The 224,730-nt window shown below is 72.6% G+C and carries 211 protein-coding genes and 3 pseudogenes (2 of these 214 running past the window's edge); 131 read left to right on the top strand and 83 right to left on the bottom strand.

Annotated elements, in window-relative coordinates:
• Positions 1–653, top strand: the 3' portion of a protein-coding gene (locus tag CHC11_RS18000) for a response regulator transcription factor (protein ID WP_089312885.1). It extends 19 nt beyond the left edge of the window; 653 of the gene's 672 nt are visible here — the last part of the coding sequence; the start codon falls outside the window, past its left edge; it ends in the stop codon at positions 651–653.
• Positions 654–838: 185 nt separating this feature from the next.
• On the top strand, positions 839–1,756 hold the full coding sequence (locus CHC11_RS17995) for a glycoside hydrolase family 16 protein (RefSeq protein WP_179278882.1): 918 nt from the start codon (positions 839–841) through the stop codon (positions 1,754–1,756).
• 18 nt (positions 1,757–1,774) lie between these two features.
• On the opposite strand, the gene CHC11_RS17990 is transcribed toward CHC11_RS17995, so the two are convergent.
• Positions 1,775–2,296, bottom strand: coding sequence for a hypothetical protein (locus CHC11_RS17990; protein WP_089312883.1), 522 nt, complete (start codon positions 2,294–2,296; stop codon positions 1,775–1,777).
• 884 nt (positions 2,297–3,180) lie between these two features.
• Between CHC11_RS17990 and CHC11_RS17985 the strand changes: the two genes are divergently transcribed.
• From CHC11_RS17985 to CHC11_RS17905, 17 genes and pseudogenes are all read left to right on the top strand, one after another.
• Positions 3,181–3,588, top strand: coding sequence for a globin domain-containing protein (locus CHC11_RS17985; protein ID WP_179278881.1), 408 nt, complete (start codon positions 3,181–3,183; stop codon positions 3,586–3,588).
• 4 nt (positions 3,589–3,592) lie between these two features.
• Positions 3,593–4,744, top strand: coding sequence for a globin domain-containing protein (locus tag CHC11_RS17980; protein WP_089312881.1), 1,152 nt, complete (start codon positions 3,593–3,595; stop codon positions 4,742–4,744).
• A gap of 5 nt (positions 4,745–4,749) precedes the next feature.
• A complete protein-coding gene (locus CHC11_RS17975) occupies positions 4,750–5,415 on the top strand; it encodes a DivIVA domain-containing protein (RefSeq protein WP_179278880.1) in 666 nt (221 codons plus the stop codon).
• A gap of 136 nt (positions 5,416–5,551) precedes the next feature.
• Positions 5,552–6,700: a signal recognition particle-docking protein FtsY gene (gene ftsY, locus CHC11_RS17970; RefSeq protein ID WP_089312879.1), complete on the top strand. Its 1,149-nt coding sequence runs from the start codon at positions 5,552–5,554 to the stop codon at positions 6,698–6,700.
• Positions 6,701–6,902: 202 nt separating this feature from the next.
• Entirely contained in the window at positions 6,903–8,246 is a 1,344-nt protein-coding gene (locus tag CHC11_RS17965; protein WP_089312878.1) for an ammonium transporter, read from the top strand.
• Complete coding sequence (locus CHC11_RS17960; RefSeq protein WP_089312877.1) at positions 8,243–8,581, top strand: P-II family nitrogen regulator; 339 nt, start codon at positions 8,243–8,245, stop codon at positions 8,579–8,581. The genes CHC11_RS17965 and CHC11_RS17960 overlap by 4 nt, the downstream gene beginning before the upstream one ends.
• Before the next feature lie 8 nt (positions 8,582–8,589).
• Positions 8,590–11,046, top strand: coding sequence for a [protein-PII] uridylyltransferase (locus CHC11_RS17955; protein WP_089312876.1), 2,457 nt, complete (start codon positions 8,590–8,592; stop codon positions 11,044–11,046).
• Between the two features lie 87 nt (positions 11,047–11,133).
• Positions 11,134–12,711, top strand: coding sequence for a signal recognition particle protein (gene ffh, locus CHC11_RS17950; protein WP_089312875.1), 1,578 nt, complete (start codon positions 11,134–11,136; stop codon positions 12,709–12,711).
• Between the two features lie 478 nt (positions 12,712–13,189).
• Positions 13,190–13,639 carry a 30S ribosomal protein S16 gene (rpsP, locus tag CHC11_RS17945; protein WP_089312874.1) on the top strand — a complete coding sequence of 150 codons (450 nt, stop codon included), beginning with the start codon at positions 13,190–13,192 and terminating at the stop codon, positions 13,637–13,639.
• A 1-nt stretch (position 13,640) separates the two neighbouring features.
• Entirely contained in the window at positions 13,641–13,883 is a 243-nt protein-coding gene (locus CHC11_RS17940; RefSeq protein WP_021598307.1) for an RNA-binding protein, read from the top strand.
• An 11-nt stretch (positions 13,884–13,894) separates the two neighbouring features.
• On the top strand, positions 13,895–14,407 hold the full coding sequence (rimM, locus tag CHC11_RS17935) for a ribosome maturation factor RimM (protein ID WP_089312873.1): 513 nt from the start codon (positions 13,895–13,897) through the stop codon (positions 14,405–14,407).
• Positions 14,404–14,617, top strand: a pseudogene (locus CHC11_RS17930) (tRNA (guanosine(37)-N1)-methyltransferase TrmD); the annotation flags it as partial. The gene rimM and the pseudogene CHC11_RS17930, both read left to right, overlap by 4 nt.
• A gap of 383 nt (positions 14,618–15,000) precedes the next feature.
• Positions 15,001–15,639 (top strand): annotated as a pseudogene (trmD, locus tag CHC11_RS17925) (tRNA (guanine(37)-N(1))-methyltransferase); the annotation flags it as partial.
• A 118-nt stretch (positions 15,640–15,757) separates the two neighbouring features.
• On the top strand, positions 15,758–16,108 hold the full coding sequence (gene rplS / locus CHC11_RS17920; RefSeq protein ID WP_089312872.1) for a 50S ribosomal protein L19: 351 nt from the start codon (positions 15,758–15,760) through the stop codon (positions 16,106–16,108).
• A gap of 168 nt (positions 16,109–16,276) precedes the next feature.
• A complete protein-coding gene (gene lepB / locus CHC11_RS17915; RefSeq protein WP_245919370.1) occupies positions 16,277–17,158 on the top strand; it encodes a signal peptidase I in 882 nt (293 codons plus the stop codon).
• Between the two features lie 696 nt (positions 17,159–17,854).
• Complete coding sequence (locus CHC11_RS17910) at positions 17,855–18,580, top strand: ribonuclease HII (protein ID WP_089312870.1); 726 nt, start codon at positions 17,855–17,857, stop codon at positions 18,578–18,580.
• A complete protein-coding gene (locus CHC11_RS17905; protein WP_089312869.1) occupies positions 18,577–18,891 on the top strand; it encodes a DUF2469 domain-containing protein in 315 nt (104 codons plus the stop codon). Before CHC11_RS17910 ends, CHC11_RS17905 begins: the two co-directional genes overlap by 4 nt.
• 438 nt (positions 18,892–19,329) lie before the next feature.
• Here the strand turns inward: CHC11_RS17905 and dprA are convergent, their stop codons facing one another.
• Genes dprA through CHC11_RS17890 form a run of 3 tightly spaced genes read right to left on the bottom strand, consistent with a single transcriptional unit; the run spans position 19,330 to position 22,442 of the window.
• Positions 19,330–20,541 (bottom strand): DNA-processing protein DprA, encoded by a 1,212-nt coding sequence (gene dprA, locus CHC11_RS17900; protein WP_089312868.1) that lies wholly within the window; start codon positions 20,539–20,541, stop codon positions 19,330–19,332.
• Positions 20,538–22,088, bottom strand: a complete 1,551-nt coding sequence (locus tag CHC11_RS17895; protein ID WP_089312867.1) for a YifB family Mg chelatase-like AAA ATPase — start codon at positions 22,086–22,088, stop codon at positions 20,538–20,540. Before CHC11_RS17895 ends, dprA begins: the two co-directional genes overlap by 4 nt.
• Positions 22,089–22,442: a YraN family protein gene (locus tag CHC11_RS17890; RefSeq protein ID WP_089312866.1), complete on the bottom strand. Its 354-nt coding sequence runs from the start codon at positions 22,440–22,442 to the stop codon at positions 22,089–22,091. It lies immediately after the preceding gene.
• 155 nt (positions 22,443–22,597) lie between these two features.
• Between CHC11_RS17890 and CHC11_RS17885 the strand changes: the two genes are divergently transcribed.
• The gene (locus tag CHC11_RS17885; protein ID WP_245919368.1) at positions 22,598–23,509 is read left to right on the top strand and encodes a tyrosine recombinase XerC; all 912 of its coding nucleotides are present in this window, start codon (positions 22,598–22,600) and stop codon (positions 23,507–23,509) included.
• A gap of 199 nt (positions 23,510–23,708) precedes the next feature.
• Here CHC11_RS17885 and CHC11_RS17880 read toward each other — a convergent pair whose 3' ends face one another.
• Entirely contained in the window at positions 23,709–24,413 is a 705-nt protein-coding gene (locus CHC11_RS17880; protein ID WP_089312864.1) for a murein hydrolase activator EnvC family protein, read from the bottom strand.
• Positions 24,414–24,804: 391 nt separating this feature from the next.
• On the opposite strand from CHC11_RS17880, the gene rpsB reads away from it, so the two are divergent.
• From rpsB to CHC11_RS17855, 5 genes are all read left to right on the top strand, one after another.
• The gene (gene rpsB, locus CHC11_RS17875) at positions 24,805–25,818 is read left to right on the top strand and encodes a 30S ribosomal protein S2 (protein ID WP_089312863.1); all 1,014 of its coding nucleotides are present in this window, start codon (positions 24,805–24,807) and stop codon (positions 25,816–25,818) included.
• A gap of 85 nt (positions 25,819–25,903) precedes the next feature.
• Positions 25,904–26,740 carry a translation elongation factor Ts gene (gene tsf / locus CHC11_RS17870; RefSeq protein WP_089312862.1) on the top strand — a complete coding sequence of 279 codons (837 nt, stop codon included), beginning with the start codon at positions 25,904–25,906 and terminating at the stop codon, positions 26,738–26,740.
• 135 nt (positions 26,741–26,875) lie between these two features.
• Positions 26,876–27,577 (top strand): UMP kinase, encoded by a 702-nt coding sequence (gene pyrH, locus CHC11_RS17865; protein WP_372505197.1) that lies wholly within the window; start codon positions 26,876–26,878, stop codon positions 27,575–27,577.
• A gap of 74 nt (positions 27,578–27,651) precedes the next feature.
• Complete coding sequence (gene frr, locus CHC11_RS17860; protein WP_089312860.1) at positions 27,652–28,209, top strand: ribosome recycling factor; 558 nt, start codon at positions 27,652–27,654, stop codon at positions 28,207–28,209.
• A complete protein-coding gene (locus CHC11_RS17855; protein ID WP_245919366.1) occupies positions 28,209–29,201 on the top strand; it encodes a phosphatidate cytidylyltransferase in 993 nt (330 codons plus the stop codon). The genes frr and CHC11_RS17855 overlap by 1 nt, the downstream gene beginning before the upstream one ends.
• Positions 29,202–29,259: 58 nt before the next feature.
• Here CHC11_RS17855 and CHC11_RS17850 read toward each other — a convergent pair whose 3' ends face one another.
• Entirely contained in the window at positions 29,260–30,405 is a 1,146-nt protein-coding gene (locus CHC11_RS17850) for a suppressor of fused domain protein (protein WP_089313043.1), read from the bottom strand.
• 113 nt (positions 30,406–30,518) lie between these two features.
• Between CHC11_RS17850 and rlmN the strand changes: the two genes are divergently transcribed.
• The 3 genes from rlmN to CHC11_RS17835 all read left to right on the top strand — a co-directional run bounded on the left by rlmN (position 30,519) and on the right by CHC11_RS17835 (position 33,122).
• Positions 30,519–31,664 (top strand): dual-specificity RNA methyltransferase RlmN, encoded by a 1,146-nt coding sequence (rlmN, locus tag CHC11_RS17845; RefSeq protein WP_089312859.1) that lies wholly within the window; start codon positions 30,519–30,521, stop codon positions 31,662–31,664.
• A gap of 66 nt (positions 31,665–31,730) precedes the next feature.
• On the top strand, positions 31,731–32,234 hold the full coding sequence (locus CHC11_RS17840) for a DivIVA domain-containing protein (protein ID WP_143227160.1): 504 nt from the start codon (positions 31,731–31,733) through the stop codon (positions 32,232–32,234).
• Between the two features lie 63 nt (positions 32,235–32,297).
• Positions 32,298–33,122, top strand: coding sequence for a DUF1963 domain-containing protein (locus tag CHC11_RS17835; protein WP_089312857.1), 825 nt, complete (start codon positions 32,298–32,300; stop codon positions 33,120–33,122).
• Between the two features lie 497 nt (positions 33,123–33,619).
• Here CHC11_RS17835 and CHC11_RS17830 read toward each other — a convergent pair whose 3' ends face one another.
• From CHC11_RS17830 to CHC11_RS17805, 6 genes are all read right to left on the bottom strand, one after another.
• Positions 33,620–34,309 carry a hypothetical protein gene (locus CHC11_RS17830; protein WP_089312856.1) on the bottom strand — a complete coding sequence of 230 codons (690 nt, stop codon included), beginning with the start codon at positions 34,307–34,309 and terminating at the stop codon, positions 33,620–33,622.
• Complete coding sequence (locus CHC11_RS17825) at positions 34,306–35,022, bottom strand: ABC transporter ATP-binding protein (RefSeq protein ID WP_089312855.1); 717 nt, start codon at positions 35,020–35,022, stop codon at positions 34,306–34,308. The genes CHC11_RS17830 and CHC11_RS17825 overlap by 4 nt, the downstream gene beginning before the upstream one ends.
• A 516-nt stretch (positions 35,023–35,538) precedes the next feature.
• A complete protein-coding gene (locus CHC11_RS17820; protein ID WP_089312854.1) occupies positions 35,539–35,976 on the bottom strand; it encodes an HIT family protein in 438 nt (145 codons plus the stop codon).
• A gap of 394 nt (positions 35,977–36,370) precedes the next feature.
• On the bottom strand, positions 36,371–36,757 hold the full coding sequence (locus CHC11_RS17815) for an NUDIX hydrolase (protein ID WP_245919362.1): 387 nt from the start codon (positions 36,755–36,757) through the stop codon (positions 36,371–36,373).
• A 92-nt stretch (positions 36,758–36,849) separates the two neighbouring features.
• A complete protein-coding gene (locus tag CHC11_RS17810; protein WP_089312852.1) occupies positions 36,850–37,107 on the bottom strand; it encodes a type II toxin -antitoxin system TacA 1-like antitoxin in 258 nt (85 codons plus the stop codon).
• Between the two features lie 95 nt (positions 37,108–37,202).
• Positions 37,203–37,664, bottom strand: coding sequence for an Lrp/AsnC family transcriptional regulator (locus tag CHC11_RS17805; RefSeq protein ID WP_089312851.1), 462 nt, complete (start codon positions 37,662–37,664; stop codon positions 37,203–37,205).
• A gap of 164 nt (positions 37,665–37,828) precedes the next feature.
• Between CHC11_RS17805 and CHC11_RS17800 the strand changes: the two genes are divergently transcribed.
• The 6 genes from CHC11_RS17800 to CHC11_RS17780 are packed head-to-tail and all read left to right on the top strand — an operon-like array spanning position 37,829 to position 44,844.
• Entirely contained in the window at positions 37,829–39,262 is a 1,434-nt protein-coding gene (locus CHC11_RS17800; protein ID WP_089312850.1) for a gamma-aminobutyraldehyde dehydrogenase, read from the top strand.
• Positions 39,263–39,298: 36 nt separating this feature from the next.
• Entirely contained in the window at positions 39,299–40,450 is a 1,152-nt protein-coding gene (locus tag CHC11_RS42100) for an ABC transporter ATP-binding protein (protein WP_218826136.1), read from the top strand.
• Complete coding sequence (locus CHC11_RS42095) at positions 40,447–41,700, top strand: polyamine ABC transporter substrate-binding protein (RefSeq protein ID WP_245919360.1); 1,254 nt, start codon at positions 40,447–40,449, stop codon at positions 41,698–41,700. The genes CHC11_RS42100 and CHC11_RS42095 overlap by 4 nt, the downstream gene beginning before the upstream one ends.
• On the top strand, positions 41,700–42,563 hold the full coding sequence (locus CHC11_RS17790) for an ABC transporter permease (protein ID WP_089312849.1): 864 nt from the start codon (positions 41,700–41,702) through the stop codon (positions 42,561–42,563). The genes CHC11_RS42095 and CHC11_RS17790 overlap by 1 nt, the downstream gene beginning before the upstream one ends.
• Positions 42,560–43,402: an ABC transporter permease gene (locus CHC11_RS17785; RefSeq protein WP_089312848.1), complete on the top strand. Its 843-nt coding sequence runs from the start codon at positions 42,560–42,562 to the stop codon at positions 43,400–43,402. Before CHC11_RS17790 ends, CHC11_RS17785 begins: the two co-directional genes overlap by 4 nt.
• Complete coding sequence (locus CHC11_RS17780) at positions 43,399–44,844, top strand: NAD(P)/FAD-dependent oxidoreductase (protein WP_089312847.1); 1,446 nt, start codon at positions 43,399–43,401, stop codon at positions 44,842–44,844. Before CHC11_RS17785 ends, CHC11_RS17780 begins: the two co-directional genes overlap by 4 nt.
• Before the next feature lie 18 nt (positions 44,845–44,862).
• Here the strand turns inward: CHC11_RS17780 and CHC11_RS17775 are convergent, their stop codons facing one another.
• Positions 44,863–45,381: a PH domain-containing protein gene (locus tag CHC11_RS17775; protein WP_342749993.1), complete on the bottom strand. Its 519-nt coding sequence runs from the start codon at positions 45,379–45,381 to the stop codon at positions 44,863–44,865.
• Between the two features lie 137 nt (positions 45,382–45,518).
• On the opposite strand from CHC11_RS17775, the gene CHC11_RS17770 reads away from it, so the two are divergent.
• A complete protein-coding gene (locus tag CHC11_RS17770) occupies positions 45,519–46,139 on the top strand; it encodes a hypothetical protein (protein ID WP_089313040.1) in 621 nt (206 codons plus the stop codon).
• Here CHC11_RS17770 and CHC11_RS17765 read toward each other — a convergent pair.
• From CHC11_RS17765 to CHC11_RS17730, 8 genes are all read right to left on the bottom strand, one after another.
• Positions 46,100–47,296 (bottom strand): hypothetical protein, encoded by a 1,197-nt coding sequence (locus tag CHC11_RS17765; RefSeq protein ID WP_089312846.1) that lies wholly within the window; start codon positions 47,294–47,296, stop codon positions 46,100–46,102. The two genes, CHC11_RS17770 and CHC11_RS17765, sit on opposite strands and share 40 nt — an antisense overlap.
• Positions 47,297–47,470: 174 nt before the next feature.
• Positions 47,471–48,319, bottom strand: a complete 849-nt coding sequence (locus CHC11_RS17760) for a glutamate ABC transporter substrate-binding protein (RefSeq protein ID WP_245919358.1) — start codon at positions 48,317–48,319, stop codon at positions 47,471–47,473.
• Positions 48,307–49,818 carry a hypothetical protein gene (locus CHC11_RS17755; protein ID WP_245919356.1) on the bottom strand — a complete coding sequence of 504 codons (1,512 nt, stop codon included), beginning with the start codon at positions 49,816–49,818 and terminating at the stop codon, positions 48,307–48,309. The genes CHC11_RS17760 and CHC11_RS17755 overlap by 13 nt, the downstream gene beginning before the upstream one ends.
• Positions 49,815–50,624 (bottom strand): FHA domain-containing protein, encoded by an 810-nt coding sequence (locus CHC11_RS17750; RefSeq protein WP_089312844.1) that lies wholly within the window; start codon positions 50,622–50,624, stop codon positions 49,815–49,817. The genes CHC11_RS17755 and CHC11_RS17750 overlap by 4 nt, the downstream gene beginning before the upstream one ends.
• A 2-nt stretch (positions 50,625–50,626) precedes the next feature.
• Positions 50,627–51,955, bottom strand: coding sequence for a vWA domain-containing protein (locus tag CHC11_RS17745; RefSeq protein WP_089312843.1), 1,329 nt, complete (start codon positions 51,953–51,955; stop codon positions 50,627–50,629).
• A complete protein-coding gene (locus CHC11_RS17740) occupies positions 51,952–53,292 on the bottom strand; it encodes a protein phosphatase 2C domain-containing protein (RefSeq protein ID WP_089312842.1) in 1,341 nt (446 codons plus the stop codon). Before CHC11_RS17740 ends, CHC11_RS17745 begins: the two co-directional genes overlap by 4 nt.
• Entirely contained in the window at positions 53,289–55,685 is a 2,397-nt protein-coding gene (locus CHC11_RS17735; protein WP_089312841.1) for a serine/threonine-protein kinase, read from the bottom strand. Before CHC11_RS17735 ends, CHC11_RS17740 begins: the two co-directional genes overlap by 4 nt.
• Positions 55,682–56,932 (bottom strand): hypothetical protein, encoded by a 1,251-nt coding sequence (locus tag CHC11_RS17730; protein WP_245919354.1) that lies wholly within the window; start codon positions 56,930–56,932, stop codon positions 55,682–55,684. Before CHC11_RS17730 ends, CHC11_RS17735 begins: the two co-directional genes overlap by 4 nt.
• A 202-nt stretch (positions 56,933–57,134) precedes the next feature.
• On the opposite strand from CHC11_RS17730, the gene CHC11_RS17725 reads away from it, so the two are divergent.
• Complete coding sequence (locus CHC11_RS17725) at positions 57,135–57,635, top strand: helix-turn-helix transcriptional regulator (RefSeq protein WP_089312840.1); 501 nt, start codon at positions 57,135–57,137, stop codon at positions 57,633–57,635.
• A 42-nt stretch (positions 57,636–57,677) separates the two neighbouring features.
• On the opposite strand, the gene CHC11_RS17720 is transcribed toward CHC11_RS17725, so the two are convergent.
• A complete protein-coding gene (locus tag CHC11_RS17720; RefSeq protein ID WP_218826135.1) occupies positions 57,678–58,808 on the bottom strand; it encodes a glutamate--cysteine ligase in 1,131 nt (376 codons plus the stop codon).
• Positions 58,809–58,924: 116 nt separating this feature from the next.
• Between CHC11_RS17720 and CHC11_RS17715 the strand changes: the two genes are divergently transcribed.
• Entirely contained in the window at positions 58,925–59,941 is a 1,017-nt protein-coding gene (locus CHC11_RS17715; protein WP_089312838.1) for an NAD(P)H-dependent amine dehydrogenase family protein, read from the top strand.
• Here the strand turns inward: CHC11_RS17715 and CHC11_RS17710 are convergent.
• A complete protein-coding gene (locus tag CHC11_RS17710) occupies positions 59,916–60,710 on the bottom strand; it encodes an alpha/beta fold hydrolase (protein ID WP_089312837.1) in 795 nt (264 codons plus the stop codon). The two genes, CHC11_RS17715 and CHC11_RS17710, sit on opposite strands and share 26 nt — an antisense overlap.
• Before the next feature lie 61 nt (positions 60,711–60,771).
• Positions 60,772–62,394 carry a PucR family transcriptional regulator gene (locus tag CHC11_RS17705; protein WP_089313037.1) on the bottom strand — a complete coding sequence of 541 codons (1,623 nt, stop codon included), beginning with the start codon at positions 62,392–62,394 and terminating at the stop codon, positions 60,772–60,774.
• Between the two features lie 146 nt (positions 62,395–62,540).
• On the opposite strand from CHC11_RS17705, the gene CHC11_RS17700 reads away from it, so the two are divergent.
• From CHC11_RS17700 to CHC11_RS17675, 5 genes are all read left to right on the top strand, one after another.
• Positions 62,541–63,884 (top strand): aspartate aminotransferase family protein, encoded by a 1,344-nt coding sequence (locus tag CHC11_RS17700; RefSeq protein WP_089312836.1) that lies wholly within the window; start codon positions 62,541–62,543, stop codon positions 63,882–63,884.
• Complete coding sequence (locus tag CHC11_RS17695) at positions 63,881–65,380, top strand: CoA-acylating methylmalonate-semialdehyde dehydrogenase (protein WP_089312835.1); 1,500 nt, start codon at positions 63,881–63,883, stop codon at positions 65,378–65,380. Before CHC11_RS17700 ends, CHC11_RS17695 begins: the two co-directional genes overlap by 4 nt.
• A gap of 224 nt (positions 65,381–65,604) precedes the next feature.
• Positions 65,605–65,970: a hypothetical protein gene (locus tag CHC11_RS17690; RefSeq protein WP_089312834.1), complete on the top strand. Its 366-nt coding sequence runs from the start codon at positions 65,605–65,607 to the stop codon at positions 65,968–65,970.
• A 467-nt stretch (positions 65,971–66,437) separates the two neighbouring features.
• Positions 66,438–67,643 carry an ABC transporter substrate-binding protein gene (locus CHC11_RS17685; protein ID WP_089312833.1) on the top strand — a complete coding sequence of 402 codons (1,206 nt, stop codon included), beginning with the start codon at positions 66,438–66,440 and terminating at the stop codon, positions 67,641–67,643.
• A gap of 902 nt (positions 67,644–68,545) precedes the next feature.
• Positions 68,546–69,349 carry a sensor histidine kinase gene (locus CHC11_RS17675; protein ID WP_143227154.1) on the top strand — a complete coding sequence of 268 codons (804 nt, stop codon included), beginning with the start codon at positions 68,546–68,548 and terminating at the stop codon, positions 69,347–69,349.
• A gap of 2 nt (positions 69,350–69,351) precedes the next feature.
• Here CHC11_RS17675 and CHC11_RS17670 read toward each other — a convergent pair whose 3' ends face one another.
• The gene (locus CHC11_RS17670; protein ID WP_089312830.1) at positions 69,352–70,200 is read right to left on the bottom strand and encodes an NAD(P)H-binding protein; all 849 of its coding nucleotides are present in this window, start codon (positions 70,198–70,200) and stop codon (positions 69,352–69,354) included.
• A gap of 124 nt (positions 70,201–70,324) precedes the next feature.
• Between CHC11_RS17670 and CHC11_RS17665 the strand changes: the two genes are divergently transcribed.
• From CHC11_RS17665 to CHC11_RS17615, 11 genes are all read left to right on the top strand, one after another.
• Entirely contained in the window at positions 70,325–70,702 is a 378-nt protein-coding gene (locus CHC11_RS17665) for a winged helix-turn-helix transcriptional regulator (protein ID WP_089312829.1), read from the top strand.
• Positions 70,703–70,766: 64 nt separating this feature from the next.
• Positions 70,767–72,005 carry a 1-deoxy-D-xylulose-5-phosphate reductoisomerase gene (gene dxr, locus CHC11_RS17660; protein WP_089312828.1) on the top strand — a complete coding sequence of 413 codons (1,239 nt, stop codon included), beginning with the start codon at positions 70,767–70,769 and terminating at the stop codon, positions 72,003–72,005.
• A 39-nt stretch (positions 72,006–72,044) separates the two neighbouring features.
• Positions 72,045–73,244: a M50 family metallopeptidase gene (locus tag CHC11_RS17655; protein WP_089312827.1), complete on the top strand. Its 1,200-nt coding sequence runs from the start codon at positions 72,045–72,047 to the stop codon at positions 73,242–73,244.
• A gap of 114 nt (positions 73,245–73,358) precedes the next feature.
• Entirely contained in the window at positions 73,359–74,552 is a 1,194-nt protein-coding gene (gene ispG / locus CHC11_RS17650; protein WP_089312826.1) for a flavodoxin-dependent (E)-4-hydroxy-3-methylbut-2-enyl-diphosphate synthase, read from the top strand.
• Positions 74,553–74,832: 280 nt separating this feature from the next.
• Positions 74,833–76,494 (top strand): alpha/beta hydrolase, encoded by a 1,662-nt coding sequence (locus CHC11_RS17645; RefSeq protein WP_179278879.1) that lies wholly within the window; start codon positions 74,833–74,835, stop codon positions 76,492–76,494.
• Between the two features lie 165 nt (positions 76,495–76,659).
• Positions 76,660–78,261 carry an alpha/beta hydrolase gene (locus CHC11_RS17640; RefSeq protein WP_245919349.1) on the top strand — a complete coding sequence of 534 codons (1,602 nt, stop codon included), beginning with the start codon at positions 76,660–76,662 and terminating at the stop codon, positions 78,259–78,261.
• Between the two features lie 275 nt (positions 78,262–78,536).
• Positions 78,537–80,114: an alpha/beta hydrolase gene (locus CHC11_RS17635; protein ID WP_089312824.1), complete on the top strand. Its 1,578-nt coding sequence runs from the start codon at positions 78,537–78,539 to the stop codon at positions 80,112–80,114.
• A gap of 115 nt (positions 80,115–80,229) precedes the next feature.
• Positions 80,230–81,072, top strand: a complete 843-nt coding sequence (locus CHC11_RS17630) for a GNAT family N-acetyltransferase (protein WP_089313035.1) — start codon at positions 80,230–80,232, stop codon at positions 81,070–81,072.
• 67 nt (positions 81,073–81,139) lie between these two features.
• Complete coding sequence (locus CHC11_RS17625) at positions 81,140–82,111, top strand: helix-turn-helix domain-containing protein (protein WP_089312823.1); 972 nt, start codon at positions 81,140–81,142, stop codon at positions 82,109–82,111.
• 125 nt (positions 82,112–82,236) lie between these two features.
• Positions 82,237–83,385 carry a S8 family peptidase gene (locus CHC11_RS17620; RefSeq protein WP_089312822.1) on the top strand — a complete coding sequence of 383 codons (1,149 nt, stop codon included), beginning with the start codon at positions 82,237–82,239 and terminating at the stop codon, positions 83,383–83,385.
• A gap of 276 nt (positions 83,386–83,661) precedes the next feature.
• Positions 83,662–84,570, top strand: a complete 909-nt coding sequence (locus tag CHC11_RS17615; protein WP_089312821.1) for a hypothetical protein — start codon at positions 83,662–83,664, stop codon at positions 84,568–84,570.
• Between the two features lie 47 nt (positions 84,571–84,617).
• On the opposite strand, the gene CHC11_RS17610 is transcribed toward CHC11_RS17615, so the two are convergent.
• Positions 84,618–85,034: a DUF3037 domain-containing protein gene (locus CHC11_RS17610; RefSeq protein ID WP_281258334.1), complete on the bottom strand. Its 417-nt coding sequence runs from the start codon at positions 85,032–85,034 to the stop codon at positions 84,618–84,620.
• On the bottom strand, positions 85,031–85,858 hold the full coding sequence (locus CHC11_RS17605) for a HipA family kinase (RefSeq protein WP_089312820.1): 828 nt from the start codon (positions 85,856–85,858) through the stop codon (positions 85,031–85,033). Before CHC11_RS17605 ends, CHC11_RS17610 begins: the two co-directional genes overlap by 4 nt.
• A 45-nt stretch (positions 85,859–85,903) precedes the next feature.
• Here CHC11_RS17605 and CHC11_RS17600 point away from each other — a divergent pair, with 45 nt between their 5' ends.
• From CHC11_RS17600 to CHC11_RS17590, 3 genes are all read left to right on the top strand, one after another.
• Positions 85,904–86,587 (top strand): cyclase family protein, encoded by a 684-nt coding sequence (locus CHC11_RS17600; RefSeq protein WP_089312819.1) that lies wholly within the window; start codon positions 85,904–85,906, stop codon positions 86,585–86,587.
• 59 nt (positions 86,588–86,646) lie between these two features.
• A complete protein-coding gene (locus tag CHC11_RS17595; protein WP_089312818.1) occupies positions 86,647–87,396 on the top strand; it encodes a hypothetical protein in 750 nt (249 codons plus the stop codon).
• A gap of 64 nt (positions 87,397–87,460) precedes the next feature.
• Positions 87,461–88,285 carry a TIGR03619 family F420-dependent LLM class oxidoreductase gene (locus tag CHC11_RS17590; protein ID WP_089312817.1) on the top strand — a complete coding sequence of 275 codons (825 nt, stop codon included), beginning with the start codon at positions 87,461–87,463 and terminating at the stop codon, positions 88,283–88,285.
• 18 nt (positions 88,286–88,303) lie between these two features.
• On the opposite strand, the gene CHC11_RS17585 is transcribed toward CHC11_RS17590, so the two are convergent.
• Positions 88,304–88,870, bottom strand: a complete 567-nt coding sequence (locus CHC11_RS17585; RefSeq protein WP_089312816.1) for a DUF4870 domain-containing protein — start codon at positions 88,868–88,870, stop codon at positions 88,304–88,306.
• A 103-nt stretch (positions 88,871–88,973) separates the two neighbouring features.
• Between CHC11_RS17585 and CHC11_RS17580 the strand changes: the two genes are divergently transcribed.
• Positions 88,974–89,948, top strand: a complete 975-nt coding sequence (locus tag CHC11_RS17580) for a protein kinase family protein (RefSeq protein WP_089312815.1) — start codon at positions 88,974–88,976, stop codon at positions 89,946–89,948.
• Positions 89,949–90,161: 213 nt separating this feature from the next.
• Entirely contained in the window at positions 90,162–90,794 is a 633-nt protein-coding gene (locus CHC11_RS17575) for a PaaI family thioesterase (RefSeq protein WP_089312814.1), read from the top strand.
• Here CHC11_RS17575 and CHC11_RS17570 read toward each other — a convergent pair.
• Together CHC11_RS17570 and CHC11_RS17565 are read right to left on the bottom strand one after the other, a co-directional pair.
• On the bottom strand, positions 90,778–92,109 hold the full coding sequence (locus tag CHC11_RS17570; RefSeq protein ID WP_089312813.1) for an MFS transporter: 1,332 nt from the start codon (positions 92,107–92,109) through the stop codon (positions 90,778–90,780). The two genes, CHC11_RS17575 and CHC11_RS17570, sit on opposite strands and share 17 nt — an antisense overlap.
• Before the next feature lie 122 nt (positions 92,110–92,231).
• Positions 92,232–92,762: a hypothetical protein gene (locus CHC11_RS17565; protein WP_143227147.1), complete on the bottom strand. Its 531-nt coding sequence runs from the start codon at positions 92,760–92,762 to the stop codon at positions 92,232–92,234.
• A gap of 27 nt (positions 92,763–92,789) precedes the next feature.
• Between CHC11_RS17565 and CHC11_RS17560 the strand changes: the two genes are divergently transcribed.
• The 3 genes from CHC11_RS17560 to CHC11_RS17550 all read left to right on the top strand — a co-directional run bounded on the left by CHC11_RS17560 (position 92,790) and on the right by CHC11_RS17550 (position 95,077).
• Positions 92,790–93,470 (top strand): response regulator transcription factor, encoded by a 681-nt coding sequence (locus tag CHC11_RS17560; RefSeq protein ID WP_089313033.1) that lies wholly within the window; start codon positions 92,790–92,792, stop codon positions 93,468–93,470.
• The gene (locus tag CHC11_RS17555) at positions 93,467–94,810 is read left to right on the top strand and encodes a sensor histidine kinase (RefSeq protein WP_089312811.1); all 1,344 of its coding nucleotides are present in this window, start codon (positions 93,467–93,469) and stop codon (positions 94,808–94,810) included. The genes CHC11_RS17560 and CHC11_RS17555 overlap by 4 nt, the downstream gene beginning before the upstream one ends.
• Before the next feature lie 75 nt (positions 94,811–94,885).
• The gene (locus CHC11_RS17550) at positions 94,886–95,077 is read left to right on the top strand and encodes a hypothetical protein (RefSeq protein WP_089312810.1); all 192 of its coding nucleotides are present in this window, start codon (positions 94,886–94,888) and stop codon (positions 95,075–95,077) included.
• Between the two features lie 66 nt (positions 95,078–95,143).
• On the opposite strand, the gene CHC11_RS17545 is transcribed toward CHC11_RS17550, so the two are convergent.
• Together CHC11_RS17545 and CHC11_RS17540 are read right to left on the bottom strand one after the other, a co-directional pair.
• Complete coding sequence (locus CHC11_RS17545) at positions 95,144–95,647, bottom strand: DinB family protein (protein WP_089312809.1); 504 nt, start codon at positions 95,645–95,647, stop codon at positions 95,144–95,146.
• 66 nt (positions 95,648–95,713) lie between these two features.
• A complete protein-coding gene (locus CHC11_RS17540) occupies positions 95,714–96,205 on the bottom strand; it encodes an SH3 domain-containing protein (protein WP_143227140.1) in 492 nt (163 codons plus the stop codon).
• Positions 96,206–96,690: 485 nt separating this feature from the next.
• Between CHC11_RS17540 and CHC11_RS17535 the strand changes: the two genes are divergently transcribed.
• The 4 genes from CHC11_RS17535 to CHC11_RS40360 all read left to right on the top strand — a co-directional run bounded on the left by CHC11_RS17535 (position 96,691) and on the right by CHC11_RS40360 (position 99,740).
• Entirely contained in the window at positions 96,691–97,299 is a 609-nt protein-coding gene (locus tag CHC11_RS17535) for a hypothetical protein (protein WP_179278878.1), read from the top strand.
• A 32-nt stretch (positions 97,300–97,331) separates the two neighbouring features.
• Positions 97,332–98,453: a sensor histidine kinase gene (locus CHC11_RS17530; RefSeq protein ID WP_245919347.1), complete on the top strand. Its 1,122-nt coding sequence runs from the start codon at positions 97,332–97,334 to the stop codon at positions 98,451–98,453.
• A gap of 83 nt (positions 98,454–98,536) precedes the next feature.
• On the top strand, positions 98,537–99,304 hold the full coding sequence (locus tag CHC11_RS17525) for a response regulator (RefSeq protein ID WP_089313032.1): 768 nt from the start codon (positions 98,537–98,539) through the stop codon (positions 99,302–99,304).
• 16 nt (positions 99,305–99,320) lie between these two features.
• Positions 99,321–99,740 (top strand): hypothetical protein, encoded by a 420-nt coding sequence (locus CHC11_RS40360; RefSeq protein ID WP_143227135.1) that lies wholly within the window; start codon positions 99,321–99,323, stop codon positions 99,738–99,740.
• 390 nt (positions 99,741–100,130) lie between these two features.
• Here the strand turns inward: CHC11_RS40360 and CHC11_RS17520 are convergent, their stop codons facing one another.
• A complete protein-coding gene (locus CHC11_RS17520) occupies positions 100,131–100,691 on the bottom strand; it encodes a TetR/AcrR family transcriptional regulator (protein ID WP_089312807.1) in 561 nt (186 codons plus the stop codon).
• Positions 100,692–100,762: 71 nt separating this feature from the next.
• Here CHC11_RS17520 and CHC11_RS17515 point away from each other — a divergent pair, with 71 nt between their 5' ends.
• The gene (locus CHC11_RS17515) at positions 100,763–102,139 is read left to right on the top strand and encodes an amidase (RefSeq protein ID WP_089312806.1); all 1,377 of its coding nucleotides are present in this window, start codon (positions 100,763–100,765) and stop codon (positions 102,137–102,139) included.
• A gap of 56 nt (positions 102,140–102,195) precedes the next feature.
• Here the strand turns inward: CHC11_RS17515 and CHC11_RS17510 are convergent, their stop codons facing one another.
• From CHC11_RS17510 to CHC11_RS17490, 5 genes are all read right to left on the bottom strand, one after another.
• Positions 102,196–102,957, bottom strand: coding sequence for a glucose 1-dehydrogenase (locus CHC11_RS17510; RefSeq protein ID WP_089312805.1), 762 nt, complete (start codon positions 102,955–102,957; stop codon positions 102,196–102,198).
• A gap of 58 nt (positions 102,958–103,015) precedes the next feature.
• Positions 103,016–103,597 (bottom strand): TetR/AcrR family transcriptional regulator, encoded by a 582-nt coding sequence (locus CHC11_RS17505; protein WP_218826134.1) that lies wholly within the window; start codon positions 103,595–103,597, stop codon positions 103,016–103,018.
• Between the two features lie 86 nt (positions 103,598–103,683).
• Positions 103,684–104,379: an endonuclease V gene (locus tag CHC11_RS17500; protein ID WP_089312804.1), complete on the bottom strand. Its 696-nt coding sequence runs from the start codon at positions 104,377–104,379 to the stop codon at positions 103,684–103,686.
• Positions 104,380–104,440: 61 nt separating this feature from the next.
• The gene (locus CHC11_RS17495) at positions 104,441–105,613 is read right to left on the bottom strand and encodes a serine hydrolase domain-containing protein (protein ID WP_089312803.1); all 1,173 of its coding nucleotides are present in this window, start codon (positions 105,611–105,613) and stop codon (positions 104,441–104,443) included.
• Positions 105,614–105,682: 69 nt separating this feature from the next.
• Positions 105,683–107,311, bottom strand: a complete 1,629-nt coding sequence (locus CHC11_RS17490; RefSeq protein ID WP_089312802.1) for a bifunctional lysylphosphatidylglycerol flippase/synthetase MprF — start codon at positions 107,309–107,311, stop codon at positions 105,683–105,685.
• A gap of 233 nt (positions 107,312–107,544) precedes the next feature.
• On the opposite strand from CHC11_RS17490, the gene CHC11_RS17485 reads away from it, so the two are divergent.
• A complete protein-coding gene (locus tag CHC11_RS17485; RefSeq protein ID WP_089313030.1) occupies positions 107,545–108,000 on the top strand; it encodes a flavodoxin family protein in 456 nt (151 codons plus the stop codon).
• A gap of 29 nt (positions 108,001–108,029) precedes the next feature.
• Positions 108,030–108,329, top strand: coding sequence for a Dabb family protein (locus CHC11_RS17480; RefSeq protein WP_089312801.1), 300 nt, complete (start codon positions 108,030–108,032; stop codon positions 108,327–108,329).
• A 250-nt stretch (positions 108,330–108,579) separates the two neighbouring features.
• Here CHC11_RS17480 and CHC11_RS17475 read toward each other — a convergent pair whose 3' ends face one another.
• On the bottom strand, positions 108,580–108,810 hold the full coding sequence (locus tag CHC11_RS17475; protein WP_089312800.1) for a hypothetical protein: 231 nt from the start codon (positions 108,808–108,810) through the stop codon (positions 108,580–108,582).
• A 289-nt stretch (positions 108,811–109,099) separates the two neighbouring features.
• Here CHC11_RS17475 and CHC11_RS17470 point away from each other — a divergent pair, with 289 nt between their 5' ends.
• Entirely contained in the window at positions 109,100–111,241 is a 2,142-nt protein-coding gene (locus CHC11_RS17470) for an MMPL family transporter (RefSeq protein ID WP_089312799.1), read from the top strand.
• Here CHC11_RS17470 and CHC11_RS17465 read toward each other — a convergent pair.
• Positions 111,228–111,896, bottom strand: coding sequence for a TetR/AcrR family transcriptional regulator (locus tag CHC11_RS17465; protein WP_089312798.1), 669 nt, complete (start codon positions 111,894–111,896; stop codon positions 111,228–111,230). The two genes, CHC11_RS17470 and CHC11_RS17465, sit on opposite strands and share 14 nt — an antisense overlap.
• 137 nt (positions 111,897–112,033) lie before the next feature.
• Here CHC11_RS17465 and CHC11_RS17460 point away from each other — a divergent pair, with 137 nt between their 5' ends.
• Positions 112,034–112,621: an HAD family hydrolase gene (locus CHC11_RS17460; protein ID WP_089312797.1), complete on the top strand. Its 588-nt coding sequence runs from the start codon at positions 112,034–112,036 to the stop codon at positions 112,619–112,621.
• A gap of 14 nt (positions 112,622–112,635) precedes the next feature.
• Here CHC11_RS17460 and CHC11_RS17455 read toward each other — a convergent pair whose 3' ends face one another.
• The gene (locus CHC11_RS17455) at positions 112,636–113,706 is read right to left on the bottom strand and encodes an Rv1352/Rv1906c domain-containing protein (protein WP_089312796.1); all 1,071 of its coding nucleotides are present in this window, start codon (positions 113,704–113,706) and stop codon (positions 112,636–112,638) included.
• Between the two features lie 100 nt (positions 113,707–113,806).
• Here CHC11_RS17455 and CHC11_RS17450 point away from each other — a divergent pair, with 100 nt between their 5' ends.
• Positions 113,807–114,481 carry an aminoacyl-tRNA hydrolase gene (locus CHC11_RS17450; protein ID WP_089312795.1) on the top strand — a complete coding sequence of 225 codons (675 nt, stop codon included), beginning with the start codon at positions 113,807–113,809 and terminating at the stop codon, positions 114,479–114,481.
• Between the two features lie 60 nt (positions 114,482–114,541).
• Here CHC11_RS17450 and CHC11_RS17445 read toward each other — a convergent pair whose 3' ends face one another.
• A complete protein-coding gene (locus CHC11_RS17445) occupies positions 114,542–117,064 on the bottom strand; it encodes a M14 family zinc carboxypeptidase (protein ID WP_089312794.1) in 2,523 nt (840 codons plus the stop codon).
• Positions 117,065–117,118: 54 nt separating this feature from the next.
• On the bottom strand, positions 117,119–117,712 hold the full coding sequence (locus CHC11_RS17440) for a hypothetical protein (protein ID WP_089312793.1): 594 nt from the start codon (positions 117,710–117,712) through the stop codon (positions 117,119–117,121).
• A gap of 199 nt (positions 117,713–117,911) precedes the next feature.
• On the opposite strand from CHC11_RS17440, the gene CHC11_RS17435 reads away from it, so the two are divergent.
• The 6 genes from CHC11_RS17435 (at position 117,912) to CHC11_RS17410 (ending at position 124,300) form a co-directional block, all read left to right on the top strand.
• Positions 117,912–118,205 (top strand): hypothetical protein, encoded by a 294-nt coding sequence (locus tag CHC11_RS17435; RefSeq protein WP_179278877.1) that lies wholly within the window; start codon positions 117,912–117,914, stop codon positions 118,203–118,205.
• 623 nt (positions 118,206–118,828) lie between these two features.
• Entirely contained in the window at positions 118,829–119,905 is a 1,077-nt protein-coding gene (locus tag CHC11_RS17430; protein WP_089312792.1) for a sugar ABC transporter substrate-binding protein, read from the top strand.
• A gap of 120 nt (positions 119,906–120,025) precedes the next feature.
• Positions 120,026–120,811 (top strand): ATP-binding cassette domain-containing protein, encoded by a 786-nt coding sequence (locus CHC11_RS17425; RefSeq protein WP_089312791.1) that lies wholly within the window; start codon positions 120,026–120,028, stop codon positions 120,809–120,811.
• A gap of 11 nt (positions 120,812–120,822) precedes the next feature.
• A complete protein-coding gene (locus CHC11_RS17420; RefSeq protein WP_089312790.1) occupies positions 120,823–122,103 on the top strand; it encodes a sugar ABC transporter permease in 1,281 nt (426 codons plus the stop codon).
• Between the two features lie 218 nt (positions 122,104–122,321).
• On the top strand, positions 122,322–123,080 hold the full coding sequence (locus CHC11_RS17415; RefSeq protein WP_089312789.1) for an ATP-binding cassette domain-containing protein: 759 nt from the start codon (positions 122,322–122,324) through the stop codon (positions 123,078–123,080).
• Positions 123,080–124,300, top strand: coding sequence for an ROK family transcriptional regulator (locus CHC11_RS17410; protein ID WP_089312788.1), 1,221 nt, complete (start codon positions 123,080–123,082; stop codon positions 124,298–124,300). The genes CHC11_RS17415 and CHC11_RS17410 overlap by 1 nt, the downstream gene beginning before the upstream one ends.
• Here the strand turns inward: CHC11_RS17410 and CHC11_RS17405 are convergent.
• From CHC11_RS17405 to CHC11_RS17390, 4 genes are all read right to left on the bottom strand, one after another.
• Complete coding sequence (locus CHC11_RS17405) at positions 124,278–124,823, bottom strand: flavin reductase family protein (protein WP_089312787.1); 546 nt, start codon at positions 124,821–124,823, stop codon at positions 124,278–124,280. The two genes, CHC11_RS17410 and CHC11_RS17405, sit on opposite strands and share 23 nt — an antisense overlap.
• 128 nt (positions 124,824–124,951) lie before the next feature.
• Positions 124,952–126,157 carry a lysylphosphatidylglycerol synthase transmembrane domain-containing protein gene (locus CHC11_RS17400; RefSeq protein WP_089312786.1) on the bottom strand — a complete coding sequence of 402 codons (1,206 nt, stop codon included), beginning with the start codon at positions 126,155–126,157 and terminating at the stop codon, positions 124,952–124,954.
• Positions 126,158–126,480: 323 nt separating this feature from the next.
• A complete protein-coding gene (locus CHC11_RS17395) occupies positions 126,481–126,750 on the bottom strand; it encodes a hypothetical protein (protein WP_089312785.1) in 270 nt (89 codons plus the stop codon).
• A 60-nt stretch (positions 126,751–126,810) separates the two neighbouring features.
• Positions 126,811–128,355: a hypothetical protein gene (locus CHC11_RS17390; protein WP_089312784.1), complete on the bottom strand. Its 1,545-nt coding sequence runs from the start codon at positions 128,353–128,355 to the stop codon at positions 126,811–126,813.
• Between the two features lie 107 nt (positions 128,356–128,462).
• Here CHC11_RS17390 and CHC11_RS17385 point away from each other — a divergent pair, with 107 nt between their 5' ends.
• Positions 128,463–129,164, top strand: a complete 702-nt coding sequence (locus CHC11_RS17385; protein ID WP_089313028.1) for an HAD family hydrolase — start codon at positions 128,463–128,465, stop codon at positions 129,162–129,164.
• Here CHC11_RS17385 and CHC11_RS17380 read toward each other — a convergent pair.
• From CHC11_RS17380 to CHC11_RS42685, 3 genes are all read right to left on the bottom strand, one after another.
• Positions 129,156–130,220 carry a TRM11 family SAM-dependent methyltransferase gene (locus CHC11_RS17380; protein WP_089312783.1) on the bottom strand — a complete coding sequence of 355 codons (1,065 nt, stop codon included), beginning with the start codon at positions 130,218–130,220 and terminating at the stop codon, positions 129,156–129,158. The two genes, CHC11_RS17385 and CHC11_RS17380, sit on opposite strands and share 9 nt — an antisense overlap.
• A gap of 95 nt (positions 130,221–130,315) precedes the next feature.
• The gene (locus tag CHC11_RS17375; protein ID WP_089312782.1) at positions 130,316–130,678 is read right to left on the bottom strand and encodes a hypothetical protein; all 363 of its coding nucleotides are present in this window, start codon (positions 130,676–130,678) and stop codon (positions 130,316–130,318) included.
• A 79-nt stretch (positions 130,679–130,757) separates the two neighbouring features.
• Entirely contained in the window at positions 130,758–131,765 is a 1,008-nt protein-coding gene (locus CHC11_RS42685) for a DUF4439 domain-containing protein (protein ID WP_245919345.1), read from the bottom strand.
• A 232-nt stretch (positions 131,766–131,997) separates the two neighbouring features.
• Here CHC11_RS42685 and rimP point away from each other — a divergent pair, with 232 nt between their 5' ends.
• From rimP to CHC11_RS17335, 7 genes are all read left to right on the top strand, one after another.
• Entirely contained in the window at positions 131,998–132,720 is a 723-nt protein-coding gene (gene rimP / locus CHC11_RS17365) for a ribosome maturation factor RimP (RefSeq protein WP_089312781.1), read from the top strand.
• Positions 132,721–132,745: 25 nt separating this feature from the next.
• A complete protein-coding gene (gene nusA, locus CHC11_RS17360; protein ID WP_089313025.1) occupies positions 132,746–133,795 on the top strand; it encodes a transcription termination factor NusA in 1,050 nt (349 codons plus the stop codon).
• A complete protein-coding gene (locus CHC11_RS17355; protein ID WP_342749992.1) occupies positions 133,761–134,102 on the top strand; it encodes a YlxR family protein in 342 nt (113 codons plus the stop codon). Before nusA ends, CHC11_RS17355 begins: the two co-directional genes overlap by 35 nt.
• A 108-nt stretch (positions 134,103–134,210) precedes the next feature.
• Positions 134,211–137,306: a translation initiation factor IF-2 gene (gene infB / locus CHC11_RS17350; protein ID WP_089312780.1), complete on the top strand. Its 3,096-nt coding sequence runs from the start codon at positions 134,211–134,213 to the stop codon at positions 137,304–137,306.
• 217 nt (positions 137,307–137,523) lie between these two features.
• Positions 137,524–137,832, top strand: a complete 309-nt coding sequence (locus CHC11_RS17345; protein WP_245919343.1) for a DUF503 domain-containing protein — start codon at positions 137,524–137,526, stop codon at positions 137,830–137,832.
• Between the two features lie 78 nt (positions 137,833–137,910).
• Entirely contained in the window at positions 137,911–138,444 is a 534-nt protein-coding gene (gene rbfA, locus CHC11_RS17340) for a 30S ribosome-binding factor RbfA (protein ID WP_089312779.1), read from the top strand.
• Positions 138,441–139,724 carry a DHH family phosphoesterase gene (locus CHC11_RS17335; protein ID WP_245919341.1) on the top strand — a complete coding sequence of 428 codons (1,284 nt, stop codon included), beginning with the start codon at positions 138,441–138,443 and terminating at the stop codon, positions 139,722–139,724. The genes rbfA and CHC11_RS17335 overlap by 4 nt, the downstream gene beginning before the upstream one ends.
• 92 nt (positions 139,725–139,816) lie before the next feature.
• On the opposite strand, the gene CHC11_RS17330 is transcribed toward CHC11_RS17335, so the two are convergent.
• Both CHC11_RS17330 and CHC11_RS17325 read right to left on the bottom strand, forming a co-directional pair.
• Positions 139,817–140,440 (bottom strand): hypothetical protein, encoded by a 624-nt coding sequence (locus CHC11_RS17330; RefSeq protein ID WP_089312778.1) that lies wholly within the window; start codon positions 140,438–140,440, stop codon positions 139,817–139,819.
• Positions 140,427–141,356 carry a hypothetical protein gene (locus tag CHC11_RS17325; protein WP_143227129.1) on the bottom strand — a complete coding sequence of 310 codons (930 nt, stop codon included), beginning with the start codon at positions 141,354–141,356 and terminating at the stop codon, positions 140,427–140,429. The genes CHC11_RS17330 and CHC11_RS17325 overlap by 14 nt, the downstream gene beginning before the upstream one ends.
• A gap of 194 nt (positions 141,357–141,550) precedes the next feature.
• Here CHC11_RS17325 and truB point away from each other — a divergent pair, with 194 nt between their 5' ends.
• The 9 genes from truB (at position 141,551) to CHC11_RS17280 (ending at position 150,817) form a co-directional block, all read left to right on the top strand.
• The gene (truB, locus tag CHC11_RS17320; RefSeq protein WP_089312776.1) at positions 141,551–142,420 is read left to right on the top strand and encodes a tRNA pseudouridine(55) synthase TruB; all 870 of its coding nucleotides are present in this window, start codon (positions 141,551–141,553) and stop codon (positions 142,418–142,420) included.
• Positions 142,421–142,530: 110 nt separating this feature from the next.
• Positions 142,531–143,199: a PAQR family membrane homeostasis protein TrhA gene (gene trhA / locus CHC11_RS17315; protein ID WP_245919339.1), complete on the top strand. Its 669-nt coding sequence runs from the start codon at positions 142,531–142,533 to the stop codon at positions 143,197–143,199.
• A gap of 135 nt (positions 143,200–143,334) precedes the next feature.
• On the top strand, positions 143,335–144,279 hold the full coding sequence (locus CHC11_RS17310; protein WP_089313021.1) for a bifunctional riboflavin kinase/FAD synthetase: 945 nt from the start codon (positions 143,335–143,337) through the stop codon (positions 144,277–144,279).
• A gap of 214 nt (positions 144,280–144,493) precedes the next feature.
• Positions 144,494–144,763, top strand: a complete 270-nt coding sequence (gene rpsO, locus CHC11_RS17305; protein ID WP_067792110.1) for a 30S ribosomal protein S15 — start codon at positions 144,494–144,496, stop codon at positions 144,761–144,763.
• A gap of 252 nt (positions 144,764–145,015) precedes the next feature.
• Positions 145,016–147,379, top strand: a complete 2,364-nt coding sequence (locus CHC11_RS17300; protein ID WP_425427327.1) for a polyribonucleotide nucleotidyltransferase — start codon at positions 145,016–145,018, stop codon at positions 147,377–147,379.
• Between the two features lie 94 nt (positions 147,380–147,473).
• Positions 147,474–148,790 carry a M16 family metallopeptidase gene (locus tag CHC11_RS17295; RefSeq protein WP_089312775.1) on the top strand — a complete coding sequence of 439 codons (1,317 nt, stop codon included), beginning with the start codon at positions 147,474–147,476 and terminating at the stop codon, positions 148,788–148,790.
• 91 nt (positions 148,791–148,881) lie between these two features.
• Positions 148,882–149,505, top strand: coding sequence for an FMN-dependent NADH-azoreductase (locus CHC11_RS17290; RefSeq protein WP_089312774.1), 624 nt, complete (start codon positions 148,882–148,884; stop codon positions 149,503–149,505).
• Positions 149,506–149,540: 35 nt separating this feature from the next.
• Complete coding sequence (gene dapB, locus CHC11_RS17285) at positions 149,541–150,278, top strand: 4-hydroxy-tetrahydrodipicolinate reductase (protein WP_089312773.1); 738 nt, start codon at positions 149,541–149,543, stop codon at positions 150,276–150,278.
• The gene (locus tag CHC11_RS17280) at positions 150,278–150,817 is read left to right on the top strand and encodes a transglutaminase-like domain-containing protein (protein ID WP_089312772.1); all 540 of its coding nucleotides are present in this window, start codon (positions 150,278–150,280) and stop codon (positions 150,815–150,817) included. The genes dapB and CHC11_RS17280 overlap by 1 nt, the downstream gene beginning before the upstream one ends.
• Here CHC11_RS17280 and CHC11_RS17275 read toward each other — a convergent pair.
• Entirely contained in the window at positions 150,805–151,683 is an 879-nt protein-coding gene (locus tag CHC11_RS17275; protein WP_089312771.1) for a sigma-70 family RNA polymerase sigma factor, read from the bottom strand. The two genes, CHC11_RS17280 and CHC11_RS17275, sit on opposite strands and share 13 nt — an antisense overlap.
• Before the next feature lie 102 nt (positions 151,684–151,785).
• On the opposite strand from CHC11_RS17275, the gene CHC11_RS17270 reads away from it, so the two are divergent.
• A complete protein-coding gene (locus CHC11_RS17270) occupies positions 151,786–152,625 on the top strand; it encodes an SCO6745 family protein (RefSeq protein WP_218826133.1) in 840 nt (279 codons plus the stop codon).
• A gap of 82 nt (positions 152,626–152,707) precedes the next feature.
• On the opposite strand, the gene ftsH is transcribed toward CHC11_RS17270, so the two are convergent.
• Both ftsH and modA read right to left on the bottom strand, forming a co-directional pair.
• On the bottom strand, positions 152,708–154,780 hold the full coding sequence (gene ftsH, locus CHC11_RS17265; protein ID WP_245919337.1) for an ATP-dependent zinc metalloprotease FtsH: 2,073 nt from the start codon (positions 154,778–154,780) through the stop codon (positions 152,708–152,710).
• 114 nt (positions 154,781–154,894) lie between these two features.
• Positions 154,895–155,674, bottom strand: coding sequence for a molybdate ABC transporter substrate-binding protein (modA, locus tag CHC11_RS17260; protein ID WP_089312769.1), 780 nt, complete (start codon positions 155,672–155,674; stop codon positions 154,895–154,897).
• Positions 155,675–155,787: 113 nt separating this feature from the next.
• Between modA and CHC11_RS17255 the strand changes: the two genes are divergently transcribed.
• Both CHC11_RS17255 and CHC11_RS17250 read left to right on the top strand, forming a co-directional pair.
• Positions 155,788–156,462 (top strand): uracil-DNA glycosylase, encoded by a 675-nt coding sequence (locus CHC11_RS17255; protein WP_089312768.1) that lies wholly within the window; start codon positions 155,788–155,790, stop codon positions 156,460–156,462.
• A 91-nt stretch (positions 156,463–156,553) separates the two neighbouring features.
• Positions 156,554–157,585 carry a hypothetical protein gene (locus CHC11_RS17250; protein WP_143227123.1) on the top strand — a complete coding sequence of 344 codons (1,032 nt, stop codon included), beginning with the start codon at positions 156,554–156,556 and terminating at the stop codon, positions 157,583–157,585.
• On the opposite strand, the gene CHC11_RS17245 is transcribed toward CHC11_RS17250, so the two are convergent.
• The 4 genes from CHC11_RS17245 to CHC11_RS17230 are packed head-to-tail and all read right to left on the bottom strand — an operon-like array spanning position 157,549 to position 161,357.
• Positions 157,549–158,415, bottom strand: a complete 867-nt coding sequence (locus tag CHC11_RS17245; RefSeq protein WP_089312766.1) for a 1,4-dihydroxy-2-naphthoate polyprenyltransferase — start codon at positions 158,413–158,415, stop codon at positions 157,549–157,551. The two genes, CHC11_RS17250 and CHC11_RS17245, sit on opposite strands and share 37 nt — an antisense overlap.
• A 34-nt stretch (positions 158,416–158,449) precedes the next feature.
• Entirely contained in the window at positions 158,450–160,099 is a 1,650-nt protein-coding gene (locus CHC11_RS17240) for an MFS transporter (RefSeq protein ID WP_245919334.1), read from the bottom strand.
• 48 nt (positions 160,100–160,147) lie between these two features.
• Positions 160,148–160,708 carry a GNAT family N-acetyltransferase gene (locus CHC11_RS17235; protein WP_089312765.1) on the bottom strand — a complete coding sequence of 187 codons (561 nt, stop codon included), beginning with the start codon at positions 160,706–160,708 and terminating at the stop codon, positions 160,148–160,150.
• 52 nt (positions 160,709–160,760) lie between these two features.
• Complete coding sequence (locus CHC11_RS17230; RefSeq protein ID WP_245919332.1) at positions 160,761–161,357, bottom strand: CGNR zinc finger domain-containing protein; 597 nt, start codon at positions 161,355–161,357, stop codon at positions 160,761–160,763.
• 106 nt (positions 161,358–161,463) lie between these two features.
• Between CHC11_RS17230 and CHC11_RS17225 the strand changes: the two genes are divergently transcribed.
• Both CHC11_RS17225 and CHC11_RS17220 read left to right on the top strand, forming a co-directional pair.
• Positions 161,464–161,718 (top strand): hypothetical protein, encoded by a 255-nt coding sequence (locus tag CHC11_RS17225; protein WP_143227106.1) that lies wholly within the window; start codon positions 161,464–161,466, stop codon positions 161,716–161,718.
• Positions 161,715–162,068, top strand: coding sequence for a VOC family protein (locus CHC11_RS17220; protein WP_089312763.1), 354 nt, complete (start codon positions 161,715–161,717; stop codon positions 162,066–162,068). The genes CHC11_RS17225 and CHC11_RS17220 overlap by 4 nt, the downstream gene beginning before the upstream one ends.
• On the opposite strand, the gene CHC11_RS17215 is transcribed toward CHC11_RS17220, so the two are convergent.
• Positions 162,063–163,454, bottom strand: coding sequence for an aminotransferase-like domain-containing protein (locus CHC11_RS17215; protein ID WP_089312762.1), 1,392 nt, complete (start codon positions 163,452–163,454; stop codon positions 162,063–162,065). The genes CHC11_RS17220 and CHC11_RS17215 overlap by 6 nt on opposite strands.
• Between CHC11_RS17215 and CHC11_RS17210 the strand changes: the two genes are divergently transcribed.
• Entirely contained in the window at positions 163,453–164,442 is a 990-nt protein-coding gene (locus CHC11_RS17210; protein WP_089312761.1) for a DMT family transporter, read from the top strand. The genes CHC11_RS17215 and CHC11_RS17210 overlap by 2 nt on opposite strands.
• Here the strand turns inward: CHC11_RS17210 and CHC11_RS41355 are convergent.
• The gene (locus CHC11_RS41355) at positions 164,432–164,608 is read right to left on the bottom strand and encodes a hypothetical protein (protein WP_179278875.1); all 177 of its coding nucleotides are present in this window, start codon (positions 164,606–164,608) and stop codon (positions 164,432–164,434) included. The two genes, CHC11_RS17210 and CHC11_RS41355, sit on opposite strands and share 11 nt — an antisense overlap.
• Before the next feature lie 238 nt (positions 164,609–164,846).
• Between CHC11_RS41355 and CHC11_RS17205 the strand changes: the two genes are divergently transcribed.
• From CHC11_RS17205 to pgsA, 8 genes are all read left to right on the top strand, one after another.
• Positions 164,847–165,881, top strand: coding sequence for a glycoside hydrolase family 18 protein (locus CHC11_RS17205; protein ID WP_089312760.1), 1,035 nt, complete (start codon positions 164,847–164,849; stop codon positions 165,879–165,881).
• Positions 165,882–166,019: 138 nt separating this feature from the next.
• Positions 166,020–166,241 (top strand): hypothetical protein, encoded by a 222-nt coding sequence (locus CHC11_RS17200; RefSeq protein ID WP_089312759.1) that lies wholly within the window; start codon positions 166,020–166,022, stop codon positions 166,239–166,241.
• 155 nt (positions 166,242–166,396) lie between these two features.
• On the top strand, positions 166,397–167,335 hold the full coding sequence (gene dapA, locus CHC11_RS17195) for a 4-hydroxy-tetrahydrodipicolinate synthase (protein ID WP_089312758.1): 939 nt from the start codon (positions 166,397–166,399) through the stop codon (positions 167,333–167,335).
• Complete coding sequence (locus CHC11_RS17190) at positions 167,332–169,017, top strand: ribonuclease J (protein ID WP_089312757.1); 1,686 nt, start codon at positions 167,332–167,334, stop codon at positions 169,015–169,017. The genes dapA and CHC11_RS17190 overlap by 4 nt, the downstream gene beginning before the upstream one ends.
• A 99-nt stretch (positions 169,018–169,116) precedes the next feature.
• Positions 169,117–171,777, top strand: coding sequence for a DNA translocase FtsK (locus tag CHC11_RS17185; protein WP_089312756.1), 2,661 nt, complete (start codon positions 169,117–169,119; stop codon positions 171,775–171,777).
• A 143-nt stretch (positions 171,778–171,920) separates the two neighbouring features.
• Positions 171,921–172,673, top strand: a complete 753-nt coding sequence (locus tag CHC11_RS17180; protein WP_089312755.1) for a helix-turn-helix domain-containing protein — start codon at positions 171,921–171,923, stop codon at positions 172,671–172,673.
• Between the two features lie 111 nt (positions 172,674–172,784).
• Positions 172,785–174,224: a 30S ribosomal protein S12 methylthiotransferase RimO gene (gene rimO, locus CHC11_RS17175; protein WP_089312754.1), complete on the top strand. Its 1,440-nt coding sequence runs from the start codon at positions 172,785–172,787 to the stop codon at positions 174,222–174,224.
• Positions 174,221–174,814, top strand: a complete 594-nt coding sequence (gene pgsA, locus CHC11_RS17170; protein WP_089312753.1) for a CDP-diacylglycerol--glycerol-3-phosphate 3-phosphatidyltransferase — start codon at positions 174,221–174,223, stop codon at positions 174,812–174,814. The genes rimO and pgsA overlap by 4 nt, the downstream gene beginning before the upstream one ends.
• A 21-nt stretch (positions 174,815–174,835) precedes the next feature.
• Here the strand turns inward: pgsA and CHC11_RS17165 are convergent, their stop codons facing one another.
• Positions 174,836–175,621, bottom strand: coding sequence for an MOSC domain-containing protein (locus tag CHC11_RS17165; protein WP_179278874.1), 786 nt, complete (start codon positions 175,619–175,621; stop codon positions 174,836–174,838).
• A 48-nt stretch (positions 175,622–175,669) separates the two neighbouring features.
• Here CHC11_RS17165 and CHC11_RS43885 point away from each other — a divergent pair, with 48 nt between their 5' ends.
• The 5 genes from CHC11_RS43885 to CHC11_RS17140 all read left to right on the top strand — a co-directional run bounded on the left by CHC11_RS43885 (position 175,670) and on the right by CHC11_RS17140 (position 179,298).
• Positions 175,670–176,002 carry a DUF1990 family protein gene (locus CHC11_RS43885; RefSeq protein WP_425427329.1) on the top strand — a complete coding sequence of 111 codons (333 nt, stop codon included), beginning with the start codon at positions 175,670–175,672 and terminating at the stop codon, positions 176,000–176,002.
• A gap of 334 nt (positions 176,003–176,336) precedes the next feature.
• Positions 176,337–177,632 (top strand): CinA family nicotinamide mononucleotide deamidase-related protein, encoded by a 1,296-nt coding sequence (locus tag CHC11_RS17155; protein ID WP_089312752.1) that lies wholly within the window; start codon positions 176,337–176,339, stop codon positions 177,630–177,632.
• A gap of 111 nt (positions 177,633–177,743) precedes the next feature.
• Positions 177,744–178,097 carry a helix-turn-helix domain-containing protein gene (locus tag CHC11_RS17150; protein WP_089313015.1) on the top strand — a complete coding sequence of 118 codons (354 nt, stop codon included), beginning with the start codon at positions 177,744–177,746 and terminating at the stop codon, positions 178,095–178,097.
• Between the two features lie 129 nt (positions 178,098–178,226).
• The gene (locus tag CHC11_RS17145; RefSeq protein WP_089312751.1) at positions 178,227–178,694 is read left to right on the top strand and encodes a Dps family protein; all 468 of its coding nucleotides are present in this window, start codon (positions 178,227–178,229) and stop codon (positions 178,692–178,694) included.
• Between the two features lie 103 nt (positions 178,695–178,797).
• Positions 178,798–179,298 (top strand): hypothetical protein, encoded by a 501-nt coding sequence (locus CHC11_RS17140; RefSeq protein ID WP_143227099.1) that lies wholly within the window; start codon positions 178,798–178,800, stop codon positions 179,296–179,298.
• On the opposite strand, the gene CHC11_RS17135 is transcribed toward CHC11_RS17140, so the two are convergent.
• From CHC11_RS17135 to CHC11_RS17125, 3 genes are all read right to left on the bottom strand, one after another.
• Positions 179,299–180,177: a LysR family transcriptional regulator gene (locus CHC11_RS17135; protein ID WP_089312749.1), complete on the bottom strand. Its 879-nt coding sequence runs from the start codon at positions 180,175–180,177 to the stop codon at positions 179,299–179,301.
• A gap of 128 nt (positions 180,178–180,305) precedes the next feature.
• Positions 180,306–181,097, bottom strand: coding sequence for a DNA-formamidopyrimidine glycosylase family protein (locus tag CHC11_RS17130; RefSeq protein ID WP_089312748.1), 792 nt, complete (start codon positions 181,095–181,097; stop codon positions 180,306–180,308).
• Between the two features lies 1 nt (position 181,098).
• Positions 181,099–181,563, bottom strand: coding sequence for an RrF2 family transcriptional regulator (locus CHC11_RS17125; RefSeq protein WP_089312747.1), 465 nt, complete (start codon positions 181,561–181,563; stop codon positions 181,099–181,101).
• A gap of 58 nt (positions 181,564–181,621) precedes the next feature.
• On the opposite strand from CHC11_RS17125, the gene CHC11_RS17120 reads away from it, so the two are divergent.
• Complete coding sequence (locus tag CHC11_RS17120) at positions 181,622–182,038, top strand: tautomerase family protein (RefSeq protein WP_245919331.1); 417 nt, start codon at positions 181,622–181,624, stop codon at positions 182,036–182,038.
• A gap of 97 nt (positions 182,039–182,135) precedes the next feature.
• Here the strand turns inward: CHC11_RS17120 and CHC11_RS17115 are convergent, their stop codons facing one another.
• Genes CHC11_RS17115 through CHC11_RS17100 form a run of 4 tightly spaced genes read right to left on the bottom strand, consistent with a single transcriptional unit; the run spans position 182,136 to position 186,691 of the window.
• On the bottom strand, positions 182,136–183,593 hold the full coding sequence (locus tag CHC11_RS17115) for a glycoside hydrolase family 3 protein (RefSeq protein ID WP_245919329.1): 1,458 nt from the start codon (positions 183,591–183,593) through the stop codon (positions 182,136–182,138).
• The gene (locus tag CHC11_RS17110; protein WP_089312746.1) at positions 183,590–184,429 is read right to left on the bottom strand and encodes a carbohydrate ABC transporter permease; all 840 of its coding nucleotides are present in this window, start codon (positions 184,427–184,429) and stop codon (positions 183,590–183,592) included. Before CHC11_RS17110 ends, CHC11_RS17115 begins: the two co-directional genes overlap by 4 nt.
• Positions 184,426–185,397: a carbohydrate ABC transporter permease gene (locus tag CHC11_RS17105; protein ID WP_089312745.1), complete on the bottom strand. Its 972-nt coding sequence runs from the start codon at positions 185,395–185,397 to the stop codon at positions 184,426–184,428. Before CHC11_RS17105 ends, CHC11_RS17110 begins: the two co-directional genes overlap by 4 nt.
• A gap of 22 nt (positions 185,398–185,419) precedes the next feature.
• A complete protein-coding gene (locus CHC11_RS17100) occupies positions 185,420–186,691 on the bottom strand; it encodes an extracellular solute-binding protein (RefSeq protein WP_089312744.1) in 1,272 nt (423 codons plus the stop codon).
• A 254-nt stretch (positions 186,692–186,945) separates the two neighbouring features.
• On the opposite strand from CHC11_RS17100, the gene CHC11_RS17095 reads away from it, so the two are divergent.
• Positions 186,946–188,169 (top strand): ROK family transcriptional regulator, encoded by a 1,224-nt coding sequence (locus CHC11_RS17095; RefSeq protein WP_089312743.1) that lies wholly within the window; start codon positions 186,946–186,948, stop codon positions 188,167–188,169.
• A 79-nt stretch (positions 188,170–188,248) separates the two neighbouring features.
• Here the strand turns inward: CHC11_RS17095 and CHC11_RS43450 are convergent, their stop codons facing one another.
• Positions 188,249–188,383, bottom strand: coding sequence for a hypothetical protein (locus CHC11_RS43450; RefSeq protein WP_281258333.1), 135 nt, complete (start codon positions 188,381–188,383; stop codon positions 188,249–188,251).
• A gap of 235 nt (positions 188,384–188,618) precedes the next feature.
• Between CHC11_RS43450 and secA2 the strand changes: the two genes are divergently transcribed.
• Positions 188,619–190,952 carry an accessory Sec system translocase SecA2 gene (secA2, locus tag CHC11_RS17090; RefSeq protein ID WP_089312742.1) on the top strand — a complete coding sequence of 778 codons (2,334 nt, stop codon included), beginning with the start codon at positions 188,619–188,621 and terminating at the stop codon, positions 190,950–190,952.
• Here secA2 and CHC11_RS17085 read toward each other — a convergent pair.
• A complete protein-coding gene (locus CHC11_RS17085; RefSeq protein ID WP_089312741.1) occupies positions 190,933–191,505 on the bottom strand; it encodes a TetR/AcrR family transcriptional regulator in 573 nt (190 codons plus the stop codon). The two genes, secA2 and CHC11_RS17085, sit on opposite strands and share 20 nt — an antisense overlap.
• A gap of 137 nt (positions 191,506–191,642) precedes the next feature.
• Between CHC11_RS17085 and CHC11_RS17080 the strand changes: the two are divergent.
• A pseudogene (locus tag CHC11_RS17080) lies at positions 191,643–192,380 on the top strand (DMT family transporter); the annotation flags it as partial.
• 77 nt (positions 192,381–192,457) lie between these two features.
• Here CHC11_RS17080 and CHC11_RS17075 read toward each other — a convergent pair.
• Positions 192,458–197,107, bottom strand: coding sequence for an Lhr family helicase (locus CHC11_RS17075; RefSeq protein ID WP_179278873.1), 4,650 nt, complete (start codon positions 197,105–197,107; stop codon positions 192,458–192,460).
• Positions 197,108–197,226: 119 nt separating this feature from the next.
• Between CHC11_RS17075 and CHC11_RS17070 the strand changes: the two genes are divergently transcribed.
• Complete coding sequence (locus tag CHC11_RS17070) at positions 197,227–198,504, top strand: alpha/beta hydrolase (protein WP_089312739.1); 1,278 nt, start codon at positions 197,227–197,229, stop codon at positions 198,502–198,504.
• Positions 198,505–198,514: 10 nt separating this feature from the next.
• On the top strand, positions 198,515–198,709 hold the full coding sequence (locus tag CHC11_RS17065; protein ID WP_089313012.1) for a DUF3046 domain-containing protein: 195 nt from the start codon (positions 198,515–198,517) through the stop codon (positions 198,707–198,709).
• Positions 198,710–198,717: 8 nt separating this feature from the next.
• Here the strand turns inward: CHC11_RS17065 and CHC11_RS17060 are convergent, their stop codons facing one another.
• From CHC11_RS17060 to CHC11_RS17050, 3 genes are all read right to left on the bottom strand, one after another.
• Positions 198,718–199,875 carry a glutathionylspermidine synthase family protein gene (locus CHC11_RS17060; protein ID WP_089312738.1) on the bottom strand — a complete coding sequence of 386 codons (1,158 nt, stop codon included), beginning with the start codon at positions 199,873–199,875 and terminating at the stop codon, positions 198,718–198,720.
• A gap of 3 nt (positions 199,876–199,878) precedes the next feature.
• A complete protein-coding gene (locus CHC11_RS17055; protein WP_245919327.1) occupies positions 199,879–200,247 on the bottom strand; it encodes a hypothetical protein in 369 nt (122 codons plus the stop codon).
• A gap of 112 nt (positions 200,248–200,359) precedes the next feature.
• Positions 200,360–201,229, bottom strand: coding sequence for an ATP-grasp domain-containing protein (locus CHC11_RS17050; RefSeq protein ID WP_089312737.1), 870 nt, complete (start codon positions 201,227–201,229; stop codon positions 200,360–200,362).
• Between the two features lie 241 nt (positions 201,230–201,470).
• On the opposite strand from CHC11_RS17050, the gene recA reads away from it, so the two are divergent.
• The 4 genes from recA to CHC11_RS17030 all read left to right on the top strand — a co-directional run bounded on the left by recA (position 201,471) and on the right by CHC11_RS17030 (position 206,929).
• Entirely contained in the window at positions 201,471–202,589 is a 1,119-nt protein-coding gene (gene recA, locus CHC11_RS17045; protein ID WP_089313010.1) for a recombinase RecA, read from the top strand.
• Between the two features lie 220 nt (positions 202,590–202,809).
• The gene (locus CHC11_RS17040) at positions 202,810–203,328 is read left to right on the top strand and encodes a regulatory protein RecX (protein ID WP_089312736.1); all 519 of its coding nucleotides are present in this window, start codon (positions 202,810–202,812) and stop codon (positions 203,326–203,328) included.
• A gap of 679 nt (positions 203,329–204,007) precedes the next feature.
• Complete coding sequence (rny, locus tag CHC11_RS17035; protein WP_089312735.1) at positions 204,008–205,579, top strand: ribonuclease Y; 1,572 nt, start codon at positions 204,008–204,010, stop codon at positions 205,577–205,579.
• 117 nt (positions 205,580–205,696) lie between these two features.
• Entirely contained in the window at positions 205,697–206,929 is a 1,233-nt protein-coding gene (locus CHC11_RS17030) for a glycerophosphodiester phosphodiesterase family protein (protein ID WP_089312734.1), read from the top strand.
• Here CHC11_RS17030 and CHC11_RS17025 read toward each other — a convergent pair whose 3' ends face one another.
• The 5 genes from CHC11_RS17025 to CHC11_RS17005 form a co-directional block, all read right to left on the bottom strand.
• Positions 206,930–208,942 (bottom strand): S9 family peptidase, encoded by a 2,013-nt coding sequence (locus tag CHC11_RS17025; RefSeq protein WP_089312733.1) that lies wholly within the window; start codon positions 208,940–208,942, stop codon positions 206,930–206,932.
• Between the two features lie 174 nt (positions 208,943–209,116).
• A complete protein-coding gene (locus CHC11_RS17020; protein WP_089312732.1) occupies positions 209,117–210,100 on the bottom strand; it encodes an amino acid ABC transporter permease in 984 nt (327 codons plus the stop codon).
• On the bottom strand, positions 210,097–210,780 hold the full coding sequence (locus CHC11_RS17015) for an amino acid ABC transporter permease (protein ID WP_089312731.1): 684 nt from the start codon (positions 210,778–210,780) through the stop codon (positions 210,097–210,099). The genes CHC11_RS17020 and CHC11_RS17015 overlap by 4 nt, the downstream gene beginning before the upstream one ends.
• A 113-nt stretch (positions 210,781–210,893) precedes the next feature.
• The gene (locus CHC11_RS17010) at positions 210,894–211,763 is read right to left on the bottom strand and encodes a glutamate ABC transporter substrate-binding protein (RefSeq protein ID WP_089312730.1); all 870 of its coding nucleotides are present in this window, start codon (positions 211,761–211,763) and stop codon (positions 210,894–210,896) included.
• A gap of 38 nt (positions 211,764–211,801) precedes the next feature.
• A complete protein-coding gene (locus tag CHC11_RS17005; protein WP_089312729.1) occupies positions 211,802–212,617 on the bottom strand; it encodes an amino acid ABC transporter ATP-binding protein in 816 nt (271 codons plus the stop codon).
• Positions 212,618–212,807: 190 nt separating this feature from the next.
• Between CHC11_RS17005 and miaB the strand changes: the two genes are divergently transcribed.
• Positions 212,808–214,337: a tRNA (N6-isopentenyl adenosine(37)-C2)-methylthiotransferase MiaB gene (gene miaB, locus CHC11_RS17000; RefSeq protein ID WP_425427326.1), complete on the top strand. Its 1,530-nt coding sequence runs from the start codon at positions 212,808–212,810 to the stop codon at positions 214,335–214,337.
• Positions 214,338–214,407: 70 nt separating this feature from the next.
• Here miaB and CHC11_RS43445 read toward each other — a convergent pair whose 3' ends face one another.
• On the bottom strand, positions 214,408–214,692 hold the full coding sequence (locus CHC11_RS43445) for an antitoxin (protein WP_089312727.1): 285 nt from the start codon (positions 214,690–214,692) through the stop codon (positions 214,408–214,410).
• Positions 214,693–214,813: 121 nt separating this feature from the next.
• On the opposite strand from CHC11_RS43445, the gene miaA reads away from it, so the two are divergent.
• Positions 214,814–215,725 (top strand): tRNA (adenosine(37)-N6)-dimethylallyltransferase MiaA, encoded by a 912-nt coding sequence (gene miaA, locus CHC11_RS16990; RefSeq protein ID WP_245919400.1) that lies wholly within the window; start codon positions 214,814–214,816, stop codon positions 215,723–215,725.
• Between the two features lie 7 nt (positions 215,726–215,732).
• Positions 215,733–216,533: a diaminopimelate epimerase gene (dapF, locus tag CHC11_RS16985; RefSeq protein ID WP_089312725.1), complete on the top strand. Its 801-nt coding sequence runs from the start codon at positions 215,733–215,735 to the stop codon at positions 216,531–216,533.
• 233 nt (positions 216,534–216,766) lie between these two features.
• Here the strand turns inward: dapF and CHC11_RS16980 are convergent, their stop codons facing one another.
• Positions 216,767–218,728, bottom strand: coding sequence for a sensor histidine kinase (locus CHC11_RS16980; protein ID WP_089312724.1), 1,962 nt, complete (start codon positions 218,726–218,728; stop codon positions 216,767–216,769).
• Positions 218,729–218,965: 237 nt separating this feature from the next.
• Complete coding sequence (locus CHC11_RS16975; RefSeq protein ID WP_089312723.1) at positions 218,966–219,577, bottom strand: TetR/AcrR family transcriptional regulator; 612 nt, start codon at positions 219,575–219,577, stop codon at positions 218,966–218,968.
• Between the two features lie 99 nt (positions 219,578–219,676).
• Between CHC11_RS16975 and CHC11_RS16970 the strand changes: the two genes are divergently transcribed.
• From CHC11_RS16970 to CHC11_RS16955, 5 genes are all read left to right on the top strand, one after another.
• Entirely contained in the window at positions 219,677–220,660 is a 984-nt protein-coding gene (locus CHC11_RS16970) for a hypothetical protein (protein ID WP_218826131.1), read from the top strand.
• A 90-nt stretch (positions 220,661–220,750) separates the two neighbouring features.
• Positions 220,751–221,743 carry an ABC transporter permease gene (locus tag CHC11_RS16965; RefSeq protein WP_089312722.1) on the top strand — a complete coding sequence of 331 codons (993 nt, stop codon included), beginning with the start codon at positions 220,751–220,753 and terminating at the stop codon, positions 221,741–221,743.
• Positions 221,740–222,549: an ABC transporter permease gene (locus CHC11_RS42090; RefSeq protein ID WP_218826130.1), complete on the top strand. Its 810-nt coding sequence runs from the start codon at positions 221,740–221,742 to the stop codon at positions 222,547–222,549. Before CHC11_RS16965 ends, CHC11_RS42090 begins: the two co-directional genes overlap by 4 nt.
• A complete protein-coding gene (locus CHC11_RS16960) occupies positions 222,546–224,378 on the top strand; it encodes a dipeptide ABC transporter ATP-binding protein (protein ID WP_218826129.1) in 1,833 nt (610 codons plus the stop codon). Before CHC11_RS42090 ends, CHC11_RS16960 begins: the two co-directional genes overlap by 4 nt.
• A protein-coding gene (locus CHC11_RS16955; protein WP_089312721.1) for an ABC transporter family substrate-binding protein crosses the window boundary here: on the top strand, positions 224,375–224,730 show its 5' end (the start). It continues 1,318 nt past the right edge of the window; the window shows 356 of its 1,674 coding nt (coding positions 1–356); the start codon lies at positions 224,375–224,377; its stop codon lies off the right edge, out of view. Before CHC11_RS16960 ends, CHC11_RS16955 begins: the two co-directional genes overlap by 4 nt.

Below are 224,730 nucleotides of genomic sequence, written 5' to 3'. Positions count from 1 at the left end.
ACCGCGTCATGGTCGTGGACGACAACGCCTTCATCCGCGCCGGCCTCACCTCCGCGCTGGAGGCCACCGACGACATCGAGGTCGTGGGCGAGGCGGGCGACGGCCGCGAGGCCGAGGAGATGGCCTGGCGGCTCGTGCCCGACGTGGTCCTGCTCGACGTCCGGATGCCGCGCGCCGACGGGGTGGGCGCCGCCGCCGCGCTGAGCCGGATCAGCCGGGTGATCATGCTCACCCAGGTGGAGGAGCCCGAGGTGATCCTGTCGGCCGTGCGCAACGGCGCCGTCGGCTACCTCGTGCACAACACCTTCACGGTGGACGAGCTCGCCGCGGCGATCCGGGACACCGTCCGGCACCGGGCCCACCCCCTCTCGCACGCGGCCAGCGCCGCGCTCATCGACGCCGCGCGGGCGGGCCGGCCCGCGGCGCCCGCGGCCGATCCGGCCGAGCAGCGTGCGCGGTTCGGCCTTTCCGCCCGCGAGGTCCAGGTCATGGATCTGATCGTGCGCGGTCATGCGAATCACGACATCGCGGCCAAGCTATTTCTCACCGAGAAAACCGTCAAGAACTACATAAACCGCATTTATGCGAAACTCGGCGCGCCGAACCGGGCCACGGCCATCGTGACCTGGCTCGGGATGCCTCCCGGCGGCTGAGCGGGGCCGCCGCGATTGGGGTCCGCGACCCCCGCCCCTAGGGCCCTAGGGCCCTAGGGTCGCCCGCGGGCCGCCGCATAGCGTCCCCGGTGAACGGAACAAATGAAGGACGGCGCCTTTCCGGCCGGGCCTTCGCCTCATTCGTCGCCCGGAGGAGCACCATGCTTTTGCCGACCCGAAACAGAATGGCGTTGCTCACCGGCGGGGCTCTGGCCGCCGGCTGTTCGTTCGCCCTCGCCGCGGCTCCGGACGCGGTACCGGACCCTGCTTCCGCCCGCACCATCGGTTCCCTGGAGAGGTCCGCGCCCGCGATCGCGTACGGGACGTCCGCCACCGCGCACGGGAAGCCGGGCCCGCGGGCGCACGAGGACACCCTGGACTCCGAGCGCGTGAAGAAGGGGAAGAAGCGCGCCACCGCGACCGCGGCGCGGCGGTACGGCTGGGGACGCCCGATCGCCTCCGACGGTTTCCGGACTTTCGACCGCCGCGCCTGGGAGGTCTACACGGGCCCGGGCAACGGCGGCCGCGGCCGCCGCGTCGCCAAGGCGGTGAGCGTCCGGAACGGCGTCCTGCGCATCACCGGAAAGCGCAACGGCGACACCGGGGGCGTCGCCTGGATGAAGGGCGCCCAGTTGCGCGGCCGCTGGGAGGCGCGCGTCCGGGTGAGCAGGGGCTGCGCATGCTACAACGCCAACCTGCTGCTGTGGCCGGTCGGCGGCGGTGGCGGCACCGACCCGCACAACGGCGGCGGGGAGATCGACTGGATGGAGACCTACGGCGACAAGGGCCTGCGCAACGGGACCAACTTCTTCCTGCACTACGGGCCCGAGAAGGACTCCCGGCGACTGGACTCCCACCTGCGCATCGACCTGACGAAGTGGCACGCCTTCGCGGTGGAGTGGAACAGCAAGGGCATGACGGGCTACGTGGACGGGCGCAAATGGTTCCACACGTCCAAGCGGGAGGCGCTGCCCCCCGGGAAGATGGGGCAGGCCATCCAGCTCGACTGGTTCCCGCAGATGGCCAAGCTGACGGCGAAGGGGATCAGCCGGACGCGGGACGTGACCCTCTCCGTCGACTGGATCGCCATGTACCGGCCCTGACCCGCGCGGCGCCCGATGTCATTTCACGATCTGCCAGATCTCCCCGTCGCGGCGCAGGGTGAACTCGCCCTGGAGGGTGCGCTCGGTCATGGCCCCGCTCGTCCAGTGCAGGGCGGAGAAGGGGATGACCGCCTCCTCGTCCGACAGCCGGCCGCCCTTCACGGTCAGGGTCCGGAGGGCCTGCCGCTCCTGCGGCCGGACGAGGTGCGGCGTGTTGCGCACGCCGCTCGGGCAGTCGCCGCGGAGCGCCGGTCCCCGGACGAAGTCGCCGTCCTTCGCCACGTAGCGGCACACCGCCGGGTCACCGGCCGCCTGGCCGCGCAGGAAGGCCTGGAGCGCGGCCCGCGCGCCCTCGACCCCCTCCCGGGCGCCCGGGTCGGAGTCCTCCTGCGCGGTGGCCGAGGGCGACGGGGACGGCGGCCGGAACACCTCGTCGCCGCCGTCCTTGTCGTCACCACCGCAACCCGACGTGAGGAATGCCATCGCGAGCGCCGTGACGGCGAGCGCACCGGCGGCGCGGGAGGTGAACCGAAGAGCCATGGCGTGCCTTCCTCAGGGCGGGGATGTCGGCCCATTGTCCGAACGCCGCCTTTCCGGGTGATCAGGCGGTCTGCCGAAGATTAACGCCTTGACCGGGGAATGACCAGAGGTCACAAGATCACCAGGTCAGGGACGGTGGGCGTTCGTCCGGACGTGCTTCCGCCTCCGCGTCTTCCCCTTTTCATATGGGTGCCTCGGGGCGCCCGGACGGGGAATGCGTGGCCGCGCCGCTTGGGCCGCACCGAACGGATGCGAAGCGGTAAAGCGGCATTATTCCATAAGAGGAACCGGGAAAGGTGTGCCGCAGAGCGTTTCGGTGTTGTGGGCGGCGCACAGGTGTGCACCGGGCCGACCGTCCTTCTCGCTCCGGCGGAGAGACGCGGCGGCTCACCGCTTCGAGGGGCCGGCGAGCCGGGCGGCCCCACCGCTTCCGGTGCGGGCGGTGGAGGCAGGGCGTCCGCCGATGCTCTCCGAGTTGGTCGCGGGACGGTCCGCTCGCGGGCCGGGGCCGCTGGATGCCGCGGGATCAGGGGCACGCGGCACCCGGCGCCCCGGCTCCGGGCGGAGCGGGGCCGTTTCGCGGTCGTCGTGATGCGTGTCACATTACTTTGGAACGTGACATCGCCCAGCGCTCACATTTCGGGCACTGCGGCGGATCCGGTCTCCGCCGTCTTCTCCCGGCCTATAACCGTTTGGTTACTTCACATTCGCGCCGGTGACGCGTAATCGAAGGGATCGGCGTGCACCGACCGTGATGGCGCGGCGACGCTGGCGGACTTGTGTGCCCTGGGGCTATCCACTACCCATATGGACCCTGCGGTTCTCCGGCTCCCTCACCGGTCTCCCCCCGTCCGGTACGGAGAACCGCCGGAGAGGTGTCACCCGTGGATCCGCAGAAACTCAAAGACAATTTCGTTCTGGTGGCCGCGAACGGCCTGGACGTCGCCGAATATTTCTACGCCGACCTTTTCGCGCGGGATCCGCAGCTCAGGCGGATGTTCCCCGCGTCGATGGCCAAGCAGCACGAGGTGCTGCTCGCGGCGCTGTCCCAGATCGTCTCGACCGTGGACGACCCCGACGCGCTCGTCCCCTTCCTCGACGACCTCGGCCGCCGCCACCACGGCTTCGGCGTCGTCGCCGAGCACTACGCGCCCGTCGGGGCCAGCCTGCTCGCCACCCTCGCCCACTTCAGCGGCCCGGAGTGGAACGCCGGCCTCGAACGCGACTGGACGGCCGCCTACGGCGTCGTCGCGAAGGTCATGACGGAGGCCGCGGCGGAGCCCGTCGCCTGACCCCGTGGACGCCCAGCGACTGAAGGCCAGCTTCGCGCAGGTCGCCGAGAAGGGCGACGCGGTCGCCCTGTTCTTCTACTCCGACCTCTTCGTGCGCAACCCCCACCTGCGCGACATGTTCCCCATCGGGATGAGCGGCCAGCGCGACAAGCTGCTGCGCGCCCTCGGGCACATCGTGTCCCGGGTGGACGACCTGTCCGACCTCGTCCCGTTCCTGCAGCAGCTCGGCCGCGACCACCGCCGGTTCGGCATCGTGGCCGAGCACTACCCGCACGTCGGGGCCAGCCTCCTGGCGACCCTGCGGCACTTCTCCGGGACGGCCTGGACCGACGACATCGAGAGCGACTGGAACGCCGCCTACGGCCTCGTCGCCAAGGTCATGCTGGAGGCCGCCGACGAGAACGCCCTCAACAGCCCCGCCTGGTGGAACGGCCAGGTCGTCGCCGTCGAGCGCCGCCGGTTCGACATCAGCGTCCTGCGGATCCAGCCCGACCGGCCCCTGCCGTACGCGCCGGGCCAGTCCGTCGCGCTCGAAGTGCCGTCCCGGCTGCGGCACTGGCGGTACTACTCGATGGCGAACGCGCCGCGTCCCGACCAGACCGTCGACTTCCACGTCCGGTTGGTGGACGGCGGGCCGGTGAGCCCCGTGCTGGTGCGCGGCACCCAGGCCGGTGACCGCGTCCGCATGGGCGCCCCCATCGGCACGCTCACGCTGGACGAGAGCTCACCGCGGGACGTCCTGCTCGTCGCGGGCAGCACCGGCCTGGCCCCGCTCAAGGCGATCCTGGAGCAGATCTCCGGCCGCGCCGTCCCGCCGCGCGTGCACCTGTTCTTCGGCGCCCGCAGCCGCGACGGCCTCTACGACCTGGAGGACCTGGCCAAGCTGGCGGACGGGTTCCCCTGGCTCACCGTCGTCCCGGCCGTGTCGGACGAACCGGGCGGGCACGGGTTCTCCTCGCTGCTCCAGTCGGGGGACGACGGCATCGAGCACGGCAACCTGTCCGACGTGGTCGCCAGGCGCGGCCCCTGGGACGGTCACGACGCCTACGTGTGCGGGCCGTCCGTCATGGTCGGGCACACCGTCGAGCAGCTGACGCGGCTCGGCGTCCCCCGTGACCGCATCCGCCTCGAAACCTTCGCCGACGCACAGAGGTGAGCGCGTTGAACTCCCCGAACCTTCCGGTCGTCTCCGAGGGCTCGCGGCTGACCCCGGGCGAGCTCCACTCGGTGGTGTTCGCCCGGGCCGCCCTCGGGCGCCGCGGCTACGACGAGGAGCAGGTCCGCAACTTCCTGCAGTACGTGGAGCGGGAACTCGTCAAGATCTTCACCGACAAGGCCGCCCTGGCCGACGAGGTGAACCGGCTGCGCGCCCAGGCGTCCTCGGGCGCCCGCGGCGTGATGGCCCCCGAGGACGCCCACTTCCAGGCGGTCCGCATCCTGTCGCAGGCCCAGCAGACCGCCGACCTCTACGTGGCGGACGCCGAGCGCTACACCAGGGAACTGGCGCACGAGGCGAGGCTGCACCGGGAGGCGATCCTGTCCGACGCCAAGGGCCGCGCGGAACAGATGCTGGAGGACGCCCACCGCAAGGCCGCCGCCGTCGCCGAGGCGGCCGTCCGCACGGCCCCGCCGCAGGCCCTGCCCGCGTCCCGCCCCGAGACCCTCCCCGACGGCGAGCGCCTCGCGATGGAGCGCGAGATCGCCTACCTGCGCACCTACAGCGACGTCTACCGGACCCACCTGCGGTCCTACCTGGAGGCCCTGCTCCGCAACGTCGACGAGTGGGAGTCCTCCGAACGGGCATCCCTTCCTGGGGGCAAGGCCTGATCCACCGCCCCGGCGCGGGCGCCGGGGCGTTCGGGCGTCCCGCGCGGTTGCGCGCCCGGCCGGGCTCGCCGCATGATCGGCGGGCCCGGCGCAGCGTGTTCGCGCGGGAGTGCTCGTCTGGAAAACTGGGGGCGTTATGGAATATGTGATCGTCATCGCCGCGCTGGCCGTGATCGCGCTGATCATCGGCGGCGTCACGCTGCTGCGGCCGCGCCGGCCCCGCCCGCCGGTCGAGCGCCCCTCGGAACGCACGGGCGGCGCCACCGCCGCCGACGCGGCCGACGCCGGCGCCCCCACGATCGAGAAGGCGCCGCCCACGGAGGTCGCACCGCCGCGGCCCACCGTCGAGATCGAGCGGCCGCCGCCCGGCGCGGGACGGCTCGTTCGGCTCCGGGCCCGGCTCGCCCGCTCCCAGAACGCCTTCGGCAAGACCCTCCTCGTCCTGCTGTCGCGCGACACGCTCGACGACGACGCCTGGGAGGAGATCGAGGACACCCTGATCACCGCCGACATGGGCACCGCGGTGGCCCGGCAGGTCACCGACGACCTGCGGACCCGCGTCCAGGTCCTCGGCACGCGCAGCCCGGCGGAGGTGCGGGAGCTGCTCAAGGAGGAGCTGCTCAAGCAGATCGGCCCGGACATCGACCGCTCCCTGCACACCGAGGCGCACGGCGACCGGCCCGCCGTCCTCATGGTCGTCGGCGTGAACGGCACCGGCAAGACCACCACGTGCGGCAAGCTCGGCCGCGTCCTCGTCGGCGACGGCAACACGGTGCTGCTGGGCGCCGCCGACACCTTCCGCGCCGCCGCCGCCGACCAGCTGGAGACGTGGGGGACGCGGGTGGGCGCGCAGGTCGTCCGCAAGGACGAGGGCGCCGACCCCGCCAGCGTCGCGTTCGACGCCGTCAAGCAGGGCATCGACACCAAGGTCGACGTGGTGATCGTCGACACGGCGGGCCGGCTGCACACCAAGACCGGGCTGATGGACGAGCTCGGCAAGGTCAAGCGGGTGGTGGAGAAGCAGGCCACGGTCGACGAGGTCCTGCTCGTCCTGGACGCGACGACCGGCCAGAACGGCATGCAGCAGGCCCGGGTCTTCGCCGAGGTCGTCAACGTCACCGGCGTGGTGCTCACCAAGCTGGACGGCACCGCCAAGGGCGGCATCGTCGTCCAGGTGCAGCGCGAGCTCGGCGTCCCGGTGAAGCTGGTGGGCCTCGGGGAGGGGCCGGACGACCTCGCGCCGTTCGAGCCCGATGCGTTCGTGGACGCGATCCTCGGCGACTGAACGGGCCCGCGACCGACCCGAAAACCGCCCGCCAACCGCCCGCAAACCGGCTGAATATGGCATGTGAGGATTCGGAAACAACGGCGAAACACGCCGAAGTCGGGTTTCACATGGCGGAAACGTAGCGGCATACCGGGCGAAACGGCCGCGCCAGAGTCTCTGAGCAGTTCGAAGTTCCTGGCGAGGAGGGACGCGCTCAGAGATGAAGATCGATAGCGGTAGTACCGCCTGGATGCTGACGAGCACCGCGCTCGTTCTGCTGATGACACCGGGCCTGGCCTTCTTCTACGGGGGTATGAGCCGGGCCAAAAGCGTCCTCAACATGATGATGATGAGCTTCGTCAGCATCGCCGTGGTGGGCATGGCGTGGGTCGTCTACGGCTACTCCCTCACCTTCGGCGACGGCGGCGGGCTCAGCTCGTTCATCGGCGGGTTCGGCGACTGGGGGCTCGTCGGCCTGGAGAACGCGGCCACGGCCGACGACGGGACGGGCATCCCGCAGCTGGTCTTCGTCGCGTTCCAGGCGACGTTCGCCATCATCACCGTCGCACTGATCAGCGGCGCGGTCGCGGACCGTGCCAAGTTCGGGGCCTGGGTGGTGTTCACCCTGGTCTGGGCGACGCTGGTGTACTTCCCGATCGCCCACTGGGTGTGGTGGTCCGACGGCCAGGACGGCGGAAAGTCCGGCTGGCTGTTCGACCTCGGCGCGCTCGACTTCGCGGGCGGCACGGTCGTCCACATCAACGCCGGCGTCGCGGCGCTCGCCCTGGTGCTGGTGCTCGGCAAACGCAGGGGCTGGCCGAAGGAGCCGATGCGGCCGCACAACCTGCCGTTCGTCCTGCTCGGCGCCGGGCTGCTGTGGTTCGGATGGTTCGGGTTCAACGCCGGATCCGCGCTGTCGGCCGGCTCCACCGCGGCCGTCGCCTTCATCAACACGCTCGTCGCGACCTGCGCCGCCGCGTTCGCCTGGATCGTCGTCGAGAAGCTGCGCGACGGCGCGTCCACGACCCTCGGCATCGCCTCGGGAGTGGTGGCCGGCCTGGTCGCGATCACCCCGGCCTGCGCGTTCGTCACCCCGCTCGGCGCCATCGTCCTCGGCCTGGTCGCCGGCGCGGTCTGCGCGTTCGCTGTCGGCCTGAAGTACAAGCTCGGCTACGACGACTCGCTCGACGTCGTCGGCGTCCACATGGTCGGCGGCATCGTCGGCGCCCTGCTGATCGGCTTCCTGGCGACCACCGCCGTCAACGACGCCGGCGCCGACGGGCTGTTCGCCGGCGGCGGGTTCGCGCTGCTCGGCAAGCAGGCCGTCGCGGTCCTGGCGACGCTCGCCTACTCCTTCGTCGTCACCTACGTGATCGCCAAGGTGATCGACCTGGTGATGGGCTTCCGGATCAGCGAGGACGACGAGGCCGCCGGCATCGACAGCACGGCGCACGCGGAGACCGCCTACGACTTCGGCACGATCCGTGCGGGCATCGGTTCCGGGGCGACCGCGGCGGCGCCCGCCCCGCCCGTCCCGGCGAAGAAGGTGGAGGCGAAGGGATGAAGCTCATCACGGCGGTCATCAAGCCGTTCAAGCTGGACGAGGTGAAGAAGGCCCTGGAGGCCTTCGGGGTCAAGGGGATGACCGTCAGCGAGGCCAGCGGCTACGGGCGGCAGAAGGGCCACACCGAGGTCTACCGGGGCGCCGAGTACCAGGTCGACCTGGTGCCCAAGCTGCGCGTCGAGGTCCTGGTCGAGGCCGAGGACGCCGACGACATCATCGACGTGATCGTCAAGGCGGCCCGCACCGACAAGATCGGCGACGGGAAGGTGTGGGCCGTGCCGGTCGACACCGTCGTCCGGGTCCGCACGGGCGAGACCGGACCGGAAGCCCTCTAGGGGGCACGGTGAACCTCGCGCACCCGCCGGCCGGAGACCGGGCCCCCGCGCCCGCTCCGGCCGGCGGCGCCACTCCGGACTCGGCCCGCGCCGCCCTCGCCGCCGCCCGCGCCGCCCGCGCAGCCGCCCTCGACCGCTGGCTGGCCTCCCTCCTGGCCACCGACCCGCCCCACCCCGCCACCGAACCTCCACGGCAGGACGCCGCTCCGCGTGATGGACTCCGCGATGAAGATTTCGCGACGAGCGATCCCTCGATACCGGAGGGGGTGGCGCTGGTCGCGGTGGGGAGCCATGCGCGGCGCGAACTGACGCCCGGGGGCGACCTCGACCTCGTCCTGCTGCACCGCGGCCTGGCCGGCGTCGCGGCGATCGCCGACCGCGTCTGGTACCCGGTCTGGGACTCCGGACTGCGGCTCGACCACTCCGTCCGCACCGTCGCCCAGGCCCGGACCGTGGCGCGCGGCGACATGAAGGCCGCCCTCGGCCTGCTGTCGGCCCGCCGCGTCGCCGGCGACCCCGCCCTCGTCGACGAGCTGCGCGCCGCCGTCCTCGCCGACTGGCGCGCCGACGCTCCCACCAGGCTGGCCGAGCTCTCGGCGATGTGCCGCGAACGCTGGGAGACCCACGGCGAGCTGGCCTTCCTGCTCGAACCCGACCTGAAGGAGGCCCACGGCGGGCTGCGGGACGTCCACGTCATGCACGCCGTGGCCGCGTCCTGGGTGGCGCCGGCCCCGGACGCCCGGGTGCGCGCCGCCCACGACCTGCTCCTCGACATCCGCCATGCGCTCCACCAGGTCACCGGCCGCTCCACCGACCGCCTCGTCCTCCAGGAGCAGGAGGCCGTCGCCCGCGACCTCGCACTCCCGGACGCCGACGTCCTGCAACGCTCGATCGCCGAGGCCGCCCGCACCATCACCTACGGGGCGTCCCACCTGTGGCGCAGCGTCGAGAACCTCACCAGGGCCAAGCACCGGCAGCCCCCCGGCGTCCCGCAGGGCGCGGGCCGGCGCGGCGTGGAGCGCAGGCCGGTCGGGGACGGCGCCGTCGAGCACGAAGGGGAGGTCGTCCTCGCGCGGAACGCCGATCTGAACGATCCGGCCCTCGTCCTGCGCGTCGCCGCGGCCGCGGCCCAGACGGGCCTGCCGCTCGCCCCCGCCACGGTCGCCCGGCTCGCCGAGCGCGCCGCCCTCCCGCGCGTCCCCTGGCCCGCAGAGGCCCGCGACGCGCTCGTCTCCCTCCTCGGTGCGGGGCCCGCCGCCATCGCGGTCTGGGAGGCCCTCGACCAGGCCGGGCTGATCGTCCGGTTGCTGCCCGACTGGGAGCGCGTCCGCAACCGCCCGCAGCGCAACCCCGTCCACCGCTTCACCGTCGACCGCCACCTCGTCGAGACCGCCGCGGGCGCCGCCGCCCTGACGCGCGAGGTGGCCCGCCCCGACCTGCTCCTGATCGGCGCCCTCCTGCACGACATCGGCAAGGGCTGGCCCGGCGACCACTCCACCTCCGGCGCCGTCGTCGCGCGTGACATCGGCGCCCGCCTCGGCCTTCCGGAGGAGGACGTCCGCGTCCTCGAAACGGTCGTCCGGCACCACCTGCTGCTCCCCGAGACCGCGACCCGCCGCGACATCGACGACCCGGTGACCGTCCAGACCGTCACCGCCGCCGTGTCCGGGGCGCCCGGTCGCGAGCGCGAGGTCATCGACCTGCTCGCCGCCCTGGCAGTCGCAGACGGAGGCGCCACCGGCCCCGCCGCCTGGGGTGCCTGGAAGGCGGGCCTCGTCGCTGAACTCGCCCGCCGCGCCGCCGCCGCGCTCTCCGGCGGCACGCCCCCGCCCGGTCCCGCGCTCACCGCCGACCACCTCGCCCTGGCGCGCCACGACGGCGCCGCCGTCCGCGTGACGGGCTCCCGGATCACCATCGCCGCCCCCGACCGGCCCGGCCTGCTGTGGCGCGCCGCAGGCGTCCTCGCGCTGCACCGCCTGGCCGTGAAGACCGCACGCGTGATCTCCTCGCCGTCCGGAACGGTCGCCTCGTCCGCCCAGACGGCGGTGCTGGACTTCACGGCCGTCCCCGAGTACGGGACGCCGCCGGATCCGGCCGGCCTGGAGGCGGACCTGCGGCGGATGCTCGGCGGACGCCTCGACGTGGCCGAGCGGCTGGAGCGGCGGGCGCGGTCGGTCCGGATCCGGCCCGGCGTCACGGTGCCGCCCCCGCGCGTCATGATCGTGGACGACGCGTCGCGGACCGCCACCGTCGTCGAGGTCCGGGCGCACGACCGCCCCGGACTGCTGTGGCGCGTCGGGCAGGCCCTCGGATCCTGCGGCCTCCAGGTCCGCGCCGCCCAGGTGGACACCCTCGGCGCCGAGGCCGTGGACGTCTTCTACGTGGTGGACGACCAGGGCCGCCCGCTCGACGACCCGGACGCGCTGGTCGCCGTCCGGACCGGGGTCCTGGAAACCCTCCGCTGACCGGGTTCGCGGAGAGGGCGGGGCTCGCCCGGTGACCCGATACGCTGATAGGCGATCCCAGAAGCTTTCCAAGGACGGTCCAGACACGTGTTCGAGACGCTCTCCGACCGGTTGACGACGGTCTTCTCGTCGCTGCGCAGCAAGGGCCGGCTCTCCGAGGCCGACATCAACGCGACCGCCCGCGAGATCCGGATCGCGCTCCTCGAGGCCGACGTCGCGCTCCCCGTGGTCAAGGACTTCATCGCGCAGATCAAGGAGCGGGCGCAGGGCTCGGAGGTCTCGCAGGCGCTGAATCCGGCGCAGCAGGTCGTCAAGATCGTCAACGAGGAGCTCATCACCATCCTCGGCGGCGAGACCCGGCGGATCCGGCTGGCCAAGACCCCGCCGACCGTGATCATGCTCGCGGGCCTGCAGGGCGCCGGCAAGACCACCCTCGCCGGCAAGCTCGCCCGCTGGCTGAAGCAGGAGGGCCACACGCCGATGCTGGTGGCGGCCGACCTCCAGCGTCCCAACGCCGTCCAGCAGCTCCAGGTCGTCGGCGAGCGGGCCGGGGTCCCGGTGTTCGCGCCCGAGCCGGGCAGCGGCGTCGGCGACCCGGTCGACGTGGCGCGCCGCTCGATCGACCAGGCCCGGCACGCCCTGCACGACGTCGTCGTCATCGACACCGCCGGCCGCCTCGGCATCGACGCCGAGATGATGCAGCAGGCCGTCGACATCCGCGACGCCGTCCACCCCGACGACATCCTGTTCGTCGTCGACGCCATGGTCGGCCAGGACGCGGTCAACACCGCCCAGGCCTTCATGGACGGCGTCGGCTTCGACGGCGTCGTCCTCACCAAGCTCGACGGCGACGCGCGCGGCGGCGCGGCGCTGTCCGTCCGGCACATCACCGGACGCCCCATCATGTTCGCCTCCACGGGCGAGAAGCTCGAGGACTTCAGCGTCTTCCACCCGGACCGCATGGCGGGCCGGATCCTCGACATGGGCGACATCCTCACCCTGATCGAGCAGGCCGAGCAGGCGTTCGACGCCGAGCAGGCCGAGAAGATGTCCAGCAAGTTCGCCTCGGGCGAGGACTTCACCCTCGAGGACTTCCTCGAGCAGATGATGATGATCCGCAAGCTCGGCCCGATCGGGAACCTGCTCGGGATGATGCCGGGCATGGGCCAGGTCCGCGACCAGATCAGCCAGATCGACGACCGCGACCTGGACCGCATCGCCGCGATCATCCGCTCGATGACCCCGCAGGAGCGCGCCCAGCCGAAGATCATCAACGGCTCGCGGCGGGCCCGCATCGCCAAGGGCTCCGGCGTCGGTGTCGGCGAGGTCAGCAGCCTGGTCACCCGGTTCTTCGACGCGCAGAAGATGATGCGCCAGATGGCCGGCGGCATGGGCCTGCCCGGCATGCCCGGCGGCCGCCGCAAGGCGACCAAGGCGGCGAAGGCCGCCAAGAACAAGAAGGGCAAGCAGCGCAGCGGCGACCCCCGCAAGCGTGCCGCGGGCAAGCCCTCTCAGGAGCAGGCCCCCGCCGGCGAGGGCACGCCGAAGGGCCTCCCGCCCGGCCTCGGCGGCGGCACCCTCCCGCCCGGCCTGGGCGGCGGCCAGCTCCCGCCCGGCTTCCAGATGCCCGACCTGAACAAACTCCAGGGCCGCAAGAAGAAGTAACCCGCCCAGCTGACGCATATCGCACACCCCCGACCGTGCGGCCCGTGCACGACTCGGGTCGCGCGGCGGGGACGTATCTGCCGACAGCCCGGCCCCTGCGCGACTCGTCACGACCCGCCGTTCCCCTGGTCCGCAGCTCGCGCGCAACGCCCCGGCCGGAAGGGTCCGCGTCCGGGGACGTGCGTCCCGGACCTGCGCCGACCGCCCTGACAACACGGTTCGCGCATAGCTGGGGTCGTGTGTTGCGGAGGCGTGCGGCTCGCGGGGGGCTGGGCGTTAAGGCGGAGGGGCGACACCCGGGTGGCGCGATTGCGCTTTCGCGGCGAACGTCTGGCACAATGACAGGCTGGAAACCCGGAATCGCGAGGCGCCCTCTCTCGTCCTGCGCGACCGGAGTCCATCGGGCGGCCGCGAGCCGGTGTTCCCCACCTGGCGCGGGCCCGCCCATCCAGTGATGAAGTTGGAGTACACCACACCCGTGGCAGTCAAGATCAAGCTCAAGCGTCTGGGGAAGATCCGGAACCCGCAGTACCGGATCGTCGTCGCCGATGCCCGCACCAAGCGGGACGGGCGGGCCATCGAGGAGATCGGGCTCTACCAGCCCAAGCAGGAGCCCTCGCTCATCAAGATCGACTCTGAGCGGGCGCAGTACTGGCTGGGTGTCGGCGCGCAGCCGACCGAGCCCGTGCTCAACCTGCTGAAGATCACCGGCGACTGGCAGAAGTTCAAGGGCGAGCCGGGTGCCGAGGGCACCCTCAGGGTCGCCGAGCCCAAGGCCGACAAGAAGGCCGCGTTCGAGGCCGCCGTCAAGGAGTCGCTGGGCGACGACGAGGCCGCCGGCACCGCGAGCCGCGGCAAGAAGAAGGCCGAGCCGAAGAAGACCGAGGCGAAGGCCGCCGAGACCGACGAAGCCAAGAGCGAGGGCTGACGTGCTCGAAGAAGCGCTCGAGCACCTGGTCCGCGGGATCGTCGAGAACCCGGACGACGTCCGGGTTCGCGCCCGTCGGATCAGGGGCGGCCGGGTCCTGGAGGTGCGTGTGCACCCCGAGGACCTCGGGAAGGTCATCGGCCGGAGCGGTCGCACCGCCAAGGCCCTGCGCACGGTGATCAGCGCCCTCTCCGGAGGCCGTTACGTGCGTGTCGACCTACTCGACGTCAACGAGGTCCGCTGAGTGGCGTCCCGATGAGCGAACCGCTCGTGGTGGGACGGATCGGACGGCCGCACGGGATTCGCGGTGAGGTCTCCGTCGACGTCCGCACGGACGATCCGGAGTCCCGGTTCGTCCCGGGCACGGCGATCGCCACCGACCCCGTCACCGCCGGTCCGCTCACCATCGAGCGGAAACGCTGGCATTCGGGACGCCTGCTCGTGCGCTTCGCCGGGATCGGCGACCGCGACGCCGCGGAGGAACTGCGCGGCACGTGGCTCCTCGTCGATCCCGGTGACATCCCCCCGTCCGCCGACCCGGACGACTTCCACGACCAGGAACTGCTCGGACTCGCCGTGGTCACCACGGACGGGACCGAGGTCGGCCGGGTCGCGGACGTCCTGCACCACGGCCAGGATCTCCTGGTCGTGCGCGGGGCGGGGGGCGAGAAGCTGGTCCCCTTCGTGGCCGCGCTCGTCCCCGAGGTGGACGTTCCCGGGGGGCGGCTCGTCATCGATCCGCCCCCCGGTCTGCTCGACGAATCATGAGACTCGACATAGTCACGATCTTCCCCGAGTACTTCGCCCCGCTGGACATCTCCCTCCTGGGCAAGGCCCGGCGCGCCGGACTGCTGGACGTCCGCGTCCATGACCTGCGCGAATGGACCCACGACCGGCACCGCACCGTCGACGACACCCCCTACGGCGGCGGCCCCGGCATGGTCATGAAACCCGACCCCTGGGGCGAGGTGCTCGACACCCTGGTGCCCCCCTTCCCGGGCACCTTGCCCGGGACGAGCCCGTCCCCGCCGGGCGGCGGCCCTTCCACCCCGCCCGTACCCGGCGAGACGTCGTCCCTGGCCTCGTCCGGAGACGCCTCCGGCGCGACACGTTCCGGTGGTGCCTCGGACGCTGGTTCGCCCGGTAGGGGAGAACCGTCCGACCGACTGGCAGCCGACCGGCTGAGCGCTTCCGAGCCGGCCCCCCCTGGCGCATTCGGGACGCCGTCCGGCGCGTCCAGACCGGTCCCACCAGGCGCAAAGGGACCTGGCGCGTCCAGGTTGGGTACATCTGGGGTGTCCGGGACGGCCTCGTCCGCGAAGTCGGAGACGGGTTCGCTCGGCGCCGCCGGGGTGGGCGAGCCCGCCGCGCCCGGACCGGAATCCGCCCGTGATCCGGAGGCCGCAGCGCCCGGCGGAGAGGCATCCGCCACTGGGGCGGCCCCCGGGACGGTGCCGCGGCTGGTCATTCCGACACCGAGCGGGCGGCCGTTCACGCAGGCGGACGCGGTGCGGTACGCGGCGGAGCCGTGGCTGATCTTCGCCTGCGGGCGCTACGAGGGCATCGACTCCCGCGTCGCCGAGGAGGCCCGGACCCGGATGCCGGTGGACGAGGTCAGCCTCGGCGACTTCGTCCTCGCCGGCGGGGAGGTCGCCGTCCTCGTCATGGTGGAGGCGATCGGCCGCCTCCTGCCCGGCGTCCTCGGCAACGCCGACTCCGTCGCCGACGACTCCTTCGCCCCCGGCGCGATGGAATCGCTCCTGGAAGGCCCCGTCTACACCAAGCCTCCCGTCTGGCGCGAGCGGCCTGTTCCGGACATTCTTCTTTCGGGGCACCACGGCGCGATCGCCCGCTGGCGGCGCGACGAGGCGCTGCGCCGGACGGCCCGGCACCGCCCCGAACTGCTCTCCCGCCTCGCGCCGGAGGCCCTCGACAAGCACGACCGCGCCGTGCTGCGCGAGGCCGGTTTTCCGGTTGACGGCGAAGGTATGGCAGACTGAGGCGTCCGTGTGTCTTGACCGCACGGCACCCGAATACCACTTTCCGCGGCGCGACGCCCCCACGAAGGACCCACCGGGGCCTCTCGACGCCCGCGTTCGACCACGAGGAAACGCTGCGATGCACACCCTGATCCAGGAGATCGAGAAGGCCGCGATGCGCGCCGACGTCCCGGACTTCCGTCCGGGCGACACGCTGAAGGTGCACGTGCGCGTCACCGAGGGCAACCGGAGCCGTATCCAGGTCTTCCAGGGCGTGGTGATCCGGCGGCAGGGCGGCGGCGCCCGCGAGACCTTCACCGTCCGGAAGGTCTCCTACAGCGTCGGCGTCGAGCGGACGTTCCCGATCAACAGCCCCTCCATCGACAAGATCGAGGTCGTCACCCGCGGCGACGTCCGCCGCGCCAAGCTCTACTACCTGCGCAACCTGCGCGGCAAGGCCGCGCGCATCAAGGAGAAGCGCGACCACTGAGCCGATGGACCACGATGCCCCGGGAACCCGCGACGGTCCCCGGGGCGTTGCCGGTTCTGGACGGAGATGATCGGCTTGGTCGTCGGCGACACGCCCACGCGCGGCGTCCCATGGGCACCGCGCCGCTAGGCTTTCGCTCTGATGACTGACGAGGACGATCGGAGAGACGTGCGATCCGAAGCCGAGGGCGCGGTGCCCGAAGAGAAGGAGCCCGTGGACTCGGCCGATGAGACCGCCGACGACTCCGAAGAAGACGGCAAGCGCAAGAAGAAGCAGGGCTCCTTCTGGAAAGAGCTTCCCGTCCTCATCGTGGTCGCCGTCGTGCTGGCCCTTGTCATCAAGGCGTTCGCGGTCCAGGCGTTCTACATCCCGTCCGGCTCCATGGAGAACACCCTCCAGGTCGGCGACCGCGTCCTGGTCAACAAGATCGTGTACCACACCCGCGACATCGCCCGCGGTGACGTCATCGTCTTCAACGGCCTCGACTCCTGGGACCCCGAGGTCCAGGTCGAAGAGCCCAGCAATCCCGTCTCCAAGGCCCTGCGCGCCGTCGGCACCGCCTTCGGCGTCGCGCCCAACGAGAAGGACTACATCAAGCGCGTCATCGGCATCCCCGGCGACCACGTCAAGTGCTGCGACGCCCAGGGCCGCGTCACCGTCAACGGGGTCCCCCTGGACGAGAAGTCCTACATCTTCACCGACCCGATCACCCATGAGCAGAACAAGCCCTCCAACGACCCCTTCGACGTCACGGTGAAGCCGGGTCAGCTCTGGGTGATGGGCGACCACCGCGAACTGTCCTACGACTCCCGCTCCCACCGCGGCGACCCCGGCGGCGGCACCATCCCGATCGATCGCGTCATCGGCCGCGCCTTCGTCATCGTCTGGCCTCTGGACCGCCTCGGCACTCTGCCGATCCCGGCCACCTACAAACAGCCCGCCCTGGAGAAGTCCGGCGCAGCCGCCCTCCCCGCCGCCCCCTACGCCCTGGGCATCCTCTGCACCCTGCCTCTCGCCTACCTCAGACGCCGCCACCTCTACAGACCCTGACCCCACGCACCGACCGAACCCGGTGAAGCGGCCCTGCCCGTTCCGTGTTCAGAAGCCGCACGCCTGACCGCCCTGCCAGCAACCTGACCAGAGCCCAAGGCCTGCCAGCACGGAGACCCGTCGCGGTCCAGGGCGGCGCGCAGCCCGGCGAGCCCGGCCCCCCGTACGGCGTCCCCTCGTACACCTGAGCCCTTCCGGCGCGGAGGTCCTGAAGCCTGAGGCTCGGCGGTGCGGAGGCCCGAGGGCTGGCGGCGCGGATGTCCGAGGGCTGGCGGTGCGGGGGCCTGAGGCTTGGCGGCGCGCAGGCCCGAGGACTGGCGGTGCGGGAGCCCGAGGCTTGGCGGTGCGGAGGCCCGAGGGCTGGCGGCGCGGAGGCCTGAGGCTTGGCGGTGCGGAGGCCCGAGGGCTGGCGGCGCGGAGGCTTGAGGCTTGTTGCCGTGGAGGGCTGGTGGTGCGGTGGCCTGGCGGCGGTCGCCGCCGTGGCCGTGCCGCCAGATTTCGCGATCGGCGGTGAGGGCGCAGGTGCTCGGCTCGTCGAGGGCGAACGTTCGCCGCGTGGGGGCGGTGTGGAGCCGGGGTCGGAGAGAACCTGTGGGCTGCTTCTGGCTTGGGCGGTTATCGGTGTGGTGCGCCATACGGCAGTAAGCGTGGCGTTCGGGGAGCGGCCGGGGCTTGCTGGGACGTACGCTGCGGAGCATGAACGGTCGTCCACTCCGCTTCACACCGCGCCGGGACGCAGGACTGTTCGCGTACGAGCGGGCTCTCGGCCACGCGGGTTTCAGCCCCGTCGCCGGCGTCGACGAGGCGGGGCGGGGGGCCTGTGCGGGGCCGCTGGTCGTCGGCGCGGTGATCCTTCAGGGCGGACGAGGGAAGATCGACGGCCTCATGGATTCCAAGTTGCTCACACCCGCGCGCCGGGAGCGGCTGTACGCCGAGATCACCGAGCGTGCCCACGCGTGGAGCGCCATCGTCATCCCGTGCCATGACATCGACCGGTTGGGCCTGCACCGGTGCAACATCACCGGGATGCGGCGGGCGCTGGCCGCCCTCGACAGGCGTCCCGCGTATGTGATCAGCGACGGGTTCCCGGTGCCGGGGCTGGACGTCCCCGGCCTCCCGATGATCAAGGGCGACCAGGTCGCGGCCTGCGTCGCCGCGGCGTCCATCATCGCGAAGGTCACCAGGGACCGGATCATGGTGGACCTCCATGAGCGGTATCCCGAGTACGGCTTCGACGTTCACAAGGGCTATGTGACCCGTGCGCACGGCAGGGCGCTGGAGAGGCACGGTCCGTGTCCTGAGCATCGGTTCTCCTACGTCAACGTCGGGCGTGCCTTGCGTAACAATGGAGATGTGGTCCTGGAGGAGGAGACCGAGGGGGAGCTCCCCGATGAGGACCGCACGGAAGGGGCACGGGCGTGAGCGCGGAGGATCTCGAGAAGTACGAGACCGAGATGGAGTTGCAGCTCTATCGCGAGTACCGCGACGTCCTCGGGCTGTTCGACTACGTCGTCGAGACCGAGCGCCGGTTCTACCTCACGAACTCGGTCGACCTCCAGGTGCGCAGCGTCGACAACGGCGAGGTCTTCTTCGAGGTCACCATGCAGGACGCGTGGGTCTGGGACATGTACCGTCCGGCCCGCTTCGTCAAGAACGTTCGAGTCGTCACGTTCAAGGACGTCAACGTCGAGGAGTTGGCGAAGAGCGACTTCGAACTCCCCGCCGAGGATTAGTCCGCCCACGCGCAAGACCACTCCCTCCGCTGAGCTGGTGTCAGCCAAGAAAGGGATCGCCCTCACCCGAACCTGGTCGATGCCCCACCGCGCGCCCGCAGGCCATGCCCCCAGACGCGCCACCGACAGTGAGAACGGCTCATTTACGAGAGTCCCGATCGGTGACCTGCGGTCGAACGCAGCTCATGCCTTCCGGCGTGCCGTCGACTGTGAGGAGGGCTCACCTTGGGAGTGCCGTTCGGTGGTGTGGCTTCACCCGCAAGTCAGGGCCCCCCTCAGGCATGCCGCCGACAGCTGGGTGAGCGTGGATGCGGTTGACGCAGGTGCGACTCGTCGGCGGACGTGTGGGCGGTGGAGGGCCGTGTGAGTCGTCTTCCAGGCTCGGGTCTCCGGACTGGGCGCCAGGGCCAGAGGGGCAGGCGTGTGACGTTGCAGGGATCACCGGGGCTCCTGCGGGTGGTCATTGCCGGCGTGGGGGAGGGGCGGAGGGTCGGCCGACCGTACGGCGGGTGGGCTGTTCGACCTGCCGGACTTCGTCAGGCGCCAGCCGGAGGGCGTGCGCTCTATGAAGCCGCCTGCGGCGAGCAGGCCGAGTTTGGCGTTGACGGTGTTCAGGTCCACGCCCGCCTTGACGGCGAGCTGGGCGGGCCCGGCGGCACCGCGGGCCGGGAACGCCTCCAGGACGGAGCGGGTGACCGGTTCCAGGCGGTCGCGGGGCAGGACGGGGGTGGCCGGCGGCGGGGCCAGGTCGGCGCCGATGCGGCCGACGGCCTCGATGATCTCCTCGGGGCGGGTGACGAGGGTGGCGCCCTCCTCGCGCAGGAGTCGGTGGCAGCCGATCGAGGAGCGAGAGGTGATCGGGCCCGGCACGGCCATGACCACGCGGCCGAGTCTGGCCGCCCAGCCGGCGGTGTTGAGGGCACCGCTGCGCGCCTCCGCCTCGACGATGACCGTGCCCCGGGAGAGGGCCGCGATCACCCGGTTCCGGACGAGGAAGCGGAGGCGGTGCGGGTGGGTGCCCGGCGGCGACTCGCTCACGAGGAGCGATCGCCGCGCCATCTCGGCGAAGAGCCCCTCGTTGGACGCCGGGTAGGGGACGTCCACGCCGTTCGCCAGGACCGCGACGGTCGGGCCGTCGGCGGCCAGGGAGCCGCGGTGGGCGGCCGCGTCGATGCCGAGGGCGCCGCCGGAGATCACCGTCCAGCCCTGGTCGGCGAGTTCGGAGGCGAAGTCGGCCGCGGCGCGCAGGCCGTAGGGGGACGCGGCGCGGGAACCGACGACGGCGACCGAACGCAGGCAGCTGTAGCGCAGGTCGCCGGGGCCGCGCAGCCACAGGGCGTACGGGCGGCCGGCGCCGAGGTCGTCGAGGGTCGTCGGCCATTCGGGCTCTCCCGGGCAGACGAGGCGGCCGCGGAACCGGGCGCAGACGGCCATGTCCTGGTCGGGTTCCGCTGCGATGAGCCGGATCCGCCAGTTGTCGAGACGCCGAACCTCCTGAGGGGTGGCTGACAGGCCCTGGGGGAGCCGGGTGGTCCGGACGGCCTCCAGCGCGTTCTCGGGGCCGCAGTGGTCGATCATCCGGTTCAGGAAGGCGTCTCCGGGTTCCGCGACCGCGGTCAGGGTGGCGCGGGCGGTTCGCTCGTCGCTCATTGGCGCCCCGCGGACCAGAGGGTGAGCGCCCCGCCGACGTCGTCCGGCCCGGGCTCGTCGTGGCCCGCGAGGTCGGCGATCGTCCAGGCCACCCGCAGGATCCGGTCGAGGCCGCGTGCGCTGAGCGTGCCCCGGTGCAGGGCCTCGTCGGCGCCGTGCATCGCCTCCTGGGGCGGTGTGAAGCGGCGGCGCAGTTCCGGCCCGGGGACCTCGGAGTTGGACCGCCATGGCGTGCCGGCCAGGCGTCTCATCGTTCGTTCGCGGGCCAGCATGACCCGCTCGGCGACCACCTTGCTCGACTCGGCGAACTCCAGGTCGTAGCGGAGCTCGGCGCGACTGGCCGGGGTGAGCTCCAGCTTGAGGTCGATGCGGTCGAGCAGCGGGCCGGACACCCGGCTGGCGTACTTGCGGCGGATGCCCGGGGCACAGGAGCAGTCGATCTGTTTCGCCGCGGCGCACGGGCACGGATTGGCCGCGAGGACGAGTGTGAACCGGGCGGGGAAGTGCGCGATGCCCTCGATGCGGCTGATTCGTACCTCGCCCTCTTCGAGCGGTTGCCGCAGGGCGTCGAGCGTTCCGGCCATGAACTCCGGCGCCTCGTCCAGAAAGAGGATCCCCCGGTGGGCCAGTGAGACCGCGCCCGGTTGGAGCACGCGGCCCGAGCCGCCGCCGACCATCGAGGCGCGGGAGGCCGTATGGTGCGGCGCGTAGAACGGCGGTTGCGTGATCAGGGGCTGACCCGGCCGGAGGGTCCCGGCGACGGAATGGATCGTGGTGACCTCCAGGGCGACCTCCCGTTCGAGGGGCGGCATCAGCGTCGGGAGCCGCTCCGCGAGCATGGTCTTCCCGCAGCCCGGCGGACCGGCGAAGAACAGGTGGTGCCCTCCCGCGGCGCTGATCTCCAGGGCGCGGCGGGCCTCGGCCTGCCCCCTGACGTCGGCCAGATCCAGGTCGGGCGAGATGGGCTGCTGCCCTAGGCCGAACCCCTTCGGGGGCGCAGGAGAGTCTTCCTCGTCCTCCTCGGAGGGCGGTGGTTCGTCGCGCAGTAGGCACAGCAGCCCGCGGAGCGTGCTCGCGGGCACCACCTTCGTATCCGGGACGAGTTCGGCCTCCTCGGCGTTGGCGCGCGGGACGACGACCGTGCGGTACCCGCGGTTCACGGCGGCCAGCACCGCGGGCAGCACGCCCTGGGCCGGGCGGACGCGCCCGTCCAGGCCCAGCTCGCCGATCAGCACCATCTCCGCGCAGCTGCGCGGTGGGACCACCTCCGCCGCCCCGAGTAGCGCGACCGCTATGGCCAGATCGAAGGTCGCACCCTTTTTCGGCATGCTCGCCGGGAACAGCGAGACCGTGACATGGCGGTTGGGCCAGTCCTCGCCAGAGTTGAAGATCGCCGCCCTGACGCGGTCGCGGGCCTCGCTGAGGGCGGTGTCCGGGAGGCCGACGAGGTGCATGCCCGGGACGCCGCTGGTGATGGCCGCCTCGACGTCCACGACGAACCCGTCCACGCCGACGAGGGAGACCGAGCGCGTTCTGGCCAGCGTCATCTAGCACACCTCCTTCAGATGATCGATCGAGAAGGCGTCGCCGTCGCCGATCAGGCCGAGCACGTCCACCCGCATCGGTGCGCCGCTGACGCCGTGCGCGGCGGCCCATCGCCAGGCCAGCCGCCGTAACCGGGCGGCCTTGTCGCCGGTGATCGCGTCGAAGGGATCACCGAAGCGGGCCGACCGGCGGGTCTTCACCTCGCACACGATGTGGCGTCGCCCGTCGTGGGCGACGATGTCCAGCTCGCCTTCGGGACACCGCCAGTTGCGGTCGAGGATCGTCCAGCCGAGTCCGGCCAGGTACCGGGCGGCGGCGTCCTCGCCGCGGCGGCCGAGATTGATGTGGGCAGTCATGGGCCTCACCTCCGGCCTTCGACAGTGCCGGAGTCTCGCGGACCGTAGTCGCAGAACAACGTTCTGTGGATAACGCGGGGGAGCTTCCGGGTGATTCGCTCGAAACCGGGGTTCGGTGCTTGCTTCGGGCAAGGGCTTGGCGCAGCGTGACGCCTGTGACCAACGCGCTGGAGGACGCCGTCGCCGAGTTCGGCCGTCATCTGCGCGCCGAGCGGGACGTCTCGCCGCACACCCTGCGGGCCTATCTCGGCGATCTGGCCGACCTCTGCGCCTATGTCGCCCTGGCCGGCCTGACGGAGCCGGCGGAACTGGATATCTCGGTGCTGCGGGCATGGCTCGCCCGCCAGCATGCTCTCGGCCGATCCCGGGCGACCCTGGCCCGACGGACGGCGGCAGTCCGCGCTTTCACCCGCCATCTGCACCGGCGGCGGCTTCTCGAGAACGACCCCGGTCTGCTGCTGGGCACGCCCAAACGACGGCGTGATCTTCCCACCGTCCTCACTCAGGACGATGCGGCACATCTCCTGGACACCGTGGACGCCCAAGGGCCCGTGGGGCTTCGCGATCTGGCCGTCCTAGAGGTTCTCTACGGCACGGGAGTCCGCGTGAGCGAACTCTGCGGGCTCGACGTCGACGACCTGGACACCGGTCGCGGGACCGTCCGAGTCCTGGGTAAAGGCGGGCGGGAGCGCACGGTTCCGCTCGGAGAGCCCGCTGCCCGCGCCGTCCAGGATTGGCTGCGCGCCGGACGCCCCGTACTAGCGAGCGAGAACAGTGGCCCCGCTCTGTTCCTCGGCGCACGCGGAGGCCGCCTGCACCCCACGAGCGCCCGGCGGATCGTCCACACAAGGATCTCGGAGGTAGGACAGATCCCCGACCTCGGTCCGCACGGCCTCCGCCACTCCGCCGCCACCCACCTCCTCGAAGGCGGTGCCGATCTGCGCAGCGTCCAAGAGATCCTCGGCCACGCGTCCTTGCAGACGACCCAGATCTACACACACGTTTCGGCTGAACGCCTAAGGCAGGTCCACCGCCAAGCCCACCCCCGAGGCGCCCGCGCCGACTAAGCGCGAGAACCACGAGAAAAGGTGACGAACGGCGTCCCTCAGACGTACGCCGACCCAGAGGCGGGCGGCGGGGGGTGCGGTGCAGTGCGCCCGGTGTGGCACTCGGCGTTGGCGGTCGTGACCGCCCGATCATTCTGGAATGCGTGGTGCCGAACCGCCGCCCTGCTCTGGTGGAGCCGGGCGGCGGGAACGGGACGGGTCAGGGAGCGCGGCGTAGGTGGCGTTCCTGGGAGAGGTTGATGACGCCCGGCGGCTGACGGCGGCGGCGGTGCATCCGGAAGCGGAGGCGGGTTCGACGCCAGGCGAAGGCCAGGGCGAAGGCCAGGAGCATGCCCGATAGTGCTCCGCCCGTGGCGGTGGCTGCGTCGCGCAAGGCCATCCTTGGCTGCCGAGACGGCGAATCAACGGGGCGAGGGGTCGCCGTCGCCGTTGGTGTGGGCTGGTGCCAGAGAGGCAGGAGGCGTACCTGGCGCTGGACGAGGTTGAGCGGGTTCAGGTACAGGGCACCGCGGCGCAGACCCCAGTGCAGGCACGCCATGGGGCAGTGGAGCAGCCCTCGTTGCAGGACGCCGATCCGCGCGCCGGACGTGACACGGCGGCCGGTGTGGACGCTGGGGCGGACGGGCAGGTACGTGGTCCGCAGGACGCCGTGGTCGATGGCGACGACTCCTCGTCCCGCCAGATCGCCGGCGTACGCGACGCGGCCTGGCCCGGCGGCGTGGACGGCCTGCCCCGGACGCGCCGCGAGGTCCACACCGCGGTGGCCCGCGCCCCAAGGGACGGCCGGGGGCGAGAAGCCGCGCACCACCTGCGGGGCCGGCGGCCCTAAAGGCCAGCGCCAGGCGTCCAGGCCGGGCGACCCGATGGCGATCATGCACGTAAGGAGCAGCGAGAACACGGTCATGGACCGAACCCTGCCGGGCGGCGCGGCGGCTCGTCGACGGGGTTCGCGAACTGTGGATAACTGCGGGGAATCGATGAGGCGCGGACACCTTCGCGCCCTGATAATCTGTATGTGTGTCCGAGAGGGCATCGGTCAGGGTCAGGCCGTCGTCGTTCCGCTCCAGGGCGGGCAGGCGAGAAGCCGCTCCCAGAGCGGACGGGACCCAGACCCGGCAACGGGTCACAGCCGCCTGGAGGTATCCCGGCGGCTGATTTCACGCGTCCGCATGCCACCGCAAACCTGGTGGGGCGCAGTCCCTCGGTCCGTCGCCTCGGCGACGGTGGGGCAGCACCCGGGCGCAGGCAGATAACCAAATGCGGCCCGGCAGGGCCAGAGAAGGAGAACACGGGCTATGGCACCCGTCGTCACCATGCGGCAGCTCCTTGAGAGCGGCGTCCACTTCGGCCACCAGACCCGCCGGTGGAACCCGAAGATGAAGCGCTTCATCCTCACCGAGCGCAACGGCATCTACATCATCGACCTGCAGCAGTCGCTGTCCTACATCGACCGCGCGTTCGAGTTCGTCAAGGCCACGGTCGCCCACGGCGGAACGATCCTGTTCGTCGGCACCAAGAAGCAGGCCCAGGAGTCCATCGCCGAGCAGGCGACCCGGGTCGGCATGCCCTACGTCAACCAGCGCTGGCTGGGCGGCATGCTCACGAACTTCTCCACCGTCCACAAGCGGCTCACGCGGCTCAAGGAGCTGGAGGAGATCGACTACGACGACGTGGCCGGCTCCGGCATGACCAAGAAGGAGCTCCTCGGCCTGCGCCGCGAGAAGGACAAGCTGGAGCGCACCCTCGGCGGTATCCGCGACATGGCGAAGGTTCCGAGCGCCATCTGGATCGTGGACACCAAGAAGGAGCACATCGCGGTCAACGAGGCCAAGAAGCTCGGCATCCCGGTCGTGGCCATCCTCGACACCAACTGCGACCCCGACGAGGTCGACTACCCGGTCCCGGGCAACGACGACGCCATCCGCAGCGTCAGCCTGCTGACCCGCGTCGTGGCCGACTCCGTCGCTGACGGCCTCATCGCCCGCGCGGGCGCCGCGCCAGGTGGCGACGAGAAGCCCGCCGAGGGCACCGCGGCCGCCGGCAGCGAGCCCCTGGCCGAGTGGGAGCGTGACCTGCTGAAGCCCGGCGAGGCCGACGGAGCCGCGCAGGCCCCGGCCGAGACCGAGGCCGCGGCCGAGGCTTCGGATGAGGCCGAGGCGCCGGCCGAGGCCCCTGCCGAGGCGTCGGCCGAGGCCGAAGCTCCGGCGGAGGCCGCCGCGTCTCCCGAGGAGGCCCCCGCTGCGGAGGCTCCGGTTGAGGAGGCTCCGGCCGAGGAGGCCCCGAAGGCCGCCGAGGCCGAGCAGGCTTGATCCCGCGGTCCCGGCGGCGTCCACGCGGACGCCGCCGGGACCGTCGCGGGTCCCACGACCAACGACGAGAGAAGCGAAGAGAGCGATGGCCAACTTCACCGCCGCTGACGTCAAGCGGCTGCGCGACCTCACCGGCTCCGGCATGATGGCCGTGAAGAACGCCCTCACCGAGGCGGACGGCGACTTCGAGAAGGCGACCGAGCTGCTGCGCCTCAAGGGCGCCAAGGACGTCGGCAAGCGCGCCGAGCGCACCGCCGCCAACGGCCTCGTCGCCGAGTACTTCGCGAACTCCGGTGACGGGGCGCTCCTGGAGCTCAACTGCGAGACCGACTTCGTCGCCAAGAACGCGCAGTTCATCGAGCTCGCCCAGCGCCTGGTCGAGTTCGCGGCCGCCAACGGTGCCACGGACGCCGCAGGCCTGCTGACCATCGAGATCGAGCCCGGTAAGACCGTCCAGGCCCTGATCGAGGAGAACAGCGCCAAGATCGGTGAGAAGCTGGAGCTGCGCCGGTTCGCCCACTTCCAGGGCGCCTATGTGGCCAGCTACCTGCACAAGTCCGACCCGTCGCTGCCGCCGACCACCGGCGTGCTGGTCGAGCTGGACGGCGAGAACGCCGAGGTCGCCAAGGACGTCGCCCAGCAGATCGCGGCGATGGCCCCCAAGTACCTCACCCGCGAGGAGATCCCCGCCGAGGCGGTCGAGAAGGAGCGGGCGCTCGCCGAGCAGCTCACCCGCGACGAGGGCAAGCCCGAGCAGGCCATCCCGAAGATCGTCGAGGGCCGGGTGAACGCCTACTTCCGCGACTTCGTGCTCCTGGAGCAGGCGTTCGTGAAGGACAACAAGAAGACGATCGCGAAGGTCCTCGACGAGGCCGGCGTGAAGGTCGTCCGCTTCGCCCGGTTCAAGGTCGGGCAGGCTTAAGGGCACTCTGGAGACGAGTACCCGAAACATAGCGAACGCAACGAGGAGGCCGCCGACGTGCCGGACAAGACGACCAGTAGCGCGACGGCGGCCTCGTCGTCCGGCCAGCACGCGCCTCGCGCGGGCTGGAAGAGGGTGCTTCTGAAGCTCTCGGGCGAGGCCTTCGCCGGACGTGACCCGCTCGGTATCGACCCGGAGGTCGTCCAGCACGTCGCCGAGGCGATCGCCGAAGCCGTCCGGGACGGTGTGCAGGTGGCGGTCGTGTGCGGCGGCGGCAACATGTTCCGCGGCGCCGTCATGGCCGAGCGCGGCATGGACCGCGGGCGCGCCGACTACATGGGGATGATCGGCACCGTCATCAACTGCCTGGCCCTGCAGGACTTCCTGGAGAAGCTCGGGCTCGACACGCGCGTGCAGACCGCCATCACCATGAGCCAGGTGGCCGAGCCCTACATCCCGCGCCGCGCCATCCGGCACCTGGAGAAGGGCCGGGTGGTCATTTTCGGCGCCGGGCTCGGCCAGCCGTTCTTCTCCACCGACACCACCGCCGCCCAGCGCGCGCTGGAGATCGGTGCGGAGGCGGTACTGAAGGCCACGCAAGTGGACGGTGTCTACGATGCCGATCCCCGAAAGAATCCAGACGCGGTCAAGTTCGACCGTTTGGAATACGGTGAAGTCCTACAACGGAGCCTGAAGGTCATGGACGCCACGGCCATCAGCCTCTGCATGGACAACGCGCTCCCCATCGTGGTCTTCGACCTCATGGGGCAGGGCAACATCGTCCGGGCCGTCCGGGGTGAGAAGATCGGCACGCTGGTCAGCCCGGCGGAGGGCTGACCGCAGCCCGCGGCCGCGTCGGACGCGGCGCGGAACCGCAGGACCAGGGCCGACCAGATGACACGGGAGTCACAGTGATCGACGAGACCCTCTTCGAAGCCGAGGGGAAGATGGAGAAGGCGGTCGCGGTCGCCAAGGAAGACTTCCAGGCCATCCGCACCGGCCGGGTCACCCCCGCGATGTTCAACAAGATCACCGCTGAGTACTACGGGACGCCGACGCCGATCAACCAGCTCGCGTCGTTCACGCTCCCCGAACCGCGGATGGTCATCGTCCAGGTCTTCGACAAGTCGTCCATGCAGGCGGTGGAGAGGGCCATCCGCGACAGCGACCTCGGCGTGAACCCCACCAACGACGGCAACGTCATCCGGGTCGTCTTCCCCGACCTGTCGGAGGAGCGCCGCAAGGAGTTCATCAAGGTCGCCGGCACCAAGGCGGAGGAGAGCCGGGTCTCCATCCGCAACATCCGGCGCCGCGCCAAGGACGCCCTCGACAAGCTGGCCAAGGACGGCGAGGTCGGCGAGGACGATGTCAGGCGTGCCGAGAAGGAACTCGACGACATGACGCACCGCTACGTGGCGCAGATCGACGAGCTACTTGAGCACAAGAAGGCCGAACTGCTCGAAGTTTGATGAGACTCGACGACGCCGGGGAGCCCTCGGGCTTCCCGGACGAGCCGGAGGTCGACATGGCCGGCCCACCCCCCGGCGAACCGGGCTCGCCCCCCGGGCAGGGGCAGGACGGCTCCGGCGCCCCTCCGCCCTCCGGTGACCCCTCGCCTTCCGGCGGCGCGACCCCCGCTGGGAAGCCTGAAAGCAAGACGGGGCGAAACCTCCCGCTGGCCATAGGCGTCGGCCTCGCGCTCGGCGCTCTCGTGCTGCTCTCGCTGTACACGGTCAAGGAGATCTTCCTTGGCGTGATGGTCGTGTTCCTGTTCCTCGGTATGCGGGAACTGACCGAGGCGTTCAAGAGCCGTGACATCCGCGTCCCGTTCATTCCCGTCGCGACGGGAATGGTCGGCACGCCCGTCGTCGCCTACGTTTGGGGTGCCACCGCCACCGTCGCGGCGGTCTCGCTCACGGTCCTGGCGCTGCTGATGACGCGCTTGACCGAGGGCGCCTCCGGATACGTGCGGGACGTCACCGCCGGATCGCTCGTGGCCGGCTACCTGGTGCTGATGGGCGGGATCGTCGCGCTGCTCATGCGTCCCGGCGACGGCGACCACCGCATCGTCATCTTCATCGCCACCACGGTCGCCAGCGACATCGGCGGCTATTTCGCCGGATCCTTCCTGGGCAAGCACAAGCTCGCGCCCACGATCAGCCCGAAGAAGACCTGGGAGGGCGTCACCGGATCCGCCGTCACCTGCATGATCGTCGGCGGGTGGCTGGTGTGGTGGCTCCTGGACGGCGGCCAGGTCTGGCAGGGTGTGATCATCGGGCTCGCCGCCGTGGTGACCGCGACCGCCGGCGACCTCGTCGAATCGATGGTCAAGCGGGATCTCGGCATCAAGGACATGGGAACGCTCCTGCCCGGCCACGGGGGAGTGATGGACCGTCTCGACTCCCTCGTCGCGACGGCACCCGTCGTCTGGCTGCTGCTGGAACTGTTCGTCCCCAGCTAGAACGCTCTAGAAGTGTTCCTTGGCCGGATGCGGACCGCCTCTGGGAGACAGGTCGCCCTCAGGAGACGACCCAGGAACGGCCCTGCTGGGCCAGACGCCGGATCAGCGCGTCGGATCCCTCGCTTTTGGCGAACTGGTGCTCCTCGCCCGTGATGGGCACGAGCCACAGCCATCGGACGGCGTCGCCGCTCAACGTCAGACCGGTCATGCCGGGAGCCTCGGGGCCCGCGAGACGGTTCGGGTCCTCCAGGAGGAGCACTCCCTCCCAGGACGACTCGCCGTTGCCCAGGGGGAACGTGCGCGCCTCGTGGTACCACTTGACGACGTCCCCAGGCGCGAACCACGTCACCGACCGCCACGGGTATTGCGCCAGCCACGGGAAGATGCTGCCCGACCGCTGGCTGGGCAGAGTACTGGCGACGGCCAGTTCTATCCGTCCGTAAGGAGCGACGTCGTCCTCGTACAGTTCGACCGTGGGCATCCGCTGGCGGCTCATCCCGACCGTGCTCAGAACCGTGAACTCCCGGTCACCCCTCGCGGGCCGCTCCGAGACCCCTACCGTCGGAGCCATGCTCGGCCTGCCGCTCGCCAACTGGCGTCCGACATCGTGCCAGTAGTGGCCACTCGGGCCCAGGCGTTGCAGCAGGTGACCGAGAACCGACTGCTGGAACTCCGCCCAGGAGCCGTCCGCACGGCACCTCTTCCAATGCTCGCGCGCCTGGTCGACGCGCGGTCCGAAGTCTTCGATCTCCTCGCCCAGAGGGAAGGCGAACGGGCTCTGCAGCATGGCGTCGCGGGCGTAGCCGGGGATGCCGCGCCCCATGTCCGACCAACCCGGGATCACCATCAGCAGGTCGCCCTCCTCCAGCAGGGCCACTCCGTCGCCCTCCTCGAACCAGACGACCTCCAGCGCCTCAGGGTTGAGCGCTGGGCGTCCGGCGGGGTGGCGCACATGGGAATCCGGCAGCAGAGGGGCGTGGCCCGCGTCGAGCCGCGACTGGTCCAGCTCCCGTGGGGCCTCATGGTGGTTGGCGATCCAGACCGCCCCGACCACCGAGTCACGCGCGTCTTTCAGGTAGGCCGCAGTGACCTCGCCGTCGGTCTCCACAGTGAGCCGCCGGCTGCCGTACGGGCTGGCCGCCGCGTGGACGACCGTGGCCGTTGACCCCCGGGGCGAGGCGGCGCCCCTGCGCAATACCGACATGATCGAGACCTTAGCCGCAGACAAGGCCGTGTGCAGGAATGTCGCTGTTCAGGTCTTGGTGGGCGTCCAGGACGGACGATGCACGCGCAGGTGTTTGCGACACTGGAAGGACCATGTCTACCACCCAGCCCTCCGCGACCGGCGCCGCGCCCAAGAAGACTCCGGCGAAGCTCGTCTTCGCCGCACCGAGGCGCGGTAAGCCGCCGAGGCATCTCGCCGACCTCACCACGGCCGAGCGTCGCGAGGCGGTCGCCGCGCTGGGGGAGAAGCCGTTCCGCGCCGACCAGCTGTCGCGCCACTACTTCGCGCGTCTGACCGACGACCCCTCCAAGATGACGGACCTGCCGGCCGCCGTCAGGGATCGCCTCGTGTCCGAGCTACTGCCTTCGCTGCTGACCCCGGTACGCGAGATGGACTGCGACGGCGGAACGACTCTCAAGACCGTCTGGAGAGCCTTCGACGGCGTCCTGTTCGAATCGGTTCTGATGCGATACCCGGACCGGGCGACGATGTGCGTCTCCTCCCAGGCGGGCTGCGGGATGAACTGCCCCTTCTGTGCGACCGGTCAGGCCGGGCTCACCCGCAACCTTTCTACGGCCGAGATAGTCGAGCAGGTCGCCGCGGGCGCCCGCACACTCGCCCGGGGGCGCGTCCCAGGGGGCCCGGGACGCGTCTCCAACATCGTCTTCATGGGCATGGGCGAGCCCTTGGCCAACTACAAGGCCGTGCTAGGCGCGGTCAGGCGCATCACCGATCCGGCACCCGCCGGGCTGGGCATCTCCCAGCGCTCGGTCACGGTCTCCACGGTGGGGCTCGTCCCGGCCATCGAGAAGCTCGCCGCCGAGGACATGTCGGTCAGGCTGGCGGTGTCCCTGCACGCGCCCGACGACGAGTTGCGCGACGACCTCGTGCCCATCAACAACCGGTGGAAGGTCTCCGAGGTTCTGGACGCCGCCTGGGCCTACGCCGACCGCAGCGGGCGCCGCGTCTCGATCGAGTACGCCCTCATCAAGGACGTCAACGACCAGGCCTGGCGGGCTGATCTTCTCGGAAGGCTCTTGCGCGGGCATCTCGTACACGTCAATCTGATCCCGTTGAACCCGACGCCGGGTTCCAAGTGGACCGCCTCCCGGCCCGAGGACGAGCGCGAGTTCGTCCGGCGGCTGGAGGCCCACGGGGTCCCGGTCACGGTGCGCGACACTCGGGGCAGGGAGATCGACGGGGCCTGCGGGCAACTGGCCGCGGCGACCAAGGACTGAGCGCGCCGCGGGCGCGTCCCTGGCGCCCCGCGGAGCGCGGGGACACGGCTGAGGAGCGCTGTGCCGGTGAAGACGGGTGCACGGCTGCCGGTGGTCCTGCGGGGCTATGACCGGGGCCAGGTCGACGCCCTGCTCACGCGGATCTCGCAGGCGCTGGACGGCGGACCGCCGGTGTCCGCGGACGAGGTGCGCCGGACCCGCTTCACCACCGTCCTCCGCGGCTACGACCACCGCGCGGTGGACGAGTTGCTCCGCGAGTGCATCAGGGAGCTCCAGGCCCGGGCGCCGATCGGGGAGCGTCCCCGCCGCACCCGTGCCCAGCCGGCCTGGCTGATCAACTGGATCCAGAACGCGCGGTTCTCCGGCGCCGGCCTGCGCCCCGGCTACGACGTGCGGGACGTGGACGCCTTTCTCGAGCGCGTGATCGCCGGCCTGCGCGGCATCGCCCCGCCCGTGACCGCCCGGGACGTGCGGGAGAGCGCGTTCCGCACCGTCCGGTTCGGACCGGGTTACGACGAGCAGGAGGTCGACCGCTTCCTGCTGCAACTCGCGGCAGCCCTCGAACGCTGACGAGGTTATCCACAATTTCGCGGGATGCTGCGCGCTGTGTGAGAGCCGCGCCACGCTACGTGCATGGATCCCTTCGTTCCACAGTACCGACGGCTCCGGGCCCTCTTCGACTCCTTCCTCGCGCCGGAGATCACGGCCATCCTGCTGCCTCTGATCAAGCCCGGGCTGCGCCTTTCCGCCCGCGGTGAGGTACCCGTCCACCTCGGAGGCACTCCGCAACTGCCGCCGGACGAGCCGTGGCCGACGTGGAACGGCCGCCCGCTCGACTTCTTGGGAGCCATCGACTTCGCAGGCTTCGCGGGCCTGCCAAGGGTTTCGGGCCTGCCGGCCTGCCGCGCCGCGTTCTACTACGCGACCGAGATCCCCCGTCCGTGGGGCGACGAACCCGGCCAACGCGACGGCTGGCGCGTCTTCACCGGTGCCCTCCGCCCCGCGACCCCGCCGCCGGGCACCCTTTCCTGCCCGCAGACCACACTGGGCGCTGCTCCGTTCCTCTCCCTGCCCTCTCCCCAGGAGGCCGTCGTCCAGCGCCTGGAGATGGTTTACGACGGCGTCGTGCCCGTGTACGAGCAACTCCACGCCGCGTGGACACGCCACACCTGCCCGGACGAGGCACCCGCCCACCAACTCGGCGGCTGGCCGACCCTCGTCCAGCGTCCTCTGGGCCCCGACTGCCTGTACGCCTCAACCGGACGCACCCTGAACTCCCTCAACCCTCCGGCCCTCACGCCGGACGAGCAGCGCGCGGTCGAGGAGTGGCACCTCCTCCTCCAACTCGACTCCGACGACCGCCTTGGCTGGTACTGGGGCGACCCGGGCCGCATCTACTTCTGCAACCGCCGCGACACCCCTTTGGAGCAAACATGGCTAACTGTCCAGGCCGCGTAATCCACCCTGGGAGATTTCCCGGACGAACGCCCGCTGCTTCGGACCGGGCTGTGCCGAGGCGCGCCCACTGGAACACAGGATGCGACGGGCGGCGGACGGCCCCGTGGCTTTCGCAAGCACGCGGCGGCGAGACGTCTGTAGGTAGTGACGGCCGCGAACGAGTGGCGGCGAGAACCGTCAGCGCACGGTGGTGGCAATCCGCATTTTTCCGAAACGCTCTGACGCATTCGAGGTCGAGCAGAAGCCGTCGCTTACCTCCGCCAGGGGGACCACGACCACGAGATGAGCCGCATCCCTGCGGAACTCGGCGCCGTGGTGAGGTGCGGCGGGCGCGGCGTCGTGATGACCCCCCGGGCCGCAGGAGCTTCGCCCTGTTCGTGCACAGCGCGGGCGACCCCACCGGCAAAAGCCGCATCGGTGGGCGCAGTCGCGGGGTCAGCTGGTGCTCGATAAGGCCCCCCGCGACACCGTCTGCGCAGGAGGTGGGCGCGAGGTGGTCAGGGGGCGCGGCGGGTGGTGAGGAGGTAGGCGGTGCCTACGACGGTGGACCAGATGAGGAGCTGGAGGGCGGTGGTGGGGAAGTGCGAGACGAAGACGTTCGGGCCGTCGTGAGCTGCGCGCATCCATCCGATCATCGGGATGGAAAGCCAGGAGAGCCGTCCCATGCTCAGAAGCAGGAGCGCGGTCGCGCCGCCGAGGAGCGCCAGCAGCGAGATACCGGGATCGGGGATGAGGGCGCGGCTCGTCCATGCCCCGAGCAGCGTGCCCGGGATGGCGACGAGGAGGTTCAACGCACAGCCTGTCAAGATCGCCCCTCCAGGCGAGCCCACCTGGAGGGCCTGCACGAGGGGGACGGCCAGTGCCGCGACGCCGAGCGAGAGGTTCACCCCGTACGCGGCGAGCAGGCCCGACCACGTGGGTGCGGACGGACGGCGGGCCGCGGTCGCGGTCAGAGAGCGCTGCTCGTCGGGCTGCGTGTCGAGGAGGGCGCGGGCCGCCCACGCCCACACGGGGAACATGAACGCCGCCACGTCCGCGAACGTCCGTACTGCGAGTTCGCCGGCGTGAGGGCCGCTCGGGCCCTGCGCGAGCACCAGCGCCACGACCAGCGCCACGACGATCAGCGGCTGCAGAACGCGCATCGAGCGGAGATATCCCGCCACGTGGAAGCGGACGAGTGCGATCACTCTTCGCGCCTCCGCACCCGGTAGCCGTCGGCCCTCAGCTTCGTCTCCACGGTGTCGGCCTCGTCCTCGGGCACCTCGACCTCCAGGACGGTCCGAGCACCGGCGGCCGCGGAGGCCAGTGGGGTCACGGAACCTTCGGCGACGTGCAGGCGGTCGACGCCGTGCATCGTCTCGATGCAGCGCTGGTGGTCGCTGACGACGACCGTGGAGCCGCGCGAGGCGAACTCCGAGATCAGCCCGGGGAGCGACTCGCGGGTGGCGGCGTCCAAGCCGGCGAAGGGCTCGTCCAGGATCAGCAGTTCCGGGTCCGCCATGAGCGCCTGCGCGAGCCCGATCTTCTGAGCGCTGCCTTTCGACAGTTCGGACAGCCGCACATCGAGGAGGTGGTCGAAGCTCAGTCGCTCTGCCCAGACGTCGCCGATGCCCGCGGGAGCGCGCCGTATGGCCGCCATGTGGCCCAGGTAGGACCGGACGCTGAACGGCTGGTCGACCGGGAACCGCTCCGGCGCGTACCCCACTCGTGCGGGACGGTCTTCGACGACGCCCGCGCATGGCCTGCGCAGGCCGGCCATCACGCGGAGCAGCGTGGACTTCCCCGCGCCGTTATGCCCGGTCACCTCGGTCACGCTCCCTTCCGGAAGCGACAACGTGACGTCCTGGAACACCCAGGGGTCCCGACGCCGATAACGAAAGGCGACACGCTCCAGCCGCATGGCACCCAAACCGTAGAGACCCCCGCGTAAGGACGGCGTTAGCCCACCCCGCCCCCGGAGTCCGAGCCTTCGCACGAGGACTGCAGGGTCGGCGATTGGGCCGAGGTAGTGGCCGGTCGAGCGGCCACGCAGGCGATCGGCAGCACGCTGTCGCTGACGGCGCTGACTTCCAGGGGAGCGCCAGCGCCATGAACGCACTGCGGCCCGCGCCGTCCGCTCCCTTCGCCGGGCACCGCACCGTCACCGCGATCGCCGCCGCAGCCAGTGGCGCCAAGCGGCACCACGCATGCCCCGGCCTACCTCGGAGGCCACCCTTCGACAGGACGACCACGGCCAGCCCCAAGCCGCGTGCTGGTCAGTGGCGACCGGCTACCCGCCGAGCGAGGGCGGCCCTGAGCGTGCGGACCCGTGGTGGCCTTTGCGGGGTGTGTGGGTGTGGGTGTGGGGCGGGGGCGCGGGCGGGGTGGCTTGGTGGCGCGGTTGGTGGGGGCCAGTGGCCGTGGGAGTGGGCGGGGGTTAGGTGGGGGTGGTCAAGGCTTTGGAGAGGCGGGTCGCGTAGGCGGCGGCTTCGGAGTCGGAGGCGTACTTCTGGCGGGGCCAGAAGAAGCCGCGGAGGCCGTCCTTGGGGTTGCGTGGAACCACGTGTACATGCAGGTGGGGGACGCTCTGGCTGATCCGGTTGTTCATGGCGACGAACGAGCCGGCCGCTTCGAGGACGGATTCCATCGCCTCCGCAAGGCGCTGGGCTTGCGCGAAGAACGGCCCGAGGAGGTCCCCGGGCAGATCCGTGAGCGTCTCGTAGTGCGTCCGGGGGACCAGCAGCGTGTGCCCCTTGAACAGCGGCCGGGTGTCGAGGAACGCCATCGCGTCCGGCACGTCCAGCACGACGTGCGCGGGCCTCTCTCCCTTGATGATTTCGCAGAACAGACACGCCTTGCTCACAGCCTCACCCATCCCTCTATCCTCCAGCCCCACCCGCAGGCAACCGCAAGTCGGTCGAACGTTACCGACAGCCGCCGGGGAGGCGGCGTTGATCACCTTCTCGGCCACGGGCGGACGGCCCCGGCTTGCGGTCGATCGCTCTAGGAACGAACCGCGCTCAAGTACGTCCACCTGGAGGTGATGAGCCTGGACCCCGCAGCCGGAGGCAGCGGTGGAAGGCGGGCGGAAGGCTGTTCCGGACATTTTCCTGAGGCCGTGTGGCCGTTGTCCGCGACTGGGCCCTGCGTGATCGGGGCATGTCGGTTCGGCGTGTGTCGGTCGTGGGCCGCGAGCAGGGTGAATGAGGTTGGCGCCAGCCCTTTCTTGATCGGATTGGGGGCGGTTGTGCGGAGACCGGGGTGTCTCCCTAAGCGGACGTGTCCGCCGCCAGGAGGGCCAGGGTCGTGTCCAGGGGCTGGGCGTCTCGGGGGTGGGGAGTGGACGGGCTCCACCAGCGGATCGCGGCTATTTCGGGGGTGGGCGTGAAGGTGGTGTGGCGGGTCGGGGCTTTGGCTGTGCAGAGGGCCGCGTATTCGTCGCGGGGTGGTGATGCCAGGTGGAAGCGGGCGTAGCCGGCGAGTGTGAGGGCGGGGAGGTGCAGGCCGGTCTCCTCCTGGAGTTCGCGGACGGCCGCTTGCAGGGGTGACTCGGCCGCTTCGATCCGGCCGCCGGGAAGTTCCCACTGGCGGCGGTGGCGGTCGTAGACCAGCAGGAGATGGTGGTCGTGCCACACCGCCGCCAAGGCTGCGGGCATGGGGGCGTCACTGGGAACGGCGCGGTCGGCCGGGAGGAAGGCCGTGAGCGCATTGCCCCGGTGGTCCTTCGCCAAGGGATTCCGCATGGGCGTCAGGACAGGGCCAGCAGGAGGGCCGTGTAGGGAGGGATCGGGTCGGGGGCGGGTTCCGCCGCCTCCTGGGCGGCGGCGTGTTGGTAGAGGTCGCGTTCGGCGCGGTCCAGGGCGGCTGACAGGACGAAGTCGGTGACCGACCAGCCGATCAGCTCGGCTGCCGCGCGGATCACGAGGAACTGCTCCGCGGTGGTCCGAAAAGTGATGTGATCGTCGGCGGGATCGGCCGGAAGGTCCTGGCGAACCGACTCGGGCATGGCCGGTCTCCTTCCTTGCGGCCTTTCAAAGTACGCCGCGAGGTGGAGCCAGGGCATCCCCTCTGAGAACGAGAATCGACGGGTGTCCGCTGGAGTCAGCGGGTCCCCCAGGAGTAGGTCTGTTTGCGAAGTTTGAGGTACACGAAGCTCTCGGTGGAGACGACGCCCGCCACGGCGCGGATACGGCCGAGAAGTTCCAGAAGACGTTCGTCGTCCTCGCAGACGAGCTCCAGGAGGATGTCGAACGAGCCCGCGGTGATCACGACGTAGTCGATCTCGTCCAGGGCCGCGAGCTCGTCGGCGATCCTCTCCAGGTCGCCTTCGCACCTGACACCGATCATCATTTGGCGGTGGAAGCCGAGCATGAGCGGGTCGGTGACGCCGACGATCTGCATGACGCCGGTGTCCAGGAGCTTCTGCACGCGCTGGCGCACGGCCGCCTCGGAGAGGCCCACGGCCTTGCCGATGGCGGCGTAGGAGCGGCGGCCGTCCTGCTGGAGCTGCTCGATGATCTGCTTGGCGGTCTCGTCGAGCTGGACGCGGGGTGCCCGTTCCATCCGGTTCTCCTAGCTGCGGCATCGAGGGTGTGAGGCCTCTGGGCCAAGTGAATCAGTCGTGAAATTCGATCGTAACAACGGAATCACTTGTGTTGGGCTGACACCTCTGTAAGGGTCGGGCCAACAGGACACAACGGGCGACGGCGCCCAGGAGGGACCTGAGGATGAGCGGCGAGCGGCTGCGCAACTTTATCGGCGGAGAGTACGTCGACGCCAAGGAGGGGCGGACGCTGGAGGTGGTCGACCCCAGCACCGGCGAGACGTACGCGGAGGCGCCCGTGTCCGGCGCCGAGGACGTCGACGCCGCGTTCCGCGCGGCGTCCGACGCGTTCCCCGCCTGGCGCGACGCCACGCCGGGGGAGCGGAGCCTGGCGATGCTGCGCTTCGCTGACGCGGTCGAGAAGCGGGCGGATGACCTCGTCCGGGCGGAGAGCCGGGACACCGGCAAGCCGGTCCAGATGACCCTGGACGAGGAGGTGCCGCCGATGGTGGACAACCTCCGGTTCTTCGCCGGGGCGTCCCGGGTGCTGGAGGGCAAGGCGTCCGCCGAGTACATGGCCGACCACACCTCCTCGATCCGGCGGGAGCCGATCGGGGTGTGCGCCCAGGTGACGCCCTGGAACTACCCGATGATGATGGCGGTCTGGAAGATCGGGCCGGCGCTGGCGGCGGGCAACACCGTGGTGCTCAAGCCGTCCGAGACGACGCCGGCGAGCACGCTGATGCTGGCGGAGATCGCGGCCGAGTTCCTGCCCCCGGGCGTCTTCAACGTGGTCTGCGGCGACCGCGGCACCGGGCGTTCGCTGGTGGAGCACCCCACGCCGCAGATGGTGTCGATCACCGGGAGCGTGCGGGCCGGCATGGAGGTCGCCGCGGCGGCGGCCAAGGACCTCAAGCGGGTGCACCTGGAGCTCGGCGGCAAGGCGCCGGTGGTGGTGTTCGACGACGCCGACGTCGAGGCGGCGGCGACGGGCATCGCCGAAGCCGGGTACTTCAACGCGGGCCAGGACTGCACGGCCGCCACCCGCGTGCTGGTCGCCGACCGGCTGCACGGGGAGTTCACCGAGGCGCTCACCGAGGCCGCCAAGGGGACGGTCGTCGGGCCTCCCAGTGACGCCGACGCCTTCTACGGGCCGGTGAACAGCGCGAGCCAGCTGGAGCGCGTCCAGGGCTTCATCGAGCGGGCGCCCAGCCACGCGAAGGTCCTCACCGGCGGCGAGCGCGTGGGGGACCGCGGCTACTTCTTCGCGCCGACCGTCGTGGGCGGCCTCAGGCAGGACGACGAGATGGTGCAGAAGGAGATCTTCGGTCCGGTCATCACCGTCCAGAGCTTCTCGGACGAGGCCCAGGCCGTGGAATGGGCCAACGGCGTCAAGTACGGCCTCGCCGCCAGCGTGTGGACGCAGAACCACGGTCGCGCCATGCGCATGAGCAAGGCCCTGGAGTTCGGTGCCGTGTGGGTCAACACCCACATCCCGCTGGTGTCGGAGATGCCGCACGGCGGCTTCAAGCACTCCGGCTACGGCAAGGACATGTCGATGTACGGAATCGAGGACTACACCCGCGTCAAGCACGTCATGCACTACATCGGCGGCTGAGCCCGCCGACCGGAGCCCGTGAAGGAAGTCCCGCCCATGACCGAGACCCACCCCGCCGCGGCGCGCGACGATCCGGCCCGCGCGGTCCCCGCGATCGAGCTCGCGGGAGTCGAGAAGGACTACCACTCCTACGGCGAGACCGTGGCGGCGGTCCGCGGCGTCGACCTGTCGATCGCGGAAGGGGAGTTCTTCTCCCTGCTCGGCCCGTCCGGATGCGGCAAGACGACGACCATGCGCATGATCGCCGGCTTCGAGGAGCCGACGGCGGGGCGGGTCCGGCTGCGTGGGCAGGACGTCACGGACGTGCCCCCCAACAGGCGCGACGTGAACATGGTGTTCCAGTCGTACGCGCTCTTCCCCCACATGAGCGTCTTCGAGAACGTCGCGTTCGGCCTGCGCCGGCGCGGCGTTCCGAAGGCGCACCTCACGCGCCGGGTGGGGGAGATGCTGGAGATCGTCGATCTGGCGGGACGGGAGAAACGCCGTCCCGCCGAGCTGTCCGGCGGCCAGCAGCAGCGGGTCGCGCTGGCCCGGGCGCTGGTCAACGAGCCGCGGGCGCTGCTGCTGGACGAGCCGCTCGGCGCCCTCGACCTGAAGCTGCGCCAGGCGATGCAGGTCGAGTTGAAGCGGATCCAGCGGGGGGTCGGCGTCACGTTCGTGTACGTGACGCACGACCAGGGCGAGGCGCTGACGATGTCGGACCGCATCGCCGTCATGAACGACGGGGTGATCGAGCAGCTCGGCACGCCGCGGGAGATCTACGAGCATCCCGCGACGCGGTTCGTGGCCGGGTTCATCGGGACGTCCAACCTGCTGGACGGGGAGGTCACCGGGAGGGGGCCGGGCAGCGCGGTGCTCTCCCACGGCCCGGACGGGCGGATCGAGGTCCCGCTGCGACGTGGCCGGGAGGCCGTCGAGGGGGAGCGGGTGGAGCTGACCGTCCGCCCCGAGAAGATCGGCATCGGGCCGGACAAGCCGGGGGACGGGCAGTGCGCCGTCCGGGGGACCGTGACCGAGGTCGTGTACCTCGGGACGTCGACGAACTACAACATCACCACGTCCGCCGGCGCCGACGTCGTCGTGTTCCTGCAGAACGCGACGTCCGCCGACGACATCGCCAGGCGCGGCGACAGCGTCTGGTTGTCGTGGGATCCCCGCCACTCGTACGCCATAGGAGCCCCGCAGTGAGCCAGTTCGACCCCGCGTTCCTCCGCGGACTCACAAGGCCGCGCCTGCCGCGTTCCAGCGCGGGCGGCCCGGCCCGCCGCGACGTTCTGAGGCTGATGGGCGCGGCGGGCGCCGGGATCGCCCTGTCGGCGTGCGGGGTGAAGGGGCAGGGCGGCAAGGAGAAGGTCAGCCGGAGCGACGTCGAGAAGTACTGGGCGGGCAAGGCCGGGAACGGTCGGCTCAACTGGGCGAACTGGCCGGGCTACATGCAGGACGACCGGGAGACCATCAAGGCGTTCGAGAAGGAGACGGGCGTCAAGGTGACCTACAAGGAGGTCATCCAGGAGATGGGCCCGTGGTTCGGCAAGATCCAGGCGCCGCTGGCCGCCGGCCAGTCCATCGGCTTCGACCTGATGGTGATGACGAACGGGATCCAGCTGGAGCAGTGCCGCCAGCTCGGCTACCTGGCGCCGCTCGACCAGTCGAAGCTGCCGAACTTCCAGGCGAACGCGGGCCCGTCGTTCAGGAACCCGTCCTACGACCCGGGCAACGTCTTCACGGTCCCGTACGAGTCGGGGGTCACCGGAATCGCGTACAACACCAAGTACGTGAAGGAGGAGATCACCAGCATCGCCCAGCTGTTCGACCCGAAGTACAAGGGCAAGGTCGGCATGATGGGTGACTCGCAGGAACTCGGGAATTTCGGGATGTTCCTGCTCGGCATCGACCCGGAGAAGTCGACGAAGGCGGACTGGGAGAAGGCCGCCGCCAAGCTGCGCGAGCAGCGCGACAAGGGCATCGTCCGCAAGTACTACACCCAGGACTACGTCGACGCCGTCAGCAAGGGCGACGTGTGGATCACCATGGCGTGGTCGGGGGACGTGTACAGCCTGACCAGCCCGGACGTGAAGTTCGTGGTGCCCGGGGAGGGCGGCACGATCTGGACCGACAACCTGTGCGTCCCCAGGACCGCCGAGAACCCGGTGGACGCGCTGACCCTCATGAACTGGCTCTACGTGCCGGAGAACAACGCGCCGCTGACCGAGTTCATCAACTACATGCCGCCGATCCCGGCCACCCAGAAGCTCCTGGCGCAGAAGGCCGAGCAGGCCGGCGGCGCGGACAAGAAGGACCTCACCCGGCTCAGCACCAGCCCGCTGGTCTTCCCGTCGCAGGCCGACCTGGCCCGGCTGCGGTACTACCGGCGGCTCACGCAGGCCGAGGAGACCGAGTACCAGAAGATCTTCGAGCCGATCTCCAAGGGGTCGTGATGGCGGGGGTGCGGGGGCGGCTCGCGCCGTACCTCATGATCCTGCCGGGCGGGCTCTGGCTGGCGGCGTTCTTCCTCGTCCCGCTGGTGCTGATGGTGTCCCTGTCGCTGCAGACCGGGAACCTCATCGACGGCTTCCAGCAGACGCTGCACTGGCAGAACTACACCGACGGGCTCGACACCTACGGCGACAAGTTCGTCCGGTCGCTCTGGTACGGGCTGGTCGCGACGATCGCGTGCATCGTGCTCGCCTACCCGGCCGCGTACTGGATCGCGTTCCGTGGCGGGCGCGCCAAGTCGACGTACCTGTTCCTGCTGCTGCTCCCGTACTTCGTCTCGTTCATCCTGCGGACGGTGTCGTGGAAGCTCGTCCTCACCGACAACGGGCCGATCCTCGGGCCCCTGCGCGACCACGGTGTCCTGCCGGAGGGTTTCCACATCCTCGACACCGGCGTCGCGGTGGTGTCGGGGCTCGCCTACAACTTCCTGCCGTTCATGGTCCTGCCGATCTACGTGGCACTCGAACGCATCGACCCGCGCGTGGTCGAGGCGGCCTACGACCTGTACGCGAGCCGCGCGCAGGCGTTCCTGCGGGTCATCCTGCCGCTGTCGCTGCCCGGCGTGTTCGCCGGCGTGATCATGACGTTCGTGCCGGTGTCGTCGGACTACGTCAACGCCGAGGTGCTCGGCGGCCCGCAGAACACCATGATCGGCAACATCATCCAGACCGAGTACTTCAACAACAGCGCCTACCCGACGGCGTCCGCGCTGTCGTTCGCGCTGATGGCGATCCTGCTCGTCGGCATCTTCGCCTACGCCCGCACGCTCGGCACGCAGGACGTCCTGGAGGCGGCGGGACGATGACGGCGCACACCAAGGCTCCGGTGACGCTCACCAAGACCCCGCAGCGGAGGCGGGCGCCCCGCGGACGCCGGATCTCCGGCCTGCACTTCTACACCCTCGTGCTGATCGCATGGCTGATCCTGCCGATCGCGATCATGATCCTCTTCGGGTTCAACGACACCCGCGGCAAGCAGAACTTCCAGTGGCAGGGCTTCACGCTCAAGTGGTACGCGCACCTGTTCGACAAGAGCGACCTCACCGCGGCCGTCGTCAACTCGCTGACGATCGCGCTGCTCAGCACGCTGATCACCACCGTCATCGGGACGTTCGCGGGCCTCGCGCTCGGCCGGTACCGGTTCCGCGGCAAGGGCTCGACGAACCTCGTGCTGTTCATGGCGATCTCCTGCCCGGAGATCGTGATGGGCGCGTCGCTGCTGTCGATGTTCGTCACGTTCAACCTGCCGCGCGGCTACCTGACGATCCTCCTCGCGCACGTGATGTTCTCGATCGCGTTCGTGGCCGTGACGGTCCGGGCCCGCGTCGTCGGGCTCGACCCCGCGGTGGAGGAGGCGGCGCAGGACCTCGGCGCCGGCCCGTGGACGCGGTTCCGCCTGGTCACCCTGCCGATGATCATGCCAGGGGTGCAGGCGGGGGCGCTGCTGGCGTTCGTGCTGTCCATCGACGACTTCGTCATCACCAACTTCACCGGCGGCGCCACCGTCACGTTCCCGCTGTGGATCTACGGCTCCACCAGGACGGGGACGCCGCCGCAGGTCAACGTGATGGGGACGCTCATCTTCGCGGTCGGCGTGCTGATCGCGGTGGTGTCGGCGCGGCGCAGCGCCCGCGCGCGGCCATGAGCGCGGCCGAGTCGCTCGCCGGCGCCGCCCCCGAGCCGTTCTGGCTCCAGGACCCGGCCCGCCCCGGCGCGGGCCCGGCGCTTCCCGGCGCGCTCACGTGCGACCTCGCCGTCGTCGGCGGCGGGTACAGCGGTCTGTGGACGGCGCTGCTCGCCAAGGAGCGCGACCCGTCCCTGGACGTGGTCGTGCTGGAGGCCGGCCGGATCGGCGCCGCCGCGTCCGGGCGCAACGGCGGGTTCTGCGCCGCCAGCCTCACCCACGGCCTGGAGAACGGCCTCGGACGCTGGCCGGACGACGCCCACACGCTCGAACGCCTCGGCTGGGACAATTTGCGCGCCATCGCGGAGACCCTGACCCGCCATGGCATCGACGCCGAATGGGAGCCGACCGGGGAGATGAGCGTCGCCACCGAGGAATGGCAGGTGCCCGCGCTCCAGGAGGCGGCGGAGAAGGCCTACGAGCACGGCTGGGAACCGATCATGCTCGGCCCGGAGGCGGTCCGCGCCGAGGTCGACTCGCCCACCTATCTCGCGGGCCTGTGGGACCGCGACGCCGTCGCCATGGTGCACCCGGCCAAGCTCGCCTGGGGCCTGGCGGACGCGTGCCGCGCCCTCGGCGTCCGCGTCTTCGAGAACACCCGCGTCACGGCGCTGCGCCCCGACGCACGCCGGCTCCGGCTGACGGCCGCCGCGCCCCCGCGGCGAGGCGACCGGGCACCCCGCCCGCTCGGGGCGGTCACCGCCCGGAGCGTCGCTCTGGGGACCGGCGCCTTCCCACCGATCCTGCGGCGCCTGCGCCACTACGTCGTCCCGGTGTACGACTACGCCCTCGTCACCGAGCCCCTCACCCCCGCGCAGCGCGCGGCCATCGGCTGGCGGCACCGGCAAGGGCTCGGCGACAGCGCCAACCAGTTCCACTACTACCGGCTCACCGCCGACGACCGGATCCTGTGGGGCGGCTACGACGCCGTCTACCACTTCGGCAACGGAATGCGTCCCGGCCTGGAACGGCGTCCCTCCACGTACGCGACCCTGGCCCGGCACTTCTTCGCGACGTTCCCGCAACTGGAGGGCGTGCGCTTCACCAACGCCTGGGGCGGCGTCATCGACACGTGCAGTCGCTTCTGCGCCTTCTACGGGACGGCCTACGACGGCAGGCTCGCGTACGCGGCGGGTTACACCGGCCTCGGGGTCGGCGCCACCCGCTTCGGAGCGGACGTCATGCTCGACCTCCTGCGCGTCGGACTCGCGCCCGGGGAGGAGACCGAGCGGACACGGCTGGCGATGGTGCGCTCCAGGCCCGTCCCGTTCCCGCCCGAGCCGCTGCGCTACGGCGTCATCGAGCTGACCCGGCGCGAGATCGCCCGCGCCGACCGCAACGCGGGACGCCGCGGCCTCTGGCTTCGCACCCTCGACCGCATGGGCCTCGGCTTCGACTCCTGACCCCGGGAGGGAGGGGGATCAGTCCGGGGACTCCTCCACCGTGCCGAAGATGACCGACGAGACCTCCAGGTACAGCTGCTCCGGGTACGGCATGAAACCGACGTTGCGGAGCGCCTGCTTCTGGCCCGCGGACTCCATCACGAACTCGCCGTAGCCGAAGATCCGCCCGAGCACCGAGCGGTTCAGCGCGATGTCGGTGACCTTGGCGAGCGGCATCATCGCGACGTTGCGGTTGAGGACGCCGTTGACGACCATCACCCGGTGCTCGGTGACCAGGAAGAAGTCCACCGACCAGGCGATCACCTTCCAGGCCAGGTAGCAGACGGCGATCAGCCACAGCAACCAGATCCAGATCTGCCCGCTGACCGCGCTCGCCGCGCCGCACGCGATGAGCCCGGCCACGACGACCGCCACCGGCAGCAGCAGGACGGCGGGATGCCGCCGCACCGCGATGACACGGCCTTCGTAGGACATCAGATACTTGTCGACGGTCCGCGACGAGGTGTCGCGGTGCACCATCATGTCCTGCAGATTCACGGCGGCGTCCTCGTCATGATCCGGGTGGGTCAACCGTAGCCGACGCGGCACCGGCGGTGCAGCGGCCCGCACGGTAAGGGCCCCGGCTCCGCGCGGGGCCTTGTCGGACGCGGATCCGTTCGCCGATCATGGTCTTCATGGACGGCGACGCCGAGAATCCGCGGGAGCCCGGCAAGCCGCGCGGCGAGTTCGCGCCCGATGTGACCGGGCGTCCCATCTGGCGGCTGCTGCTGAGGGGCCTCGGCGTGTACCTGCCCGGCTGGGAGATGCCCGCGGGCGCGCTGCGCGTCCGGGACGGGGCGCCGCCGGCGGGTTTCGGCCCGCCCGCCTACCTGAACGGCGACGCCGGCTTCGGCGTCCAGGTCCCCGACCGCCGCCGGGGCCTGGAGCCGGACCGCGAGATCTACGTGCGCGGCCGGGAGGACCCGAGCTTCGGGATCGTCGTCGCGGGCCCGTCGGCGGCGATCGGCAGCCGCGTCGTGGACGCCGCGGTGCTGATGCGGTTCGCGCGGAGGCTGACGTTCGAGGAGCTCGTCGACACCGGCGACGCCGACTCCGTTCCGTACGCGGTGCGCGGGGCGCGGGCGGTGGAGAACGCGGTGTTCCTCGACCGCGCCGCCGGGATCGGACTCTGCGTCGAGGCCGACCCGCGGACCGGCGCGCTGCGCTGCCCCCTGTACGTGCGCATCGGCGGCCCCGCGGAACGTTCCGTGCGGGCCTACGGGGCGGTGGCCCAGCCGGTGAGGTCCCACAGCTGATGGGACGGCAGCCGCCGCAGCCGGACGCTCGCGTCGGCCGGGTCCCAGAACACCTCGTCGCTCTCCAGCTCCAGCGACTGCGCGGCCGTCAGCACCGCGCACAGCAGCTCGTCGCGCGTCCGGACGGCCATGAGCGGGCCGATCTGCGCGACGGCGCCCGAGCACTCCGCCAGCGTCCGCAGGAGCGACTTGAGGGCCGCCTCGTCCTCGGGCCCGCGTGCGGGCTCCACCCCCGCGGGGACGCCCGGTTCCACCCGCGCGAGGCCCCGCTTGGCCTCGCCGCCGGACACGCCGTTGCCGGGCCGGGCGCCGGCGCCGGCGGAGATGAGCAGGGCGCTGAACACGCCCGCCAGGTCCTCGCTGGCGTGCCCGCCGAGGAAGTAGCGGCGGCGCTCCGGTGAGCCGGGCGTGCCGTTCGGGCCCTCGGCCGTGCGGAACCGCACGGCCAGCCGGCTGGCGCGCACGCACCGCTCGTACATGTCGCTGAGGATGTCCTCGAGCTGCTCGTCGCGCGTCCACAGCCGCCCCGTCGCGGTGACGGCGTCGCCGTGGGCGCGGGGCCGTCCGGTGAGCGCCGCCGTGACGGTGTCGTCGAGCTCGCCCTCGGTGAACTGCAGCAGCTCGGCGACGACGTCCTCGACGTCCTCCAGGGTGCGGGTGAGGGCGCGCTGAAGCTCCAGGATCTCCTCGCCGCCGCGCTCCAGGTCCGCGAGCCGGCCGAGCGCCGCGTCGACCTTGCCGTCGACGGCCTCGCCGCCCGCCCCGGTGGCGGCCCGCACCGACGTCTCGACCTCGCCGAGCTTGCGGCGCAGCGCGGCGAGGGTGATGCGCTGCTGCTCCAGTTCGTGCAGCCTGCCCGCCTGGGTCCGCAGGTAGTCGTCCGCCTGGTGGACGAGGCCAGCGAGCTCCTCCACCTGCCCGGTGTTCTGCCGGAGCCGGGTGTCGAGCGCGGGCAGCACGTCCTGCTTGACCCGCGACAGCTCCGCGGTGAGCTGCTCGCCGACGGTGACCAGCACGTTGTTCTGCTTGGTGACCTGGTCGTTCAACGCGTCGATCCGGCGGGTGAAGGCATGGGCCTGGTCCCGGCTCTGCTTGCCCGCGTACAGTTCGAGCGCCCCCACCACGACGCACATCACCACCAGGATGACCGTCGTCATTGCACTCCTCGGGCGTGACGGTGATTACCGGAACGGGTTTTGATCGCGACCATAACTTACGATCACGCGCGCCGACCGGAACTTACGTAACCGACTGATCTCAGTGACCGGCCGGTCTCACCTGTCCTTCCGGTGCCATTCCGTAACGCCTTCCGTGCGCTCGGTGACGAATTCTCAAACGCAGCCCTCGAATTGCGGGACGGTGGTGGTGACCCGAAGTCCGGCGGGGCGGAACCACTTGTCCAGCAGCCGCGCCGCGGTGCCGTCCTGGTACATCCGCGTGATGGCCTTGTTGACCGCATCGCAGCCGTCGACGTCGCCCTTCCTGATTCCGACGCCGTAGGGCTCGTCGGTGAACGGGGCGTTGACGAGCGTGAGACCGCCCCCGGACGCCTTCGCCGCGAGGCCCGCGAGGATCAGGTCGTCGGTCGAGACCGCGTCGAGCCGCCCCCCGGTGAGCTCGGTGAGGCAGCCGGCGTACCCGCTCGCCTCGACCGGCAGCACGGCGACGCCCTGCTCGTCGTGGACGCGCGGGAACGACACCGACCCGGGCACGCGGCAGAGGCGCCGCCCTTTCAGGTCGTCGATGTCCCGGATGGCGCGGGCTTCGGACCTGCGGACGAGGATGTCCTGGTGGGCCACATAGTAGGGACCCGCGAACGACACCTTCACCTTGCGTTCCGGCGTGATGGAATAGCTGGCCACCACGAGGTCGACGTCGCCGTCCTGGAGCATTTTCTCCCGGGTCGCCGACGTCACGCGCCTGAATGTCACGTCACCGGGACGCACGCCCATCCGCCGGGCGACCTCTTTCGCGATGTCGACGTCGAATCCGGTGAACGAGCCGTCGGCCCGGCTTTCGCCGAGTCCCGGCTGGTCGCCGTTGACGCCGATGACGAGGGCGTCCTTTCCGGCGACGGTGTCCTCGCCGGCGGCGGCGATCCCGCACGCCGTTCCCGCGCCGAGGACGGCCGCCGCCGCGAGGACCGCCGCCGCGAGGCGCCGCGCCCTCACTTCGACCACCGGTACTCGGCCAGGCGGGGGCGCACGCCGACCAGGACGAGCGCGGCGATGACGACGCCCGCCGCGGGCAGCACGGCGTACCAGCCGCTCGTCCCGCCGTCCCCGTCCTTCACTGCCTCGTCGAACGCCTTCTGGTGGATGGCGACCAGCGCCTGCAGTGAGCGGTCGTACCGGGTGAAGTCGGCGGCGGCGGCGCCGCGGGCGGCGACCGCCTCGTCGCGCCGCCCCCGGTCGACGAGGTCGCGCATCCGGCGGTCGTTGGCCTGGACCTTCCGGTAGTCGGCGAGCACCCTGTTCATGACGTTCGTGAGCTGCGCCTTCTGCCGGGCCGACTGGACCGGCCGGTCGGCCTCGGTGCCGAGGAAACCGAGGAACTTCACGCGGCCGGGCTCGAAGGTGAGGTCCTTCTGGACGGCCGCGTTGTACTGGGTCAGGTTGCCGGCCTTCAGGTACAGGACGGTCTGGGACTTGCTCAGGTAGACCTGCTCGTAGGCGTCGGCCCGCCCGGGGTCGAGCAGGAACCGCGTCTCGTCGGCGTTCGCGCTGTTGCTGATGGCGCGCGTCCGCGAGAGCCCCAGGATCGAGTCGAAACCCTCCTCCTTGGCCTGGCGCAGGTGGTTCGCCTGGCCGGTGAGCATGAGGGACCCGACCGCGACCAGGGCGAGCGTGCTGAGAGTCGCCAGCGCGAGCGGCACGTTCAGCAGCCGCCGGAACCGCCGGGCCAGGAAGAGCTGGAACGCGAGGAGCACGGCCAGGAGCGCCACGCCCCCGGTGAGGACGCCCGTGCGGCCCATGAGGACCGCCGAGCGCTTGTCCTCGTAGGTGTGCCGGACGAGGGTGCCGTTGTCGAGCGTCAGGTTGTAGGCCTTCGGCAGCAGGTCCAGCTTCATCAGGTCGGTCGCCTGCCGGTAGAGGTCGACGACCTTCTGCGCCGGCGGCCCGGACGCGTGCGGGGACTGCCGGTCCAGCAGCAGGGCCTGCCCGGCGAGGCGCTCGTAGCGCGCCAGCGCGTCCAGCAGGTCCCGGGCCGTGTTGTTCTCGGTCGTCTCGTCGGCGAGCTTCGCCGCCTTCAGCAGCGCGTCGCCGGCCTTGCGCCGGTTCTGGTCGTAGCGGGCGAGCGCCTGCTCGCGCCCGCCGCCCGCCGCGTCCCCGATCAGCAGCGCGTCGGCGAGCTGCGCGTCCATGTCGGAGAGCTGGAAGTACAGGTCGCCGGTGGCGACGACCTGCGGGCCGGCGTCGTGCCCGATGACCCGCACCCCCTCGCGGGCGTTCCCGATCGCCGCCCAGGCGACGCCGAGCAGCGCCACCAGCAGTACGAGCGAGAGCACGGTCAGCGTCCTGACGCGTGCCGCGACGGTGCGGGGGAGCAGCCGCGCGGGACCGGACGGCCTCGCGTCGCTCGGCAGGAGCCGCGCGTCGCTCCCGCCGCGGGCGGGCGGCGGAGCCTGCGCGGCGGGGGCCGGGCGGCCCGCCGGCGGGGACTGCTGGACGGCGGTCATGTCGCCTCGCCTCGGGTGAGCGTGATGGTGGTCCAGGCGCCCACGTGGATCCGGTCGCCGTCGGAGACCGGGACCTCCACGTTGTACGGGATGGGGTCGGTGGAGCCGTTCACGCAGGTGCGGTTGGTCGAGCCGGGGTCGACCAGCGTCCAGGTGCCGTCGGCCTTCGCCAGCAGCACCGCGTGGACGTGGGAGACGCCGGGGTCCTCGGGCGGCTCGCGCAGGTCGATCTCGGGCGGGGACGGCTGCGAGGAGCTGCGCCGCCCGATGCGGACCTGCCGCCCGGCGAGCGGGACGCGCCGCTCGGGCGCGTACGGGGGGAACGCCAGCGACGCCGAGTCGGGTCCCTCTTCGGCGACGACCGTGTTGTAGTACTCGCGGTCGGCGCGCACGACCGCCGTCCACGCCGCCCCGGGCACCGGCGGCGCCGGAACGGGCGGGGCCGGGACGGGGGGCGCGGGCACGGGCGGGGCCGGGACCGGGGGCGCCGGGACCGGGGGCGCCGGCACGGGCGGCGCGGGCGGGCGCCGCGGCCCGGACGGGACGGACGCCGCGGGCTCCGGCGCGACCGCGGGCGCCGGCGACGGCGTGGGCCTGCCGCCTCCGATGGCGAAGTCGTAGCCGCACGCCTCGCAGAAGCGGTCGGTGCTGGGCGTCCCGCAGTCGGGGCACGGAGACCCGCCCGGCGACGGCCGCGGGCCGGACGCGCCGGGGGCCGCGCCGGAAGTGGCGCCCTCGATGCGCTCGCCGCAGACGTCGCAGTAGTCCTGCGCCTGCGAGGTGTGTCCGCTAGGGCAACTCGCCATGCTCAGCCCTCGCCCCTCCTGGTGGTCACCGTCTCGTCCTTGCGGGTCCGGACCGTCTTGCTGGAGCGCGTGTCGAGCTCCATCTCGTCGGCCTTGGCGACGTCGCGCTTCAACCGGACGGTACCGGCGGCCTCGTCCACGACGTCCACCACCTTGCGGAGCATCGCGGTGATCTCGTCGTTGCCCGCCTCGCCCGCGAGCACCACGGCCCGGCCGAGCCGCGCCGTCGCGGTGTCGAGGTCGCCGTCCTTGCGGGCCTGCAGGCCCTCCTGGATCGCCGCGGCCAGCTCCGCCTGACCGGTGTAGCCCGCCATCCGCGGGTTGATCCGCGTGGACTCCGCCTCGTCGTCGGTCCACTGGGCGAGGACGTTCGCGGTCGCGACGACCCGCGCCTCCTCACCTGGCGGGCCCGGCACGACGAGCTTCACCCACGCGGCGCGCAGCTCCTTGCCGATCTCCCCCGGCGGCACCTCCACGCAGATGTGGTAGTCGCGGCTCTCGGCGCCCCACGCTCCGAGCGGGTAGTCGCCGGCCTGCGGCGCCGACTCCGCGCGCTTGCCGGTGAGGTCCTCCACCGACGGGGAGACCTGCTTGACGAACCGCAGCCGCGCCGTCTGCGGCGTCCACACGCGCAGGGCGACGTCGGCGACGGACTTGCCCATCGCCGCCTCCGTCATGGCGCGGAAGTCCTCGACCAGTTCGGCCGGGTCGTCCACCATGCCGACGCTGCCGAGCAGCGCGGACGCCACCTTGCGCACCTCGGCGACCTCCCAGTCGGTGCCGATGCCGCGGCAGTCGCAGACGAACCGCCCGCCGCAGCGGGCCAGGGCCGCGTCGAGCTCCGCCGGAGTCTCGTGCTGGTTCTTCCCGTCGGTCAGCAGGATCGCGTGCCGGATGCCGTCACGGCCGGCAAAGAGGTCGTCGGCCAGCCGCAACCATGATCCGATCGCGGTGCCGCCGGCCGCCGTCAGCCGGCTCAGCGCGTGCTTGGCCTCCGCGCGGGTCTCCGGCGTCGCCGGGACCGTCCCCTGGTGCCGGGGGAAGACCATCTTGGCCGTGCTGGAGCCGGAGACGACCGCGAACTCCACGCCGTCGCGCAGGGTGTCGACCGCGACCTGCGCGGCCGCGATCGCCGCGCGCAGCTTGGTCTCGGGGTAGGACATCGAGCCGGAGGTGTCGATGATGACGACCTCGGCCGCCCGGGTCGAGGACGGGACGGGGGCGCCCTCGGCGGCGCTCGCCTCGACCGACACGATGGCGTGCACCTCGCGGCCGCCCTCGGGCAGGTACTTGTTCTGGTCGATGGAGACGGTGAACTGCGGCTCCCTCATCGGGGCTCCTCCGTGCTCTGGGGGGTGCTCTCGTGGACGCGGCCGCCGGAGCCTCCGGGGGAGGGGACCGGGATGACGGCGACCGTGATGTTGTCGCGGCCGCCGGCGTCCAGCGCGCGGCTCACCAGCGTCCGCGCGGCGCCGAGCGGGTCGGCTGCCGGCCCCGGGGACTCCCCGCCCCCGGGCCCGGCCAGCAGCGCCGCCAGGTCGGCGGCGGCCGGGAAGTAGTTCCACAGGCCGTCGCTGCACACCAGCAGCGTGCCGGGGCCGCCGGGCCGGAACGTCGCCACGTGCGGGCTGACCTGCCCGGCGTCGGCGCCCAGCCAGGCGGTGATGACGTGCGCGTTCGGGTGCGCCTCCGCCTCCGCCTCGGTCAGCGACCCGCCGGCGACCATGAACGCGGCCCACGAGTCGTCCTCGGTGAGCCGGCGGGACGCGCCGAGCTCGGCCATGTCGCCGGTGCTGACCTCGGCCGCGTCCACCTCGTCGGGCGCGGGCCCCGGCGCGGCGTCCTCGCCCGGCCGGGCGGAGCCGTCCGCGGCCAGCCAGTAGGCGCGGCTGTCCCCGATCCAGCCGACCGTGACCGCCGGGCCGCGCGTCACGGCGGACACGTAGGTGCACGACGGCGCGTCGGACGGCGAGGTGGCGAGCGCGGCGACGGCGGCGGCCGCGCGGAGCGCCGCGTGCCGGGTGGCGTCCTCGGCGTCCTCCCCGGCGTCGAGCCGCGCCACCAGCTCGGCGAGGCCGGTGTCGGCCGCGGCGCGGGACGCCTCGTCGGGACGCTGCGAGGATCCGACGCCGTCGGACACGACGGCGGCGATGCCGGACAGGTGCGCGGCGAGGGCCAGCGCGTCCTCGTTGCGGCTGTAGCGGCGGCCGCGGTCGCTCGCGCCCGCCGCGACGACCGGGCGGGTGCCGTTGCCGCCGGACCCGGCCGGCAGCTCGATCTCGACGTGGTCCCGCTCGGCGGGCTGGCGCAGGCCGCAGGTCTCGCAGTAGCCGTCGGCGTCGATCGCCGTCCCGTCGCATCCGGGGCACGGGCCCGGCCCGCCCGCGCGCCGGGGCGGACGGGCGGACGGCGCGGACTCCTGCCTGATCGTGGCGCCGTCGCGCCCGGCGGCCTCGGCGGGCGGGCCGTCGGCGAGCCGGTGCCCGCACTCCTCGCAGAAGATCTCTTCGGCGAACACCACGGCGCCGCAGGCGGGGCAGGCGAGCTCGGCCGCCTTCCCCTGGTCGGTCCCGGGCGCGCCGGTTCCGCCGGCGCCGGTTCGGGGGGCGTCGGTTCGGGGGGCGTCGGCTCCGGTGGTGTCGTCGGCTCCGGTGTTGTCGTCGGTCACAGCAGCGTCCTCGGGCGTACGGCGTTGGCGGAGTCGACGAGCCGGCGGCACTCGTCCCTGTCACGGGTGCGGCGTGCCAGCTCCCGGTATGTCCCTTCCAGGAGGCGGCGCAGCGGGGACTCGGCGAGCGCGGCGCCGAACAGGGAGCCGCCCTGCGCCCCGGCCGTCGTGCCGGGACCCGCCAGGATCCAGCCGAGCGCGGCCTCCAGCACCTCGGCGGCGAGCCGGTCGCGCCGCTCGGCGTCCAGGTCGAGGGCGGCGAGCCGGTGGCCGGCGGCGACCAGCTCGCCCGCCGTCAGCTCGGCGGGGGGACGGTCGCGCACCGCCGTCACGACGGCCGCGACCTGCGCGGGCACGTACCGGATGGAGATCTTCGGTACGGAGTCGAGCGCGGCGACGGCGGCGCGGCGGTCACCCGCCGCCAGGTGCACGCGGGCGAGGCCGAAGGCGGCGTTGATGTAGCTCTGGTCGGTTCGCCACACCGTCTCGTACAGGCGGACGGCGTCGTGCGGCGCGGACCGCTCCCGGCAGTAGGCGAGGGCCAGCTTGGGGGCCGCCTCGCCGGGCAGCAGCCCGTAGAGCCGGTCGAACAGCGGCGCGGCCTCGTCCGCCCGGCCCTGCGCGAGAAGCCCGACCGCGCGGTACCAGCCGACCCGCCAGTCGGAGGGGCGCTCGGCGGCCAGCGCGTCGAGCAGCTCGTCGGCCTCCCCGGCGGCGCCCAGTTCGATCTTGGACCGGGCGAGCGCCAGCCTGACCTCGGGCGTGCGGTCGGGCGCGTTCGCCGCCGCCTCGGCGGCCTGCGCCGCCTCCAGCGCGCCGAGCCCGGACACGAACGCGGCCGCCGGGTCGGCGCCGTCCACCAGGGGAACCGGCAGCGCCGCGGCGGCGACCGGCGGCGGGACGGGCGGCAGCGCCGCCTCCTCCCGCGCCTCGCCCGCCATCCGCGTCGTGAACCGCTCCGGGCCGAACAACCCGGACGGCGCGGGACGCGGGGCGCCGTCCTCGGCCGCCAGCACCTCGCGCAGCACGCCGGTGAGCTGCTCGGCCATCTCCGCCGCGTCCTGGAAGCGTGCGGTCGGCTCCTTGTGCGTCGCGCGGCGCAGCAGCCGGTCGTAGGACTCGAACCGCTGGAGGACGGGGATCTCCTCGCGCGGCGGCAGCGAGTCGGCGAACCCCCGGGTGTAGCCCTTGAACGGGAAGCTCAGCACGGCGAGCGTCCGGCCGACCGTGTAGAGGTCCGATGTCACCGAGGGGCCGGCGTCGGCGATCTCGGGGGCCTGGTAGCCGACCGTGCCGTAGATCGCGCCGTCCGGGTCGTCCAGCCGCCGCACCCCGCCGAGGTCGATCAGCCTGAGCTGCTCCTCGGACTGGATCACGTTGTCCGGCTTGAAGTCGCAGTAGACGAGGCCCTGCGCGTGCAGGTACTCGAACGCCCGCAGCACCTCCAGCCCGTAGGCGATGGCCTGCGCGAGCGGCAGGTGCTTCTGGCCGGCCGGCAGCGGCTGCCGGAGCAGGATGTCCTTGAGCGACTCCCCGCCCACGTACTCCATGACGATGTAGCCGTCGCCGCTGTGCTGGACGAAGTTGTAGATCTTGACGATGTTGGGGTGCTCGACCTCCGCGAGGAACGCGCGCTCGGCCGCCGCCGCGGCCATCGCGTCGGCGTCGCCGCTGTCGAGCAGGCCCTTCAGGACCACCCAGCGGTCGCTGACGTTCTTGTCCTGGGCCAGGTAGATCCAGCCGAGCCCGCCGTGGGCGAGGCAGCCCAGCACGCTGTACTGGCCGCCGACGAGGTCGCCCGGGCCGAGTTTCGGGGTGAAGGAGAACCGGGCGCCGCACTTGGGGCAGAAGCCCTCCGTGCGTCCCGGCCGGTCGCCGCGCCCGCGGCCGACGGGCTCGCCGCAGCCGCTGCAGTACCGCTTGGCCTCCGCGACCTGCGGGTCGCTCATCACCGCGCTGGACGGGTCCCGGTAGGGGACGCGCGGCACCTCGACCAGCCCGGCGCCGAGCATGCCGCGGCGGCCGGAGGAGCGGGCCGACCCGGTGCGTGTGCTGCCCGTCCGGACGCTGCCGGTCGCGGTGCTTCCCGGCGTCCCGGTGCCGCCCGTGTTCCCGGTGGTGCTCGCGCCGGCGCCCGCGGCCGCCTGGACGCGGGCGGTGTACGCGGGCGGCGAGCCGCACACGTCGCAGTAGCCGTCCGTGATCGTGCCGGTGCATCCGGCCTGGTGGCATCGGTCGGGCTGCTCGGCGGGCGGGCGCGGGGCGGGGACGCCCGGCGCGGCGCCGGGCGCGGCGCCGGGCGCGGGCGCGGCCGCCGCGGGGGGATTGCCGCAGACGTCGCAGTAGCCGTCCGCGATCGTCCCTCCGCATCCCGGTTGCGCGCACTGGCTCATCGATCCGCTCCCTTCGCCCGCGAGGTGACGGCCCGCTGGTACGCGGTCAGGGCCACGGTGGCCGTCCGCAGATCGCAGGGGGAGGTCCACAGCAGCTCGCGTGCCTGCTCGTAGGACCGGGCCAGTTCGGCGTCCTCGGCGTGGCCGAGCCGCGAGGCCTTCACCCGGTAGGCCCGCAGGCGGCCGCGCAGCTCCTCGCGCCGGTCCAGCAGGCCCCGGATCAGGCCGGTGGTCTCACGTGCCCGCGCGAGCGCCGCGGCGGCGGCGGCCTCAAGGTCGGCGACCCGCTTCGCGGTCTCGCGCCAGCCGCCGTCCCGTGCGGCCGCGCCCGGCCGGGGCCGGGTGACGGCGGCGAGCCGGTCGGCGAGGGCGGCGGAGGAGTCGGGCAGGTCCGGCAGCACGGGTGCGGTGATCTTGACGAGGACCTCGTCCCGGACGGCGCGCGCCTCCGCCTCGGCCTCGCGCAGCAGGTCCAGGACGGCGGCGACGCCGCGGATCCGGGCGGCGAACCCCTCGCGCAGCCGCTCCGCCTCTTCCAGGCCGCGGCGCACCTCCGCGAGGCCGGAGCGGATGGCGTCCAGCCGCGCGGTGTCGGCGAGGCCGTCCCGCGCCAGCGCGAGCGGGTCGGCGCGCACGGTCGCGGCGACGGTCTCCAGCTCGTCGCGCAGCCGTTCCAGGGCGGGGTCCGGGCCGCCGGCGGACTCCAGCAGCTCCTCGGCCGCGCGCCGCTCGGCCTCGACCTCGGCCAGCCGCGACAGCAGCGTCGACCAGACCGCGTCGAGCGCGGCGACCGCCCCCGCGACCTCCTCGTAGAGCGGCGTCATCCGGTCGACCGCCGCCCGCACCGTCAGCTTCTCGCCGGACGGGGCGGCCAGCAGGGTCCGCCGCTCCAGCGGCACCTCCGCGGCGGGCAGCTCCACCGACGGTCCGTCCAGGAGGCGGGTGAGCTCGGCGAGCTGCGCCTGGCCGGGCCTGCCGTGGCGGGCCCGCAACTCCTCGGCGGCGGACAGGACGCGCCCGTGCAGGTCGAACAGCAGCCACAGGGACGCCGTCCGCGACCGCACGTCGGACTGCACGCGCAGCGTCGCGCCGCGCAGCGCCGCGCCCTCCAACAGCTGGTAGCCCTGGTGGGCCTCCAGCTCCAGCAGGGCCGCGCCGATGCGTTCCCTCTCGTCCCGGAGGCGCGCGAGCACTCTGTCCGCCTCGTCTCGGCTCAGCGGAGGCCGGTCCAGGCGTGGCTCACTCAACGCCGGTCCACGACTTGACCCATGTTCGCCCCTGATTCCCCCGAATAGAGCACGTTGTTCGGGGCTCAGTTTTCACCATGCGAGGCCGCCTTCTCAAGCGCGGGGCCTATCACCGCCTCGGAGGGGCCTCGGCCGCGAAGCGCCGCCTCCGGCTTCCCGAGCGGGCCTCCAAAATGTCAGTGTTCGAACGTATGATCGAATCATGGCGAACGTTGCGACGCACCCCCAGACCGCGCCCACCGCGCCGGCCGCGCTCACGGCGGCGGAGATCGCCGCACTCGCGCTCTCGCTCGCGCACCTCGGCACCGGCCCGCAGGCCACCACCGCGCGCCGCGCCCTGCACGCCCTCCTCGACGCCACCCCGCACGACGACGTGGTCACCACCACGCTCGCCACCCTCACCACGCCCCTGGACGTCTCCACCTCCGACCGCGCCCGCGTGGTCGCCGCCGCCATCACCGAGCACCGCGTCGTCCGGCTCTGCTACGGCGACGCCGGAGCCAACGTCACGATCCGCGAGGTCGAGCCGGTCACCTGCCTCGTGCACCGCGACCACTGGTACCTCGTCGGCTGGTGCCGCATGCGCCGCGGCGTGCGCGCCTTCCGCTTCGACCGCATCCTCGCGGTCGAGTCCACCGGCCTGCTCGCCCGGCACCGGCGCGCCGACCGCTACCTCCCCTTCCAGAAGCGCCGCGCGGCCTGACCGCCCGCCGCCGGGACCACGCCGCCGTGGTCCCGGCGCTGGTCAGACCGTCATCGTCCGTCGGACGGCGGCGATGACCACGCTCCTGGTATCGCCGCTCCGGGCGTAGGCGGCGCGCTGGAACCGGGCTCCGTTCCCGCGTTCCAGCACGCCGCCGACGAGCTTGGTGACGGTGTCGAGGTCGCCCGCGCGGTCGAGCGCGGGGGCCAGGTGCTCGACGAGCGTGGTGACGACCTCGCGAGCGGGGGCGGCGGTGTGGGTCCGCGGGTGCACGAGTTCTTCGCGCAGGCCCGAGCGCCCGGCCCGCCACATGGCCAGGCGCACCAGGTCCGTGCGCACCGGGTCGGGGGGCTCGCTCCGCTGCCACGCGTCGGCGGCGGTGTCGACCAGCGCCCGCACGAGCGCGCCCATCAGCACGGCGTCGTCGGCGTCCAGGCACACGTCCGCGACGCGGATCTCGACGGTCGGGTAGCGCCGCGACAGCCGGGCATCGAAATAGATCATGCCCTCGTCCACCAGGACGCCGGTCGCGAGCAGCGCCTCCACCGCCGTACGGTACGCGCTCGCGGAGCCGAACAGCCCGGTCGGGCCGCTGGAGGGCCAGCGGCCCCAGACCTGGTGGCGCCAGCTGTCGGAGCCGGTGTCGGTGCCCTGCCAGAACGGAGAGTTCGCGCTGAGCGCGAGCAGCGGGGGCAGCCACGGCCGGATCCGGTCGAGGACGGCGACGCCCTCCTGCGGGGACTCGATGCCGACGTGCACGTGGCAGCCGCAGGTGAGCTGCTCGTCGGCGGTGGGCCCGAAGGCGTCGGACATCCGCAGGTAGCGGTGCGACGGGGTCAGCGACGGGCGGACGCTGACCGGCGACGTCGCCAGGGCGGCGACGGCGGCGCCGACCCCGGCCGCCGACTGGCCCGCCGCCACCCGCGCCGACCGGACGTGGTCGGACAGCTCGTCCAGCGAGCCGCAGACCGGGGTGGCCGTCTCCAGCTGCTCGCGCTGGAGCTCGGTCTCCAGCGCCTTGGTCCGCCGCCCGCCGGTCAGGAACAGCTCGTCGTGGCGCCGGGCGTAGTGGATCACGGAGCCGGACAGGGCCTGGGGCGCGCCCGTCTCCGGGTCGACCAGGAGCAGCTCCTCCTCCACGCCGAACGTGCGAGCCCCCGCGCGAAGTGTCACCAGACAATCCTTCCCGGCCAGCACGGATGTACGTCCCGCGAGGGGCTCGTTCTGGCCGTGAGGGCATGCCTAGAATGCGCCCGCGCCGACCGGGCGCTTGATCAAAAGGTGGTGGTATGTCCTATCTTGTCGGCCAGTGGGGCACCGGACCCGTCGGCAGGTCGTCGCTCCAGGCGCTGCTGGGGCACCCGGACCTGGAACTCGCCGGGGTCGTCACCGTCGACCCCCGGCACGCCGGCGTCGACGCCGCCGAACTGGCCGGAGGCGGCCGCCCGGCCGGGGTCCGCGCCACCGAGGACCCGGCACCTCTCCTGGACCGGCGACCGCATGTCGTCTGCCACACGGCCTCCCGCTCCCGGGACGTGGCGGACGAGCTGTGCCGCATCCTGGAATCGGGCACCGGCGTGGTGTCGGACGTCCTGCCCTCGCTGGTCCACCCGCCCTCCGCCGACCGCGCCCTCGTCCGCCGGCTCCGGTCCGCGTGCGCGATCGGCGGCGCCGCCTGCCTCACCCTCGGGCCCAGCCCGGTGAACGACGTGCTCCCGCTCCTGCTGAGCGGCGGCTGCCGGCGCGTGCACGGCGTCAAGGTCACCCGGTTCACCTGCCGGGACGACCCCGAGGCCGGCGCCCGGTTCGGCTTCGGCGGCCCCATCGGGCACCGTCCGCAGATCGTGCGGCCGGGCGGGCCGAGGCGTGCGTGGGGTCCGGTCGTGCGCCTCCTCGCCGAGCACCTGGCGGTGCCGCTGGACGAGGTGTCCGAGACCTACGAACTGTGCCCGGCGCCCGAGGACATCGGCCGCGTCGCCAGGGGGGCCCTGGCCGGCCTGCGGTTCCAGGTGTCGGGACTGCTGCGCGGCCGTCCCGTGATCACCGTCGAGCACGTCGCCCGGCTGCGCGCCGACATCGCCCCCCACTGGCCCGCGCCGCCGCCCCGGGAGACCGGCGGCCACCGCGTCGAGATCGACGGCGAGCCGCCCTGGCGGATGGACCTCGCGGGGCCCGCCGCAGCCGACCCGGCCGCGTCGACCGCGCTGCGCATGGTCAGCGCCGTCTCCGCCGTGGCCGAGGCCCCGCCGGGCCTGCACACCCCGCTGACCCTGCCGCCGTTCACCGGCCGGCGCCGCCTCCGTTGAGCCACGCGGCGAGCAGCGTCCCGGTCTCCTCCGGCCGGTCGACGTAGAGCATGTGCCCGGCGTCGATCTCGCTGATCACGAGACCGGGGCCGAGCGCGGCGCGCAGGTCCACCACGAACTCGGGGCGGACGAAGTCGGCCTCCGTCGCGATGACCAGGTGGGTGGGCAGGTCCGCGGGCGGCGCCAGGTGGGGGCGGGCCATCTCCGAGTACGCGGTGACCACGGCCGCGGGCTCGAACCGCCACCGCAGCCGCCCGTCCGGACCGTGCTCCAGGTGCTCGGCGACCTCCTCGTCCACGGCGTCCCGCGGGGACGCCGGCCAGTGGGCCGCCCGGTCGGCCCGCGCCTCGGCGACGTCGCCGAACGACGCCGGCACCAGGTGGCCGCGCGCCTCCCCGGCCGCCGTCGCCGGTTCGAGCCCGATGGCCGGGTCCAGCAGAAGGAGCCGCCGCACCCGCCTCGGCGCCGTCCGCGCCAGATGCAGCGCGATCATCCCGCCGTAGGAGTGCCCGACGAGGTCGGCCCGCTCGACGCCCTCGGCGTCCATCATCGCCAGGACGTCCGCCACATGCCGTTCGACGGTCCACGGCGGCTCGTGCGTCGACCGCCCGTGCCCGCGCAGGTCGGGTGCGAGGACGGAGTGGCCGGCCAGGTACCGCTCGGCGGTCCGGCGCCAGCGCGCCCCGTGCCCGGTGACCCCGTGGAGCATGACCACCGGAGCTCCGGCCGGGTCCCCGTACCGATGAACATGCAGTACCGCGTCCGCCATGGGGTCAAGCGTATGCGCGCGGGCCCCGCCGCGAACGGCCTTCACCGGTCACCGGACCGGGTCAGGGCCGTTCCCAGCGGACGGAAGACAGGGCCAGCAGCGCCACGTGGAAGGACACGCACGACTCAACATCGTCGAGGTCGGCGTCCAGGACCCGTTCGATGCGGCGGAGGCGCTCGTAGAAGGCGGGGCGGGACAGGTGCGCCTGCTGTGCGGCGACGGCCTTGTTCCGGCCGGATTCGAGGTACAGCTCCAGGATGCGGGTGAGGTCGCTGCCGCGCTGGGCGTCGTACTCCAGAAGCGGGCCGAGCTCGCGTTCGACGAAGGTCTGCACGCGGGCGTCGTCGCGGAGGAGGTGCAGCAGCCCGCGCAGGCGCAGGTCGGGCAGGCGGTAGTAGAGGCGGGCCCCGGAGCCGCGCGCGGCGACGTCGGCGACCTGCTCGGCCTCCAGGAAGGAGCGGCGGACGTCGCGGATGGTCTCCACCACCGATCCGGCGGCCATCACGGTGTCGCCGGACTGCTTGCGGATCCGGGTGGCGACCTCGGTGAGCGCGGTCTCCACGTCGGCGCGGGCGGGCAGGGAGGCCAGGACGCCGACGCGGGCGTGCGGGCCGCCCTCGTCCAGCACGCCGACGAGCGCGGCGAGGCGCGCGTCCTTGCAGGCGGCCGCGGCCGCCTCGGCGAGCTGCGACAGCTCTCCGACGGGCGCGGCGGACCGGGGCAGGGCGGGGCCCCGGTGCCGGAGCACGGCGCCGAGCAGCCGGCGGCCGGACAGCGGGACGCCGAGGGCGCGGGCGCGGGCCGCCGCCTCCTGCGGGTCGGAGTAGGCGTGCGCGAGGATGCCGGCGATGATCGTCCCGTGCGCCTGCCGCTCGACGCTCTCGGCGTGCCGGTCGAGGAGCCGGCCGAGGGCGAGGGTGGTGGCGGCCCGCTCGATCAGCACGGTCTCGCGCGGGGACGGCGGCGAGCCGAGGTCGACGATCAGCCGGCCCCAGTCCTCCCCCCGCGCGCCGACCATGGTCACCAGCCAGCCGGACGCCTCGTCGTAGCCGGTGCGGCGGCCGGGACGGACGGCCCGCGAGCGGGTCTCCCACGCCGACAGCAGCTCGGCCGGGTCGGTGCCGCCGGCGTCCGCGGCGAGGACCTGGTGGGCGAGGTTCTCCAGCACCACCGGGTGCCCGCCGAGCGCCGCCACCTGCCGGACGACCTCGTCGGTGGAGGCGCCCTCGACCGACAGCTGGGTGAAGATCTCGTGCAGCTGCTCGGAGGCGCGCAGCTCGGCGAACTGCTCCTGCACGATCCGGGCGTGCACCGACTCGGTGATGTCGACGAACGCGGGCTCGTGCGCCAGCACGATCACCGGCAGGCCGAACTCCTCGGCCGCGGCGATCAGCGCGGGCGGCAGCACGCTGGCGTAGCGGCGGCCGAGCTCGATCATCAGGCCGCTGACGCCGACCTCGGCGAGGTCGGCGATGTAGGCGCGCAGCCGCTCCGGCTCGTCGGGCAGCGCGATCCCGGTGGTGAGGACGAGCTCGCCGCCGTGCAGCAGGTGCGCGATGTCGGTGACCTCGGCGACGTGCACCCAGCGGACCCGGTTGCCGGTGCGGTCCGCGCCCGCGACGACGTGCGGCTGGCCGCGGCGTACCGCGTCGAGCTGGAGGACGTCGTCCACAGTGGGCAGCATCACCGGCGATGGTATCCGTGCGAGGGGTCGGCAGCGCTGATCCGGTCGTTGCAGGTTGTCGGCCGCGAGCAGAGCGTCAAGCGGAGGCGCCCGGTCTTGACACTCTGCGGGTGGCCGCGGCCGCCCGCGGAAACGAGACTTGGGGCATGTCGGAACACGCGCACCTGCTCCGGCGCCACCGGGCGGTCATGCCGTCCTGGATGGCGCTCAACTACCGGGACCCCATCGAGATCGTCGGCGGCAAGGGCAACCGCGTGACCGACGCGGAGGGCAACACCTACCTCGACTTCTTCATCGGCATCCTGACGAACATGCTCGGGTACGACGTGCCCGAGGTCCGGGACGCCGTGGAGCGGCAGCTCGCCACCGGCGTCGTGCACACCTCCACCTCGTACCTGCTGCGCGGGCAGGTGGAGCTGGCCGAGAAGATCGCCCGGCTGTCGGGCATCCCGGACGCGAAGGTGTTCTTCACCAACTCCGGGACGGAGGCCAACGAGACGGCGCTGCTGCTGGCCGCGTACGCGCGGCGCAGCGACCAGGTCCTCGCGATGCGGCAGAGCTACCACGGCCGGTCGTTCGCGACGACGGGCGTCACCGGGAACCGCGGCTGGACGAACCTGTCGTACTCCCCGCTGGACGTCCACTTCCTGCACGGCGCCGACCGCCGGCTCCCGCAGTTCGCCGGGATGTCGGACGAGCGGTACATCGACGTGTGCACGCAGGACCTGCGGCATGTGCTCGCCACCGCGACCGGCGGCGACGTCGCCGCGCTCATCGCCGAGCCCATCCAGGGCGTCGGCGGCTTCACGATGCCGCCCGACGGCCTGTTCGCCGCCTACAAGCGCGTCCTGGATGAGTTCGGGATCCTGTTCGTCTCCGACGAGGTGCAGACCGGATGGGGGCGGACGGGCCAGGGCTTCTGGGGGATCGACGGCCACGGCGTGACCCCGGACGCCATCACCTTCGCCAAGGGGCTCGGGAACGGCTTCGCGGTCGGCGGAGTCGTCGCGCGCGGCGACCTCATGGACGGCCTCCACGCGGCCGGCATCTCCACGTTCGGCGGCAACCCGGTGTCGATGGCCGCCGCCAACGCCACGCTCGACTACGTCCTCGACCACGACCTGCGGTCCAACGCGGCCCGGCAGGGCGCGACGATCATCGGGGGGCTGTCGGCGGCGGCCGGCCGGTTCCCGATCGTCGCGGACGTGCGGGGCAAGGGGCTGATGTTCGCGGTCGAGCTGGCCGATCCCGAGACCGGCGAGCCGAGCCCGCCGCTCGCCGCCGCGCTGATGGAGGCGGCCCGCGAGCGGGGGCTGCTGGTCGGCAAGGGCGGCCTGTACGGCAACGTGGTGCGCATGGCGCCGCCGCTGACCCTCACCGACGACGAGGCCGCGGAGGGCCTCGGCATCCTGATCGCATCGCTGGAGGCCGTGAACGGGAACGCCGTCGCCGGAGGGCGCGGTCCGTCTGCTCGCCGGGAGGACGCATGACCGGGCATGTGACGCACTGGATCGGCGGAAAGCCGTTCGGCGGGGGGAGCGGCCGGCGGGGCGAGATCTTCGAGCCCGCGTCCGGCCGGGTGGCCGGGACCGTCGACTTCGCCGGGCCGCGCGAGGTCGACGCCGCCGTGGCCGCCGCGAAGGCCGCGTTCCCCGGCTGGCGGGACGCCTCGCTCTCGCAGCGTGCGAAGGTGCTGTTCCGCTTCCGCGAGCTGGTGGACGCGCACCGCGGGGAGCTGGCCCGGCTGATCTCCTCCGAGCACGGCAAGGTCGTCTCCGACGCGGCGGGCGAGGTCGCCCGCGGGCTGGAGGTCGCCGAGTTCGCCTGCGGCATCCCGCACCTACTCAAGGGCGGGTTCTCCGAGAACGTCTCCTCGCGGGTGGACGCGTACTCGATCCTCCAGCCGGTGGGCGTGGCCGCCGGGATCACCCCGTTCAACTTCCCGGCGATGGTGCCGATGTGGATGTTCCCGGTCGCGATCGCGTGCGGGAACGCGTTCGTGCTCAAGCCGTCCGAGAAGGACCCGTCGGCGTCGGTCCGGCTCGCCGAGCTGTGGGCCGAGGCGGGGCTTCCGGACGGCGTCTTCAACGTCCTCCACGGTGACAGGGCGGCGGTTGACGGCCTGCTGCGCCATCCGGACGTCAGGGCGGTCAGCTTCGTCGGCTCCACCCCGATCGCGCGCCACGTCTACGAGACGGCGGCGGCGAACGGCAAGCGGGTGCAGGCGCTCGGCGGGGCCAAGAACCACATGCTCGTGCTGCCGGACGCCGACCTCGACCTCGCGGCGGACGCCGCCGTGTCGGCCGGCTTCGGGTCGGCGGGGGAGCGGTGCATGGCCATCTCCGTCGTCGTCGCCGTGGACCCGGTGGGCGACGAGCTGACCGCCAAGATCAAGGAGCGCGTCGCCGAGCTGAAGGTGGGGCCGGGCGACCACCCCGAGTCGCAGATGGGGCCGCTCGTCACCAGGGCGCACCGGGACAGGGTGGCCTCCTATCTGGACGGCGCCGTCGCGCAGGGCGCCACGCTCGCCGTCGACGGGCGCGACCCGGACGTGCTGGGCGGCGCCGGCGACGGGTTCTGGCTCGGCCCGGCCGTGCTCGACCACGTCACCCCGGACATGGACGCCTACAGGGACGAGATCTTCGGCCCGGTGCTGTCGGTCGTGCGGGCCGGATCCTACGACGCGGCCATGGAGCTGATCTCCGCCAACCCGTACGGCAACGGGACCGCGATCTTCACCAACGACGGCGGGGCGGCGCGCCGGTTCCAGAACGAGGTGGAGGTCGGCATGGTCGGTGTGAACGTGCCGATCCCGGTGCCGATGGCCTACTACTCGTTCGGCGGCTGGAAGGACTCGCTGTTCGGCGACAGCCACGCCCACGGCATGGAGGGCGTCCACTTCTACACCCGGACGAAGGCCGTCACGGCCCGCTGGCCGGACCCGTCCCACGGCGGGGTCAGCCTCGGCTTCCCCACCAGCGGCTGAGGACCCGCGAGAATTACCTACCGAGTGCGTTTTTCCGTTGTCAATTTTCGTCCGGCTCGGTCGGGTGAATAATGGCTCCACCCCATTGACGGGGTCTGTGTCCGGCGACACAATCTGACTGTCTCCCTTAAATGAGGCGAATTAAAAAGTCAGGGTCGGCAGTCAGAAGCCCGTGGCCGTCGGACCGCGGGCCGGTGGAGCCGGATGTGCAGGAGAGCCGCGCTATGACCGCAGGCGACCACGCCGCCGAAGTGGACGCGCTCGGAAGGCGATTCCCGGGCTGGACCATTTGGTTCGGGCTGTTCACCGGCCATTGGTGGGCGCTGCCGCCCAAGGACCGCGACGTCGGGGACTTCCTCGAGGCCGACACTCCGCAGCGCCTCATCGCGCGGATCGAGGTGGTCTCGGGCGCCGCGCCGGCGCGGCGCCCGGCCGGCGGGCCGGCGCCTCCGGGCGGCCGCTGCCGGCCGTCCCGCGACACCCGGCAGGACGTGCGGCGTCCCTCGAACCTCCTTCGTCTCGAGGGCGTCACACCGCCGCCGTCAGGCCGGGTACCGGTGATCGCGTGGCCGGGCGGCACCGCACGGTGATCCGCTGTTCCCCACCCCCGCCACGCCCACCGGTGCCGCCGCGGCCCCGGGCAGGACGCCAGCCCGCGCCATATCCTCTCCAGCAACCTCCGTGTATGGCGCGGACGCCGGCACCCACCGTCCTTCCGGGGCCCCGGCGGCCTCCCCTCCAGCGGCTCGGTCGAAATCCGCTTCAATGAGCGCGGTAATGGTCATGGTGCCGTCACTTGTGGGAAAGGCCGCCGGGAAACGGACGAGTCGCGATCATCGGTAATTCCGGTCGCGGCGACCCCGGGACGGCGGGAAAGTTCCGCGAAACCGGCGATCACATCGCCGGCGTCCGCCGTGAACCGCGCAATGGTGCCCGGAGGCGACCGGCGCCCGCCGTCCGCGGGCGGGGTCCGCGCGTCCGGCCGGCGCGGAGACGCTACGCTGCGCCGACGGGCCCGTTCACGAGGGGGAGGGCCCTGGCACGGATCGGGAGCGACATGCGGCGCAGGGCCACGGCACGGGTCAAGGCGGCGACGGCCCTGGCGGCGGCCGCGGCGCTCGGCGCCGCGGCGCTGGGCGCGTGCAGCGGCGGGGACGACAGGCCCGTGGGCGTCGCCAAGGTGGTGAGCACCCTCGGCCCCGGCGAGGGGGCGCTGAACCTCCTCACGCTGCCCGGCTCGGTGGAGAGCGGCGGCACCGATCCGCGCGTGGACTGGGTCACGCCCTTCCAGGAGCGCACCGGCTGCAAGATCGGCATGAAGGTCGTCAAGACGCCCGAGGAGATGGCCGGCCTCATGCGCGACAGGGACCGCCGCTACGACGGCGTCGCCGCGCCGCCGGAGGTCGCCGGGCGGCTGGTCGAGGAGGACCAGGTCGTCCCGATCAACCCCGACCTCGTGGACGGCTACAAGAAGCTCGAACCGAAGCTGCGCAAGCTCCTGGAACGGGACGGCAAGCACTACGGCCTGCCGTACGTGTGGGGCTCCAACCTGCTGATGTACGACACCCGGGCCGTCCCGCCGCCGGCGAGCTGGGCCGCGCTGTTCGACCCCGGCCAGGCCCGCCGCTACACCGGGAAGATCGTCATGCGGGACAGTCCGCTGGCGATCGCCGAGGCCGCGCTCTACCTCGGGGGCCGGCAGCGCAAGCTCAAGATCCGCGACCCCTACTCGCTGACGCCGGCGCAGCTCGCCGCCGCCGGGCGGGTCCTGGCCCGGCAGCGTCCGTACGTGGGGGAGTACTGGGACCTTCCGGCAGACGCCGTCAGCGCCTTCGCCGGGGGCCGGGCCGTGCTCGGCCAGGCATGGCCCTACCACGCGGACGTGCTGAACCGCGCGGCGCGGCCCGTCCAGGGCGTCATCCCGGCCGAGGGCGCGACCGGGTGGATGGACGCGTGGATGATCGGCGCCCGCGTCCAGCATCCCAACTGCATGTACCAGTGGCTCCAGTGGACGGCCTCGCCGGACGTCCAGCAGCAGGTCGCCGAGTGGACGGGGGTCGCGCCCGCCAACCCGCAGGCGTGCTCGGGCGACCGTCTCAAGACCGGCTTCTGCGCCGCCTACCACGTCGGTGACCGCGGCTACCTCAACAAGATCGTCTTCGCGCACGCGCCGTCGAAGGCGTGCGGCGGCGGGTCGGGCAAGAAGGACTGCACCGACTACGCCGAGTGGACGCGGACCTGGATCCAGGCCACCAAGGCCTGAGGCCCCGCGTGAAGGGTCTCTCCGGCGCGCCCGACCGCCCCCAGCCGGGCGCGCCTGACGGGTGGACCCGGGCTTCCCCCCGAAACGCCCGGGTCACCCTCTCCCTGGAGAGACCTCCATGACGGCGGCGCCCGCCGCCGTCCGCGCCGGCGGCGGCTCCCCCACCGCCGGTCCGGCGCCCGTGAGCGGCTCCCGGGGGCCCCGCCGTGCGCGGGGTACCGGCGGGGCGGGTGCGCAGTCGTCGCACGCGAACACCCCGGACGAGTCCGGCAGGCGGCCGACGCGGACGCGCGGCCGGGGCCATCTCTTGCGGCAGACGACGCACGCGTCGCCCAGGCGCTGAGCCGTGCTCAACCCTCGCGGGTCGACGACCGGCTCGCCCGTCTGGCCCATGTCTCCATCCCCCCGGTGGGAGTCGCCTTCACGTCCTCCTTTATAAGTGGGGAAGCGTGTAGTTGCCGCTACGGAAGGTGAAAAGGGCGGCAAAGCCTCCCGTGTCGCCCCGCAGCACGGGAAGCGTCGGGGTATGCGGGCCGGGTATGCACGGCGCGGGCGCCTCGGGAGCCGGCCTGGCCAGAGCCGCCCTGGCCAGGCTATGCGGTCACGGGCTGGGGACTTTGCCCTCTTTTGGGATGCGCTTGCGTACAAAGGAGGCATGTCGGCCAGAAACGTCGTACATCGGCGCGTCCGGCCGCACACGCCCCGCCCCCGGCGGGCGCGTGCGACGTCGGCGACGGTCACCGCACTCGGCTCCCTGATGGTGGCCGCGGTGGCCGCGGCGGCCATGGTCCTGTACCTGCTCGCCGGCGTGGGCCGCCCCGGGGTGCTCGCGGCCGTCATGGCCGTGCTCGCGGCGGTGGCCGCCGCGTCGGCCCGGTGGGGGGGCGGCGCACTCCGCGCGCGTGTCGCTGCGACCGGTGGAACGGCTCCGGCGGGAGATGGAGGAGCTCGCCGAGGAGCACGGGGCCGGCCGCGTCACCGTCCCGGCCGCGGGCGGCGAGGCGGAGCGGCTGGCCGAGCGCGTCAACGGGTTGCTCGCCCGGCTGGAGGGCGCGTTGATGCAGCGGCGCGCGTTCATCTCCGACGCCTCGCACGAGCTGCGCACGCCGATCACCGGGCTGCGCACCCGCATCGAGCTGGCCCTCGCGGCCCCCGACGACGGCGACGCCGTGGACACCCTGCGCCACTCGCTGGCCGACATCGACCGGCTGCACCGGATCGTCGAGGACCTCTTCGTCCTCGCCCGCATCGACTCCGGCGACATTCCCGCCCGCGAGCCCATCGACCTGGGGGTGCTGGTGGAGGCGGAGGCCGCGCTGCGCACCCCGCCGGTCCCGATGGTGGTGAAGGTCGAGCCGGGCCTCGTCGTGGGCGGCGACCGGCAGCGGCTCGGCCACGCGGTGGGCAACCTGCTCGCCAACGCCGAGCGCTACGCCGCCGCGCACATCGAGGTCGAGGCGCGCGCGGACGGCGACGGGGCGGTCGTCGAGGTGCACGACGACGGCCCCGGCATCCCGTCCGCCGACCGGGACCGCGTCTTCGAGCGCTTCACCCGCCTGGACCCGGCCCGCAGCCGCGACAAGGGCGGCAGCGGCCTCGGCCTTTCGATCGCGCGGGAGATCGCCGTCGCCCACGGCGGGACCCTGCGGGTCGCCGACGGCTCCTACGGCGCCCGCCTCGTGCTCCGGCTCCCGCTCGCCCGCTGACTTCAGCGGAAGGCCGCGAGGTTCTCCTCGGCCCACCGCGCGAAGGACCGCGCCGGGCGCCCGAGGACCTTCTCCACGTCGGGGCTGACGCGGCGTTCGGCCCCGGTCGGCTCGCCGAGGATGTCGAGGGTGCCGTCGACGACCGGCGCGGGCATGAACGCCACCATCTGCGCCCGAGCCTCCTCCCGGGTCTGCTCGGCGAACGCCACCGGTTCGCCCAGCGCGTCGCCAATCGTCCGCGCCCGCTCCCGCGGCGAGACCGGGGCGGGCCCGGTGAGCTCGTAGACGCGGTCCTCGTGCCCGCTCTTCCGCAGGACCGCGGCCGCGACCTCGGCGATGTCGGACGGGTGGACGAACGGCAGCGCGACGTCGGCGAACGGCGCGGCGACCGCCCGGTGGGCGCGGACCGGCTCCGCCCACGCGAACGCGTTGCTGTCGAAGCCGCCCGGCCGCAGGATCGTCCAGCCGACCCCCGCCTCCCGGACGGCGTCCTCGAACGCCCGGAGGTGGCTGTGGCTGTGCGCCGTCGGGCGCGTGCCGGCGCCCTGCGAGGACATCAGCACGACCCGCTCCACGCCGGCGGACCTCACCACGTCCAGGACGGCGCGCGGGTCCAGGTCCTCGGGCGAGCCGAGCAGGTGCCCGGCGACGAGCAGGAAGAGCGCGTCCGCCCCCTCCAGGACGGGCCGGAGCGTCTCCGGCTCGGCGAGGTCGGCCGCGCGGTGGGCGACGCCTGCGGGCAGGTCGCCGGGGTCGGTGCGCGACACCGCCGTCACCCGCTCCCCCGCCTCGGCCAGCGTCCGCACGAGCGGCCGCCCGACGTTCCCCGTGGCGCCCATGACAACGATCATTGCTTTCTCCCTCTGAGCTGCACTGACACCGCCCGGGGGCGGTGCCGTCGCGGTGCGACTCGGTGAAGCTAGCATCCTGGGTATAGTAGGTACCTAGAAGAAAGTGACTACCCGGGAGGCCGTGATGACCGCCAGAACCGAGGAGGCGCTCGACCCCGAGCTGGCCTGCCCGATCGCCCCGGTGGTCGACATCGTGTTCAGCCGCTGGACGACCCCGATCCTCTGGACGCTGCACGAGTACGGGCGGCTGCGCTTCGTGGAGCTGCAGCGCCGTATCACCACGATCACGCCGAAGGTGCTGACCCAGCGCCTGCGCCAGATGGAGCGCGACGGGCTCGTGGTCCGCACCTACCATCCGGAGGTGCCGCCGCGCGTCGAGTACGAGATCAGCGAGCTGGGCCGCAGCCTCGCGCCGCTGTTCGCGACGCTCGCGGAGTGGGCCGCCGAGAACCTGGAGAAGGTCGAGCGGGCGCGGAGCGCCTACGACGGGGGCGAGCGCTGACACGCAGGGCCGGGCCGAGGCGACGGGGGGCGCGGACGGCGTCCGCTCGATCCCGGGGCGGCCGATGCCCGACAATGGACGCGTGACGTCTCCTTCAAGCCCCGACGGGGCCGCCCGCGAGCTGGTCGTCCTCGGCTCCACCGGTTCCATCGGCACTCAGGCACTGGACGTGATCCGCCGCAACCCCGGCCGGTTCCGGGTGAGGGGGCTGGCGGCCGGCGGCGGGCGGGTGGACCTGCTGGCCGAGCAGGCGCTGGAGTTCCGTCCCGAGGTCGTCGCGGTGGCCCGGGCGTCCGCCGCGCAGGAGCTCCAGCTCGCCTTCTACGCCGAGGCCAAGCGGCGCGGCTACTCCTCCGGGCACTACCCCATCCCCAAGATCGTGGCCGGACCGGACGCGGTCGCCGAGGTCGCCGCCTGGCCGTGCGAGGTGGTGCTGAACGGGGTGACCGGCGCCCTCGGCCTCGCCTCGACGCTGGCCGCGCTGGACGCGGGGCGCACGCTCGCCCTCGCCAACAAGGAGTCGCTCATCGTCGGAGGCCCCCTCGTCAAGGAGCGGGCGCGCCCGGGGCAGATCGTCCCCGTCGACTCCGAGCACTCGGCACTCGCCCAGTGCCTGCGCGGCGGGCGGGCCGAGGAGGTCCGGCGGCTCGTGCTCACCGCGAGCGGCGGGCCCTTCCGGGGGCGCGGCCGCGACGAGCTGGCGGACGTCACCCCCGAGCAGGCGCTGAACCACCCGACCTGGGACATGGGGCCGGTCATCACGATCAACTCCGCGACGCTGGTCAACAAGGGCCTGGAGGTCATCGAGGCTCACCTGCTCTTCGACGTCCCGATGGACCGCATCGAGGTCATGGTGCACCCGCAGTCGTTCATCCACTCGATGGTCGAGTTCACCGACGGCTCCACGCTGGCGCAGGCGAGCCCGCCCGACATGCGGCTGCCGATCGCGCTCGGCATCGACTGGCCCGACCGGGTGCCGGACGCCGCGCCCGGCGTCGACTGGACCAGGGCGCACACCTGGGAGCTGTTCCCCCTGGACGACGAGGCGTTCCCCGCGGTCGCGCTGGCGCGCCGCGCCGGTGAGCTGGGCGGGACGGTCCCCGCCGTCTACAACGCCGCGAACGAGGAGTGCGTGGACGCCTTCCGCGCGGAACGGCTCCCGTTCCTCGGGATAGTAGACACTGTCGCGCGGGTAATGGAGGAGCACGGTTCGGGCACCACCGGAGGCCTGACGCTCGACGACGTCCTCGCGGCCGACACCTGGGCGCGGACCAGGGCCAGGGAGCTGACCGCAACCGCCTGACCCGGGGATCCGCCTCGGGAGGACTCCCGGAGGGACCCGATGGCCTTCTTCCTCGGCGCGTTGGCGTTCGTGGTGGCACTGCTGGTCTCGGTGATGCTCCATGAAGGCGGGCACCTGCTCACCGCCAAGCGGTTCGGGATGAAGGCCACCCAGTACTTCGTGGGGTTCGGCCCGACCCTGTGGTCCACCCGCCGGGGCGAGACCGAGTACGGCGTCAAGGCGATCCCGCTGGGCGGCTTCGTCAAGATCGTCGGTTACACGCCGCTGGAGGAGATCCCCGCGGCCGACCGGCCGCGCGCGTTCTACCGGCAGCCCGCCGGCCGCCGCGCGGTCGTCATCGTCGCCGGGGTGGCCGCCAACCTCGTGTTCGCGTTCCTGCTCCTCATGGGGATGGCCATGACGATCGGCGTGCGGGAGTCCGGCACGGTGACCAGCACGGTCGAGGAGATCACGACCTGCGTGCCCGCCTCGATGTCCAGCGGCTGCGGCGGGGACCGGCCCGCGTCCCCCGCCGCCCGGGCGGGGCTGCGCGCGGGCGACCGCGTCGTCTCGTTCAACGGCACCCCGGTCTCGGACTGGACCGGGCTCACCAGGGCGATCGACGCGGCGAAGCCGGGCCGGACGGTGACGGCGGTGGTCGTGCGGCCGGGGGCGCCGGAGCCGGTGTCGCTGCCGATCACGCTCGCGGACGTGGACGGGCGGCCGTTCGTCGGCATGTCGGCGAAGGTGGTCGGCGCCGGGTACGAGCGGACCGGGCCGCTCAACGCGGCCGTGTTCGCCGGGCGGGGCATCGGCCGCACCGTCGCCGGCATCGGGCAGGTGGCGGCGGACCTCCCCGCCGCCGTCCCGAAGCTGTTCTCGCCCGAGCGGGGGAGCACGCCCGGCGGCCAGGTCGGCAGCGTGGTCGGCGCGACCGAGGTGTCCGGGCAGATCTTCTCCGCCCAGAGCTCCGCCCGCGACAAGCTCGCCCTCTACCTGTCGCTCGTCGTCTCGGTGAACGTCTTCCTCGGCGCGCTCAACGTACTGCCCCTGCTCCCGCTGGACGGCGGGCACCTCGCGGTCGTCGCCTACGAGCGGGCGCGGGCCGGCGTCAACCGGATCAGGGGGCGGCCGGATCCGGGCACCGTCGACATGACCCGGCTCATGCCGTTGACATATCTGGCCGTCCTGTTGCTGGTGGGGTTCGGGGTGCTGCTGATCCTCGCCGACCTGCTCAACCCCCTGCGACTACCGGAATGACGTACAACTATCACTGACTGTCGTCATAGGGTCACACTGGTGGAAGCCGGGTGCCGTCAACTCAGCCGCGCGGGGCGCCTAGGCTTTGTGCGGGGCCGAAAATTGAGGAGAGGGATGAGCGTTTCACTGGGTATACCGAGCGTCCGCGGCGATGGCGACGGGCAGGGGGCGCCGGGTCCGATCGCGCCCCGCCGCAGATCCCGGCAGATCATGGTCGGCGACGTCCCGGTGGGCGGCGACGCCCCCGTCTCGGTGCAGTCGATGACCACCACCCTCACCGCCGACGTGAACGCCACGCTCCAGCAGATCGCGGAACTGACCGCGTCCGGGTGCCAGATCGTCCGCGTCGCCGTGCCGTCGCAGGACGACGCCGAGGCGCTGCCGGCGATCGCGCGCAAGTCGCCGATCCCCGTCATCGCCGACATCCACTTCCAGCCCAAGTACGTGTTCGCGGCGATCGACGCCGGCTGCGCGGCCGTCCGCGTCAACCCGGGCAACATCAAGAAGTTCGACGACCGGATCGGCGAGATCGCGCGCGCCGCCAAGGACGCGGGCGTGCCGATCCGCATCGGGGTGAACGCCGGCTCCCTGGACAGGCGCCTTCTGGAGAAGCACGGCCGGGCCACCCCCGACGCGCTGGTGGAGTCGGCGCTGTGGGAGTGCTCGCTGTTCGAGGAGCACGACTTCCGCGACATCAAGATCTCGGTCAAGCACAACGACCCGGTCGTGATGATCGAGGCCTACCGGAAGCTGGCGGCGGCCTGCGACTACCCGCTGCACCTCGGCGTCACCGAGGCGGGCCCGGCGTTCCAGGGCACGATCAAGTCGGCCGTCGCGTTCGGCGCGCTGCTGGCGGAGGGCATCGGCGACACGATCCGGGTGTCGCTGTCGGCGCCGCCGGTCGAGGAGGTCAAGGTCGGCACGGCGATCCTGGAGTCCCTCGGGCTGCGCACGCGCGGCCTGGAGATCGTCTCCTGTCCCTCCTGCGGCCGCGCGCAGGTGGACGTGTACTCGCTGGCCGAGCAGGTCACCGCCGGCCTCAAGGACTTCCCGGTCCCGCTGCGCGTCGCCGTGATGGGCTGCGTGGTGAACGGGCCCGGGGAGGCCCGCGAGGCCGACCTCGGCGTCGCCTCGGGCAACGGCAAGGGCCAGATCTTCGTCAAGGGGCAGGTCGTCAAGACCGTCCCCGAGGCGCAGATCGTCGAGACCCTGATCGAGGAGGCGATGCGCATCGCCGACGAGATGGGCATCGAGATCGCCGAGGACGGCACGGTCTCCGGACCGGGCGCCGACGTGGTGGTCGGCTGACCTCCGGGCGCGGGCCGGTGCCCGCGCTCCGGCCGGCGCCGTAGCGGCCTTCAGGCCCCGGGTTCTGCGACCCGGGGCCTTTTCGTGTGCCCGGAACCCGTCCCGGAGCTGGGCATTAGCGACCGGAACGTCCGGAGTTGTCACAGAGTTCCGCTGATCTTGTCACGATTCCGCATCCACTCTGACGGGCCCCTGTCGGGCCGTACGCCAGAACCGCCACAATCTTCACTCATTTACCCGTATGTCTGACTCAACCGGAGTCGGCACGATAGGGGGATATGTGAAGAGGATCGTTGTCGTGGCCGCGGTGGCCGGGCTCGGTCTCACCGGTCTCGGCGCCACAAGCGCACAGGCCGCGAGCCCCTCCGCCGGAACGGCCGGAGGATTCAACCCCTCGGCGGCCAAGTGGCACGCCTGCCCCGCGGACTTCGTCCAGACGGTGCACGACCTGTACGACGCCCTGTACCCGGTCTCCAAGATCGTCCAGTGCGCCGAGCTGTCGGTGCCGATGGACTACGCCAGGCCGCAGGGCAAGAAGATCACGCTCCAGCTCACCAGGACGCCGCACACCGGCTCCGGTGCGGCCAAGGGCGACATCGTGGTCAACCCCGGCGGACCGGGCGGCGGCGGCGCGCTGTTCGGGCCGCGGGTGTTCGCGCAGAACTCCGCCCCGATGCGCGAGGCCTACAACGTCATCGGCTTCGACCCGCGCGGCGTCGGCATGAGCGTCCCCGCCCTGAGCTGCGACCCGAACTACACCAACGCCCCGCGCCCCGACTACGGCACCGGCGACCGCAAGTCGGTCAGCACCTGGCTGAGGCTGTCCAAGGGCTACGCCGAGGCGTGCGGCAAGGCCGACAAGACCGGGCTGCTCGACCACATCAAGACGATCGACTCGGTCAACGACGTGGAGTCGATCCGGCGGGCGCTCGGCAACAAGAAGCTCGACTACTACGGCGCCTCCTACGGCACCTACCTCGGCTCCACCTACGCCACCGTCTACCCCAAGAACGTCGGGAAGATGGTGCTGGACGGCAACGTCGGCCCCTCCGACGCCTGGTACGACGCCAACCTCAACCAGGACATCCAGTTCGACATCAACATCGACTACTACTTCGGCTGGATCGCCAAGTACGACTCGGTGTACCACCTCGGCACCACCCAGAAGCAGGTCCGGAGCTTCTTCTACGACCTGCGCGCGAAGCTCAAGAACAAGCCGGTCTACTACACCGACCCCGACGGCGGGCAGACGCTCGCCGTCGGACCGGACGAGCTGACCGACGTGATCCTGAACGCCGGGTACCGGCGCAGCCAGGCCATCTGGCACGGGTACGCGGCCGCGCTGTCGGCGTACAAGTCGGGCGACACCGCCACGTTCGCGCAGACGTACGGCGCGCCGACGACCGGCGGCTCCGACGACAACGGGTACGCCGTCTACCTCGGCGTGCAGTGCACCGACGTCCAGTGGCCGCTGAACTGGAGCAAGTGGCAGCGCGACAACGAGCGGATCGACCGGAAGCACCCGTTCGAGACCTGGGCCAACGCCTGGTACAACGCCCCGTGCCTGTTCTGGCCCGCCAAGGCCGGCAAGCCGGTGAACATCGGCCACACCCGCGACCTGCCGCGCAACATCCTCATGTTCCAGTCGACCGCGGACGCGGCCACGCCGTACGCGGGCGCGCTGGAGATGCACCGCAGGCTCAAGGGCTCGCGCCTGGTCGTCCAGGACGGCGACCGCACGCACTGCATCGTGCACCGCGGCTCCGCCCAGGTGGACGCCTACTTCGACGCCTACTTCCTGCGGGGAGAGCGTCCGGCGCAGAGCACCGTCCACGTCCCGCAGCTCGGTGACCCGGCGCCGCCGTCGACGGCGACCGCCAGGACGCTGAGCGGCTCCGGCTCGCAGAAGGCCGCGCAGCTCAAGGCCGACGTCATCCGCTGACGCCGGTCGCAGCCGTGCGGTCCGGACCCCGGGGAGCGTTCCCCGGGGTCCGGCCCCCGCCGGCACACAGGTAGCGACACGCAGGTAACACGCAACAGCCACGCATCGGCGACACCCCCCTCCGGCATCGCGCCGGCCCCGGAGTCGCCGATCTGAGGGGGTCAAGTGAAAAGGATCGTTCTCGTCGCGACCGCCGCGGTCGTGGCGGCGGGGGGCGCAGGGTTCGCCGTCTCCGCGAGCGCGGACACCGGGGGATCCGGTGCCGCCACGGTCGCGGCCAAGGGCATCGACTGGGGCGCGTGCGAGGTCAGCGGCCCCGGTGACCCGATGAACAAGGCGCAGTGCGCCCAGGTCGAGGTGCCGCTCGACTACGGCCGGCCCAACGGCCGCAAGATCTCCATCGCGGTGTCGCGCTTCCGGCACACCGACGAGAAGAACTACCAGGGCACCCTGTTCGTGAACCCGGGCGGTCCGGGCGGCACCGGCATCGAGTACGCGCCGGCCCTCGCCCGCTGGATCGGCGGCACCGGGCACGCCGACGTCGCCGCCAAGTACGACATCATCGGCTTCGACCCGCGCGGCGTCGGCTCCAGCAAGCCCGCGCTGAGCTGCGACCCGAACTTCTCCGACCCGATCCGGCCGGACTACGTCCCCTCCTCCGCCAAGGAGGAGAAGGCCTGGATCGCCAAGTCGAAGAAGTACGCGCAGGACTGCGCGAAGAAGTTCGGCTGGCTGCTGCCGCACATGCGCACCACCGACGCCGCGCGCGACGTCGACGCGATCCGCGCCGCGCTCGGCCAGGACAAGATCAGCTGGTACGGGTTCTCGTACGGCACCTACTTCGGCGCCACCTACGCCACGCTCTTCCCCAAGCGCGTGAAGCGGATGGTGCTGGACGGCAACGTCAACCCGAAGACGGTCTGGTACGACGCCCAGCTGGAGCAGGACAAGGCCTTCGAGCACAACATGAAGGCATGGTGGGCCTGGATCGCCAAGTACGACTCGCTCTACCACCTCGGCAAGAGCGAGAAGGCCGTGGAGGCCGAGTACTACGCCGTCCGCGCCGCCGCGAAGAAGGCGCCGATCGGAGGCAGGATGGGGCCGGACGAGCTGGACGACACCGTGCTGTCCGCCGGCTACAACACCGGCTACTACATCCCGTTCGCGCAGGCGCTCTCGGCCTGGGTCAACGACAAGGACGCCTCCGGGCTCCTCGACTGGATGAGCCCCGGCGGCGACGACAACGGCTTCGCCGTCTACAACGCCGTCCAGGCCGCCGACGCCCGCTGGCCGCGCAACTGGAGCAAGTGGCACAACGACGCCGCGAAGCTCTACCGGCAGGGCTACAGGTTCAACACCTGGAGCAACGTCTGGTTCAACGCCCCGGTCGCCTTCTGGCCGTTCCAGGGCGGGCCGGAGTTCAAGCTGAAGGGCGCCAAGGGCCTGGCGGGCATGCTGCTCGTGCAGTCCACCCAGGACGCGGCGACCCCGGTCGCGGGCGGCCTGGAGATGCACAAGCTCTTCCCGTCCTCGCGCCTGGTGTTCGAGGTCGGCGGCAAGACCCACGCCAACACGCTCAACGGCAACACGTGCCTGGACGACAAGGTCGCGGCGTACCTCGACACCGGGGCGCTGCCGCAGAGCCACCGCGGTCCGGACGCCTACTGCAAGGCCGTCCCGGCACTGAACGACCCCGACCCGACGGCCATGACCGCGAAGGCCGCCCGCGCCTCCGCGGGCAAGGACCTCCCGGTCGGCCGCCAGTAGCACGTAGCTGGCCCGGCAAGTGGCCGGCAGAGCACGTGGCTGGCACAGCACGTGGCTGGCACACAGCACGTGGCTGGTACGGCACTCGGGTGGTACGGCACTCGGGTGGTACGCCGTTCCGCGGTGTGCCCGTCCCGTCCCCTCTCGGGGCGGGCCGGGCACACCGCGTTCCGCTTGGCGGGCGGTGGGTTTCTGGTAGTGGTCCCGGTTACAGGCGGAATCGCGGAATCCTCGGGGTGCGCGGTTTCCGGCCCTCCCGCCGGTAGAAAGCGAACGTGCTGAACGACGCTGGAAAGAGGGCCGCCGCCGGGACGGCGGCCGCCGCGGTCACGCTCGCCTTCGCCGGGGCCGCCGCACTGGGGGCGCGCGCGGACGCCGCTCCCGCCCCGAGGCCGGCCGGCCTGGTGTGGAAGTCCTGCCCCGCCAAGGACCCGGTGGAGGGCACCCGGCTCAAGGGCCTGCAGTGCGGATCCGTCCGGGTGCCGCTCGACTACGCCGACCCGGCCGGCAGGCAGATCACCCTAGAACTGACCCGCGCCCGGCACACCGCGTCCAGGTCCGAGGGCGTGGTGCTGCTCAACCGGGGCGGGCCCGGCGCGCACGGGCGCGACCTGTCCGCCTTCTTCGCGAGGTCGCTGCCGAAGCGGGTCGCCGCGTCCTACGACTGGATCGGCTTCGACCCGCGCGGCGTCGGTGCCAGCAGGCCCGAGCTGATCTGCGACCCCGGCTACCAGAGCCCCGGCCGCGCCCGCCCCGACGCCGTCCCCGCGAGCGCGGCGGAGGAGGAGGCTTGGAAGGCCAGGGCGCGGCACTACGCCGGCGACTGCGCCCGCCGGTACGGCGCGATCCTCCCGCACATGGGAACCGCCGACTGGGCCCGCGACATGGACGCCATCCGCGCCGCCCTCGGCCAGAAGAAGATCAACTACTTCGGGTACTCGTACGGGACGTACCTCGGCGCGGTGTACGCCACGATGTATCCGCAGCGGGTCCGCCGCATGGTGCTCGACAGCGTCGTCCGGCCGAGCGGGGTCTGGTACGGCGACAACCTCGACCAGAACGTCGCCTTCGAGAAGCGCGTCAACGCCTACTTCGCCTGGATCGCCCGCCACCACAAGACCTACCGGATCGGCGACTCCGGCCGGAAGGTGGCCGCCGCCTACGCCAGGGTGCGCGCCGAGCTCAAGGCGAAGCCGATCGACGGGCGGATCGGGCCCACCGAGCTCGACGAGGCGTACCTCGCCGACGGGTACGGCGATCACAACTGGGCCGCGCACGCGAGGGCGCTGTCGGCCTACGCCGTCCGGCGCGACCCGGGGCCGCTGCGCAAGGTGTGGCAGCCGCCGTCCCGGCTCGACCAGAACAACTACACGGTCTACAACGCCGTCCAGTGCCGGGACGCCGCCTGGCCGCGCGACTGGGGACGCTGGCACGCCGACAGCGAGCGCCTCTACCGCCGCGGCTACCGTTTCGAGACCTGGAGCAACACCTGGTACAACGCGCCCTGCGCCTTCTGGGGAGTGCCGGGCGGCCCGCCGCCGCGGGTGGGGGGCGGCTCCGCGCTGCCACCGATCCTGATGGTGCAGGCCACCGAGGACGCCGCGACCCCCTATCGGGGCGCGCTGGAGATGCACCGCCGGTTCCCGACGTCCAGGCTGCTCGTCCAGGCCGGGGGGCGCAACCACGGCGTCTCGCTGTCCGGCGACAGGTGCGTCGACGGGGCCGTCGGCGCCTATCTCGGCGGTGGGCGGCTGCCCGCGAACCGGCCGGGCCCGGACCATGAGTGCGCGGCCGGGCCCGAACCGGTCGTGGCCAAGGCGGGCAGGGCGGAGCAGGCGGCCGCGCACCGGTGAACCCTCCGCGGACCGGGCCGTGACGGAGGCCGCGGAGGTGCGCGGCCCCCGGACGGCATAGGCTTGGCCACGTGGAGCTTTCAGTGGTGAGGGCCGGGGGCCGGTAGCCGTGCGGATGCTGGGCTCGATGCCGGTGCGCGTGCTGGACGACCGGTACCGTGCTGAGGCCCTCGCGATCCTGGACGCCGACCCGGTGTCCAACGTGTTCGTGAGTTCCCGCGTGCACGCCGCGGGGCTCGATCCGCGCCGCCTCGGCGCCCAGATGTGGGGCTACCTGCGGGACGGCAGGCTCGTCTCGCTGTGCTACTCGGGCGCCAACCTCATCCCGGTCGCGGCCGGGCCGGAGGCCGTCCGGGCGTTCGCCGAGCGGGCCCAGGCGCAGGGGCGGCGCTGCTCGTCCATCGTCGGGCCCGTCGGCGCGGTCGGGGAGCTGTGGGAGATCCTCGCGCCGTACTGGGGGCCGCCCCGGGCCGTCCGCGCCGCCCAGCCGGTGATGGCGACCTCGAGCGTCCCCGACATGCCCGCCGACCCCGGCGTGCGCCGGGTGCGGATGGAGGAGTTCGACATCGTCTACCCGGCCTGCGTGGCCATGTTCACCGAAGAGGTCGGGGTGTCGCCCAACGCCGGCGACGGGGGAGTGCTCTACCGGGCCCGCGTCGCCGAGCTGATCCGCGACGGCCGCGCCTTCGCCCGCATCGAGGACGGCCGCGTCATGTTCAAGGCCGAGGTCGGCGCCGTCACCCCGCGGGCCTGCCAGGTGCAGGGCGTGTGGGTGCCCCCCGACCTGCGGGGGCAGGGCCGGTCGGAGACGGGGATGTCCGCGGTGGTGCGGGAGGCGCTGCACGGCATCGCGCCGACCGTCTCGCTGTACGTCAATGACTACAACACCCGGGCGCGGGCGGCGTACCGCCGGGTCGGCTTCACCGAACTCGGCTCCTTCATGTCGATTTTGTTCTGATTTGTTATTACGTGCCCGATCTGGCCTGTTCCCTGAATCGATCTTCTGGGCCGGGTACCATCCCGCCGTGGAGTTCGCCGGGGCGTTGCGGCAGTCGATCCAGGCGAGCGGGCTGACCCTGGAGCGGATCCGCCACCGGCTCGGCCGGCGCGGGCTCACGGTCAGCGTGGCCACCCTCAGCTACTGGCAGCGTGGCCGCAGCCGGCCGCGCTCGCGCACCGTGGTCGTCGCGCTGGAGGAGATCCTGCGGGTGCCGTCCGGCGCCCTCGTCGAGCTGCTGGAGGACCCCGCGCCGAACGCGGCGCTCGGCCGGGGGGCGGACGTGCGCGGCGGCGCCGTCCGGTCGAACGGGACGGAGCGGGGCCGCGGCGTCCGTGACCTGTGGCCCGACCCCGAGCGCTACGCCTGCCTCGTCGGTCAGCTCGACCGCTCGGGCGACCACCGGCTCGAACGGCTCGGCGTCCACGACGTCTACCGGCTGGACGAGGCGCGCCGGTCCTGGACGCTGTCGGTGCGCACCGTCCTGCGGGCGGCCGGCGACGACATCGACCGCGTGGTCTGCGTCCACCAGACGGGAGACGCCGACCTCACCGGCGTGGCGGATGGTGGCGCTGCCGCGGTGGCGGATGGTGGCGCTGCCGCCGCCGCGGACGGCGACCCCGCCGGGCTGCTGGACGTTCGGTACTGCCGTCCCGGCCGGATCCGCGCCGAGGGCGGGCTGGTGGCGTTCGAGCTGGTCTTCGACAGGGTGCTGGCGACGGGTGACACCGCGGTCATCGAGTACGAGCTGGGCCCGATCGGGCTGCCCGCGCCCGACGGCTACGACCGGCGCTTCCCCCATCCCGTCCACGACTACGTGGCGCTCGTCCAGTTCGACGGCGACCGGCTGCCCGCCCGCTGCTACGGCTTCACGGCCGAGAGCTCCGCGTCCCCGCGCCGGCGGCTCGGCGAGTTGTGGATCGGTACTTCGGGGAGCGCGAACCTGGCGGTCGGAACTGTCCGGCGCGGGATAGTGGGCATCGAGTGGGAATGGCATTAACATGAGGAAACCAAATCGGTTAGAAATGTTGACGATTTCTCACGTTCTCGTCGAGCATTCATATCGATCGGCTTCGTGACCCCGGCCTTTCTCGGGGCCGGGGTGGCTCCATGGACGGAGTTCCGATGAAGAAACCCCTGTTCACGGCGGTGGCCGCGGCATCCCTGCTCGCGGTTTCCGCCGCTCCCGCCCCAGCCGTGACCTTACCTGCGCCGCTCACGCTCGCCGTTTCGGGCCAGGGCATCGCCGGCCAGTACATCGTGACCCTGAAGCCAGGGGTCTCGATCGGCGCCACCGTGTCCAAGCACGGCATCAAGACCATGTACCGCTACGGCAGGGTGCTGAACGGATTCGCCGCAAAGCTCAACTCCAAGAAACTCGCGAAACTGCGCGGGGCGGCCGGCGTCGCCCGCATCGAGCAGGACGCGGTCGTCCACGCCGACGGCACGCAGCAGAACCCGCCATCGTGGGGCATCGACCGCATCGACCAGACCGCACTCCCGCTGTCGCGCAGCTACACCTACAACTCGACCGGCGCGGGTGTGTACGCCTACATCATCGACAGCGGCATCTACACCCCCCATCCGGAGTTCGGCGGCCGCGCGGCCAACGTGTACGACGCCCTCGGCGGCAGCGGCGCCGACTGCAACGGCCATGGGACGCACGTCGCCGGGACGGTCGGCTCCACCTCCTACGGCGTCGCCAAGAACGTCTACCTGCGCGGTGTCCGCGTGCTGAACTGCCAGGGCAGCGGCAGCACCTCCGGCGTCATCGCGGGCATGAACTGGGTGGCGGGCAACCGCTCCAGGCCGGCGGTGGCCAACATGTCGCTCGGCGGCGGCTACTCGTCCACGGTGAACTCCGCCGCCGACAACCTCGCGAGCTCCGGCGTCTTCCTCGCCGCCGCCGCGGGTAACGACGGCCGCAACGCGTGCAACTACTCGCCGGGGAGCGCGGCCAACGCCACCACCGTCGCGGCGAGCACGATCACCGACGCCCGGGCCTCGTACAGCAACTACGGTGCCTGCGTCGACCTGTACGCGCCGGGGTCCTCCATCACCTCGACCTGGCTGAACGGCGGGACGAACACCATCAGCGGCACCTCGATGGCGACCCCGCACGTCACCGGCGTCGCCGCCCTCTACAAGGCCACCTACGGCGACGCCTCCTACGGCACCGTCCGCGGCTGGCTCATCTCCAACGCCGTCAGCGGCGTGATCAGCGGCAACCCGGCCGGGACGCCGAACCGACTGCTCAACAAGCGCGATCTCTGACCGGCTTCCGGGCCCGTCCCGCGCCGGCGGGCCGGGGGGCCGGGGTCTCCGTCCGCGGCGCGCGCCGCGGGCGGAGACCCGATCGCGCCGTGAGGATCCGGCGCTGCGGCGCGACCGGAAAGCGGGACCCGATCCGGCGGAGGACGGGGCCGACGGTTGTGACAGTTTGCCTGTTGGCATCGGGGCCCCTGAGCCTTACAGTGAGCGCGGAAGTTGCAATTGCGGTAGTCAAGGCCGTTTTGCGGGGGCCGGCCGGAGCCGATCCGGAGGCCGAGCATGCAGAGTGTCGCAGAGGACGATCTTCTCCAGGTCCTCCAGTACGGGCCGTTCAACGTCGCCCTGCATGCCGCCATCCAGGCGCGCGGACTGAGCCTGGACTCCCTGCGGCGCCGGCTGGAGGAGCAGGGCATCGCGGTCAGCCTGTCCACGCTGAGCTACTGGCAGCGCGGCCGGACCCGGCCCGAGCGCGCCGACTCGCTGCGCGCCGTCCGCGGCCTGGAGACCATTCTCGAACTGCCGCGGCACTCCCTGCTGACGCTGCTCAGGCCGACCACCGACCGCCCCGCCGGGCCCTGGCTGCCGGTCGAGGAGCTGTGCCCCGAACCGGGCGTCCGCGACCTGCTGGACGAGATCGGCGACCGCGGCGAGCGGCAGCTCACCGGGCTCAGCCTGCACGACCAGTACCTCATCGGGCGGCGCCGGGAACTGCGCGAGGTCCGCGTCCGCGCGGTGTTCCAGGCCCAGCAGCGCGGTGTGGACCGCTGGATCGCCGTCTACCACCACCCGCAGGGCGTGCTGCCCTCGTCCCGCACCGTGCGCGGCTGCCGGTTCGGCCGCGTCCGGATGGACGAGACGAGCGGCCTCATCGCCGCCGAGCTGCTGTTCGACCGGGCGCTCGGGCGCGGCGAGACCTACCTGCTGGAGTACGGCTTCGGGTTCGAGGAGACCGGCCCGCCCGTGACCGAGGAGGGCCGCGGCTTCCGCACCCCGCAGCACGAGTACCTCATCGAGGTCCGGTTCCATCCGGCGGCGCTGCCCGCCCGCTGCTACCGGACGTGGCGGCCCGACGGGCACACCGCGCTGAAGGACTCCGCCGACCTGCGGTTGTCCAGCTACCAGAGCGTCCACTTCATCGAGTTCGGGATGGCCGCCGGCTACCACGGCATCCGCTGGGAGTGGACCTGAGCCGGCAGCGGAACCGAGCCGCAGGCCCCGGCCCGCTCGCCCGGCCGCTACCGGACGAGCAGGTCGAGGAGGCGGTCGAGTTCGGCGGCCGGGTCCCCGGTGAGCCCGGCGTGCACCGGGCCCGGTTGCACGATCGTGCTGCGCGGCGCGGTCAGCCACCGGAACCGCGCGCCCGGGGCCTCCCGCGCGGCCTGGCCGGCGCGCTCGCCGCCGCGGCACACCGCGTCCACCGCGGTGAGCGCGGACCGGACGCCCGCCAGGTCGAGGGAGGGGTCCAGGGCGAGCAGGCGCCGCTCGTCCAGGTGCGCGCGGCAGCCGAGGTAGTCGAGGGCGCGGCAGTACACGACCACGCCGACGTTCATGGACTCGCCGCGCTCGACGCGCGGTACGACGCGCAGCGCGGCGTACTCGAACACCGTCGGCTCGGCCGCCGTCCTGATGTTGGTCGTCCGGCCGGCGGTCACGAGGCGCCCCCGAGCCAGCCGGGACGGTTCTGGCCGCGCCGCGCGGAGGTGTCCGGGCGGCGGGCGCCGACGTCGAGGTCGGGCAGCCACTCGCGCGGCTTGCCGGCGCGCGGCAGCAGGATGTCGAGGTAGGCGTCGCGGAGCGCCTGCGGGTCGGCGAAGCCGGGCTCGCCCTCCAGCCAGCGGTCCGGGACGAGGCCGGCGACCTCGCGCAGCAGCCCCTCGGTGATCTTCGGGGCGAGCTCGGCCTCGGCCTCCTCCAGCCGGGTCGCGTACGGGGTCAGCACGTGGTCGTCCACGTCGTAGGGGCCGGAGAACAGCCGGGCCGCGTTCGACCACGCGTGGTGGAAGATGAGACTCGCGCCGTGGTCGATGAGCCACACGTCGCCGTGCCACACGAGCATGTTGGGGTTGCGCCAGCTGCGGTCGACGTTGCCGATGAACGCGTCGAACCACAGCACCCGGGAGGCGAAGCCGGGGTCGGGGCTCCAGCCGAGCGGGTCGAAGCCGAGCGACCCGGGCAGGAAGTCGACGCCGAGGTTCCAGCCGGGGCTGGCCTTCAGCAGGTCCTGCACGTCGGGGTCGGGCTCGTGCCGTCCGATCGCCGGATCCAGGTCGATGAGCACCTGCTCGGGCACCCGCAGGCCCAGCCGGCGCGCCAGCTCACCGGCGATCACCTCGGCGATCAGCGCCTTGCGGCCCTGCCCGGCCCCGTGGAACTTCATCACGTAGGTGCCGAGGTCGTCGGCCTCGACGACGCCCGGGAGCGATCCGCCCTCGCGGAGCGGCGTCACGTAGCGGACGGCGGTCACATGTGGCAACACGTCGCAACGCTACCGGCTGGGGCGGCGGCCGGGATAATCGATTTCATGGGCGTTGAGCTGCTCGACCTGTCGGTGCCGATCGTCACGGGCATGCCGGTCTATCCGGGCGACCCCGAGGTGGAGGCCGTCCCGGCCCTCACGGTCGCGGAGGCCGGGGTGAACGTGCTGCGCCTGCACCTGGGGTCACAGACCGGCACGCACGTGGACGCCCCGTTCCACATCGACGACACGCTGCCGAGGCTGGACGAGCTGCCGCTGGCCCGCTTCACCGGTCCGGCCGTGGTGATGGACGTCCGGGGCCTGCCGCCCCGCGCGCCGATACCACCGGACGCCGTCCCGCCGGGGCTCGCGCCGGGCGACGTCCTGCTCATCGCGACGGGCTGGTCGGCGCACTGGGGGACCGCCGGCTACCTCACCCATCCCTATCCGGCGCCCGAGACGGCGGAGGCCATCGTCGCCGCGGGCGTCAGGACGGTGGGCATCGACGCGCTCAGCGTGGACCGGACACCGCCGCCCGGCTCGGACGACTTCTCGCTCGCCGCCCACCGCGTCCTCTGCGGCGCCGAGGCGGTGATCGCCGAGAACCTGACCGGCCTCGGACGCCTCGCCGAGGCCCAGGCCGCGGGCTGCGCGATCGAGGTCTCCCTCTTCCCCCTGGCCCTGGCGGGCGCGGACGGCGCTCCCGTCCGCGCCGTCGCGCGCGTGGACGACCGCGCCGTCCTCGTCTGAGGGCGAGGGCCGCGCCGCCCGGCCATACTGGGGACCGGTCGGCGGGAGGACGTGGACGGATGCGGGTGGAATGGGCGACGGACCAGGGCAGCCCCGAGCGGCCCAACGAGGACTTCGTGGCGGCGGCCGCCGGGGCGGTCGTGGTGCTCGACGGGTGCGGGCTGCCGCTCGGCACCGACCTCGGCTGCGTCCACGGGACCGCCTGGTACTCCCGCTCGCTCGGCACCCGGCTGCTGGCGCGGATGCTGGAGGGGTTCGGTCCGCAGGCCGGCCCGCCGGTCGGGCCGCCCGAGGGCGCGCACCGGCCGGGGGCCCGGCCGCTGGTGGCGCGGCTCGCCGGCGCGATCGCGGACGTGGCGGCCGCGCACCGGGCGACCTGCGACCTGCGGGTTCCGGCGACGCCGGCGGCGACCGTGCTCGCCCTGCGGCTGCGGGGCGAGCTGGTCGACTACCTGGTGCTGGCCGACTCGACCGTCCTGCTGGAGGGCCGCGACGGCCTGCGGGAGATCACCGGCGGGCGGCACTACGCCGCCGCGGACCCGGCCGTGGCCGACGCCGCGATCACCGGCACGGTGCCGGCCGCCGACCTGCGGCGCGCGTTCCTGCTGACCGACGGAGCGACGCGCCTCGCCGACCTGTTCGGCGTCACCGGCTGGGCCGGGCTGGCGGCGCTGGCCGTGGACCCGGGGCCCGCAGCGCTGATCCAGCGGACGCGGGAGGCCGAGCGCACCGACCCCGGGGCCGTCCGGTGGCCGCGGAACAAGGTCCACGACGACGCGACCGCGGCCGTCTGCCACCTCGGCGGCTGACCCGCTCGGCCGAGGGGTCATCCGGTCGCCGGTAGCGTGCGGGGACGCTGAGAAGGGACGTGGCATGCGCCTCGGCATCACGATGTTCGCGACCGACCTGACCATCGCGCCGCACGAACTGGCCGCGGAGGCGGAGGCGCGCGGTTTCGCCTCCCTCTACCTCCCCGAGCACACCCACATCCCCGTGTCCCGCGCCACCCCGCCGCCGACGGGCGCCGCGACCCTCCCCGAGGAGTACTCCCGCACGCTCGACCCGCTGGTGTCGCTCGCCGCGGCGGCCGTGACGACCGAGCGGATCGTCCTCGGCACCGGCGTCCTGCTGCCCGCCCAGCGCGAGCCGATCGTCACCGCCAAGGCCGTCGCCACTCTCGACCGGCTGGCGCCCGGACGGGTCGCGCTCGGCGTCGGCTACGGGTGGAACGCCGAGGAGGGCGCCGACCACGGCGTCCCGTGGAAGCGGCGGCGGGCCGTGGCGCGCGAGCACGTCCTCGCCATGCGGGCCCTCTGGACGGACGAGGAGGCGTCCTTCGCGGGGGAGTTCGTGGGCTTCGCGCCGAGCCGGGCGTGGCCCAAGCCGTCCCGCCGCGTCCCCGTGCTGCTCGGCGGCGCCCCCGGCCCGACGCTGTTCGCGCACATCGCCGAGTACGGGGACGGGTGGATGCCGATCGGCGGCGCGGGCGTCGGCGAGGCCCTGCCCGCCCTGCGCCGCGCCTGCGAGGACGCGGGGCGCGGGACGGTGCCCGTGATCCCCTTCGGGACGCTGCCCACGCCCGGCAAGCTCGACCACTTCGCCTCGCTCGGGATCGAGGAGGTCGTGCTGCGCGTGCCCGCGGGCGACCGCGACTCGGTCCTGCCGGTGCTGGACGGGTACGCCCACTCCTACCTGTGAGCCGATGGCTCCTCGGGGCTAGCGGATCATTCGGAAGCAGAAGAAGGTCGGGAACCGGTAGTACTGGCCCTTGCCGGCCTTCACCGCGCCGAGGATGAGGAACACCCACCCGCCGATCAGCAGCTCCAGGTACGGGAGGAGGAACAGCGCGAGGAACGCGGGCGCGTCCAGCAGGATGGCGGGCGGGACGCAGACCGCCGCCACGACCACGAGGTGGATCAGCATGGTGAGCTGGTAGTTCAGCGACTGCGCCGCATGGAAGCGGGTGAACGGCGAGGTGTTCTTCTTCACCAGGTAGATGACCAGCGGCGGCAGGAAGCCGATCAGGACGTTCCCGACGTAGGCGAAGATCGCCCAGGTCGTCTCCTCTCCCGGGTTCTGCATGCCCGGGCCGTAGGGGACGCCGGGAGGGCCGTACCCGTAGCGCGGGTCGTACGGACCGGCGGACGGCGGGCCGAACGGCTGGCCCGGCGGCTGACCGTAGGCGCCGTGGTACGGCGGCGGCTGGTGGGGAGGCGGGGGCTGGCCGGGAGGGGGCTGGCCGGGCGGGGGCTGGTCTGGAGGTGGCGGGGGCTGGTCCGTCACGTGTCGTCCTCATGTCCTCTTCGGGCGTCCCGTTGCGGGATACTGCAGGAATCTATAGGAACCGGGCTCGCCGGCGCGGGTCTCACCGGGTCGGGAGGCACACATGTCGGCGGCGGGCACCCTGCGTCCGGGCGCCCCCGAGCGGCTCGGCCGCTTTCGCCTGGTCGGCCGGCTCGGCGAGGGCGGTCAGGGCGTCGTCTACCTCGGCGAGGACGAGGGCGGGCCCCACGGGCGGGTCGCGGTGAAGCTGCTGAACGCCGGTTTCGGCCAGGAGTCCGAGGCGCGTGCGCGGTTCATGCGCGAGCTGGAGACCGCCAAGCGGGTCGCGGAGTTCTGCACGGCCGCGATCCTGGACGCCGATGTGGCGGGCTGCTCGGGCCGGACGGGCCGCGCGTCATCGACTTCGGCATCGCCCGTGCGCTGGACGGCGCCACCATCACCTCCAGCGGGGCGATCGGCACCCCGGCGTTCATGGCCCCCGAGCAGCTGGAGGGGGCTGCGCGCCGGACCCGCCGCCGACGTGTTCGCGTGGGCCGCGACGATGGTGTTCGCCTCGTCGGGGCGGCTGCCGTTCGCGGGCGAGACGATGACCGCGATCGCCGGGCGGATCCCGCACGGCGAGCCGGATCTCGGCGGGCTGGCCGGCCCGCTGCGCGCCCTGGCCGTCCGGTGCCTGGCGAAGGACCCGGCGACGCGTCCGGACGCGTCGCAGGTCCTGCGGACCCTGCTCGGCGACGGGCACCAGGTCCCGGTCCCGCCCGCCCCGCATGCTCCGGCGGCGCCGTACGCGCCCGCCGGGGGGCCGACGGGTGCTGATACCGCCCCCGCCCGCGCAGACCGCCCCGCCGCGGCGGGGCGTCCCGGGCGTGGTCGCCGTGTCCGCGGCGGAGTCACGGCGGACCGGTATCCCGGCGCGGTACGCGGGCACGTGGACGGGACGGGTGACGCAGAACGACGGCAAGGTCTTCCCGGCGAGACCGGCGCTGCCCGCGGGCGGCGGCGCGGGCGGGACGCTGCGCCTCCAGGAGCGGATCACGTCGGAGGCAGCGGTGCGTGGACACCGGCACGGTCACGCTGACCCCTGGAGTCCGGCGGCGACCGCCTGATCTTCCACTACAGCGGGACGTCGCCGAGCGGCCGGCGGTGGACGGTCGCCGGGCCGCTGTCGCGCTCTTGATCGACCACTGGGCGACCGCTGGGCGGGACCTGCGTCCGGACCGCTCCCCGACGTATTTTAGAATTTCGTTCGGCCATAGGGGCGATGGGGGCATGCCCCGTGAGGAGGCTGGAGTTGAGCGCGATCCCGATGGAGCGGCCAGTGCTGGGGGACGACGAGGCGGCGGCGCTGACGGCTCTGGCCGCGCGCGTGCGCGAACTGGCCGAGGCCACCGTCCTCACCGGGGCCGACGCCGCCGAGGCCACCGCGGTGGCGGGCGAGATAGCGGCGCTGACCGCCCGGCTCACCGCCGAGCGCCGCGGCGCCCCGCCGTTCGCCACGCCCGGCGAGCGCCGGATGGACCGCCAGATCGCCAACCCCGTCACCGGGCCGCTCAACCCCTTCGCGCCGCCGATCGGCCTGGAGGTGACCTCGGACGGCGTCGTCCGGGGCGAGTTCACGCTCGGCGCCGTCTACGAGGGTCCGCCGTCGTACGTGCACGGCGGCGTCTCCGCGATGGTGCTCGACCAGGCGCTCGGCATGGCGGCGGCCGCCACCGGCACGCCCGGCATGACCGCGACCCTGGAGACGCGCTACCGGCGTCCCACCCCGCTCGGCGTCCCGCTCCGGGTGGAGGCGAAGGCGAGCCGCGTGGAGGGGCGCAAGGTCTACGCCTCCGGGACGATCAGCGCGCCGGACGGGCGGGTCACGGTCGAGGCCACCGCGATGTTCGTCATGCCGCAGCGGTTCGTCACGTCGGAGTACTGACCTCCGCGCGCTCCTGCGCCGGGGCGGGCAGCAGGGCGAGCGCGACGAGGGTCAGCACCGAGGCCACGATCATGCTGATCGAGATCGCCTGCCAGCCGTAGTCGTGCAGCAGCCACGTCGCGAGCAGCGGGGCGGGGCCGCCCGCGAACACCGAGGCGAGCTGGTAGCCGATGCCCGCCCCGCCGTACCGCAGCCGCGTCGGGAACGTCGAGGCGATCAGCGACGCCTGCGGCCCGTACTGCACGGCGTGCGGGATCTGCGCCACCACCACCGCGACGACGACGAGCGCCGCGACCTCGGTGTTGAGGAGCGCGAAGTACGGGAACGCGAACAGCGCCACGCAGACCGAGCCGACCGCGTACACCCGCCGCGGGCCGATGCGGTCCCCGAGGTGCCCGGCGGCCGGGATCGTGACCAGCTCCAGCGTGGCCGCCACCGTCACCGCGGTCAGCGCGAGCCCCTGCGCCATGCCGAGGTGCTTGTGCACGTAGGTGAGCGCGAACGAGGTGAACAGGTAGAACGGCATCTGCTCCGAGCAGCGCAGCAGCGCGCTCAGGATGATCTCCCTGGGGTGCCGTCTGACGACTTCGGCGACCGGTACCCGGGCGACCTCGTCGCGCTTGACGACGTCGGCGAACAGCGGGGTCTCCATCACCCGGATCCGCACCCACAGCCCGATCCCGACGAGGACCAGGCTGAACAGGAACGGGACGCGCCACGCCCAGCTCCGGAACGCCTCGTCGGCCGACAGCGCGATGGCGGTCATCATGCCGGTGCCGAGGATGAGGCCGATCGGGACGCCGAGCTGCGGGAGGCTCGCCATCAGCCCCCGCCGCCTCTGGTCGCCCCACTCCATCGACAGCAGCACCGAGCCGCTCCACTCGCCGCCGACCGCGACGCCCTGCAGGATCCGCAGCAGCACGAGCAGCACGGGCGCGGCCCAGCCGATCGTCTCGGTGCCCGGCAGCACGCCGATCAGCGCGCTCGACACGCCCATCAGCACCAGCGTGACGATCAGCGTCGCCTTCCGGCCGAGCCGGTCGCCCCAGTGCCCGAAGATCGCCGCGCCCACCGGCCGGGCCGCGAAGCCCACCGCGTACGTAGCGAACGCCGACAGCGTGCCCGCGTAGTCGCTCGACTCGGGGAAGAAGACGTCCTTGAAGACGATCGCCGCGGCGGTGTTGTAGAGGAAGAAGTCGTACCACTCGATGGAGGTGCCGATCACGCTCGCGGCGGCGGCCCTGCGGACCTGCGCGCGGCGCTCCTCGGCGTCCGCGTCGCCGGCGCGTCCGGCCTCTCCGGGATCCAGAACCATGGGAGCCGTTGACCTTTCCGACCGCCCCCGCCGGTCCCAGCGATTTGACCCACTGTTTCCCGCTGGGTTCGCCGCCGAAACCGTGGCAGCGCGAAACGGTCGACAATCGGGTGGTTTGCCGCTCAGTACTCGTAGACCTTGACCGCCGGGGCGTGCTCGTACCAGGACGCGATGACCGACGAGGTGTGCTCGTCGGAGAGGAAGTCGACCCGCAGCCAGCCCTCGGTCTGCGTCACGCGCGTCTCGTAGCCGGGGTTCGGTGTGGCCGACACCAGCCGCACCCGGTCCTTCTCGATCGACATCGCGGCGCTTCCGCCGCGCGTCGCGTAGCTGCGCACGTGGTCGGTCGGCGCGGCGGACGAGCCGCCGCCGCTGGGCCTGGCGGGCGGCGCCTTCGGTGCCCTGGACGGTTCGGGTCCCCGGTCCTGGCCGGTCGGCGGGCTCGACCGCCCGGTGGCGGTCGGCGAGCCGGTGGCGGTCGGCCCCGGCGGCGGGGACGGGCTGGAGTGGATCACGGGTCCGGCGATCGGCGGCGGCGCCGACCGGTCCGACACCGCGCTGCGCACGACGCCGCGCACGCCGAGCCAGGAGAGCGCCACCGCGAGCGCGGTCACCCCGGCCCACGGGGCAACATACGACATTGCGCGACGCATGGGCACATGGTGGCATACGGTTCCGCCATGGCGAGTGTGTTGGTGGTCGAGGACGACGCGAACGTCCGGACCGCCTTGATCAGGGAGCTGAGCGTCCGGTCGCACGTCGTGCGCAGCGTCGGGACCGCGATGGACGCGTTGCGCGAGGTCACGCAGTCCCCGCCCGACGTCGTCGTGCTCGACCTCGGACTGCCCGACCTGGACGGGGCCGAGGTGCTGAAGATGCTGCGCGGCATCTCCGACGTTCCCGTCATCATCGCGACCGCGCGCGACGACGAGCCCGAGATCGTCCGGTTGCTGAACGCCGGCGCCGACGACTACCTCATCAAGCCGTTCTCCATCGAGCACCTCAGCGCCCGGCTCGCCGCGGTGCTGCGCAGGTCGGCACGGTCCGGGCCCACCGCCGAGCTCAGCGTGGGCGGCCTGCACATCGACCTCGACCGCCGGGAGGCGCGGCTGGACGGCAAGCCGCTGGAGCTGACCCGCCGCGAGTTCGACCTGCTGGCCTACCTCGCCGCCCGTCCCGGACGGGTCGTCGCGCGGCGCGAGCTGCTCGCCGAGGTGTGGCGCCAGGCCTACGGCGACGACCAGACCATCGACGTCCACCTGTCCTGGCTGCGACGCAAGCTCGGCGAGACCGCCGCCGCCCCCCGCTACCTGCACACGGTTCGCGGTGTCGGGGTCCGCCTGGCCGATCCGCGCGCATGAGGAGGACGCTCGTCCTGGTGTCGCTGGCGGTCACCTCGATGGTCGCGCTGGCGTTCCTGATCCCGCTCGCCCTCACCGTCCGGGAGATCGCCCGCGATCGCGCCCTCACCACCGCCGAGCGGCAGGCCAGCGCGCTCGGCCCCGTCCTCGTCGTCACCGAGGACCCCTCGGCCCTCGAACGCGCCGTCGCCAGCACCCAGGCGGGCGCCGCCGGGCGGATGACCGTCCACATGCCGGACGGGGGCCTCGTCCCGAAGAACCCGCGCGACGACGAGGGCGCCCATCCCGAGCAGCTCACCGAGGCGGGGCGGCGCGGCCGCGCCTACACCGCCCGCGTGGACGGCGGTTTCGCGCTGCTCCAGCCGGTCTCGCTGGACGCGGGCCGCACCGCCGTCGTGGAGGTGTTCCTGCCCGACGAGGACCTGTCGCGCGGGGTGTGGAAGGCGTGGCTCGTCATGACGACGGTCGCCGCCGCGCTCGTCGCCGGGTCCGTCTCCGTCGCCGACCGGCTGGGCGCGCGCATGATCCGCTCCACCCGCCGCCTGGCCGAGGCCGCCGGCGCGTTCGGCGACGGGGAGCTGTCGGTGCGGATCGAGCCGGACGGGCCGCCCGAGCTGGTCGAGGCGGGGCTGGCGTTCAACGCCATGGCCGACCACGTCGTCCAGCTGCTGTCGGCCGAGCGGGAGATGGCGGCCGACCTGTCGCACCGGCTCCGCACCCCCCTCGCCGCGCTCCGCCTCAACGTCGAGGCGCTCGGGGACGGGCACGTCGCCGAGCAGACCCGGGAGGCCGTCGACCGGATCGAGCGCGAGGTCGACCAGATCATCCGGACCGTCCGGCGGCCCACCGGCCGGGGCAGCTGCGACGCCTCCAAGGTGCTGCGCGACCGGGTCGCGTTCTGGTCCGTCCTCGCCGAGGACGAGGGGCGCTCCTGCGAGCTGATCGGCGCCGAGGGCCCCGCGCCGCTGCCGATCCCCGGCACCGAACTGGCCGCCGCCGTGGACGCGCTGCTCGGCAACATCTTCCGGCACACGGCCGAGGGCACCGGCTTCGTCGTCACCCTCCACCAGGGGCAGGGCGTCACCGGCATCCTCGTCGCCGACGGCGGCCCCGGCATCACCGACCCCGACGCGGCGCTGAAGCGGGGCAGCAGCGGCGGCGGCTCCACCGGCCTCGGCCTGGACATCGCCCGCCGCGCCGCCGAGTCGACCGGCGGCTACCTGCGCATCCACCGCAGCGTCCTCGGCGGAGCCCAGGTGCAGATGTGGTTCCGCACGAGGTGGCTGCCGCCGGCGCGCCGCTCCCGCCGCCTCGTCCGCCGCCGCCACTCCCGCACCTAGCGCCGGCCGTAGCGCCGCATTAAGCCCGCCTTAAGCACGGTGGCGGCGGCGCGGGACGCCCCTAACGTGACCCCCATGAGACGCCCCCGCCCCCAGTACGTCGCCGCCGCCCTCGTCGGCGTCGTCGGCCTCGTGGTCGCCGCCCTCATCGCCGTCGCAGGCCTCGTCGCCGGCGGCAACGTCCCCACCGCGCCCACCTCGTACAAGCTCCGGGTGACGGGCCTCGCGCCGGCTGCAACCGACGCCGTTCCTGCGAGACAGGCATGAACGCCGAGGCCACCCGGCTCCTCCCATGCGCCGACTCTCGCGGCCGGTCCCCGTCGCTTCAGTGAGCTAGCCGTCCTCGCGGACGTGGTCCCCGGTCGCGCCGTCCAGCAGCTCGCGGACGATGTCCATGTGCCCGGCGTGCCGCGCCGTCTCCTCGACCATGTGGATCAGTACCCACCGCAGGGTCACCCCCGCGCCGTGCCAGGCGGTGCCCCGGTCCTCAAGGGCCAGTTCCTCGATGACCTTGTCGGCCGCGACGCGCGCCCGCCCGTAGAACGCGACGATGTCCTCGATGGTCTCGCCGGGCTCGATCCTGAGGTCGGCCTCCGGGTCGTCGTCCCGGAACGGGAGCGGCTCGGTCTCCCGCCCGAACGTCCCGCAGAACCAGTCGTACTCGACGGCGGCCAGATGCTTGGTGAGGCCGAGCAGGCTCGTCCCGGACGGCGTCATGGGGCGACGCGCCTGCTCCTCGTCCAGGCCGTTCAGCTTCCACAGGACCACGTCCCGATGCCGATCGAGGGCGGCCTTCAGGCTTTCCTTCTCATCGCCGGTGTACGGCACTTCCTCCATGGGGGGACGCTACCAGCGTGACCGGACCGGGCCGGCGCCCGGAGGACGCCGGCCAGGCGGGCGCGATCAGCAGTTGGAGTAGTTGACGTACCACTTCCCGGCGACGGCGCCGTCGTCGGCGCCGAGCTTGTAGTCGGCGATCCACCGCGTGGCGTTCAGCCGGACCCACAGGTACCCGTCCCTGCGCTGGATCGAGTCCCAGTCCGTCCGGACCTTGGAGCCCTTCGCCACGACGCCGACCTTCGTGTAGCCGGTGCCCGGCCCCGTGCGGACGTTGAGCCCGTCCGCCGGCAGGACGACCCCGTCGCAGAGGCGAACCCGCTGCTCGTCGCGGATGAGCAGCCGGTGCATCGCCCTGGCGGCGCCCTCCGGCCCGACCTCGATGGCGCCCGGCCCGTGCCCTTCCTCCTCCTGCGGAGAGTCGGACTGAACCGTTGCCGATCCGTCCTGGCCGGGCCTCGGCGGCGGCGCGGCGCCGGCGACCGCCCCGGCGCCCAGCGCGCTGCCGGCAAGCGTCGTGGCGACCAGGACCACGCCGAATTTGGTACCTACGTGCATCTATACCTCCCGATTGAGGCGGCGGACCTACAGCAGAATGCTACTCTGAGTGCCATCACATGTGCAGAGAGTTGTAAAGGCACTTCTATGTGACGCCGAGAAGCCAAGCGCCGCTCCCCCCTTCCGCCGCCCCCCAAAGGCCCTGAAACGGGAACATCAACGCCGCGGTCGCGGCGGGAGCGGGCCGGCGAAGGACGAACGCGGGGCTGGAGCGATCGGGGCGCAGCCTTGACCGCCGAGATCCGACGTCGATCGGCAGACCGGCAAGGTCGACCACATATGGATCTTCAATGCTTCGCGCCACCTGACACTCCGGTGTTCACGGACCAGGAGTATCCGTCGCGCGAGGGAGGGTGAAGACCCCTCGCTCCGGCGATCCGCCAGAAGGCCGGACGCTCCAGGCTGAGTGAAGTCCCCGCCGGGCACACCGCAGCCCCGGCGATCACTCTGGAGTTGGGGAGTTCATGAGGAACCGTCGTACGGCCATGCTCGCGATACCTGCGCTCACCTTCACCTACGGCCTGTTCCGGATCGCGGACGGACTGGACGGCGAGCGAGGCCCCGGCCTCGCCTGGACCCTCGGGCATCTGGCGTTCTGCTCGGCACTGGTGCTGTTCGTGGTGGTGTTCCGCTGGCTCAGGGCACTCGCCCCGGCGGGCGATCGCGTCGCGGCGGTGACGCAGTGGACGGCGACGGCCGGAGCCGCCGTCCTTCTGGTGCAGTTCGGAATCGACCTGGTGGCGGGGGCGGTGTCCGCGAACCACCTGGAGATGTCCCTGTTCACGGAGCGGGCCTCGGAAGTGCCCGGCGTGGCGCCCGTCGTCTACGACTTCGGCCCGTACCTCTTCTACGTGGGGATGCTCGCCCTCATCGTGCGGCTGGCCGTGGCCCGGGTGGTCAAGCCGTGGACGGTGCTCCTCATCCTCGCCGACCTGGTGATGCCGCTGGCCGACAAGGACCTGATCCCGATCGGGGCGCTGCTACTGTCCGTCTCCTTCGCGCAGATCGCGCGGGTGATGGAGTCGCGGCAGGCCGCCTCCGGTATGGCGGACGGCCATGGCGCGGTGCGCCCGGCGGTGGCCGGTGCGCGGTGACGCGCCAGGAAGAGTTGTGATCGGGGGAAGCTGTGACCTGGAGAGACCTGGGCGCGCGGACGGACCGGATACAGGCGCGGCTCCGTTCGTTGTCCCCGCGCGCCGTCGACACCGGGCTCGCGGCCCTCGTGGCCGCCGCCCAGCTCTGGCCCTACGCCGCGCGCGCCGGCGGGGGCGGCGGACCGTGGAGCGGGTTGGGCGTCCTGGTCGTACTGGGCTCGGCGGTCCCGCTGTACTGGCGGCGAAGCCACCCGATACCGGTACTGATGCTGAGTCTCGCGGCGACCACCAGCTACGACTACGTCAGCCAGGTGCCGTCCCAGCCGGTCTGGTACGCCGCCCTGGTGGCGATCCACTCGGTCGCCGAGCGGTCGGGGCGGTGGGCCCGTCATACGGTGGTCGCCACGACCGTGCTCGGCAGCTTCGTGCTCGCGTCCTCCGAATCCGGCCTGCGGATGAGCGTGCTGTGCATCGCGGCCTACGCGCTCGGCAGGGCGGCCGCCTCAAGCCGGGCCCACGCCGAACGGCTGGTGCGCGAGCGTCAGGCGGAAGCCGGAAAGGCCGCACTCGCCGAACGCGCCAGAATCGCCCGGGACATGCACGACATCCTGTCCCACGCGGTGAGCGTGATGGTCGTCCAGGCCGAGGCCGGACCCGTGGTCCTGGCCGGAAATCCAGCGGGCGCCGAGCGCGCCTTCGACGCCATCGCCGATGCGGGACGGGAAGCGATGGCGCAGCTCAGAGGGATCCTCGAGGTGCTCGACCCGGACCGGGCCCCACGGCCCGAGCGCACCCCTCAGCCCACCCTCGCCGATCTGCCCCTCCTGACCGCCGGATCGGGCCTCACGGTCGAGTGCACGCAGACCGACGGTTCGGGACTCACCGTCGACTACCCGCGGCCCGAGGTGGCCGGCCACCGTCCGCTCGCCCCGCACGTGGAGACCGCAGCCTTCCGCATCGCCCAGGAAGCGCTGACGAATATCGTCAGGCATGCGGGCACCGACCGTGCCCGGCTTCACCTCCACTGGCAGGAAGACCGAGGCATCGTGCAGATCGACATCACCGACGATGGCGCGGCCACCGGACAGCGGCCCGCCCGCGCCCTTCCCTCCGGCGGCCACGGGCTCATCAACATCCGGGAACGTGCACGTTAGTGCGGCGGAACCGCCGAATGCGGACCTCGAACCGACGGCCCGGGCTTCCGGGTCCGCGCCCGCCTCCCGCTCCTCCCTCCGTCATGAGCGACGGAACGGTGTCCGGCCCGCTGCGCGTGGTCGTCGCCGACGACCAGGAACTGGTCCGGGCCGGCTTCGCCATGATCCTGGACGCCCAGCCGGACATCGAGGTCGTCGCGGAAGCCGCCGACGGCGCGGAGGCGATCGCGGCGGTACGCGCCCACGCCCCGGACGTCGCGCTGCTCGACATCCGCATGCCGGGCACGGACGGCCTCACCGCCACCGCCGACATCTGCGCCACCACCGTCACCCGCGTGATCATCCTGACCACCTTCGATCTCGACGCGTACGTCTTCGAGGCGCTGCGCGCGGGCGCGAGCGGCTTCCTCCTCAAGGACGTCCGACGTGACGATCTCGCCCACGCCGTCCGGGTCGTCGCGGGTGGCGAGTCCCTCCTGTCGCCTTCGGTCACCAGCAAGCTCATCGCCCACTGCACCAGCGCATCCGCCGCGGTGCCGCTGCTTCCCGACCCGCGCTTGGGCTCCCTCACCTCGCGCGAGACCGAGACCCTGCGCCTGCTCGCCCGCGGCCTCACCAACCCGGAGATCGCCGCGACCATGGTCATCAGCGAGCACACCGTGAAGACCCATGTCAGCAGCGTCCTCGCCAAGCTCGGCCTCCGCGACCGCATCCAGGCGGTGATCACGGCCTATGAGGCGGGCCTGGTGCTACCGGGCCGTACAGACGTGGTGAACTCCGTGGGCGGGGGGTCTTCTTCTGGCTCCGCCAGGGCGACGCCGGCAGCCCCTCGTGACGTGCGGAGGCGTTGAGAAGTAGTGGCGAAGCATGCGGCTCGCGGTCAGCGGCGTATCCGGCATCGTTGACCAGGGTGCCTTCCAGCGCCGTGGCGGCCCGCCTCCGGCCGGCGATCAACCCCAAGCCGTGGCCTCCCGGCTCGCGATCACCAAGGCTCCCCCCCCGGGGGCAGGTCAGCTGCTGGAGTGGACGCCGGTAGAAACGTTGTGTCCACCTGCCCTGGGGCGCTCGCCCAGCGAGGTTGAGGGCTTGGGGCGGGCGGCGCGTTCACGTGCGCTGCGGCGTGGCGAGGGCGGCCGCCGGGTCGGCTTCGAGGGTTTCGCAGAGGGCCTGGCGGTCGCCAAGAGCGCTCTATGCCGCGGCCGCCGTTCGGCGGAGGCCCAAAAGGTCTCGCTGTTGACGTTCCAGGGCACCGGCGCGGGCAGCGACCTCGCGCCTGTTCCGGCATAGCGTCGTCGCGTGCCCGTTCGCCGGCATCGGCTCTGGTCTACCTGGGCACGGCTCTGCCTTACGGAGGTGACCGCGCGGACCTCGGCTCCGCCCGCCCTTTCCCTTGTTTCAACAGGTGAGCGGCTCTCTGACCGACTTCCCCGGACGGTGCCGGACGGGGCGCGAATAAGGCTGGCTCAGGGGTTCCCTAAGTGAGGCTTAAAGGCGTTCTGTTGGGGGGGTGGGCGGCTTAGCGTTGGCGGTGTCAGATCGGAGACACGGCGGAGGTGCACAGGCGGAGAGCAGAGCGATCGTCGGCTGAGGTTCCGACTGAGGTTCCTGATTGAGACAGACTTCTGGCCCGCACGGCCCCGTAACCCCGCTCTGGGGCCGTGCGGGCCAGAAGCCTTTTCAGGGGCGGGGGAGGGCGCCGAGGAGGAGCAGGCGGAAGGCGTCGGCGGTGCCCGTGGCGGTGGTGTCTCCGGTGGCGAGGCGGCGGAGGGCCAGGCCGTAGAGCATCGCGACGATCGCGGGGGCGTGGTGTTCGGCGTCCGGGATGCCGAGGGCCTTGAGGATGGCGGTGGCCAGGCGGTCGTAGGCCTCGATGGAGCGCGTGGAGGTCTCGCGGAGGGCCGGGTCGCGGGCGGCGTGCAGGTGCAGTTCCAGGTTCGCGATCTGCTCGGGACCGTGGGCGAACTCGACGACGGCCTTCTCGACCTGGTCGGCGGCCTGGACGGGTGCGATGCCGGACTCGGCGAGGGACGTGACGTAGGCCGTGATGCGGGCGATCTCCTGCTCCACGAAGGCGTGCAGCGCCTCGCGCAGCAGGTCCTCCTGGCTGGGGAAGTGGTAGGTCAGGGAGCCGAGGGAGACGCCGGCCGCGCGGGCGACGGCACGGTTGGTCACGGCGCCGATGCCCTGCTCGCCGATCAGGCGGAGGGTGGCGTGGAGGATCCGGTCACGGGCGTTCATCGCTGCACAGTCTTCCCCACAACGGATGCGTTCAGTATCGTTCGTTCGAACGAACGATAGCGGGAGGCGGCGTGGAGCTGGGGCTGGCCGGGCAGGCGGAGGCGCTGGCGAGGGGAGAGCTCTCCTCGAGTGATCTGGTGGAGGAGAGCCTGGAGGCCATCGGCCGGCGGGAGGCGCTCGGCGCGTTCCGGGTGGTGCGGACCGAGGCGGCCGCGCAGGAGGCGCTGGAGGCCGACAAGCGGCTGGCGGAGGGGGAGCGGCTGCCGCTGCTCGGGGTGCCCGTCGCCATCAAGGACGACACGGACATCGCGGGGGAGACCACGCCCTTCGCGGTGGCGGGGGACCACCGGCCGGTGGCGCGGGACGGGGAGGTCGTGCGCAAGCTGCGGGCGGCCGGGGCCGTCATCGTGGGGAAGACGACGACGTGCGAGCTCGGGTTGTGGCCGTTCAGCGAGTCGCGCGAGTACGGGATCGCGAGGAACCCGTGGAACCCCGACTACTCGCCGGGCGGGTCGTCGGGGGGCTCGGCGGTGGCCGTGGCGGCGGGCATGGTCGCGGGGGCGGTCGGTTCGGACGGGGCCGGGTCGATCCGCATCCCGGCGGCGTGGACGGGCCTGGTGGGCATCAAGCCCCAGCGGGGCCGGGTCTCCGGGTATCCGCACACCGATCCGTTCAACGGGATCACCGTGTGGGGGCCGCTCGCGCGCACCGTGGGGGACGCGGCCCTGCTGCTCGACGTGCTGACCGGCAGCCACGCCGAGGACGTCTACCGGCTCGACCCGCCGATCACCCCGTTCGCCGAGGCCGCGAGGCGGGAGCCGGGCCGGCTCCGGATCGCCGTCTCCTACCGGACGGCCCTCGGGGTCAGCGGGAGGCTCGACCCGCAGATCCGGGCGGCGGTCGAGCGGCTCGCGCGGAGGCTGACCGACCTCGGGCACAAGGTGTTCCCCGCCGATCCCGACTACGGGCCGACGGCGCTCGGGCTCGTCCCGCGCGGGACGGCGGGGGTCGCCGACTGGCTGGACTCCCTGCCGAATCCGCGGCCCGATCCCCGGACGGAGGCCGAGGCGCGGCTGGGGCGGGTTCTCGGCAGGCGGCTGCTGCCCCTGGCCAAGCGGATGGACCCGTATCTGCGGAGGAAGGTGGGGCGCATCTTCCAGATCGCGGACGTGGTGATGACGCCCACGACCGCGCAGCCGCCGTTGCGGGTCGGGGCCTTCGACGGGGCCGGCTACCAGCGGACGCAGTCGGGGGTCGCGGCCGCGTGCCCTTACGCGTGGACGTGGAACGTGCTGGGATGGCCCGGAGTGAACGTCCCGGCGGGGTTCACCAGGGACGGGCTGCCCGTCGGCGCCCAGCTGCTCGGGCACGACTCCGACGAGGCGACGCTCATCTCGCTCGCGGCGCAGCTGGAGTCGGTCGAGGGATGGGCCGGGCGGCGCCCCTAGACGCGTGACGGGCCGCCGGTGCGGGGGTCCGAGCCGGTACCGGCGGCCCGTCGCGTTCAGTAGCCGGCGCCCGTGAGCATGCCGCCGTCGACGAGGACCTCGCTGCCGGTGCAGTAGGTCGAGTCGTCCGAGGCGAGGAAGACGACGAGTCCGGTGATCTCCTGCGCCTTGCCCATGCGGCCGAGGGGGAGCGCCTTCATGAACGCGTCGGCGCTGGCGGCCGTGGCCGAGACGATGTCGTCCTGCATGGTCAGGGGGGTCAGCACCCCGCCGGGGTGGATGGAGTTCACGCGGATGCCGTACCGGCCGAGCTCGCGGGCGGCGGACTTGGTCAGGCCGCGGACGCCGAACTTGCTGGCGCTGTAGGCGGCCAGGCCGGCCGCGCCGATGAAGCCCTCGGTCGAGGACACGTTGACGATCGAGCCGCCGCCCGCCGCGCGCATCGGGGCGGTCACCGTCTTCACCCCGAGCCACTGGCCGACCAGGTTCACCTCCAGGATCTGGCGGAACTCGTCGACGGCCATGTGCTCGATGGTCTTGTGCCGGAGGATCCCGGCATTGTTGACCAGGACGTTCAGCGCCCCGAACGTCTCCGTCGCGGTCTGGACGGCCCGCTGCCAGTCCTCCTCGCGGGACACGTCCATCCGGACGAAACGGGCGCCGTCCCCGAGGTCGGCGGCCAGCTTGGCGCCCTCCTCCTCCAGGACGTCGCCGAACACCACTCTGGCGCCCTCGTCGAGGAACCGGCGGACGTGCGCCTTGCCCATGCCGCGCGCGCCACCGGTGATCAGCGCCACCTTGCCGTCAAGCTGCCCCATCAACGCTCCTCGTCGCCGGTTGCCTCCCGGCCAACCTAGCGAACGCTTGGTCAACTGATCAAGGCGGCCCCTGCCCGGCGCGCAGCCCGCCGGACAACAGCGTGAGCATCCGGTCGGCGTACGCGCCGGGGTCGGGGGTGCGCTCGGACGCCACGCCGATCGCGTTCGCGAGCCGCAGCAGGTCGCCGGGGTCGATCTCGGCGCGCACCGCCCCGGCCCGCTGTGCCCGCTCCAGCAGTCGGCCGAGCGCGGCGCGGATGGCGTCGGCCGCGGCGCCGAGCCCGGTGGCCGCCCACTCCGGCCCCATCGCCTCGATGATCACGGTGCAGGTGCCGCGCGGGCTCGACGCGCCCGCGAGGTAGATGCGCAGCCAGCGGGCGAGCGCGGCCTCCGCGTCCGGTTCGGCCAGCAGCGCGTCGGCGTGCCCGAGCAGGCCGTCGATCCGCTCGCGCAGGACGGCGTGCAGCAGCGCGTCCCGGGTGGGGAAGTGGCGGTAGAGCGTTCCCGATCCGACGCCCGCCCGTTTGGCGATCTCGTCGAGGGACGCGCCCGTGCCGTGCTCGGTGAAGGCGGTGCGAGCCGTCGTGACGAGTCGCTCGTAGTTGCGGCGGGCGTCGGCCCGCATCGGCCGGGTCTCCATGGGCACCGTCCAGCGGTCGCGGGTGGCCTGATGTGGCCCCCGGCCTGCTTCTTTCGACGAGCCTGCCATCTTCCAGGGCGAATGCGCTACCCGGAGCGCGCGGCGAGTGCGTCGCGCGACAGCCGGTCGGCCCTGCGCGTCGTCTCCGGCAGCCGGTACTCGGGCGTCAGGGCGAGGACGGTGCGGCACGCGGCGTCGAGGCCGGTGCGGTGGCCGACGGACACGAACACCGGCTTCACGCCGTCGCGGGTCCGCAGCACCCGCCCGACGGTCTCGCCGCCGTCCAGCAACGGGCTCGCGTCGCCGCGCCGGGGGCCCGGCTGCTCGTACGTCCCGATGAACGCGGTCTTCCCGACGCCGATGGACGGCAGGCCGGTCAGCACGCCGAGGTGGCACGCGAGCCCGAAGCGGCGCGGGTGCGCGAGACCGAAACCGTCGCAGACGAGCAGGTCGGGCGTGGTCTCCAGGGCGCGAAGCGCGTCGAGCAACGTGGGCAGCTCCCGGAACGCGAACAGGCCCGGGACGTAGGGGAACGCGGCCGTCCCCACGGCGACCGACTCCTCCACGACCTCCAGCGTCGCCGCGTCCAGGACGACCACGGCCGCGGCCAGCCGGTCACCCGCGCCGCCGCCGTCGCCCGCATAGGAGACGTCCAGGCCCGCGACGGTGCGCGGCGCGGCCGGGCCCGGCACGCCGAGTTCGAGCATCGGACGCAGCCGGTCCTGGATCGCCTCGGCCTCCTGTGGTGTGGACGGCCAGGGATGCAGATCGTGTACGTCCATGGGCAGGACGCTACCGCTCCCTCACGACGGCGCGGCGCCCCTCACGGACAGCGGCGCGCCCTCACGACAGCGATGCGTACGCCGCCTGCGTCAGCCGGTAGGCGCGCAGGTCGCCGGACGCCTGGTCGCCCATCAGGTTCGGCAGGTAGGCGAGCGCGAGCCCGGCCTCGGTGTCGCCGAGCCCGACCGAGCCGCCCGCGCCGGTGTGGCCGAACGCCGACTCCCGTCCCGCCCTCGGGGTGAAGAAGGTCTGCGAGGGGCGCATGAATCCGAGGCCGAAGGAGCTCCGGACGAGCAGCGTGCGGTCGGGGCCGCTGACGCGCGGGCGGACGGCCTCGCGCAGCGTGTCCGGTCGCACGATCCGGCCCGCGATGAGGTCGCGGTAGAAGTGGGCGAGCGCGGGCGCGGTGGCCGTCATCCCGGCGGCCGGCCACCCGGCGCGCAGCACGACCGGGTTGTTGTAGCCGCCCCTGCCCGGGTGCGGGTTGTTCAGCGACCGGTTCATCAGGCTCTGCGGGTCGGTGTAGGCCTCGGCGAGCCGGGTCAGGACGTCGTGCTCGGTGGTCCCGGGCGCGTCGGCCCCGCCCCCGGAGCGCCGGCCCGCCGACAGCTTCGCGGCCCGCTCGATCACCTCGTCCGGGGCCCCGATCCACAGGTCCAGGTCGCGGGCGAACGCGTCCTTGACGAACGCGCCGACCGTCCGTCCACCGGAATGGCGGCGGACGATCTCGCCGGCCAGCCAGCCGTAGGTCAGCGCGTGGTAGCCGTGGCCCTCACCGGGCGTCCACTCGGGCTCCTGCGCTGCCAGTTCCGCCGCGCGGGCCGGGGCGTCGGCGGCCTCCTCCGCCGGCACCAGACGCGCGAACGCGGGCAGGCCCACCTGGTGCGACAGCAGGTGAGCGGCCGTCGCGCCGTCCTTGCCCGCGGCGCCGAACTCCGGCCACCAGTCCGTGACCGGGCCGTCGAGGTCGTAGGCGCCGCGCTCGGCGAGCAGCAGCGCCGCCGCGGCCGTCACCGCCTTGGTGCAGGAGAACCCGAAGCAGGGCGTGTCGGGCCGCCATTCGCGCCCCGTCCGGCGGTCGGCGACACCGCCCCACAGGTCGACGACCTTGCGGTCGCCCGCGTAGACGGCGACGGCGGCGCCCAGCTCGCGTCCCTCGGCGAAGTGCTCCTCGAACACCTCGCGGACGCGTCCGAACGCCGGATCGCAGTGACCCTGCACCGTGCTGCTCATGCGCGATCCTCTCAGGCGGGGACTCCATAGAATCACGTTCTAGGACGTGCCGCCGAGCCGGGGATCGCCTCAGGGGCGGCCCAGGTGGTGGACGGGTTCGGTGATCGGGCCGGCGGCGCGCTGGGCGGGGCGCGTCCGGCCGAACTCCAGCGTGAGCAGCGCCGCCGCCAGCCACGCGATGTCGAACCAGGACCGGAAGACCACGCTGCGCGGCTTGTAGGACGGCCGGAACTTCCTGTCGAACAGGTACAGCGACTCCACCGCGATCCACGGGTCGAGCAGGTGCAGCGCCCGGTAGCCGGCTCTCTCCAGCAGGCCGCGCTCGCCGGCGTCCAGCAGTTCGCGGAAGGCGGCGAAGTTCAGCGAGACGAGCCCGTGCCCGTGCCCGGCGGCGTACTCGACCATCTCGACGATGAGGCGCTCGTTGACGCCGTTGGGACCGCCGGGGGTGCGGCGCATCGCGTCCAGGCTGACGCCCTGGCCCGCGGTGACGTAGCGCTGGAACGCGATGGGCTCCTTGTCCTCGCCGTAGGCGACGGCGACGATCGCTCCCGGGTGGTACCCGGTGAGCAGCTCGTCCAGGTTCATGGAGAAGCCGCGCTCGGCCGCGCCGCCGAGGGAGCTGGACGCGACGTTCAGCAGCTTCTCGCGGAGCGCGGGCGTGAGCTCCCGTTCGGGGAGGATCTCGGAAGAGACGCCGGAGTTCTCGGTGCGCTTGACGGCCTGCCGGACGTTGCGCATCTTCCGCCCGGACAGCGTGAACTCGGCGGGACGGATGACGACCTCGTCGCCGAAGCCGATCGAGCGGCGCTGCCCCCAGGCGGGCAGCAGGGCGTCGCTCGCGCCGAGGACGGCCGGGCGCCAGCCCGTCGTCCTGCACATCGCGAGGAACGCCCGGACGGCGTCGGCGTGGGAGGCGGGGTCGCCGACCGGGTCGCCGCCCGCCACCGCCATGCCGAACAGGACCCGGTAGCCGATCGCGGCGCGGCCGTCCGCACTGAACACGTACGCCTTGTCGCGGCGCAGCGCGAACGGGGCGAGGGTGTCGGAGCCGGGGTGCAGGACCAGGCCCGCGACGCGGCCGCGCTCCGCCTCGTCGCCGGGCGGGGGAGCGGGGTCGGGCGCGAGAAGGGTGATCACCAGCACGAGCAGCCCCGCGGCTCCGGCAAGGCCGAGCACGCCCGGCAGCCAGGACGCCCCGTCCATGGGCGCGCCGGTGGCGCCGAGGCCGCTGGCGACGTCGCCGACCGACCGGACCGACACCCCGCCGAAGATCAGGGAGAAGAGGGTCGCGGCGGCGAGCAGCAGCGCGCCGGTCCGCACGGCCGAGCGGACGCGCTCGGGGTGCGGGCGCACGGGGAACCGGCCGCGCTCCAGCCACAGGCCGCCGAGGGCGGCGGCGAGCAGCGGGAGCCGCCACGCCGGGTCCTCGCCGGACACCACGGCGAGCAGCCCGAGGAGCGCGAGCGTGACGAGCCCGTACCAGGCGGCGCGGCGGCGCAGCAGCACGCCTCGGGCGACGAGCGCGAGCGCGAGGGCCAGCACGACGGCGTGCTCCGGCTTCAGCGGGCTGCCGGTGACGAGCTCGGACAGCCGGCCGAGCCAGTGCGGGGGATCCGCGAACGCGGGCACCGCTATCAGCGCGGCGACCAGGGCCGCGGTCAGCGCGAGCGGCCAGACGGGGGGCGCATGAGGCACCGCACCCGGCCCGCCCCCGGCCGGAGGGCGGGAAAGGCCGCCCCTCCGCAAAGACTCGTCCGATAGCACGAAGCACACCTCCGCTAGGCCCCCAACCAAGATCTTCCGGAACTCATTCCCGGGTTCGGTCGTTGTTATGGGGCCTTGACTCAGCGTACGGTCCGAAACGCGGACGGACGCCACCACCGGGCCATACCCGGCCGGGGGGCCGGGACACCGCTAGCCTCGTGGTGATGAAGAGGCTCCTGCTCGTCCACCACACGCCGTCGCCGTCCGTCCAGGCGATGGTCGAGGCGGTGCGCGCCGGCGCGTCGACCGATGAGATCCGGGGCGTGGAGGTCGTGTCCCGCGCGGCGCTGGCCGCCACGTCCGTGGACGTCCTGGAGGCGGACGGCTACCTTCTGGGCTCGCCGGTCAACCTCGGCTACCTGTCCGGTGCGCTGAAGCACTTCTTCGACCAGATCTACTACCCCTGCCTGGAGGAGACGGTCCGCCGCCCGTTCGGCGCCTTCCTGCACGGCAACAACGACGCCACCGGCGCCGTGCGGGCCCTGGAGGCCATCACCACCGGGCTGAGCTGGAAGGCCGTCCAGCCGCCGGTGGTGGTGACGGGCGAGCCAGGCAAGGCCGACCTTGAGGCGTGCTGGGAACTCGGCGCGATCATGGCTGCGGAGCTCGGAGACGTTTGAGACGGGTGGGCCGCCTGTAGCGTTCCGCCATGAGTGGTTTCCGGCACATAGCGCTGTTCAGATGGACCGAAGGCACGACGACCGGCCAGCAGGACGAGGTCGCGGCGAAGCTCGGCGAGCTGCCCGGCGCGATCCCGGAGATCCGCGAGTACGGCGTGGGGGTGAACGCCGGAGTGAACCCCGGCGCGTACGACTTCGCTGTGGTCGCGGACTTCGCCGACCTGGACGCCTACCTCGTCTACCGCGACCATCCGGTGCACCGCGCGGCGGTCGACGGGTACATCACGCCGATCACGGCGGAGCGCGCGTCCATCCAGTACGAGCTGTAGCGGAACGGTCGGAGAGGGGCGGCGCCGAGGCGCCGCCCCGAGGATGAAACCGAGCAAGCGCTTGTGCCCGAAGACTTTTCGGGTTAGTTTCCTCAGAGACGCCCGCTGGGAACGGATCGCGCCCCGTTCCCGGCGGGCGGCGAAGCAAGACGCGCCGTGCGCGATTTGTAAGGCGTTCCCCGGCAGCAGGCGTTCACCGCCTGCGGGCGTCACGAACTGCAGGCGACGGCGGATCTCGGTCAAGACGGGCTCATCCCCGCGACCGGATGCTCATGATCTCCTCGCGGAGCTGCTGCGAGGACGGCGCCTCCAGCAGCCGCGGGCCCTCGCGCAGCGGCACCATGGCCCACCAGGACCCCGTCGCCTCGCCGTACCAGACCCGCACGCCCGGGAACTGCTCCTGAAGAGCGCGCGCGGTCGCGGCGCGCAGGGCCGCGGGCATGGGCTCCTCGCGCCCGGCGGCCCCCTGCCGAGCCGTCATGCCGCCCTCCCCCGGTAGGTCTCTCCCTTAACAGCGTCCCCACGGACCAAAGCGTCACTCCTACTCCGCAAATCGTGACTAAGCACACTATGGGCCTTCCGGCCCTCGGACCGTGGGATACCGCGCCGGACGTACCGCGCCGGATGTACTCCGGCGGATGTAGCCGGCCTCCCTAGGTGACACCGTCCGCCGGATGCCCGCGGGCTCAACCGGAGAGGACGCTGAGCCCGCAAGCACATCCCCAGGTGCGGCGCGTCCGCGGAAGCGCGCGTCCGCGGAGGCGGTACCCATGAGACTCGCAAGGCTGGCCCGGTTCTGCTACCGGAGACGGCGCCTGACGCTGGCGGGCTGGATCGTCGGCACGATCGCCGTCATGACGCTCGGCTTCGGCTTCGCCGCCGAGCCCCTGAACGACTTCTCCGGCGGCGGCTCCGGCTCGGCGAAGGCGTCGGACCTGCTGGAGGAGCATTTCCCGCAGCGCAGCGGCGACTCCATCACGCTGGCGGTGCACGCCGACGGCGGCGTCCGGGACCCGCGGGTGAAGGCGCGCGTCGAGCAGGCGGTCGACAGGCTCGCCAGGACGCCGCACGTCACCTCGGTGTCGTCGCCGTACGAGACGCCCGGGCAGATCTCCGGGGACGGCAGGACCGCGTTCGCGACCGGCGGCCTCGACGTCTCGTCCGACGACATGCCGAGGACGGAGGTGACCGCGCTCCTGGACGACGTGCGCGCCGACTCCGGGCCCGTCCGGATACAACTCGGGGGCTCGGCCGTGGACTCCGCCGAGACGCCGGGCGGCGGCCCGTCCGAGGGCATCGGCCTGCTCGCCGCCATCGTCATCCTGCTGGTCGCGTTCGGGTCGGTGCCGGCGATGGGGCTGCCCATCGTGACCGCGCTGTTCGGCATCGGCACCGGGCTCGCGCTGATCATGCTGCTCGGGCACCTGCTGCCCGCGCCCTCCTTCAGCCCCATCATCGCGGCGCTCATCGGGCTCGGCGTCGGCATCGACTACGCGCTGTTCATCGTCACCCGCCACCGGGAGGAGATGCACGCCGGCGCCGGCCCGGAGGAGGCGGCGGTCACCGCCGTCACCACCGCGGGACGGGCCGTGCTGTTCGCCGGCACCACCGTCGTGATCGCGCTCATGGGCCTGTTCATCATGCAGCAGAAGCTGCTGAACGGCGTGGCGGTCGCGGCCGGCGTCGCGGTGCTGATGACGATGCTCGCCGCCGTGACGCTGCTGCCCGCGCTGCTCGGCTTCGCCGGGCACGCCATCGACCGGCTCCGCGTCCCCGGCCTCGGCCGGGCCCGCCGCCCGCTCGCCGAGCGCTGGGCGCGGGTCGTGCAGGCGCACCCGGTCGTCGCCGGGCTGTGCGCGGCGGCCGTCCTGCTGGTCCTCGCCGTGCCGGCGCTGTCGATGCGGCTGAGCCTGCCGGACTCCAGCACCCAGCCGCACGACCACAGCGGCTACCAGGCCAGCCAGATCATGGCGAAGGGCTTCGGGGCCGGGACCGCCGCGCCGCTGGTCATCGTCACCGAGGGCGGCGGCCCGGCGGAGGCGGGACGGATCGCCGGCGCGGTCCGCGCGACGCCGGGCGTCGCCGCCGTCCAGCCCCCGCGCCCCAGCCGGGACGGGAAGGCCGCCATCGTCATGGCGTTCCCGGAGACCGGCCCCCAGGACGAGCGGACGCCCGAGCTCGTCCACACGCTGCGCGACGAGGTCATCCCCGGCGCCGTCGCGGGGACGGGCGCCCGCGCCTACGTCGGCGGCCCGAACGCCGCCTCGATCGACTTCGCCGAGAGCGTCTCCACCCGGTTGCCGCTGCTGATCGCCGTGGTCGTCGGCCTGTCGCTGCTGCTGCTCGTCGGGCTCGTCCGGTCGGTCACGGTGGCGGTGCAGGCCGCCCTGATGAACCTGCTGTCCATCGCGGCCGCGTACGGGGTGCTGACGGCCGTCGTCCAGTGGGGGTGGGCGGGGCGCGCGCTCGGCTTCCCGACGGACATGCCCGTCACCACGTGGGTGCCGCTGATGATGTTCCCGATCCTGTTCGGGCTGTCCATGGACTACGAGGTGTTCCTGGTGTCCCGCATCCGCGAGATCTACGAGGAGGGCGTGGCCACCCGCGAGGCGGTCGCGCTCGGCCTGTCGCGCACCGCCCGCGTGATCAGCGCGGCGGCCGCCATCATGGTGATGGTGTTCCTGTCGGTGCTGCTCGGCGCGGACGTCGCCGTCAAGCAGATGGGACTCGGCCTGGGCGTCGCGATCCTGATCGACGCGACCGTCGTGCGGCTGGTGCTCGTCCCGGCGCTGATGGAGCTGTTCGGCGAGGCGAACTGGTGGCTCCCCGGGCCGCTGCGGCGGATCCTGCCCTCCCGCCCCGCGCGCGAGGCCGGGCCGGATCGGGCGAGCCTGCGGGCTAGTGCAGGTTGATGCCGTCGAACATCACCTTGAGGTAGTGCTCGGCGAGCCCCTGGGCGTTCAGCCGGCCCCCGGGCCGGAACCAGCGGACGGCCACCCAGACGGTGTCGCGGATCATCCGGTAGGTCAGCTTCGGGTCGAGGTCGGGACGGAACAGCCCTTCCGCCTGGCCCGCCTGGAGCGTGGTCACCCACATCTTCTCGACCTCGTCCTCGGACTTGGTCAGGTAGGCGAACCGGTCCATGCCCCGCAGGTAGTTCCAGTCGTTCTGCATGACCGTGATCGCGGCGCGGTGCGGCTCCAGGGTGCCGAACGCCACCCGGACGAGCCCGGCGATCGTGTCCTGCGGGTTCTCGTTCTCGTCGATCACCGCCTGGTAGGCGGCCATGATCTCGGTGAAGAACCCGGACAGGATCTCGTCGACGATCGACTCCTTGGAGTCGAAGTGGTGGTAGAGGCTGCCGGACAGGATGCCCGCCTCGTCGGCGATGTTGCGGACGGTGGTGGCCTGGAAACCCTTCTCGGCGAACAGTTCGGCCGCGAGCCTGACCAGGTGGGCGCGCCGTTCGGACGCCAGCGCGGGGGCCCCGCGGCCGCGGCGGCGGGGCGCGTCCTCGCCGGCACCGCGGGTTCTCGATCGTCCGGACTTGGCGCTCGTGGTCGTCACCCTCTCATTATGCCGTGTCGCCCAACCGCTTGCTCGATTCGGCGGCCGGACCAGCGTACGGGGTGCAACAAGCGCTTGCTACAGCGCTCGCCGCAGCGGTCACCCGGGCCGCCGGCCGCGCCGATTAGGCTCGGGACATGCCCGATGTGATCGTGTTCGACCTGTACGGAGTGATCGCCCGCACCCAGACGCCCGAGGCGGTGAGGCGGATCGAGGAGATCGCCGGGACGCCCGGCCGAGCGTTCTGGGACGCCTACTGGGCCTGCCGCCCCGCCTACGACGCCGGCCAGGAGAGCGCCTCCTACTGGGCGGACGTCGCGGGCATGCTCGGCGCCACGTTCCCCGACGTCCCCGCGCTGACCGAGGCGGACCTCGAAAGCTGGACCGACGTCGACGAGGAGATGGTCGCCCTGGTCGGCGAGCTGGCCGACCAGGGGCGCACGCTCGGGCTGCTCTCCAACATCATCGGCGACCTGGTGCCCCGCTTCGAGGCCCGGCACGGCGCCTGGCTCTCCCGCTTCGACGAGCGCGTCTACTCCTGCCGCATAGGCGTCGCCAAGCCCGACCCCCGCGCCTACGAGATCTGCGCCGGCCGCCTCGGCGTCAAGCCCGCCGACGTCCTGTTCTTCGACGACAACGAACGCAACGTCCTCGCCGCGCGCGAGACCGGCATGCGCGCCGAACTCTTCACCTCCCCGGCCCAGGTGCGCACCCTCACCACCTGACCGGGCGGGCCCGGCTAGGAGGGGGGCGGGAGCTCTCCGCCTGCCTCGGCCGCCTGGGCGAGGCGTTCGCGGAGGGTGCGCAGGAGTTCGTCGCCCTGTTCGGTCAGGCGTTCGATGGCGGGCAGTGCCAGGTCGTCCCGGACGGTGTCGGCCAGCAGTTCGTCGTACTCGTGCGCCTTCTCCGCGATCGACTCCAGGTGGCGCTGGGCGCGGAGAACCTCGTCGGCCGATCTGGCGCGCTCGGCGTAGCGCTCCAGGGCCTCGATGCGGCGCGTCACCGCCTCGACCGAGGTGTCGAGCTTGTCGCGCAGCGGCCGCAGTGCCGCCTCCACCTCGGGGAGCGTGTCGGTGCCGGCCATGTCGGCGTGGTCCGTGCGCAGCCTCGACTGCTTCGCCAGGACCTGCGCGATCTCCCACTCCTGGCGCGGCAGCGTGACGGCGTTGTCCACCGCGTCCAGCAGGCCCTCGCGGTTGACCTGCGAATCGCGGACGGCGTCGACGGCCGCCTGGACGCGGGCCAGCAGCGCGCGGCCGTCGTCGTCGAAGTCCTCGGGGACGAGGTAGCGGTCGCGGCGGCGCTCCAGTTCCCGGGCGCGCCGCAGGTCCAGCGAGACCGACGGGGTGCCGAGCGCGACGAGCACCGCGAGCATGCCGAGGCCGATCAGCCACAGCGAGCCGAGGAGCGGGGAGCCGACCAGGCCGAGGGCGAGGACCGACAGCGGCGCCAGCCACACCAGCGGCTTGCGGCGCGCGACGATCGTGTCCAGTTCGGCGCGCAGCGCCGGGTCGGCGACCGGGCGCGGCTCGGCCGGGGCGCCGTCCTCGGGGGAGCGGGGCGGCGCGATGCGCCGCCAGGACGTGCCGACGTGGGTCTCGAACGCGAAGTCGGTCCGCGCGATCTCGATCTCGGTCGGGCCGGCGGGCAGCGGCCAGGAGCCCACGGGGTCACCCCCGCCGGGACCGGTGAAGCGCACCCACCAGCCGCCCTTGCCGTTCTCGCAGCGGTAGCGGCCGGGCGCGACGTCGATGCCGACGAAGAACGTCCCGATACCCGGTATGGAATCACTCCATGAGCCACTGGTCACCGGCGACCTCCCGTACCTGAACGACGTCCGGGGGACGGCAAGAGTTGCAGTACCCACTACCGCTCCCGGGAAGCGGAACGGGGTTTGGAATACTCCACGGGTGCGACCCGACCGTGACCCCCTTGACGACCCGCCGTGGGCGATGCAGCTGGTGGTACGCGCCGAGAAGGCCGAGCCGCCCGGTCACGACGCGGTCTGCGAGGCGGCGGCGACGGCGGTCGTCCGGCTGCTGACCGACCCGCGCGCCGCCGAGCCCGACGGGGAGTGGCGGGAGGCCGTCGGGGAGTGGGAGTCGCGCCGGATCCGGAAGGTGACGCGGCGGGCCCGCGGCGTCCGCTGGCCGGAGGCGGAGGCGCTGCCCGGCGTGACGGTCCGGCACGCGGGTGCCGAGGTGCGGGCGTTCCCGCCGGGGCCGGTGTCGGACGTCCCGCCCCAGCTGGCCAAGCTCCAGGTCGCGGGCCTCGATCTGGCGGAGGCGCCGGAGCCGGCAGCGCCGCCGGAGCCCCCGTACGCGGTGATCGCGCTCAACCCGGAGGTGACGATCACGACGGGGAAGGCCGCCGCCCAGTGCGGGCACGCCGCCCAGCTGCTGCTCCGCCAGGGCCGCCGCCGGCACGTGGCGGCGTGGGTCGAGGCGGGCGCCCCCGTCCACCTGGCGCGGGACGTGCCGTGGGCCCGGTGCGTGAAGGAGGCGGCCGTCGCGGTCCGGGACGGCGGTTTCACCGAGGTCCCGCCCGGCACGATGACCGCGATCGCCTGGCTGGTCCGGAGATAGGGCGCGAGGCGGGCCAGGGCACGGCGCGCCGGAACGAGCCGGCGCGCCGCGCGGGACGGGTCAGGGGAGGACGACCGCGACCGGGGTGATCCCGGCCTTGCGGATCAGGGAGGGCAGGCGCCCGGCGAACGGGTGGTGGTCCGCCGGCAGGCCCCCGGGGTTGTCGATCACGTAGTGGACGACGCCGCCGGCGCCGGCCCGCGTCCACGTCGCGCCAGCGGACCGCAGCAGGGACTCGGCCTTCGCGGCGTCAGCGGCCTTGACCGAGACACGGATCGGCGACTCGTAGGACGGCAGCCGCGCCGCCTCCTGGGCCGCCTTGGCCGTCGCGGTCGCCTGCGGCGCCGCCGCCTCGGCCGGGTCGGGGCCGAGGATCGCGTTGTAGAGCAGTTTGGCCGTCCCGTCGCTGAACGCGCGGAAGTTGGGCTCGGCCGCGAACAGCACGGACCGTCCCCTTCCGAGGGGCTGGTCGACGACCGCCGCGGTGCCGCCCAGCTCGGACGCGCCGCGCTCGAACCCGGACACGAACCAGTCCGGCGAATCCGCCTGCGGGTACGACACGACGACGCCGCTGGACGCCTTCATGACCGGGTCGTAGGAGGTGAAGTTCCACGCCGTCGCGCCGACGCCCTCCGACAGCGGGCTCGCCCCGTCCACCTTCACGCGGAGCAGCGTCCCGGGGATGTCGGACGTCGGCTCCGCGAGCGTCGCGGTCGTCAGCCCGAGGCGGGCCGCGAGTTCCGTGCCGCCCTGCCAGCCGACGTAGCGGCCGCCGTCCCGCGTCCACTGCTGGAGCGCGGAGCGTCCGGCGTCGCCGAGGGCGGTGTAGGCCGACGCGGCCGGGCCGTTCGGCGTGACCAGGACTTCGACGCCCTTGAGCCTGCCTGCCGCGACGTCCGCCGGGGTGAGCAGCGTGAACGGCAGCTTCCAGTCGCGGTCGAGGCGGTGCCTCAGCCACCCGGCCGACTGCCGCGCGGACGAGGACGTCCCCGACAGTTGCAGGATGCCCAGCCTGGGCGCCTTCCCGCCGTGCCCCGGACGCGGCGCCGGGAGCGTCCGCAGCGGGACGGCCCGCGGGTGCAGGACGGCGCCGGACGACCCGCCCGACACGTTGCCCAGCAGCGGAAGGCTCCACGCCGTCACGTCATAGAAGTACGGGAACGGCGTGTAGGAGTCCTCGTTCAGCATGGACTGGATCCAGTGCTTCTGGCCCTGCGCCATCGAGATCCAGTACGTGCCCGCGGGCAGTGTCGTCGCGGCCTCCGGACGCCCGTAGGCCTTGAAGTCCGGGACGGCCAGCGGCCGGGCGAGCCTCTCGACCCGAACGCCCATGCGCTGCAGCCGCCGCACGACGAGCGCGGCCTCGGCGCGCTTGGCCGGGTCGTCGTCGCGCAGGAAGTAGCTCCTCACCTTCCGGTCCGGCACCTGGCGGTCGACCTTGTTCGGCGGGTTGTAGATCTGGTTGGGCTCCAGCTTCCCGGCCTTGCCCTGCGCGTAGGCGTCGACCGTCATCTGGCGCCACTCGGTGAGGATCCGGTGCCGGTTGCGCGCCGCCGCCGACAGCGAAACCCACTGGGTGAGGTACTGCTCCTTCACCCGGTCCGGGTAAGGGCTCTCGCCGCCCTTCTCGTACGTCATCCCGGCGGCGTGGAACGCGCTGGTCGGCACGGTGTCGCCGTAACCCTGGTAGAAGAGGTCGTAGACGTCCCTGTTGAAGAAGTCGATGCCCTGCCGGGTGAACTCGGCCGCCATCGACGCGCCGTACAGGTCGTTGATCCAGCCGATCGCCTGCTCGGGCGTCTCGTGGTAGACCGGGTCGGCGTTCGGCGGGAAGAAGAACGAGTCGCCGCCCATCTCGTGGGCGTCGATGTAGAGCGCGGGCGGGTACTGGTTCAGCATCGCGAGCTTGCCGTCGGTCTCCGGCTGCGTGCGCGCGAACCAGTCGCGGTTCATGTCGAAGCCGTAGGCGTTCTGCCGCGTCTGCAGCGTGCGCCCGTCCGGGTTCTGCGTCGGCAGGACGATCACGAGCGCGCCGGCGAGGATCCCGGTCGCGGCGCAGTCGGCGCGGTCGCCGAGGTCGCGCAGCACCCGCAGCGCCGCGTCCGTGCCGCTCGGCTCGTCGCCGTGGACGTTGCCGCTGACCCACAGGATCGGTACACCGCGCTCGGTGATCCGCTCGGCGAGCGCGGCCGGCGTGCGCGGGTCGCGCAGCCGGCCCGCCTCCCACCGCACCGTGGCCAGCCCGGCCTTGGAGATCAGCTCGGGCCGTCCGGCGATCGCGTACTTCAGCGGACGTCCCTGCGCGGTGGTGGCCAGCGTCCCGGACACGACGCGCTCGCTCCTGGCCGCGACCGCCTCCAGGTAATTGTCGGACTCGGCGGCGCTGACCGGCCGCTCACCGAGGTCGAAGCCGAGGACCTGCTCAGGGGAGGGGACCTTGCCCCGGTAGACCGGTGCGGTCCGCGTGGGGTCGCAGCCGGCCGCGGGCGCGGCGGGCAGCGCGGCGGCGGGCGCGGCGAGCGACGCCGGGACCGCCAGGGATGCGGCCATCACCACAGGCAGCGCCAGTTCTCGGGCTCTCATGAGCCACAACGTGGCACCCCACCGAAGCGCTACCAACGGCAACTTCTGCCAAGATCAGTCGCGTTCGTCCGGGCGTGTTCGCGGACCGGTGAGGGCGGCGGCCCGGTTGATGGCCTGGAGGGCGAACTCCTGCGTCCAGGTCAGGCCGCCCGGACCGCGCGGGGACCCGTCCGGCGCGGGACCCTTCGGTGCCCCCGCGAGCTGCGCCTTCGCGCTCAGCCCGTAGGAGAGGAAGAGCAGCACGACGAACGCCGCCAGGTAGGCCAGGTGCTCGACGAGGCCGCCCCACCTGCCCGTGAAGACGTCCAGGACGGCGAACATCGCGAACCCGGCCATCCAGCCCGCCACCGGCGGGACCAGTAGCAGGTCGCGGCGCAGGACCACGCCCGCCACCGCGGCGAGCACGAGCAGGACCTCGGCCGCCTTGGCGAGGACCAGGATCCCCGTGGCCGGTCCGGACCCGAAGTAGCCCTCCACCTCGTCCAGCCGGTCGCCCCACAGCGCCGCCGCGCTCGCGAGGGCCGCCACGCCGTAGGCGATGACGAAAACGCCGACCGCGTAGTGGAACCGGTGCCACGTCCGCGCGGCGCCGCGGGCCGGCGCGCCGGACGGCCCGGAACCTGGCTGGGCATCCGCGCCAACCGTCATCGTCAGCCCCCATGCGCCGGTTCATCTGCCAAGCGCAAGATATCCCGGATAAGGTCCGGTCGACCTCCGAAACGCGGTGCGCCTCGCGGCCCCGCCGCGCTCACCTCGCGGCCGGCAGGCCGGGGTGCTTGCGCACGGGCGGGTGAAGAGGGAGGCTGAATCGCACGTCGGGCCGCACGGAGTCCGTGAGGGAACAAGGATGACGCCTGACGATACGGGAACAGCCGCGCCGTCGAAGACGCGGATCGAATATCTGGAAGAACTCGGCGAGGAGCTGGTCAAGCGCGGCCTCCGGGTGCGTCTCACCCTGCCCCGCGGCCAGTCGCCCAGCCTGCACGTGATGAATCCCGACGCCGCCGCCCTGACCGAGAACATCCTGGCGGAGCAGGGCGCGGACGGCTGGTGGTACTGGTGGTCGTGGGCCGAGCGCATCGCGCCCGCCGCCGACGCCGCCGCCGCGGCCGACCGCGTCGCCCGCGTCCTGTCCGCCTGATCCGGCCCGCCGCCGTGACCCGGGGCCACCCGGCCGCGGCACGCGCCTGATCCCCGGCGCCGCCCCGGACCGCCCACCGCCGCAGCTCGCCGCCTCGGTGCGCGGCCCGGCTTTTGTCGTGGCTCGCGGCGCGGCTCTGCTCGGCGGGTGGTGGGTGGCGCGGGTGTGGTGCGGTACCGACTGCGTGCGGGGTGCCGCTGAAGTGCGGTGATGGCTGGTGTCCGGGCTCTGACCTGGGGTGCGGCGCCCAAGGGGCGGGTCGCGGCGGTGTCGTCCCGTGTGCGGCGGTGGCGCTGGGGTGAGGCGCGCCTTGACGCCGGGTCGCGGTGAATGTTGACCCGCGGAACATTTACGTCGGTGTGGGTCCGCCGGAGCACGCCCGCGCGGTGACCGGTGCCCTCCCGCCGCCCTCGCGGCACCTCTCGTGTTCCACCCGTGTTGATCTCGTGTTACATGATTGTTACCGCCGACAACAAATCAAACTGGCCCGAAGTCTGGCGCGACGGACATGTGCGACGTAAGTTGCGGGACACAACATTCCCGTCGGAGCGGGTGATCTCGCTCACGGCATCGGTGACCACCCCCCGGCCGCACGGCGGCCACCCCCAGAAAGGACCCGGGCAATGCGCAAGGGGATCCTCAGCTTTTTGGCCGTCACGACGGCGGCGGCGCTCAGCCTCACCGCATGCGGGGACGGCGACTCCAACGACTCGGGCGGCTCCGGCTCCAAGGGCAAGGTCGGCGTGATCCTGCCCGACACCACCTCCTCCGTCCGGTACGAGAGCTTCGACCGGCCGTACCTGGAGCAGGCCTTCAAGGCCGCCGGCGTGGCCTACGACATCCAGAACGCCGAGGGTTCGACCCAGCGCTTCCAGACGATCGCCGACCAGATGCTCACCAGCGGCGTCACGGTCCTGGTCCTGGACGGCATCGACTCCAACTCGGCGGCCGCCGTGCAGCGCAAGGCGCAGGCCCAGGGCGTCAAGACCATCGACTACGACCGGCTCGCCCTCGGCGGCGTCTCCGACTACTACGTCTCCTTCGACAACGTGAAGGTCGGCGAGGAGCTCGGCAAGGGCCTGCAGAAGTGCCTCGGTGACAAGTCGGCCAACATCGCCTACCTCAACGGCGCCCCGACCGACAACAACGCGACGCTGTTCGCCAAGGGCGCGCACAACGTGCTCGACAAGGCGACCAACTACAAGAAGGTCGCCGAGCAGGCCGTCCCGGACTGGAAGGCCGAGCAGGCCGCCACGATCTTCGAGCAGATGTGGACCGAGAAGGGCGGCAAGATCGACGGTGTGGTCGCCGCCAACGACGGCATCGGCGGCGCGGTCATCTCGATCCTCAAGAAGAACCAGCAGGCCGGCAAGGTCTCCGTCACCGGTCAGGACGCCACGCTCGAGGGGCTCCAGAACATCCTCGACGGCAACCAGTGCATGACGGTCTACAAGCCGGTCAAGCAGGAGGCCGAGGCGGCCGCCAAGCTCGCCGTCGCCCTCATCAAGGGCCAGAAGGGCGAGACCAACGGCACCACGAACGACCCCGAGGGCAAGCGCGACGTGCCGTCGGTGCTCCTGACCCCGATCGGCGTCTTCAAGGACAACATCAAGCAGGTCACGGACGACGGGTTCGTCAAGAAGGAAGACCTGTGCAAGGGCGCGTACGCGGCCAAGTGCAAGGACGCGGGCATCCAGTAGGAGCCCGACGCTGACTCCGTGGCGGGCCCCTCCCCCGCTGAGGGCGTCCCGGCCTCCCGGAAACTCGGGACGCCAGGGGCCCGCCACGGGCTAGACGCCCGAACCTCTGGAAGGAAACTCGTGGCAGAAAAAGGAGACCCCGTCCTCCGCCTGACCGGGCTCAACAAGAGCTTCGGCCCCGTCCATGTGCTGCACGACGTGGACTTCTCCGTGCGCCTGGGCGAGGTCATGGCCCTCGTCGGCGACAACGGCGCCGGCAAGTCGACCCTGATCAAGTGCATCGCCGGGATCCACCCCATCGACTCGGGGCAGATCGAGTTCGAGGGCAAGCCCGTCTCGATCGACGGACCGCGCACCGCCGCCGCGCTCGGCATCGAGATCGTGTACCAGGATCTCGCGCTCGCGGACAACCTCGACATCACGCAGAACATGTTCCTCGGCCGCGAGCGGCGCAAGGGCATCCTGCTGGACGAGGCGTCCATGGAGGAAGCGGCCAGGGAGACCCTCGCCCGGCTCTCGGTCCGCACCGTCAAGTCCGTCCGGCAGCAGGTGGCGAGCCTGTCCGGTGGGCAGCGGCAGACCGTCGCCATCGCCAAGGCGGCGCTGTGGGAGTCCAAGGTCGTGATCTTGGACGAGCCCACGGCCGCGCTCGGCGTCGCGCAGACCCGGCAGGTCCTCGACCTCGTCCGGCGCCTCGCCGACACCGGCCACGCCGTCGTGCTCATCTCGCACAACATGAACGACGTGTTCGAGGTGGCCGACCGCGTCTCGGCCCTCTACCTCGGCCGGGTCGCCGCGGACGTCGCGACCTCCGAGGTGACCCACGGCCAGGTCGTGGAGCTCATCACCGCCGGCCGTTCCGGTGATCTCGGCCTCGCGCCGCAGACCGCCGCCGAGAGCATCTGAAAGGGGACCAGATGTCCACTGACCTCCCCCAAAGCAAGGAGGCCGCCGTGAAGCTGGCGGACTCGGACTTCTCGAACGACCGGCGCAAGCACGACATGAACTCCGCGCTGCTGGACTACTGGCACAAGATCAAGGCCGGTGAGCTGGGCGCGCTCCCCGCCATCCTCGGCCTGATCGCGCTGGTGGTGCTGTTCACGGCGCTGAAGCCCGACACGTTCCTCAGCAAGGGCAACATCGCGAACCTGGCCACCCAGGCGCTGCCCATCACGATCCTCGCCATGGGCCTCGTCTTCGTCCTGCTGCTGGGCGAGATCGACCTGTCGGCGGGTGTGGCCAGCGGCGTCTGCGCGGCCGTGATGGCCAAGCTGATGGTCGACTCGGGACAGTCCTGGTACGTCGCGGTGCTCAGCGCCGTGGCCATCGGCGTCGTCATCGGGACCGTGATCGGCTGGCTGGTCGCATTCCTGCGCATCCCATCGTTCGTGGTCACGCTGGCGTTCTTCCTGGGCGTCCAGGGCATCACGCTGTGGCTCATCGGCGAGAGCGGCACGGTTCCCGTCCGCGACGACGTCATCGTGGCGCTCGCCAACAAGAACATGCCGATCTGGCTCGGCTGGGTGCTCGCCATCGCCTGCGTCGCCGCCTACAGCGCGACGCTGCTGCTGCGCTGGCGCCGCCAGCACGTCCGCAACCTGCACTCCAAGCCGCTGGGCCTCGTGATCGCCCAGTGCGCCGTCGTCGCGGCCGCGCTGCTGATCAGTACCTACGTGCTGAGCCTTGACCGCGCCCCCAGCCCGCTGATCACCCTCGGCGGCATTCCGTGGGGCGTGCTGCTCGTCGGCGCCCTGCTCGTCATCTGCACGTTCGTGCTCGGCCGCACCAGCTACGGGCGGCACATCTACGCGGTGGGCGGCAACGCCGAGGCCGCCCGTCGGGCCGGCATCAACGTCACCCGCATCAAGATCTCCGTGTTCATGATCGCCTCCGCCCTGGCGGCGGTCAGCGGAATCGTCGCCGCGTCGCGCCTCAGCTCCGTCGCCACCAACTCGGGCGGCGGCAACACGCTGCTGTACGCGGTGGGCGCCGCGGTCATCGGCGGGACGAGCCTGTTCGGCGGGCGCGGCAAGGCACGCGACGCCGTGCTCGGCGGCCTGGTCATCGCGCTCATCGAGAACGGGCTGGGGTTGCTCGGCACCAAGGCCTACCTCAGCTACCTCATCACCGGGATCGTGCTGCTGTTCGCCGCGAGCATCGACGCCCTGGCGAGGCGGCGCCGGTCTGCGGGGGGATGACCCCGTGGACGCGGTGAGCCCGTGAGCACGGCGACCCCGTGAGCACGGCCGGGAACGCCCGGGAGTCGGTGGCCCGCCCCACCGGCTCCCGGGCCTGGCCGCAGGCCCCTTCGGACAGGCCTTCCGACGGTGCCCGGCCGGAGAATCCGACTGCTACGCTCACTCACGACGACCGCCTGGCGCGCGGCGGCGGCGTGGCACGGTGGGAGCCCCTCGGCATGTCAGTGACGCCTGTTCTGGACCTGCGCGGTATCGACAAGAGCTTCGGCTCGGTGAAGGTGCTGCAGGACGTCGCCTTCTCGGCCTATCCGGGCGAAGTCACCGCCCTCGTCGGCGACAACGGCGCCGGCAAGACCACTCTGGTCAGGTGCATCGGCGGCATCCACTCCTTCGACAAGGGCGAGTACCGCTTCGAGGGCAGGCCGGTGCGGGTCGGCTCCCCCCGCGACGCCGCCCGCCTCGGCATCGAGATCGTCCACCAGGAGCTCGCGCTCTGCGAGAACCTCGACATCGTCGAGAACCTGTTCCTCGGCCGGGAGGAGCGCCGCGGCCTCGCCCTGGACGAGACCTACATGGAGGAACTGGCGCGCACGACGCTGTCGGGTCTCGCCGTCCGCACGATGGGCTCGATCCGGCAGCGGGTCTCGAACCTGTCGGGCGGGCAGCGGCAGACCGTCGCGATCGCCCGCGCCGTGCTGTGGGACAGCAAGCTCGTGGTGCTGGACGAGCCCGCCGCCGCGCTCGGCGTCGCGCAGACCCAGCAGGTCCTGGAGATGGTCCGGCGGCTCGCCGACAAGGGCCTCGCCGTCGTGCTGATCTCGCACAACATGAACGACGTGTTCGCGGTCTCCGACCGGATCGCCGCGCTCTACCTCGGCCGGATGGTCGCCCAGGTCCGCACCGCCGACGTCACCCACCGGCAGGTCGTGGAGCTGATCACCTCCGGCGCCAGCGGAGACCTGGGGCTGCGCCGATGATGAAGGCGGGCCCGTCACAAGAGGACATCCGGCGCCACAACCTCGGGACACTGCTGCGATTCGTGCACCTTCGCGGCCCCGCGTCCCGGGCCGTCCTCGCCGAGTCCCTCGGCCTCAACCGCAGCACGATCATGGCGCTGACGTCCGACCTCACCTCCGCCGGGCTGGTCCGCGAGGAGCTGCCGCGCGGCCCGGGGCGCCGCGCCGGCCGCCCGTCGCTCGTGGTGCGGCCCGAGTCCACCCGCGTCTACGTGCTGGCGTTCGAGGTCGGCGTCGACCGCCTCGTCGTCGCTCGCGTCGGCCTCGGCGGCGTCGTGCTGGACCGGCGCGAGGGCGTCCGGGCCCGCGACTCCGATCCCGCCGACCTGCTCGGCGTGCTCGTGGCCGGCGCCCGCTCCCTGGTCCGCAAGGCCGAGCGCGACGCCGTCTGCGTCGGCGCCGCCCTCGGGTTCCCCGGCACCGTCCGCCGCTCCGACGACACGATCATGTTCGGGCCGAACCTGGACGTGGGCGGGCTGCGCCTCGGCGACGCCCTGTCGCGCCGCCTCGGCCTCGGCATCCCCGTCTCGGTGTGCAACGACGCCAATCTCGGCGCGCTCGCCGAGCACGAGCGCGGAGCGGGGTTGAGCTGCGACAACCTCATCTACCTGCACGGCGACGTCGGCGTCGGCGGCGGCATCATCGCGCACGGCCGGCTGCTCGGCGGCGACGAGGGGTTCGGCGGCGAGATCGGGCATATGGTGATCAACCCCGGGGGCCGGCCCTGCGCCTGCGGCTCGAAGGGCTGCCTGGAGGCCGAGGTGGGGGAGCGGACGCTGCTGGACCACGCCGGTCGCGAGGAGATCCCCGGCCAGCCCGGACGCGACGCGGTCCGCGCCATCGTCGCCGCCGCCGACGCCGGCGACATCAAGGCCCGGGAGGCGCTGCACCGCGTCGGCAACTGGCTCGGCCTCGGCGTCGCCAACCTCGTCAACCTCTTCAACCCAGGCCTGGTCATCTTCGGCGGCACGCTGCGCGACATCTTCCTGGGCGCCGCCGCGCAGATCCGCAGCGTCCTGGCGACCAGCGCCCTCGCCGCCCCGCGCGAGAAGGTCAAGCTGCGCACGGCCACCCTGGGCGACGACACCACCCTGGTCGGCGCCGCCGAGTTCGCCTTCGCCGAGGTCCTGGCCGACCCCGTCCAGGTCCTGACCCGGCTCAGAGCCCCGGAGACGGTGTGAAGCGCGTGAAGGCGCCGTAGCCGCTCCCGTAGAAGACCAGCGGGCCGGTGCCCTGGTGTTCGGCGAGGTCGTGGACGCGGGCGACGACGATCAGGTGGTCGCCGGCCACGTGCTCCTGCTCGACCGAGCACTCGATCCACGCCAGCGCGCCGTCGATCAGGGGAGCACCGCCAGGACCGTGCGTCCAGCCGACGCCGGCGAACTTGTCCGGGCCGCTCCCGTAGGCGAGCCGCTCGGAGACGTCCCGCTGCGGCTCGGCCAGGATGTTGACGCACAGGCGGGAGGCGGTGCGCATGACCGGCCAGGTCGTGCTGGTGTGCGCCACGCAGAACGCCACGAGGGGCGGGTCGAGGGACACGGACGTGAACGAGTTCACGGCCAGGCCCGCGGGGAGCCCCGACGCGGGATCGAGGGCGGTGACGGCGACCACGCCGGTCGGGAACCTGCCCAGCACCGAGCGGAACGCGGCCGGGTCGAGGCCGGTCGCCGAGGGGCCGGACGAGCGGTCGGGCGATCCGTGCATCTGGGTCCGTTCCGTGGGCGGGGGTGCGTCGTCGTCCACTAAAGCCCGTGCCGCGGCGTGCTGATTCCCTGGAGGGCGATCTCGGTCGAAGGTCCCGGTCTGCTTCCGTCCACGGACGGAGGCCGGCGCTACGGCCGCGGCGCCTCGGCCGGAGCCTGGGCCGGGACGGCTGCGTAGGGGGTGAGCAGCGCCGCCGCGGACATGCCGTCCATGATCAGGCGGCCGGTGCGGGCCAGGTGCGCCTTGGCGCGGGCCGGGACGCGCGGGCCCTCGTGCAGTCCGGCCCAGGCGATCCAGCCGACCGCGACGACGGCCCAGTAGGACACGAGCCGGTACAGGCCGACGGCGGCTGCGGCGGGTGACAGCGTCGCGCCGAACGCGACCAGGGACGCGGCCATGCTGCCCTCGACGGCGCCGAGGCCGCCGGGCAACAGCGGCAGGAGGCTGCCCGCCGCCTGGGCCGCGAAGTAGGTGAGGGCGACGCCGTTCGGGGCGACGTCGATGCCGACCGCGTGCGCCGCCGACAGCAGCGCCAGGATGTCGAACACCCAGTTCAGCAGGGCCAGCGCGGTGAGCGCGGCCCAGTCGCGCAGGGTCGGCCGCAGGATGTCGCGGGCGCCGGCCAGCCGCTCCGCGTAGGGGGCGATCTTCGGGTGGGCGAGCGCGGCGCGGTGGGCGCGGCGCAGCGGCGCCGTCAGCAGGGCGCGCAGCGGGCGCCACCGCAGCGCGGGGAGGAGCAGCACTGCGAGGACCAGCGGGACGGTGAGGGCGAGGAGCGCGAAACCGCGGGCGTAGGGGTCGGCCACCAGCGCCAGGAGTGCGATCAGGGAGTAGGCCGATGTGGTGATCACTCCGCCGGCCAGGATCACGGCCGTGGCGAGCTGCGCCGAGGCGCCCGCGCGGCGGAACTGCCGGAACGTGTAGACCACGCTCACCGCCGGGCCCGCCGGCAGCGTCGTGGACAGGGCGTTGCCCGCATAGGTGATCGCGAACGCGCGGCGCAGCGGCATCCGCAGCCCGCCGATGCGCAGCAGCCGGCGCTGGAGCCGGGCGAACGCGCCCATGGAGCCCACCACGGCCAGCACGACCATGGTCAGCCAACCCGGGTCGGCGTGCGCGGCCGCCCTCCAGATGGCGCCGAGGTCGGGGAGTTCGTCACGGTAGAGGGGGAGCGCGGCGAGGGCGCCGAGGACCAGCGCCCACTGGACGATCAGGCCGGCCCTGCGCCGCCACCACGGGCGCGCCGGATCCTGCTCGGCCGGCCCCTCCCGGAGGGGGAACGGCGGGTCGGCTTCGGCTGGGGGACGGACCGGTGCCGTGACTGTCTCGTACATGTCCCGGTCACCTCGCAAGCTCGCCCGCCATGCGCAACCTACGGCCCGGGTAGGACATTCCCCCGAGATCGAAAACGAACCGCAAAGTGACGTGCGCCACGCCCGTCGCGAGTCGCGTCAGCGGGCTGATCGAAGACCTGTCGCCGTGTTCTGCCGGATGCTCCTTCGTGTCGGGCATATCTGCTCTGTCCTAGTAACTGCCCGCTCTTGCGGAAAGGACGCCATGCCGACCGGCAAAGGCCGGGCACGCCCCCCGCACGTACCCGGCTCCGAAACGACGGCGGCGCCCGCACCGCGTGCCGGTGCGGGCGCCGCCGTCATGGTCAGGGCCTGCGGGTGGGGTTGACCGCGTCCTCCTCGGCCGGCGTGATCGGCGTGGGGCGCTCCTCGTCGCCCTCCCTCGCGGCCTGCCGCTCGTACTCGGTGACGCCGAGGCCGTCGCGGCTCTCCTCGGGCTCCTCGATCCTCAGCTCCTCGGGCGGGTCGTTCACGTACTCCTCAGTCAGGGCGATCTGCTCGTCCTGGGTGTTGTCTCCCATGTCATCGGTGTCCTCGCGGAAGTCGCGGGACTCACCGGGCTCGCGTGCCCTCATGACTCCTCCCGGTCCGGATCGGGTTCGCTGATCGGACCGGTATCCCCGATGACCGGCGCCCTACTCCCGGTCGCGGACGGCGACGAGCCCTCCGACGACGCCCACGTACGCGGTTCCGTCCGGGCCGAGGGTGACGGGCGCCCAGCTGTTGTCGAACCACTTGCCCGTGCCGGTGAGCACCTTGTAGGCCGTCCGGCCCGTGTGGACGTCCACCGCGGTCAGGTACCAGGCGTCGATGAGGTCCTTGCGCGGCTCCTTGGTGTAGAGGTAGAGCAGCCCTGCGGGCACGGAGACCTTGGAGACGGTGGACGGGGAACGCTCCGCGCTCGTCCAGACCGTCTCGCAGCCCGTCCCGTCCGGTTTCACGTCCACGCGGCTCACCCCGCCCACGGACGACCCGCCCGGCGGCAGGTCGAAGAAGTTGCGATAGCCGTAGTTGTTCTCGACGAACAGGCTGCGGCCGTAGCCGACGAGCGAGTTGTCCGTCGCGCTCGCCCCGCTTCCGAACACCGGGACCTGGCAGACGAGCCCGCCGTCGTCCCCGCGGCGGACGATCACGTGCATGCGGTCGTCGGCGTTGTCGGTGACGGCCACGTAGCCGTCGCCGAAGAACGTGGGGGTCGTCCCGGAGCCCTGATCGATCTGTCCGGGCTTGCGCCCGCTGCCCCGGTCGTACGGCTGCCGCCAGACGATCTCGGGGGTGCCGTCCGCGCCGGCCCGCATCCGGTAGAGCGCGTGGTCGGACACGACCGAGACGCCGTTCTCGGCGGCCGCGAACGAGTTCTGGATGCCCTCGCCCGCCAGCCGCGTCATCCGGACGGCCCCGGACCCGGGATCCACCGTGCCGACGCGGCCGCCCCTCGTGATCCACCAGATCAGGCCGTTCCAGTCGGGCCCGACCGCGGTGACGGGGTCGCATTCCCCCTTCGGCCACGGGTTCGTCCAGGTGGCGCAGTCGTGGGGGAGGTGCGCGCCGAGGTCCCAGTCGTCGGTGACCGTGAAGCGCCAGTCGCCGTCCGGGCCCTTCTCGTGCGCGAAACGGCGCAGGTGGAAGGCCGAGTCCGCCAGCACGGCGCGATCCTGCGGGTCCAGGTAGTAGTAGGCCCCGCCCGAGGTGTCGGTGAACACCGTGTCGAGGCTGAGCGAGAACACCGCCTGGACGGTGGACGGCCTGGGCGGCAGCTCGTAGGTCGCGAGGTCCTTCAGCGTTCCCGGATCGATCAGCCGCAGCGTGAGGTTCTGCCCGCGCGTGCACTGCGCGACGATCAAGCCGGTCCGGCGGGCGAACGTCACCGTCGAGCACAGCCCCGGCAGCCCGCCGCCCTTGGCTTCGCCGAGCACCTGCGGATCGCGGCCGAGCGGTCCCATGAACGGATACGTGTCGGAGGCGTAACTGTCGGCGTGCATGGACGACGTCCCGACCGGCCCCTGATGCGGGTTGGCCGGGACGGGCCGTCCCGCGAGAGGTTCCGGGGAGGCCGGCGCGCCGACGTAGGCCGGGACGAGCCCCTTGCCGGGACCGTCGGGGATCGGGTCGGCCGCCGCCGGGACCGCCACGGCCGCCAGGACGGCGGACAGGAGGGCGGCGAGCAGGGGTCTGCGCATGGAGGGCTCCCTTGACCGGACATGGGTGGCCCCGGTCGCGCCCTCCGGGACGACCACCGCGTAAAAGAATGATCGTCCGGCGCGCCCCGATGGTTACGATCCGGGGCATGGGCGTACAAGCTGTGATCTTCGACTGGGGCGGCACGCTGACCCCCTGGCACGACCTCGAACTCGCCGACATTTGGCGCACCGTCTGCGCCGCCCACCTCCCACCGGACGCCGTCGAGAAGACCGTCGCCGCCCTCGTCGCCGCCGAGGACGAGCTTTGGCGCCGCGGCACCGAGGAGCACCGGAGCGCAACGCTCGCCGAGGCGTTCGCGATGGCCGGGGTGGAGCCGAGCGAGGCCCTCCTGGACACCCACTTCGAGACGTGGACCCCGCACACCCACACCGACCCCGCCGTCCCCGGCCTGTTCACGGCCCTCCGCGAGCGCGGCATCAAGATCGGCGTCCTGTCCAACACCATCTGGACCCGCGAGTGGCACGAACGCGTCTTCACCCGCGACGACGTCCTCGACATGCTCGACGGCGCCGTCTACTCCAGCGAGATCCCCTGGACGAAGCCGCACGCCGAGGCGTTCCGTGCCGCCATGGACGCCGTGGGCGCCACCGACCCCGGCTCCTGCGTCTTCGTCGGAGACCGCCCGTTCGACGACATCCACGGAGCCAAGGCGGCCGGCCTGCGGGCCGTCCAGATCTGGCACCAGACCACCCACGCCTTCGACCGCCCGGGCCTCACACCGCCCGACGCCCTCATCCACGAGCTGGACGAGCTGCTCCCGCACGTGGAGCGGTGGCACTCAGGCTGAGGGCTTGGCCGCCACGATGAGGTCGCGGGAGATGGCCTGGTCGACGCGATGGCGGAAGCCGCGGTAGGCGTCGGAGTCGCGGACGTCCAGGCCGCTGGACGCGAGGATCTCGGCGAGCTGCTCGCGGCGGCCGCCGAAGGTGTTCCAGGAGATGCCGACGGCGCCGCCGGGACGCAGCAGCCGCGCCCACTCGGGGACGGCCGCCGTCAGCAGCTCCACGGGGCTGCGCGACAGCTGCGGCCCGCCCTTGCGGCCGGGTTGCGCCCCCTTCGGGCGGCTGCCGTGCTGGACGCCGTAGGGGGCGTCGGTCACGATCAGGTCGAACGACGCCGGGCGGAAGAACCTGCCGGCGGCCAGCGAGTCGGCGTTCACGACGGTGATCTCCATCGTCTCGCCGCTCTTGTAGCGCTCCTTGGACGCGCCGAGCGTCACGTGCAGGCGGCGCCCGAGGACGGCCTTCTCGCGGCGCACGTTGGTGACCTCGGCCTGGTGCTTGACCCGGTTGTTCTTCAGCCAGGTCTTGACGAAGGCCGCGTAGGCGTCGAAGTCCTTGCCGTCGATGTCCATCCCGGCGGCGTCCAGCCCGTACATCATGGCCTGGTTGAGCGTCGTGCCCCGCCCGCACATCGGGTCGAAGACGCGGGGCCGCCCGGTGATCAAATCCATGGGGGAGTCGGTCGCCATCGCCGTGACGTTCAGCAGCAGCTTGGTGAAGTACTCGTTCGTCTTGCCCGAGTACTTCTGGATGGTGAGCAGGTCGCTGCCGAACAGATCAAGCGGTTGGAGCGCGACCGGGCGGAGCAGTTCGCCCTCGATCTGGAACAGCGCGTAGAGCGACGACAGGTTCGACAGGAGGCGCACATCCTGCTCCGTCAACCCGTCGGCGGAGAACGTCACGTAGGGAACGCCGCCGAGCGCGGTCTCCTCGATGTCGCGGACGCGTCCGCCGAGAGCCCGTTCGCTGAACACCGCCAGTTCCGCCTTCACCAGGTCGGCGGCGGCCTGGGCATAGACCCGGTTGTGCGAAGGGGAGACGAGAAGGCCGTACGCGGTCATCTGGTGGACCCTACTGGACCCTCAGAGCGGGCACCGCCGAGACGGTGCGTCCGGCCGTCTCCGCGCGGCCCTGGAACGGGCCGTTCCCCGCCCGGTCAGGCCGCTCGCGCCGCGCGGTCCGCGGGCTTGCCGCCCGTCTCGGCCGGAGGCTCCGGGTCGGGATCGACCGGGGCGGCGGGCAGCGCCCGCGCCCCCTGGGCCGCGGGCAGCTCCGGCGTGTCCGGGCCCTCCACCGGCGGAAGATCCGGAAGGTGCCGCGCGGCGGCGTTCAGCAGTTCCCCGACGCGGCTCCTGAGACTGGCCAGATCGGCCCGCGCGACGTCCGCCTGCGCCTGCGCTCTGCGCGCCTGGCGCCGCGCGGCGTCGCGCTCGGCCGCCAGCCGCGTCAGCTGCTCGTGGTAGGCGGCCCGCAGCTCGTCGAGGGCGCTCGTCCCGCCCGTCTGCGGAGTCGTGGTCACGTGGGCTCCCTCCCCCGAAGTCATCCCGCATTGGGACTAACGTCGCTGTTCGGACGCTTCGTTCCCGTCGTGCCGAAGATCACTCACCGGGTTCGGGACGCGGGGACAGCGCCGCGGACGGCAGCCCGGGGAACGCCTCCGACGGCGCCGCGGCACCCGATCTGGACCGCCAGCGCGCCGCCCACGCCGAGGCCCGCTGCGCGCTGTCGGCGGCGAACGCGCGCAGGTCGGGGGAGGAGGCGCCCGCGAGACCGACATAGGCCGGGACGAGGCCGCCCTCCAGAGCCGCCGCGAGCTGCGCGGCGCTGCGGGCCGAGGTGACCGCGACGGGCAGCCGGTAGGCGGACGCCGCGGCGACCGGCGCGACCGACAGGATCGAGACCAGCTGGTCCCGCCGGGCGCGGTGGACGTTCCACAGGTCCTTGGCGGTCTGCCGGAGCGTTCCCCGCAGGCGGGCCCCGAGCAGCCCGTACCCGTAGACGGCGGCGTGCTCGGCGGCCAGCGCGGCCTGCACGGCCTCGGCGTCCGACCTCGACCGGACGGGCGGTGCCCCGCCCTTGACGGTCATGGCGTGGCCGGCCTCGCAGGCGCCGATGCTGGCCAGCAGCTGCGCGAGTGCCGGACCCGCCTTGGCGGCGTCGGCCATGCGCCCCCGCGCCGCGCGGTCCTCCATGTCGCGCAGCGCCGCGAGGCCCGCGGCGCCCGCGGGGACCGGCGCCGCGGCGGGCGAGGGGATGGCGCCGCCCTCGTCCGCCCGGTTCCCCGAGCCGGGGACGTAGTGCCGCCTCAGGACGGCCAGATGCCTGCGGTGGTGGGCGAGGACGGCGTCCAGGCGCCCGGCCCGCGAGGTGTTCGCGGACCGCGCCGCCTCGTACGCGGCGATCAGGTTCTGCTCGGCGGCGATCGCGCCCACCAGCGTCGGGACGTCCTCGCGCGGGGCGGCCTCCGCCGCGCAGGACGCGACCAGCGACAGCACCGGCACCGCGCCGCCGCCCAGCACCGCGGCCCGGCCCAGCAGAGCGCGGCGTGACAGCGCCTGCGTCGAGCGTGACGTCGCCTGCCCCGGCGGCGGTGCGGCCTCTGGCAAAGGAAGTCTCCTCACCCGGTGGCGGAGGTGGCGGCGGCCCGCTGCGGCAGCGGTCTCCGGACGCGCCCATCAGGCCAGCTCAAGCATTCCATATCCGCCGCGCCGGAGAGCCGCCGGAAAGACCGCTGCGGTCCCCGGCTGTCGATAGTCTTGAGATGTCGGCGGACGAGCGGTGACCCCGCTATCGCAGGCGGCACGAACAGATCGCACGCGCACAACATGAGGAGGACCCATGAGCGTCGAGTCCCGTGGCGGCCGCGCTCAGGGGAGGCGCGGCCGGCAGGAGGGTGCGGCCCCGCCGCGCGGCGCCGCGCCCCCGCCCCGCGACACCGCCCGGCCGAGCCGCGACGCGGCCGCAGCCGCCCTCGGTGAACTGCTCGCACCCGCGGTGGCGGAGGCGGGCTACGACCTGGAGGAGGTCGACGTGCGGCCCGCCGGCCGCCGCCGGCTCGTCCGGGTGATCGTCGACGCCGACGGCGGCATCACCCTGGACGACATCGCCCGGCTGAGCGAGATGACCTCCGAGCTGCTCGACGGGTCCGACGTCATGGGGTCCTCGCCCTATGTGCTGGAAGTGACCTCGCCGGGCGTCGACCGCCCCCTCACCGAGCCGCGGCACTGGCGCCGCGCCGTCGGCCGGCTGGTCGTCGCCCCCCTGACCGGGGGAGGCCAGATCGAGGGCCGCCTGGTGGCGGCCGACGACGAGACCGTCGAGATCGACGTCGTCCAGAAGCGCCGGGGCAAGGGAGCCGGGGCGGGCGGCGGCAAGGCCGCCGGGCCGAGGTCCTCCGCCGGAGGGTCCGGGAAGCCGTCCTCCCACAAGGGGAAGGCCGCCGGGCCGGAGACCGTGCGGCGCCGGTTCGGCCTCGGCGAGCTGGGGCGGGGTCGTGTGCAGGTGGAGTTCACGCCTTCGTCGCCGGCCGAGCAAACGCGTTCTCCGGCGCAGCCGGACTAGAGGGGGGAATCTCGTGGACATCGACATGACCGCCCTACGGGGCCTGGAGAGCGAGAAGGACATCTCGCTCGACGTGGCCGTCAAGGCCATCGAAGACGCCCTTTTGATCGCCTACCACCGGACGGAGGGCGCGGCGGTCAAGGCGCGCGTCGAGCTGGACCGGCAGAGCGGCCACGTGACCGTGTGGGCGACCGAGACCGACGACGAGGGCAACCCCGTCGGCGAGTACGACGACACTCCGACGGGGTTCGGCCGCATCGCCGCGACCACCGCCAAGCAGGTGATCCTCCAGCGCCTTCGCGACGCCGAGGACGAGCTGACCTTCGGCGAGTACGCGGGCCGCGAGGGCGACATCGTCAGCGGCATCATCCAGCAGGGCAAGGACCCGCGCAGCGTGCTGGTCGACCTCGGCAAGATCGAGGCGATCCTGCCGCCGCAGGAGCAGGTGCCCGGCGAGCGCTACGAGCACGGCGAGCGGCTGCGCGCCTACGTGGTGCAGGTCCGCAAGGGCCACCGGGGCCCCTCGGTGCAGCTGTCGCGCACCCACCCGAACCTCGTCCGCAAACTGTTCGCGCTGGAGGTCCCGGAGATCGCCGACGGCACCGTGGAGATCGCGGCGATCGCCCGGGAGGCCGGCCACCGCACCAAGATCGCGGTGCGCTCGCGCAAGTCCGGCGTGAACGCCAAGGGGGCCTGCATCGGCCCGCTCGGCAGCCGCGTCCGCAACGTGATGGGCGAGCTGCACGGCGAGAAGATCGACATCGTGGACTGGTCGGAGGACCCCGCGGAGTTCGTCGGGAATGCCCTTTCCCCGGCGCGCGTTTCGAGTGTCGAGGTGGTCGACGCCGACGCCCGGGTCGCCCGGGTGGTGGTGCCCGACTACCAGCTGTCGCTCGCGATCGGCAAGGAAGGGCAGAACGCCCGGCTCGCCGCCCGGCTCACCGGCTGGCGGATCGATATCCGGTCCGACACCGAGCCCGTACAGACGCCCCCGAACAGCGCAGGACCCGGCGAATCCGGATCTTCTGCGTCAGGAGAACATGCGACAGGCCCGGCCGACGCCTCGGCGCGGTAGACTCATGGGACGTGGCCCGGCGGCCGCTGTTCGCACGTGCGTGGGTTGCCGGGTTCGCACGGTCAAGTCCGATTTGCTGCGCCTTGTGGTGGTCGAGGGCGTCATCGTCCCCGATCCTGGCGGGCGGCTGCCGGGACGGGGTGCGCATCTGCATCCCGATCCGGAGTGTCTCGCACTCGCAGAGCGGCGTCGGGCGTTCCCGCGGGCGTTCCGCCTGCCGGGCCCGCTCGACGCCGGTCCGCTGCGGGAGCGACTTGCGGCCCTCGCCGCGCGGCAGCAGGATGGCCGAATGGTAAGCGACGTCTAGTCGGAAGCAGGTCGAGATTGCTATGAGCGCTCGATGAGCACGCCGCGATGAGTACGGCAAGTTAGCGACGGTCCGGAGGCCGCACCCCCGGACCGAGTAGGGAGTGCAGTGGCGAAGGTCCGGGTTTACGAACTCGCCAAGGAGTTCGGAGTAGAGAGCAAGGTCGTCATGGCCAAGCTCCAGGAAATGGGCGAGTTCGTACGGTCGGCGTCCTCCACGATTGAGGCGCCGGTCGTTCGTAGGCTGACAGAAGCCTTCTCAAATTCTTCTTCCGCCCCCAAGCAGGGGGACCGACGGGTCGCGGCCAACAAGCCGGGTCCGCGCCCGTCCGCACCGCCGCGTCCGGGTCAGTCCGGCGGCGGTTCCGATTCTCAGGGCGCCCGCCCCGGGCCCCGACCGGGCCCGCGGCCTGCCGCGCCCCGGCCGAGTCCGGCCGGTTCCAGCGGTTCCGGTTCCGGTGGTTCCGGTTCCGGTGGCCAGGGCGGCCCCGGCGTTCAGGGCGGCCCCGGTGGCGGCCCCGGCGTTCAGGGCGGTCAGGACGGCGCGTCCAGGCCCGGCCCGCAGCCGGCGGCGCCGCGTCCGCCCGTCCCGCCGGCGCCGACCACGCCGGTGAGCGCGCCCGCGGCGCAGGGCCCGAGCGCCCCGCCCGCGGCCGGTCCCGGTACCGGGACCGGCAACCGCGCGCCCGCCGGTCCGAAGCCGGGGCCCCGCGCGCCGAAGCCCGGCCCGCGCCCGGCCCCGCGCCAGGGTGGCGGCGGTGGCGGCGGCCGCGGTCCCGGTGGGCCGCGTCCGGGCAACAACCCGTTCAGCTCGACCAACACCGGCATGGGCCAGGCGCCCAAGCCGGGGCCGCGTCCCGCCCCCCGTCCGGCCGGTGACCGTCCGGGCGGCGGCGGCGGTGCCGCGGGCGGTCCGCGTCCCGGCCCGCGGCCGGGCGGCGCTCCCGGCGCCGGCGGCCCGCGCCCGAACCCGGGCGGCATGCCGCCCAGGCCGGGCGGCCCGCGTCCGAGCCCGATGAACATGCCGTCCTCGCGGCCCGCAGGCGCCCCCGGGCGCGGCGGTCCCGGAGGCGGCGGTGGCGGCGGCGGTCGCGGTCCGGGCGGCGGTGGCCGCGGTCCGGGCGGCGGCGGTGGCGGCGGCGGTCGCGGTCCCGGTGGCGGCGGTCGTCCCGGTGGCGGCGGCGGCTTCGGCGCCCCTCGCGCGGGTGGCGGCGGTCGTCCCGGTGGCGGCGGCGGCTTCGGCCCCCGTCCCGGTGGCGGCGGTCGCGGTCGCGGCGGCACGCAGGGCGCCTTCGGGCGTCCCGGCGGGCGCCCGGCGCGCGGACGCAAGTCCAAGCGGGCGCGCCGCCAGGAGTTCGAGAACATGCAGGCGCCCGCCGCCGGCGGCGTCTCGGCTCCGCGCGGCAACGGCAAGACCATCCGGCTGGCGCAGGGCGCGACCCTGACCGACTTCGCCGAGAAGATCGGCGCCAACCCGGCGTCGCTCGTCGCGATCATGATGCACCTCGGCAAGATGGTCACCGCGACCCAGTCGGTCGACCCCGACGACCTGATGTCGCTCGGGCTCGAACTGGACTTCGACGTCCAGGTCGTCAGCCCCGAGGACGAGGACCGCGCGCTGCTCGAGTCCTTCGACATCGAGTACGGCGAGGACGAGGGCGGCGAGGAGAACCTCCAGACGCGTCCGCCGGTGGTCACCGTCATGGGCCACGTCGACCACGGTAAGACCAAGCTGCTGGACGCCGTCCGGCACGCCAACGTGCAGGCCGGCGAGGCCGGCGGCATCACCCAGCACATCGGCGCCTACCAGGTCGAGACCGAGGTCGACGGCGAGGAGCGCAAGATCACCTTCATCGACACCCCGGGTCACGAGGCGTTCACCGCCATGCGTGCCCGCGGTGCCGACACCACCGACCTGGTGGTGCTGGTGGTCGCCGCCGACGACGGCGTCAAGCCGCAGACCACCGAGGCGATCGACCACGCCACCGCGGCCGGGGTCCCGATCGTCGTCGCGGTCAACAAGATCGACGTCGAGGGCGCGGACCCGAACCGGGTCCGGGCTCAGCTCACCGAGTACGGCCTGGTCGCCGAGGAGTTCGGCGGCGACACGCAGTTCATCGACGTGTCCGCCAAGCAGGGGACCAACATCGACGGGCTGCTGGAGGCGATCGTCCTGACCGCCGACGCCTCGCTCGACCTGAAGGCCAACCCCGACATGCCCGCCCAGGGATCGGCCATCGAGGCCCACCTGGACAAGGGCCGGGGCGCCGTGGCGACCGTGCTGGTCCAGCGCGGCACGCTGCGGGTCGGCGACTCGATCGTCTGCGGCGTGGCCAACGGCCGCGTCCGGGCGATGCTCGACGAGAACGGCAACAGCGTCGAGGAGGCGGGCCCGTCCCGTCCGGTGATGGTGCTCGGCCTCGCGGCCGTGCCCGGCGCGGGCGACAACTTCCTGGTCGTCGAGGACGACCGGGTCGCCCGGCAGATCGCCGACAAGCGGGTCGCGCGCAAGCGCAACGCCGAACTGCTCAAGAGCCGCAAGAGCAGCTCCCTGGAAGAGCTGTTCAAGGACCTGGAGCGGGGCGAGCGGCAGGAGCTGCTGCTCATCCTCAAGGGCGACGTGTCCGGTTCCGTCGAGGCGCTGGAGGACTCGCTCCTCAAGATCGACGTGGGCGACGAGGTCAACCTGCGGATCATCCGCCGCGGCGTCGGCGCGATCACGCAGGACGACGTCAACCTGTCGCTGGCGTCCGAGGGCGCGGTCATCATCGGCTTCAACGTGCGGCCTGAGCGCAACGCGCAGGAGCTGGCCGACCGCGAGGGCGTCGACATCCGGTACTACTCGATCATCTACCAGGCGATCGAGGAGATCGAGGCGGCCCTCAAGGGCATGCTCAAGCCGGAGTTCGAAGAGGTCCAGCTCGGCACCGCCGAGGTCCGCGAGATCTTCAAGGTGCCGCGGATCGGCAACGTCGCCGGTTCGATGGTCACCTCGGGGATCATCCAGCGCAACGCCAAGGCCCGCCTCGTCCGCGACGGCGTCGTGGTCTCCGACAACCTCACGGTGTCGTCGCTGCGCCGCTTCAAGGACGACGCGACCGAGGTCCGCGAGGGCTTCGAGTGCGGCATCGGCGTCGGTTACAACGACATCAAGCTCGGTGACGTCATCGAGTGCTTCGAGATGCGGGAGAAGCCCCGCGACTGAGGCGGACGGCAGGTCCGCGCGGCCCCGCGAGGGGCCGCGCGGGCGGCCGGCCCGGCGGCCCGTCCGGGCATGCCGGCAACGTGATCGTTAATTCAGTGACCAAGCGCCAGGCGGATCTTCTAGCCTGGCGTCTGTCATGTCCAGCTCATTCCGGTCCGCCGGAAAGGCTGGGAACGCGGCGGATGACCTCCGTCGTTCCCTCTCTGATGACTCCGGGGTGATCGACCAGGTGTACGTGGGTGCGCTGACGCTCGACCTGCTGCTCGGGGACGTCCGCTCGCTGAAGCAGAAGCGGTCCGTCCTGCGTCCCGTCATCGCCGAGGTGCAGAAGCGCTTCCCGGCGGTGGCCGTCGCCGAGACCGGCGACAACGACCTCCACCGCAGGGCGGAGATCGGAGTGGCGGTGGTGTCGGGCACGGCGGCCAACTGCACCGAGGTCCTCGACCAGTGCGAGCGGCTCGTGGCCGGACGGCCGGAGATCGAACTGCTGTCCGCCCGGCAGCGCCTGTACAGCGGCGAGGACTGACGGGCGCGCGGGCGCCGCCCCACAATGAAGGAGCGGGAACCGACCTTCCCGCTCAGACCATAGAAAGGGAGTGCGATCATGGTGGACGCAGCTCGGGCGCGCAAGCTCGCCGACCGCATCCAGCAGATCGTCGCCGAGATGCTGGAGAGGCGGATCAAGGATCCGCGGCTCGGCTTCGTGACCGTGACGGACACCCGCATCACCAATGACCTGCGCGACGCGACCGTGTACTACACGGTGTACGGGTCGGACGGCGAGCGCGCCGAGACGGCCGCCGCGCTGGAGAGCGCCAAGGGCGTGATCCGGTCGGAGGTGGGCAGGAAGACGGGCGTCCGCCACACGCCCAGCATCACCTTCGTGATGGACTCCCTGATGGAGAACGCGGCGCACATCGACGACCTGCTGGCCCAGGCCCGCGCCAGGGACGCCGAGGTCGCGCGGGCCGCGCAGGGCGCCTCCCCCGCGGGGGACGCCAACCCCTACCGCGAGCCCGGCTCCGCCGAGGACGAGGACGACGACCTCGACGAGGACGACGAGGACGAGCCCGGCTTCGACGGGCGCGGCGCCGCGGGGGACGGTGAGGACGGCCGTCCCGGACGCCCGTCATCGTGAACGGCCCGGCCGAGACCACGGCCCGCGCCGAGCCGGGCGCGCCCTCCGCGCCGTGCGTACTGTCCGGACAGGTCGCGCTCTCCGGGCCCGGCAGGCCGCCCAGGTCCGACGGGCATGCCGAGCCCGGTGCGATGGCCGCGTCCGGCGTGCCGCCCGAGTCCCAGCCCGGCGGTCCGTCCGAGGCGGGCGTGCCGTCCGAACTCGGCACACCGTCCCGGCCCGGGCTGCCGTCCCGGCCCGGGCTGCCGTCCCGGCCCGGGCTGCCGTCCCGGCCCGGGCTGCCGTCCGGGCCCGGCGGGGCGCCCGCCGAGCTCGACTGGGACCGCGCGGTCGAGCTGATCCGCGAGGCCGGCGAGATCTGCCTCGCCTGCCACGTGGTCCCCGACGGCGATGCGCTCGGCTCGATGCTGGCGCTCGCGCAGGCGCTGCGCACGTGCGGCAAGCGCTGCCTGGCCTCGTTCGGGGAGCCGTTCGCCGTCCCGGCGATCCTGCGGTTCCTCCCGGGCCAGGAGATGCTGGTCGAGCCGGCCCGGATGCCGCGCGCCCCCAAGCTGATGATCTCGCTGGACGCGGCGGGCCGGGCGCGCCTCGGCTCGCTCGCGGGAGCCGCGGACCGGGCCGGCGCCCTGATCGTCATCGACCACCACGCGTCCAACACCGGGTTCGGCGGAGTGCGGCTGGTCGACCCGGACGCCGCCGCCACGGCGGTGCTGGTCGAGGAGTTGATCCGCAGGCTCGGTGTGCCGCTCGACCGCGACATCGCCCAGGGCCTGTACGCGGGGCTCGCCAGCGACACCGGCTCGTTCAAGTACCCCTCCACCACTCCCGAGGTCCACGACCTGGCCGGGCGGCTGCTGACGGCGGGCGTCCGGCCGGAGACGGTCAGCCGGGAGCTGTGGGACCGGGCCCCGTTCGACTACCTGCGGGTCCTCGCGGGCGCGCTGGCACGGGCCCGGCTGGAGCGCGACGCCGCCGGCGGCCGCGGCCTGGTCTGGACGGCGATCGCCCGTGAGGACCGGCGCGGCCTGCCTTACGAGCAGCTCGAAGGCATCATCGACCAGCTGCGCCGGACCGATGAGGCGGAGGTCGCCGTCGTGTGCAAGGAGCTCGACGACGGCCGCTGGTACTTCTCAGCCCGGTCCAAGGGCCACATCGACCTGAGCCGGGTGTGCGCGGCGCTCGACGGCGGCGGTCACCGCGAGATGGCGGGCTTCGTCTGGGGAGGGCCGGTCGACGAGGCGCTCGACCGCCTGCGCGCCCTGCTGCCCCCTGCCCCCTGACCACTGCCCGCTGACCACTGCCCCCTGACCACTGCCCGCTGACCACTGCCCCCTGATCACTGCCCCCTGACCGGGCGGGTTCCGGGACGTGGTCAGTCGAACCGCTGTTCCCGACGGGCCCGGTCGGCCACGTCCTTCATGCGGCGCCGCGCCCACCGGAGCAGCAGCGGCCAGGCCACGGCGGCCGTGGCCAGGCCCACCCCCGCCGTGACGGCGCCGTCCGGCTGGAAGGCCGTGCGGACCGCCGCCGCGGCGGCTCCACCGTACGCCGCCGCGGTGATCAAGCCGATCTGGCGCCGGTTGACGCTGCGCGGCCGCGTCATCCAGGTCGAGGGGGCGTCGGTGTGACGCCAGCTCACATGCGGGGCGAGGTGGGGGTACTCGGTCACGAAGTAGCGCCGGATCCGCGCGGCGGCGCGTGCGCAGGCGTCGGTGCCGATGTCCCGGACGACCAGGCCGATGTAGGCGTTGGTGCCGACGACCGCGATGAACAGCGCGGCGGCGAGCACCACCCGGAGCAGGGCGTCGGAGCCGAGCCCCTTGGCGCCGCTGAGCGCCGCGACGAGACCGAGGGTGGCGCCCACCAGGGTCAGGAAGCCGGTCATCCGGGCGTGGCCCTCGGCCCGGAGCCTGCGGAACTCCGCCTCGGCGTTGTGGAGTTCCTCCAGGAGGAACGCGGTGGCGTGTTCCTCGCCGCGCCTCCTACGCGCACGCATCGCGGATCCGGGTGATCGCAGCGGTGGCCGGTGCCGGTGCCGGGCGGAGCGAGCGCCTGGCGAACAGTTCTTCGACCGCCGCGTCGTCGCCCGCGCGAACGGACCAGCTTCGCATCGGCGTCGCCCTCTCCCTGGTGCCGACCGGCCTCAGCCAGAAGCCGGGACCCGTCCTCCGGCAGAACGGGTTGCACGCGGGTATGCGCTCTTCGTATGGCGACATCGGAGGATCCGACTGGTAGGCACCGGCCCGTACCAGGATGCGCCAGCCCGGCACGGGAGCCGCGCCGGGCCGGTGCACCGCCCGGGCTCCGAAGGAGACGGCGCGCCCATCGCCGCAGGGAGCGCAGGACCGGCCGGCCGACAGCCATGTCCGGATGTGTTCGGCCACGTCCCGGCTCCGGGCCCATCCGCCCGGAAGCGGGAGGCCGCCAGGTGCCACGGCGAACTCGGTGCTCGCGTCCGGCGCTCCGGGCGGGGCCGGCTCCTCCGGGCTGAACAGGCTGACCAGCGCGAAGCTGCGCCGGCGCGTGAGGTCGGAGGTGTCGTAGCGTTCCCGCGCACCCGCCCCGGTGATGGCGCCGGCCCGGTCGATGTGCCAGTCGGGCCGGGCCCCGGGAACCTGGCCCCGGTCGAGCCACAGGGCGGCGACGGTGATCCGGATGACCAGCCCGCGGTCGGCCCGGACCGAATCGATGATCTCGTCCAGGGCGCCGAGGGTGAGGAGGGCGTCGAGGGCGGCGGCTCCCACGGGCCCGGCGTACCGGGCGAAGGCGTCGAGCGAGCACAGCGTCAGCGACGGCTCGTGCACGGACTCGTGCAGGAGGGAGCCGATGCTCTCCGGTTCCATCCGCCCATGGACCCGAACCGGAGCGCCCGGAGCATGGAAGACGCTGTGCTCGGCCGGCCCTGTGCTCATGATCTGACCTCGCCGGGTGACGTACGGCTCGGAGCCGCAGTAGACCGCGGCGAGGCGTGCTTCACAAGGGAAAAGGGCACAGAGCGGGCTCCTCGCCGCGTGGCGCCGGGCTGTGCGGAGAACCTGCGGGGGCGAAGGGGCGGCTAGAATCGCCGTCCTCCGTCCGCCCGCCGTCTTCGAGGTGAAGCTAGAGCATGGATTCGGGACTCGTCATCGTGGACAAGCCCGCCGGCTGGACGTCGCACGACGTCGTGGGCAAGATGCGGCGACTGGCGCAGACCCGGCGGGTCGGGCACGCGGGCACGCTGGACCCGATGGCGACCGGCGTGCTCGTCCTCGGGATCGGCAAGGCCACCCGGCTGCTCGGGCATCTCGCGCTGACCCGCAAGGGCTACGACGCCACGATCCGCCTGGGCGAGTCGACCAACACCGACGACGCGGAGGGCGAGACCATCGCGACCGCGTCCGCCGAGGCCGTCACCGAGGAGGCGCTGCGGGCCGGCGTCGCGGAGCTGACCGGGACGATCCAGCAGGTCCCGCCACAGGTCAGTGCGATCAAGGTGAACGGGGAGCGTGCCTACAAGATGGCCCGCAAGGGCGAGGAGGTGGAGCTCGCCGCCCGCCCGGTGACCGTGGAGGAGTTCGCCGTCCTGGACGTCCGGCGGCACGGCGCCCTGATCGACGTGGACGCCTCGGTGTCCTGCTCGTCGGGGACCTACATCCGGGCGCTGGCCCGCGACCTCGGCGCCTCGCTCGGCTGCGGCGGCCATCTGACCGCGCTGCGCCGCACCCGCGTCGGACCCTACGACCTGTCGGTGGCGCGCACGCTCGACCGGCTCGGCGAGAAGCTGGAGATCCTGCCGATGGCCGAGGCCGTCGCGGCGGTGTTCCCCCGCCGTGACGTGTCCGAGGACGACGCCCGCAAGGTCGCGCACGGCGGGCGGCTCCCGGCGGTCGGTCTCGGGCCCGGGCCGGTGGGCGTCTTCGCGCCGGACGGGACGCTGCTCGCGCTCGTCGAGGAGCGGGGCCCGGTCGCCAAGTCCCTCGCGGTGTTCGTCTCCTGACCGGGGGCGCGCGCGGTGCGGTCCGTGGCGAGTATCACGGGACGAAACGGATGCGCCGTCAACCTACGGTCGCGTAACCTACGTAGGCGTAGGTTCGTGAGGAGGTGTCCGTGACCACGGTGAACGACGATGCCCCGGTGGCATCCCCCACCCGGCCGCGGCTGCGCGGCTGGCTGCACCTCGGCGCGTTCCCCGCGGTGCTCGTCGCGGGGCTCGTGCTGGTGGCGCTCGGCCCGAGCCCGCAGGCGCGGCTGGCGTCGGCGGTGTACGTGGCGACCTCGGGGATGCTGTTCGGGATCTCGGGGACGTACCACCGGCAGCAGTCGCACCGGCTGATCGAGGTGCTGCGGCGCTTCGACCACGCCAACATCTATCTGATCATCGCCGGGACGTACACGCCGTTCGCGGTGCTGGCGCTGGACGGCGGCGTGCGCGTGGCCGTCCTCGCCATCGTGTGGACCGGGGCCGTCGCCGGGGTCGTCTTCCGGACGACCTGGATCGGCGCTCCCCGCACCCTCTACGTCACCCTCTACATCGTGCTGGGCTGGGTGGCGGTGCTGTTCCTGCCGCAGTTCCTGTCCGGGGCGGGCCTGGCCGCCTGCCTCCTGGTCGCGAGCGGCGGGATCTGCTACAGCGTCGGGGGAGTGGTGTACGGGCTGCGCCGACCCGACCCGTTCCCGAGCTGGTTCGGGTTCCACGAGGTGTTCCACGCCTGCACGCTGGCGGCCTACATCCTGCAGTACATCGCGGTGTCCCTGATCGTGTACCAGTCCGGCTGAGACCGTCCGCCGGCCCGCGCCGGGGGGCGTGTGCGCACACCATGCCCCCTGGGTGCGACCAACCCGGCACCCGCATGGCACTCTTGAGGACGGCAAGAAGTACCTGACGGGAACGTCCTACGCAGGGAGAGCATGGTGCGGCGCTGGAATGGCCTCGACGAGGTTCCCGCAGACTGGGGCCGTTCGGTGATCACCATCGGGGTGTTCGACGGCGTGCACCGCGGCCACCAGCGGATCGTGGGGGCCGCCGCCGAGGAGGCGCGCCGCCGCGGGCTGCGCTCGGTGGTCATCACGTTCGACCCGCATCCGGACGAGGTCGTCCGGCCCGGTACGCATCCGCCGCTGCTCGCCACGACCAGGCGCCGCGTCGAGTTGCTGGAGGGCCTCGGCACCGACGCCGTCGTGGTCGTGCCCTTCACGCTGGAGCTGTCGAAGGTGCCGCCGGACGAGTTCGTCCAGTCGGTGCTGGTCGACCGGCTGCACGCCGCCCACGTGATCGTCGGTGAGGACTTCCGGTTCGGGCACAGGGCCAAGGGGGACGTGGCGCTGCTGCGGGAGCTCGGCGAGAAGTACGACTTCACGGCCGAGGGCATGCCGCTGGTCGCCGACGGCGACACGATCTCGTCCACCTACATCAGGGGACGCCTGGACGCGGGCGACGTCGAGGCCGCCGCGCACGCGCTCGGCCGCCCGCACCGCGTCGAGGGCGTCGTCGTGCGCGGCCACCAGCGGGGCCGCGCGCTCGGGTTCCCCACCGCCAACCTGGAGACGCTGCCGCACACGGAGATCCCGGCGGACGGGGTCTACGGCGGCTGGCTGGTCTGCGACTCCGACCGCTACCCCGCGTTCCGCTGGCCGGCGGCGATCTCCATCGGGACCAACCCGACCTTCGAGGGCGCGGGGGAGCGGACCGTCGAGGCCTACGCTTTGGACCGCGACGACCTCGACCTCTACGGCGAGCACATGGCCGTCGACTTCACCGCCCGCATCCGCGACACGGTGAAGTTCGACTCCATCGACGCGCTGATCGAGGAGATGCACCGGGACGTGGCCCGCGCCCGCGAGATCACCTCCGGCTGAGCCCCTCCGTCCGCCGCGTACCCTGCGACAACGGCGGTTCTCGCAACGTGACGGGGTGGCTTTGCGGCATGGTACGGTGAATAGTCGCCGGGAAGGGCCCCGGCGCGGCTGGCTGCACCCTCATGCGGCCCGCCACCCTCTTAACACGCACCATGCGGACCCGTGCGCCCACCGGGCCTGGATCTGCGGGTGACGAATCCATCGAAGGAGCCACGTGTCGCTCGACACCGCCACGAAGAACCAGATCATCGCCGAGTACGCGACCACTGAGGGTGACACCGGATCGCCGGAGGTCCAGGTCGCGCTGCTGACGCGCCGTATCAACGATCTGACCGAGCACCTGAAGGAGCACAAGCACGACCACCACAGCCGCCGCGGTCTGCTGCTGCTGGTCGGCCGTCGTCGCCGGCTCCTGAAGTACCTCGCGAACAAGGACATCAACCGCTACCGGCAGCTGATCGAGCGACTCGGGCTGCGGCGCTAGCAGGGTGAGGGAGTGGTCCGCCGGGCCACTCCCTTCCTTTTACGGCCGGCGGGCCCGCCCGGCCCCGGCCCCAATTTCAGACAAGCCTCGCGGACACCGCTGGTGCGGGCCGGTCCTCGGTAGTGGCTTCCGGATCCGTTCCGCCTCGTCGGCGGCGCTCTCGATCCGGGTGCTTCGATCGAAGACCGGCAGCGTGACAGCCAACGGGAAACGGCCGCGAGGACCGACATGGAACCCATGAGGAGGTTTCCCGTGACAGAAGCCGTGCGCATCGACGGTGCGCAGACCACCGAAGCCGTTATCGACAACGGCACGTTCGGCACCCGCACCATCCGCTTCGAGACCGGCCGGCTGGCCCGGCAGGCGGCCGGCTCCGCCGTCGCCTACCTCGACGACGAGACGATGGTGCTGTCGGCGACCACCGCGTCCAAGAAGCCCAAGGACAACCTGGACTTCTTCCCGCTGACCGTGGACGTCGAGGAGCGGATGTACGCCGCCGGGCGCATCCCCGGCTCGTTCTTCCGCCGCGAGGGGCGTCCGTCCGAGGACGCCATCCTGACCTGCCGGCTGATCGACCGGCCGCTGCGCCCGTCGTTCACCAAGGGCCTGCGCAACGAGATCCAGGTCGTCGAGACGATCATGGCGCTGCACCCCGACCACCTGTACGACGTCGTGGCGATCAACGCCGCCTCGATGTCCACGCAGCTGGCGGGCCTGCCGTTCTCCGGCCCGATCGGCGGCGTCCGCGTCGCGCTGATCGACGGCCAGTGGGTCGGCTTCCCGACCCACCCCGAGCTGGAGCGCGCGACCTTCGACATGGTCGTGGCCGGCCGGGTGCTGGCCGACGGCGATGTCGCGATCATGATGGTGGAGGCGGAGTCCACCCGCGACACCATCAAGCTCGTCGGCGAGGGCGCGACCGCGCCGACCGAGGAGACCGTCGCCGAGGGCCTCGAGGCGGCCAAGCCGTTCATCAAGGCGCTGTGCAAGGCGCAGAGCGACCTCGCGGCCGTCGCCGCGAAGGAGACCGCCGAGTACCCGATCTTCCTGGACTACCAGGACGACGTGCTCGACGCCGTCACCGACGCCGTGAGCGAGGACCTGGCGCAGGCGCTGACCATCGCCGGCAAGCAGGAGCGCGAGTCCCGGCTCGACGAGATCAAGGCGGCCGCCGCCGAGAAGCTCGCCGAGCGGTTCGAGGGGCGCGAGAAGGAGATCTCCGCCGCCTACCGCGCCGTCACCAAGAAGCTGGTCCGCGAGCGGGTGATCCGCGACGGGCTGCGCATCGACGGCCGCGGCCTGAAGGACATCCGCCAGCTGACCGCCGAGGCGCACGTCGTCCCGCGCGTGCACGGTTCGGCGCTGTTCGAGCGCGGCGAGACGCAGATCCTCGGTGTGACGACGCTGAACATGCTCCGCATGGAGCAGACGATCGACACGCTGAACCCCGAGCGCACCAAGCGCTACATGCACAACTACAACTTCCCGCCGTACTCCACCGGCGAGACCGGCCGGGTCGGCTCCCCGAAGCGCCGCGAGATCGGCCACGGCGCCCTCGCCGAGCGCGCCCTGATCCCGGTGCTGCCCTCCCGCGAGGAGTTCCCGTACGCGATCCGGCAGGTGTCGGAGGCGCTCAGCTCCAACGGCTCCACCTCGATGGGGTCGGTGTGCGCGTCCACCATGTCGCTGCTGGACGCGGGCGTCCCGCTCCGGCAGATGGTGGCGGGCATCGCGATGGGCCTGATCAACGATGGCGACGAGTACGTCACGCTGACCGACATCCTCGGTGCCGAGGACGCCTTCGGCGACATGGACTTCAAGGTCGCCGGCACCCGTGACCTGATCACGGCGCTGCAGCTGGACACCAAGCTCGACGGCATCCCGGCCTCGGTGCTGGCCGCCGCGCTGAAGCAGGCCAAGGGCGCCCGCCTGGCGATCCTGGACGTCATGCAGGAGGCCATCGAGGCGCCCGCCGAGATGAGCCCGAACGCGCCGCGGATCATCACGATCAAGGTTCCGGTCGACAAGATCGGCGAGGTCATCGGCCCCAAGGGCAAGATGATCAACTCGATCCAGGACGACACCGGCGCCGACATCACGATCGAGGACGACGGCACCATCTACGTCGGCGCCACCGACGGGCCGTCCGCCGAGGCCGCGCGGCAGGCGATCAACTCGATCGCCAACCCGCACATGCCGGAGGTCGGCGAGCGATTCCTCGGCACCGTCGTCAAGACCACGACGTTCGGCGCGTTCGTGTCGCTGCTGCCCGGCAAGGACGGCCTGCTGCACGTCTCGCAGATCCGCAAGCTGCACGGCGGCGCCCGGATCGAGAACGTCGAGGACGTCATGGGCGTCGGCGAGAAGATCCAGGTCGAGGTCACCGAGATCGACCAGCGCGGCAAGCTGTCGCTGGTGCCGGTCGAGGTGGTCGAGCGCGAGTCCGCCGGGAAGGCCGAGGAGGACGGCGGCGACGAGCCCGCCCCGGCGTCCGCCGACGGTGACGGCGACTCCGGCGAGCGCCGGGAGCGCCGCGACGACGGCGACCGGCGCGGTCCGCGGCGCCGCCGCACCCGCCGCGGGGCGGACGACGACGCCGGCCAGCGCAACTCCTGATCCAGGCCATGACCGGCCGGCCGGGCCCGCAGCGCGACGAGAGCTGCGGGACGGCCGGCCGGTCGCTTTCCCCTGAACGGAATGTGAGCGACACGTGACCCTGCCGGCGAGGGCGCAGGAGCCCGGCACCACCACCACGATCCACACCGACGGCGCCGGGGCGGTCCGCCGCACGGTCCTGCCCGGCGGGCTGCGGGTCATCACCGAGACGATGCCGACCGTGCGCTCCGCGGCGTTCGGCATCTGGGCGGCGGTCGGCTCCCGCGACGAGGCCCCCGCCGACGCCGGTGCCAGCCACTACCTGGAGCACGTGCTGTTCAAGGGCACCCGGCGGCGGTCGGCGCTGGAGATCTCCGCCGCGGTCGACGCGGTCGGCGGCGATCTCAACGCGTTCACCGCCAAGGAGTACACCTGCTACTACGCGCGGGTCCTGGACTCCGACCTGCCCCTCGCGGTGGACGTGGTCTCCGACATGGTGGCGGCGTCGGTGAACCGGCCCGAGGACGTCGAGGCCGAGCGCGGCGTGATCCTCGAAGAGATCCACATGCGCGACGACGACCCGGGCGACCTGATCCACGACGAGTTCGCCACGGCGCTGTACGGCGACACCCCGCTCGGGCGTCCCATCCTCGGCACCGAGGAGTCGATCAACGCGCTGTCCCGGGACCGGATCCACGGCTACTACCGGCAGCACTACGTCCCGTCCAACCTGGTGGTGTCGGTGGCGGGCAACATCGACCACGACGAGGTGGTCCGGCTGGTGTCGCAGGCGTTCGCCGAGCACCTGCACGGCGACGCCACGCCCGCCGCGCCCCGGCTGGACGGCGCGCCCGTCCCCCTGGACCCGCGCAGCGTGGTGATCGACAAGGACACCGAGCAGGCGCACATCATCCTCGGCGGCGCGGGCACGTCCCGCACCGACGACCGCCGGTTCGCGCTCGGCGTGCTGAACGCGGCGCTCGGCGGCGGCATGTCGTCCCGCCTCTTCCAGGAGATCCGCGAGAAGCGCGGCCTGGCGTACTCCGTCTACAGCTACACGGCCCAGTACGCCGACTCCGGCGTCTTCGGCGTCTACGCGGGCTGCCAGCCCGCCAAGGCCGAGGAGGTCCTGTCGATCTGCCGGGACGAGCTGGCCAAGGCCGTCGACGGCCTCGACGACGAGGAACTGGAACGCGGCAAGGGCCAGCTGCGCGGCGCCATGGTCCTCGGCCTGGAGGACACCGGATCCCGGATGAGCCGCATCGGCAAGAGCGAACTGGTCTACGAGTCGCTGCTGCGCGTGGACGAGGTACTGGCGCGCATCGAGGCCGTCACGCCCGACGACGTCCGCGCCGTCGCCCGCGACGTGCTGGCGGGCCCGCAGGCCCTCACCGTGATCGGCCCGGTGGGGGACCGCGAGTTCGGAGCCTGACGATCCGCTGACTTGTTAAACGGACCAGGGTCCGCTAACCTCCGAAGGAGTAAGCGGACCTTGGTCCGTATTTTCGGGTGAGAGGACCCTCATGTCCCGTCTGCTGCACATCTCCGCATCCCCGCGAGGCGCCGCGTCCGAGTCGCTGGCGATGGCCGAAGCGTTCCTGGAGGCCTACCGCGAGACCCACGGCGACGCCGTCGACCACCTCGACCTGTGGGAGGCAGGACTTCCCGTGTTCGGTCCCGCCGGGGCCGGCGCCAAGATGACCGTGCTCGCGGGGAACGAACCGTCCGGTGGCGAGGCCGCCGCATGGCGGGCCGCCCGGGAGGTCTTCGAGCGCTACGACTCCTACGACCGCTACCTGTTCAGCGTCCCGATGTGGAACTCCAGCGTCCCCTACGTCCTCAAGCAGTTCATCGACGTCGTCTCGCAGCCCGGCTGGGTGTTCCGCTTCGACCCCGAGAAGGGCTACAGCGGCCTGCTGCGGGGCAAGAAGGCCGCCGTCGTCTACACCAGCGCCGTCTACGGGGAGCACCGCGGGCCCGCGTTCGGCCGCGACCACCAGGCCCCGTTCCTCGAGGGCTGGCTGCGCTGGACGGGGATCACCGACATCAGCGCCGCCGAGTTCCGCCCGAACCTCGCCACCGCCGACGCCGAAACCGGGCGCCGCTCCGCGCACGCCGAGGCGCGCGAGCTGGGCAAGCGCTTCTGACGATAGGCTCGGGCGACGTCAACCGGGAGGAACACGTGACAAAGGTCGGGGTGCTGGGCGCGCAGGGCCGGATGGGCGCCGAGGTGTGCCGCGCCGTGCAGGGAGCCGACGACATGGAGCTCGTCGCCGCCGTCGACCAGGGCGACGCGCTCGACGCGCTGACCGCCGCCGAGGTCGTCGTCGACTTCACCCACCCCGGCGTCGTCATGGACAACCTCCGGTGGTGCGTCGAGCGCGGCCTGCACGCCGTCGTCGGCACCACCGGCTTCGACCCGTCCCGGCTCGACACGGTCCGCTCCTGGCTGACCGACGAGTCGTCCGGGAACGTGCTCATCGCCCCGAACTTCGGGATCGGCGCGGTGCTGATGATGCACTTCGCGCAGAGGGCGGCCCCGTTCTTCGAGTCCGTCGAGATCGTCGAGACGCATCACCCGAACAAGGCGGACGCCCCGTCCGGCACCGCCTACCGCACCGCCGAGCTGGTCGCCGCCGCCCGCGCCGAGGCGGGCGTGGCCCCGTCCCCGGACGCCACCACCTCCGGGGTCGAGGGCGCCCGCGGCGCCGACGTGGACGGCGTCCGCGTGCACGCCGTCCGCATGTCCGGCGCCGTCGCCCACCAGGAGGTGGTCCTCGGCGGGCACGGCGAGCTGTTCACCATCCGGCACGACTCGATGAACCGCGAGTCGTTCATGCCCGGGGTCCTGCTGGCCGTCCGCAAGCTCCCCGAGCTCGACCGCCTCACGGTCGGCATCGAGGCGCTCCTCGGCCTGTGATGGACTTCGACGCCGAGCCCTGGGACTACCTCGCCGCGTCCGAGGCGATCGACTTCGAGCACCCGCTCGTCCAGTCGATCGCCTCGGAGCTGCGCACCGGCGACGACATCGCCTACGCCCGCGCGGCGTTCGACCACGTCCGCGACCTGATCCCGCACTCCATGGACACCGGCGACACCCGCGTCCCGTGGCGGGCCTCCGACGTCCTCGAACAGCGCACCGGCCTGTGCTTCGCCCAGTCCCACGCCTACGTCGCCCTCCTGCGCGCGGGCGGCGTCCAGGCGGGCCTGTGCTACCAGCAGCGCCCCGGCTTCGTCCACTGCCTGGCCGCCGCCCTCGTCGACGACCGGTGGGTCCGCCTCGACCCCCGCGACCCGGGCGTGCGCTTCTCGGCCTCCGCCGACGCCCTGGCCTACCCGGACGATCCGATCCTCCCGACCGTCCACGCGGCCCCGCACCCCACGGTCCTCAACGCCCTGAAGGGCATGACGACCCTCACCGCCTCGGCCCTCCCCGCCACCCTGACTCAGCCGGGGTAGACGAGGTCGAGGGCGGCGAGGCGGTCGGGGTCGGCGAGGATGTCGATCGTGGTGACCCTGCCGTCCGCGACCGTGAAGGCCAGGACGGACTGCGGACGCCCGTCCTCGAACCAGACGATCCCGGCGGTCCCGTTGACCAGGGCGTGCAGGATCTGGCCCTGCGCCGTCCTGCGGAACCTGATGGCCTGCCCGGCGACGTTCTCGGCGCCGACGACCTGCGTCCAGCCGCCGGGGATGGCGCCGACGTCGGCGCGCAGCACCACGTCCGGGTCGAGGACGGCGACGAGCGCCTCGAAGTCGCCGCCGTTGGCCGCGGCGTTGAAGGCGTCGACGACAGCGCGCTGGCGGGCCGGGTCGCGGTCGGGAACCGGCGCCGTCCCGCGCACCCGCCGGCGGGCGCGGCTGGCCAGCTGGCGGGCGGCGGCCGGGGAACGTCCGACGATGGGCGCGATGTCCTCGAACGGCACCCCGAACGTGTCGTGCAGGACGAAGGCCAGCCGCTCGGCCGGGGTGAGGGACTGCAGGACCACCAGGAGCGCGAGCCCGACCGAGTCGGCCACCAGCGCCTCGTGCTCGGGGTCGGGGCCGGCGGCACTGACGACCGGGTCGGGCAGGCGCTCCTCCAGCGGGTCCTCGCGGCGGGACGTGCGCGAGCGCAGCATGTCCAGGCACACCCGGCCCACGACGGTCGTCAGCCAGCCGCCCAGGTTCTCGATGTCGTCCGCGTTGGAGCGGCTGAGCTTGAACCAGGCCTCCTGGACGGCGTCGTCGGCCTCCGCGAGCGAGCCCAGCATCCGGTAGGCGACCGCCTTCAGATGCGTGCGGTGCCCCTCGAACCGCTCGGCCAGGAACTCGCGCTCGTCCATCACGTCCCCCCTCTGTGCCACTAGGTCACCACACTGACGGACGCCGTCCGCCGAATGTGACCGGGGTTGTGCGGGGACCGACGCGGGCCTAGCGTTCGGCAGGTGGATGCGACGCTCGCGCGGGACATGTGGAAGGCCATCGAGCCGCTGCACGCGGTGACGTACTTCGCCGAGGAGTGCCGGACGGCCAACAAGGACATCGGCCTCAAGGGCTTCTGGATGGGCTACTTCGGGAGCCGCGGAGCGCCGCTCGGCCGGGTCTGCGCGGGGACGATCCAGGCGGTCTTCTTCGGGTTCCACCCGGCCCGCGTACGGAGGGCCGTACCGGACGCGTGGGAGTTCGCGGCCCCCGAGAGCATCCTCGTCGCCCGGAGCGGCGCGGCAGCGCGCGCCCTTCGCAGGGCCTTCCCCGGCATCGAGGACGTGGCGGTCATGGCAGCGCCGCTCCTGCAGGAGGTCGTGATGGCGGCGGACGCCTCCGGCCGCCCGTTGTTCGCGGCCAACCGCGACCTGCCCGTCCCGGAGGACCCGGTGGAGGCGCTCTGGCAGGCGACCACGTCCTTGCGGGAGCACCGCGGGGACGGGCACGTCGCCCTGCTCACCGCCGAGGGCCTGAGCGGCCTGGAGGCCAACGTCCTGGCGTGCGCCATGGGCATCGTCCCTCCGGAGCGACTCCAGGAGAGCCGCGGCTGGTCGCCCGAGGAATGGAACGGGTCGGCCGAGGCACTCGCCCGACGCGGACTCGTGGCCGAGGGAGAGGCCACTGAAGCCGGACGGGCCCTGAAAGCGCGGATCGAGCGGCGCACGGACGAACTGGCGGCCGCCCCCTACGCCGTTCTGGCCGACCCCGGGACCCTGTACGAGTCGCTCATACCGGCCTCGAAGGCCCTGACGAACGAGATGCCGTTCCCCAACCCCATAGGCCTTCCCCGACTCGTCTAGAAGCGAGCGGGCCGTTCTCAGCCCCGCCCCCGCTGGCAGGGCCCCACCCGCCGGTGGCGATCTACACGGGCGAGGGGGCTGGTCAGCGGTGGGATTTGGAGAGGTCCACCTCGCGGATGGTGCGGTCGACGCCGGCGGCGGCGTAGGCGGCGGTCTCGTCGAGGGTCTCGTTCTCCAGGAGGGCGGCGGCCAGCGAGTCCAGCCTGTCGCGGTGGGTGCGGAGGGTCTCCAGGGCCTCGGCGTAGCACTCGTCGACGATCCGGCGCGCCTCCAGGTCGACGGCGTCCAGAGTGCCCTGGGCGGCGTACTGGCCCATCGGATCCGAGCCGTCCGCGGGGAGGATCGACAGGGGGCCGATCTTCTGGGACATGCCCCAGCGGCCCACCATCCCGCGGGCGATCTTGGTGACCTGCTCCAGGTCGCTCTCCGAGCCGGTGGTGATCACGCCGAAGACCAGTTCCTCGGCGGCCATGCCGCCGAGCGCGCCGATGATGCGGCCGCGCAGGTAGCGCTCGTCGTAGGCGTAGCGGTCGTCGTCGGGGGTGGAGAGGGTGACGCCGAGCGCGCGGCCGTGCGGCACGATCGTGATCTTGCGGACGGGGTCGGCGCCCGGCTGCAGCATGCCGAGCAGGCCGTGCCCCGACTCGTGGTAGGACGTGCGGCGGCGCTCCTCGAACGGCATGACCAGGGAGCGCCGGGTACCGAGCTGCACCTTCTCCAGGGCGCTCTGGAAGTCGTCCATGTCCACGGCGCCCTTCTCGCGCTTGACGGCGAGCAGGGCGGCCTCGTTGACCAGGTTGGCCAGCTCGGCGCCGGTCATCCCGGGCGTCATCCTGGCGATCGAGAGGATGTCGGCGTCGGCGGCGAGCGGGACGTCGCGGGTGTGCACGCCGAGGATCGCCACCCGCCCGTCCAGGTCGGGCGGGGACACCGCGACCTGCCGGTCGAACCGGCCGGGGCGCATCAGGGCCGGGTCCAGGATGTCGGGACGGTTCGTCGCGGCGATCACGACCACGCCCTCGGACCCGGAGAAGCCGTCCATCTCGGTGAGGATCTGGTTGAGGGTCTGCTCGCGCTCGTCGTGCCCGCCCATGCTGGCGCCGCCGCCGCGGGTCCGCCCGATGGTGTCGATCTCGTCGATGAAGATGATCGAGGGGGCGGTCTTGCGGGCCTCGGTGAACAGCTCGCGGACGCGGGCGGCGCCGACGCCGACGACCATCTCGATGAACTCCGACGCCGCCGCGGAGTAGAACGGGACGTCGGCCTCGCCGGCGACGGCGCGGGCGAGCAGGGTCTTGCCGGTGCCGGGCGCGCCGGTCAGCAGCACGCCGCGGGGGACGCGGGCGCCCATCCGGCGGTACTTGCCCGGGTCCTTGAGGAAGTCGACGATCTCGCTGAGCTCCGCCTCGACCTCGTCGATGCCGGCGACGTCGGCGAACGTGGCGCGCTTGTCGTCCGCGGCGACGGGCTTAGGGGAGCGGTTGAAGCCGCCCATGAGGCCGCCCCCGCCGCCGGCCATGCGGCGCTGCAGCCACACCATCACGCCGATCCACAGGCCGACGAACAGCAGGGTCGGCAGTAGCGACAGCAGCAGGTTGGCGAGCAGGCCGCGGTCCTCGTTGACCGGCTTGGCCTCGACCTCGACGCCCTTCTGCACCATCTCCGTGTAGATCTTGTCGTCGGCGAACGCGGGACGCAGCGTCTCGAACGAGGAGTAGGTCTTCTCCGCGTGCCCCGGGACCGGCCGCTTGCTCTTCAGCTGGCCCTGGATCTGGTAGCCCTTGGTGTAGACGTCCTTCACGTTCCCGGCGGCGACCTGCTGGGTGAACGCCGTGTAGGGGACCGTCACCCGCTCCTTCTGGCCGGTGAGGTGCATGGAGACGTAGCTCAGCCCGAAGACGGCGAGCAGCAGGGCCCAGAAGACCGCGTTGTTCCGGTTCGGCTTCCACCCGCCCCCGCGCAGGCCGCGCGCCCGCCCGTCCTTCCGGTCGGGCACGCCTTCGGCGCGCCAGGGCTGGTCGGGGTCGCTGCGGGGCGGCACCGACTGGCGTCTGCCGGGCTCGGCCGTGCCGGAGCGCTGCGCGCCGGCGTCCGGCGGCGTCCCGTTCGGTCGCGGTGTCCGGTCGGGCTGTGGCGCGGGTCGCTGGTCCGGCACGTCTCGCATCTCCCCGTACAAAGCGCCCCGGAGACCGGGGCGATCAGGTGTTCCCGAGCCCTGGGGGGCTCCGGGGAGGTAAACGGAAGTCGGCCCCCATCCGTTCCCCCCAGGTCACTGGGGGGCGGCCGGTGTGACGAATCCGTACTTGCCGAACAGCCGCTGCGCGTCGGGCGTGACCAGCCACGCCACGAACGCGTTCGCGGCGTCCTCGTGGCCGCTGTCGCGGACGACCGCGGCGGGGAAGGACGCGGTGACGTTCTGGTCCGCCGGGATGGGCACGCTGCTCGCCGCGATCCCGGCCGAGTTCAGGTCGGTGACGAAGACGATGCCCGCGTCGGCCTCGCCGGCGCGGACCCGGTCCAGGACGGCCCGCGCGCCGATCTCCTCGCTGCTCCACCGGACGGTCACACCCGCCTTGGCGAGGACCTGGCGGGTGTAGCGCCCGACCGGGACCGTCCCGGCGCCGACGACCACCCGCAGGCCCGGCCGGGCCAGGTCCCGCAGGTCCCGGATCCGGCGGGGGTTGCCCGGCCCGACCGCGATCGTGAGCGCGTCGCGGGCGATGACGCGGCGGCGCCCGCCCAGGTACTCGTCGGCCTCGTCCATGCTCGCCCCGTCGGCCGTCACCAGGACGTCGGCGGGCTCGTGCTCGGCGAGGCGGTCGGCGATCTCCGGCGTCCCGCCGAACGCGAACCGCAGCCTGACGTCCGGGTTCTGCTGGTGGTAGGCCTCCCCGATCTCGCCGAGCACCTCCGTCATCGAGGAGGTCGCGAGGACGGTGAGCGTGGCCGGCCTGGAGGGGCCCGCGCAGCCCGCGCCGAGGGCGGGCAGGGCGAGCACCGCGAGCAGCGCGGACGCGCGAAGGCGCCGCCGATGGGGGGAATCGGGCATTCGGCTCATCCTAGGGTCGGGGGGTTCGGAGTCCCTGGATTCGGCCCTGGCGTGTCAGAGGCCCGCACTAGTGTTCCGGGCAACTGGAGATCACGTCTCTCGGAGGCCCGACGATGTCCCTCGACCTGATGGAACTGCTGCCCGGCGACTGGCGCGAGCGGCTCGACCCGCTGCTCGATCCGATCGGCACCGCCGCGCTGGGCGCGTTCGTCGAGGGGGAGTACGCCGGGCAGACCGTCTACCCGCCGCGCGAGGACCTGTTCAACGCGTTCCGGCACTGCCCGTTCGACGGTGCCCGCGTCCTGATCCTCGGTCAGGACCCCTACCACGGCCCCGGCCAGGCGCACGGGCTGAGCTTCAGCGTGCGCGAGGGCGTGCGGCTTCCCCCGTCGCTGCGCAACATCTACAAGGAGCTGGCGGCCGATCTCGGCGTCCCCGCACCGGTCTCGGGCGACCTGACCCGCTGGGCCGACCAGGGCGTGCTGCTGCTGAACGCGGTGCTGACCGTCCGGGGCGGCGAGGCGGGCTCGCACGCGGGCAAGGGCTGGGAGGACTTCACCGACGCCGCGATCCGCGCGCTGAACGACAAGAGCGAGCGCGTCGTGTTCGTCCTCTGGGGCGCCTACGCCCGCAAGAAGGCCCGCCTGATCACCGGTCCCCAGCACACCGTGATCGAGTCGGCGCACCCGAGCCCGCTCAGCGCGAAGAAGTTCTTCGGGACGCGCCCGTTCAGCGCCGTCAACAAGGCCCTCGTCGACGCCGGCCGCACCGAGATCGACTGGGCCTAGCAGGTCGTTTCACCCTTGCGGGGGAGCGGTGCGCCGGACCTCCCTCCGCGGCGGGAGGCGCGGCGCGGGCGGCCCGGGAAATCGTCGGACCATGACCGTTTCAGTTCACCGGCCCGCCGGACGGACGCGCGCCGTGCACGGCGGCCCGGGGCGCGCGCGCCTGGCCGTCTGCGCGGCGACGATCGCCGCGTGCGTCCCCTACCTGACCATCAAGATCACGTGGCTTTCGGGCGGCACCGTCGGCTGGACCGACGCCGCCGCGGCCGAGGACTCCGCGCTGTACGTGGGCAACGCGGTCACCCTCGGCATGGACGCGGCGGCCGTGCTGGTCGTGTCGGCGTTCACCTTCGGCTGGGGCCGCCGGATCCCGGCGTGGCTGGTGCTGGCGCCGATCTGGGTCGCGGTGGGCCTGCTCGCGCCGATCGTCCTCGCCGTCCCGCTCGGGACGCTCCTGCAGACGCTCTTCTCGTCCGAGCCGCTCACGGGCGATGACAACGCGCTCCAGGGGTGGGTGTACGGCGTCGTCTACTCGGGCTTCACCGTGCAGGGCATCGGCTTGCTGACGGCGTTCGTCCTGTACGCGCGCGACCGGTGGCCGCGGACGTTCGAGATCCGCACCAGGAGCGTCCCCGAGGGCCCGTCCCACCCGCTGCAGGTGCTCCTGGCACGAGGGGCGGCGGTCCCGGCCGCGGTCTTCGCGGCCGTGCAGCTCTTCTGGGCGTTCGGAGGGACGGCGGGCCTCCACGGCCACGAGGCCGCCGACCGGAACCTGGCCCAGCAGTTGGCCGACGGCGTGGAGGGCCTGCTGGCGGTCGCCGCCGCGGCCGCGCTCGTGCTGATCGTCCAGCGCGCGGGCCGCCCGGGCCGGTTCGTGGTGCCGCTCGCCGTCGCCTGGGCCGGTTCCGGCACCATGTTCGCGGCGTCCCTCTACGGGCTGCTCGTGGTGCTCGGCCGGCCCGGCTTCCTGGCGCCGGACGCCGCGTCCGCCACGGGCCTGGCCGCCCTCGCCGGGGTGCTCGCCGGGCTCGTCACCGGCCTCACCGGCGCGTTCCTGCTGGCCGAGAGCCGGAGCGCCCTGGCCGGGAGTCAGAGCGCCAGGCCGACCGCGAGCAGCACACCGTAGGCGATCTGCAGCCGGCCGGTCTCGCCGAGCACCGGGATCAGGGCGGGGCCGGTCGCGCCGTTCAGCACCTTCTGCGTCGGCGGCAGCGACAGCGGCGCCGCCAGCAGCGCGAGCAGCGCCCACGGGTGCGGGGCGGCCAGGGCCAGGGCGAACATGAACGGCAGCGCGGTGCACGCCGCGTACAGGATCCGGGTCCAGCGGTCGCCCAGCACGACGGCGAGGGTCCGCTTGCCCGACTCCCGGTCGGTGGGGATGTCGCGCAGGTTGTTGGCGACGAGCATCCCGCACGCCAGCAGCCCGATCGGGACCGCCGCCGCCCACGCCTCCCACGGCAGCTCCTCGATCTGGACGTAGGTCGTCCCGACGACGGCGACCAGGCCGAAGAACACGAACACCGAGACCTCGCCCAGCGCGCGGTACCCGTACGGCGTCTTGCCGCCCGTGTAGAACCAGGCGGCGAGGATCGCGAACGCGCCGACGAGCAGCAGCCACCACGTCGTCACGGCGGCCAGGACGAGCCCGGCCACGGCGGCGACGAGGAAGCAGCCGAGCGCGGCGGCCAGCACCTGCCTGGGCGGGGCGGCCTTCGACCCGACGAGCCGCAGCGGCCCGACGCGGTCCTCGTCGGTGCCGCGGATGCCGTCGCTGTAGTCGTTGGAGTAGTTCACCCCGACCTGCAGCACGAGCGCGACGACGGCGGCGAGGACACCGCGCCACCAGACGGGGTCGCCCTCGCCCACCGCGACGCCGGTGCCGACGACGACGGGGACGAGGGACGCGGGCAGGGTGCGGGGCCGGGATCCGGCGACCCATTGGGAGAGCGTGGCCACAGTCACCGCTTGTTCTCGTGGGACGACAGGGGGACTAGCGCTTCGATTCTTCCCGATGAAGATCAGTGCTCGGGCGCAGCCGCAGCGCGGGGCCGAGCCCGAGGGCGAGGATCGCCGCGGTGGTCAGGGCCGCGTTCCTGGTCGCGACGGCGAGGCTGGCGTCCGCGGCGTGCGCCTCGGCGGCCAGCCCGGGCTTGTGGTGCAGATCACGCCCGGAGGTCCCGGCGCTGTGGCGCAGGTCGTGGGCGAGGACCGCCCGCCGCTCCGGGCTCAGCGAGGAGCCCGCCAGCCGGTCGGTCATCGCGTGCCCGAGGCTCGTCGCGTACACCGTCCCGATCGCGGCGATGCCGAGTGCCGCGCCGACCTGCCGGGCCGTCGACTGGGTGCCGGACGCCTGGCCCGACTGCGCGGGCGGGACGTCCGCGAGCGAGACGTTCGCCAGCTGCGCCGACGTCAGGCCGAGCCCCAGCCCGTACAGCAGCATCCACGGCGCGAGCCCGAGGCTGCCGGTCGTCGCCGAGACGGTGAGGGCCAGCCCGAGGACCGCGGCGACCTCCAGCACCAGGCCGATCTGCACGACCCGGTGGGGGCCGCGCCTGTCGGCGAGCCTGCCCGCGCACCCGCCGGACACGAACGCGCCGACGGCCAGCGGCAGGATCGCCAGGCTGATCTGCAGCGGGTTCGTGCCGTGCACGCCCAGCAGGAACAGCGGCAGGACGAACAGCAGCCCGAGCTCGCCCACGTTGATCAGCGCCGAGGTCAGGTTGCCGCGCCGGAAGTTGGGGATGCGGAACAGCGCCAGGTCGAGCATCACCGGGCGCCCCGCCGCCGCTCGGGACCGCTCGACCACGACCAGCGCCGCGATCAGTACGGCGCCGAGCGCCAGGACCACGGGGACGGGGGACGTGGCCGCCTCCGGCCAGCGGAACCCGCCGGCGGTGAACGGGCGCGTCGCGGCCCACCACCCGTACGTCTGCCCCTCGATGATCCCCCAGACCAGCGCGCCGAGGCCGAGGGCGGCCAGCACGCCGCCCGCCCAGTCGATCTCGCGCCGCGCGCCGCCCGGCAGGGGCGTGCGCGTCTCGGGCATGAACCGCAGCGCCCCGGCGATCAGGACGGCGCCGAGCGGCAGGTTCACCCCGAACGCCCACCGCCAGCCGCCGCCGGTGGCCAGGGCGCCGCCGGCGAGCGGCCCGAGCGCCGCCATACCGCTGATCATCGAGCCCCAGACGCCGAAGGCGACGGCCCGGTCCCGCCCGGTGAACACCGCGTTCACCGTGGACAGCGTCGCCGGCATGAGCATCGAGGCGCCGACGCCCTGCAGCGCCCGCGCGCCGATCAGGGCCGCGCCGCCGGGGGCCAGCGCGGCGGCGAGGCTCGCCGCCGCGAACACCGCCACCCCGAGCACGAACATCCGGCGGCGCCCGACCAGGTCGCCCAGCCGCCCGAACGGGATGAGCAGCGCGGCGAACACCAGCGAGTACACCGAGGTCGCCCACTCCGCGCCCGAGGTGGAAAGGCCCAGGTCGGAGACGATCCGGGGCAGCAGGACGCCCATGATCGTGGCGTCCACCACGACCAGCGAGACGCCGAGGCTCATCACGACCAGGCCGAGCCGGCGGTGCCGGGCGGAGGGCGCCGGTGCGCAGGCACGGGGCGGCGTCAGAAAAGTGGACTCGGGCACGACCTCCAAGATATGGCCGGATCGCCCGTGCGCCTCACCGACCCCTGGCTAGGAGCCCGTCCCGTCCGGCGGGGCGCTGATGTCGGTGTGCAGCCGGATCTGCCGGACGGGCTCGCCCATGTCGAGCGTCCGGGCCGTGCCGTCGGGCGCCCAGCCGGCCGAGCCGAGGAACGTGCGCGTCACCTCGTCGCCGTCGAACACCCAGGAGACCAGGGTGGTGAAGCCGTCCTCGCGGAGCAGGTCCACGGTGGCGGCGAGCAGCCGGCTGCCGTGCCCGGCGCGCGCGTGCAGCGGGTCGACCAGCAAGGTGATCAGCTCGGCGGCGCCGGCCGGGTCGAGGTCGGCGTCCTCGGCCGGGGCGTGCGCGGCGAAGCCCACGACGATGTCGGAGGCCACCGCGACCAGGAGCCGGTGCCGCGGGCTCGGCGGCGCGGTCGCCGCCTCAGCCCACCTGTCGCGCCACCGCTCCACCGCGGCGTCACTGGTGACCTGGGTCAGGACGTCCGCCGGCAGCAGGTCGCGGTACCCGTGCCGCCATGCCATCACCTGGATGCCGGCGACGGCGGCCGCGTCCGCGCGCCGCGCGGGCCGCACCCCCACATCCGCCATGCCGTGCTCACGTCCTCTCGCCGGGATCCCGGCCCACCCTAGCGAGCGCCGGCTATGCGGGAGCGCGCCGCCGCGCCCGGTAGGCGCGGGTCTTGGTGCGGTTGCCGCAGACCCTCATCGAGCACCAGGTGCGCGAGCGGTTCTTGGAGGTGTCCAGGAACGCCCAGCGGCAGTCGTCGACCTGGCAGGTCTTCAGGCGCGGCCAGGTCCCGGCGGCGACGGAGTCCATGATCGCGGCGGCGATCCGGGCCAGGCCGCCCGCGGCGGCGCCGGGCGGATCGAGCGGGACGAGCGCGGGGCGCGGACCGGCCAGCGTGACGCGCAGCGGCAGCGCGGCCAGCACGTCCTCCAGATCGTCTGGAATGCCGGCGTCCTGCGGCCCGTGGTGGGCCTCCATGGCCTCGCGGAGGCCCTCGCGCAGCGCGCCTGCGGTGCGGACGTCGGCGTCGTCGGAGCCGGTGCCCTCGGGGACGAGCCCGCGTCCGGCCAGCCATCCGGCGAGTCCGGCGGGGGTGGCGATCTCGTCGGCGGCGGACTCGACGTCGAGCGTGTTGACGAAGTCCGCCAGCAGCAGCGCGGGATCGGCCGGTGGCGGCGCGGAGCCCTCGCCCGTGTCGGTGCCGGCCATCGCGCCCTCCTGCTCGTCCATGGGGAACTCTACCAAGGGTAGACACCGGCATAAAGCTTTTGCTGGTTGCGCGAGGAGCAACACCGGCATTACGGTTTGGATGGTGTCAATGAACGGGAGGACGACCATGAACGAGCTGCCGTACTTCGCGGTGCTCGCGACGCGCCATGCCTATGCCGAACGCGAGTACGCCCGCCTGCACGCCGACATCGTCGAGGCGAGGCTCACCGCCCGCGCGCGGGCGCGGGAGCGCGCCGCCCAGAGGCGGGCCTGGGTCCGCGACCGGCTCGGCGGGCTGCACCGGGCGCGGCGCACGCCTCCCGCCGCGTACTGCGCCCGCGCCGCGGCGCGCCCCGTCCGGGCGGCGGGGGTCCTGCGATGAACCCGAAGGTGGGCAACCTCGTCATCGACTGCGCCGACCTGGGCGCCATGGCGGCCTTCTGGGGCGGCCTCCTCGGCATGAAGACGACGGCGGAGAGCGACGACTGGCTGGACCTGGAGCCGCTGGGGCCGGGCGGGCCGATCCTGTCGTTCCAGCGCGTGCCCGAGGGCAGGAAGGTCAAGAACCGGCTGCACCTGGATCTGGACGTCCCGGACATCCGCTCCGCCGGCGAGCGGGCGGAGAGCCTCGGCGCCAGCCCGGCCGCCGGGCCCGCGGGGGGCCCGGCGCACCCGTTCCAGGTCTGGCGCGACCCCGAGGGCAACGAGTTCTGCCTCTGCACCGCCTCATGACCGCAGGACGGCGGCGAGGCGGCGCACGCCCTCGGCCAGCTCCGCCTCCGACGCCGCCGTCCCGTAGCTGATCCGCAGGTGGGGGGCGGGGGCCTCGGCGGGGAAGAACGGGCGCCCCGCGCTGACCAGGACGCCGGCGCGCAGCGCGGCCTCGGCCAGCGCGGTGTCGTCCACGCCGTCCGGCAGCCGGGCCCACAGGTGCAGGCCGCCCGCCGGGCGGTTCACCCGCAGCTCCGGCAGGTCGCGGGCGAACGCGGTGAGGAGCGCGTCCCGGCGCGAGCGCAGGGCGGCCCGGACGGCGCGCAGGTGGCGCGGCCATCCCGGCGAGCTGACCAGTTCCAGCAGCGTCTCCTGCAGCGGCCTGGCGGGGAAGAACTCCTCGACGAGCTGCGTCGCGCGGATCCGCTCGGCGACCGGCCCCCGGGCGACCACTGCGGCCACCCGCAGACTGGGCGCGGTGGCCTTGGTGAGGGACGCGACGTGCACGACCCGGCCGTCGGCGTCCTGCGCGATCAGCGGCGGCGGGGGCGCGTCGATGCCGAGGTGCCGAGCGAAGTCGTCCTCCACCACGAACGCGCCCGCCGCGCGCGCCACGTCCAGCACCCGCTCGCGCCGTTCGGCCCCCAGCACCGTGCCGGTCGGGTTGTGGAAGGCGGGCTGCGTGTAGAACACGCGCGCCCCGCTGATCGCGAACGCCTCCGCGAGCAGATCGGGACGGACGCCGCCCGCGTCCACCGGGACGGGCACCGGATGCAGCCCGCTCGCCCGCGCCACCGCCAGGACGCCCAGGTACGTCGGCGACTCGACCAGCACCGGGGCGCCCGGCGGGAGCAGTGCCCGCAGCACGGTCGTCAGCGACTGCTGGCCACCGCTCGTGATCAGCACGTCGGCGGGGGAGACGGCGCCGCCGACCGTGCGGGCGAACCAGGCGCGCAGCTCCGGCGCGCCGCCGAGCCGCGGCATCTCCCACGCGTCCGGGCGACGGGCCGCCCGCGCCGCCGCCGTCGCGAGCGCCCGCACCGGCTGGAGCGCCGGGTGCAGGTAGCCGCCGCTGAGCGCGACCACGCCGTCCGGCGCCGGGGTGAGCAGCCACGACACCCCGGACGGGTCCACTGACCGGTCGCCGAGCGTCACCGCCTGCCAGCCGAAGTCGGCCGGTTCCGCGGCGGTCTCGGCCCGCGGCGCGGCGAACGCTCCGCTGCCGGGCCGCGTCACCACCAGGCCCTCGGCGGCCAGCAGCCCGAGCGCCCGCGACACCGTGACCGGGCTGACCCGGTGCCGCTCGACCAGCGCACGGCTCGACGGCAGGCGCTCGCCGGGGCTCATCCGGCGGACCTCCGCGCGCAGCCGGCCGGCCAGCGCCGCCACACTGCTATCGTGTTTCATGAGGATCAAAGATAGCGCTACCGGCTTCACGCGGATAGCGGCCGGAACCTCCGGGACGGGTCTCGGGCTCGCGGCACTCGGCGTCCTGACCTTCTCTCTCACCATTCCGAGCACGGTCTTCGGGCTTGAGGGGCTCGACCCGTACGTGATCGGCATCGGCCGCTCCGCCGCCGCGAGCGTTCTTGCCGCCATCGCACTGCTATCGGTGCGGGCGCGCCCGCCGCGCCGCGGGCAGCGGGCGAGTTTCGCGGTCGTCGTCGCCGGGGTGGTCTTCGGGTTCCCGATGTTCTCCACGCTCGCGCTCGACCACGGCGCCTCCTCCGGCCACTCGGCCGTCGTCGTCGGGCTGCTGCCCGCCGCCACCGCCGTGCTCGGGGTCCTGCGCGCGGGGGAGCGCCCCTCCCGCGCCTTCTGGGTCGCGAGCGCGGCCGGCGCGGCCTGCGTCACCGCCTTCGCCCTGGTCCGCGGGGCGGGCCGCGTCACGCCCGCCGACCTGCTGCTGTTCACCGCCCTTCTCACCTGCGCGGCCGGCTACGCCGAGGGCGCGCGCCTGGCCCGCGACATGCCGGGCTGGCGCGTCATCTCCTGGGCGCTCGTGCTGGCGGCCCCCGTCACCGTCCCGGTCACCGGGTGGCTGCTCGCCACGACCCACCCCGCCTGGACGGCCCACGCCTTGCTCGGCTTCGGCTACGTGTCCGTCTTCTCCGCCTACCTCGGCTTCTTCGCCTGGTACGAGGGCCTGGCGCGGGCCGGGATCGCCCGCGCCAGCCAGATCCAGCTCACCCAGCCCATGCTCACCCTGTTCTGGTCGGGCGTCCTCCTCGGCGAACGGATCGACGCCACGACCGCGCTGGCGGCCGTGGCCGTGCTGGTCTGCGTGGCCCTCACCCAGCGCGCCCGCATTCGGCGCGCCCTGCCCGACGTCACGCAGGCCCGCGCGGCCCGAGTGTCCGCCGGGAGTGGGCGGAGCGGCGAGGTCAGTCCTTGACGATCTGAGCCAGGAGCGTGATGACCGCCACGCCCACCCCGATCGGGATCGCCAGATCCGGAGCGGCGGCGGCGAGTGCGGCGGCCCCGATCGCCACCAGGACGATCACGAGGGCCCGTGTGCTGATCAGGGGGCGGGGTTCACCCTGCCTCGGTGGGACTCGCATGCCGGTTGACCTCCATCCGTGTGGACGGTAAGGACCGGGCGGCTCCCCATCGAGACCAACGGGCCGACACCACGAGCCGCCTCGTGAGTACAAGGTTCCCCTCTTGTCAACCGCCGCCGCGCGCGGCGCGCGAACACGTCCCAACCATGATCGTTATATGGCCGGACCGTGGGACGCGGCTGGGGCGCAGCTGGGCCGGCGCGCGCCTGGCGCCTGGATCTTCCGACATGATTGCGTGATGCGCGTGTTGTGGCGGGTCAGCCGGATTCTGGGGTGGGCGGCGGCCTACGTGCTCGGCCTCGCCGCGCTGGTGTTCGCCGGGGCCTGGGTGTGGTGGCAGCCCGAACCGCGGGCGCACGGTACCGAGGCCAACGCGCTCTGGGCGCGGCACCAGTGGGTGGGGGAGCCCCACAGCGACGCCGAGTACCGGGCGTTCGGAGCGCTGCTGAAAGAGAACCGCATCACCGACGTCTTCTTCCACGCGGGGCCCTTCGAGGCGGACGGCACCGTTCCCGAGGCCAAGTACCGCTACGCGCGGCAGCTCCTCGCCGCCGTGCGCCGGTACGCGCCGGGCGTACGCGCGCAGGCCTACCTGGGGCAGATCCGGGTGGTGGACGGCCAGGGCGTCATCGACCTGGACGACAAGGCCGTGCGGGCGCGGGTGCTGGAGACGGACGCGGCCTTCCTCGACCTCGGTTTCGACGGCATCCACTACGACTTCGAGCCGATCTACCCCGATGACCGCGCCTTCCTCTCGCTCATGGACGCCACCCGCGAGCTGACGCGGGCGAAGGGGAGGCTGCTGTCGGTGGCGCTGGAGCAGCAGACCCTCCTGGACGGAACCCAGCCGATCTACAAGGCGCTCGTACCGCGCACGGGGAAGTTCCACTACCCGCCGCGCCCCACCCGGGACTTCCTGCGCGCCGTCGCCGACCGTGCCGACCAGGTCGCGATCATGACCTACGACGTGTCGCTGCCCACACGCTCCCTCGCCGGGTGGCACTTCGCCCGGCACACCCGCACGGCGCTGGAGCTCATCGGCGACCGCACGACGGTCTTCATGGGCGTCCCCACCTACCGGCCCCTCATGGAATGGGCGGAGGACCTGCCCGTCGCCCTGCGCGGCGTCCGCCGCGGGGTCGACGATCTCGAGCGGCCGCCCAGGCGGCCGTACGGTGTCGGCGTGTACGCGGACTGGACGACCAGTCCGGCCGAATGGTCACGTTACCGCGCTACCTGGCTACCCCGAGCGACAGGAAGTCTTGGCGGCTGAGAAACCCACGCCGCGACGTTCCGAAACTCGCGTTTCCCCAGGTAAAAAGGGGTGGATAGGCGCACAATCCCGCGGGTAGTGGAGGGTGCGGAAGGTCAAGCCTCGACAGCGGATGGCCAGGGGAAGTGGGGACGGCCGATGGGCACTCAGCAGCCCGCGCGGCACGACGCCGACCGAATCGGTGAACTGGCGGCCGAGTTCGCCGGGTGGCGGATCGGCCGGGGCGGGTCCGGGCAGTGGTGGGCCGTCCGGGGGAACGACCTCGTGCGCACGTACGACGTCGAGGAGCTCCGCCTCCGCCTGCAGGAGATGACCGCTGGGTCACGTTATCCAACCGAGTCCGGGACGTGGCCGGACTGACCCCGTAACGCGGCATTTGCGTGCCACGATGTCGGTTGTGGGAGCCGCCGCCACGCGTACCCCCGAGCGTGTGGCGGCGGCTTCCTCCCGTTTTCTCCCGTTTCCCTTCGACCTGCGGGTCCAAGTGGAACGGCCGGAACGGTACCGTTCGTTGCATGGCACCCAGCACATCCACTGACGCTCCGTTCGGACGGATGCTGACCGCCATGGTCACCCCGTTCCTGCCGGACGGCGGCGTCGACTACGACGGCGCCGCGCGCCTCGCGGCCCACCTGGTCGACGAGCGGCGCCACGACGGTCTCGTCGTCAACGGGACGACAGGCGAGTCGCCCACGACGAGCGACGAAGAGAAGAGCACACTCCTGCGCGCGGTCATCGAGGCGGTCGGCGACCGCGCCGTGATCGTCGCCGGTGCCGGGACCAACCACACCGAGCACAGCCTGAAACTCGCGCGCCAGGCCGAGGCCGCGGGCGCGCACGGCCTGCTCGTGGTCACGCCGTACTACAACAAGCCTCCGCAGGAGGGCCTCGTCCGCCACTTCACGGCGGTGGCCGACGCGACGGCGCTGCCCACCATGCTGTACGACATCCCGGGGCGCACCGGGGTGCCGATCCAGAACGACACGCTCGTGCAGCTCGCCGAGCACCCGCGGATCGTCGCCGTCAAGGACGCCAAGGGCGACCTGTTCGGCGCCTCCAGGGTGATGGCCGAGACCGACCTCGTCTGGTACTCCGGCGACGACAACCTCAACCTGCCGTGGCTGTCGGTCGGGGCGGCGGGGTTCGTCAGCGTGGTCGGCCATGTCGTCGGCGTCGAGCTCCATGAGATGATCGACGCATACCGCGCCGGTGAGCACGGGCGGGCGCTGGAGATCCACCGGCGGCTGCTGCCCGTGGTCGCCGCCATCATGACCCGTACGCAGGGCGCCATCGCCGTCAAGGCAGCGCTGAACCTGCTCGGCCTCCCCGGAGGCGGCCCGCTTCGCGCGCCGCTGGTGGAGGCCCCGCCGGAGTTCGCGGCGCGCCTGCGTGAAGACCTCACGATAGGGGGAGTCAAAGTGCCGGAGGTCGTCATCCCGGAGGTCGCCCGGTGAGCCATCCTCACCCGGAACTCTCGAAACCGCCCGCGCCGCCCAAGGGCGGGCTGCGGATCGTCGCGCTCGGCGGGCTGGGGGAGATCGGCCGCAACATGACGGTGTTCGAGTACGGCGGTCGCCTGCTCATCGTCGACTGCGGCGTGCTCTTCCCCGAGACCGAGCAGCCCGGCATCGACCTGATACTGCCCGACTTCGAGTACATCAGGGACCGGCTGGACGACATCGAGGCCGTCATCGTCACGCACGGCCACGAGGACCACATCGGCGCCGTCCCGTACCTGCTGCGCGAGCGCCGCGACATCCCGCTGGTCGGCTCGCGGCTGTCGCTGGCGCTGCTGGAGGCCAAGCTCACCGAGCACCGCATCAAACCGGTGACCCACGTGGTCGCGGAGGGGGAGCGCCGCGCGTTCGGGCCGTTCGACTGCGAGTTCCTCGCCGTCAACCACTCGATCCCGGACGCGCTCGCCGTCGCCATCCGCACGCCCGCCGGGCTCGTCCTGCACACCGGCGACTTCAAGATGGACCAGCTCCCGCTGGACGGCCGGCTCACCGACCTGCCGGGGTTCGCCCGGCTCGGCGCCGAGGGCATCGACCTGCTGATGTCGGACTCGACGAACGCCGAGGTGCCGGGCTTCGTCACCAGCGAGCGCAACATCGGGCCGGTCGTGGACGAGGTGTTCCGCACGGCGGAGGGACGGCTCATCGTCGCCTGCTTCGCCTCGCACATCCACCGCGTCCAGCAGGTCCTGGACGCCGCCGTCGCCAACGGCCGCAAGGTCTGCTTCGTCGGGCGGTCCATGGTCCGCAACATGGGGGTCGCGCGCGAGATCGGGTACCTGAACGTGCCCGATGACATCATGGTCGAGCAGAAGGTGATCGACGACATCCCCGGCGACCGGCTCGTGCTGGTGTGCACCGGGTCGCAGGGCGAGCCGATGTCGGCGCTGTCGCGGATGGCCAACCGCGACCACTCGATCCGCATCACCGAGCGCGACACCGTGATGCTGGCGTCGTCGCTCATCCCGGGCAACGAGAACGCGGTCAACCGCGTCATCAACGGCCTCACCCGGTGGGGCGCCCGCATCGTCCACAAGGGCAACGCGCTCGTGCACGTGTCCGGGCACGCCTCGGCGGGCGAGCTGCTGTACGTGCTCAACATGACCAAGCCGGCGAACTTCATGCCCATCCACGGCGAGTGGCGGCACCTGCGCGCGCACGCCAAGCTCGCCGCGCTCACCGGCGTGCCCGAGGACGGCATCGTCATCGCCGAGGACGGCGTCGTCGTCGACCTCGTGGACGGCCAGGCCAAGATCGTCGGTGCGGTGCCCGCAGGGTACGTGTACGTGGACGGCCTGTCGGTCGGCGAGGTCACCGAGACCTCCCTGAAGGACCGGCGCATCCTCGGCGAGGAGGGGTTCGTCTCCATCGTCATCGGCCTCGACTCCACCTCCGGCAAGGTGGTCGCCGGTCCCGAGGTGCACGCCCGCGGCGCCGGCATCGTCAACGAGGACTTCAACGAGATCATCGCGCGGATCGAGGACGTGCTGCGGGACGCCGCCGGCGACGGCGTCAACGACGTGCACCAGATCAGCCAGCTGATCCGGCGCACCGTCGGCAAGTGGGTCAGCGACAACTACCGCCGCCGCCCGATGATCATCCCGGTGGTCGTCGAGGTCTAGCGGCGCTCCGGGCGGACGGAGGGCAGCCGCCCTCCGTCCGCCCGACACGCCCGCCCGCCATCCCGGGAACCACGGGGGTCCTTGGTTACTCTCATAACCATGGCCACACGTGCGTCTGGAGGCGCGAAACCCTCCTCGCGTGCGGGGGGCACGGCGGCTCGCAAGCCCGCAGGTCCGGCCCCCCGGAAGCGACCGAGCGGCAACTCCAAGGGGGGCCGCGGCTCGGGCCGTGGGCGCCCCCCGCAGAAGCCCGACCCGATCCCCCAGGCGGTCCTCGGGTTCTTCAAGCTCCTGTTCAGGCTGTACCTGCTGGCGGCGGTCGCGGTCGGGTCGGTGTTCCGCGCCTACGGGAACGGGGCCCGCAACCTCGATGCCGAGCACCGCCGCGACGGGCTGGGGCTGGCGCTGCTCGGCTCGTCCATCGTGCTGGCCTCCGTCACCTGGTTCCGGCCGGACGGCGTCGTCACCATCGCGCTGGAGAAGGTCGTGCGCGGCGGTCTCGGCATCATGGCGATGGTCCTGCCCGTGCTGCTGGCGCTGCTGGCGTGGCGGACGCTGCGCCACCCCGAGCACCACGAGGACACCGGCCGCGTCGTCATCGGCATCACCGCGCTCGCCGTGGGCGTCCTCGGCATCCTGCACATCGCCGCCGGCGTCCCGTCCCCCGCCGAGGACATGAACGGCGTCCGCGAGTCCGGCGGCGTGGTCGGCTGGCTCGTGTCGGCCCCGCTGGACGCGGCGCTGAGCGGGTGGGTGGCCGTCCCGCTGCTGCTGCTCCTGTCCGGGTTCGGGCTGCTGGTCGTCACCGCGACGCCGATCGCGAAGGTGCCCGAGCGGGTCGCCGACCTGTGGGCGATGGCCACGCTGCAGAGCCGCCCCGAACGCCCGTCCGCGGGCGAGGCCGCGGGCGAGGCCGCGCCGAAGAAGCGGCGCCGCAAGAACAAGACCGAGGACGGCGACGAACTGGAGGTGGGCGAGCACTCCAAGCCGTACGACACGCCGCTGCTGGAGGACGAGCCGAAGAAGGCCGGCCGGCCCCGCCGCGACCTCGCCGACGAGCTGTTCGAACCCGACCCGTTCGGAGCGCAGGTCCCGCCCCCGGCCCCGCCCGCCGACGGCGAGCCGATGGACGAGCACGTCGCCGGCGAGTCCTTGGCCGCTGATCCGATGGCCGCTGATCCGATGGCCGCCGGCGCGACGGCCCAGCCCGCGACCGAAGCCGAGCACCCCGAGGTGCGCGACCCGTCGCCGGCGCCGCGCCGGACCGAGCAGCTGCCGCTGTCGTCCTCCGGCGAGATCTACGTGCTGCCCGACCCGACGGCGCTGCGGCCCGGCAGCATCTCCAAGCCGCGCACGAAGGCCAACGACACGGTGGTGAACGCGCTCACCGGCGTGCTGGAGCAGTTCGACATCGACGCGCAGGTCACCGGGTTCACCCGGGGCCCGACGATCACCAGGTACGAGATCGAGCTCGGCCCGGCGGTCAAGGTCGAGAAGGTCACCGCGCTGACCAAGAACATCGCCTACGCGGTGAAGAGCGCCGACGTGCGCATCATCTCCCCGATCCCCGGCAAGTCCGCGATCGGCGTCGAGATCCCCAACACCGACAAGGACATCGTCAGCCTCGGCGACGTGCTGCGCTCCCCGGCCGCCACCAATGAGCACCACCCGATGATCGTCGGGCTCGGCAAGGACGTCGAGGGCCGCACGGTCGTGGCGAACCTGGCGAAGATGCCGCACATCCTCATCGCGGGCGCCACCGGGGCCGGCAAGTCGACCTGCATCAACGGGCTCATCACCTCGATCCTGATGCGCGCCACCCCCGACGAGGTGCGGATGATCCTCGTCGACCCCAAGCGGGTCGAGCTGACGATGTACCAGGGCATCCCGCACCTCATCACACCGATCATCACCAACCCGAAGAAGGCCGCCGAGGCCCTCGAATGGGTCGTCGGCGAGATGGACCGCCGCTACGACGACCTGGCCGCGTCCGGGTTCCGGCACATCGACGACTTCAACAAGGCGGTGAAGGCGGGCAAGCTGACCCCGCCGCCCGGCAGCGAGCGCGTCTACACCCCGTACCCGTACATGCTCGTCATCGTGGACGAGCTGGCCGACCTGATGATGGTCGCGCCGCGCGACGTGGAGGACTCGGTCGTCCGCATCACCCAGCTCGCCCGCGCCGCCGGGATCCACCTCGTCCTGGCGACGCAGCGCCCGTCGGTGGACGTGGTCACCGGGCTCATCAAGGCCAACGTGCCGTCCCGGCTGGCGTTCGCGACCTCCTCGCTGTCCGACAGCCGCGTCATCCTCGACCAGCCCGGCGCGGAGAAGCTCGTCGGGCAGGGCGACGCCCTGTTCCTGCCGATGGGCGCGAGCAAGCCCATGCGCCTCCAGAACGCCTACGTCTCCGAGAAGGAGATCCACAGCGTCGTCGACCACTGCAAGGGGCAGATGGAGGCGAGCTACCGGGAGGACGTCGCCGCGGCCGGTGCGCCGAAGAAGGAGATCGACGAGGAGATCGGCGACGACATGGACCTGCTCGTCCAGGCGATCGAGCTGGTCGTGTCCACGCAGTTCGGATCGACGTCGATGCTCCAGCGCAAGCTGCGCGTCGGGTTCGCCAAGGCGGGGCGGCTGATGGACCTGATGGAGAGCCGCGACATCGTCGGACCCAGCGAGGGCTCCAAGGCGCGGGACGTGCTGGCCAAGCCGGACGATCTCCCCGGGGTGCTCGCGGAACTGCGCGGCGGCGGTTGAGCGCGGGGCCGGGGCATTGCGGAATGATGCGAAATCTTGCCCTGTTTCGAACGTGTTGGCAGTCGCCGAACGGGCACGCCCGTTCCTAGACTGCTTTCACGGCCGTGCGGGATCGGCCATGAGCTCCTCAGAGGAGGCCCGGCGTGAGCATCGGTGAGACCTTGGCGGAGGAGCGTCAGCGGGCCGGTCTCTCGATGACCCAGGTGAGCCTCCAGACGCGGATACGCGAGACCGTCATCCGCGGCATGGAGGCCGATGACTTCTCCGCGTGCGGGGGCAACTTCTACGCCCGTGGCCACATCCGCAGCATCTCGCGCGTGATCGGCATCGATCCGGAACCGCTCGTCGCCGAGTTCGACGCCGCCCACGGCGGTGCCCCGCAGCCGGTCTCGGCGGTGTCGGCGTTCGAGCCGGAGCAGCCGCTCGCGTTCCGCGAGCGGCGGTCGCCGAACTGGAGCGCCGCGATGGCGCTCGCACTCGCGCTCGTGGTCATCTACGGGATCGTCCAGGTGGTCGGGCACGGCGGCGGCGGCGAGCGGCGCACCGCGCGGCAGGTCGCCGGGACGCCCGCGCCGTCCACCCCGTCCGCCGCGCCGTCCGCGCCGAAGAGCAACGCCCCGGTCGCGGAGGCGCCGCGCACCAAGGTCGAGGTGCGGGTCGAGGCCAAGCGGACGACCTGGCTGAACGTCCAGGGCGACAAGGGCAGGTCGCTGTTCAGCGGGATGCTCCGCGAGGGCGACCAGAAGAGCTTCAGCGCCGACAAGAAGGTCCGGCTGGTGATCGGCGTCGGCGGCAGCGTCAACCTGACCGTCAACGGCAAGGACCTGGGCTCCCCCGGCAAGGGCAAGGGCGTCCAGCGGCTGACCTTCGACCGCAGCGACCCCGAGCCGGCCTGATCCGGGGGCCCTGGCAGGGCCGGCGCGATCCGCCGCCCGCCGGGACGTTCACCGTGAGGATGCCGCGGGCCGATGGTCGGTATTCGAGCGGGGGCCCATTACCTTAGGGGCATGTCCACTCGCCGCAAGGTCTCACTCATCACGCTCGGCTGCGCCCGTAACGAGGTCGATTCCGAGGAGCTCGCCGCGCGCATCGAGGACGCGGGCTGGGACCTGGCGGAGGGCGCGGACGGCGCCGACGTGGTGGTCGTCAACACCTGCGGGTTCATCGAGGCCGCCAAGAAGGACTCGATCGACACGCTGCTGGCCGCGCACGACTCCGGCGCCAGGGTCGTCGCGGCCGGGTGCATGGCCGAGCGGTACGGCAGCGAGCTGGCCGAGGCGCTCCCCGAGGCCGACGCGGTGATCGGCTTCGACGACTACACCGCGATCGGCGAGCGTCTCGACGACGTCATGGCGGGACGCAGGCGCGACGCGCACACCCCGCGCGACCGCCGCACCCTCCTGCCGATCAGCCCGGTCGAGCGGCGGGCGCACGGTTCCCACGTCGTCGTTCCGGGTCACGGGGGGCAGGACGACCTGCCGGACGGCGTGGCGCCGGCGTCTGGTCCGCGGGTGCTGCGGCGGCGCCTCGGCGGCGGCCCGGTCGCGCCGCTGAAGCTGGCGTCCGGCTGCGACCGGCGCTGCACGTTCTGCGCGATCCCCGCGTTCCGCGGCGCCTACGTGTCGCGCCCGCCGGCGGAGGTGCTGGAGGAGGCGCGCTGGCTCGCCGGCCACGGCGTCCGCGAGCTGGTCCTCGTCAGCGAGAACTCCACGTCCTACGGCAAGGACCTCGGCGACCTGCGGGCGCTGGAGAAGCTGCTGCCGGAGCTCGCAGCCGTCGACGGCATCGAGCGGGTGCGGGTCAGCTACCTGCAGCCCGCCGAGACGCGCCCCGGCCTCATCGAGGCGATCTGCGGCACGCCCGGCGTCGCGCCGTACTTCGACATGTCCTTCCAGCACGCGAGCGGTCCGGTGCTGCGCTCGATGCGCCGGTTCGGCGACCGGGAGCGGTTCCTCGGGCTGCTGGACCAGATCCGCGCGCTGGCGCCCGAAGCGGGCGTGCGCTCCAACTTCATCGTCGGGTTCCCCGGTGAGACCGAGGACGACTTCGAGGAGCTGGCGGAGTTCCTGTCGGCCGCCCGGCTCGACGCCGTCGGCGTGTTCGGCTACTCCGACGAGGAGGGCACGGAGGCCGCGAGCCTGGACGGCAAGCTCGACCCCGCCGACGTCGCCGCCCGCGTCGAGGAGCTGTCCGGCCTCGCCGAGGAGCTGACCGCGCAGCGCGCCGAGGACCGCCTCGGCTCCGTGGTCCGCGTTCTGCTGGAGGACAAGGCGGACCAGTCGGGGGAGGGAGCGGTGGACGGCGGCTTCGAGGGCCGCGCCGAGCACCAGGCGCCCGAGGTGGACGGGACGGTCCTGGTCCGCGGCGAGGGCCTCGCGCTCGGCGACATCGTGGAGGCCCGGGTCGTGGGCAGCGACGGGGTGGACCTCGTCGCGGACCTCTCATGATCGCCGGCACCCCGGAGCCGGTCGCGGGCACGCCGGATCCGCCGCAGGCCGGCCTCTGGAACATCGCCAACGCGCTGACGCTGCTCAGGATCGCGCTGGTGCCCTTCTTCGTCTGGCTGTTCTTCCTGGACGGCACCGGCTGGCGGCTCGCCGCCTTCGCCGTGTTCGCGGTCGCCTCGATCACCGACAAGATCGACGGCGACATCGCCCGGGCGCGCGGCCTCGTCACCGACTTCGGCAAGATCGCCGACCCGATCGCGGACAAGGCGCTCACCGGGGCGGCGCTGATCAGCCTGTCGGTGATGGGCGAGCTGTGGTGGTGGGTGACCGCCGCCATCCTGGTCCGCGAGATCGGCATCACGGGGATGCGGTTCGTCGTGATCCGCCACGGCGTGATCCCGGCGAGCAAGGGCGGCAAGCTGAAGACGACGCTCCAGGTCTTCGCCATCGGCTTCTACATCCTGCCGGGCCCCCTGGACTACCTGCGCTGGGCCACGATGGCCGCGGCCCTCATCGTCACGGTCGTCACCGGCGTCGACTATGTCGTCCAGGCCTGGCGCATGCGCCGCACGTCCGGCGGGGCTTCCTGAACCTCGGCGCTTCGCGAACCGTCAGGAGGCGGTGAGCTCGTCGCCCGTGCGGAGGGTGCCGAGCGTGCGGGGGACGCCGAGCCTGCCGAACATGATCTCGCGGGTGCCGCCGAAGCGCTCGGTGCGGTACCGGGCGAGGGCGCGCAGCGGCCCGGGGGACCGGCGGGCGGTGTCCTGGTCGGTGTTGATGATGACGCAGCGGCCGCACGGCCTGATGAGCTCGATCTCCACCCGGTCGCCGCGCAGCCGGGTGACGGGGTCCTCGCCATAGGGGCCGAGGCCGTGCAGGACGATGTTGGGCCGGAAGCGCGCCATCGGGAGCCGGGCGTCCATCCGCCGGTTCAGGTCGTCGAGCGACTCGTCCGACAGCACCGAGACGGGATAGCCGTCGGCGTAGGTCAGGCTGCCGCCGCCGAGCGCGGTGGGGCGCGTCCCGGTGAAGCGGACGAGACGGCAGGAGAGTCCCAAGGTCTCGGAGAACCATCCGGCCGCCTCGTCGCCCTGGTCCATCCCCTGGCACGGGCGGCGGTGCACGGTGACGTCGAGGGCGGGGCCGTCCACCGCCTCGCACACCAGGGGCGCGGCCGCGAGCGGAGTATGGACGACGAGCTTCACGCCGTCGTAGGCGGGACGGAGCAGCGCCAGCCGGGGGACCTCCCGCTGCGACAGATGCCGCCCGTCGGGCCGCACGAGCATGAACTCCCGGTCGTGGCGCAGCCCGTCCGGGGTCAACTCGGCCTCGGCGACCGGGACCGCTCCCGCGCTCTTGATCGGGAAGACGTTCAGGCCGGCGACAACGGCGATCATGCGCCGGACGTTACGGGCCGGCCAGCCGGGTGACCAGGCGTACGGGCGATACTTGACGCGCATTCGTCAGTTTGGAGGTGTCGGGGGAGGAGTCGTTCGTCGTGCACCTGGACGATGAGGGCGACGTTCTGGCTGACGGTCTCGGCGTTCAGCCGTCCGGCGACGGCGGCCGCCAGGCTGGCGGGCCCGCTCGCAAGCATGGTCCAGCGGTCCTGTGCCCGCCGCTGCGGCGCCGTGCTGCCCCGCCTGTCGGGGGTTCAGATGGGCCGCGGGACCACGCCCACCCCGGTCGTGGCCCCGCGGCCCCGCTTTAGGGCGCCCCGCGCTATTCGATTATCCCTGTCGGCGTCCCCGTGCACGAATCGGCGGAATGAGTTTTGACTCACAATGTGACCTGCGCTTCCTGCCATTGTCGGCCGCCGGGGCCGGTGACGTGCGGCGACGATGCGCGTCCCGGGCGGTGCCCCGGCCGCGCGCAGCGTCCGGCACGGTCCGGACGCGGCGGACATAAACGCGGCCGTCTCTTTTCGCGACGACGGAAAAGCGTTATGCCGGTGGGGCCGGTGTGAAGGGGCGGAACCGGCGGCGTCCTCATTCGGTCGGTCTTTCCGGTGAACCGGCGGTCCGCCGGGCCCGTCGCGGGTCCGCGCCGGTAGATTCGGGAACGCTCGCGCGAGGGGACCGATCCCGCGCGACGGGGACGGACGGGGACGCGATGCGGGTCGAACTGCTCACCGTCGGGGACGAGCTGCTCCTCGGCGACACGATCAACGGGAACGCCGCGTGGCTGGGCCGCCGGCTCGCCGACCACGGCGTCGAGGTCACCCGCAGCGTGGTCGTCGGCGACGAGCTCGACGTGATCGTCGCGGCGGTGGCGTCCGCGCTCGACCGTGCCGACGCGGTGATCACCACCGGCGGGCTCGGCCCCACCTACGACGACGTGACGCGCGACGCCCTCGCCAGGGCGGCGGGCGTCGCCCTCGTCCGCGACCCGGCGCTGGAGCGGCGGCTGCGCGAGCGGGTCGCCCGGTCCGGCCGCGAACTGCAGCCGATGGCGCTGCGCATGGCGGACGTCCCCGAGGGCGCGCGGCTGCTGGCCAACTCCGCCGGTTCGGCGCCCGGCCTGCGCGTCGAGCTGCCCGGCGGCGTCGCCTACGCGCTGCCGGGCGTCCCGTTCGAGATGCGCACGATCATGGACGAGGTCGTGCTCCCGGAGCTCGCGGAGATCGCCGGGCTGCCCTCCGTCGCGCGCCGCACGCTGCGCACCGCCCGGCTGTGGGAGTCGGTCGTCGCGACCCGTCTCGCCGAGGTGGAGGCGATGGACGGGGTGAAGCTCGCCTACCTGCCCGACCCCGCCGAGGTGAAGATCCGCATCACCGTGGCCGGCCGGGACGCCGCCGGACGGCTGGCGGGCGTGGAGTCGCGGGTCCGGGAGCTGCTCGGCCCGTCGGTCTACGGGGTCGAGGACGAGTCGCTCAGCCTGGTCGTCCACCGGCTGCTCCTGGACCGGGACGAGACCGTCGCCACGGCCGAGTCGCTGACCGGCGGACTCATCGGCGCCGAGCTGACCGCGACGCCCGGGTCGTCCGGCACCTACGCGGGCGGCATGGTGGCCTACGCCACCGGTCTGAAGCGGAGGCTGCTCGGCGTGCCGGGCGACCTGCTCGCCGAGCACGGGGCCGTCCACCCGGACGTGGCCGCCGGGATGGCCGCGGGGGTCCGGGACGAGCTCGGGGCGACCTACGGGCTCGCGGTGACGGGCGTCGCCGGCCCCGACCCGCAGGACGGCCGTCCCGTGGGAACGGTCTATGTCGGCTTGGCCGGACCTGGAGACTCCCTCTCGGTGGTCGGCCCGAAGCTCCCGGTGCCCGGCACGGGGCCGGAGATCCGCGCGGTGGTCCGGCGGATGACCGTCGTGCACGCGCTTGAGCTGCTGAGACGTCGGCTGCTGGGACTTGACGTCGCCGACGAGAGCGGGGAGGCTCGGGCAGATCGGGAAGATCGGGGCTGATTACAGCGTTACGTTCCGAGCGAACACGAAATCAACGGTCTGCCACGGCCACCGCCAAGGCGGGTACGGTGGAACCGGCAGATGGTCCGAACTGAGGGAGGGAGCGAGACGATGGTCCTGCTTCGCCAGCTGCTCGGTGACGTACTGCGGCAGCTGCGGCTGCGCCAGGGACGCACCCTCCGTGAGGTGTCCGCGGCAGCGCGGGTGTCACTCGGCTACCTCTCTGAGGTCGAGCGGGGGCAGAAAGAGGCCTCTTCGGAGTTGCTCTCCTCTATCTGCAAAGCCCTGGGCGTCCCGCTGTCGCACGTGCTGAGGGAAGTCGCGGATCAACTTGCCCTCGCCGAGCTGCAGCACGAGCCCGTCATGGCGGGTGCGCCGGAGCACGAGCGCATCTCCGCCGAGAGCATTCCGGAGACCCCGGAGGAGATCACCGGCGAGCTTCGCGCCGACATGGTCGCCGCCTGACCGTTTCTGGCGCGTTCATGCCCCGACCCGGGCCGCGGGTGTGCGCGGCCTCACGGCATGAACTCGGCATTTCCGGGGATCCTCCCGTGTTGTAACGGATAACCGTAACGATGCGGAAGGAGCCCGTTCATGGCGTCGGTCAAGAGCCCGCTCACCGAGGCGGCGATGAAGGCCGCCGGGGACGCTTTGCAGGGCGCTCTCATCGATCTGATCGATCTCGCACTGGTCGCCAAGCAGGCGCACTGGAACCTCACCGGACGCAACTTCAAGGTCGTCCACGAGCACCTCGACGAAGTCGTCGCGCTGGCCCGCAGCGGTCAGGACGACGTCGCCGAGCGCGCCGTGGCGATCGGGGCGAACCCCGACGGCCGTGCCCGCACGGTCGCCGACCGCACGTCGATCCCGCAGCTGGAGGCCGGCCATCTCGCCGACGACAAGGTCGTCGCCGCGATCACCGACATCCTCGCGCAGATCATCGCGCGGTTCCGGGAGCGCATCGAGGCGACCGACGAGCCGGACCAGGTGACTCAGGACCTGCTCGTCGGCATCACCGCAGAGCTCGAGAAGCAGCACTGGATGTTCCAGGCGCAGACCTGACAGGACGCGACCGCGACAGCGAACCCCGGCCCCGCCGCCTGGCGGGGGACGGGGTTTTCGCGTTCCGCCGCGATCCGGCCCGCAATCTGCCGATCATTGGGGAATGCGCCCTTTCTCCCGAGCCGTGCCGCTCGCCGCCGCCCTGCTCGCCTTGGCCGCCTGCGGCTCCGAAGCCGGCGGCGCGGGCCGTCCCTGCACGTTGATCGGGTCCGAGTCCGGCATGAACCTGATCGTTCCCGACGGCTCCCGCGTCGCGTCCGCGTCCCTGCGGGTGTGCTGGAACGGGACGTGTCAGGAGCCCCGGATCGTGCTGAACCCGACATCGAAGGCCGTCTCGACCGGCTGCGACGGCGACGGCCCCGACGCCGTATGCGGCGCCTCCGCGTCCCCTGACGGAGGCAAGTCGGGCTTCGCGCGGGTCGAGGGACTGCCCGAGGCGCCCGTCCAGGTCACGCTCGAACTGCGCGACACGGAAGGTCGGACCTACCTCGCCCGTCGCCTCGACGTCACACCGAAGGCCACGTTCCCCAACGGCCCTCACTGCGGCGGAGGCGCCCCGCAGGCGGCGCTGACCGTCGCGAACGGCCAGGTGACCGTGCGCTGATCAGAGATGCGCCAGGACGGTCTCGGCGAACTCGACGGCGAGCGGGGTCAGGGCGTCCCAGCGGCGCGCCGCCCATCCGGCGGTGAGCGGCGGCAGTTCCTGGATCGGAACCAGCCGGACGTCCCCCTGCCCTCCTCCCCACCCCGGCAGGGCGGGCAGGATCGCCTGGCCGAGGTCCAGTTCGGCCAGCAGGAGCGCGGTGTCCCAGTCGGCGACGCTCGTGGTGGACGTCAGGCGCACCCCGTGGCGTTCCAGATGCATCTCCAGGTGGACGCGGGACGTCGAGTGCGCCGGCAGTTCGATGTAGCGGATCGCGGCCAGCTCGCCCAGCACCACGGACGCCCGCGCGGCCAACGGATCGTCCACGTGCACGGCGAGCACCCACGGCAGCTCGCACGACGCCCGCTGCTCGACTCCCTCCAGCGGCGGCCCGATCGTCACCCACGCGAGATCGGCCGTGTGCGAGCGCACCGCCTCCAGGCAGCGGCGGCTCGACCCGGCGGTCTCGAACTGGAGCGCCGCCTCGGGATGCCGGTCCCGGAACTCCGCCACCCCCGCAGCCATGAAGTGCCGCACGGTCGTGGCCCCGGTCGCGACCCGGACGGTGCCGCCGACCCCGCGGCGCAGGTCGTCGAGTTGACGCAGCGCGGCGTCCAGCCCGGCGATGCCCTCGGTCGCCGCCCGTTGAAGGATGCGCCCCGCGCGGGTCGGTACCACCCCGCGCGGGCGCCGCTCCAGCAGCACGAGCCCGGTCTCGCGTTCGAGCCGCTTGACGTGCTGGCTGACGGCCGACTGGCTGCACGACAGGTCGCGGGCCACCGCGCTCAGGTTTCCCGCCGCGCAGACCGCCACGAACACACGAAGATCGTCCAACGTCACGAACCCAAGCTAGACCGAGGAGCTCCCCAACAGAACCCGAGAATTGACTTGGGGTCGCACCCGACGCACGATCTCCACATGGGCGCAGGATCCGGCGACCCGGAAAGGCGGCGACCCGCTCTGAAGCCTCAGGCGGCAGGGCGGGCGCCGACCGGTTGGCAGTGCGGGCACCAGAAGGTCGCCCGCTCGTCCTGCTCCGCCCGCTCGATGCGGGTGCCGCACCTCCGGCAGGGCCGTCCGGCGCGCCCGTACACCCAGTGCTCCCGGCCGCGCCCCAGCTCACCGGTCGTGATGTGGCCGTGCCGCTCCTTGTTGGCCTCCAGAAGGCGGTGAGCGAGCCGCACAAGGGCCGAGATGTCGGGAACGTTCCCTACGGCGGTCCACGGGTTCACGCCCCGCAGGAACAGAACCTCGGCCTTGTAGACGTTGCCGATCCCGGCGACCCTCGTCTGGTCGAGCAGCGCCTCGCCGATCGCCCGCTCCGGCTCCTCCGCCAGCCGCGCGACGGACTCGGCCGCCATCTCCGGCCCCCACGCCGGATCGAGAAGGTCGGGCCCGAGGTGCCCGACCGCCAGGCCCTCCTCGTCGGTGCGCAGCAACTCCACGACCCCGAGCGAGTACCCGACCGCCTGCCACTCCGCGTTCGCCAGCACGAGCCGCACCCGGTGGTCGCGCGGAGGGGGCCCGGCCCTGCGGATCTGCCAGCGCCCCTCCATCTTCAGGTGGGTGTGGACGGTCAGCCCGCCCTCCACCCGCACGAGAAGATGCTTGCCGCGCGGGACCGCGTCCAGAACGGTCCGTCCGCGCAGATCGGCCGTCGCGTACCTCGGCACGCGGAAGTCCGAGCGCGTCAACACCCGCCCTTTCAGCGCCTCGCGCAGGCGCCGGGCGGTCAGCCAGACGACGTCGCCCTCGGGCATGTCAGATCAGGGAGGGGCTTTCCCAGGCCGACGGGTCCTCGGTCAGCTTCTGGACGGGCGCCGGCAGTTCCCCGGCGGCGATGTGCGCGAGCGTGACCTGCTCCAGGATGGACCGCTCGCTGGCGCGCAGTGCGATCCACACCTCCTGCAGGGACCGCGCGGGCCCCTCGTACCCCACGTGCTCGGGCCGCTCGCCCCGCACTCCGAGCAGCGGCCCGTCGATGGCGCGGATGATGTCGGCCAGCGAGATCCGCTCGGCCGGACGTGCCAGCCAGTAGCCGCCTTCGGGTCCCCGCTGGCTCCGGACGATCCCGGACCGGCGCAGCTGGCCGAGGATGTTCTCCAGGAATTTGGGCGGTATCTGCTGGGCCTCGGCGAGCTGGACCGCGGTCACCGGATGACTCCCGGCGACCGCCAGCTCGGCGGAGGCGCGCAGCGCGTAGTCGACCCGGGCGGACAATCGCATAGTCGCATTATCCCTTGCCGGTAGGACCACTCCGGTTCCCGGAGGTGTACCTACTAGTATGTACTCACTCGACTCGAAGGGACACGTGATCGTGCCGCTGGTCCGCATAGACGCCCTCCGGATGGAGCCTCCCCAGCTGGAGGCACTCGGAGACGCAGTCCACCAGGCCCTCATGGACTCGATCGGCTTCCCCGCCGACGACCGCTTCCAGATACTGACCAGCCACGACGGCACGACGGGCACGCTCCGCCACGGCACCTACCTGGACATCCCCCGCGATGACGGCATCGTCTACATCGACATCACCATGCGCGCCGGCCGCACCGACGACCAGAAGAAGAAGCTCTACGCACGCGTATGCGCCCTAGCCCACGAGCGCGCTGACGTAGCGCCCCACAACGTCTTCATAGTCATCCACGAGAACACCCAAGCGGACTGGTCTTTCGGCCACGGCCAGGCCCAGTACCTCCCGTAACCGACGACTCACCCGGCCCGCCCCGCGTCCACTGCAAAGCACGACGCACCGCCGGAACCGGGCTCTTGTCCGACGATGCGCCGTGGGTCTCCGACGATTAACACAACCCCAGGAGTTCTGCGGCGGCTTGGGCGTTGGCGGCGGCGGCGCCGTAGGTGGCCAGGTAGACGGCGGAGTGGGGGCGCCAGACGGGAAGGCCCATCTCCACGACGACGGTGTCGGGGCGGGCGGTGAGCAGGGCCGTGGTGAGGGCGCGCTGGCCGGCGTGCCGGTGCGCGTCGCGGAGGACGATGACGAGCCCGCGGCCCTTGGCACGATCCAAGACACGTTCCGCCGTCCCGTCCGTCCCGTCGGCCCGGACGGCGTCGGGCGCCCACGGGTGCAGGCCCCAGGGCGTCGGGCCGACCGCGATGTTGCCGCTGGACTCCGTCTCGACGATCAGGGGCGGCCCGGTCCAGCCGGGCAGCGCGCCCGTCACGCGGACGGCGCGGCGGGCGGCCTCCAGGCCGGCGGGCCGGTCGACGACGGCGGGGCTGTGCCCGGCGAGCCATTCCCTGAGCAGGCGGGTGCGCTCGGCCGCGTCCGCCAGCCTGGCGAGCGGGAGGCGCCCGGTGCGGACGGCCTCGTCGATCGCGGCGAGGGTGGCCTCGACGGTCTCGGCGTGCTCGTGCGGGCCGAGGCACAGCAGGTCGGCGCCCGCGATGAGGGCGCGCACGGACGCCTCCGGGATGCCGATCGCGCCGCTCGCGCCCCGCATGTCGAGCGCGTCGGTGACGATCACGCCCTGGTAGCCGAGGCGCTCGCGGAGCAGGCCGGTGATCGCCTCCTGGGAGAGGGTGGCCGGCACCCCGCGGGTGATGCCGGGCAGGCTGAGGTGCCCGGTCATCACCGCGCGGGTGCCCGCGGCGATCGCCGCCCGGAACGGGACCAGCTCGCGGCGGTCCAGCAGGTCCAGGTCGGCGTCGACGAGCGGGATCCCCAGGTGGGAGTCGTCCACGGTCGCGCCGTGGCCGGGGAAGTGCTTGGCGCAGGCGGCGACGCCCGCCTCCTGGGTGCCGGTGACCGCGGCGGCGGCGTGCCGCGCGACGAGCGCGGGGTCCGAGCCGAACGAGCGGGTGCCGATGACCGGGTTGTCGGCGGCGGTGTTGACGTCGACCGACGGCGCGAAGTTGAAGTTGACGCCGACCTCGGCCAGCTCGGCGCCGAGCGAGCGGTAGATGCGGCGGGTGAGCTCGGGGTCGTCGACGGCGCCGAGCGCGGCGTTGCCCGGGTAGGGGCTGCCGGTCGCGTGGCCGCCGAGGCGGGTGACGTCGCCGCCCTCCTCGTCGATCGTGATGAAGGGGTCGCCGGCCTTGCGCATCTGCGCGGTGAGCGCTGCCAGCGACTCCGGGCTCGGGACGTTTCCGGTGAGCGCGAACAGCGTGACGCCGCCGAGGCCCGCCTCCAGCTCGTCCAGGAACCAGCGGGGCGCGGTCGCGCCGGGGAAGGCCGGGAGCAGCGTGCCGCGTGCGAGCCGGGCGATCTCGGCCGTGGTCGCGATGTCGTCGGTCGTCACCCCTTCACCGCCCCGGCGGTCAGCCCGGACACCATGCGGCGCTGGACGATCAGGAAGAAGGCGATGACGGGAATGGTGAGCAGCGTCGACGCTGCCATGATGGGCCCCCAGGCGTTGCCGCTGCGGCCGAAGAAGAACTGCAGCATGATCGGCAGGGTGTACTTGGTCTGGTCGTCCAGGAACGTGAAAGCGAAGATGAACTCGTTCCAGGCGGTGATGAAGGAGAAGATGCTGGTCGCCACCAGGCCGGGCGCGACGAGCGGGAGCATGACGCGCAGGAACGTCCGGACCGGGCCCGCGCCGTCGATGGCGGCGGCCTCCTCCAGCTCGCGCGGCACGGCGGCGACGAAGCCGCGCAGCATCCAGATCGCGAACGGGACGGCGAAGCCGATGTAGACGATGACGAGGCCGGCCAGGCTGTTCAGCAGGTCCAGTTGCTTCAGGTCGAGGAACAGCGGGATGACCAGCGCCTCGCACGGGACCATCTGGACCACCAGCAGCATGATCAGGAACGTGGTGCGGAAGCGGAACCGGAACCGGGCGACGGCGATCGCGGCCATCAGCGACAGCAGCGCCGACGCCAGGACGGTGACGAGCGCCAGGATCGCGCTGTTGCGGAAGTACTCCCAGAAGGAGACCTCGGCGATGCCGCCGTTCAGCACCAGGTCGAAGTGCTCCAGCGTCGGGTGGGACGGCAGCGGCTTCGGCGTCGTGCTGAAGATCTCGGTGTTGGGCTTGAAGGCGGTGGAGGCCATCCAGAAGACGGGGAACACCGCGATCAGGAAGACCAGCAGGCCCGTCCCGTTCAGCAGCAGCTTGCGCGTCAGGCGCCTCATCGAGTCTCCCCCTGACGGACCATGACCCGCACGTAGAGGGCGGTGACGACGAGCAGGATGAGCGTGAGCACGAGCGCGATCGCCGATCCCATGCCGAGTTTCGGATTGAGCGAGCCGAACGCCTCGGAGTAGCCGTACAGCGACAGGTTGAACGCGTCGCGGTTGGCCATCCCGGCCATGATGAACAGCTGGGTGAAGACCTTGAAGTCCCAGATGATCGACATGACGACCAGCACGAGGAAGATCGGCTTGAGCATCGGGTAGGTGAGGCTCCAGAACGTCCGCCACGGCCCGGAGCCGTCCACCCTGGCGGCCTCGTACAGCTCGCCCGGGACGCTCTTCAGCCCGGCCAGCACGGACACCGCGACGAACGGGCACGCCTGCCAGACGACGCACACGGTGAGGACGGTGTAGGTGGACAGCGGCGTGGCGAACCAGTTGTAGTCGCTCCAGCCGCCGCCGACGAGGAGGTCCGGCAGCAGGTCCAGGCACCAGTTGACCAGGCCGCCGGTGGTGCCGAACAGCCAGCTGAAGATGATCGCGGCGGTGACCGGCGGGGTCGCCCAGGCGACCATCACGCCGCCGGCGACGAAGCTCGACATCCGCTTGCCGAGCTTGTTGAGCAGCAGCCCCACCAGCGTCCCGACGACCAGGGTCAGGGACACCGCGACGACGGCGAACAGCACGGTGTGCCTGAGGGTCTGCCAGAAGAACGGGTCGTTGAAGATCTTTTCGAAGTTCTCGGTCCCCACCGTCTCGGCCGGCTCGCCGCGCAGCTGGCGGTTGCCGACCTTCTGGAACGACATGATCCCGATCTGGATCATGGGCCAGAACATCAGGACGGCGATCACGGCCACGGTGGGCGCGATCAGCAGGTAGGGCCCGAAGCGGGGCCTGCGGCGGGGGCGCGCCCGGCCGGACGTTTTCCGGCCGGGCGCTTTCCGCACCGCGGGAGCGGTGTCGAGCATGGACGTTCCGATCAGCCGGGTGCTAGGGGTTCAGCAGCGTGTTGGCCTGCTCGTTCGCCTTCTTCATCTCCTCTTCGGCGGACTTGCCCTGCATGATCGCCTTGACCGCGTTCGGCAGCACCTTCTTGGCCTGCTCGAACTCGCCCCAGCCGGAGCTGATCGGCGGGAACTTGGTGTTGCCGGCGATCGAGGTGAAGACCTCCAGCTTGGGATCGGAGAACTTCACGTCCGACCGCATGGAGGAGAAGCCGCTGTAGTCCGCCCAGCCCTTGGCGTTCTTGGCGTTGTTCAGGACCGTGATGTAGTCGAAGGCCGCGCCCTTGGCCTTGCTGTCGTTCCAGACGGCGAGGTCGGAGCCGCCCGCCATGACCGGGGCGCTGCCGCCGGTCTTGGTCGGGATCGGGAAGACGCCCCACTTGTCGGCGTTCTTCTCGGAGATCTTCTTCATCTCCTTGAGCGCCCAGCTGCCGTCGACGTACATGCCGAGCTTGCCGAGCGCGAAGTCGCGCTGCGGGCCCTCCAGCTCGTTCTTGCCGACGTACTTCTCGGGGGCGACCTTCTCGGTGGTGACGAGCCCGGCGTAGTACTTGACCGCCTCGACCGCCGGCGGCTGGTCGAGCCGGCCCTGGAAGCCGCCCTTGCCGTCGTCGACCGCGACCTCGCCGCCGTTGCCCCACACGAAGCTGAGCAGCGCGTTGGTCTGGTCGCTCGGGATGCCGATGCCGGGGACCTTCTTGGAGTCCTGCACCTTCTTCGCGGCGGCCGAGAGGTCCGCCCACGTCTTCGGCGGCTGGATGCCGAGCTCCTGGAACCAGTCCGTCCGGTACCAGACGCCGCGGACGCCGCCGTACCACGGCACCGCGTAGGTCTTGCCGTCCGCGGTGTCGTTGCCGAGCGCGGTCTTGTTCAGGGTCTTGCCGTCCGCCCAGCCCGTGAACTCGTCGGTGATGTCGGCCAGGCTGCCCTGCTCGATGTGGGACTGGACGTCGGTGTTGCCGAGCTCGGTGACGTCGGGCCCCTCGCCGCCGGCCGCCGCCTTCTGGAACGTGGTGGCGACCTGCGGCCACGGCACGTACTTGACCTGGACGTCGGTGCTCGGGTGCTTCTGCTTGAACTCGGCCTCGACCCCGTCGAGGAACTTGGTCTGCTCGGGCGTGCCGTCGCCCATCATCCAGACCTTCAGCTTCGCCGGGTCCTTGCCGCCGCCCGCGTCGCCGTCCTTCTCGTCGCCGCCGCAGGCCGTGGCGGCCAGGGCGATCGCGGCCGTCACGGCCGCAACCTTGATGTACTTCACTGGGGGTTCCTTTCCGGCATCGCCTCGCGCGGCCTTGTGGCCTGCGGTGCGAGGGGGAGACGGCGCGGACCCTTTAGGGTCCCAGCCATGCCCCTCTCGCGTTCGCATCGCTCGCGGGCGCACTGCTCGCCAGTCCGCGCTCTGCGCGCGCCCCCGACCCGGGGTACCGTGCCGGTCGGCGCTTGGGCGTAAACTAACAAGAAACTTTCCTAAATAAAACTGCTCGTTAGCGGATTGAGACATCAGGGGTCAGAATGGGAAGACGCCCGGGAACGCCGAGACTGCTGCGTGAGCTGAACGATCGCGCGGCGCTGGACCTGCTCGTCGAGCAGGGCCCGCTCACCCGCGCGCAGATCGGCGAGCACACCGGGTTGTCGAAGGTGACCGCGTCCCAGCTGCTGTCCCGGCTGGAGGAGCGCGGGCTCGTCTCGGTGGTGGGGGAGCAGGCGGGGGGGCGGGGCCCCAACGCCGCACTCTATGCGGTCGTTCCGTCCAGCGCGTACGTCGCGGGCCTGGAGGTGGGGCCGGACGGGGTCACGGCCGGCGTCGCCGACATCACCGGGCACATCGTCGCCCAGGTCACCGTGGACCCGAACGGCGCCGACGATCCCGTGAAGACGGTGCACAGCGCCGTCGTCAAGGCGTGCCGCTCCGCCAAGGTCGCGGTGACGAGGCTGAGCGCGTTCGTCATCGGGACGCCGGGCGTCGTCGACCCGCAGTCCGGCGACGTCCAGTTCTCCTTCGACCTGCCCGCCTGGCACGAGGGCGTCCTCGCCGCGCTGCGCACGGACCTGCGCCGCCCGGTGATCATCGAGAACGACGTGAACCTCGCCGCGATCGCCGAGCGGGCCTACGGGGCCGCGCGCGACGCCGACGACTTCGCGCTCATGTGGTTGGACCGCGGGATGGGCCTGTCGGTGATGCTGGGCGGGCGGCTGCACCGCGGCCGGTGGGGCGGCGCGGGGGAGATCGGCTACCTGCCCGTCCCCGGGGCGCCGCTGCCGGTCGGGGCCGCCCGGCGCGCCGCGCGGGACGAGGGCGTCACCGAGTCGACGACCTGGGGGATCCCGACCCTCGCCGGCGGCTACGGGGCCCTGGTGGGCGCGGACGCGGTCCGCGCTCTCGCGCACGAGCACGGCATCGCCGAGCCCACCGCCGTGGACTGCGTCCGCGCGGCGGCCGCCGACGAGGACCGCGGCGGGGCGTTCCTCGACGAGCTCGCCGACCGCATCTCCTACGGCGTGACCTCGGTCAACATCGTCCTGGACCCCGGGCTCGTGGTGCTGTCGGGAATCCTCGGCCGGGCCGGCGGGGGGCCGCTGGCCACCCGCATCGAGTCGATCGTCGGCCGGATCAGCCCGACCCGCCCCACCGTCGCCGTCACCGGCGTGGAGGGCGACCCCGTCCTGCGCGGCGCCCTGCACGCGGCGCTGGAGCAGGCCCGCGACGACGTCTTCCCGGCCGCGGGGGCATCGTAGGAAGGCGCGTCCGCGAAAGCGGGAAGCGCCTCCGCCGGGCGGGCGGAGGCGCTTCCCGATCGCGCGGTGGACCGTTCCCCTACTTGGCGGGCGCCGCCGCGACGACGACCTCCGGATGGCGCCGAGGGTCGTTCAGCGCGCGGTCGATGACGGTCTGGCTGATGATCTGACGCTTGCGCCGGAGAGCGGCGGCCTTGCGTGCCGTAGGTGTCATGCCGAAACCCCGTTCCGCGGTGACACTTTCCCCTTGGCCACCGCAAACCCCGTGATGCGGCCAATGCTCTCAAACGAAGGGGCTGGAGGGGATCCGCCCGAGGAATGACTTCGGGGTCAGACCAACAGCGGAGACCCGCCCCGGACATCCGCGGGGCCGCCGCCCTGAGATCATGGGAACGCCGACTTCCAGCCGCCCGTTGGGGGAACCGTGAGCGACGAACCGAGGGGACGTCATGGCGCTGCGTGACCGGCTGCGGCGCCTGGTCCAGAAGCCCGGAAGCGTCGATCTGGCGCCGCTGCGCGCCCTGGTGGACGAGGCCGCGGCGCGCGAGTCCCGCGTCCGGGAGCTGCCGGACGCGGAGCTCACCGCCGCCGCGTCCGCCCTCCGCGAGCAGGAGGACCTCGCGGAGCTGTGCGCCCTCGGCCGGGAGGCCGCCCGCCGGACGCTGGGGGAGCGGCCCTTCGACGTGCAGCTCGTCGGGACGCTCGCGCTGCTGTCCGGGCACGTCGCCGAGATGGCGACCGGCGAGGGCAAGACCCTGGCGGGCGCCCTGGCGGCGGCCGGGTACGCGCTGCGCGGCCGCCGGGTCCACGTGCTGTCGGTCAACGACTACCTGGCGCGGCGCGACGCCGAGTGGATGGGCCCGCTCTACGCGATGCTGGGCGTCACCACCGGCTGGGTCGGCCAGTCGTCCACGCCCGCCGAGCGGCGCGAGGCGTACCGGGCGGACGTGACGTACGCGCCGGTCAGCGAGGTCGGGTTCGACCTGCTCCGGGACCGGCTCGCCACCCGCGCCGCCGACCTCGTGCTGCCCGAGCCGTCCGTCGCGCTGATCGACGAGGCCGACTCGGTGCTGGTGGACGAGGCCATGGTCCCGCTCGTGCTCGCGGGCGCCGACGACTCGGGCGCCGACGGCCCGCGGTACGCCGACCTGGTCCGGCGGCTTCGCCCCGGGCTGCACTACGCCACCGACGACGAGGCGCGCAACGTCCGGCTCACGGCGGCCGGGGCGCGCGAGGTGGAACGCGTCCTCGGGCTCGACCTGTACGCGCTGGAGAACCTCGCCACCCTGACCGCGGTGAACGTGGCGCTGCACGCGGAGGCCCTGCTGCACCGCGACGTGGACTACATCGTCAGGGACGGCGCGGTGAAGCTCGTCAGCGAGTCACGGGGCCGGGTCGCCCTGCTGCAGCGCTGGCCGGACGGCCTGCAGGCGGCGGTCGAGGCGAAGGAGGCCCTGGACGCCTCCCCGAGCGGGGAGATCCTCGACTCGATCACCGTGCAGGAGCTGATCGGGCGCTATCCCGTCCGGTGCGGCATGACGGGCACCGCGATGGCCGTCGCCGGGCAGCTGACCGAGTTCTACTCGCTGCGGATCGCGGTCGTCCCGCCGAACCGGCCGTGCGTCCGCGAGGACGAGCCGGACCGCCTCTACGCGACCGCCGCCGACAAGGAGGTCGCGATCGTCGAGGAGATCGCCGCCGCGCACGCCGCGGGCCGCCCGGTGCTGGTCGGGACGGGCGACGTCGCCGAGTCCGAGCGGCTCGCCCGCCGCCTGGCCCGCGCCGGGCTCGACCGGGTCGTCCTCAACGCCAAGAACGACGCCGAGGAGGCCGCGATCATCGCGGAGGCGGGCGCGCACGGCGCGATCACCGTCTCCACGCAGATGGCCGGCCGGGGCACCGACATCCGGCTGGGCGGCAGCCCCTCGCCGTCCGCCCCGGGCACGGCCCCGGCCGAGCGGGACGGTACCGACCACGACCGGGTCGCGCGAGCCGGCGGCCTGCTGGTCATCGGGACGGGCCGCTACCACAGCAGCCGCCTGGACGACCAGCTCAGGGGGCGGGCCGGACGGCAGGGCGACCCCGGCGGCTCGGTGTTCTTCACCAGCCTCCAGGACGACCTCGTCACCCGCTACGCGCCGGACGAGGAGTCGAAGGCGTCCACCGGCGACGACGGGCGCATCAGCGACAAGGGCGCGCACTGGATCGTCGGCCACGCCCAGCGCGTCGCGGAGGGCGTCGACCTGGAGCTGCACCGCAACACGTGGCGGTACAACCACCTGATCGGGCTCCAGCGGCGGGAGGTGCTCGCCGAGCGCGACGCCGTCCTGAACGGCGACGCCGCCGACCGGGCCATGGCGGCCGACGCCCCGGAGCGGCACGCCGAGCTGACCGCGGTCGCGGGCGCGGACGCGGTGGCGGGCGCCGCACGGCAGATCGTCCTGTACCAGCTGGACCGCTGCTGGGCAGAGCACCTGGGGTTCCTCGCCGACCTGCGCGAGGGCATCCATCTGCGGTCGCTCGGCCGCGGCCTGGACCCGCTGGTCGAGTTCAACCGGGAGGCGGTCCCGGCGGGCAAGCGGCTCCTGGCCGACGCGCGGAAGGCGTCCGTGGCCGCCTTCGAGGCCCTCACCGCATCCGAGGACGGCGTCGACCTCGACTCCGCGGGGCTGAAGCGGCCCTCGGCGACCTGGACCTACCTCGTCCACGACAACCCGTTCGGGTCCATGGACGAGCGGGCCCTGCGCGGGCTGGTCGCCATGTTCAGGGGGCGGCGGCGCTGAGCCGCCGGGGCACGATCGCCTCGGCGGCGGCGCGGGCGGAGGCCGCCGCGTCGCGGACGCCGGCGACGCTGTACGCGACGACCGCACCCTCGTGCAGGATGAGCAGCTGGTCGGCCAGCGCGCCGTCGCCCACCAGGTCCGCGTAGAGGGCGCGCACCCACGCCTTCTGCTCGGCGGCCACCCCGTGCACGGGGTGGGCCGGGTCGGGCAGTTCGGCGCAGGCGTTCACCATCGAGCAGCCGCGCCCGGACTCGGTGGCCAGCCACTCTCCGAGGGCGTCGAACGTGGCGAGGACCCGCTCGCGGGCTCCGGAGGCCTCGGCGATCCGGCCGGTCGTGAAGGCGCGCCACCGCTCGTCGCGGGCCCGCAGGTACGCCAGGATCAGCGCGTCCTTGGAGCCGAACCGGTCGTAGACGGTCTTCTTCGTGACGCCCGCCTCGGCGGCGATGAGCTCCATGCCGACCGAGCCGATGCCGCGCTCGTAGAACAGCTCGCTCGCGACCTGGAGGACCCGCCGGGCGGCGGGGGTGAGCGGCCGGTCGTGCACGGGCATCGCGGCTCCTTCCGCTGGGGTGACTCTGAGTATACATACCGGTATGGCTATGGTGTAGGTATACCGGTATGTATACCTGAGGAGGGCCAGTGGACATCCGCCGATCGGACGCCCTGCTGGGCGCCGCGTTCGTCGTCATGTGGAGCTCCGGGTTCGTCGGCGCCGAGCTCGGCACCCGGAGCGCGCCCGCGAGCGCGCTGCTGGCCTGGCGGTTCGTCATCGGCGCCGGCGCGCTCGGGATCTGGGTGCTGTGGCGGCGGCGCCGGATCCCGCCCCGCGACCTGGCCCTGCACGCCCTAATCGGGACGCTGGGGCAGGTCGGCTACCTCTCCGGCGTGTTCCTCGCCGCCGAGCACGGCGTCGTGGAGGGGGTCAACAGCCTGATCACGGCGTTGCAGCCGCTCGTCGCGGTCGCACTCGCCGCGCCCCTGCTCGGCGAGCCCGTCGGCCGCCGGCAGCTCGCCGGATTCGCCGCCGGGCTCGGCGGCGTCGCGCTCGTCGTCGGCGGCGACCTGAGCGCGGACGCTCCGGCCTGGGCGTACGCTCTTCCCTTCGCCGCGATGCTCTCCCTCGTCGGCGCCACCCTCGTGGAACGTCGCACGCGCCCCTCGCTGGAGCTTCCGGAGGCGCTGGCCGTCCAGGCGGGCGTGAGCGCGGTGGTGTTCTCGGGCTTCGCCGGTATGGACGGCTCGCTGGTCCCGCCGGCCGATCCCGCGTTCTGGACGGCCATCGCCATCCTCGTCGTGCTGGCGATGTTCGGCGGGTACGGGCTGTACTGGGTCAACGTCCGGCGGACGGGTGTCGCCCGCGTGTCCGCCCTGCTCTACCTGACACCGCCCACGACGATGCTGTGGGGCTGGCTGATGTTCGGCAGCACGCTCACCCTGCCGTCACTCCTCGGCATGGTGGTGTGCGCCGCCGCCGTGACCGTTGCCCTCCGGGGCCCGGACGGTCAGGAGCGCAGCCGCAGCCCGCGCGGCGTGGGATGGAAGCCGGCCGACTCCAGCGCGGCGGCCAGCGGGGAGTCGCTGATCGCCTCGCCGTCGGCGCGCTCCACGGTCAGCTTGCCGAGCGCCCCCTCGCGGACGGCCAGGGCGAGGGCGTCGACCGCAGGTTGCAGGACGTCCGGGTCGTCGTCCCAGGTCAGGAGCGTCCGCCCGCCGCGTTCGACGTAGAGGATCAGGCGTCCCTCGACCAGGACGACGAGCGCGCCGGCCTTGCGGCCCGGCTTGTGGCCGCTGGCGACCTCGTCGGCGCGTTCCGGCCAGGGCAGGGCCGCGCCGTACGGGTTGGCGGGATCGGCCGCCGCCAGGACGAGCGCGCGGACCCCGGGTTTGCGGGGCGCCTCCCAGAGGGCGGAGATGTCGTCCGGCGCGGCCGCCGCCGGGCGGAGCGCGCGGAGCCGGTCGACGGCCCCGGGCAGCGCGAACTGGGCGGCTCCCAGGCCCTCGACGAAGTAGCCCCGCCGGCAGCGCCCCGTTTCCTCGAACGCGCGCAGGACCCGGTAGACGGCGGAGAACCCGCCGGGGGTGCGTTCGGCCGCGACGGCACCGCGGATGACGATCCCGTACCGCTCCAGGAGCGCTTCGGCGAGGGCGTGCGAGCGCAGGGTCGCGGTGGGTTCGCGCTCGGGGAGCGGCCACCAGCGCCCGGCGACCGTGGGCGGGCCCGTCCGGGACGGCAGGACGGGACGCCCGCGGCGCGTCGTCCGGGAACGGTGCGTCGGACGGCCCGACCCGAGCGCGGACCGCAGCGGGGCCAGCGTGTCGTTGGTGAGATGGCCGGCCCAGACGAGGTCCCACACGGCGGTGACGAGGTCGGCGTCGTTCGCGGTGGCCTGCTTGTTCACGCGGTCGGACAGCGTGCGGAAGAACAACGCGCCCCCGTCACCGAGGGCGTCGAGGACGGCCTGGTGCACGGGCGTGAGCGTGATCTCGGCCGGGGTCGGCATGAGCAGCGGGGCGGTGTCGGCCAGGTACAGCGCCACCCAGCCGTCCCCGCCCGGCAGCCCTCCCTGGCCCGCCCACACGACCTCGCCGGCCGACGTCAGCTCGTCCAGCATGGCCGGGGTGTAGCCGGGCACCCGCGACGGCAGGACCAGCGACTCCAGCGCGGACGCGGGCACCGCCGCGCCCTGCAACTGCTCGACCGCCTGGACGAGCGCGTCGATGCCCCGCAAGCGCGACCCGCCCGAGATGCCGTGCCAGACCGGCAGGAACCGGCCGAGCGACTCCGGCGGGGACGGCTCGACCTCGGCGCGCAGGCGCGCCAGGGAACGGCGCCGCAGCATCCGCAGCACGCCGCCGTCGCACCATTCGGTCGTCAGCGGACCCGTGACGGACCCGACCGGCAGGAACTCGCCCTCGACGACCCGGCCCGCGCCCGACAGCCGCCGCAGCGTCTCGACGACCACGGCGACGCCCAGCCCGAACCGCGCGGCGGCCTCGGCCGCCCGGAACGGCCCGTGCGTGCGCGCGTACCGGGAGACCAGGTCGCCGAGCGGGTCGTCGACCGGTTCGAGGAACGCCTCCGGCACGCCCACCGGCAGGGGCGCGCCGAGCGCGTCCCGCAGCCGGCCGGCGTCCTCGATCGCGGCCCAGCGCTCCTCCCCGGCGATCCGCACGCGGATCGCCCGCCGCGTCGCCTCCAGCTCCGCCAGCCACCGCGACACCTGGACGAGCACCGCGTCCGGGACGGGGTCGCTCACCTCGGCGGCCTCGTCGTCGCCGTCCGCGGCCGCGCTCTCGTCCCGGTGGGAGCCGAGGCCCGCGGGCAGCGTCCGCTCGGCCGCCTCCGCCGTGCTCAGGGGGCCGAGGGCGCGCAGGAGGTCGGCGACGCCCTCCATGTCGCGCGCGCGGCGGTCGGCGGCGAGGCGCTGGAGTTCGCGTTCGGTATCGGCGACGGCGTCGGGATCGAGCAGCTCGCGCAGATCGGCCTGGCCGAGCAGTTCGGCGAGGAGCGCCGAGTCGAGCGCGAGGGCCTGGGCGCGGCGCTCCGCCAGGGGCGAGTCGCCCTCGTACATGAACGCGCCGACATAGTGGAACAGCAGGGAGCGCGCGTAGGGGGACGGCTCGGAGGTCTCCACCTCCACCATGCGGACCTCGCGTCCGGACATGTCGCGCATGAGCTGCACCAGGCCCGGGACGTCGAACACGTCCTGCAGGCACTCGCGCATGGTCTCCAGCACGATCGGGAACGACGGGTACTTGCTCGCCACGGCCAGGAGCTGCGCGGCGCGCTGGCGCTGCTGCCACAGGGGCATGCGCTTGTCGGGACGGCGGCGGGGGAGCAGCAGCGAGCGCGCCGCGCACTCGCGGAACCGGGCGGCGAACAGCGCCGAGCCGCCCAGTTCGTCGACGACGATGCGCTCGACGTCGTCGGCGTCGAAGACGGCCAGGTCGAGGCCGGGTGGCTCGTCCATGTCCGGGATGCGGATGACGATGCCGTCGTCGGCATGCATGGCCTGCGCGTCGACGCCGTAACGCTCGCGCAGGCGGCCGGCCATGGCGAGCGCCCAGGGCGCGTGCACACGCGCGCCCAGCGGTGAGTGGACGACCATGCGCCAGTCACCGAGTTCGTCGCGGAACCGTTCGACGACCATCGTGCGGTCGTCGGGTATGTGGCCGGTGGCCTCGCGCTGCTCGGTCAGGTAGGAGACGAGGTTGGCGGAGGCCCAGTCGTCCAGGCCCGACGCGGTGACGCGTTCCCGCGCCTCCTGCTGGGAGAGCTCGGCCAGCTCCCGGGTGAACGCACCGAGCGCGCGGCCCAGTTCGGCCGGGCGCCCCAGAGTGTCGCCGTGCCAGAACGGCAGCTTGCCGGGCTGGCCCGGGGCGGGGGAGACGAGCACGCGGTCGGGGGTGATGTCCTCGATCCGCCATGAGCTCGCGCCGAGGACGAACACGTCGCCCACGCGCGACTCGTACACCATCTCCTCGTCGAGCTCGCCGACGCGCGACGCCTTCTCGCCGACGAGGAACACCCCGAACAGGCCGCGGTCCGGGATCGTCCCACCGCTGGTCACGGCGAGCCGCTGGGCGCCCGGACGGTCGCGCAGCACACCGGTCACGCGGTCCCAGACGAGGCGGGGGCGGAGCTCGCCGAACTCGTCGCTGGGATAGCGCCCGGCGAGCATGTCCAGGGACGCCTCCAGCGCCGACCGCGGAAGCGCGGCGTAGGGGGCGGCGCGCTTGACGAGGGATTCGAGGTCGTCGACCGTCCACTCGTCCATGGAGACCATCGCGACGATCTGCTGGGCGAGGACGTCGAGGGGGTTGCGCGGGTACCGCAGCTCCTCGATCTCGCCGCCGCGCATGCGCTCGGCCACCACGGCCGTCTGCACGAGGTCGCCCCGGTACTTGGGGAAGATGACGCCCTTGGAGACGGCGCCGACCTGGTGGCCGGCGCGCCCGACCCGCTGGAGCCCGTTGGCGACCGACGGCGGCGACTCCACCTGGACGACCAGGTCCACCGCGCCCATGTCGATGCCCAGCTCCAGGCTGGAGGTCGCCACGACCGCGGGCAGGCGGCCCTCCTTCAAGGCGTTCTCGATACCGGCCCGCTCCTCCTTGGAGACGGAGCCGTGGTGCGCCCTGGCGATCTCCGAGGGCGCCCCCTTGGCGGCACCCGCCTGGGCCATCGTGGCCGCGGGGGAGTGGTCCTCCGGCAGGGACCCGCCGGCCGCGCGCTCGTAGGCGAGTTCGTTCAGCCGCCCGCACAGCCTCTCGGCCAGGCGCCGGGAGTTGGCGAACACGAGGGTGGAGCGATGCGCCTGGATGAGGTCGAGCAGGCGGTCTTCCACGTGGGGCCAGATGCTGCGCTGGCGGGGGTCGGGCGCCCCCGAGTCGTCGACGAACCGGCCGACCTCGCCCATGTCCTCCACCGGGACGACGATGTCGAGCTCGAACACCTTGTCCGAAGGCGGCTGTACGACGGCGGCGGGCCTCGGCCCGCCCAGGAACGCCGCCACCTCGTCCGCGGGACGGACCGTGGCCGACAGGCCGATGCGCTGGGCGGGGCGTTCCAGAAGCGCGTCCAGCCGTTCGAGGGACAGCGCGAGATGCGCGCCGCGCTTGGTGCCCGCCACGGCGTGCACCTCGTCGACGATGACCGTCTCCACCCCGCGCAGCGACTCGCGCGCCCGCGAGGTGAGGATCAGGAACAGCGACTCCGGCGTCGTGATCAGGATGTCGGGCGGCCTGACGGCCAGCCGGCGGCGCTCGTCGGCCGGGGTGTCGCCCGACCGCATCCCGACGCGGACGTCCGGCTCGGGGAGGCCGAGGCGGCGCGCCGCGTGGCGGATACCGGTCAGCGGGGCGCGCAGGTTGCGCTCGACGTCCACGGCGAGGGCCTTCAGCGGCGAGACGTACAGGACGCGGCAGCGGCGCAGCGGGTCTTCGGGGAGGGCCTCGGTGCCGAGCCGGTCGAGGGACCACAGGAAGGCCGCCAGGGTCTTGCCGGACCCGGTCGGCGCCACGACCAGCGTGTTGTCGCCGCCGGCGATGGAGTCCCAGGCCCCGGCCTGCGCGGGAGTGGGCGCGGCGAAGGCCCCGGTGAACCAGGCGCGGGTCGCCGGGGAGAAACGTTCGAGCACGTCACCGCCCATGGCGCCATACTGCCTCGCGGGTCGGACAGAACGCGCGGGCGTGGCGCGCGTCACATTGTAAGCAAGCGCTTGTATGGGCATGGTGGGGCGGCAGGCCAACGCTCCGCAAGGGAGTCACGATGCCTTACGTCCTCCTCGCCCTGGGCCTCCTGTTCGCCCTGACGGCCGCCAACGCCTACGCCCCGCGGCGCAGCCCCGTCCTGCTGGCGGCGAGCTTCTTCGCGGGCTGGCTCACGATCGAACTGGCGCCGCACGTCCTGGTCACCTGGGCCGCCGCCACGGCACTGGCCGCGGCCCTCGGGGGACTGGACGGCTGGGCGGGCTGGACCGGGCTCGTCCTGGCGGCCATCGGCATGGCGGGCGTCGCGGCCACCCTCGCGGCGTCCCGCCGGACGGTCGTCACCCTGCGGGACAGCGGCGCTCCCCTCGAACTGGACCCGGAGGGCGCACCGCGCTACCCGCTCGGACACCTGATCGTCCCCCCGCTGTGCCTGGTCCCCCGCAAGGGCGTGCGGGTCGAACGCAACGTCGTGTACCGGCAGGAGGGCCGCCTGCGCCTGAAACTGGACGTCTTCAGCCCCGCCGGCGAAGGCGCCGACGGCGAACCGCGTCCGGGGCTCATGCAGATCCACGGCGGCGCCTGGGTGATCGGCGACAAGCGCGAGCAAGGGCTGCCGCTGCTCAACCACATGGCCGTCCAGGGATGGGTCGGGTTCAACGTCAACTACCGGCTCAGCCCGCGCGCCACCTGGCCGGAGCACCTGATCGACCTGAAGCACTTCGTCGCCTGGTACAAGGAGCACGCCCAGGAGTACGGAGCAGACCCCGACTTCCTGTGCGTGACCGGCGGCTCGGCCGGCGGGCACCTCGCCGCGATGGTGGCGCTGACCGCGAACGTCCCCGAATTCCAGCCGGGCTTCGAGGACGCGGACACCACCGTCCAGGGCGCGGTCCCGTTCTACGGCTTCTACAACTTCTTCGAGCCGGGAACGTTTCCTCGCCCCTTCGGCACCACCCGCCTCATGGAACGGATGGTCGTCAAGCAGCCCTTCGCGGAGAACCGGGAGACGTACGCCAAGGCGTCCCCGGTCACCTACATCCGCGAGGACGCGCCGCCCTTCCTCGTCATCCACGGCAGCCGCGACTCGCTCATCCCCGTGGTCGAGGCCCGCCGGTTCGTCGAACGGCTGCGGGAGGTCTCCGGCTCGCCCGTCCTCTACGCCGAGATGCAGGGCGCCCAGCACGGGTTCGACGTCTTCCCCTCCTACCGGACGGCCCGGGTCATCGAAGGCGTCGAACGGTACCTGACGGGCCTGCACCGCCAGTACCGCCAGGGCCGCGCGCCCGAGGTCCCCGGCGAGGTGACGCGGTCCCTGGGAGAACCGTCCGTCGGATAGCGTGGGACGCGTGCGGCTAACACTCTTCTGGGATCGGATGAACCAGCAGTTCGGCGAGCACTACGCCGAGAGCGTGGCCAAGGACCACGTCATGGCCGAACTCGGCGGCCGCACCATCGACCAGGCCCTCGCCGACGGCGAGTCCGCGAAGAAGGTCTGGCAGGCCGTCGTCGCCACCTTCGACGTCCCCGCGACCCTGCGCTAGGGGCCCCGCTACAGCGGGATGCGGTGCGGGACGAACGACGACGTGTCGTCGGTGATGAGGCCGGACGTCTCCCTGATGCCGATCCCGGCGGCCCCGTCGTGGACCACCCACGCGCCGAGCACGGGGTGCTCGCCGTCGAACTCCGGCAGCGCGCAGAACTCCTGGAAGACGTACCCCTCCGCGCCGTAGTCGCCCTGGGTCCGCTGCTCGGAACCGTCCGGCGTGACGATGCGCATGCTCGCGCCCTCCCGCCCGAGCAGCGGCTTCTGCACATAGGACGTCAGGTCCGACGGGGTGTTCAGGTAGGTGGGCAGCAGATTGGGGTGGCCCGGGAACAGCTCCCACAGCAGGACGAGCAGCGCCTTGTTGGAGAGCACCATCTTCCAGATCGGCTCTATCCACGACGTGGGCGTCCCCGGGATGTCGCGCCCGAACGGCTCGGCGACGATCCACTCCCAGGGGTAGAGCTTGCAGAGCGTCCCGATCTCCCGCTCGTCGAGGTCGACGAACCGCCCGCGCGCGGCGTCCCAGCCGATGTCCTCCATGGCGATCGCCACACCCGGCAGGCCCGCCTCCTCGGCGGTCTCCTGCATGTAGGCGATCGTCATGACCTCCTCGCCGGTCTCGTCACCGGCCGTCCAGGCGAAGTGGACGGGCCCGCCGCCCACCGTCGGCGCCATCTCCTTCCAGCGCGCCACCAGCCGCTCGTGGACGGAGTTCCACTGGTCGTCCTCAGGATGGGTGTCCTGGAGCCAGTACCACTGGACGACGGCGCTCTCCACGAGCGCGGTCGGCGTATCGGCGTTGTACTCCAGGAGCTTGGCGGGCCCCTGGCCGTCGTAGCGCAGATCGAACCGCCCGTACAGGTGCGGGTCGCCGCGCCGCCACGACTCCTCGATCAGTGGCGCGACCCAGTCGGGGATGCCGAGGACGTGGTAGCGGCCGGTGGACACGACGTGCTCCACCACGTCCAGGCACATCCGGTGCAGTTCCTCGACGACGCCTTCGAGGGCCAGGACCTCGTCCATGTCGAAGACGTAGTGCACCGACTCGTCCCAGTAGGGCCGGGTCAGGTGCTCGGGGTGCGCGGTGCGGTGGAAGGCCAGGCCGTGCGCCTCGACCTTCTCCGCCCAGCCCTCACGCGGTGTGGAGCGGACACGGCGCACGGGTCAGCTCCCGCCCCGGCCGCCGCCGCCGAACCCGCCCCGGCTCAGCGTCCGCCCGCCACTCGACTTGATCTTGCCTTCGGGCCGGTACTGGCTGCCGCCGGACACGAAGCCGGACCGGCTCTTGCCGCCGTAGTACCAGAAGTAGCGGTTGTAGGCGTTGTTGGCCCCGTTGTCGATGTCGCCGCTGTTGCAGTTGCCGTCCGGGATGACCTTGTACCCGCCCTTGCCCTTGGCCGGCGCGTTGCGGTCCACGCATCTCGCCGTCGTCGAACCGGAACCGCAGGCGACGAGGGTCAGCGACAGGGCGCTCACCATCCCCACCTTCACGGCGCGGGAGCTGAGCCGGCGAGTGGGCTCCTGAGGGGGCAAGAGAACACGTCCTTCTCGCGGAGGGATCGATCGGCGGCCTGCGGCCACACGTCATGAGACGGTGGAAACCCTAATCCGGTTCGATCACAAGCCACATCACCCTGTGCGAAAGCTATTCCGGCACGGGAAGGTGAGCGTAGAGGTCCATCGCGTCCACCGACGACGGCAGGTCGCTGACCTGGCCGTCGCCGACCTCCACGACACGCCAGGCGCCGTCCGTGCGGCGGGCCAGGTCGGTGGTGATGAACCGGCAGCCCAGCGCGCGGACGGCGGGTGCCACAGCGCCCAGGTCCGGATCGAGATCCACGCCGGGGCTGTCCGGGTGCGGGCCGACCAGCGCGGGTTCGCCGTCCACCCACCACACGCGCGCCTCGCCCTCCTCGTCGTACTGCTCGAACTCCCGGACGACGAGACCGCCGGCCAGATGGTCGTCGCGCAGCGCGACCATCTTCGCCGCGACGTCGTGCAGTTGCGCGAGGTTCTTCACGTCGGGGACGAAGCACGCCTCCTCCCACTCGTGCTTGCACGACTTCACGTAGTCCTTGACCACGCCGGGCCCGCCGCGCAGCGGCCTGACGAGCTCGCCCAGCTCGCTCAGGGGGCCGGGATCCTGGCCGGTGCCGAGAGGGCGCCACACGCTGTGCGGGGTCAGCCCGGCGAACGTGTCGTGCCACCCGGGCAGCTCGTGCGCGCGGCGGTAGTCGTCCGGGTGCGTCAGGAGCACCGTTCCGCGCCGTTTCAGAACGGCGGCCATCGCGCCGTACTCCTCCGCCGAGAGCATCCATCCGCGGTACCAGACCGGGCCCAGGTCGGAGGGCGCCGCGTCGACCGCGTCCTCGACGTCCCCGCGCCGCAGCGCGTCGTGGTCGATCAGGGCGATCTCGCCGTAGTGGTCCCGCACGGCGGCGGCCTCGCGGGCGAAGTGGGGGTCAACGCGCCGGGGATGGAGCGGATCGACGCAGAAGAGGACCGTCAGCGTCATGATTGGAACCCTCCGTCAACTCCGCCAGGTTACGGGGTCGGGACCACCGATCGCACGGAGATTCCATCGCAAATCGGTGGGCGGGACGATGATCGAACGGATGTTCGGTAAGCTGGCCGGGCCCGCGGCGACGTCCTCGAACCGCGCCGGGGCGAAAGTGTCGGTGGCCCGCCGTAACGTCGCCCTCGACATCGCAAGCAGCGGCCGAGAGCCGACACACCTCAACGAGAAGGACATCTCAATGGCAGCGAACGACCGGGAGAAGGCTCTCGAGACCGCACTCGCCCAGATCGAGCGGCAGTTCGGCAAGGGATCGGTCATGCGGATGGGCGAGGAGGCGAGGGCGCCCGTCGAGGTGATCCCCACCGGCGCCATCTCCCTCGACATCGCCCTCGGCATCGGCGGCCTGCCGCGCGGCCGCGTCGTCGAGGTGTACGGCCCCGAGGGGTCCGGAAAGACCTCCATCGCCCTCCACGCCGTCGCCAGCGTCCAGAAGCAGGGCGGCATCGCCGCCTTCGTCGACGCCGAGCACGCGCTCGACCCCGAGTACGCCACCAAGCTCGGCGTCGACATCGACGCCCTGCTGGTCTCCCAGCCCGACACCGGCGAGCAGGCCCTGGAGATCACCGACATGCTGATCCGCTCCGGCGCGATCGACATCGTCGTCATCGACTCCGTCGCCGCGCTGGTGCCCCGCGCCGAGATCGAGGGCGAGATGGGCGACAGCCACGTCGGCCTCCAGGCCCGCCTCATGTCGCAGGCCCTGCGCAAGCTCACCGGGGCGATCAACCAGACCAAGACGACCGTCCTGTTCATCAACCAGCTCCGCGAGAAGGTCGGCGTCATGTTCGGCTCGCCGGAGACCACCACCGGCGGCCGCGCGCTGAAGTTCTACGCCTCCGTCCGCCTCGACGTCCGCCGCATCGAGACGCTCAAGGACGGCACCGAGGCCGTCGGCAACCGCGTCCGCGTCAAGGTCGTCAAGAACAAGATGGCCCCGCCGTTCCGCGTCGCCGACTTCGACCTCCTCTACGGCCAGGGCATCAGCCGCGAGGGCGGCCTGATCGACCTCGGCGTGGAGCACGGCTTCGTCCGCAAGTCCGGCGCCTGGTACACCTACGACGGCGACCAGCTCGGCCAGGGCAAGGAGAACGCCCGCAACTTCCTCAAGGCCAATCCCGACCTGGCCGACGGCATCGAGAAGAAGATCAAGGAGAAGCTCGGCATCGGCCCGAAGGTCGACAAGGAGGCCGAGCCCGCCGCCGCCCCGGGCGCCGCGCCCGAGCTTTCCGCCCCCGCTCCGGTCAAGGCCCCCGCCGCGAAGCGGGGCGCCAAGGCCGCCAAGGCAGGCGATTCTTGACAAGGAATCCCCCGGGACGGGTGACTCTTGACGAAGAGTGAGCGATGATCTCCTATGCAGGGCGGCGGCGCCTTACCCGGCACCGCACGATCGGTGCCCGGAACTTCCCCGATGGCGCCGCCGCTCCCACGGCTCCCGCTCCCACGGCTCCCGCTCCCACGGCTCCCGCTCCCACGGCTCCCGCTCCCACGGCTCCCGGCCCCACGCGGACCGGCTCCCCGTGACGGCCGCGCGCGAGAGCGATCCGGAGGCGAGGGCCCGCGAGGTCTGCCTGCGCCTCCTGTCCTCCTCCCCCCGCACGCGGGCCCAACTGGCGGACGCCCTTCAGCGCAAGCACATCCCCGACGACGTCGCCGAACGCGTGCTGAGCCGCTTCACCGACGTCGGCCTCATCGACGACGAGGCCTTCGCCCAGGCGTGGGTCCAGTCCCGGCACGCCGGCCGAGGCCTGGCCAAGCGGGCCCTGGCCGCCGAACTCCGCCGCCGCGGCGTCCCCGGCGATACCGTCAACGACGCCGTGGACACCCTGGGCCCGGCCCAGGAGGAGCAGACGGCCCGCGCCCTGGTCACCCGCAAGCTCCCCGCCACCCGAGGCGTCGACCCCGCCAAACGCATGCGCCGCCTGGTCGGCATGCTCGCCCGCAAGGGCTACTCACCCTCCCTGTCCTACCGGGTGGTCAAGGAAGCCCTGGCCGAAGAGGGCGCCGACCCCGAAGACCTCCCCGCCCCGCTCGACTGACCCACCCGGGAGTGCGGCCCCGAGAGGCAGGCTCCAGGAGTGCGGAGTCCGGTCCAGGTGGGTGCGCTCCGGGTGTGCGTGCCCCGGGAGACGGAACCTGGGAGGGCGGCGGCTCGGACGGTGGGTGTTCGACGGAGGGCATGGAGAAGGCAAGGGCCATGCGGGCAGTGGTTCGCCGAGGGCGGGTCCGTGGGCGGGTCCGGCGCGAGGGCGTCTAGCAGGTGAGGGGTGGGGTGGCAATGTGGCGTTGCCGTGAGAGGTGGGTGGCGACACGCCGGAGTCGCGGAGGCGGTGACCGGAAGTAGGTCGGATCCGCGGTCTTGCGGGGGAGTGATGGCGCAGGTCGGGCCGGGGGGCGGGGGTCAGGGAAGGCGGTAAGGAAGGAGTCACGTCGACGTTCGGTTAGTCCGGAATGCCGGTCGTTTGCTTGCTCATTACCTCTGTGCCGCTTACCGTTACGGCAGTGAGGAGTTACTCCGCGTCTCGCGGATTGCCATACGACCGAGCACGTTCCAGCAGCTGAGAGGCATAAAGGACAGGTTCGTCGACCGGATTCGGCCGAGTCGCCGGGGCACGCCGTAGCGCCGTCCTGCGATGTCGTGCATCCGCGCGCGAGTAAGTCCTCGCTAGGCAGGGCCCCGTACCCCGGACGGGCCCGCGGCGAGGAAGGATCTGCCTCATGGAGAGCGTCCTGCTGGGTGCAGCGCTGCTGGTGACCCTGGTCGCTCTCGTGATCGTCCTGGTGCGGCGCCCCGGCACGCCCGGCAGGGCCGCGGCCGAGATGGCCCGGGCGCAGGGCGAGGCGGACGAGATCAGGGCGAAGGCCGCGAAGGACGCGCGGGCCGTGCTGGAGACGGCCGAGCGGGAGGCGCAGCAGGCCACCGCCACCGGGCGCGCGGAACTCGACGAGGAAGGCCGGACCCAGCGGGACGATCTCCGCACCGTCCGGGAGGACCTGGAGCGCCGGGAGGCGCGCCTCGCGGAGCGGGAGCAGCGGCTGGACGCCGAGGTGCGCCGCTTGGAGGAGTGGCAGGGACGGCTCGCCGAGACCAAGAAGGCGCTGGAGGCCCGCGGACAGGAGCTCGACGGCGTCGCCGAGGACCGGCGCAAGGTCCTGGAGCAGGCGGCCGGGCTGACCGCCGAGCAGGCCAAGGGCGAACTGGTCGCGGCGATCGAGAACCAGGCGAAGCGGGAGTCCATCCCGATCGTGCGGGAGATCGAGAACGCCGCGAAGGCGGAGGGCGACAAGCGCGCCCGCAAGATCGTGACACTGGCGATCCAGCGGGTCGCCAGCGAGCAGACGGCCGAGTCGGTGGTGTCGGTCCTGCACCTGCCGAGCGACGAGATGAAGGGCCGCATCATCGGCCGCGAGGGGCGCAACATCCGCGCCTTCGAGACGACCACCGGCGTGAACCTGATCATCGACGACACGCCTGAGGCGGTGCTGCTGAGCTGCTTCGATCCCGTGCGGCGCGAGGTCGGGCGGCTGACGCTGGAGAAGCTCGTCCTGGACGGCCGGATCCACCCCCAGCGGATCGAGGAGATCTACGAGCGCAGCCGCGGCGACGTCGAGCAGCTGTGCGTCCGCGCCGGCGAGGACGCCCTGGTCGAGGTCGGCATCGCCGACATGCACCCGGAGCTGATCGCGCTGCTCGGGCAGCTGCGGTACCGGACGTCCTACGGGCAGAACGTGCTCAAGCACCTGATCGAGTCCGCGCACATCGCGGGCATCATGGCGGGCGAGCTGCGGCTGCCGGTGGAGGTCGCCAAGCGGTGCACGCTGCTGCACGACATCGGCAAGGCGCTCACGCACGAGGTGGAGGGCAGCCACGCGCTGATCGGCGCCGAGATCGCCCGCCGCTACGGCGAGCACGAGGACGTCGTCCACGCGATCGAGGCGCACCACAACGAGGTCGAGGTCCGGACCGTGGAGGCCGTGCTCACCCAGGCCGCCGACGCGGTGAGCGGCAGCCGGCCGGGGGCGCGCCGCGAGTCGCTGGAGGCCTACGTCAAGCGGCTGGAGCGGCTGGAGGAGATCGCCCGCGACCGGCACGAGGGCGTGGAGAAGGTCTTCGCGATGCAGGCGGGCCGCGAGATCCGGGTGATGGTGAAGCCCGAGGCGGTCGACGACATCCAGGCACAGGTGATCGCCCGCGACATCGCCAAGCAGGTCGAGGACGAGCTGACCTATCCCGGCCAGATCCGGGTCACCGTCGTCCGGGAGTCCCGGGCGATCGAGTTCGCCCGCTGACCGGCGGTGATCGAGCGCCCGGGCGGTTTATTGGGGTTCGGGGGAAATTAAGCGGTTGGTCTGGTGTTCGCAAGCTTCCGCGGTGATGATCAAGTCATTTCCAGGCGGGAGGATCTCGTGAACAGGATCGCCATGATCGGGGGCGGGGCCGTGCTGGCCGCCGCCGTCGCCTTCGCGGGCAGCGCCGAGGCCGCGCCGCAGGCCGCGGGGAAGCGGGCGCACGCGGTGATCGTCGGGCACCGCGGATCGCCGGGGCAGGCCCCCGAGGAGACGCTCGCGTCCTACCGCAACGGGGTCCGCGACCGGGCGGACGTGCTGGAAGGCGACGTGCAACTCACGGCGGACAAGCAGATCGTGCTCCTGCACGACGACACGCTCGCCCGGACCACCGACGTGGAGCAGGTCTTCCCCGACCGGGCGCCGTGGAGGGTGGGCCAGTTCACGCTGGCCGAGATCAGGAGGCTGGACGCCGGCTCCTGGTTCGACGCCCGGTACGCGGGCCAGCGGGTGCCCACCCTGAAGGAGCTGCTCGCCGTCAGGGACGGGGGGACGGGGCTGAGCCTGGAACTGAAGGCGCCCGCCAACAGTCCCGGGATCGCCACGCTCCTCGCCGGGGAGCTGACCGCGGCCGGCGTCGCCGACGGCGGGACGCTCAGGTCGGGGGCCTACCGGGTGCAGGTCCACTCGCGCGACCAGGAGGCGCTCAAGGAGTTCCACGCGTCCGCGCCCAAGGTGCAGCTCTCCTACCTGACCGGCGGCCCGATGCTCTCCGACGACGAGCTGGCGGCGCTGGCGGGCTGGACGGTCAGCGTGTACGCGCACCCCAGGGCGACCAGTGCCGACGATGTCAGGCGCGCGCACGCCAGGGGGCTGAAGGTGTTCAGCGACCCGGTGGACAGCCCGGCCGAGGTCTCCATGGGAGCCGACCAGGGCTACGACTGGCTCGCGACGAACTTCCCCGCCACGACGCGGCGGATCCTGGACGGCCGGACGCCCTTCCCCGGCGCGAACGGCATCGTCGTCGACAGCGTCTTCCCCGACCCGAGCGGCGACGACGCCCAGCCGGAGAAGAGCGAGCACGTGGTGCTGCGCAACACGACGTCCAGGCCGGTCGACGTGGGCGGCGGCTACCTGCGCGACCAGGCGAGCAACCTGATGCGGATCGGCTCCGGATACGTGATCCCGCCGGGAAGCCTGCTGCGCGTCTACGTCGGTCCCGGCACGAACCGTCCAGACGCCTACTACAACGGCCTGACGGTCGGCTTCCTGAACAACACCTCAGGAGACACGGTGTCGTTCTTCCGGGCCGACCACACGCTGCTCGACATCTCCTCCTACATCGTCCCCTGATCAGCCGATCGTGAGGTTGACGGGTTCCACGCCGCGCGGCTCGAACCCGAGGGTCTGGCCGTAGAACGCCAGCTCCGCCTCCAGGCAGCGGATGACCGTGTCGGCCTTTCGGAAGCCGTGCGACTCGCCCTCGAAGGTGAGGTAGGCGTACGGCATCTTCTTCTCGGCCAGCGCCTGCGCGAACCGCTCGGACTGGTCCGGCGGCACGATCGGGTCGCTCAGCCCCTGCAGGAGCAGGACGGGGCAGGCCGTCCGGTCGGCGCGGTTGATCGGCGAGCGCTCCTCGTAGGCGCGCTCGAACCCGGGGAGGGGGCCGATGAGGCCGAACAGGTAGTGGGACTCGAAGTCGTGGGTGCTCTCGGCGAAGCGCTGCAGGTCGCTGATCCCGAAGTAGGACGTGGCGGCCTTGAACACGTCGGTCTGCGTGATCGCCGCGAGCGTCGTCCAGCCGCCGGCCGAGCCGCCGCGGATCGCCAGCCGCGCCGGGTCGGCGATGCCGCCGTCGACGAGGGCGCGGGCGGCGGCGACGGCGTCCTCGACGTCGACCACGCCCCACTGGCGGCGCAGCCGCTCCCGGTAGGCGCGGCCGTAGCCGGCCGACCCGCCGTAGTTGACGTCGATCACGCCGATGCCGCGGCTGGTGAAGTACGCGCGCTCCATGTCGAGCACCGTGGACACCCGCCCGGTCGGCCCGCCGTGCACGAACACCACGTAGGGCGGCAGTTCGTCGTCCGGCCCGGCCGCCTCGGGGTTGGTCGGCGGGAACACGTAGGCGTGGACGGGACGCCCGAAGGGCCCCTCCAGGCGCTCGGCGCGCGGCCTGGACAGGTACGCGACGTCGGGCAGCTCGGCCCGCTCCCGGCGCAGCCCCTCGACGCGCCCGGTCGTGGTGTCGACGCGCACCACCGAGGCCGGCAGGTCCGGGCCGCCGGCGATCCCCACGATCGTCGTGCGGTCCGTGGACAGCTGCGGCGCCCAGTGCTCGTAGGGGACCTCCAGGTCGACGAGGTCGAGGGTGTCGGTGTCGTAGATGCCGAGCCGCATGTCGCCCTCGCCGTGCAGGACGGCGAGGCGCCCGTCGCCGAGCAGCGCGTACGGCATGCCGCCGAGCTGCCACAGCGGCGCGGCGAACTCCTCCTCGGCCGGGTAGAGCGCCTGGGCGGACTCCCCGTGCAGGCCGACCTGGTAGATGTTCCACCAGCCGGGCCAGTCGGAGATCACGTACAGGGACTCGTCGTCGCGCCACAGCGGCGCCAGGGCCGACTCGGTGAGGCCGCCCTTGACCGTGCGGGGGGCGACCACCGCACCGTCCTCGATCGCGGCCACGCGCACCTCGGTGCCGTCCCACGGCATGCGGGGGTGGTTCCACTGGACCCACGCCAGGTGCCCGCCGCCCGGAGACGGCACCGGGCCCGCGTAGAACTGCGCGCCCGACACCAGCTCGCGGATCGCGCCGGCGTCCCCGGCGGCGCTGCCGTCCAGCGGGACGGCGACGATGGCGCGCCGGATGCCCGTGGCGGGCTGCTCGTCCGCGCTCTGCTCGTTCTCGGGATCCGCAGGCTCGGCGATGTGGCCCTCGCAGACGCACCAGACCTCCGTCCCGTCCGGGGACAGGACGTAGTCGGCGTACCGCAGTCCCGCCGGGACGGCCGGCTCGGGCGTCAGCGGGTACGGCTTCGGGTCGCCCTCGTCGAGGCGGTGCAGCCGCTGGTCCTCGTAGTTGGAGAACACGACCGACCAGCCCGCGCCGGTGCGGATCGGCAGGTACGACCGCCCGCCGTACTCGTGGACGCGGGTACGCGCATCCCACGGCGCCTGGAGCAGCTCGGTGCGATGACCGTCCTTCAGGTGGATGACCGTGGCCCGCCCGCCCTCCTCGGGCCGCGTCTCCTGCCACCACACGTCGTCGCCCGCGACGGTGGGGAAGCTGAGGCGCAGCCGGGCGCGGGCGACATCGGCCGCAGAGATGGGTGAAGGCCATGAGCCGTAGGGAAGGGTCGCACGAGCGGTCATAACAGGAATCGTCCCGCATACGGGGATCGGTTGGGACCATGACGGGCTGTTTGAGGTCGGAAAGATACAAGCCCGTCCCCTGGAAACCCGCCGGTAACACCGGGGTTCGCCCCTTCCGCGGACGGCGAAGGGCGCCGCCGGAACCGGCGGCGCCCTTCGCAGACGGGTGGACCGTCAGACGGTCTGCTGGGTCATCCCGACCCCGGGCACCGGGGGCGGGCCGCCCGTGCCCATGGTCTTGGCCTCGGTCTTGCGGCTGCGGCGGCTGCGCCCCTCGAGCCAGGTGGCCACGCGGCTCAGCGACATGTTGATCGCGATGTAGATGATCGCGACGACGATGCCGGCCTGCAGCACGTTGTTGCTGTAGTTCGCCGGCACCTGCTTGAAGCCGGCCTGCAGGAACTCGCCGTAGGCGATGATGAACCCGAGCGCGGTGTCCTTGAGCAGGACGACGATCTGGCTCACGATCGCCGGCATCATCACCGTGATGGCCTGCGGCAGCAGCACCAGCCGCATGACGCCGTTCTTGCGGAGCCCGATGGAGTAGGCGGCCTCCGCCTGCCCCTTCGGGATCGACAGGACGCCCGCGCGCACCACCTCGGCGAGCACGGAGCCGTTGTACATCGTCAGGCCGAACACGACCGCGGCGAACGCGGGCACGGTGACCGTCCCGGCGTGGATCTCCACTCCGAAGAGCGAGAAGAAGGAGTCCACCGCCACCCGCTGCAGCGTGCCGAACTGGGACTCGGCGATCGCGGGGCTGATCTTGTTGGGGACGAAGAACGCCAGGAAGATCAGGATCAGCAGCGGGATGCCGCGGAAGAACTCGACCACGGCGCCGGCCGGGACGCGGACCCACCAGTGGTCCGACAGCCGGGCCAGCCCGAACACGATGCCGAACAGCAGGGCCAGCACCGTGGCGACGACGGCGGCCTTCAGCGTGTTCAGCAGGCCGGGCAGGAGCAGGTGCCTCCACACCGTCCACTTCAGGAACGGCGTCCAGAGCTTCTCCTCGAACTGGCCCTTGTCGCTGAGGCGCCAGATCAGCGCGGCCAGGACGGCGGCGAGCACGACCGACACGACGGCGGTCAGGACCGCGTTGCGCGCCCGGGCCCGGGGGCCGGGGATGTCGAAGAGAACGGTCGCTTCCTTGCTCATCGCGCCACCGCCATCCGCTTGGCGAGCCAGCCGAAGAAGTATCCGGTCGGCAGGGTGAGGATCAGGAAGCCGATCGACACGCCCAGGAAGAGGGGGATGACCCCGTTGGCGAACGTGGGCTTGTCGATGATGGTCTTGGTCACCAGCGCGACCTCGGCGTAGCTCGCGGCCGCGGCCACCGTCGTGTTCTTGATCATCGCGATCAGCACGCTGCCCAGCGGGGCGATGATCGCCCGGAACGCCTGCGGCAGGATGATCATGCGGAGGGACTGGGTGAAGGTCAGCCCGATCGAACGGGCCGCCTCGGCCTGGCCCAGCGGGACGGTGTTGATGCCCGAGCGCAGGGTCTCGCACACGAAGGCCCCGGTGTAGGCCGACAGTCCGAGGACCGCCCACCAGTAGTAGGTCGTCGAGGAGTTGTCGGAGAACTTCAGCGCGAGGATGTCGTTCAGGCCCAGGCTGCACATCAGCAGCACCAGGGTGAGCGGCGTGTTGCGCACGATGTTGACGTAGCCCGTGCCGAACGCGCGGAGCACCGGGACCGGGGAGACCCGGAAGCTCGCCAGGAGGGTCCCGATGATCAGGGAGAGCACCGCCGCGGCGGCCGCGAGGCGCAGGGTCGCCCAGAATCCTTGGAGGATCTCGTCGAAGTTGTCGAAGAACGGGCTGAAGTCAAACATTGCTCAGCTGTTTCATCACGTTCCAGCGGGGTGTCAGGCCATGCCGGCGCGCCCCCCGGGCGATGCGTGTCGGGGGACGCGTCGGCGTGACGGGCGTCAGTCGCGGCCCTGGATCAGGCGCAGCCTTCCATCTGCGGGGCGGTCGTGACGAGCTTGAGCCCGGTGCCCGCGAAGTGCTTCTCCAGCAGGGTCTTGGCCGTGCCGTCGGAGTACATCTGGGCGACGGCCTTGTTGACGGCCTCGCAGGTCTCGGTGTCGCCCTTCTTGAGGCCGACGCCGTACTTCTCGTCGGTGAAGGGGTCGTTGATGACCTTGAAGGAGCCCTTCTGCTGGTTGGCGAAGCCGGCCAGGATCAGGTCGTCGGTACTGACCGCGTCCAGGGCGCCGGACTTCAGCTTGCTCACGCACTCGGAGTAGCTGGAGGCGTCCACCAGCGTGACGCCCTTGATGTTCAGCTTGCCGTCCGGCGGGCCCTCGGTGATGCGGCGGAAGGAGTTGGACCCGGCGGCCTTGCAGAGCTTCTTGCCCTTGAGGTCGGTGGCCTTCTTGATGCTGCCGTTGTCGGCCTTGACCATCGTGTCCTGGTGGGCGACGTAGTACGGCCCGCCGAAGGTCACCTGCGACTTGCGCGCGTCGGTGATGGAGTAGGTGGCGACCACGAGGTCGACCTGCCCGCCGCCGAGGAAGGACTCGCGGTTGGCGGAGGTCGTCTCCTTGAACGTGATGCCGCTCTCGGGGACGCCGAGCGACTTGGCGATGTACTTGGCGACGTCGACGTCGAAGCCGTCGTAGCTGCCGTCGGGCTTCTTCAGGCCGAGCGCCGGCTGGTCGAACTTGATGCCGATGGTCAGCTTCTTGTCGTCCTTGGCCTTCTGGACGACCGTCTTGGCCTCGGTCTTCTCGGTGTCACTGCCGCACGCGCTGAGCGCCAGCGACAGCGCCATCCCCGCCCCGATGAGGGCGCCGAAACGACGTACTCGCATTCTCGTCCTACCTCTGCTCTCTGCCGGAGCCCCGCGGCTCAGTGCGTGAGGATCTTGGAAAGGAAGTCCTTCGCGCGCTCGGTCCGCGCGTTGGTGAAGAACTCGTCGGGGGTGTTCTCCTCGACGATCTGGCCGTCCGCCATGAACACGACCTTCTGGGCGGCTCGGCGGGCGAAGCCCATCTCGTGCGTGACGACGATCATCGTCATGCCCTCGCGGGCCAGCCCCGTCATGACGTCCAGGACCTCGTTGACCATCTCCGGGTCCAGCGCCGAGGTGGGCTCGTCGAAGAGCATCACCTTGGGCCGCATCGCGAGGGAGCGCGCGATCGCCGCGCGCTGCTGCTGCCCGCCGGACAGCTGCGCGGGGTACTTGTGCGCCTGGTTGGCGATGCCGACCCGGTCGAGCAGTTCCATCGCGTGCTTCTGCGACTCCTGCTTGCCCTGCCTGCGGACCTTCACCGGCCCGAGCATGACGTTGTCCAGGATCGTCTTGTGGGCGAACAGGTTGAACGACTGGAACACCATGCCCACGTCGGCGCGGAGCTTCGCCAGATCCTTGCCCTCTTTGGGCAGCTCCTTGCCGTCCACGAGGATCGTGCCGTCGTCGATCGGCTCCAGCCGGTTGATCGACCGGCACAGGGTCGACTTCCCGCCGCCGGACGGGCCGATGACGACGACCACCTCGCCGGAGTTCACGGTGAGGTTGATGTCCTTGAGGACGTGCAGCTCGCCGAAGTGCTTGTTGACGTGCTCGACTACGACGAGCGGCCGGTCACCTGCGGCGGCCGGCTCCGGGGTGGAGTCCTCCGGCCCGGTCTCGGTGACCTCGGGCCCGCTTTCGCTGTCCGTCATGGGCACGGACTTTATGTCATCGCCAGTACTGCCCGAGTTGCCGCGCGGTACCGATACGATCACGAATACCCACGTCGGACGGGGTTCGGTCGTGGCGGAGAGTGATCATAAAAGGCGGCGGCGGGGTGCGCCGCCCGTTCCGCCATGTCACGCCGGGCCCGTAACCTGGATGACTGTCATGAGTGCGCCAATGGAGACGGCTGCCCGTACGTACGAAATCCGTACCTACGGGTGCCAGATGAACGTCCACGACTCCGAGCGGTTGTCGGGTCTGCTGGAGTCGGCCGGGTACGTCCGCGCGGGGGAGGCCGAGCCCGACGTCGTGGTGTTCAACACCTGCGCGGTGCGGGAGAACGCCGACAACCGCCTCTACGGCAACCTCGGCCATCTGCGGCCCGTCAAGGACGGCCATCCCGGCATGCAGATCGCCGTCGGCGGCTGCCTGGCGCAGAAGGACCGCGACACCATCGTCAGGCGCGCCCCCTGGGTGGACGTGGTGTTCGGCACGCACAACATCGGGTCGCTGCCCGCGCTGCTCGAACGCGCGCGCGTTCGAAGCGAGGCGCAGGTCGAGATCGAAGAGTCGCTGGTGACCTTCCCCTCGACGCTGCCGACGCGCCGCGAGTCCCCCTACGCCGCCTGGGTGTCGATCTCCGTGGGGTGCAACAACACCTGCACGTTCTGCATCGTCCCGTCCCTGCGCGGCAAGGAGCGCGACCGCCGGCCGGGGGAGATCCTCGCCGAGGTCGAGGCGCTGGTCGCCGAGGGCGCCCTGGAGATAACGCTGCTCGGGCAGAACGTCAACGCCTACGGCTCGGGCTTCGGCGCCCTGTCCGGCGCGCCGCAGGAGGTCCGCGCGATGACCGGGGGCGGGCAGTCGGCGTTCGCGGGGCTGCTGCGGGCCTGCGGCGGCGTCGATGGCCTGGAGCGGGTCCGGTTCACCTCGCCGCACCCCAAGGACTTCACCGACGACGTGATCGCCGCGATGGCGGAGACGCCGAACGTGATGCCGTCCCTGCACATGCCGCTGCAGTCCGGGTCGGACGCCGTGCTGCGCGCGATGCGCCGGTCGTACCGGCAGGCGCGCTACCTCGGCATCATCGAGAAGGTCCGGGCCGCGATCCCGGACGCGGCGATCACCACCGACATCATCGTGGGCTTCCCCGGCGAGACCGAGGCCGACTTCGAGGAGACCCTGCACGTGGTGCGGGAGGCCCGGTTCGCGTCGGCGTTCACGTTCCAGTACTCCAAGCGCCCGGGCACCCCGGCGGCGACCATGGACGGCCAGCTGCCGAAGGAGGTCGTCCAGGAGCGGTACGAGCGGCTCGTCGCGCTCCAGGAGGAGATCTCCTGGGCGGAGAACCGCGGGCAGCTCGGCCGGACGCTGGAGGTGCTGGTCGCCGAGGGCGAGGGCCGCAAGGACGAGGCGAAGCGCCGGCTCTCGGGGCGGGCGCCCGACAACCGCCTGGTCCACTTCGGCGTGCCGCAGGAGCCGGTCCGTCCCGGCGACATGGTCACCGTCGAGATCACCTATGCCGCTCCGCACCACCTGGTCGCCGACAAGCCCGCGCTGGGCGTCCGCCGGACGCGCGCGGGCGACGCGTGGGAGGCCCGGCAGGGCGGGGAAGGCGGAGCCGTGGGCGTGTCGCTGGGCATGCCCTCGATCGGGCGCCCGGCCCAGCCCGCCGCCTCCGCGCCGGGTTGCTCGACCTGCCCCTGAACCCTGTCACGGGCTCCGGCCGGGCAGCCGGCACGGCAGGTGCTCGCGGGTACGGCCCCTCAGGGCCCGCCTAGGGCGGCGGCTGTCCGCCCGTCCCGCCGGGCCGTCCGCCCGGTCCCTCGGCCTGGCCGCCGCCGGGCTGTCCGCCGGTTTCGCCGTGCGGACCGCCGGTGCCGCCGGGCTGGCCGCCCTCGCGGTCGATGTACCTGCCGGCCTGGTCCTGGACCCGGTCGACCTTGTCGGCGTGCTTGCCCCCGGTGCGCTGGTCGAACACGTCCCCGGCCTTCTCGACGCCTTGCTTGGCCTTGTCGGAGTGCTGCCCGAGCATCTGCTTGACCTTGTCGACGATGGACATCGAATCCCCCCGGATCCCTCGGCTGGTTCGGCGCCGCGGGCACGCTGCGGCACCCGTTCATTCCGGCCATACCCGTTCTGTTGCCACAATCAATCCCGTGACCTCACCCAATGCCCCGCACGTGACCGCGGTCGTCGGAGCCACGGCGGCCGGCAAGTCCGACCTGGCCGTCGAGCTGGCCCTCCGGCTGGACGGCGAGGCGGTCAACGCCGACTCGATGCAGCTGTACCGCGGCATGGACATCGGCACCGCGAAACTGTCCGCGGCCGAGATGCGCGGGGTCCCGCACCATCTGCTGGACGTCTGGGACGTCACCGTCACCGCGAGCGTCGCCGAGTACCAGCGGCTCAGCGCCGACGCCATCGCCGGGATCAGGGGCCGGGGACGGCTGCCGGTGCTGGTCGGCGGGTCCGGCCTGTACGTCCGCGCCGCGCTCGACCGCATGGAGTTCCCGGGGACGGACCCGGCCGTGCGGGGGCGCCTGGAGGAGGAGCTGGCGCGGGTCGGGCCCGGCCCGCTGCACGAGCGGCTGCGCGGCCTGGACCCTGCGGCGGCGGAGGCGATCCTGCCGAGCAACGGCCGCCGGATCGTGCGGGCCCTGGAGGTCATCGAGATCTCCGGCCGCCCGTTCACCGCGACCCTGCCCGAGCACCGGTACCGCTACGACGACGTCGTGCAGGTCGGCCTGAGCGTGCCCCGCGAGGTGCTGGACGAGCGCATCGCCCTGCGGGTGGAGCGGATGTGGGCGGCGGGCCTGGTCGACGAGGTCCGGGAGCTGGAGGAGCGGGGCCTGCGGGACGGCCTGACCGCCGGGCGCGCCCTCGGGTACGCGCAGGTGCTGCGGGTCCTGGCGGGGGAGTGGACGCAGGAGCAGGCCCGCGAGGACACCGTCCGGACGACGCGGCGTTTCGCCCGCCGCCAGGAGTCCTGGTTCCGCCGCGACCCGCGCGTGCGATGGCTGCCCCACGATGCCCCCGACCTGGTCGATCGCGCTCTCGCCCTGGTGATCCGGGGGACGCCGGACCCCATATGATCGGAGCATGCGGTTCGTCAAGGGGCACGGCACCGAGAACGACTTCGTGATCCTCCCCGATCCGGACGGTGTCCTGGACCTCACCCCGGAGGCCGTCGCGCGGCTCTGCGACCGGCGGGCGGGGATCGGCGCCGACGGCGTCCTGCGCGCGGTCCGGACGAAGGCCACCGGGTCCGACGCCGACGCCGAGTGGTTCATGGACTACCGCAACGCCGACGGCAGCATCGCCGAGATGTGCGGCAACGGGGTGCGCGTCTTCGCCCGCTACCTGGTCGACGCGGGCCTGGCCCCGCCCGGGGAGTGGGACCTGGCCACCCGCGCGGGCCTGCGCCGCGTGACTCTCGGCCCGTCCGGGGACGTCAGCGTGGAGATGGGCCGGCCGGAGCTGCTCGGCCCGGGGGAGGCGTCCCTGGCGGGCGCGAGCTTCGCAGGCGAGCGGGTCAGCGTCGGCAACCCCCACCTGGCGTGCCGCGTGACCGGGCCGGTCGCCGCCCTGGACCTCTCCCGCGCCCCGGACTTCGATCCGGCGGTCTTCCCCGCCGGGGTGAACGTCGAGTTCTTCCGCAGCGTGGGGGACCGGCACGTCGAGATGCGGGTGTACGAGCGCGGCTCCGGCGAGACCCGGTCGTGCGGCACCGGCACCGTCGCGGTGGCCGCGGCGGCGGCCCGCGGCACGGCCGACGGCGCCGAATGGACCGTGGACGTCCCCGGCGGCAGGGTGACCGTCGTGCTGGACGGCGAGACCAGCTACCTGCGGGGCCCGGCCGTCCTGGTCGCCGAGGGCGAGACGCGGCCCGGCTGGATCTAGCGGAGGCCCCGTCCTACCTGGGCTTGCGCCTGTCCCGGGGCGGTCCCGGCACAGACGGGACAGCTGTCCCTCTCCAGCGGGACCTTCCGCCGCATAACTTCGTTCTTGCACACCCTCTGGTGAATGGCCCGTATGGACCGGGATGGGAGCCCCGGGCCCGTACGGAGCCCGAGGGCCGGTGGCGACCTTCTTGGCGGGGGGCGGTCACCGGCCCTCCCACCGGGAGGGGCGCCTCAGGCGGAGGCGCCGTTGACCGGCAGCCTGGCGCGGACCAGGGTCCCGCCCTTGGGGCCGGGCCCCACCGTGCAGGACCCGCCCAGCTCGGCCGCACGCTCGCGCATCGAGGACATGCCGATGCCCGAACGCACCTGGTCGGGCAGTCCCACGCCGTCGTCGTCGACGGTGACGTGCAGATCGCCGTTCAGATGCAGCCGCACCTCGGCACAGCCCGCGTCGGCGTGCCGGTGGACGTTCGTCAGCGCCTCCTGGACGATCCGGTACGCGGCGACCTCAGCGGCGGCCGGCAGACCCTTCAGGTCGCCCTCGACGCGCACGTCCACCTGCGGGCCGTCCCCGGCGGCGACGACGCCTCCGAGCGCCTGGATCGCGCCCTCCAGCCCGAGGTCGTCCAGGGCTGGCGGGCGCAGGCCGTACACGAGTTCCCTGATGTCGCCGATGGTGCGTCCCATGGTGGCGCGCAGCTCCTCCAGCAGCCCGTCGGCCGCCTCCGGGTCGGTCCTCAGCGTGATGCGCGCGGCGTCCACCGTCATGGCGAGGCTGGCCAGCGTCGGCCCGAGCCCGTCGTGCAGGTCGCGGCGCAGCCGCCGCCGCTCCTCCTCCCGCGTGCGCAGGATGTGCTCCCGGGAGCGCTGGACGTCCGCGGAGAGCCGCACCGCGTTCGCCAGCTCGGCGAGGTTGCGGGCGAGGATGTTCGACAGGCGCGCGTCCGGGGTGCGGGTGACGCCGAACAGCAGCCGCCCCACCGGCTCCCCGTGCCACACCAGCGGGATGAGCTGGGGGCGCTCGCCGAGCACGCCGTCCTCCGCCGAGACCGTCCGGCCGTCGCGGTCCAGCACCTCGATCGTGACGCCGGTGGCGTGCAGGGCCGAACGCGCCGCCTCGGCGGCGACGGCGAGCGCGGCACCCGGGTTCGCGGCGGTCTGCAGCCGCAGGTTCAGCCGGTCGGCGATCCGGTACGGGTCCCGCTCGCCGTGGATGACCCCGTCCACCGCGCGCTGCAGCCGCCGCCGGACGGGTTCGAACACCGCGCCCGCGACGACCGCCCCGGCGAGCCCGGCGAGGGTGCCCCGGCCGTGGGCCAGCAGGCTCGCGGTGCCGACGAGCGCGAAGTACACGCCGGTGATGACGACGACGAGGCCCGCGTACACCAGCGTTCGGCTGACCACGAGGTCGATGTCGTACAGCCGGTAGCGGGTGATCGCGATGGCGACGCAGATGGGGACGGCGACGATGGTGAGGTCGCGCAGCGGGTCGCCGATCGGGCTGTTCTCGCCGGCGAAGATGATCGCCTCGGCGAGGACGCCCGGATAGACCACCCAGGCGATCTGCCGCCGGACGTCCGGCGGCGCCTGCACGAACCGCACGGCCACCGAGAACAGGCCCGCGGCCAGGGCGGTGACGATGACCGCGCTGATCGGGAGCGGGATCTCCTCGAACGGGTACACCGAGACCCCGTTGTGCCAGCGGCGGACGTCCGGGTCGATCGTCAGGTGCGCGCAGACGATGACCGGGACGAGGCAGGCGAGGGCGAGGGCGGGCCGGAACCACCGCGACACCAGCCGCCCGTCCGGGAAGATCAGCGGCAGCACGAGTGTCAGGGCGTAGGTGTCAACGGCCCACAGCCAGACGGCGAGCCACTGGACGAACCCCGCTCCGGGCCACTGGTGGAGTTCGAGCCAGGGGCCGAGGTTGAGCGACAGCACGTACAGCGAGGCGCTGAAACCGGCGCCGACCATGAGCCAGGCGACCGTGAGCCCCGGGCGGTGCCGCAGCAGGACGGCGCCCACGGGCGTCCATGCCAGGGCGACCAGGATCTCCGGATGCCACCACACCATCCGCAGTTCGGACGGCACGCGGGCGCCGATGATCAATGACGCGGCGACGGACGCGACCGCGGTCAGCGCGAGGAGGGCGCCGGCGCGCCCCGCTCCGCGGTCGTGCTCTTCCGTCTCCATGCACACTCCCCGCCCAAAAGTAATGGAATGTTAAAACGCGCAGCTCCCTGTCCTGCAGTCCAAATCGCGTCCGCCTCAGGACACCGCTGAGCCGGTTCGGCGGAGAATTCTCCGGTCGCGGTGCATGCGGGCGTGCCGTGATGGTAACCACGAAATCAGGCGAAAAGAACGGAAAGCGCAGGTCAGTGTTGCGCGACGGCGGCAAGCCGGACGGCCGGGGAGCCGGGACGGGGGCGGTCAGGCCGTCAAAGTCAACATGCTCTCGCGTGTCAGCGCCTTCAGCCCGCGCCTCATGTCCGCGGGGTCGAAGTCCCTGAGCAGCAGGCGCTGTATGAGGAACCCGGGGAAGAGGGCGAACAGCGTCTTTCCGGCGGCCTCGACATCGGTGTCGGCGGGAAGCAGACCCGCGTCGACCAGCCGCCGGATGTAGAGGGTCCAGGTGGCCCGCAGGTCGGTGACGTTGTCGGCGACGTACGCGGCGATCTCGGGATCGTGCATGGCGAGCGCCCACGCCTGGGGCGCGAGCCGGAGCGGGCCGTTCTCGCCGGAGAGGGCGACGATGTGGGAGGCGAGCCGCTCGACGACCTCGTCGACCGGGAGCAGCGGGTCGCTGTCGGCGAGCGCGGTGAAGAACGTGCGCAGGTCGCCGACCACGGTGGCGATGTTCGCCTCGATGATCTCGTTCTTGCTCCTGAAGTACCGGTAGACGGCACCGGCGGAGAGTCCGGCCTCGGCGAAGATGTCCTGCATGGACGTCGCGTGGATGCCCCTGCGGATGAAGCAGGCGCGCGCCGCTTCCAGGATCTGGCGGCGGCGGCGCTCCAGGTGCTCCTCGCTGACTCTCGGCATGGGGCCAATCTAAAACGAACGTTCGTTTCTTGACAAGCTCCGGAGGGGGTGCGAGGCTGCGCGCCAAAGAGAACGGACATTCGTTTTTTTGGAGGGACCGTGCGGACATCGCCCGTCGCGCGCACCGTCGGCGTGGCCGTCGGCGTCGCGTCGCTGCAGCTCGTCATGATCGTTGCCTTCTCGTGGCCCGCCGCACGGACGGCGCCGCGTGACGTCCCGATCGTCGTGACCGGCCCGCAGGCGGCCGTCGTCGCCGACCTGCTCGACCGCGGGCGGCCGGGCGCCTTCGACGTCCGGACCCGTCCGGACGAGGCCGCCGCGCGTGCCGCGATCGAGGAGCGCGAGGCGTACGGCGCCATCGTCACGTCGCCGTCCGGCCCGAAGGTGCTCACCGCCTCCGCCGCCTCGCCGCTGGTCGCCCAGCAACTCGGTGCGATGGCGGCGCGTCTGCGGCCTGGGGGCGCCTCGGTGCCCCCGCCCGTCCAGGACGTGGTCGCCGCGGACTCCGACGACCCCCGCGGGGCCGGTTTCGGCGCCCTCGCGCTCCCGCTGACCATGTCCGGGCTCGCGGCCGCGGTCCTGCTGACGTTCGCCATCCCGTCCCTGGCCTGGCGCGTCGCCGGCACGGTGATCTTCGCCGTACTGGGCGGGCTGGGCGTCGCGTGGATCGCGCAAGGCTGGCTTTCGCTGCTTCCCGGCTCCTACGCCACGCTCGCGGGTGCCATGGCGCTGTCCGTCCTCGCGGTGACCGGCACCGTGGTCGGCTTGGCCGCCGCCCTGGGCCGCCCCGGATTCGGCCTCGGCGCGCTCACGCTGCTGCTGCTCGGCAACCCCCTGTCGGCGGCCACGTCGGCGCCCGAGATGCTGCCGCAGCCGTGGGGCGCGATCGGCCAGTACCTGCCGCCGGGCGCATCGGCCACCCTCCTGCGGTCGGTGGCGTTCTTCGACGGTGCCGGGGACGCCGGCCCGGTCACCGTCCTGACCGCCTGGGCCGCCGCCGGCATCGCGCTCGTGGTCGTCGGCGGTCTGCGGAGGCGTGCGGAAGGGGAGGCCGTGCCCGGCCGCGAGCCGGTGCTCGCGTGACCTTCACGGCGCGACTCTTGGCAATCCCCTGCGCTTTCCGTGCTCGCTCAATAACATTCGGTGACTTCTGGGTGGTGAGAAGGGAACAGGGTGGCGACGTTCGTGGTCCGGCGCCTGGCGAACCACGCGGCGCTGGCCGTGCTCGCCGCCAGCCTCGGTTACCTGCTGGCCGCCGCGGCACTCGATCCGCGGGCCGGTCTCGAAGACCGCGCGCCCCGTCCGCCGCAGGCCGTCGTCGACGCGCGGCTCGGCGCGCTCAACCTCGATGACCGGACGCCCTTGGCCGAGCGATACCTCACCTGGGCCGGGGGCGTCGCGCACGGCGACTTCGGCCGGACCTGGGACGGCGAGCCGGTCGGCGCCGAGCTGTGGCGCCGGCTCGGCGTCAGCCTGCGCCTGGTGGCGCCGGGGGCGGTCCTGGGAGGCGCCATGGGGGTCGCCCTCGGCGTCTACGCCGCCGTCCGGCACGGCCGGGCGGCCGACAGGCTGATCTCCGGCGGCTCCTGTCTGCTGCTGGCCGTTCCCGCGTTCGTCCTGGCGGTGCTCTTACAGATCCTGGCCGGTGAGGCCAACGACGCTTTGGGGATGAGGGTGTTCGCCTGGGTGGGCGAGTCCACACCGGGGGAGTCCCGCGGCGCGCTCTGGGATCTTGCGGATCGGGGGCGCCGCCTGCTGCTGCCGACGGCCACGATCGCCCTCTGCCAGCTCGCACTCCACGCCCGCTACCAGCGGGGCCTGATGCTGGACGTGCTGCACGCCGATCACGTGCGGGCCGCGCGGGCCAAGGGGCTCCGGCGGCGCGACGCGCTGCTGCGGCACGGGCTGCGGACCGCGATCGTCCCGATGACGACCTACGTCGCCTACACCTCCGGTCTGGTGCTCCTCGGCGGGGTGTTCACCGAGACGGCCTTCGGGCGGCACGGGCTGGGGGAGTGGCTCGTCGGCGCCATCTCCCGCGGCGACGTCAACGCGGTCGCCGCCATCGAATGCCTCGCCGCCTGCGCCGTCACCCTGGCCGCCCTCGCGTCCGACGTGCTGGCCGCAGCGCTGGACCCCCGCGTCCGCGCGGGAGGCGTGCCATGACCGCCGGCCGTCGGACGGCGGCCGGGGCCGTCCTGCTCGTGCTGTTGCTCCTCCTGGCTTTCGGCGGGCCGCGCGTGTCGCCGTACGGATGGGACGAGACGGACTTCGCGGCGTTCCGGCAGGGGCCGTCCGGTGGCCACTGGCTCGGCACGACGCAGAGCGGACGCGATGTCTTCGCCTCCACGCTGCGCGGGGCGCAGAACTCGCTTCTGGTCGGCCTGAGCGCCGCCCTGCTGTCGACCGGTCTCGCCGCCGTCGTCGGGACCGCGGCAGGGTTCCTGGGCGGACGCGTCGACCGGGTGCTGATGTGGGGCGTCGATCTGCTGCTGGTGCTCCCGTCCCTCCTGATCGTGACCGTCCTGGCGTCCCGGATCGCCGGAGGGCGGCCGGTGCTCGCGGCGGTGCTGGCCGCGTTCATGTGGATGGTCACCGCCCGCGCGGTGCGGGCCGCGACGCTCTCCCTGCGGGACCGCGATCACGTGCTGGCCGCGCGGTTCCTCGGCGTGGGCACGCCGCGGCTGGTCGTGCGGCACGTGGCGCCCGGGCTGGCGTCGCTGCTGACCGTGGACGCGAGCCTGAACGTGAGCGTCGCGATCGTCGCCGAGAGCGGGCTGTCCTACCTCGGGTTCGGGGCCCGGCCGCCGGACGTCTCGCTCGGCACGGTCATCGCCGACGGCCAGGGCGGGGCGACCGCGCATCCGTGGGCGTTCGGGTTCGCGGCCGGGCTGCTCGTCCTGATCGTCGTCGCGGTGAACCTGCTCGGGGACGGGTTGCGGGACGCTCTCGACCCGGAGGCCGGGCGTTGACGGTTCTGCGGGTCGCCGACCTGACGGTCGGTTACACGGCGGGTGCGAGTGCCCTGCGCGGTGCGAGCTTCTCGGTCGAGGCCGGGGAGGCGCTCGGGATCGTCGGCGAGTCGGGAGCCGGTAAGACAGCGCTCGCGCTCGCGCTGATGGGGTTGCTGCCCGAGGGCGCGCGTGTGACGGGCTCCGTGCGGTTGCGCGGCCGGGAACTGCTGGGACGGACCGACGCGGAGCTCTCGCGGGTGCGCGGCAAGGACTTGGCGATGGTCTTCCAGGATCCGTTGTCGGCGCTTTCGCCCGTCCACATGGTGGGCGACCAGATCGCAGAAGCCGTCCGGATCCACTCGGCGGTGAGCCGTGCGGCGGCGCGCAGGCGTGCTGTGGACCTGCTCGAACTGGTCGGCGTGCCGGACGCGGCACGACGGGCTCGGGCCTACCCGCATCAGCTGTCCGGCGGGATGCGGCAGCGCGTGATGATCGCCATGGCCATCGCCAACGACCCGGTCGTGATCGTGGCCGACGAGCCCACCTCGGCCCTCGACGTGACCGTCCAGGCACAGGTGCTGGACGTTATGCGCGTGGCCCGGGAGGCGAGCGGCGCCGCGACCGTGCTGATCACTCACGATCTGGGGGTCGTCGCCGGCTTCGCGGACCGCGTCATGGTGATGCACGAGGGACGGGTGGTGGAGACGGGCCCGGTGGAGGAGATCTTCCTTCGACCCCAGATGCCCTGTACGAGCCGCCTGCTGCGCTCATGGCCGCGTGCGGGCGATGCGCCGGATCCCCGTGCTCGGCCTGAACGTCCGGTGGTTCTCCATGTGGACGGCCTGGTCCGTCGCCATCCCCGCTTGCGCGCTCCTCTCTTCAGCTGTCCCCTCTTCACAGGGACGCTGCTTCGGCGGCGGGCCGGGGAGGTGCGTGCCGTTGACGGCGTGAGCTTCGACGTCCGTGAGGGCGAGACGCTCGCGCTGGTGGGGGAGTCGGGGTCCGGCAAGACCACGACGCTGATGGAGATCCTGCGGTTGTCCCGCCCGCAGGAGGGGCGCGTCACCGTCCTGGGCCAGGACGCGGCCACCTTGCGTGCCGCCGACCGCAAGGCCTTGCGCAGGGACGTCCAGGTCGTGTTCCAGGACCCGTACGCCTCGTTGAACCCGCGTATGCGGGTGGCCGACATCATCGCCGAACCGCTCGTCACGCACCGCATGCCGATCCGTGGTCGTGTGGAGGATCTGCTCGCTCTGGTGGGCTTGGACCCCGGCCATGCGCGGCGCTTCCCGCATGCGCTCTCGGGCGGGCAAAGGCAGCGCGTAGCCCTGGCCAGGGCACTCGCCTTGGAACCCCGCCTTCTGCTCTTGGACGAGCCTGTGTCTGCACTGGACGCCTCGGTGCAAGCGAGCGTCATGGAATTGCTGGAGGAGCTACGGGTGCGGCTCGGCCTGGCGTGCCTTTTCGTCACCCACGACCTCGCCCTGATGCGGGGCTTCGCCGATCGGGTCGCCGTGCTGCACATGGGGCGCATCGTCGAGATCGGGCCGGTCGCCGATGTGTACGGGACGCCAGCCCATCCCTATACGCGGGCGCTACTGGACGCGATCCTTTCGCCCCGCCTAGAGCGGAACCGACCTCGCCCATTCCTTCTGCACGGTGACCTTCCCGGCCCTATGGCCGGGCACTCGGGGTGCCGGTTCCGTGCTCGCTGCCCGCACTACGCCACGCTCACCCCCGACGACAGGCGCCTATGCGAAGACCACGACCCGATTCCGCATGCCATCGCGGCGGACCACTCCGTCGCCTGCCACCATCCCCTCGTCTCGGCGGCGGCCGAACGATGAAACAGGTCCTCGCCGCGGGACTCCTCGGGCTCGCGCTCATGACCGGCGCCGGGTGCCGTGCCCCGGAGGCGTCGCCGTCCAGCGCGTCCGGGGCGCTGCCCGCGGCGGATGTGAACCCGACTCCGCGCGACCGCGTCGTGAACGGCGGGACGCTCCGCTGGCCGCTGCCCGAGTTCCCGTCCCAGTGGAACACCAACCACGTCAACGGCGCCAAGGGTGCGGTCGAGCAGGTCGTCCAGGGCGTCCTGCCGTACCTGATGCGTTCCGATGAGAAGGCCGTCCCGCATCCCGTCCCGGAGTACCTGAAGTCGGCCACGGTGAAGCGGACCCCGCACGGCCAGACCGTGACCTA

Origin of the sequence: Actinomadura mexicana, assembly GCF_900188105.1 — a bacterium.
GTDB classification, from domain to species: domain Bacteria; phylum Actinomycetota; class Actinomycetes; order Streptosporangiales; family Streptosporangiaceae; genus Spirillospora; species Spirillospora mexicana.
This window is presented reverse-complemented; position numbering and strand designations above follow the sequence as displayed.

Excerpts from the sequence above, each read along its gene's own strand:
- CHC11_RS17995 (WP_179278882.1), top strand. The coding sequence starts at position 839 with ATGGCGTTGCTCACCGGCGGGGCTCTGGCCGCCGGCTGTTCGTTCGCC.
- CHC11_RS17990 (WP_089312883.1), bottom strand. The coding sequence starts at position 2,296 with ATGGCTCTTCGGTTCACCTCCCGCGCCGCCGGTGCGCTCGCCGTCACG.
- ftsY (WP_089312879.1), top strand. The coding sequence starts at position 5,552 with ATGGAATATGTGATCGTCATCGCCGCGCTGGCCGTGATCGCGCTGATC.
- CHC11_RS17965 (WP_089312878.1), top strand. The coding sequence starts at position 6,903 with ATGAAGATCGATAGCGGTAGTACCGCCTGGATGCTGACGAGCACCGCG.
- CHC11_RS17960 (WP_089312877.1), top strand. The coding sequence starts at position 8,243 with ATGAAGCTCATCACGGCGGTCATCAAGCCGTTCAAGCTGGACGAGGTG.
- rimM (WP_089312873.1), top strand. The coding sequence starts at position 13,895 with ATGAGCGAACCGCTCGTGGTGGGACGGATCGGACGGCCGCACGGGATT.
- rplS (WP_089312872.1), top strand. The coding sequence starts at position 15,758 with ATGCACACCCTGATCCAGGAGATCGAGAAGGCCGCGATGCGCGCCGAC.
- CHC11_RS17910 (WP_089312870.1), top strand. The coding sequence starts at position 17,855 with ATGAACGGTCGTCCACTCCGCTTCACACCGCGCCGGGACGCAGGACTG.
- dprA (WP_089312868.1), bottom strand. The coding sequence starts at position 20,541 with ATGAGCGACGAGCGAACCGCCCGCGCCACCCTGACCGCGGTCGCGGAA.
- CHC11_RS17895 (WP_089312867.1), bottom strand. The coding sequence starts at position 22,088 with ATGACGCTGGCCAGAACGCGCTCGGTCTCCCTCGTCGGCGTGGACGGG.
- CHC11_RS17890 (WP_089312866.1), bottom strand. The coding sequence starts at position 22,442 with ATGACTGCCCACATCAATCTCGGCCGCCGCGGCGAGGACGCCGCCGCC.
- CHC11_RS17880 (WP_089312864.1), bottom strand. The coding sequence starts at position 24,413 with ATGACCGTGTTCTCGCTGCTCCTTACGTGCATGATCGCCATCGGGTCG.
- rpsB (WP_089312863.1), top strand. The coding sequence starts at position 24,805 with ATGGCACCCGTCGTCACCATGCGGCAGCTCCTTGAGAGCGGCGTCCAC.
- tsf (WP_089312862.1), top strand. The coding sequence starts at position 25,904 with ATGGCCAACTTCACCGCCGCTGACGTCAAGCGGCTGCGCGACCTCACC.
- CHC11_RS17855 (WP_245919366.1), top strand. The coding sequence starts at position 28,209 with ATGAGACTCGACGACGCCGGGGAGCCCTCGGGCTTCCCGGACGAGCCG.
- CHC11_RS17850 (WP_089313043.1), bottom strand. The coding sequence starts at position 30,405 with ATGTCGGTATTGCGCAGGGGCGCCGCCTCGCCCCGGGGGTCAACGGCC.
- rlmN (WP_089312859.1), top strand. The coding sequence starts at position 30,519 with ATGTCTACCACCCAGCCCTCCGCGACCGGCGCCGCGCCCAAGAAGACT.
- CHC11_RS17835 (WP_089312857.1), top strand. The coding sequence starts at position 32,298 with ATGGATCCCTTCGTTCCACAGTACCGACGGCTCCGGGCCCTCTTCGAC.
- CHC11_RS17825 (WP_089312855.1), bottom strand. The coding sequence starts at position 35,022 with ATGCGGCTGGAGCGTGTCGCCTTTCGTTATCGGCGTCGGGACCCCTGG.
- CHC11_RS17820 (WP_089312854.1), bottom strand. The coding sequence starts at position 35,976 with ATGGGTGAGGCTGTGAGCAAGGCGTGTCTGTTCTGCGAAATCATCAAG.
- CHC11_RS17815 (WP_245919362.1), bottom strand. The coding sequence starts at position 36,757 with ATGCCCGCAGCCTTGGCGGCGGTGTGGCACGACCACCATCTCCTGCTG.
- CHC11_RS17810 (WP_089312852.1), bottom strand. The coding sequence starts at position 37,107 with ATGCCCGAGTCGGTTCGCCAGGACCTTCCGGCCGATCCCGCCGACGAT.
- CHC11_RS17805 (WP_089312851.1), bottom strand. The coding sequence starts at position 37,664 with ATGGAACGGGCACCCCGCGTCCAGCTCGACGAGACCGCCAAGCAGATC.
- CHC11_RS17800 (WP_089312850.1), top strand. The coding sequence starts at position 37,829 with ATGAGCGGCGAGCGGCTGCGCAACTTTATCGGCGGAGAGTACGTCGAC.
- CHC11_RS42100 (WP_218826136.1), top strand. The coding sequence starts at position 39,299 with ATGACCGAGACCCACCCCGCCGCGGCGCGCGACGATCCGGCCCGCGCG.
- CHC11_RS17790 (WP_089312849.1), top strand. The coding sequence starts at position 41,700 with ATGGCGGGGGTGCGGGGGCGGCTCGCGCCGTACCTCATGATCCTGCCG.
- CHC11_RS17785 (WP_089312848.1), top strand. The coding sequence starts at position 42,560 with ATGACGGCGCACACCAAGGCTCCGGTGACGCTCACCAAGACCCCGCAG.
- CHC11_RS17780 (WP_089312847.1), top strand. The coding sequence starts at position 43,399 with ATGAGCGCGGCCGAGTCGCTCGCCGGCGCCGCCCCCGAGCCGTTCTGG.
- CHC11_RS17770 (WP_089313040.1), top strand. The coding sequence starts at position 45,519 with ATGGACGGCGACGCCGAGAATCCGCGGGAGCCCGGCAAGCCGCGCGGC.
- CHC11_RS17765 (WP_089312846.1), bottom strand. The coding sequence starts at position 47,296 with ATGACGACGGTCATCCTGGTGGTGATGTGCGTCGTGGTGGGGGCGCTC.
- CHC11_RS17755 (WP_245919356.1), bottom strand. The coding sequence starts at position 49,818 with ATGACCGCCGTCCAGCAGTCCCCGCCGGCGGGCCGCCCGGCCCCCGCC.
- CHC11_RS17750 (WP_089312844.1), bottom strand. The coding sequence starts at position 50,624 with ATGGCGAGTTGCCCTAGCGGACACACCTCGCAGGCGCAGGACTACTGC.
- CHC11_RS17745 (WP_089312843.1), bottom strand. The coding sequence starts at position 51,955 with ATGAGGGAGCCGCAGTTCACCGTCTCCATCGACCAGAACAAGTACCTG.
- CHC11_RS17735 (WP_089312841.1), bottom strand. The coding sequence starts at position 55,685 with ATGAGCCAGTGCGCGCAACCGGGATGCGGAGGGACGATCGCGGACGGC.
- CHC11_RS17725 (WP_089312840.1), top strand. The coding sequence starts at position 57,135 with ATGGCGAACGTTGCGACGCACCCCCAGACCGCGCCCACCGCGCCGGCC.
- CHC11_RS17715 (WP_089312838.1), top strand. The coding sequence starts at position 58,925 with ATGTCCTATCTTGTCGGCCAGTGGGGCACCGGACCCGTCGGCAGGTCG.
- CHC11_RS17710 (WP_089312837.1), bottom strand. The coding sequence starts at position 60,710 with ATGGCGGACGCGGTACTGCATGTTCATCGGTACGGGGACCCGGCCGGA.
- CHC11_RS17705 (WP_089313037.1), bottom strand. The coding sequence starts at position 62,394 with ATGCTGCCCACTGTGGACGACGTCCTCCAGCTCGACGCGGTACGCCGC.
- CHC11_RS17700 (WP_089312836.1), top strand. The coding sequence starts at position 62,541 with ATGTCGGAACACGCGCACCTGCTCCGGCGCCACCGGGCGGTCATGCCG.
- CHC11_RS17695 (WP_089312835.1), top strand. The coding sequence starts at position 63,881 with ATGACCGGGCATGTGACGCACTGGATCGGCGGAAAGCCGTTCGGCGGG.
- CHC11_RS17690 (WP_089312834.1), top strand. The coding sequence starts at position 65,605 with ATGACCGCAGGCGACCACGCCGCCGAAGTGGACGCGCTCGGAAGGCGA.
- CHC11_RS17685 (WP_089312833.1), top strand. The coding sequence starts at position 66,438 with ATGCGGCGCAGGGCCACGGCACGGGTCAAGGCGGCGACGGCCCTGGCG.
- CHC11_RS17670 (WP_089312830.1), bottom strand. The coding sequence starts at position 70,200 with ATGATCGTTGTCATGGGCGCCACGGGGAACGTCGGGCGGCCGCTCGTG.
- CHC11_RS17665 (WP_089312829.1), top strand. The coding sequence starts at position 70,325 with ATGACCGCCAGAACCGAGGAGGCGCTCGACCCCGAGCTGGCCTGCCCG.
- dxr (WP_089312828.1), top strand. The coding sequence starts at position 70,767 with ATGCCCGACAATGGACGCGTGACGTCTCCTTCAAGCCCCGACGGGGCC.
- CHC11_RS17655 (WP_089312827.1), top strand. The coding sequence starts at position 72,045 with ATGGCCTTCTTCCTCGGCGCGTTGGCGTTCGTGGTGGCACTGCTGGTC.
- ispG (WP_089312826.1), top strand. The coding sequence starts at position 73,359 with ATGAGCGTTTCACTGGGTATACCGAGCGTCCGCGGCGATGGCGACGGG.
- CHC11_RS17630 (WP_089313035.1), top strand. The coding sequence starts at position 80,230 with ATGCTGGGCTCGATGCCGGTGCGCGTGCTGGACGACCGGTACCGTGCT.
- CHC11_RS17620 (WP_089312822.1), top strand. The coding sequence starts at position 82,237 with ATGAAGAAACCCCTGTTCACGGCGGTGGCCGCGGCATCCCTGCTCGCG.
- CHC11_RS17615 (WP_089312821.1), top strand. The coding sequence starts at position 83,662 with ATGCAGAGTGTCGCAGAGGACGATCTTCTCCAGGTCCTCCAGTACGGG.
- CHC11_RS17600 (WP_089312819.1), top strand. The coding sequence starts at position 85,904 with ATGGGCGTTGAGCTGCTCGACCTGTCGGTGCCGATCGTCACGGGCATG.
- CHC11_RS17595 (WP_089312818.1), top strand. The coding sequence starts at position 86,647 with ATGCGGGTGGAATGGGCGACGGACCAGGGCAGCCCCGAGCGGCCCAAC.
- CHC11_RS17590 (WP_089312817.1), top strand. The coding sequence starts at position 87,461 with ATGCGCCTCGGCATCACGATGTTCGCGACCGACCTGACCATCGCGCCG.
- CHC11_RS17580 (WP_089312815.1), top strand. The coding sequence starts at position 88,974 with ATGTCGGCGGCGGGCACCCTGCGTCCGGGCGCCCCCGAGCGGCTCGGC.
- CHC11_RS17570 (WP_089312813.1), bottom strand. The coding sequence starts at position 92,109 with ATGGTTCTGGATCCCGGAGAGGCCGGACGCGCCGGCGACGCGGACGCC.
- CHC11_RS17565 (WP_143227147.1), bottom strand. The coding sequence starts at position 92,762 with ATGCGTCGCGCAATGTCGTATGTTGCCCCGTGGGCCGGGGTGACCGCG.
- CHC11_RS17560 (WP_089313033.1), top strand. The coding sequence starts at position 92,790 with ATGGCGAGTGTGTTGGTGGTCGAGGACGACGCGAACGTCCGGACCGCC.
- CHC11_RS17555 (WP_089312811.1), top strand. The coding sequence starts at position 93,467 with ATGAGGAGGACGCTCGTCCTGGTGTCGCTGGCGGTCACCTCGATGGTC.
- CHC11_RS17550 (WP_089312810.1), top strand. The coding sequence starts at position 94,886 with ATGAGACGCCCCCGCCCCCAGTACGTCGCCGCCGCCCTCGTCGGCGTC.
- CHC11_RS17545 (WP_089312809.1), bottom strand. The coding sequence starts at position 95,647 with ATGGAGGAAGTGCCGTACACCGGCGATGAGAAGGAAAGCCTGAAGGCC.
- CHC11_RS17540 (WP_143227140.1), bottom strand. The coding sequence starts at position 96,205 with ATGCACGTAGGTACCAAATTCGGCGTGGTCCTGGTCGCCACGACGCTT.
- CHC11_RS17535 (WP_179278878.1), top strand. The coding sequence starts at position 96,691 with ATGCTCGCGATACCTGCGCTCACCTTCACCTACGGCCTGTTCCGGATC.
- CHC11_RS17525 (WP_089313032.1), top strand. The coding sequence starts at position 98,537 with ATGAGCGACGGAACGGTGTCCGGCCCGCTGCGCGTGGTCGTCGCCGAC.
- CHC11_RS40360 (WP_143227135.1), top strand. The coding sequence starts at position 99,321 with ATGCGGCTCGCGGTCAGCGGCGTATCCGGCATCGTTGACCAGGGTGCC.
- CHC11_RS17520 (WP_089312807.1), bottom strand. The coding sequence starts at position 100,691 with ATGAACGCCCGTGACCGGATCCTCCACGCCACCCTCCGCCTGATCGGC.
- CHC11_RS17510 (WP_089312805.1), bottom strand. The coding sequence starts at position 102,957 with ATGGGGCAGCTTGACGGCAAGGTGGCGCTGATCACCGGTGGCGCGCGC.
- CHC11_RS17505 (WP_218826134.1), bottom strand. The coding sequence starts at position 103,597 with ATGGAGACCCGGCCGATGCGGGCCGACGCCCGCCGCAACTACGAGCGA.
- CHC11_RS17500 (WP_089312804.1), bottom strand. The coding sequence starts at position 104,379 with ATGGACGTACACGATCTGCATCCCTGGCCGTCCACACCACAGGAGGCC.
- CHC11_RS17495 (WP_089312803.1), bottom strand. The coding sequence starts at position 105,613 with ATGAGCAGCACGGTGCAGGGTCACTGCGATCCGGCGTTCGGACGCGTC.
- CHC11_RS17485 (WP_089313030.1), top strand. The coding sequence starts at position 107,545 with ATGAAGAGGCTCCTGCTCGTCCACCACACGCCGTCGCCGTCCGTCCAG.
- CHC11_RS17480 (WP_089312801.1), top strand. The coding sequence starts at position 108,030 with ATGAGTGGTTTCCGGCACATAGCGCTGTTCAGATGGACCGAAGGCACG.
- CHC11_RS17475 (WP_089312800.1), bottom strand. The coding sequence starts at position 108,810 with ATGACGGCTCGGCAGGGGGCCGCCGGGCGCGAGGAGCCCATGCCCGCG.
- CHC11_RS17470 (WP_089312799.1), top strand. The coding sequence starts at position 109,100 with ATGAGACTCGCAAGGCTGGCCCGGTTCTGCTACCGGAGACGGCGCCTG.
- CHC11_RS17460 (WP_089312797.1), top strand. The coding sequence starts at position 112,034 with ATGCCCGATGTGATCGTGTTCGACCTGTACGGAGTGATCGCCCGCACC.
- CHC11_RS17445 (WP_089312794.1), bottom strand. The coding sequence starts at position 117,064 with ATGAGAGCCCGAGAACTGGCGCTGCCTGTGGTGATGGCCGCATCCCTG.
- CHC11_RS17440 (WP_089312793.1), bottom strand. The coding sequence starts at position 117,712 with ATGACGGTTGGCGCGGATGCCCAGCCAGGTTCCGGGCCGTCCGGCGCG.
- CHC11_RS17435 (WP_179278877.1), top strand. The coding sequence starts at position 117,912 with ATGACGCCTGACGATACGGGAACAGCCGCGCCGTCGAAGACGCGGATC.
- CHC11_RS17430 (WP_089312792.1), top strand. The coding sequence starts at position 118,829 with ATGCGCAAGGGGATCCTCAGCTTTTTGGCCGTCACGACGGCGGCGGCG.
- CHC11_RS17420 (WP_089312790.1), top strand. The coding sequence starts at position 120,823 with ATGTCCACTGACCTCCCCCAAAGCAAGGAGGCCGCCGTGAAGCTGGCG.
- CHC11_RS17415 (WP_089312789.1), top strand. The coding sequence starts at position 122,322 with ATGTCAGTGACGCCTGTTCTGGACCTGCGCGGTATCGACAAGAGCTTC.
- CHC11_RS17410 (WP_089312788.1), top strand. The coding sequence starts at position 123,080 with ATGAAGGCGGGCCCGTCACAAGAGGACATCCGGCGCCACAACCTCGGG.
- CHC11_RS17405 (WP_089312787.1), bottom strand. The coding sequence starts at position 124,823 with ATGCACGGATCGCCCGACCGCTCGTCCGGCCCCTCGGCGACCGGCCTC.
- CHC11_RS17400 (WP_089312786.1), bottom strand. The coding sequence starts at position 126,157 with ATGTACGAGACAGTCACGGCACCGGTCCGTCCCCCAGCCGAAGCCGAC.
- CHC11_RS17395 (WP_089312785.1), bottom strand. The coding sequence starts at position 126,750 with ATGAGGGCACGCGAGCCCGGTGAGTCCCGCGACTTCCGCGAGGACACC.
- CHC11_RS17390 (WP_089312784.1), bottom strand. The coding sequence starts at position 128,355 with ATGCGCAGACCCCTGCTCGCCGCCCTCCTGTCCGCCGTCCTGGCGGCC.
- CHC11_RS17385 (WP_089313028.1), top strand. The coding sequence starts at position 128,463 with ATGGGCGTACAAGCTGTGATCTTCGACTGGGGCGGCACGCTGACCCCC.
- CHC11_RS17380 (WP_089312783.1), bottom strand. The coding sequence starts at position 130,220 with ATGACCGCGTACGGCCTTCTCGTCTCCCCTTCGCACAACCGGGTCTAT.
- rimP (WP_089312781.1), top strand. The coding sequence starts at position 131,998 with ATGAGCGTCGAGTCCCGTGGCGGCCGCGCTCAGGGGAGGCGCGGCCGG.
- nusA (WP_089313025.1), top strand. The coding sequence starts at position 132,746 with ATGACCGCCCTACGGGGCCTGGAGAGCGAGAAGGACATCTCGCTCGAC.
- CHC11_RS17355 (WP_342749992.1), top strand. The coding sequence starts at position 133,761 with ATGCGACAGGCCCGGCCGACGCCTCGGCGCGGTAGACTCATGGGACGT.
- rbfA (WP_089312779.1), top strand. The coding sequence starts at position 137,911 with ATGGTGGACGCAGCTCGGGCGCGCAAGCTCGCCGACCGCATCCAGCAG.
- CHC11_RS17330 (WP_089312778.1), bottom strand. The coding sequence starts at position 140,440 with ATGCGTGCGCGTAGGAGGCGCGGCGAGGAACACGCCACCGCGTTCCTC.
- CHC11_RS17325 (WP_143227129.1), bottom strand. The coding sequence starts at position 141,356 with ATGAGCACAGGGCCGGCCGAGCACAGCGTCTTCCATGCTCCGGGCGCT.
- truB (WP_089312776.1), top strand. The coding sequence starts at position 141,551 with ATGGATTCGGGACTCGTCATCGTGGACAAGCCCGCCGGCTGGACGTCG.
- CHC11_RS17290 (WP_089312774.1), top strand. The coding sequence starts at position 148,882 with ATGTCCCGTCTGCTGCACATCTCCGCATCCCCGCGAGGCGCCGCGTCC.
- CHC11_RS17280 (WP_089312772.1), top strand. The coding sequence starts at position 150,278 with ATGGACTTCGACGCCGAGCCCTGGGACTACCTCGCCGCGTCCGAGGCG.
- CHC11_RS17275 (WP_089312771.1), bottom strand. The coding sequence starts at position 151,683 with ATGGACGAGCGCGAGTTCCTGGCCGAGCGGTTCGAGGGGCACCGCACG.
- modA (WP_089312769.1), bottom strand. The coding sequence starts at position 155,674 with ATGCCCGATTCCCCCCATCGGCGGCGCCTTCGCGCGTCCGCGCTGCTC.
- CHC11_RS17255 (WP_089312768.1), top strand. The coding sequence starts at position 155,788 with ATGTCCCTCGACCTGATGGAACTGCTGCCCGGCGACTGGCGCGAGCGG.
- CHC11_RS17250 (WP_143227123.1), top strand. The coding sequence starts at position 156,554 with ATGACCGTTTCAGTTCACCGGCCCGCCGGACGGACGCGCGCCGTGCAC.
- CHC11_RS17235 (WP_089312765.1), bottom strand. The coding sequence starts at position 160,708 with ATGGCGGATGTGGGGGTGCGGCCCGCGCGGCGCGCGGACGCGGCCGCC.
- CHC11_RS17230 (WP_245919332.1), bottom strand. The coding sequence starts at position 161,357 with ATGGACGAGCAGGAGGGCGCGATGGCCGGCACCGACACGGGCGAGGGC.
- CHC11_RS17225 (WP_143227106.1), top strand. The coding sequence starts at position 161,464 with ATGAACGAGCTGCCGTACTTCGCGGTGCTCGCGACGCGCCATGCCTAT.
- CHC11_RS17220 (WP_089312763.1), top strand. The coding sequence starts at position 161,715 with ATGAACCCGAAGGTGGGCAACCTCGTCATCGACTGCGCCGACCTGGGC.
- CHC11_RS17210 (WP_089312761.1), top strand. The coding sequence starts at position 163,453 with ATGAGGATCAAAGATAGCGCTACCGGCTTCACGCGGATAGCGGCCGGA.
- CHC11_RS17215 (WP_089312762.1), bottom strand. The coding sequence starts at position 163,454 with ATGAAACACGATAGCAGTGTGGCGGCGCTGGCCGGCCGGCTGCGCGCG.
- CHC11_RS41355 (WP_179278875.1), bottom strand. The coding sequence starts at position 164,608 with ATGCGAGTCCCACCGAGGCAGGGTGAACCCCGCCCCCTGATCAGCACA.
- CHC11_RS17205 (WP_089312760.1), top strand. The coding sequence starts at position 164,847 with ATGCGCGTGTTGTGGCGGGTCAGCCGGATTCTGGGGTGGGCGGCGGCC.
- CHC11_RS17200 (WP_089312759.1), top strand. The coding sequence starts at position 166,020 with ATGGGCACTCAGCAGCCCGCGCGGCACGACGCCGACCGAATCGGTGAA.
- dapA (WP_089312758.1), top strand. The coding sequence starts at position 166,397 with ATGGCACCCAGCACATCCACTGACGCTCCGTTCGGACGGATGCTGACC.
- CHC11_RS17185 (WP_089312756.1), top strand. The coding sequence starts at position 169,117 with ATGGCCACACGTGCGTCTGGAGGCGCGAAACCCTCCTCGCGTGCGGGG.
- rimO (WP_089312754.1), top strand. The coding sequence starts at position 172,785 with ATGTCCACTCGCCGCAAGGTCTCACTCATCACGCTCGGCTGCGCCCGT.
- pgsA (WP_089312753.1), top strand. The coding sequence starts at position 174,221 with ATGATCGCCGGCACCCCGGAGCCGGTCGCGGGCACGCCGGATCCGCCG.
- CHC11_RS17165 (WP_179278874.1), bottom strand. The coding sequence starts at position 175,621 with ATGATCGCCGTTGTCGCCGGCCTGAACGTCTTCCCGATCAAGAGCGCG.
- CHC11_RS17155 (WP_089312752.1), top strand. The coding sequence starts at position 176,337 with ATGCGGGTCGAACTGCTCACCGTCGGGGACGAGCTGCTCCTCGGCGAC.
- CHC11_RS17150 (WP_089313015.1), top strand. The coding sequence starts at position 177,744 with ATGGTCCTGCTTCGCCAGCTGCTCGGTGACGTACTGCGGCAGCTGCGG.
- CHC11_RS17145 (WP_089312751.1), top strand. The coding sequence starts at position 178,227 with ATGGCGTCGGTCAAGAGCCCGCTCACCGAGGCGGCGATGAAGGCCGCC.
- CHC11_RS17140 (WP_143227099.1), top strand. The coding sequence starts at position 178,798 with ATGCGCCCTTTCTCCCGAGCCGTGCCGCTCGCCGCCGCCCTGCTCGCC.
- CHC11_RS17130 (WP_089312748.1), bottom strand. The coding sequence starts at position 181,097 with ATGCCCGAGGGCGACGTCGTCTGGCTGACCGCCCGGCGCCTGCGCGAG.
- CHC11_RS17125 (WP_089312747.1), bottom strand. The coding sequence starts at position 181,563 with ATGCGATTGTCCGCCCGGGTCGACTACGCGCTGCGCGCCTCCGCCGAG.
- CHC11_RS17120 (WP_245919331.1), top strand. The coding sequence starts at position 181,622 with ATGTACTCACTCGACTCGAAGGGACACGTGATCGTGCCGCTGGTCCGC.
- CHC11_RS17110 (WP_089312746.1), bottom strand. The coding sequence starts at position 184,429 with ATGAGGCGCCTGACGCGCAAGCTGCTGCTGAACGGGACGGGCCTGCTG.
- CHC11_RS17105 (WP_089312745.1), bottom strand. The coding sequence starts at position 185,397 with ATGCTCGACACCGCTCCCGCGGTGCGGAAAGCGCCCGGCCGGAAAACG.
- CHC11_RS17095 (WP_089312743.1), top strand. The coding sequence starts at position 186,946 with ATGGGAAGACGCCCGGGAACGCCGAGACTGCTGCGTGAGCTGAACGAT.
- CHC11_RS43450 (WP_281258333.1), bottom strand. The coding sequence starts at position 188,383 with ATGACACCTACGGCACGCAAGGCCGCCGCTCTCCGGCGCAAGCGTCAG.
- secA2 (WP_089312742.1), top strand. The coding sequence starts at position 188,619 with ATGGCGCTGCGTGACCGGCTGCGGCGCCTGGTCCAGAAGCCCGGAAGC.
- CHC11_RS17085 (WP_089312741.1), bottom strand. The coding sequence starts at position 191,505 with ATGCCCGTGCACGACCGGCCGCTCACCCCCGCCGCCCGGCGGGTCCTC.
- CHC11_RS17075 (WP_179278873.1), bottom strand. The coding sequence starts at position 197,107 with ATGGGCGGTGACGTGCTCGAACGTTTCTCCCCGGCGACCCGCGCCTGG.
- CHC11_RS17070 (WP_089312739.1), top strand. The coding sequence starts at position 197,227 with ATGCCTTACGTCCTCCTCGCCCTGGGCCTCCTGTTCGCCCTGACGGCC.
- CHC11_RS17050 (WP_089312737.1), bottom strand. The coding sequence starts at position 201,229 with ATGACGCTGACGGTCCTCTTCTGCGTCGATCCGCTCCATCCCCGGCGC.
- recA (WP_089313010.1), top strand. The coding sequence starts at position 201,471 with ATGGCAGCGAACGACCGGGAGAAGGCTCTCGAGACCGCACTCGCCCAG.
- rny (WP_089312735.1), top strand. The coding sequence starts at position 204,008 with ATGGAGAGCGTCCTGCTGGGTGCAGCGCTGCTGGTGACCCTGGTCGCT.
- CHC11_RS17025 (WP_089312733.1), bottom strand. The coding sequence starts at position 208,942 with ATGACCGCTCGTGCGACCCTTCCCTACGGCTCATGGCCTTCACCCATC.
- CHC11_RS17020 (WP_089312732.1), bottom strand. The coding sequence starts at position 210,100 with ATGAGCAAGGAAGCGACCGTTCTCTTCGACATCCCCGGCCCCCGGGCC.
- CHC11_RS17015 (WP_089312731.1), bottom strand. The coding sequence starts at position 210,780 with ATGTTTGACTTCAGCCCGTTCTTCGACAACTTCGACGAGATCCTCCAA.
- CHC11_RS17010 (WP_089312730.1), bottom strand. The coding sequence starts at position 211,763 with ATGCGAGTACGTCGTTTCGGCGCCCTCATCGGGGCGGGGATGGCGCTG.
- CHC11_RS17005 (WP_089312729.1), bottom strand. The coding sequence starts at position 212,617 with ATGACGGACAGCGAAAGCGGGCCCGAGGTCACCGAGACCGGGCCGGAG.
- miaB (WP_425427326.1), top strand. The coding sequence starts at position 212,808 with ATGGAGACGGCTGCCCGTACGTACGAAATCCGTACCTACGGGTGCCAG.
- CHC11_RS43445 (WP_089312727.1), bottom strand. The coding sequence starts at position 214,692 with ATGTCCATCGTCGACAAGGTCAAGCAGATGCTCGGGCAGCACTCCGAC.
- dapF (WP_089312725.1), top strand. The coding sequence starts at position 215,733 with ATGCGGTTCGTCAAGGGGCACGGCACCGAGAACGACTTCGTGATCCTC.
- CHC11_RS16980 (WP_089312724.1), bottom strand. The coding sequence starts at position 218,728 with ATGGAGACGGAAGAGCACGACCGCGGAGCGGGGCGCGCCGGCGCCCTC.
- CHC11_RS16975 (WP_089312723.1), bottom strand. The coding sequence starts at position 219,577 with ATGCCGAGAGTCAGCGAGGAGCACCTGGAGCGCCGCCGCCGCCAGATC.
- CHC11_RS42090 (WP_218826130.1), top strand. The coding sequence starts at position 221,740 with ATGACCGCCGGCCGTCGGACGGCGGCCGGGGCCGTCCTGCTCGTGCTG.